This window comes from Variovorax sp. LARHSF232 (genome assembly GCF_052871435.1).
Map to the genome: position 1 here is coordinate 1 of NZ_JBIXJS010000004.1, position 223406 is coordinate 223406.

Genomic DNA, 223406 nt, shown 5'->3' on the forward strand with positions numbered 1-223406 from the left:
ACCTGGCACAGCGCTCGGCGGCAGCGGCCAAGGAGATCAAGGGGCTGATCGACGACTCGGTGGGCAAGGTGCAGGCCGGCACCTCGTTGGTGGGCGAGGCGGGCCAGACCATGCAGGAGATCGTGGGTAGCGTCAAAAGGGTGACCGACATCATGGGCGAGATCACGGCGGCGAGCCAGGAGCAGACCTCGGGGATCGAGCAGATCAACCAGGCGATCACGCAGATGGACCAGGTGACGCAGCAGAACGCGGCGCTGGTGGAAGAGGCTGCGGCTGCGGCGGCCTCGCTGCAAGAGCAGGCTGGCGGGCTGGTGCGTTCCGTCAGCGTGTTCAGGCTGCAGGCGGCTTGAGGCATCGGGGCGCGCGCCTTCAGATCAGCGCGCGCCTGCCGATATATCCATCAAGAGAACTCCTTTTCACCAACACATCCCTGGAGCCCCATGTCCGGCAACATCTTCTTCACGGGCCTGAGCGGCCTGGCCGCGGCGCGCGCCGCGCTGATGACCACGGCCCACAACACGGCCAATGTGCACACGGCAGGCTACAGCCGGCAGGTGGCCGAGCTGACGACCGGCTCGCCGCTGGCCACCGGCGCGGGCTATTTCGGAACGGGCGCGGTGGTCAGCACGGTGTCGCGCAGCTACGACCGCTACCTCACGGCCCAGCTGGCCGCGGCCGATTCCTCGGCGCAGGCGCTGGCCACCTACGGCTCGCAGATCAACCGCATCGACACCTTGCTGGCCGACCGCACCTCCGGCCTGACGCCCTTGATGCAGAGCTTCTTCGATGGGGTGCAGGGCGTGGCCAACGCGCCGGCCGACCCGGCGGCTCGCCAGCAGCTGATCAGCGCGGCGCAGGCCATGGCCAACAAGTTCCGCGCCACCGACAAGTATCTGAACGACATGAACACGTCGGTCAACGACCAGATCGTCGGCAGCGCCTCGCAGATCAACACCTATGCCACGCAGATTGCCAGCCTGAACCAGCAGATCAGCCAGTTGAGCGCCATGGCCGGCGGCCAGCCGCCGAATGACCTCCTGGACCAGCGCGACCAGATGGTGGCCGAACTCAGCAAGATCGTGGACGTGAAGGTGCTGGAGACCGACGGCGGCAAGTACAACGTCTTCATCGGCAACGGCCAGTCGCTGGTGATGGGCGACCGCGCCTCGGCCGTGCAGGCCGTGGTGTCGGCAACCGACCCGACGCGCCGCGCCATCGCGCTGACCGGCCCTGCCGGCAACCTGGTGGAAGTGGCCGACAGCGTGTTCAGCGGCGGCTCGCTCGGCGGCCTGATGGCCTTTCGTGCCCAGACATTGACACCGACGCAGAACGCCATCGGCCGGCTGGCGATGGCACTGGGCGATGCCTTCAACACGCAGCATGGCCTGGGCGTGGACCTGGGCGGCGCCTTGGGGCAGGACTTCTTCAGCCAGGCCCAGCCGGGCGTGTTCTCCAGTACGCGCAACAGCGGAGCCATGGTGCTGGCGGCCAGCGTGACCGACACCGGGCAGCTCAGCACCAGCGACTACAACGTGCAGGTGAAGGACGTGGCGGGCACGCTCACCTATTCGGTGACGCGGCTGTCCGACAACCAGGTGGTGGCCACTTCCACCGGCTTTCCGATCGACTTCGACGGCGTGAGCCTCGCGATCGGCAGCGGCACGGCCAATGCCGGCGACTCCTTCCTGGTGCAGCCGACCCGCACCGGCGCACGCGACCTCGACGTGCTGGTGCGCGACCCGTCCAAGGTGGCGGCGGCCTCGCCGGTGATCACCGGCAAGGGCAGCGCCAACCAGGGCACGGGCAGCATCGGCGCCGCCACCATCGGCGCCGGCTATCCGGCCACGCCGCTGGCCGGCACCGTCACCCTGAGTTTCGATGGCGGGGCGGGCACCTTGTCGGGCTTTCCGGCCGGCTCGGCCATCAGCGTGACCCTGCCCGACGGCACGGTGAACAACTACCCGGCGGGCAGCAGCGTGCCCTACACCGAAGGCGCGGCGATCAGCTTCGACGGCATCACGGTGAGCCTGAAGGGCGCGCCGGCGACCGGCGACACCTTCACCCTCGGCGAGAACGTGGCCGGCGTGTCGGACGGCAGCAATGCACTACTGCTGGGCGCACTGCAGCGCAAGGCGCTGATGGGAGGCGGCACGTCCACCTTCAACGGCGCCTATGCGCAGCTGGTGAGCGAGGTGGGCAACCGCGCGATGGAAGTCAAGGTGGCCGGCGCCACGCAGGACAGCATGGTCACGCAGATCAGGGCGAGCCAGCAGTCCATCTCGGGCGTCAACCAGGACGAGGAGACCGGCAACCTGCTCATGTACCAGCAGATGTACCAGGCCAACGCCAAGGTGATCCAGACCGCGTCGGCGATGTTCGACGCCATCCTGGGCATCCGCAGCTGAGCCTGACGACGGCGACAACCCCATTCACGGAGTCAAGAAGATGCGCATCAGCACCCAATCCTTTTTCGAGCAGAGCCAGTCCGCCATGGGCTCGCAGCAGCTGCAGCTCTTTCGCACGCAGCAAAAAATAGCCACCGGCAGGAACTTCCTGACGCCTTCGGACGACCCGGTGGGCGCGGCGCGCGCGCTGAACGTGAGCCAGGCCCTGGCCGAAAGCTCGCAGTACGCCGCCAGCCGCAGCCAGGCCATGGCCCTGCTCACGCGCGAGGAAGATGCCTTGAAAGGCGCGGCCACAATCTTGCAGAACGTGAAGCAGCTGACCGTGCAGGCCGGCAACGGCACGCTGTCGGACGCCGACCGCGCGTCTCTCGCCACCACCATCCAGAGCAGCCTCGACCAACTGGTGTCGCTGGCCAACACCGACGACGGCAACGGCCAGTTCCTGTTTGCCGGCTACAAGAGCGGCAGCGCGCCTTTTGCGCTGCAGGCCGGCGGCGGCTACCAGTACGTGGGTGACCAGGGCCAGCGGCTGATGCAGGTGGACGTGGCGCGCCAGATGCCGGCCACCGACGACGGGCGCAGCGTGTTCCAGTCGGTGCAGGGCAGCGCGGGCTACGTGGCCTCGGCGGCTGCCGCCAACACCGGCACCGGCGTGTTCGGCCCGGCCCGCGTGACCGATGCCACCGCCGCCGGCTACGGCAAGGACTTCAGCATCAGCTTCGCGGGCGGCAACTACACCGTCTCGACGCAGGACACCCCGCCGGCCGTGGTGGCGAGCGGGGCCTTCTCTGCAGGCACGCCGATCAGCTTCGGTGGCCTGCAGATCAGCATCACCGGCGCGCCAGCCGATGGCGACGTGTTCGACGTCTCCACCGCCAGGAACGCAGGCACCGACATCTTCGCCGCCATCGGCGAGCTGGTCGGCGCGCTCAACAAGCCCCTGACGGGCGGCGGCGCCGACGCCCAGGCCGAGTTGCTCAATGCGCTGAGCACCGCCAACGTGAAGCTCACCAACGCGCACGACAACGTGCTGACCATCCGCTCGTCGGTGGGCTCGCGCATGAACGAGCTGGATGCGCTGAATGCCGGCGGCGCGGCGCGCCAGCTGATGGACAAGAGCTACCTGTCCGAGATCGAGGATCTGGACTACTACGCGGCGCTGTCCGAGTTCACCCAGCGTCAGACCGCATTGCAGGCGGCGCAGCAGACTTTTGCGAGCCTGGGCGGAATTGCCCTGTTCAAGTACCTCTAGGCGTTTTCAACACAACTCGATGACCTGGCGCAGCAGCCCCGACTCTTCTGCACTCGGCCCGACCAGGATCTCGACCTCGCCCGCCTCGAATAGGGGCTGCAGGTCCGGCCCGAGGTAGCGCAGCTCGGCCGCCGGCAGCGCCAGCGTCACCGTGCCGGCCTCGCCGGGCTCGAGGCGCAGCTTCGCGTAGCCCTTGAGCTCCAGCAGCGGCCGGGTGACGCGGCTCACCTTGGCGCGGATGAACAGGAAGACAGTCTCTTCGCCCTCGCGCGCGCCCGCGTTGCGCAGACCGACGGTGATCCGGAGGGTGTCCTGCTCGCTCACCCGTTGCGGCTCGACCTGCAGCGCGTCATAGCAGACGCGGCCGTAGCCGAGGCCATGGCCGAAGGCATACAGCGGCGTGTTGTCGACATCCTGGTACTTGCTCGTGTAGTAGTCGGCGGGATTGATCGGCCGGCCGGTGGGGCGCTGGCCGAAGTAGATCGGCACCTGCCCGACGGCGCGCGGCCAGCTCATCGGTGTGCGGCCGCTCGGCGATACGCGGCCCATGACCACGTCGGCGATCGCGTGGCCGGCTTGCGCGCCGAGGAACCACGCAGCCAGCAGCGCATCGGCGTGTTCGGCCAGCCAGGGGACGACCAGCGGGCGGCCCGAAAACAGGATGGCGATGACGGGGATGCCGAGCGCGTGCGCGCGGGCCGTCACCGCTTCGGCCAGCGCCTGCTGCCGGCCGGGAAGAGCGGGCGTGGCGCGGCTCGCGGCCTCGCCGCTCATCGTGGCACGCTCGCCCAGGCACAGCACCACGGCGTCGGCGCCGTCGCACAGGGCGACCGCCGCTTCGATGCCGCTGTCGTCGGCACTCTCGATGGCGACACCGGGTGCATGGCGGATGTCGGCCTGCGGCAATGCGGCGCGCAGGCCGGCCAGCACGCTGACGGCTGGCTCGTGTTCGCCGGCACCCCACCACGGCCCCTTCATCTCGGTGCTCGCGTCGGCCAGCGGGCCGACGACGCACAGCGCCTTCGCCGCCGCCGGCAAGGGCAGGGCGTCGCGCTCGTTCTTCAGCATGACGACGGCCCTGCGCCCGACGTCGCGCGCCAGTGCGTGCCGCTTCTCGATGACCGCCGCGGGCTCCGGTGTGCTGCCGCGGCGGTAGGGGTCGTCGAACAGGCCGAGTTGCTCCTTGAGACGCAGCACGCGGCGCACGCAGGCGTCGATTTCTTCGATCGTCACCCGGCCCTGCTCGAGCGCGATCGGCAGGCCCTTGCGATAGGCGTCGGCCATCATGTCGATGTCGACGCCGGCCTTCAGCGCCAGCACCGCGGCATCGACCAGATCGGCGGCGACCCCGTGCTTGATCAATTCCGCGATCGCGTTGTAGTCGCTCACGATGACGCCGTCCCAACCCATCTCGCCGCGCAGCCAGTCGCGCAGCAAGGGGATGTGCGCCGTCATCGGCACGCCGTTGAGATCGGTGAAGGCCGGCATCAGCGTCGCGACGCCGGCGCGCAGCGCCGCGGCGAAGCCCGGCAGATGCACTTCGCGCAGAGTGCGCTCGGAGATGTCCACGGCGGCGTACTCCCGTCCCGCGTTGACCGCACCGTAGGCGACGAAATGCTTGGCGCAGGCGGCCAGCGATTCGGCCGACGACAGATCGGTCCCCTGGAAGCCGCGCACCTTGGCCTGGGCAATGCGCGCGTTGAGCCAGGGGTCTTCGCCCGGGCCTTCCGCGGTGCGGCCCCAGCGGGGATCGCGCGACACGTCGAGCATCGGCGCAAAAGTCATCGCCAGGCCTTCGGCCGCGCCTTCGCACGCGGCCTCGTGCGCCGTGCGCTCCCAGATGGATTCGTCGAAAATGCCTGCCTCGGCGAGCGGGATCGGAAAGAGCGTGCGATGGCCGTGGATGATGTCCAGGCCGATCAAGAGCGGAATGCCAAGCCGTGACTTCTCGACGGCCAGCCGCTGCATCTCGTGCGCGGGCCCGGCGCCGACCATGTTCAGCAGATTGCCGATGGTGCCGTCGATGATCGACTGCGTGGAGTCTCCCGCGATCACCGGCCCGGTGACCGTATAGCCGGCGGCAGTCATCGTGAGTTGGCCCAGCTTTTCGGATAAGGTCATCTGGGCGATGAGGGTGTCGATGCGGCTCATGGAAGACTTCGATGCGGGAACCCAAGGGAGTTCAATGATGGCATGCTGTGGGGCCATCGGCCGCATGGTGCCGACTCGACTCGATGAAACCAAACGTGACGACAGGAGCCGTTCGTGTTGAAGGATGACAGGACCCCGAGGGCACTGGCGGCCCTGCCCGATGAAGCCTTGATCGACGCGGTGCAGCGTCAGACCTTCCGCTATTTCTGGGACGGCGCGGATGCCGCCAGCGGCCTGGCGCTCGACCGCCGCACGCTGGGCGAACCCGCAAACGACGACAAGGCCGACCACAAGGTCGACCACAAGGTTGCTATCGGCGGCTCGGGCTTCGGCGTCATGGCCCTGATCGTCGCGGTCGAGCGCGGCTGGGTCACGCGAGACGCCGCCTTGCGTCGCCTCGCGCGCATGCTGGACGCCCTGTTGCGCGCCACGCGCTACCACGGCGCCTTCCCGCACTTCATCGACGGCGCCAGCGGCGCCACGATCCCGATGAGCCCAAAGGACGACGCGGCCGACCTGGTCGAGACCTCGTTCCTCGTCATGGGCCTCCTGTGCGCGCGCCAGTACTTCAACGAGGACACGGCCGCGGTGCGGCAGCTGCGCGCCGACATCGACACGCTGTGGCAGGGCGTCGAATGGGACTGGTTCACGCAGGGTGGACGGGATGTCTTGTACTGGCACTGGAGTCCGAAGCACGGCTGGGCGATGAACCATGAAGTGCGTGGCTGGAACGAGTGCCTCGTCACCTACCTGCTGGCCGTGGCCGCGCCGCGCCATGCGGTCGATGCGCGCATCTACCACCGCGGTTTCGCCGCCGGGGACGGCTTTCTCAACGGCCGGTCCTACCACGGCATCGAGCTGCCGCTGGGCATGCCCTACGGCGGCCCGCTGTTCTTCACGCACTACTCGTTCTGCGGCCTCGATCCGCACGGCCTGAAAGACCGCTACGCGGACTACTGGGATCTGAACTGCCGCCACGTGCGCATCAACCGCGCGCACTGCATCGCCAATCCACAGGGCCACAAGGGCTACGGCGAATCGTGCTGGGGCCTGACTGCCAGCGATGACCCCGACGGCTACCTGGCGCACGCCCCGGACACCGACAACGGCACCATCTCGCCGACGGCCGCGCTGGCCAGCCTGCCGTATGCGCCCACCGAGGCGCTGCAGGTGCTGCGGCATCTGCTCACCACGCATGGCACGCGCTTGTGGCAGGACTACGGTTTTGTCGATGCCTTCTGCGAACGGCGCGGCTGGTTTGCCAAGACCTTTCTCGCCATCGACCAGGCCCCGATCGTCGTGATGATGGAAAACCATCGGACGGGCCTTTTGTGGAAGCTGTTCATGAGCGTGCCCGAAGTGCAGGCGGGGCTGCGCGCCATGGACTTCAGCAGCCCGCATCTGGGCTCGACCGCGCGTGACGACTAGCCAGCAAGACCTGGCCTTCGAGTCCTGGCTCGAACAACAGCTGGGCCATTCGGCGAGCGCGATGCTGGCCAGCATCTCGCCGGTGGGGATCGTCAAGCACCGCCCGGGCTTTGGCCAGACCGTGCGGCCGATCGCCGGCGCCATTGTCGCCTCGCCCGTGCTGGGTGACTGGAAGCCCGAACCGGACTACTTCTTTCATTGGTTCCGCGACTCCGCCGTCGTCATCGATGCATTGCGGCTGCTCCACGTCGAGGGACGCATCGGCGACGAAGCCTTGCAGCACCTGCGCGACTTCACCCGTTTCAGCCTTGGCTTGAACCGGCTCGATGGCCGCGTGGCTGCCGCGGTGCCGGACCGCAGGGCGCACGTGGCGCCCGACTTCCTGCAGTTCCTGCGCGAGGACGATGACCTCGCGCGCGCGCACGGCGATGGCGTCGTTGCCGAGACGCGGGTGAACCCCGACGGCACGCTCGATGTCTCCCGATGGGCGCGCCCCCAGCACGACGGGCCGCCGCTGCGCGCGCTGGCGTTGCTGCGCTGGGTGGCCGGCGGGCAGCTCGACGCGCCCCTGCTGGCGGATCTCAGCGCCCTGATCCGCTTCGACCTCGGCTTCACGCTGCGTCACTGGCGCGAGCCCTCCTACGACATCTGGGAGGAGGAAAGCGGCCATCACTACTACACGCTGCGCATCTCGGCGGCCGCGCTGGCCGAAGGCGCGGCATGGCTGCAGGGCCTGGGCGATACGACGCAGGCGCAGCGCTGCCGGGAGGCGTCGCGGGCCGTACTGAAGCTGCTCGACGGCTACTGGGTCGGCAAAGATGCCGCGGGCTACTACCGTTCGCGCGGGCTGGCGGACGACAAGGCCAGCCCGAAGGCGCTGGACATCGCGGTGATCCTGTCGGCAATCCATAGCGCCGGCAGCGGGGCCACACAGACCACCCACAGCGAGGCCGATTCACGCATGCAGGCCACGCTGGCGCAACTCGAAGCGCTGTTCGATGCGGCCTATCCGATCAACCACGGCCGTCCCACAGGCCGTGGCCCGGCGATGGGCCGCTACGCCGGCGACGTGTACTTCTCGGGCGGCGCCTACTACTTCTCGACGCTCGGCGCCGCCGAGTTCTGCTTTCGCGCAGCCGCGGCGCTGGCGGGCGGCGATGCGCGCCACTGGTTCGAGCGCGGCGACGCCTACCTCGCCACCGTGCGCGCCTACACCCCGGCCAGTGGCGACCTGTCGGAGCAGTTCGACCAGCGCAGCGGCGCGCAGACCTCGGCCAGGCAACTGGCCTGGAGCCACGCCGCCTTCATCTCGTGTGTCTGGGCGCGCCGCGTCGCGACCGAACGCCAGGCGCTACAGCAGCCATGAGCGCGTCTTCGCCGACCCATGCCGAGCCGGCCATGAGGACCGGCGTCATCCGCCAGGTGCGCGAACTGCTCGGCGCCTTGCGCGTGTCCGTGGTCGGGAAGACGCTGGCCGCACTGGCGGGCGGCATTTTCGTGGTGATCGCGATCACGGCCTACGGGCAGATCGAGCTCAATCGCTGGAACCAGCCCTTCTATGACGCGATCTCGCGCCGCGACGTGGGCGACTTCATCATGCAGCTGGGCATCTTCGCGGTGATCGCGGGCGGGCTGCTGGTATTGAACGTCGCGCAGCGGTGGCTGGTCGAAACCCTGCAGCTGAAGCTGCGCGAGGCCATGGTCACCGACCTCGTGGGCCTGTGGCTGCAGCCGCGCCGGGCGTTCTGGCTGCAGGGCAGCGGGCCCATGGGCGCGCATCCGGACCAGCGCATGCACGACGACACGCTGAAGCTGTGCGATCTGTCGGTCGGCCTTGGCGTGGGCCTGCTGCAGGCAGCGATGCTGTTCGGCAGCTTCGCAAGCGTGCTGTGGGTGCTCTCCAAGGACTTCAGCATCTTCTGGGACGGCCAGGACCACCCCATGCCGGGCTTCATGCTGTGGGCCGCCATGGTCTACGCGATCGGCGGCTCGCTGATGACCTACTGGATCGGCAAGGGCCTGGTCTCGCGCAACGCCGAGCGCTATGCGCGCGAAGGCGAATTGCGCTTCTCGCTGACCCGCATCAACGAGCATCTCGACGGCATCTCGCTGGCCGGCGGCGAGGCCGACGAGAAGCGCCGCGTCGCCATGCATCTGGGCGACGTCCTGCAGGCCACATCGCGCGTGGTGCTCGGGCTGACCAACCTGACCTGGGTCACCGCGGGCTTCGGCTGGGTCACCGTCATCGCGCCGATCCTGGTGGCCGCACCCCTTTACTTCTCGGGCAAGGTTTCCTTCGGCGGCCTGATGATGGCCGCCGCTGCCTTCACGCAGGCGCAGTCGTCACTGCGCTGGTTCGTCGACAACTTCAGCCTCATTGCCGACTGGCGCGCCACGCTGCTGCGCGTCGCTGGCCTGCGCCAGGTGCTGGCGACCGATCTGGAGGCGCAACCGGGCGGCAGCCGGATCGCCTACGTGGAGGGCGAAGCCGGAACCTTCGCGATCGAAGCGCTCGAGGTGCGTGCCTGGGCCGGCCACGACCGGCTGGACGCCGAAAATCTCGTCGTCCACGCCGGCCAGCGCCTGCTGATCCTGGGCACGCCGGGCACCGAGAAGACCTTGCTGTTCCGCGCGCTCGCCGGCCTGTGGCCCTGGGGGTCCGGCAGCGTGCGCCGTCCGCGCGGCGAGACGATCCACTACATGCCGCGCGGCACGCCTTATCTTCCGCGCGGCACGTTGGCCGAAGCGCTGTCGTATGGGGTGGAACCGTCGATCCATTCGAGGCAAGCCATGCTGGACGCACTCGCGAGCGTCGGCCTGCAACGGCTGGAGCCCTTGCTGAACAAGACGGGCCGCTGGGAGCGCGAGCTCAGCATGGACGAGCAGCTGCGGCTGGGTTTTGCCCGCGTGGTGCTGCAGGCGCCGCACTGGCTGGTGATGGACGAAGCCTTCGGCGCTTTCGACGATGACACGCTCGAGCTCATCATCGACGTGCTGACGGCCAAGCTCGCGCACACGGGCGTCGTCCACATCGGCTCGGCTGGCGAGGCACACGGCCGGCTGTTCACGCAGGTGGTGCACCTGGTCAAGGCGCCGAACGCGCCGCCCGAGGATCTGCGGCCATGAAACACCCTGTGCACCTTCGTGCCGTGCGTCGCGCCCTCGTGCTGCTGGTGCTTTGCCTGCCGGCCTGGGCCTGGGCGCTGGATTTCGGCTTCCGTGCACCGCGCAACCCCGACGACCCCGCTGCGGTGGACGTGATGCGGGACCTGGCGCAGCGCATCGTGCCGGTCTACAAGGAGGCCGACACCGATGTCTTCCTGGCCAACGTGACCGCCTTGCAGATCGTCGGTGGCGCCTACCGCGCGGCCGCCGACAGCAACAAGTCCCTGCGCGGCCGCCAGCAAGGCAAACCGTTCGACGCCCTGGCCGAGCGGGCGATCCTCGATGGCATCTATGCGCATGCGCGCGCGATCGAGGCGAACGAGCGCCTGGCGTTTGCCAAGGCCTACGCGCGCTCGTTCCAGGAGCTGGTGCCGCCGCTCGACAACGCGCAAGCCGCGGCCGTCATGGCGCGGCTGGCGACGCCGCCGGCGGTGTACAGGGAGCCGGTCCGCCAGGCCTTCGACCGCTGGCGCGGGAAGGGCAGCGTTCCGCAGGCCGACGCCGTGGCGCTGGTGCGCACCTGGCTTGCGTACGAGTCGCGCCGCAGCTTCGCCGCGCTGCTGCCCGAGCTGATCGCGGCGGAAAATCGCAGCCGCTACATGGCGGAGGCCGACGTGCGGATTCCCGTGCGTGGGGGCGCCGTCATCCATGCCAACGTGGTGCGGCCGGGTGGCGCGAAAGGCGCGCTGCCGGCGCTGCTGCGCTTCACGCTCGATCCCGCCGAAGATGACGCGCAGCGCAGCGCCGTCAAGGGCTACGTCGGCGTCACGGCGTATGTGCGAGGGCGCACGCCAGACGGCCAGGGCGCCGTGTGGCCCTTCGTTCGCGACGGCGAAGATGCCGCGGCCGTCATCGACTGGATCGCCCGGCAGCCGTGGAGCGACGGCCGCGTCGGCATGCTTGGCGACGGTTATTCCGGCTACGCCGCCTGGGCTGCTGCGCGCAGGAAGCCGGCGGCCCTCAAGGCCATCGCCACGATCGCGCCGATGGCGCCGGGGATCGACTTCCCGATGGCCGGACAGATCTATCGCAACAGCATGGTCCGCTGGGCGCAGGCGCACGCGATTGCCGGGGCGCCGCAGGCCGACGCCTACGCCGATGTCGACCCGGACGAGAGCTGGCAGGCGCTCGACGCCCTCTGGTACCGCGGCGATCGCCCCTACTGGGATGTGGACCGCGTGCTGCTGGGCAAGCGCAGCAGGCTGATCCGGACCTGGCTGACGCACCCCAGCCACGATCGCTACTGGCGCAAGTTCCTGCCGTCGGCGGAGCAGTTTGCACAGCTCGACATCCCGGTGCTTGGCATTGCCGGCTACTACGGCGCGCAGGCCGGCGCGCTGTACTTCCACAACGAGCATCGCCGCAACCGGCGCGAGGCCGACACGACGCTGCTGATCGGCCCCTACGACGCGGCCTCGATCCGGCTCGGCACGGCCCCGCAGCTGCGCGGCTACACGCTCGACCCCGCCGCACGCGTCGATCTGCCCGAGCTGCGCTACCAATGGTTCGACCACGTCTTCAAGGGCGCGAAAAAACCCTCGCTGCTGCAGGACCGCGTCAACTACCAGGTGATGGGCGCCGATCAGTGGCGCCATGCGCCGGCGCTCGAAACGCCGGATCGCAGCCGGTTGCGCCTGTACCTGGACACCCGCAAGCGCGACGGCCCGCACGGCTTGTTGCCCTCGCCGGCCGAAGGTGGCGGCAACGCGCGGCTTGCGGTCGATCTGGCCAATCGCCGCGACGCACGCATGCCGTGGCCGGACGCACTGCGCACGAAGCAGCTGCAAACGCGCAACAGCATCCGCTTCGTCAGCGACCCGCTGCCAAAAGACACCGAGATCGACGGCAGCCTGCGCGGCGAGTTCGACATCACACCCTCGCGGCAGGACGTGGACCTCAGCGTCTCGCTGTACGAACTGACGGCGAGCGGCGACTACCAGCTGCTGTTCGAGCCCTACGACTTCCGCGCCAGCTATGCCGGCCACCGCGTGCATCGCCGGCTTCTGCGGGCCGGCGAGCGCCAGATGCTTGCCTTCACCGCCGAGCGCGCGACCGCCCGCAAGCTTGCGGCGGGCAGCCGCATCGTGCTGGTGGTGGGCATCAACAAGCGCCCCGACCGGCAGGTCAACTACGGCAGCGGCAAGGACGTGAACTCGGAGACCATCGCCGATGTGAAGCGGCCCGTGCGCGTGCGCTGGCACGAGCGCAGCCACATCGAGATCCAGACCGGCACACCCTGATGGCTCACTTCTTCATGGCCTTGATGTCGGCCTTTCCCTTCGCCTCTTCAGCCTTGGCCTCCTTCACGCACGCGGCCTTGGCATCACCCTTCTGCTCGTCGCATTTCTCCTTGGCGACGCCGTAGACGGCCTCCACCTTGGCCTCGGCGACCTTGCGCGCATTGCTGTCGCTGGGCTTGCGCTTCTGGTCGAGCTCGGCCTTGGCAATCTTTTCCTTGCCCTTGGCTTCCTCGATGCAGATGTCCTTGGCGTTGTCTTTCATGGCGTCGCACTGAGCCTTGGCGGCCTTGTAGTCGGCTGCGATCTTGTCGCGGTCGGCCAAGTAGGCGGCGTCGGCTGGATCGAGTGTCCCGGGGGGCGGGGGTGAGCTGACCTGCGCCCTGGCCTGAACGGCAACCAGGCACGCCGATGCCATGGCGAGCATCAAAAACGTCTTCTTCATGATGGTCTCCTTGACGCCGACACGGTCTAAGGAGCCCGATGTTCCTGCTTGAGCTTCGGCGTCTTCGTCAATGTAGAAATAGGCCGAACCCTGCGAACGTAGGATGTCCCATCGAGCGGCTGTAGGTACATGCCGATGCGTGAGAAGGATCGCAAGCTTCAAGGCCGCAGCAACTGCGCAAAGCGGGCCAGGGTGTCAAGGCCGCCCGAAAAGCGCGGCGCCAGAAACGCCCCCAGTTGCGGCATCAGCAGTTGCAGCATGCCGATGCCCGCCAGCAGGGTCAGCGGGAAGCCCACCGCAAAGATGCTGAACTGCGGCGAGGCCCGGTTCAGGATGCCCATGGCCAGGTTCAAGGTGAGCAGCGCCGTCACCAGGGGCAGCGAGAGCATCAGGCCGGTGCTGAAGATCTGGCCGCCGGCCAGCGCCAGCACCATCCACCCTTGGGCCGCCAGGGGCGCGTCGGCCACCGGCAGGATGTGAAAGCTCTGGACCAAGGCCGCCACCAGCAGCAGGTGCCCATCCACGGCCAGGAAGATCAGCATCGCCAGCATGTTCAAAAGGCGCGCCACCACCATCGTGCTGCCGCCCCCCATGGGGTCGAAGAAGGAGGCGAAGGACAGGCCCATCTGCAGGCCGATGTATTCGCCGGCCGCCATCACCGCGGCAAACACCATGCGCATGACCAGGCCCATGGCCCCGCCGATCAGCACCTGTTGCACCAGGATCCAGACGCCGCCGGCCGAGACCACCGGCGTATCGGGCATCGGCCCCAGCGTGGGGCCCAGCACCACGGCCAGCAGCGCGGCGATGGCCACCTTGGTGCGCCGCGGCACCCACGATTCGCCGAAGATCGGCGCCGTGCTCACCAACGCCAGCATGCGAACGAAGGGCCACAAGAAGGCCGCCATCCAGGCGGCCCATTGCACCGAGTTGACCGTGAAGACCGGCGCCATGAAAACAAGCGGGCGTCAGCCGATCAGCTGAGGGATGCTCGAGAAAAGCTGCCGCATGTAGTCGAGCAGCTGGGCCAGCATCCAGGGCCCGGCCAGCACCAGCGTGACGAATACGGCCAGCAGCTTGGGGATGAAGGACAGCGTGGCCTCGTTGATCTGCGTGGCCGCCTGGAAGATGCTGATCACCAGGCCCACCACCAGCGCCACCAGCAAGAGCGGCGCGCCCAGCAGCAGCGTGACCTGCATCGCCTGGCTGCCCAGGGTCATGACGGATTCGGGGGTCATGATGGATAGAAACTTTCCGCCAGGGCGCCGATCAGCAATTGCCAGCCATCGGCCAGCACGAACAGCATCAGCTTGAAGGGCAGGGCGATGCTGGCCGGCGGCACCATCATCATGCCCATGGACATCAGCACGCTGGCCACCACCAGGTCGATGATGAGAAAGGGAATGAAGATGGTGAAGCCGATCTGGAAGGCCGTCTTCAGTTCGCTGATGACGAAGGCGGGCAGCAGGATGCGCAGCGGCACTTCCTCGGGGCCCTGCATCTCCGGCGCCTTGGCCAGGCGGGCGAACAGGGCCAGGTCGGTCTCGCGCGTCTGCTTGAGCATGAAGGCCTTGAAGGGCTCGATGCCGCGCTCCATCGCCTTCTCGGCGCTGATCTTGTTGGCCGAGAAGGGCTGGTAGGCCTCGGTGTAGACCTTGTCGAACACCGGCGACATCACGAAGAAGGTGAGAAAGAGCGACAGCCCCACCAGGATCTGATTGGGCGGCGAGGACTGCGTGCCGATGGCGGTGCGCAACAGGCCCAGCACGATCAGGATGCGGGTGAAGCTGGTCATGCACAGCAGGAGCGCCGGCAGGAAGGACAGCGAGGTCAGCAGCAGCAGGGTCTGCACGCTCAATGACCAGGTCTGGCTGCCGCCGGGGCCGGGCGTGGCGATGACGCCTGGCAGGGCCTGGGCCCACAGGCCGGACGGCAGCAGCAGCAAGGAGGCGCCCGCCAGGGACAAAACGATGCGGCGCGTCATGGCGTTGTGCGGCTTCGCGCCTTGCCGGTGAGCGATTGGCGCAGCAGATGCGAGAAGGAATGCGCGAGCGGCATCGCCGGCTGCATCGCCGCCTGGTGCATGGCCGCTGCCGCGGGCAGCGGTTGCGGGGCCATGGTGTGCAGCAGGCTGACCTGCTGGGCCGTGACGCCCAGCACCAGCCAGCTGCCGGCCACCTCCACCACCACCACGCGCTCGCGCTGGCCGACCGCGGTGCTCGAAATGGTCTTTACCAGCTGGCCGCCGCCCAGGCGCTGCAGCCCGAAGCGCCGGGCCAGCCAGGCGCACAGGAAGATCAGGCAAAGCACCAGGCCCATGCCCAGGCCGGCCTGTGCGAGGCTGCTCACAAGGCTCATGCGCGGCTCAGCTTCTGCATGCGTTCCGAGGGCGTGATGATGTCGGTCAGGCGGATGCCGTACTTCTCGTTGACCACCACCACCTCGCCCTGGGCGATCAGGTAGCCGTTGATCAGCACGTCCAGCGGCTGGCCGGCCAGGCCGTCGAGTTCCACCACCGAGCCCTGGGACAGCTGCAGCAGGTTCTTGATGGTGATGCGCGTGCGGCCGATCTCGGCCGTCAGCTGCACGGGCACGTCGAGCACGCGCGCGATGTCGACCGGGGCGCTGGGTCCGGCCGCCTTGTCCTGCAGCGGTTGGAAGACCTGGTTGGCGGCCGGCGCAGGCACGGGCGGCTGGGCCACTGGGGCGGAGGCGGCGGTCTGCTCGGCCAGCGCGCTCGCCCAGTCGTCCACGTCGTCGGCGATGGTGGTGTTGTCAGTCATGTTCCTTGCTGTCCTGAGGGGTGATCATCTGTTCCACGCGCAGGGCGTAGCGTTCGTTGGAGACGCCGAAGCCGCACTCCATCACCGGGATGCCGTCGACCTTGGCAACGACGGTGGCGGGCAGCTCGATGGGCAGCACGTCGCCCACCTGCAGCCGCATCACTTCGCCGATGCTCGAGGGCAAGGTCACGAAGTCGGCCACCAGCTCGACGTCGGCGCTTTGCATCTGCTGCGACATCTGCTTGATCCAGCGCTTGTCGACCTCGACCTGGTCCTGCATGGGGTTGGACAGGAGGTCGCGGATCGGCTCGATCATCGAATAGGGAATGCACACGGTGAGGAAGCCGCCCACCGGCCCGAACTCGATCTGCAAGGTGGTGGTGATCACCACCTCGTTGGGCGCCACGATGTTGGCCAGCTTGCCGTGCATCTCGGCGCGCACGTAGTCGAAGTCCAATGGGTAGACCGGCTGCCAGGCCTGCCCGTAGCAGTTGAGCGAAAGATCCAGCAGGCGCCGGATGATGCGCTGCTCGGTGCGGGTGAAGTCGCGCCCTTCCACGCGCACGTGGTAGCGGCCGTCGCTGCCGAACAGGTTGTCCACCACCAGGAACACCAGCTTCGGGTCGAACACGAAGAGGGCGGTTCCGCGCAGCGGCTTCATGTGCAGCATGTTGATGTTCGCCGGCACCGGCAGGTGCCGCACGAACTCGCCGTACTGCTGGATCTGCACCGGCCCGACCGAGATGTCGGGGCTGCGGCGCATGAAGTTCAGCAGGGCGCCGCGCAGGTGGCGGGCAAAGCGCTCGTTGATGACCTCCAGCGTGTGCATGCGGCTGCGCACCACGCGGTCGGGCGCACCGAGGTCGTAGGCGGGCAAGCCGTCCTGCGGCGCCGCGGCGCTGGCCGACTGGTCGACCGCGCCGTCGGTGACGCCGCGCAGCAGCGCGTCGACCTCGTCCTGCGAGAGGACTTGTTCATAGGCCATGGATCTCTCGTCGTCCCGAGGGCTGGCTTACTGCACCACGAAGGTGTTGAACGCGACGCTGGTGATGCCTTGGGGCGGCTTGGCGTCGCCGAGCGGGCGGTTCAATTCCGCCAGGATCTCCTCGGCCAGCCTGGCCTTGTCCTCGGTGGTGACGAGCGATTCGGGCTGGCGGTTGGACAGGAGCAGCAGCGCGCGGCTGCGCAGCTCGGGCATGAATTCGACGATCTGCGCCTTGGCCTGCTCGTCGCGCACCTTGAGCGCCACGCCCACGTGCAGGAAGCGGCTGCGGCCTTCGGTCTGGACGTTCACGGTGAGCGGCTCGAGCGTCACGAAGATGGGCTTGTCCAGTGCTTGCGCGGCAGCTGGCTCCGGCGCCGCCGGCTGCCCGCGCACGACGGCGAAGGCGGCCAGGGCGACAGCGCACAGGCTGACGGCCACGAGGGCCGCGATCAGCAGCTTTGGCGAGCGGGCGGGAGGGGTCGCAAGGGTGGGGCTGTTGGCCATGGTTTCGCTGAAATTGGAGTGCAATCGATTCTTGGCGAAGGACGCCCGATGCGAACGATCGATCAGGCGGGAAAAAGCGCTTCAGATCCGGGGATTGCGCGGGCGCGGGCCTGTTCACACTATTTACGGGGATCGCGTTGGCCGGCATTGGGGCTGGATGCAAGGCGCCCGCGCGCAGCAATGCTGAAGCATTGCAAGCGCGGGCAACGCCGCAGACGGCCCCAATGCGGGCCAACCCGAAGGGAAGGCATGTCAAAGCGGCCAACTCCGCGTTGCACGCCTTGTGTGTGCCGACGCACACACTGCGTCGTGCGCCTTGATTTGTCCGCTTTGGCATGCCTTCGCGACCCCGTAAATAGTGTGAACAGGCCCTAGGCAAAGGTATCCACGCCGCCGGCACGTGCGCGGGCGTTGTGCTCGGCCCGCGTGCTCGGCAAGGCCTCGGCGGCACCGGCCAGGCGCGGCGCTGCGCTCGATCTGCGCGCTGCCGCTGCGTCGAAGCCGGATTCGCGGTCCGCTGCTTGCTGTTGCTGCTGCTGCGTGCCCGCATCGACCGACGCTTGCCCCAGGCTGATGCCCTGGTCGGCCAGCTGGCTGCGCAATTGGGGCAGCGCGGCCTCGATCACCTTGCGCACGCTTTCGTGGGCCGACACGAACAGGGCCTGCGCCTGGTTGTCGCCCAGCGTCAGGCTGATTTTCAAGGGGCCCAGGCCGGCCGGGTTCAGGTTCAGCTCGGCCACGTGCTCGCCGCTGGCGCTCATGCGGATCATCTGCTGGCCGACGGCGGCGCCCCAGGCCTCGCTGCCGACCGGCGGTTCCACGGTGAGCACCGGGACATGCGCGGGGGCGGCGGGAGCAGGCGGCGTGTAGCCGGCGGTGGCCATCGCCGGTGCCAGGCCGGTCAAGGCTGGCGCTGGCGCGATGGAAGTCGAGGGCGTGGAGGCGGATGCCAGGGAGATGTCCTCATGCTCGGCTGGCTGCGATGCCGCTGCATCGGCCGCTTGCTGGACGATGGCGGTGGGCGAGGGCGTTGCTGCTGCCTTGCCGGATTCGGCAACGGCCTTGCCGGGCGCTGGCGCGGGCGTCGTTGCCGAAGATGCGGCGGCAGGTGGCAGTGCAGCAAGCACGGTCGGAGCCGCGCCCTCCGTGCCTCTGGAAGCCGGTGCCTCTGGCTTGCCGGCCTCGGTGCGGCCGGCCGCGCCGGGCAGCTTGGGTGCTGCTTCATCGACTTGCGCTGCCTGAACTTCGGCCTTCAGCGCGTTGCGTGCCTCGTCGCCGGATGGCTTGGCCCCAGCGGCGGCCAGCGGGTCTTGCGGCAAGGGCGCTGCCGCCTCTTGTGCTGCAACGCTTGCCGCTGCGGCGTTGCCTGGCGTTTCGAGCGGCGCAGCGCGTGGCGAGGTGGCCAAAAAGGCGGGCGTAAGCAGCGCGATGGCCAGCAGTTCGGCCGGCGAGTGTTCCTTGTCGCCCGAAGCGGCGATGGATTTGCGGCGCGGCGGCTGGGCGGCCGACGTTTCCTCGGACTTGTCGGACGCCCTGCTGCCGCTGCGCGAGCGTGCCAGCGCCGCGCCGAAGTCCTCGCCCGAACGCGCCTGCGCGTCGCGCGCAGAAGAAGAGGCAGCCTGGGCGGCGGCAGGCGTGGCGGACGCCACCACGGGAAGGGAAGCAAGAGAAGTCATGTTTTCTTTGGGTGTCAAGTCGCCGCGCTGGCGCTGCGCTCGAAGAATTGGCGGGACGCGCGTTCGTCGCTGTCGCGCTGTTCGCGCTTGGCCTCGCTCATCAGTTCCTGCCGGCGCAGGCGTTCGGCCAGGGTGTCGAAGGAGCTCTGGCGGCGCTTGTGCTGCTGCCATTCGCCGCGGCCGTGCTCGAGCCGGCTGGCGGCCTGGCGCGCGATGGCGCGCTGCTGCTCGATGGCGCCGTCCAGCGTGCCCAGGAAGTCGCGCCAGTTGAACCACTGCGAGTTGGAGACGCCGTTCTGCATCAGCGCTTGCAACTGGTCGTGGTAGTCCTGCCGGTACTGCAGCAACAGGCTCAGCTTCTGGTCGGCGCTCAGTTGCGCGCTTTGCAGATGGCCGAGCCGGCGGGCCGCGTCATCGGTCCTGTTGCGGGCCAGCTCGATCAGGGTGTCGAGGGGAAGCTTGCTGGGCATGGCGTTGGTTCTCCTAGCGAGCCGGAGCCGGCTCGAACAGGCGGTTCAGGTGCGCGATCGAGGCGTCGTAGTCGGCGCGCTCGTGCATGCCTTGCTGCAGGAAGGCCTCGATGCGCGGATAGAGCGCGATGGCCTGGTCCAGCTGCGCGTCGTGGCCGGCTGCGTAGGCGCCGACGCTGATCAGGTCGCGGTTGCGCTGGTAGCGCGACAGCGTCTGCTTGAAGCGCCGCACGGTACCTTCCTGCGCTGGCTCGATCAGCGCGGTCATGGCGCGGCTGATCGAGGCTTCGATGTCGATGGCCGGGTAGTGGCCGGCTTCGGCCAGGCTGCGCGACAGCACCACGTGGCCGTCCAGGATGGCGCGTGCCGCATCGGCGATCGGGTCCTGCTGGTCGTCGCCCTCCGACAGCACGGTGTAGAAGGCCGTGATCGATCCGCCACGCCCGTTCGCATCGCGCGCGCCATTGCCGGCGCGCTCCACCAGCGCGGGCAGCTTGGCGAAGACCGAGGGCGGATAGCCTTTGGTGGCCGGCGGCTCGCCCACCGCCAGCGCGATCTCGCGCTGCGCCATGGCGTAGCGGGTGAGCGAATCCATGATGAGCAGCACGTCGCGCCCCTGGTCGCGAAAGTACTCGGCCAGGCAGGTGGCATAGGCCGCGCCCTGCAGGCGCAAGAGCGGCGAGTTGTCGGCCGGCGCCGCCACCACCACCGCGCGCGCCAGGCCTTCCTCGCCCAGCGTGTTGTCGATGAAGTCCTTGACCTCGCGCCCGCGCTCGCCGATGAGGCCCACCACGATCACCTCGGCGCTCGTGTAGCGCGCCATCATTCCCAAGAGCACGCTCTTGCCGACGCCCGAGCCGGCGAACAGGCCCATGCGCTGGCCGCGGCCCACCGTGAGCATGGCGTTGATGGCGCGCACGCCGACGTCCAGCACCGAATCGATGGGCGCGCGCGTGAGCGGGTTGATGGGCGGCGCCGACAGCGTCACCTGGCGCTCGACGTCCAGCGGGCCGCGGCCGTCCAGCGGCCGGCCGGCGGCATCGACCACGCGGCCCAGCATGCCTTGTCCTACCGGCAGGCGCTTGGTATGGACGCCGCCGGACTGGCCGACGGCCGCTGCGCCGGGGCGCGCAAAGACGCGCGCGCCCGGCAGCAGGCCAGCCACTTCGCTTTGCGGCATCAGGAAGAGACGATCGCCGGCGAAGCCGACCACCTCGGCCTCCGCGTGGCGCTGCGGGTAGCCGGGTGGCAGCTCGATCAGGCAGTCGCTGCCCACCGGCAGCTGCAGGCCCACGGCCTCCAGCACCAGGCCGACCGCGCGCGTCAGCCGGCCGGAGCTGCTGGTGGCAACGCGGCGCGCGACCTCGCCGCGCGCCTGCAGCAAGGCCTGCTGCCAGGCCTGCAGGTGCGGGTTCTCGCTTGACGCGGTGTCAGGCATCCGGCGCCTTTGGCTCGCGGCCGAGCGCGGCGGTCACGCGTTCCCAGCGGGTTTCCAGGGTGGCGTCGATCTCGCCGGCGGCGCACTGCACGCGGCAGCCGCCGCGCGCCAGGCTCTCGTCGGCGCGCAGCTGCCAGCCGGCGGCTTCCAGTTCGTTACCCAGACTGTTCTTCACCAGTGCGATGTCCTGCGGGTGCAGCAGCAGGCGCGGCTCGCCCTGCAGGGCCGGCTCGGCGCCCAGGAGCTCCTGCACCAGTGGCAGCAGCCAGCCGGGCTCGGCGCGCAGGCTCTGGTGGATGACCTGGCGGGCCACGTCGAGGGCCAGCGCGAGCACTGCATCGCCCACTTCGTCCTGCGCGCGCCGCAAGGCCTCGGGCCATGTGCGCGCGAGTTCGCGCAACTGCTCGGCCTGCGCGCTGGCCAGGGCCAGGCCTTCGGCCAGTCCCTCGGTGCGGCCTGCCGCCAGCCCGTCGGCGTGGCCCTGGGTCCAGCCTTCGCGCCGGCCCTCGGCCTCGCCGGCGGCGCGCGCTTCGAGACGGATGCGCGCGAGCAGCGCCGGGTCGACGGCGGGCGCGGGCCGCGGCGCCACACCTGGCGCCATGCCTTCCGGTGGACGCGGCGCGCTCGCCGCCGCGCGCCTGCCGGGCGCCCCGGCCAGCGCCTGCATTTCGAAGCGCTGCCAGGCGGACTCGGCCGGAGCCGACGGCCGCGCGGCCGATGACGCGTAGGCGGCCGCCAGCCGGCTGCCGGCCGCGAGCGGGGTGGGGCGCTTAGACGAAGTCATCGGTGCCCGGGGCGGCAATCACGACCTCGCCGGCATCGGCCAGCCGGCGCACCACCTGCAGGATGGCCTTCTGCTCGGCCTCGACCTGCGACACGCGCACCGGCCCGCGCAGCTCCATGTCCTCGCGCAGGGTCTCGGCGGCGCGCTGCGACATATTGGAAAGGAACTTCTCGCGCAGCTCCGGCGGCGCGCCCTTGAGGGCGATGATGAGCGAATCGGCCTCGATCTCCTTGAGCAGGCGCTGGATGCCGCGGTCTTCCAGGCCGAGCAGGTTCTCGAACACGAACATCTCGTCGATGATGCGCTGGGCCAGGGCCTCGTCGTGCTCTCGCATGTGCGCAATCGCCTCCTGCTCCTGGTTGGTGCTCATCAGGTTGACGATCTCGGCCGCGGTGCGCACGCCGCCCAGGCGGCTGCGCTTGAGGCCTTCGCCCGACAGCATTTCGGTCAGCACCTCGGTCAGCTCGTTGAGCGCCGCCGGCTGCACCCCGCCGAAGGTGGCCACGCGCAGGATCACGTCGTGGCGCAGGCGCGTCGGCAACTTTTCCAGCACTTCGGAGGCCTTCAGGCGATCCAGGTGCACCAGCAGGGTGGCCAGGATCTGCGGATGCTCGTCGCGGATCAGCTCGGCCACCTCGCCGGCCTCCAGCTCGTTGAGCCGCTCGATGCCACCGCGCGGCGCCTCCGGCTGCAGGATGTCTTCCAGCAGGTTGCTGGCGCGCTCGTCGCCCAGCGCCTTCTGCAGCACGGCGCGGATGTAGCTGCCCGAACCCAGGTGCAGCGCCGACAGCTGCTCGGTCTCGGCGCGGAACTCGGCCAGCACCCGGGCCAGCTCGTCGTTGGACACATGGCTGACCTTGGACATGGCCAGGCCGAGCGACTGCACCTGCATGGTGGGCATGTGCGCCAGCGCGGCGGCGGCATGGTCTTCGCCCAGCGCCATCAGAAGGATGGCGGCCTTGCGGTTTCCCGGTTCATTCATGCTTGTTCATCCAGTGCTTGATCAGCGCGGCGACCAGGCGCGGGTCCTGCTGCGCGACCTGTTGCGCGTACTCCAGATCGGCCCGCTGGCGATCGGATTCGCGCAGGCGCAGCGCCTCTTGCGCGGCCGATGGCAGCTGCTGACCGCCGGCGTCGAGCGGGGCCGTCGGCAGGGTCGGCACGGCGGCCGCCTGCTGCAGCGCGTTCTGCCGGCGCAGCATGGGCCGCAGCACGGCCAGCCAGAGCATCAGCGCCAGCACGCCGATCAGCAGATACTGCCCCAGGCTCTTGCCCAGTTCGATGTTCTCGCGCTCGCGCCAGAAGGGCAGCGCGGGCGCCGCCGCTTCGCGCTCCAGTGCAAAGGGACTGTTGACGACGTTGAGTGAATCGCCGCGCTCCTGGCTGAAGCCCATGGCCTCCTTCACCAGATTGCGCACCTGGTCGAGTTCGGCCGCGCTGAGTGCGCGCGCGGCGGGCTTGCCGGCCGCGTCCGGCTCTTCCTTGTTGTTCACCACCACCGCCACCGACAGGCGCTTGACGCCACCGGCGCTCTGCTGCACGTGGCGGATGGTGCGGTCGAGCTCGTAGTTGGTCGTGACGTCCTTGCGGGCGCTGCTCGGGCCGGCGGGTGTGCTCGGCGCGGCGGCTGCCGGCGCCTGCGCGGCGCCGGGTGCCCGCGCACCGGCCGCCGCACTGGGCGCGCCAGCCGGCGCATTGAGGGGCGCGCTCGGGTTGGCCGGCGGCTGGTTCGACAAGGCGCCCGGCACACCGCCCGGCGGCGTGCCGCCTTGCTGGTTCGATTCGCTGGACTGCTGGCTGCGCACGGCCTTCGCGGCAGGGTCCTGGTTGGGCCGGAACTTCTCGTCGGTGTGCTCGACGACGGCGAAGTCGATGTCGGCCGCGACCTGGGCGCGCACATTGCCGGCGCCCAGAATGGGTTGCAGGATGGCCTCGATGCGCCGCACGTAGTTCTGCTCGATCTCCTGCGCGTACTTCAGCTGGCTCACATCCAGTCCGTGCGCGCCGCTGTTGGCGGCCGACAAGAGGTTGCCCTTCTGGTCCACCACCGTCACGCTCTTGGGCGCAAGCTCCGGCACGCTGCTGGAGATCATGTGGACGATGGCACTGACCTGGCCTTCGTCAATGCTGCGCCCGCGCTGCAAGGTGAGGATCACCGAGGCGGAAGGCTTCTTCTGCTCGCGCACGAACAGGGTCGACTTGGGCAGGGCCAGGTGCACGCGGGCCGATTCCACCGAGCCGATCGATTCGATGGAGCGCACCAGTTCGCCCTCCAGCGCGCGCTGGTAGTTGACCTGCTCGGTGAACTGGCTGGTGCCGAACTTCTGGTTGTCCATCAACTCGAAGCCGACGCCGCCGCCCTTGGGCAAGCCCTGCGCGGCCAGCTTGAGGCGCACTTCCGGCACCTTGTTGCCCGGCACCAGGATGGCGCCGCCGCCCTCGGCGAACTTGTAGGGCACGTTCTGCTGCTGCAGCGCCGCGATGATCGCCCCGCCGTCGCGGTCGGTCACGTTGGTGTAGAGCACCTTGTAGTCGGGCGCTCGGCTCCACAGCACGAAGGCCGCGGCCGCCGCCGCCAGCGCCGCGCCGCCCACGATGAGCGGCAGCTTGGGCTGGACGCGCAGGCGCTCGAGCAGCGGCAGCGCCGCCGGCAGCATGGGCGCGGGCAGGGCCGCCGTGCCGGCGGTGGTGGTTGCGCTCATGCGAGGTAGCCCATGCGCTTCGTGGCCGAAATGGGAAGGCGAAGTCGTCGTTGTTGCGGAGAGTTCATGCCTGTGGGCCGCTGCAGGAAACAGCTGGCGCCTTTGTCTTGGTCGCGGTCGATTCTGCGAAAGCCGCCCCTTTTTCGATTGGCCGAATAGCCGGGGCTTTTGCCCTCAGTTGGCCCCATGCGCCAGGGGGTGCCACGGTTACGCTGAACAGACGACAGGCGCGCTTGAGCGCTCCTGTGCCACCTCCAAACCATCAGCCAGAAAGAAGGATTCCTCCATGTCGATTGCGGCCATTGAGTCCGTGTTGCAGCAAATGCGTGCCAATGCGCTCCAGGCGGGCAGCGGCCCGCGCCCCGCCGGCGGCCCCGCCGACGGCGCCGAGGCAGGCGGCTTCGCTGCCGAACTGCGCCAGTCCCTGAACCGCATCAACGGCATGCAGCAGCACGCCTACGGCCAGGCCGAAGCCTTCGAACTCGGCAAGAGCGGTGTGGCGCTGAATGATGTGATGGTCGACCTGCAGAAAGCCAACGTGGCCTTCCAGACCGGCCTGCAGGTGCGCAACCGCCTGGTGGCCGCCTATCAGGAAGTGATGAACCTGCCCGCGTGATGGCACGTGAGGTTGTGGATCAGCGGCACCGCACGGAACTTTCTTCAAGCACTGCCCTAAATGTTTGGAAAGCGCTGCCGATAACTGCATCAACGATGGCTTGAGTCCCACGGCGGGAGACGGGTCCAGCGTTACGGCCGACGGCCGGAGTACACAACCTTTGCAACTAGGAGTCGATTCATGGCGCAAGTCATCAACACCAACAGCCTCTCGCTGCTCACGCAGAACAACCTCAACGCGTCGCAATCGTCGTTGAACTCGGCCATCCAGCGCCTGTCTTCCGGCCTGCGCATCAACAGCGCCAAGGACGACGCCGCCGGCCAGGCCATCGCCAACCGCTTCACCGCCAACATCAAGGGCCTGACGCAAGCTTCGCGCAACGCCAACGACGGCATCTCGCTGGCGCAAACGACCGAAGGCGCGCTCAAGGAAGTCAACAACAACCTGCAGCGCGTTCGCGAACTGTCGGTGCAGGCCGCCAACGGCAGCAACTCGGCCAGCGACCTGCAGTCGATCCAGGACGAAATCAAGCTGCGCCTGAACGAGATCGACCGCGTCTCGGCGCAGACCGATTTCAACGGCGTCAAGGTCCTGTCGTCCACCGCCAAGCCGCTGAGCGTGCAGGTCGGTGCCAACGACGGCGAGACCATCGACATCGACCTGAAGGAAATCAGCACCAAGACGCTCAACCTGCAGACCTTCAACGTCAACGGCCCGCAAGCCAAGACCGGCGCCAGTTTCGACGGCACGGTCACGATGGTCGGTACCTCGGCTGACGTGGACGCCACGGCGGCGCAGGCGGTGTACGGCGCGACGACCAACGTCACGACCTCCACCGTGGCCGAAGCCACCGCCGGCACGCTGGCCACGAGCCTCGGCGTGGCCGCCGGCAGCATCGCCTTCGGCGCTGAAGCCCTGACCGACAAGGCCGGCAACTGGTACGCCGAAGTCACGATCACCCCGGCCAGCGCCGCCGAAGCGATGGCCCTGAACAACAACGGCTTCAGCGGTGCCGCCAACGGCGTTGCCCAGCGCTTCTACGTCGCGGTGGACCCGCAGTCGGCCGACACGACCACGACCGCCGGCACGGCCGCCTTCTCGCTCGACACCTCGAAGATCTCGGTGGCCGACCTGCGCACCGGCTCCACGCCCGGCGCGATGGCCGCGATCGACGACGCCCTCAAGCAGGTCGACGAACTGCGCAGCTCGCTGGGTGCGGTGCAGAACCGTTTCGATTCGGTGATCGCCAACCTCGGCACCACGGTGACCAACCTGTCGTCCTCGCGTTCGCGCATCGAAGACGCCGACTACGCCACGGAAGTGTCGAACATGACCCGCGCGCAGATCCTGCAGCAAGCCGGCACCTCGGTGCTGGCCCAGGCCAACCAGACCACGCAGAACGTGCTGTCGCTGCTGCGTTGATTTGAGAACCCGTTGCGCCCCTTGCTTCGCAAGAAGCAGGGGGCGCGGCGCAGGCGCCCGGCTTCGGCCGGCGCGTGCCTGCGCTGTCCACTGCGGCCCGGCCGCCCCAGGCCGCAGTGGACAGCGTATTTTTCTTTGGAACGGATAGGAACTCACGATGGCATCGATCAGCAGCCTTGGCGTCGGCTCCAACCTCGACTTGTCCACCTTGCTCAGCCAGCTCGAGACGGCCGAGAGCCAGCCGCTGGTCCTGTTGCAGCAGCGCCAGATCAGCTACACGAGCAAGCTTTCGGCCTACGGCACGCTCAAGAGCGCCCTGGGCACCTTGCAGTCGGCGGCGAAGAAGCTGTCGGACCCGGCCTTTTTCCAGGGCGTGAAGGCGACGTCGAGCGCCGCCGAGGTGGTGTCCGCCAGCGCGGGCGCCAGCGCGGCGGCCGGCAGCTACGCCGTCAGCGTCACGCAGCTCGCACAGGCGCAGTCCGTGGTGTCGGCCGGCCAGGCCAGCGCGAAGACGGCGATCGGCAGCGGCACCGTCACCATCGACTTCGGCACCATCGCCGGCGGCAGCTACGACGCAGCGAGCGGCAAGTACACGGGCGCGAGCTTCACGCCGGACGCCTCGCGCACGGCCACGCCGATCACCATCGATGCCGGCAACAACACGCTGGAGGGTATCCGCGACGCGATCAATGGGGCCAAGGCGGGCGTGACGGCGAGCATCGTGAACGACGGCAGCGGCACGCCGCATCGCCTGGTGCTGACCTCGACCGAGACCGGCAAGATTTCGAGCATGCGCGTTTCCGTGGCCGGCGACGCGGCATTGCAAAGCCTGCTGGGCAATGATCCGGCGGGCACGCAGAATCTGCAGCAGACGGTGGCGGCCCAGAATGCCGAGCTCACGGTCAACGGCCTGGCCATCACCAGCGCCAGCAACAGCGTGAAGGACGCGATCCAGGGCACGACGCTGACCGTGCAGAAGATCGGCACCGGCAACGTGGCGATCCAGCGCGACGGCGCCTCGGTGGAGGCCGCCATCAACGACTTCGTCAAGGCCTACAACGGCCTGCTGAGCACGGCCAACGCGCTGACCAGCTACAACCAGGACACCAAGACGGGCGCGGCGCTGGTCGGCGACTCGACCTTGCGCAACCTGCAGACCCGCATCCGCGGCGTGCTGACCTCGCCTCAGGATGGCAGCGCGGACCAGATGAAGGTGCTGTCGGAGATCGGCGTTGCCTTCCAGAAAGATGGCACGCTGGCGGTGGATTCCACCAAGCTCAAGGCGGCGCTCGACAAGGACATGGATGGCGTTTCCAGGCTGTTTGCCAGCGCCACCGGCAGCAGCGCCGGCTATGGCAAGCAGCTGGACGCGATGGTCGATGGCTTCAGTGCCACCGGCGGCGCGCTCAAGGTGGCGACCGACGGGGTGACGGCCTCGATCAAGGAGCTGGACGAGCAGTACAGCGACATGGAGCTGCGCGTGCAGGCCAAGATGGAGCGCTACCGCGCGCAGTTCACCCAGCTCGACCTCCTGGTCAACAGCATGACCAACACCGCGAGCTACCTCACGCAGCAGTTCGCCAACATGAGCAACAGCAGCAAGTAAGCGCCGGCGGAGCAGGCCATGTACACACCCCACACCCATCGGACCGGCGCCGGCGCCTATGCGCGCATCGGCGTCGAATCGGGCGCGATGAGCGCATCGCCGCATCAGCTCATCGTGATGCTTTTCGACGGCGCCAGGACGGCCATCGGCATGGCGCGCCACCACATGGCGGTGGGCGAGATCGTGGCCAAGGGCAAGGCCATCTCCAAGGCCATCAATATCGTCGACAACGGCCTCAAGGCGAGCCTGGACGCCAGCGCCGCCGGCCCCACCGGTGCCCAGCTGGTGGACAGGCTCTCGGCCCTGTACGCCTACGTCATCCAGCGGCTGTTGCAGGCCAACGTGCGCAACGACGCGGGCGCGCTGGACGAGGCCGATGCCTTGCTCGAGAACATCGCCTCGGCCTGGCGCGAGATCGGCAACAGCAACAACAACAGCTAGAGGGAGACGGATCATGACCACCAAGAGCGAGGTCGTTCACTGCTATGACCAGCTGGCCCTCATCACCTCGCGCATGCTGGAGCTGTCGCATGCCAAGGAGTGGGGCCGGCTGCCCGAACTGGAAGCGCGCTGCGCGGCGCTGATCGCGCGGCTGAAGGAAATCGAGCCCGGCGCCATGCTTGACAGCCACGAGCGCGACGAAGTGCGGCGCTCCCTGCAGCGCGTGCGGGTCGACCAGGACGAAGTGCTGCGCCTGGTCAAGCCGCAATTGCGGCGCCTGCTGGCCGGCATCGCGCAGCTGCAGCAGCAGCACATTCTCGAGAAGACCTATGGGGGGGCGCATTGAACGGCTCCCTGTCGACGTGAACCGGACTGCCGTCAGCGGCGATGCGCTGCTGGCTTTCAGGCTCGCGCATTGGCTGGACCTTCTTGCAGCCAAGGCGCCTGCGGGCGGCGTGGCGGCGCAGCCGGTGAGTGAGGCGCGCGCGGTCGACAACGACGTGCGGCTTCCTTCGCATGCGGCGGTGGTTTTGCCTTTGCCGCGTGAGCTGCGCCAGGGTGGTGCTGCATCACCCGCATCGGCCACATCGGCCGTGAACGTGCCGGCCGCCGAGCTGTCCGTGGCGGCGCGGGCGCTCAACACGGTGCTGGCGGAGTCGCCGCCGCAGGCCGCGGTGCTCCGGGGCAGCGCGCCGCTGTGGCCGTCGGCGGAACGGGCGCCGTCGGCGAGTGGATGGGCCGCAGCCCTGGCGCAGACGGTGTCGGAGTCCGGTCTGTTCTACGAATCGCACGTGGCGGCCTTTGCTGCCGGTGCGCGCTCGCTGGAACAGCTGGAACGCGAGCCGCAGGCGCGGCTGGCGCCGGCCGTCGCTGCCGGGCCGGCTGCTTCGACGCAGTCGTCGGCGGATCCGGTGGAACCGCCGGCGCAATCATGGAGTGCGGCGATCCACCCGCAGGCCGCGCCGCTGGTGCACCAGCAGCTCGACCTGCTGGAAAGCGGCGCCTTTCGTTGGAGCGGTGAAGCCTGGCCCGGCGTGCCGATGGACTGGTCGATCCGGGAAGAGGGCAAGGAGGGCGCACAGGACCAGCAGCAAAAGGCTGCAAAGGAAGACGCGCCGCCGCCGGCCAGCTGGTCGACCACGGTGTCGCTCACGCTGCCGCGCATGGGGCGCCTGGATCTGCGCCTGACGCTGGCGGCCTCCAAGGTGCGAGCCCACATCGCCGCACACGACGCGCGGGCGTTGGCGCCATTGCGCGGCAGCGGCGCCGAACTGTCCCGGCGCCTTGCGGCAGCGGGACTGCAAGTGCAGGCCCTGCAGTTTGCAGAGGTGCCGCGGCCATGAGCAAGCCGGCATCGGAGCGAAAGAGCGCCGTCGCCTTGTCGTATCGGGACAAGGCGCGGGCGCCGGTGGTGGTGGCCAAGGGCTATGGCGCGGCGGCGGAATCGATCATGCGGCGGGCGCGCGAGAGCGGCTTGTATGTCCACGCCGCGCCGGAGCTCAACCGGCTCTTGATGCAGCTTCAGCTGGACCAGCAGATCCCGCCGCAGCTCTATACGGCGGTGGCGGAGATCCTGGCTTGGCTTTTTCGAATCGAGCAAGGCGAACCACAGCAAGTAGGTATTTCTTGCTAATAGAAAAACGTATTACATGTCATTAAAGGGACGGCAATTTGTCGGGGTAAATCCGACCCCTAAACAAAATGATTACTTTTCATTGACGGAACAGGGGTGGAATTATTTGGCAAATCCGGCGACTGTCTTCAAAAAGCGAGACGGTGTCACGGAAGTGAAGTGTAAGAAAATGAAACAATGTGATACAGTGAATAGATACTAAGCAATCTTAGTTATATGGAGTATCGCGTGGAACAAGATAGAGATTCAGCGGCATTGAATTACGACGAGATTTCCAGAGAAATTGGAGATATCAATCTCGCCTATATGCTGCTTGCGCAAAAAATGGTGAAGCAGGATAAAGCTGCTTCGATGATTCGCCTTGGCATCGGCAGCGAACTGGCCGACATGTTGGCCAATATGTCGATCGCCCAGGTCATCAAATTGTCCAATTCAAAATTCCTGCTTTTCGGGCCGCGCCTCGACGATCAGGCATCGATTTGCGCAGTGGGTGGAGAAGAAAAAGACTCTGCGTTGCAGCGCGCCCATATGTCGATATTGATGACCGCGCAGAACAAGCCGATAAAGCGCCGGGCCTGAATAAAATGAGCCAGAAAAGTGTATTGGGCGAGGTTCGCCAGGTTCAATTGGCGATCGATCTGATTGAATTGGGTGCCCGCCTTCAATTTCTCGAAGCCGAGGTCAAATTGAGCCGTGAACGGCTGATTCGCCTGTACAAGGAAATCAAGGGAATTTCGCCGCCCAAGGGCTTGCTGCCGTTTTCGACAGACTGGTACATGACCTGGCTGGCCAATATCCATTCATCGATGTTCTACAACATCTATCGCTTCATGCGGCACCACGATGGCGGCGATTATTTGCAGGCATTGATCAAAAGCTACCGGCTCTATCTGGAGCAGTCGGATTTGCCGGATGGCGAGGTGGTGCTGGATTTCACCCGTGCCTACACCATGGTCCGCTTCTTCGACAGCGGCATGCTGCAGCTCAACACCTGCAGCCGCTGCGCCGGCCATTTCGTGGCGCACGCCTACGACGACAAGCATGACTACGTGTGCGTGCTGTGCCGCCCGCCATCGCGCGCCGGAAAGGCCAGAAGCCCCAAGCGCGCCGTCGACGAACGCCCCCGCCGCACCACGCTGGGCCGCCCCGGCTTGACGGCCGGTCTGGCCGGGCTGGCACTGACCGGCGGCGGCGCGCTGGCGTGACTTTGAAAAACTTGAATTGATGCCTTGAGGGCTGAAAGGGACGCTCGTGCTGGTTCTTGTTGGTTATCTGGTGGTGCTGTGCGCCGTGTTCGGCGGCTACGGCCTGATGGGCGGGCACTTCGGCGTGCTGTTCCAGCCGGTGGAGCTCTTGATGATCGGCGGCTCGGCGCTGGGCGCTTTCATTGCCGGCAACAACGGCAAGACGATCAAGGCAACGATCAAGGAGCTGCCGCTTCTTTTGCGCAGCTCCAAGCACAACCGCCAGCTCTACATGGACCTCCTGGCGTTGCTCTATGAGCTGCTGGCCAAGGCGCGCAAGGAAGGGATGATGAAGCTGGAGTCGGATGTCGAGGCCCCGGCAGACAGCGAGATCTTCGGCCGCTATCCGGCCATCATGGCCGACGCCGGCCTGATGGAGTTTCTCTGCGACTACCTGCGCCTGGTCATCAGCGGCAACACCGACGCTTTCGAGATCGAGGCGCTGATGGACCACGAGATCGAGACCATCGTGCACGAGGCGCAGGTGCCGGCGCACAGCCTGGCGCGCGTGGGCGATGCGCTGCCGGCGCTGGGCATCGTGGCGGCCGTGCTGGGCGTGGTGCACGCATTGGGCTCGGCCGACCTGCCGCCCTCCGAGATGGGTGCGCTGATCGGCCACGCCATGGTCGGCACCTTCCTCGGTGTGCTGCTGGCCTACGGTTTCGTCTCGCCGCTGGCCTCGCTGATCGAGCAGCGCGTGGCCGAGGGCATGAAGCTTTATCAGTGCGCCAAGGTCACCCTGCTGGCCAGCCTGAACGGCTATGCGCCGCAGCTGGCCGTGGAGTTCGGGCGCAAGGTGCTGTTCTCGACCGAGCGCCCGTCCTTCACCGAGCTGGATGACCACGTGCGCGAAGTCAAGGCGCGCTAGGGACCAGGGACGCAGCCATGAACGAAGGAAAGCCAAGAGTCATCGTCAAGCGCGTGGCCAGTGGCCATGGCGCAGGGGGGCACGGTGGCGGCTGGAAGATCGCCTATGCCGATTTCATGACGGCCATGATGGCCTTCTTTCTCGTGATGTGGTTGCTGGCCATTGCCACGCCCAAGCAGCGCGAAGGCATTGCCGAGCACTTTCGCATGCCGCTCAAGGTGGCGATCAGCGGCGGCGAGAAGAGCAGCGACAGCGCCAGCGCCATTCCTGGTGGCGGCGCAGACCCCACGCATGCCGAGGGCGAGGTGCAGCTGGCGCAGTCCGAAAGCGAAGACGAGGCGGATGCGAACCGCCTCGACGCCATGAAGAAGCGGCTGGACGAGCTCATCGAGAAGAGCCCGGCCTTTCAGCAGTTCCGCTCGCAGATCCTGATCGACATCACGACCGAGGGCTTGCGCCTGCAGATCGTGGACAACGACAAGCGCCCGATGTTCGATTTGGCCAGCGCCCGGGTGGTGCCGCACATGCGCGTCATCCTGCGCGAGCTGGGGCCGATGCTCAATGAGCTGCCCAACAAGATCACGCTGTCGGGCCACACCGATTCCATCATCTACAGCAACGGCGACCGCGCCTACGGCAACTGGGAACTCTCGGCTGACCGGGCCAATGCCTCGCGGCGCGAACTGGTGGTAGGCGGCATGGGCGAGGACAAGGTGCTGCGCGTGGTCGGCCTGGCCGACAGCATGCACTTGGACCGGGCCGAGCCACGCAATCCGATCAATCGCCGCATCAGCATCATCGTGCTCAACCATCGCACGCAGGCGCGGATCGAGCACGAGAACAGCAGCGATGCCTCTTCCGCGCGGGCGGGCAGCAGCAGCAACCCGCCCGGCCAGACCACCTCCTAGCAGAGCACACACAGATGGACCTCAGTCAGTTTTCCCAGGCATTCTTTGTCGAAGCCATCGAGCTTCTGGCGCAGATGGAGCACCTGCTGCTCGAGCTCGACGTCGAGGCGCCCGATGCCGAAGAGCTCAATGCCATCTTCCGCGCGGCGCACTCGATCAAGGGCGGCGCCGCCACCTTCGGCTTCAGCGCCCTGACCGACACCACGCACCTGCTCGAAACCCTGTTGGACCGCGCGCGCCATGGCCAATTGAAGCTGAGCCTGCCCATGGTCGACGCATTTCTGGAAACGAAGGACGCCTTGCAAGAACAACTGACGGCCTACCAGGCGGGCAACGAACCCGAGCCTGAGAGGGTGGCGCACATCTGCGCCGTGTTGCAGCAGCTCGCGCTGGAGCTTGGGGGCGAACACGCCGCCGCGCCGGCGCGTGCGCCTGTCGCTGCGCCCGCACCGGCATCGGCGCCCGCAGCCGATGGCGTGCTGCAGGTCGCCTTCACCGGCCTGGCCGAGAGCGAAAGCGCGCTGCTGGCCGAAGAGCTGGGGAACCTGGGCCAGGTGCTGTCCAGCACGCAGGGCAAGGGCACGCTGGAGGTGCGGCTGCAAAGCAGCTGCGCGCCGGACGACATCGTGGCGGTGTGCTGCTTCCTGATCGACGAATCGCAGATCCGCATCACGCGCGAGCCGGCTGCGACGCAGAGCGAGCCGGCCCGAGCCGTTGCTGCCGCCGCCGTTGGTGGCGCTGCTGAAAGCCCGGTGGGCGAGGGCGCGGCCGCCAAGGCGGCGCCGGCCGGCGGCAAGGAGTCGAGCTCGATCCGCGTCGACGTGGAGAAGGTCGACCAACTCATCAACCTGGTCGGCGAGCTGGTGATCACCCAGTCGATGCTGACGCAGGCGGCGACCCAGCTGGACCCTGTCGCCTACGAGCGCTTCCTGAGCGGCCTGGGCCACCTGGAGCGCAATGCGCGCGACCTGCAGGAATCGGTGATGTCGATCCGCATGATGCCGATGGACTATGTGTTCAGCCGCTTCCCGCGCGTGATCCGCGACGTCAGCGCCAAGCTGGGCAAGCAGGTGCGCCTGGACACGTACGGCAAGGAGACCGAGCTGGACAAGGGCCTGATCGAGCGCATCGTGGATCCGCTCACGCACCTGGTGCGCAACAGCCTGGACCACGGTATCGAGACGCCCGAGCAGCGCCTGGCCAAGGGCAAGGACGCGACCGGGCAATTGCTGCTGTCGGCGCAGCACCACGGCGGCAACATCGTGATCGAGGTGAGCGACGACGGCGCGGGCCTCAACCGCGACAAGATCCTGGCCAAGGCCATGCAGCAGGGTTTGCCGGTGAGCGACACCATGCCCGACGAGGAGGTCTGGCAGCTGATCTTTGCACCGGGTTTTTCCACCGCCGAGCAGGTGACCGACATCTCGGGCCGCGGCGTGGGCATGGACGTGGTCAAGCGCAACATCCACGAGATGGGCGGGCAGGTGGAGATCATCTCGCGCGAGGGGCGCGGCACCACCACCCGCATCGTGCTGCCGTTGACGCTGGCCATCCTGAACGGCATGTCGGTGAAGGTCGGCGACGAGGCCTACATCCTGCCGCTGAGCTACGTCATCGAGTCGCTGCAGCCGCTGACCGAGCACCTGCACTCGATCACCGACGAAGGCCGCGTCATCAAGGTGCGCGGCGAGTACCTGCCGCTGATCGAGCTGCACCGCGTGTTCGACGTGGCCGGCGCGCTGACCGATCCGACCGAAGGCATCCTGGTGATCGTGCAGGCCGACGACGCGCGCTTCGCGCTCTTGGTGGACGAGCTCCTGGGCCAGCACCAGGTGGTGGTGAAGAATCTGGAGACCAACTACCGCAAGGTGCCCGGCATCTCGGCCGCCACCATCCTGGGCGACGGCAGCGTGGCCTTCATCATCGATGTGGGCGCCATGCCGCGCATCCAGCGCGCGCAGGCCGCCAGTGTGCTGGCCCTGGCGGATGCATCGCGCATCGATCCAGTGGCGTTGGCGGCTTGAAGGGCGGGCACGATGGGCATTGATCTTCCCTGGCGTTCGACCGGCCGCAGTCGCAGTGCCGATGAGGTGGTGGACGAGACGGCCGAGTTGCTGCTGCAGCCTGCAACCGGCTACGTGACGCACGCGACGATGCTGGACCTGCGCCAGCGCGTGGTGGGCTACCGCCTGGCCTGGCGCGCGGCCCCGGTTGGCCAGCCGCCGGCCACCATGCTGCCGGCGCAGCGCCTGAAGACGCTGGTGGACTGCGTGGCAGAGCACGTCAATCCGCCCAAAAAGGGCTGGCGCCTGGGCCGCACCACGCTGTTCTTCGACGTGGCGGCCGATCCTTCCTTGTTGCCCAGCCTGCAGCCGCTGCCGCCCGAGCACGTGGTGCTGTGCCTGGGGCCGGACGACATGGCGGGGCCGGACGCGCCGGCGGCGCTGCAGTTCCTGCGCGAGCACGGCTTCGGCCTGATGCTGCGCGGTGCGCAGGCGCTGCCGCAAGACCGTGCGCTGCGCGACCTGCTGACGCACTTCGATGTGGGCGACGGCGAGCCCGCGCTGTTGGAGCGCATGCAGGCAACGCAGGCCCAGGGCGGCCCGCCGCTGCGGCTGATCGTGACGCGCCACGTTGCGCAGCCGATGGCGCAGGTGGCCGATGCCAAGTTGCAGCCCGAATCGATGCTGATCGTGCGCCTGATGCAGATGATCCAGCGCAACGAAGACGTGCGCCAGATCGAGGCAGCGCTCAAGCACGATGCCGTGCTCACGTACCGGCTGCTGCGCCACATCAATTCGCCGGCGATCGGGCCGGGCGTGGAGATCCAGTCCTTGCGCCATGCCGTGACCATGCTCGGCTATTCGCACCTCTTCCGCTGGCTGGCCTTGCTGCTGGCCACCAGCAACGCCGCAGCCAGCGCGCCCTGCATGACGCGCAAGGCGATCATGCGCGGCCGCGCCGTGGAGCTGATGGGCCAAGGCATGCTGACGCGCAGCGATGCGGACAACCTGTTCGTGGTGGGCATGTTCTCGCTCATCGACCAGTTGCTGGGCGTGCCGATGGAGCAGGTGCTGGGCAAGATCCAGCTGGCCGAATCGGTACAGCAGGCCATCTTGACGCGCGGCGGCGTGTATGGGCCGTTCCTGGCCCTGGCCGAAAGCTGCGAGCGCGACGGGGCGGAGGCGGCGCGGTTGTCGGAGGACTTGTTCATGGGGGCGGGGCAGGTGAATTCGTCGCTGCTATCGGCCATGGTGTGGGCGCAGGAGGTGGGGGCTGCGGAGGCTTCTGACTGATCTCTTGGATTGTTTCGAGAGGCTTTAGCGGTCGGGGCGCGGCAAAGGCCTGTGTGCCCCTGTGCCGGCCTTCGCTCGGGCGGTCGGCGCGTTGCGCCGACTCCCCTGCGATGCTCGTGGACCCGGCCCTGCGGCAGAACTCGCGGCGTTCACTTCGTTCACTCTGCTCAAACAGCTGCCGCAAGCTAGATGTTGAAGCACGCGTGTCCTTCGGCACGCGTGCGGGCCGGGTCCACTGCGCTTCTCGGCGCCCGAGAGGCGCGCCAGCACAGGGGCACACAGGCCTTTGCCGAGACGCCGGGTCGTCGATCAGCCGTTCTTCTTCGGGTTGATCAACCGCCGCGCCATCCCAACGCCCCGGATCGGCTGATTCGCCTCAAAGCTTGCAACAAGGAAGAGGGCGTTTCCCCCCTTGCTTGCCCCATTGCAATGACACGCCGCTCGCTACATTGAACGCCTGCTAACCAGGGCGCCCGTGAACTCCGAATTCCTCTTTACCGACAGCGACTTCTCGAAGATCCGGACGCTCATCCATCGGCGCGCCGGCATCGCCCTGGGCGAACAGAAGCGGCAGATGGTCTACAGCCGGCTGTCGCGCCGCCTGCGCGAGTTGGGCGTGCCCGAGTTTTCTTCCTACCTGGCGCTGCTGGAAGCGCGGCCGGACGGGGACGAGTGGCAGTCGTTCATCAATTCGCTGACCACCAACCTCACATCCTTCTTTCGCGAGGCGCATCACTTTCCGGTGCTGGCCGACTTCGTGCGGCAGCGGCGCCAGCAGCCCATCGAGATCTGGTGCGCGGCGGCCTCGACCGGAGAAGAGCCGTATTCCATCGCCATGACGCTGATGGAGACGCTGGGCGAGCGGGCCAGCGGGACGGCGCGCGTGATCGCCACCGACATCGACACCGCGGTGCTCGCCAAGGCCTCGGCCGGCGTGTTCAGCCAGGAGCAGGCGCGGCTGTCGCCCGAGCGGCTCAAGCGCTTCTTCAACAAGGGCACCGGCGCCAACGCGGGCAAGGTGCGCATCCGCCCCGAGGTGGCGGCGCTGGTGAAGTTCTCGCAGCTCAATCTGCTGGACCGCGCCTGGTCGCCGGTGAAGGAGCCGGTGGACGCGATCTTCTGCCGCAACGTGATGATCTATTTCGACAAGCCGACCCAGAAGGCGGTGCTGGAGCGCCTGGCGCTGTTGCTCAAGCCGGGCGGACTGCTCTTTGCCGGGCATTCGGAGAACGCCTCGCTGGTCAGCCAGGCCTTTCGCCCGCTGGGCCAGACGGTGTATGAGCTGGCAGCAACAGCAGGCCGGCGCGCGAGCCTGGCATGAGCAGCAGCAACTACGTTGGCAGCAGCGCGTTGCCCGCTGGCGCCATGGCCAGCCACCACTATTTCGATCGCGACATCGGCTGCATGGCGGTCAAGCTGCTGCCGTCGGAGTACTACGTCACCGCGGCCGACACCGCCCTCACCACCGTGCTGGGCTCCTGCGTCGCGGCCTGCCTGCACGACCCCTACGCCGGCGTGGCGGGCATGAACCACTTCATGCTGCCGGACGACGGCGAGACGGCGCCGCGCGACCATGCCGATGCAATGCGCTACGGCGCCTATGCCATGGACGTGCTGATCCGCGAGCTGCAGCGCGCGGGCGCGCGCCGCGAGCGGCTGCAGGCCAAGGTGTTTGGCGGCGGCGCGGTGCTGGCCAGCTTGACCACCCTGAACATCGGCGAGCGCAATGCCGACTTCGTGGAGCAATACCTGAAGGAGCAAGGCATTGCCATTGCCGCCCAAGACCTGCGCGGCCCGCACGCGCGGCGCGTCTGCTTCTTGCCGGCCACCGGCAAGGCCGTGGTGCGCAAGCTGCGCGCCCAGGCCGGCGTCCAGCAGGTGCAGCGCGAGGAGCAGGAACTGCTGCGCCGCCTGCGCACGGCCACGCCTGCGAATTGAGAGAAAGCAAGGAAAAAGAAGAAGCATGCCATGAGCACGAACAACAAGATCAAGGTGCTGTGCGTCGACGATTCGGCGCTGATCCGCAGCGTGATGACCGAGATCATCAACAGCCAGAGCGACATGACGGTGGTTGGCACGGCGGCCGACCCGCTGGTGGCGCGCGAGTTGATCAAGGCGACCAACCCCGACGTGCTGACGCTGGACGTCGAGATGCCGCGCATGGACGGCCTGGAGTTTCTCGAGAAGCTGATGCGGCTGCGGCCGATGCCGGTGCTGATGGTGTCGTCGCTGACCGAGCGCGGCTCGGAGATCGCGCTCACCGCGCTGGAGCTGGGCGCCGTCGATTTCGTCACCAAGCCCAAGCTGGGCGTCCGCGACGGCCTGTTGAACTACACCGAGCTGATCACCTCCAAGATTCGCGCCGCCGCCAGCGCACGGCTGCTGCCGTCACGGCGCGCCACGGCAGCGAAGGCGGCGCCGGGCGTTGCGGTACCAGCCGCCGAATCGCTGCTGCGCAGCCCGCTCTTGAGCACCGAGAAGCTGATCATCATCGGCGCCTCCACCGGCGGCACCGAGGCCATCCGCGACGTGCTGCAGCCGCTGCCTTCGGACTGCCCGGCGGTGCTGATTGCCCAGCACATGCCGCCCGGCTTCACCCGTTCCTTTGCACAACGGCTGGATGGGCTGTGCCGCATCACGGTCAAGGAGGCCGAGCATGGCGAGCGCGTGCTGCCCGGCTATGCCTACATCGCGCCCGGCGGCTTTCATCTTTCGCTGGGGCGCAGCGGCGCCAACTATGTGGCCCACCTCGACCAGGAGCCGCCGGTGAACCGGCATCGGCCCTCGATCGACGTGCTGTTCGACTCGGTGGCCAGGCACGCGGGCAAGAACGCCATCGGCGTGATCCTCACCGGCATGGGCCGGGATGGGGCCGAAGGCCTGCTGCGCATGCGCCAGGCCGGCGCCTACACGCTGGCGCAGGACGAGGCGAGCTGCGTGGTGTTCGGCATGCCGCGCGAGGCCATTGCGCTGGGCGCGGCCCATGAGGTGGCGCCGCTGTCGGAAATGAGCCGGCGCGTGCTGGCGCACCTGCGCAGTTTCGGCGAGCGGGCCAACCGCGTTTGAACCATCAATGTAGCAATAGTGAGTGGAGAAACCGTGATCGATAAGAGCATCAAGATTCTGGTTGTGGACGACTTCCCGACCATGCGGCGCATCGTGCGCAACCTGCTGAAGGAACTGGAGTTCCACAACGTCGACGAGGCGGAGGACGGCGCCGCCGGCATCGAGAAGCTGCGCGGCGGCAACTTCGGCTTCGTGGTGTCCGACTGGAACATGCCCAACATGGACGGCCTGACCATGCTGCAGACCATCCGGGCCGAACCGCAGTGGGCCAAGTTGCCGGTGCTGATGGTGACGGCCGAGGCGAAGAAGGAAAACATCATCGCCGCCGCCCAGGCCGGCGCCAACGGCTACGTGGTCAAGCCCTTCACCGCCGCCACGCTGGAAGAGAAGATCACCAAGATCTTCGAGAAGCTGCAGAAAGAGGGCGCATGACATGGCGCAGGACACGCTGAACGCTGCCGCCGCCACAGAGCATGGCAACAGCGCCGAGGAGCTGCTGGGCCGCATCGGGCAGCTGACGCGGCAGCTGCGCGAGGGCCTGCGCGAGCTGGGCCTGGACAAGCAGGTGGAGCGGGCGGCGCAGGCCATTCCCGATGCGCGCGACCGCCTCAACTACGTGGCCGCCACGACCGAGCGGGCGGCGCACCGTGCGCTGAACGCGATCGAGGTGGCCCAGCCGCTGCAGGAGCGGCTGTCGAGCGACGCCAGCGGATTGACCAGGCGCTGGGACGAGTGGTTCGCGAGCCCGATCGAGCTCAACAACGCGCGCGGGCTCGTGCTGGACACCCGCAACTACCTGAAGGACGTGCCGCCCACGGCCAGCGCCATCAACGCGCAGCTGATGGAGATCCTGATGGCGCAGGATTTCCAGGACCTGACCGGCCAGGTCATCAAGAAGATGATGGAAGTGGTGAACGACGTGGAGACCCAGCTGCTCCAGGTCCTGATCGACAACACGCCGGCGGAGCGGCGGCAGGAGATTGCCAGCAGCAACGGCAACGGCATGCTCAACGGGCCGCAGATTCATTCGGGGGCGCCGGATGCGGTGTCGAATCAGGCGCAGGTGGATGACTTGCTGGAGAGCCTGGGGTTCTGATTTCCTTTCGCTCGTTCGCTCGTTGGGAGCCGCGCGTCAGGTGTTTGCCACGGCGGGCTCATAGTGCGGCGGTCGATGCTGCGCATCGACTGCCCTGCGATGCTCGCGAACCCGGGCTGCGGCACAACTCGCTACGCGCCCCTTCGGTGCGCTGCGCTCAAACAGGTGCCGCAAGTCAGATGTTGAGGCTCGCGTGTCCTTCGGCACGCGAGCAGCCCGGGTCCACTGCGCTTCTCGGCGCCGCACAAATCGCCCGCCGCGGCAAACACCTGCCGCGCTGACGCGCTGCGGTTGATCGACCCGGAAAAGAACGGCCGATCGACGACCCGGTGCCTCGGCAAAGGCCTGTGTGCCCCTGTGCCGGCGCGCCTCTCGGCCGCCCGAGTGAAGCGCCGGCGCAGGGGCACACAGGCCTTTGCCGCCCTCAACGCCCCAACGCCCCAATGTCCCAACGCCCCAACGCCCTGAATATGGACCGGCGAATTGCCCGAGAAGCAACGCATTCCCCACCCTCATCGCCGGAATGAACAACACCCCCGCCTCGAATAATTTGCTTCGAAGTCAAGCGCTGCACCAGCGCATTGCCCGGAGCCACGAATGTCTGAGGAAAGCGATCTCGAGAAAACGGAACCCGCCTCGCCGCGGCGCCTGGAAAAGGCGCGCGAGGAAGGCAATGTCGCCCGTTCGCGCGAGCTCAGCACCCTCATTCTTCTGGGCTCCGCGGTCGGCGGCCTGTGGCTCACCGCCGCCTCGCTGGGAAGCAGCATGCAGGCCGCGCTGCGCCAGGGACTGCAGTTCGAGCGGGCCATCGCCTTCGACACCTCCCGCATGCTCGCCAGCATCGGCGCCATGCTGCTCGAGGCGCTGGTGGCGGTGCTGCCGCTGCTGGGCGTGATGACCGTGGCCGCACTGGTCGGGCCGCTGCTGCTGGGCGGCTGGCTCTTTTCCACCCAGTCGCTGGCGCCCAACTTTGGCAAGCTCGATCCGCTGGCCGGCATCGGCCGCATGTTCTCCGCGCAGTCGCTGGCGGAGCTGACCAAGGCCCTGGCCAAGTCGGCGCTCATCGGCGGCGTGGCCTACCTCGTGATCATGGGCGACCTGGAGCAGGTGATGGCGCTGATGGCGCAGCCCGCCAGCGCCGCCTTGCCGCAGATGGTGGCGCTGGTGGCGCACCACTGCGCACTCATCACCGCCGCGCTGCTGCTGGTGGCGCTGATCGACGTGCCCTGGCAGCTGTGGAGCCACTACCGCAAGCTGCGCATGTCGCGCGAAGACCTGCGCCAGGAGCACAAGGAAAGCGAGGGCGATCCGCACATCAAGGCGCAGATCCGCCGCCAGCAACAGCAGATGGCGCGCCGCCGAATGATGGCCGAGGTGCCCAAGGCCGACATCGTGGTGACCAACCCCACGCACTTCGCCGTGGCGCTGAAGTACCTGGACGGCGACATGCGCGCCCCGCGCGTGGTGGCCAAGGGCGTCGACCGGGTGGCACTGCGCATCCGCGAGCTCGCCAAGGAGCACGGCGTGGCCCTGCTGGAGGCGCCGCCGCTGACCCGCGCGCTCTACAAGAACACCAAGCTGGGCGACGAGATTCCGGCGGGCCTGTACACCGCGGTGGCCGAGGTGCTGGCATGGGTCTACCGACTCAAGCGCTGGCAGAGCGAAGGTGGCGAAGCGCCGCGCACGCCCACCGACCTGCCCGTTCCCCAGGACCTCGAATACGACGCCGCCAAGGCCGCTTGAGCACGCACACGCACATGAATGCCATGACCCAGATGCTGCGCCAGCCGGCGCTGCTGTTCGCCAACGGTGCCAGCCAGTTCAAGGGACTGACCGGCCCGATCCTCATCGTCATGATCCTGAGCATGATGGTGCTGCCGCTGCCGCCGCTGCTGCTGGACCTCTTGTTCACCTTCAACATCGCGCTGTCGGTGATGGTGCTGCTGGTCAGCATGTACACCATGAAGGCGCTGGACTTCGCCGCCTTTCCCGCGGTGCTGCTGTTCTCGACCCTCTTGCGCCTGTCGCTCAACGTGGCTTCCACCCGCGTCGTGCTGATGAACGGCCACACCGGCCCGGACGCGGCCGGCAAGGTGATCGAATCCTTCGGCCACTTCCTGGTGGGCGGCAACTTCGCGGTGGGCGTGATGGTCTTCATCATCCTGGTGCTGATCAACTTCATGGTCATCACCAAGGGCGCGGGGCGCATTGCCGAGGTCGGGGCGCGCTTCATGCTCGATGCCATGCCGGGCAAGCAGATGGCGATCGACGCCGACCTCAACGCCGGCCTGATCGGCGAGGAAGTCGCGCGCCAGCGCCGCAAGGAAGTGGCGCAGGAATCGGACTTCTACGGCTCCATGGACGGCGCCAGCAAGTTCGTGCGCGGCGATGCCATCGCGGGCCTGCTCATCATGGTGATCAACATCATCGGCGGGCTGGTGGTGGGCATGCTGCAGCATGGGCTGGACTTCGCGACCGCCGGCCAGACTTACACGCTGCTGGCCATCGGCGACGGCCTGGTGGCGCAGATCCCGGCGCTGGTGATCTCCACCGCGGCCGGCGTCATCGTCTCGCGCGTGACCACCGACGAGGACGTGGGCCGGCAGCTCACCGGGCAGCTCTTTTCCAACCCGCAGGTGCTGCTGCTCACTGGCGGCATCATCGGCCTGATGGGCCTGATCCCGGGCATGCCCAGCCTGGCCTTCCTGGTGATCGCCGGCGGCCTGTTCTGGCTGGGGCGGCGCAAGCTGCAGCAGGCGCCGATCGAGGCGCAGCGGCAGGCCCAGGCCCAGCGTTCGGCCGCTGTCGCGCCGTCGGCCGAGGCGTCCGAGGCGAGCTGGGACGACGTGGCCCTGGTCGACCCGCTGGGCATGGAAGTGGGCTATCGCCTGATCCCGCTGGTGGACCAGTCGCAAAACGGCGAGCTGCTCGGGCGCATCAAGAGCATCCGCAAGAAGATCGCGCAGGAGCTGGGCTTCCTGGTGCCGGTGGTGCACATCCGCGACAACCTGGAGATCGGGCCCAACAGCTACATCATCCGCTTGAAGGGCGTGGAGATCGGCCGCGGCGAATCCTTTGGCGACCAGTGGATGGCCATCGACCCGGGCCAGGTCAACGGCAGCCTGCCCGGCACGCCCACCCAGGACCCGGCCTTCGGCCTGCCGGCCGTGTGGATCGACGGCAGCCTGCGGCAGCAGGCGCAGATCCAGGGCTACACGGTGGTCGACGCCTGCACGGTGATGGCCACGCATTTGAACCACCTGATCCAGACCCACGCGGCCGAGCTGCTGGGCCGCCAGGAAGTGCAGCAGCTCCTGGACCAGATCGCCAAGCTCGAGCCCAAGCTGACCGAGGACCTGGTGCCCAAGGTGCTGAGCCTGAGCACCTTGCACAAGGTGCTGCAAAACCTGTTGACCGAAGAGGTGCCGATTCGCGACATGCGCACCATCCTCGACGTGATGGCCGAGCACGCGCCGCAGGTGAAGGACGCCACCGAGCTCACCTCGCTGGCGCGCGTGGCGCTGGGCCGATCCATCACGCAGCAGCTGTTCCCGGGCGCCGTGCAGCTGCAGGTGATCGGCCTGGACAGCTCGCTTGAAGGCGTGCTGCAGCAGGCCATGAGCAACCAGAGCGGCATCGAGCCAGGCCTGGCCGACAAGCTGCTGCAGCAAACCCAGGCCGCCATCACGCGGCAGGAGCAGATGGGCCTGCCGCCCGTGCTGCTGGTGCAGCACCCGCTGCGTGTGCTGCTTGCGCGCTTCTTGCGGCGCAGCCTGCCGCAGCTCAAGGTGCTCTCGCATGCCGAGATTTCTGACGTTCACACCATCAAGGTCACTGCGACCATCGGAGGAAGAGTTTGAGCCAGCCAGTTGACAGCGTGACGAGCAGCAGCATCGCCGCTCGCAAGTTCTTTGCCGCGACCAGCCGCGAGGCCCTGCGCCTGGCGCGCGAGGCGCTCGGCAGCGACGCCATGGTGCTGACCAGCCGCGTGTTGGCCGACAAGGGCGTCGAGATCGTGGCCATGGCCCCGGCCGACATGGAGGAGGTGGTGGAGCAGGCGCCTGCCGAATCCGTCGTGCTGAGCGAGCTGCATTCCATGCGCGGCATGCTGGAAGAGCAGATGGCCAGCTTGCTGTGGAACGAGCAGCAGAGGCGCGATCCGGTGCGCGGACGGCTGCTGCGCACCTTGCTGGGGGCAGGCTTCAGCGCCGGCCTCTCGCGCGCCATGCTGGAGCGGCTGCCGACCGGCCAGAGTTATGCGCAAGGCATGGCCTATGTGCGTTCGGAACTGATGCGGGTGCTGCCGGTGCACGAGGATGAGAACGCGCTGCTGGCCGAAGGCGGCGTCTATGCCCTGATGGGGCCGACGGGTGTCGGCAAGACCACCACCACCGCCAAGCTGGCAGCGCGCTGCGTGATGCGCTTCGGCGCCGAAAGAATCGCGCTGGTCACCACCGACAGCTACCGCATTGGCGCCTACGAGCAGCTGCGCATCTACGGCCAGATCCTGGACGTGCCGGTGTATGCGGTGAAGGACGCGGCCGATCTGCACCTGGTGCTCAAGGACCTGCGCGCCAAGCACCTGGTGCTGATCGACACCGTCGGCATGAGCCAGCGCGACCGTGCCGTCGCCAGCCAGATCGCCATGTTGTGCAGCAGCGGCGAGCGGCCGGTCAAGCGCCTGTTGCTGCTCAACGCCGCCAGCCATGGCGACACGCTCAACGAAGTGGTGCATGCCTACCGCAACGGCGGCGGCCCGAACGATCTCGCCGGCTGCATCTTCACCAAGGTCGACGAGGCCACGCACACCGGCGCGCTGATCGACACCGTGATTCGCCATCGCCTGCCGGTGCACTATGTCTCCAGCGGGCAGAAGGTGCCGGAGAACCTGATGCTGGCCGAGCGCACCCAACTGATCGATGGCGTGTTCCAGCCGCGCCGGCATGCCGCGCTGTTCACCGCCACACCCAACGACGGCGAGCCGTCGCAAGGGCAGGGCACGCAGGCCACCGGTGGCGAATCGGCCGAGGTCGCCCAGGCGCTGGCCGAGGCCGAGCGCCTGCGCGTTTCCTATCAGCAACTGATCCGTGCCATGGCGCATGACGCGCAGGAACTGGCGCAGGTGGCGGATGCGCTGGCTGGTGCCCCGCTGGCTTTTGCGCCGGCGCGCGGGCTGTGGCGCCAGGCCGGCGACGTGCGGGTCGACTCGCAGTCGGTGCTGGACGCGCTGATGGCGCTGGCGCGGGAAGAGGTTGCCACTGGCTGCGACACCCATGTGCTGGCATTGAGCGGCCACCTGGGCCTGCAGGCCAGCGACAGTGGCGACGTCTACCACTGCCAGGGCAGCCTGCTGCTGTCGGACCGCAGCGGCCTGCCGCTGGCGGCGCCGCGGCAGTGGCTGTCCACCGCCGCTGCTGCGCGCCAGCCCGGCCTGCGCCAGGCACAGTGGCTGCGGCAGCAGGACTTTGGCGCCAACAAGACGGTGGTGCAACTGCTGCCTGCGCTGCCGGACCCCGTTGCCATGGCGTCGCTGCCGCAAGGCACGGCATGGCTCGCGCGCGCGCCGGTTTCGACCACCGTGATCGATCCGCAGTGCGGCAAGCCGATCACCCTGGCCCGCCTGGCACTGCCTTTCGACGCCGGGCGTCCTGCCAGCTTTCGCGGCAAGCCGGCCCTGCAATGCGAGGCGCAACTCGAGGTGCGTTTGCGCAGCAGCCCGGCCGATGCGCCCGCCCTGCGCTGCGTGGCCACGCGCCTGGTGGATGCGCGCAGCGGCAAGCTGCTGTCGCAGACCTTTGTCCTTTGTAACCTCGGCCCCGAGATTGCCGCGCGCCAGGTCATGCAATGGCAAGCCTGGGCCACGCAAGGCGAGCCTTGCCTGCGCCTGATGCGCCAGGGGCTGCAGCTTTGCGGCGGCGTGGGCGAACCGGGTGATGCGCACATGCACAAGCGACTGCTGATCGCCGCGCAGGTCGCGACCACCGTCTGGCGGCTGCAATGGGCCACGGGCGATTGGGCCGAGCGCAGCCGGGCCTTGCTGGTCCAGCTCACCGGCAAGGCGGCACGCGCCGGCCGACCGGTTTCGGCGAGCGTGCTCTTTGCCGGCATGGACAAGCTCTTTGCCTTGCTGGAGGCGCTGGGCACCGAGAGCGCTGCGCTGCCTGATGCTGCTGCCGCTCCGCCGGCCATCGCGGCAGCAACGTCGCTGAACAACGGTTGAGTCGCGGCGCAGCCATGAGCAAAGTCGTAGCCGACCAGGCCGATGGCCTGCGGCGCCTGCTGGCCCCGGCGCCGATGCGGATCGTCGCCATTGCCGGCATGGCGCGCGGCATGGGGGCCACCACGGTGGTCACGAACCTGGCCGCGGGCCTGGCGCAACAGGGCAAGGAGGTGCTGCTTCTGGACGAGCATCACCCCGGCCCGGAATCGGCATGCCAGGTCTGGCGCGTCGAGCCGCGCGGCACTTTGGCCGATGTGATCGCGCGCCGGGCGCGCTGCGAAGAATCAGTGGCGCGAGCCGCCTGCGGCGCCTGCGTGCTGCCGGTCGGCCGCCTTTCTGGCGAGCTGGCCGCGGCCTTCGATCCACGCCTGCTGCAGCCCAGCCGGATCATCCTGATCGACGCCGCGCTCGACCGCGCCGGCAGGTTGTCGGCGCTGGCCCAGATGGCGGGCGAGCTGGTGCTGGTGCTGCGGCCGAATCCATCGGCCATTACCGCCACCTATTCGGGCATCAAGCAGCTGCATTACGCGCATGGACACAAGCAACTGCGCCTTCTGCTCAACGGTGTGGCCGATGTTCCGGGCGCGCAGCGCATCACCCGCAACATGGCCGACACCGGCAGCCGCTACCTCGGCGTGTCCTTGCAGGTGGCCGGCTCGGTGCAGGCGGATCTGCGCATGTCCGGTGCCCGCTATCTCAACCGGACGGTGGTGGAAGCCTTTCCGGCCAGCGTCGCTGCAGCCGACTTCCGGCGCATTGCCGACGACATGGGGCAGTGGCCCTGGCGTCCGGCCGTGCTGCCGCCCAACCCGCTCCCACAATAGGAACAGGACGTTCGTGTACACCGCACAGGGAACTCTTGAAAAATCACACCTGCTGACGCAGCACCTGCCCCTGGTGCGCCGCATCGCATTGCAGATGCTGGCCCGGCTGCCTGCCAGCGTGGAACTGGACGACCTGATCCAGGTCGGCATGCTGGGTCTGCTGGACGCCTCCAGCCGCTACGAGGACAACCGGGGCGCGCAGTTTGAGACCTTTGCCAGCCAGCGCATCCGCGGCGCCATGCTCGACGAGCTGCGCGCCAGCGACTGGGGCTCGCGCGCGCTGCGCCAGTCGGCGCGGCAGGTGGAGCAGGCGATCCGTGCCCTTGGGCATCGGCTGGGCCGCGCCCCCAGCGAAGGCGAGATCGCCAAAGAGCTGCAGATGAGCCTGACGGCCTATCAGTCGCTCTTGCAGGAGATACAGGGCGCGCAGCTGCTGTACGTGGAAGACTTCGCGCGCGAGGACGGCGGCGAGAACCCGGTGCTGGAGCTGCGCGCGCAGGACGCCGGGCGGGACGATCCGTTGCAGATCCTCATGGAGAGTGGCTTTCGGGCCGAGCTGGTGGAGGCCATCGGCAACCTGCCCGAGCGCGACCAGCTGCTGCTGAATCTCTACTACGAGGAGGAGCTGAATCTGCGGGAGATCGGCGCGATCCTGGAGGTGAGCCAGTCGCGCGTTTGCCAGCTCCACAGCCAGGCGATCAGCCGGCTGCGGGCCGCGTTGAAGGAGCTGCTGTAGCGCTGGGAGAAAAAAGCTACGCCTTCTTCACGAATTCCGACTTGAGCTTCATCGCGCCGACGCCATCGATCTTGCAGTCGATGTTGTGGTCGCCGTCGACCAGTCGAATGTTCTTCACCTTTGTCCCGACCTTGACAACCAGGGAAGAGCCCTTGATTTTCAGATCCTTGATGACCGTGACGGCGTCGCCGTCACTCAACAGGTTGCCGTTCGAGTCCTTGACCACAAGTGCATCGGAGGAGGCGTCGCTTTGGCTGGCTTGCGGCCATTCATGCCCGCACTCGGGGCACATGTAGTTGTCGCCATCTTCGTAGGTGAAGGTGGAATTGCATTGGGGGCAGTTTGGGAAGTCACTCATTGCTGGGTTTTGAGGTCGTGTTCAGTGCGCTCGGCGTTCCTTTGGGTGGCGCAGCGGGGGCATAAATGACGTCGCCGCTGGCCTCCCGTCCAGCCGCAAAACACTCGTCGCCGCCGGCGTCTCAGCCACCAGCTGCCCCTTGCAAAACACCTTGAGCCGCGTGGCGCGCAGCCGGATCGCCTCGACCGGGTCGCGTGCTTGCAGCAGTACGAAGCTGGCGTCGCAGCCGGCTTCGAGCCCGTAGCTTTTGAGGCCCAGCACCCGTGCCGCGTTGCCGGTCACTCCATCGAAGCATTGGCGAATGCCCGCCTGACTGGTCATCTGCGCCACGTGCAGGCCCATGTGCGCCACTTCCAGCATGTCGCCAGAACCCATGCCGTACCACGGGTCCATCACGCAGTCGTGGCCGAAGGCGACGTTGACGCCGGCGGCCATCAACTCGGGCACGCGGGTCATGCCGCGGCGCCTGGGGTAGCTGTCGTGCCGGCCTTGGAGGGTGATGTTGATGAGCGGGTTGGCGATCACGTTCACTTGCGCTTGCGCGATCAGCGGCAGCAGCTTGCTGACGTAGTAGTTGTCCATGCTGTGCATGGAAGTGCAGTGCGATCCGGTGACGCGGCCCTGCAGCCCCAGGCGCTGGGTCTCGAAGGCCAGGGTCTCGATGTGGCGCGACAGCGGGTCGTCCGATTCGTCGCAGTGCATGTCCACCGGCAGGCCGCGCACGGCCGCCAGCTCGCACAACAACTTCACGCTGGCGGCACCGTCTGCCATGGTGCGCTCGAAATGCGGGATGCCGCCGACCACGTCGACGCCCTTGTCCAGCGCGCGCTTCAGGTTGTCGACGCCGCCCTGGGTGCGCAGCACGCCATCCTGCGGGAAAGCGACCAGCTGCAGATCGATGTAGGGCGCAACCCGGCGCTTCACTTCCAGCATGGCATCGACCGCCAGCAGGCTTGGGTCGCTGGTGTCCACGTGGCTGCGGATGGCCAACAGGCCCTTGGCCACCGCCCAGTCGCAGTACGCCAACGCGCGCTCGATCAGCGCCTCGGCGCTGAGCATGGGCTTGAGCTCGCCCCACACGGCAATGCCTTCCAGCAGGGTGCCGCTTTCGTTGACCCGCGGCAGGCCATAGCTCAGCGTCGCGTCCATGTGGAAATGCGGGTCGACGAAATGCGGCGTGACCAGCAGGCCCTGAGCATCGAGCTTGTCGTGGGCTGGTGCATCCAGTCCCGCGGTGACTTCTGCAATGCAGCCGCCCGCGACAGCGATCGACATGTTGTCACGGCCATCCGGCAGCACGGCGTTGTGGATGAGCAGATCGAGCATGTCAGTGGCGCCCGGCCGCCCGAAGCCGCTGACGCGCCCCCTCGGGGGGCAGCGATACGCGGAGCGATGAGCGTGGGGGTAGTTTCATTTATCGCTCTCCCTTTCGATAGGGTTTCATCAGGGCCTGCGGATAGCTGGCCTTGCGCGCCACCAGCACCAGCGCCAATATCGACAGCAGGTAGGGCAGCATCAGGTAGATCTGGTAGGGCAGCACCGCATCGCCCGATTGTTGCAGCCGCAGCTGCAATGCGTCGAAGAAGGCGAAGAGCAGGGCGCCCAGCAGGGCCTTGCCGGGCCGCCACGAGGCGAACACCACCAGCGCCACGCAGATCCAGCCGCGGCCATTCACCATGTTGAAGAAGAAGGCATTGAAGGCCGACAGCGTGAGGAAGGCGCCTGCGACACCCATCAACGCCGAGCCGGCCACGATGGCACTGGTGCGCACGGCCGCCACCGACACGCCCTGGCCCTCGGCCGCCTGCGGGTTCTCGCCCACCATGCGCAGCGCCAGGCCCAGCGGGCTTCGGTACAGCACGTAGGCCAGGAGAGGTACCAGCAGCAGTGCCAGCAGGGTGAGCTGCGTCTGCGCCGAGAGGATCGGGATCGGCAGCGAGTCCATCGGCGCAAAGGGCGTGATGGTGGGTGGCGTGTTCACCTTGGGGAAGCTCACGCGGTAGCCGTAGTAGCTCAGCGCGGTGGCCAGCAGGGTGATGCCGAGGCCGGACACATGCTGCGACAACGCCAGGCCGACGGTGAGCAAGGCATGCAGCAGGCCGAAGGCGGCGCCGGCGAGCGCGGCCACCGCGACGCCGATCCACAGCGGCGCGCCGCCATACACCGCCAGCCAGCCGGCGAAGGCCCCGGCCACCATGATCCCCTCAATGCCCAGGTTGAGCACGCCGGCGCGCTCGCACAAGAGCACGCCCAGCGTGCCGAAGATGAGCGGCGTGGCAATGCGCAGCACCGCCACCCAGAAGGCGGCGTTGCCGAGGATGTCGAAGACGTCGCTCATTTCCAGCGCAAGCGGTACTGCGTCAACAAGGCCGCCACCAGCACCGCGATCAGCGAGGCCGCGACGATCACGTCGGCGATGTAGGTGGGCACGCCCACTGCGCGGCTCATGGTGTCGGCGCCCACCAGCACGCCGGCCACGAAGATGCTGGCGGCCAGCACGCCCAGTGGATGGAGCCCCGCCAGCATGGCGATCACGATGCCGCTGTAGCCGTAGCCGGGCGACATGTCGAGCGTGACGTAGCTGGTGCGCCCGGCCACCTCGATGGCGCCGGCGAGCCCCGCCAGCGCGCCCGACAGCAGCGCCACCAGCACCACGGTGCGCGTCACCGGCACGCCGGCAAAGGCGGCGGCGCGCGCGTTGGCGCCCACCGCGCGGATGTCGAAACCCAGCACCGTGTGCTTGAACAGCAGCCACACCAGCAGGGCCAGCATCACACCCCAGAGCAAGCCCGTGTGGACCCGCGTCTGCGCGATGAGCCGGCCCAGTTCCAGCCCGTCTTGCAGCGACACGCTCTGCGGCCAGCCCATCGCGCTTGGGTCCTTCATGGCGCCGTCGAGCAGGGCCGACACGCCCAGCAAGACGATGAAGTTGATGAGCAGCGTGGTCACCACCTCGTCCACGCCCAGGCGCGTCTTCATCAGGGCCGGGCCCAGCAGCAGCAGAGCGCCGGCCAGCGCCGCCGCCAGCATCATCAACGGAAACAGCAGCCACAGCGGCCATTCGAAGCCGGTGCCGCCGTGCAGCCCGCCGACGGCCACCGCGGCCAGCGCGCCGGCATAGAGCTGCCCCTCGGCGCCGATGTTGAACAGCCGCGCCTTGAAGGCCACCGTGGCCGACAGGCCGGTGAGCATCAGCGGAATGGCGCGCGTCAGCGTCTCGCTCCAGCCGAACACCGAACCGAAGCCGCCTTGCAGCAAGAGCGCGTAGGTGCGGCCCACCGGCGCGCCGGCCCACAGCACCAAGAGGGCACTCACCAGCAGGGTGAAGGCAACGGCGCCGATGGGGGCCAGCAGCAGGGCGCTGCGCGAGGTGGCGCTGCGGCGCTCCAGCCTCATGCGGCCGCCTTGGCTGCTTGCGAGGCTGGGGCTGCTGCATGGGTGCCGGCCATGGCCAGCCCGATGGCCTCGCGCGTCCAGGCCGAGGCCGGCCGGGGCTCGCCGATGTGGCCGCCGTGCATCACGGCCACGCGGTCGCCCAGGGCCAGCACTTCGTCCAGGTCGTCGGAGATCAGCAGCACCGCGGCGCCGGCATCGCGCGCGGCAATGAGCTGCTGCTGCACATAGGCCACCGCGCCGATGTCCAGGCCCCAGGTCGGCTGGTGCGCGACGATCAGGCGTGGCGCATGGCCTTCGTTGCTGGCGCTCTTCGGTGCAAGCAACGAACGTCCAAGTATCAGCTTCTGCATGTTGCCGCCCGAGAGCGAGCGTGCCGGTGCATCGAGGCCGGCGCCGCGCACGTCGAAGGCGTTCTCGACCCGCTTGGCCTGCGTCCGCGCCGCCGCGCGCCGCACCCAGCGCAGGCCCGGCAGCAAGGGGCGCGAGAAGGCGTCGGTGCGCAAGCGCTCGGACACGGCGTTTTCCCACACCGGCAGGTCGCCGATCACGCCCACCGCGTGGCGGTCTTCCGGGATGCGCGCCACGCCGCGGGCCACCAGCCGCGCCGGCGCGGCCGGCAGGGGGCGGCCCATGAACTGCACGCTGCCCTCGGCGGCGCGCCGCACGCCGCTGAGCAGGTCGGCCAGTGCGACCTGGCCGTTGCCCGAGACGCCGGCAATGGCCACGATCTCGCCCGCGCGCAAATGCAGCGAGGCATCGCGCAACACGTCGCGCCCGTCGGCCATGCCCTGGGCCTGGGTGCTGACATGCGCCAGTGAACACACGACGTCGCCCACCTGTTGGGCCGGCCGGCGCTGCGGCGCTTCCACGGCATGGCCGACCATCCACAGCGCGAGCTGCCCTTGCGTGGTGTCGACCGTGCGCGCCTGCGCCACCAGCTTGCCGCCCCGCAGCACCGCCACCCGGTGCGACACGCGCAGCACCTCCGGCAGCTTGTGGCTGATGAAGATGATCGACAAGCCCTCGGCCACCATCTGGCTCAGGGTGGCGAACAGCGCCTCGCTTTCCTGCGGCGTCAGCACGGCGGTAGGCTCGTCCAGGATCAGGATGCGGGCACCGCGGTACAGCGCCTTCAGGATCTCGACCCGCTGGCGCTCGCCCACCGACAGGTTGCCGATCAGCGCATCGGGCGCCACCGGCAGGCCAAAGCGCTGCGCCACGCCCAGCAGCTTCTGGCGCGCTTCGCTGCGACTCGACCAGGGTTGCCACAGTGGCTCGGTGCCCATCAGCACGTTGTCCAGCACGCTCAGGTTGTCGGCCAACGTGAAGTGCTGGTGCACCATGCCGATGCCGGCCGCCAGCGCCGCCTTGGGCAGGCCCGGTGCCAGTGCCTGGCCGAACACTTCGATGTGCCCTTCGTCGGCCGTGTAGTGGCCAAAGAGGATGGACATCAGGGTCGACTTGCCCGCGCCGTTTTCGCCGAGCAGGGCCAGCACCTCGCCGGCGGCCAGATCGAGCGAGATGTCGTCGTTGGCGACCAGCGGGCCGAAGCGCTTGGTGATGCCGCGCAGCGCGAGGACAACGGTCAAGGCGCGTGTCCGCTACGGCTTCCAGGCGGCCAGAAAGGCCAGCAGCACCTTGGCCGAATTGTCGGCGGCCACGCTCATGAAGGTGCCCATCTCGTTCTCGCCCTCGCCGCCGCCGGCCAGGTCGCTCAGAGATCGGAAGGCCAGGTAGGGCACGCCATTGCTGTGCGCCACCATGGCGGTGGCGGCGGTCTCCATGTCGAGCACGTTGGCCTCGAAGGTCTTGAAGGCGTATTCGCGGAAGGCCTTGTTGTCGACAAAGGCCTGGCCCGAGACGCCGTTGCCGCCCACCACCAGTTTCGGCTTGTGGCTCATGCACTTGCCCTGGGCGCCGCAATGCGCCAGTTCCACGTTGCGCAGGCTGCGCGCCACTTCCAGCATCCTGGGGTCGGCGGCAAACCAGAACTGCGGCGTGGGCTTGGGATTGGCGGCGGTGCGCACTTCGACCGGGCGCGGGTGCAGCATGCCGTAGTTGGGCAGCTTCACGTCCTTCATCCAGGGGGGCGCGCTGTACCTGCCGGGCGCATTTTCGCGCGCCATCAGCACTTCCAGGTACTGTCCCCATTGGGCGGCCACTGTCACGTCGCCAATGTGCAGCCTGGGATTCACCCCGCCGGCAATGCCGCTGAAGACGATGCTCTTCACGTTGAAGCGGTCCAGCACCAGCTGCGTGTTCATGGCCGCATTGGTCATGCTGATGCCCGACAGGAAGATCACCACCGGCTGGCCCTGCAGGGTGCCGGTGGTGAACTCCACGCCGTTGATGCTTTGTTGGCGCGCGCCCTGCACGCGCGAGAGCAGCAGTGTGAGCTCGGGCTGGAAGGCCGAGATGACGGCGATGCGGGGCGTTTCGTCGAGGCGCACCGGGGTACCGCCGCCGCCACCAGGCAGGGAGGCGCAGCCGGCCAGCCAGGCCAGCACGAAGATCGCCAGGGCCTGGCGCAGCTGTCTTGTCATGAAAAGCATCGGGCCCTTTTACTTGCTGGCGCTGCTGGACTTGGGTTGGCTGTCGTTCACCTTCACGGTGAACTTGCCGGCGCGGATGTCGGCCTCTTTTGCCTTGACCTTGGCCACCAGCTCGGCCGGGATCTTCTTCTCGAAGGTGCCCAGCGGCGCCAGCTCGGAACCCTTGTGCTTCATCATCGAATAAGGTCCGTAGTCTTCCGCCGTGAACTTGCCTTCCTTCACCAGTTTGATGGCGCGGTCGATGGAAGGCTCCATGTTCCACAGGGCCGAGGCGACCACCGTGTCGGGGTACTGGGCCTGGGTGTCGATCACGTTGCCAATCGCCAGCTTGTTACGCTCCTTGGCCGCATCCGACACGCCGAAGCGCTCGGCGTACATCACGTCGGCGCCCTTGTCGATCATGGCAAAGGCCGCTTCCTTGGCCTTGGGCGGATCGAACCAGCTGTTGATGAAGCTCACGCTGAATTCCACCTTGGGATTGACCTCGCGCGCGCCGGCCATGAAGGCGTTCATCAGGCGGTTGACCTCGGGGATGGGAAAGCCGCCCACCATGCCGATCTTGTGGGTCTTGGTCATGCCGCCGGCGATCATGCCGGTGAGGTAGGCCGGCTCCTGGATGTAGTTGTCGAAGACCGAGAAGTTGGGCGACTGGGGCTTGAGCGACGAGCCCATCAGGAAGGCCGTCTTGGGAAAGTCCTTGGCCACCTGGCGCGCCGCCTTCTCCACGCCGAACACCTCGCCCACGATGAGCTGGTTGCCGGCATTGGCGTACTCGCGCATCACGCGCTCGTAGTCGGCATTGGCCACGTTCTCGGTCGCCTTGTATTCGATCTCGCCGCGCGCCTCGGCCGCCTTCAGGGCCTTGTGCAGGCGGCCCACCCATTGCTGCTCGAAGGGCACGGTGTAGACGGCCGCCACCTTGAGCTTGGCCTGGGCCAGCGCCAGGCCCGGAAGGCCAGCTGCAAAACAGGTCGCCGCAATGGCAATGGAACGAATGATCAGGTTGCGTCGTGTGGTCAAGAACTTCTCCGGGGTGAGTCATTTCGTGCCGAAGATCCGGTCGCCGGCGTCGCCCAGGCCCGGCAGGATGTAGCCGTGGTCATTGAGCTCGCGGTCGATGGCCGCGGTGTAGATCGGTACGTCGGGGTGGGCGTTCTGCATGGTCTTGATGCCTTCGGGGCAGGTCAGCAGGCAGACGAACTTGATCGACTTGGGGCGCAGCTCCTTGAGCCGCTCGACCGCCGCCACCGCCGAGTTGCCGGTGGCCAGCATCGGGTCGACCACCACGACGTCGCGCTCGTGCATCTCGCCGGGCATCTTGAAGTAGTACTCCACTGCGGTCAGCGTCTTCGGGTCGCGGTACAGCCCGATGTGGCCGACGCGGGCGCCCGGCACCACGCTGAGCATGCCGTCCAGGATGCCGGTGCCGGCGCGCAGGATGGAGACGAAGACCAGCTTCTTGCCGTCGATGACCTTGGCCTTCATGGTCTCCAGCGGGGTCTCGATCTCGATGTCCTGCATCGGCATGTCGCGCGTGACCTCGTAGGCCATCAGCATGGCCAGCTCGTTGAGCAGGCGCCGGAAGCTGTTGGTGGACGCGTCCTTGCGGCGCATCAGGGTCAGCTTGTGCTGGACGAGGGGGTGGTCGATCAGGTGGACGTTGCTCATGGTCGAAAGGCGTCTGGCGCGCTGGTTTTGTCGTTGAAATGAGTAGCAAGTCTAGAAGACCGTGCCGTCGCTTTCGATCTGGATGGGTGGCGCACCTTCACGCAAGCGCTGTGCCAGTGCCCGGCCGGCGGCCCAGCTCCCGCCTTCCAGCACGCAGGCAAGCGGCAGGTCTTGCTCGCTGCGGTTGAGCTGCTGGCGCACGCGCGGCGCCAGCTCGTCGAGCAGGGCCACGGTGAGGGCGCGCCATTCGACGATGAACTCGTCGCCCACCTTCCAGCTGCGCTGGAGAAAGGCCGGGTCTCGGGGGGCGAGCATGCCGCTGTCGAGAAAGAGGCCACCGTTGCGGTATTCGGGCAAGCCGGTCAGCGCGTCCAGCCCGCGCACCTTGATGCCGGCCCATTCGAAGGGCTCCAGCAGCGAATAGCTGAGCCATTGCGAGAGCTTGTGAAAGGGCATCCAGCCGCGCGTGAGGCCGGGGCCGTCCACCGCGCTGTGGCGCCAGCAGTCGCCCAGGGCGAAGGCCGGGTTGCCCGAGGGAATGCCGCCGGGCAGGTCGCTGCCGTCGGCCGCCAGGCTGTCGATGCTGTTGGCCGCTGGCCAGATGCCCGACAGGGTATCGAGCAGCAGGGTGAGGATCTCGTGTGCCGTGACTTCGGCGGTGGGCGGCGCGGCCGGGCCGTAGGGGCCCACCAGTTCGTCGAACAGCCCGCCGGGCCGGCCGTCCTCGCCGAAGATTTCGGGCTGCTCCTGCAGCGCCTCGCCCAGGCGGCGCAGCAGGGTGGCGCGCCCGGCCAGCCCCAGCAGCGGATTGGCCTCGCTGACCTGGAAAGCCGAGGCCAGGCGATCGGTCACCAGGCCGCGAAGGCCGGCGGCATCGGCCTGCAGGGGGCGCTGCGGGTTGGAGGAAAAGCGCCCGCTGGTGAAGGCATGAAAGCTCGCCACCGCCAGGCCTTCGGAGCGCGCCAGGCGCAGGCCGGTGGCGGCCTCTGCATAGTGCCACCGGCTGCCGGCGCCGGCGTCCAGCAGCACGCTGACCACCGCCAGGTCGATCTGGGCGCGGGCGCGCTCGCTCGGCGTGACCGAGGGCCCCAGCAACCGGTCGAGCTGCTGACGCCGGTCGACGCCGCCTGCCTCGAAGTGGCGCCAGCGGCTGTGATAGGGGATGTTGTCCCAGGGGTAGCGCTCGCGCGTGGTTTCTGCCACCAGGCGGGCGGTTTCGTCGAAGACGGCGCTGGTGCCGACGCTGAACCACTTCGACTGGCCCTGGCGCGCCCGCGCCAGCAAGGCATGGGCGCGCTCGCGCACCGCCTGGGTGGTGCGCAGGATGCCGACCGCGCCAGCGGGCGTATCGGCGTCGGGTTCGAATTCGAGTGCCGGATCCACATGGCCTTCGTCGTCGGCGCTCTGCACCGCGCGGTTGCGCGTCGGCCGGTCAGGATCCATTCCGTAGTCGAGTCGGGTCATGTATCTAGTCCTCGTCCTTTGGCCTTCTTCAGTTCCTCCGCGTCCGGCACCACGCCGGGGGTGAAATAGCCGGCCGCCATCTTGGCGTCCATCTCGACGCGGGCATCGGCCGGGATCAGTTCGTCGGGAATGTTGACACGGGTGCCGATCTCGATGCCGGAGCCGGTGATGGCGTCGTACTTCATGTTGCTCATCGAGACCAGGCGGTGGATCTTCTTGACGCCCAGCCAGTGCAGCACGTCGGGCATCAGCTCCTGAAAGCGCATGTCCTGCACACCGGCCACGCATTCGGTGCGGGCGAAGTACTGGTCGGCCGTGTCGCCGCCCACCTGGCGCTTGCGCGCGTTGTAGACCAGGAACTTGGTGACTTCGCCCAAAGCGCGGCCTTCCTTGCGCGAATAGGCCACCAGCCCGACGCCGCCGCGCTGCGCGCCCATGATGCATTCCTCGATGGCGTGCGTGAGGTAGGGCCGGCAGGTGCAGATGTCCGAGCCGAACACGTCCGAGCCGTTGCACTCGTCATGCACGCGCGCGGTGAGCTCCACGTCTGGGTTGGCCAGGTCGCGCGGCTCGCCAAAGATGTAGATGGTCTGGCCCCCGATGGGCGGCAGGAACACCTCCAGATCGGGCCGGGTCACCAGCTCGGGGTACATGCCGCCGGTTTCCTCGAACAGCACGCGGCGCAGGTCGGTCTCGGAGCAGCCGAATCGCTTGGCCACGCCGGGCAGGTACCAGACGGGCTCGATGGCGGCCTTGGTCACGATGGCGGCGCCGTTGGCGGTGAGGAACTTGCCATCGGCCTTCAGGCGGCCGCTTTGCAGTGCCTCGATCACCTCGGGCAGGATCACGTGCGCCTGGGTCACGGCGATGGTGGGGCGGATGTCGTAGCCGGCTGCCAGTTCGGTGGCGAAGACCGAGGCCACGGTCGCGCCCCAGGGGTCGAGCGAGACGATCTTGCCGGGATCGAGCCATTGCGGATAGGGCCCGATCACGTCGGTGGGCGAGGTGTTGGTGAGGTCCGCCTTGTGCTGCGGATTGAGCGCGCCGGCCGCCACGGCGAGCGCGCGGTACACGCTGTAGGAGCCGCTGTGTGTGCCGATCACGTTGCGGTGCGATCGGGTGGTGGTGGTGCCCACCACCGGCCCGCGCTCGGCCGGCGTGGCTGCACCCCAATGGATGGGCAGGGCGCCGAAGCCGCCGGCGTGCGAGGTCAGCCGGATATGGCGCGGCCCGTTGGTCGCGGGATTGGAGGAAGGAGTGCTGCCTTGCGCGGCGGCCGGCGGATTGATGAATGGGGGAGAAGCGTTTGCGGTGGTGTCGACAGACATTGCAGGCCCTCAAAAACCGCAATGTATCGAGGGCCTCCGCGGCTGGCAAGCGCGCTCCGTGGGGCGCGCGCATCAGCGGGGCATCACCTGTGCATCAACGGATGCCGAAGGCGCGATCGAGCGACACCACGCCCGCGCCGCGCCCCGCCAGGTACAGCAGGATCGCCGCCCACGACAGGTGCGTGGGCCAGGCGTCGGGATAGACAAAGAGCTGGATCACCAGCGTCATGCCCAGCAAGCCGAGCGCCGACAGGCGGGTGGCCAGGCCCAGCACCAGCAGCAGCGGCAAGAAATGCTCTGCGTAGGCCGCCATGTGGGCCGCCAGTTCGGGCGGCAGCAGCGGCACCTTGTATTCGTTGGTGAACAGGTCGATGGCGCTGTCGGTCACCGTGAGAAAACCCTCGACCTTGGTGCGTCCCGAATAGAAGAAGGTGGCAGCGATGCCCAGGCGCCCGGCCAGGGCCAGCAGGTCATGCGGGATGCAGCGGTTCAGCAGGTCGGCCAGTGCGTTCCAGCGGGCCAGAAGCCCTTTGCCGGCGGTGTTGCCGGAGGCATCGTGTGGGCGGGCGGTGTTCATCGTGAGTCGGCTCCGGGTTCTTCGAGAAACTGAGGCGGTGCCGCCAGGGCGCCGGCCTGCAGCAGCCTGGACAGCATCGCCATGAGGTCGCACGCCGGGTCGGCGTGCAGCGCTTGCTCGGTGGCTTCGGCCAGCCCGCGGCCCCGTGCGCAGGCATCGAGGAAGGTGCAGTCGGCCCAGCCGGCGGCTTGCCAAAGCACCTGCTGGCCAGGCCGCGTCAGCAAGGCGCCTTCGCCATGCCAGACCAGTTCTTCGTCGGCTTGCTGCGCGTCAGCAGGGCGGCGATTGCGCTGCCAGATCGAATAGATGGGCTGGGACTCAAACCAGGCCCAGCGCGCGGCCGGATGCGGCACCAGCCGGCAGGCCGTGAGTTCTTCCGGCGACAGGCGCGCAAGCGAAACGGCGTCGAGCGTTGCCCTGTCGGCCGCGACATGCGCCTCGGTCCAGAAGCGGTCCAGGCGGGCCACGCCGGGCAGGTACGGCAGTTGGGCCGCCGGCACGAAGCGCTGCAGGAAATCGGCGAACTCCTGGCCGTAGTCGAGCAGCGCGCCGTCGCTGGGCGGCTGCGATTCCACGTACAGCGCGGCGGCCGAGCGGAGCCAGTCGCGGCCGACCAGCCGCAGCACGCTCGGGTAGTTGGCCTCGAGCGCGTCGATGCAGCCCTTCATCACCGTGTTGCGGTACACCGCGAAGGCGGGCTGCGTCTTCCAGGCATGCGGGGCGCTGCCCGGGCGGAGCAAGGCGCGGGCAAAGTCTTCCTGGAAGCGGGCGAGGGTGGTCATTGGGCAACCTCCTCAGCGGGGCGTGCCTTCAAGCGCTTGCGCCGCACTGTCGCACTCCGCCAGCAAGGTGGCGAAGTCGGGCAGGTTGCCGTCGCGCTCGATCAGCGTGGGCAGTGGGCCGGTCCGCTCGATCAGTCGGCGGTAGAGCGCCCAGACCTCGGGCGCGATCGCGGCGTCGTGCGAATCGATGAGCAGGGCATCGCCCAGATTCGGGTCGCGCGAATGGCCGGCCAGGTGAAGCTCGAGCACGGCCTCGGCCGGAAAGCGGTCGAGGTAATGGCCCGCGTCGAAGCCCAGGTTGTTGGCCGAGACATGGACGTTGTTCACGTCCAGCAGCAGGCCGCAGCCGGTGCGGCGCACCAGCTCGGCCAGGAAATCGATTTCGTCCCAGTCGTGGCCGTCGATGCGCAGGTAGTGCGAGGGGTTCTCGATGGCGATGCGCCGGCCCAGCGCTTCTTGCGTGCGCTCGATGTTGGCGGCGATGCAATGCAGGGCCTCGGTGCTGCGCACGAAGGGCAGCAGATCGGGAAAGTAGTGGCCGCGCCAGCGCGACCAAGCGAGGTGTTCGGACACCAGCGCGGGCTGGATGCGCCTCGCCAGCGCGGCCAGACGCGACAGGTGGGCGGCATCCGGCGCTTCATGGCCGGCCAGGGACAGCGAAACGCCATGCAGCGACACGGGGTGCGCTGCACGGACGGCTTCGAGCCAATGAAGGCGGGGCCCGCCGGCGACGAAGTAGTTCTCCGGGTGCACCTCGAACCACAGGCCCTCGCGCTCGCAGGCCAGTGCGGCGTCGTAGTGCTCGGGCTTGAGGCCGAGGCCGGCCAGGAGGGGTTTCTGCGTCATGAGCGGGCCTGCTCTGCTCTTGCAGGGATCAGGACTTGATCGGCGTCAGCGAGCCCGTGCCCTTGGGCGTCTTGATGGTGGTACAGGTGCCCGTCGGCACGTTCTTCCAGGCGTTGCCCTGGTAGTCGACCTTGGAGGTGCCTGCGCAGGTGGTGCCTGGGCCCGCGGCGCAATCGTTCTTGCCGGCCATGGAAACGCCGTAGCACTTTTCCATGGCGGGTTTGTCCTTCATCTGGTCCTTCATCATCGGGTCCTTGCTTTGCTGGGCCATGGCGGCGCCGGCGATCAGTGCGCTGAGGCTGATGGCGGTGATGGCGAGGGGACGCGTGTTCATGAATCTACTCCTTCAGTTGGTGCTTTTAATCAACCGCACCGTATTGCGCGGTCGTTCCTAATTCGCGCGCATTCCGCCGCGGGTTACAGCACGCGGCACAATCGCCCGGTTTCTTTCCAGCCGGAGTAACGAAAAGACGTCATGCCGCGAATATCAGAAGGGAATCAGACGCAGACGGGCGACAAGGAGGCGGCCCTGCGGGCTCTGTTCTTGCAGGGCCTGGCAGGCGACGCTGTGGCCTATCGCGCCTTCTTGCAGCAGCTGAGCCAGCACCTGCGCTCCTTTCTGGGCAGGCGGCTGTTCGGCTGGCCCGACGATGTGGAAGACCTTGTTCAGGAATGCTTGCTCGCCATGCACAACCAGCGCCATACCTATCACAGCGACCAGCCGCTGACGGCCTGGGTGCATGCGATCGCCCGTTACAAGATGATCGATCTGCTGCGTGCCAAGTCGAGCCGCGAGGCGTTGCACGATCCGCTGGAAGATGACGCCGAGCTCTTTGCGGCGTCCGACATCGATGCCGGCGAAGCGCGGCGCGATATCCGGACCTTGCTGGCCACCTTGCCCGAGCGGCAGCGCCTGTCCATCGTCCACACCAAGCTCGAGGGTCTGTCGGTGGCAGAAACCGCCAGCCTGACCGGCATGTCGGAATCGGCCGTCAAGGTGAATGTGCACCGCGGGCTCAAGGCGCTGTCCATGGCACTGAAGGGCGCGCGATGAAAACCGATGACCTGATCAGCCTGTTGGCCACCGGCGTCCAGCCGGTGCCGCGCCGCGCCGCGACGCGCAGGCTGGGCTTTGCGCTGCTGGCCGGCCTGCCGCTGGCGGCCTTGTTCATGCTCACGCAGTTTGGCCTTCGACGCGACCTGGTGCAGGCCATGTTCTGGCCCATGCTGTGGGTGAAGATCCTGTTCCCATTCTTCATCGCCTGGGGCGGCTTCGTGCTGGCGCAGCGCCTGGCCAGGCCCGGTGTGCGCGCAGGCCGTGCCTGGATCGTGCTGGTGGCGCCGGTGCTGTTCATCTGGGCGATGGGCGCGCTGTCCTGGTTCGGGGCGCCGAGCGGGCAGCGCATGGTGCTGCTGCTGGGCGAAACCTGGCGGACCTGCGTCTTCAACATCGCACTGATCTCGGTGCCGGTGTTCGTGGCCGCGGTGATTGCGATGCGGGGACTGGCGCCCACCCGGCCGGTCCTGGCCGGCGCCGCGGTGGGCGCCCTGGCGGGTGGGGCAGGGGCCACCGTCTATGCCCTGCATTGCCCCGAGATCACCGCGCCCTTCCTGGCCGTCTGGTACGTGCTGGGGATGCTGGTGCCGGTGGCGGTGGGCGCCGTGCTGGGGCCGCGGCTGTTTCGCTGGTAGCGCCTAGAAGTCTTCCAGCGGCAGGCCCACGTAGTTCTCGGCCAGCGAGGTCGAGGCCGCCTGCGAATGCACCAGGTAGTCGAGCTCGGCTTCCTGGATCTTCTGGCCGAATTCGCCCGTGTCCGGAAAGCGGTGCATCAGCGAGGTGAACCACCAGGAGAAGCGCTCGGCCTTCCAGACTCGGCGCAGGCACAGGTCCGAATAGCGGTCCAGTGCCGAGGCGCTTTTTTCCTGGTAGTGGATCTCCAGCGCCCGCGAGAGATAGCCCACGTCCGCGGTCGCCAGGTTCAGGCCCTTGGCGCCGGTGGGCGGCACGATGTGTGCTGCGTCGCCGGCCAGGAACAGGCGCCCGAAGCGCATCGGCTCGGCCACGAAGCTGCGCAGCGGCGCGATGCTTTTCTCCAGCGAAGGACCGGTCACCAGGAGGTCGCGCGCCTGCGGGTCGAGCCTGCTGCGCAGCTCGTTCCAGAAGGCCTCGTCGCTCCAGTTCTCAACCCGTTCGTCGGCCGGCACCTGCACGTAGTAGCGGCTGCGCGTGCTGCTGCGCATGCTGCACAGGGCAAAGCCGCGCGGGGTGTTGGCGTAGATCAGCTCGTGTGAGACCGGCGGAACGTCGGCCAGCACGCCCAGCCAGCCGAAGGGGTAGACCTTCTCGTAAGTGTGCAGCGAAGCTTCGGGCACGCTGGCGCGGCTGACGCCGTGGTAGCCGTCGCAGCCTGCAATGAAATCGCATTCGATCTCGTGCGTGGCGCCGTCCTTCTGCAAGCGCACCCGCGGCTTGGCGCCGTCGAAGTCGTGCAGGCTGACGCTGGCGGCCTGGTAGATGGTGGCCAGGCCCTCGGCCTCGCGTGCCTGCATCAGATCGCGCGTGACTTCGGTCTGGCCGTACACCGTGACCTGCTTGCCGCCGGTAAGCGCGTGCATGTCGATGCGATGGCGCGCGCCCTTGAACAAGAGCTCGATGCCGTGGTGCGGCAGGCCTTCGGCATGGGCGCGCGCATCGACGCCGGCCCGTGCCAGCAGATCCATGGTGACCTGTTCCAGCACGCCGGCGCGGATGCGGCCCAGCACGTAGTCGCCGCTCTGGCGCTCCACGATGATGTTGTCGATGCCGGCCTTGAACAGCAGTTGGCCCAGCAGCAGGCCTGCCGGCCCGGCGCCGATGATGGCGACTTGTGTCTTTTTCATGATGCGTGCTTCCTGTCTCCGAATGATCGGAAGCGTAGGCCGCCAGAGCCGCCGTAGATACATCCGCGCACGCGCTCTGTGCGATGATGAGACGCGCTGCGCGATGATCGCGCAACGTCCCGGCTTCTTCCACCCCAAGTCCACAGCACCGTCATGACCATTGCCAAGGCCGACTTCATCGAAGGCATCGCCAAGGGCATGGCGGTGCTGGAAAGCTTCGACACCGAGCGCCAGCGGCTGAACGCCACTTTGGCCGCGGAACGTGCCGGGCTCACACGGGCCGCAGCGCGCCGCCACTTGCTCACGCTCGCGCACCTGGGCTACCTGGAAACCGACGGCAGCTACTTCTGGATGTCGCCCAAGGTGCTGCGCTTCTCAGGCACCTACCTGGCGTCGTCGCGCCTGCCGCGCACCCTGCAGCCCACCTTGAACCGGCTGGCGGCGCAGACGCAGGAGTGGTTCTCGGTGGTGGTGCTCGACCACGACGAGGTCGTCATCGTGGCGCGCAGCGGCACACCGAGCACGCCCACGCGTGTGCTGGCCTACGGCCTGCACCTGGGCGCGCGGCTGCCGGCGCACGCCATGTCCACCGGCCGCGTGCTGCTGGCCGCCATGAGCGGCGCCGAACTCACGCGCTGGCTCAAGGGCCGCACCTTGCAGCGCCTGACACCGCACACCATCACCCAGGCCAAGGCGCTGCGAGAAGAGGTGGCCAAGGTGCGCGTGCAGGACTACTGCATCGCCACCGAAGAACACGAGATCGGCGTGCAGGCCCTGGCCGTGCCGCTGCGCAACATGCAGGGCAGAACCGTGGCCGCACTCAATGTCGTGCTGGCCGGCGGCCTGCGAACCGATGCCGCACTTGAGCGAGAATTGCTGCCTCTCTTGCAGGGCGCCGCACATGAAGTTCGATCATTGTTGTGAGCGGTTCAAAAGAGGCGAAAAAATCACGCTATAATTTGAGGCTTGTTCCCCGATAGCTCAGTTGGTAGAGCGCCGGACTGTTAATCCGTAGGTCCCTGGTTCGAGCCCAGGTCGGGGAGCCACTACAAACCCTTGTGGTTCCTGAATGCCTTGCTATCAAATTGGTAGCAAGGCATTTCCATTTGGGGTCGCGCCTGAAAAGTTGTCACGATCCATGTCACGATCCGAGCCGGGCAGGGAATGGCACTTGAAGCAAGGTGGCCACGACTAACGTGGCCGCACATCTTGGGGTGTTTGGGCGCGCCGACCGGCTTCCAAAGCCTGTTGTCAAAAGCTGGCGCGCGTGCATCGCGGATGCGCAGCATCTGCCGGGCATCTGTCAGACATGTGCCAGGCATTCAAAAGTAGACGGATTTAGATGCGCGTGCGATCCTTCCGGTACATCCGCACCCTGATGCCAATGGCCATGACGCAGCCCAGCACCGACACGCCACGTAAAAAGACCGGTGGCCGCCAACGAGGAACGCCGAACCGGGTGACGCGCGACTTTCGCGAAACGGTGGCCTTGGTGCTCGAAGAGAACCGCGAGAACCTGTCCCTGTGGCTTGATCAGGTGGCGAACGGAACCCTGCGCGTTGTCGATGGGCAAGTGGTGGGCGAGCCGCCCAATCCGGCGAAGGCGCTCGATCTGATCGTCAAGCTGGCCGAGTACGCCGTGCCCAAGATGACGCGCGTGGACCTGGAAGGCAATAGCACCAAGTCGGCGGGCGTCACGAACATCCAGATCGAGTTTGTGGACGCGGCGGCGCGCACTGCACTGCCGACCACCATGGCGAGGCTTCCTGAGCCGTCGCCACGCCATTGAGCGATCAGCTCGGCAAGAGCCTCTCGATGTCGAACGCGCATAGTGCGCGAGTTGGTGGCGGACCTGGCCGATGGATAGCGCACGACGACTGTCCGCTGGCCTTGGCCGCTCAGAAGTACTGGGCGACGGCTGCTCGGGCGTCCCGGTCTGTGTACCAGGCCCGTAGCGGCAAGGGCGACGCTGCCGCGCAGATAGCTGCGACATTTCGGCGGACCCGGGCTTCGGGCTACTACAAAGAAGTCGCAAACATTGCCCGCAGGCGCGAACAGATGCCACGCGAATTGCGCCAAGCGAATCTTCGAGTTGAATAGGAACAGTGCTGTATGGGCAACGTCTCCCGCGTCGAAGGTCTTGCGGCCGCTGTTTAGTCGATCAATTCTTCAAGAGTTTTCTTTTCTCGATTGAATATTCGAAGGGCTTCAACGTCACGCTCAATCAGACCCACATAATGTTGATAATCTTGCGTTAAAGCGGCATACCCAAAAATATGCGAAATCCCAAAACCTTGGAGCAAAGGGGCGTATTCAACCGAATTTTTAGTTTCACAGACCGCCCAGCCACCAGGAATTTTCTTGTCGATCAACTCAAATAATTGACTTGGAGCCCAAAGCGGTGCGCCATCGTTCGGAGCCACCAAGTAGTCCAATCGATCTTTAATCATCAAAATCGAAACAACCAAATAATTCTCGCCCACCTTCAGTGGTGAGTAATTCGTTTGATCTGTTTCGCCCAAATGCCTCATTGAAGAAGGTATGGCAGAGCCAAGGGTGTGTTTGCAGGTAACCAGCATCCTATTTCTCACTTGAATTTAAAGTCGTCAATCGCGCCAGTTTTGGAATTTATAACGTAGTGAATTTCCACGCCATTGACATTTTGGCTCATTTTCACCCATCCATCTTTTCCGGGCCAGCGCGAGTCGGTCATTAATACGGGCAGAGGGCGACCGGCCGCAGGATTTGAGATGGCTTCCTCCATCGCTAGGCGCTCAGTCAAATTGATCGGCGTTGCCCGCCCAGTGGACCCCAGGCCCAAAGGCTTTGTACTCCCGAGGGCAGCCCCCGCCACGGACCCGGCTAAACGCGCACCGTCGGCAGGGCTGAAATGTGGCGCCAGCTCTCCTGTGAGCAAGTCTCCGGCCCCCGTTCCCGCACGTAGCCCCGCAAGCAGAGGCGCCGTCCGGGCTATGTCGTCTCTCTGGCTATCGATCAGGCGTTGATAGAGCGCACGCTGCTCCGGATTGGCCGAGTACAGATCCCGCATCAACTCCAAGTCGTTGAGTGCACTGGCGGCGCTGCTGGAATAGACGTTGCAGCTCGCAAAACTCGCGCTGGCGCCCGTGCAGGCGGCGTCGAACCTCGCCTGAAATTTCTTGTCATCGGCCTGCGCCTGGGCCTCGATCTGGGCCGTACAGGCCGCCGTCGGATTGGCCGCGCAGTCGCGCGCCTTAGCCATCAAGTCCTTGCTCGAATGCCCCAACGCATTGTTCGCCGCCGCATTGCTGCCCGACCAGTTGGCCAGGCCAACCTGCTCGGTGTCGCCCCCCGCCACCGCGGCGGCCAGGCCGCCCAGCAAGCCGGCCATGTAGACGGTGTAGTTCGCATTCAGGTTCGGGTTGTCGCGCCCAGCCTCGCCAACCAGTTCGCCAACCGCCGCCCCGATGGCCCCTGGCGCGCACCCGTCACCCCCGCTCTTGGCCGTGCCGGCGGCGCAGCCGGCGATCAGGTGCGCCAGCTTGTTGGTGAACTTGTCCAGCGTGCCCGCTTCAGTCAGATCCCCAATCCCATTGGCGGCGGTGGCTGCAAGGGAGTTGATCAGCGCCGCCGTCAGGGCATCCTTGAGACTGTCTCCCAGGTTCCCGCCGTTGATGGCCGTGCCGATCAACGCGCTGGTGACCTGAATCTTCAGGTTGTTTTCCAGCTGCGTCAGGAACAGCTGAGCGCCCGAGTCCGGCGTGGGTGCCCCGGTCGGCACAAAGCCCAGGGCTGCGAGCGCGCCGCCCGTGACGATGGCGGTGGCCAGACTCTTCACGTTCTGACTCGACCCCAGTTCATCGAACACGGCGCCCAGGTCGCCCAGGTTGTTGAAGTAGGCCGTGGCCACCTGATTGCTCAGGGTCAGCACGGCCGACTGCACGGCGCCGGTGACCACGGTGCCCGTCGCGCCACCAATCGCACTGCCAGCGGCAGCGCCGGCCTGCGCTGCCACCGGCCACGCCGCCGCCCCCACCATCACCGCCACCAGCGCCGCGCTGACCGGCCCCATGCCGCTTTGCCGGTAGTCCCATTTGTCGTGCGCTTCCTGCACCCGCTGCCACTCGATGCTGTTGGCCAGCTTCGGATCGCTCAAGATCTGATCGACCCAGGCCATGCCCGGCTGCTTGGCCAACTGATCGAGCGGAACGTGCAGGCCCACCTGCGTCTGGATGCCGCCCTTGGCGTCGATGCTCAGGTTGCCGACATTGAGCTGGTTGTAGTGCAGCGTCTCGTCCGATTGCCCCTTGCCCTTGGCGCCCACGGAAGCCGAGCTGCCATGGGTGACGTGCCACGCTTCGTCCTGCACCGTGGTGGCGGTCTCCAGCTTCAGTTTCCCGCCCGCCTGGATGTCCAGGCTCTTGGCGTTGGCCTCGATGGCGCTGAGCGTCGTGTCGCGGCCACTGTCGATCTCGATCTGACCGGCGCCGAGCGTGGTCTTGTCCAGCGTCGTTTCCTTGCCGCTCGCATCCAGCGAGTAGTACTTGATCCCGCTCTTGGACTTGTGCGTCGTCTGGGCGCTGTCCTGATTCACCCCCGCCTCAAGGGTGATGTCGCGCTCTGCCTTCAAAGTCAGCTTGGCATCGTCCCCCGCGCTCAGGGTGGCCGCCCGCGCGCTGAGGTCGCGCCCGGCCACCAGGCTCACATCGCCCTGGCCTTCGACGGTGGTGCCCGTCTCCTGGGTGCTCAGTTCCTGGCGGCTGTTCTTCTTGCTCCAGCGGATGTCCTGCTGGCTGCCGGTGGTGATGGTCTCCAGCTTCAGGTCGCGCCCGGCCTGGAGGTAGACGCTGCCGCCGCTTTTGACTTCGGCCCCCTTCAGGCTGAAGTCGCCATCGGCCACCGCAATCAGCTGACCGCCCGGCTTGGTGACATACAGGCCGGCCACGCGGTCCAGGTGGGTGGTGCCCAGGTTCACCCCGGCGCTGCTGCTGGTAGCCGAGCGGGTGGTGCTCTCTACCCGGATGTCGCCCCCAGCGACCGCAGTCAGTCGGTCCCCCGCCTCGACGCGTCCGCCGATGACGTTGATGTCATTTTTGGCCAGCAGATCGACACTCGATCCACCCGAAATGCGTCCGCCCAAGTTCTGGATGTTGTCGGCGCTGATCGAGATGGCCTGACGCCCGGCGATGGTGCCGCCGTTGAGCACGTCGCCGCTGAGTTGCATATCGACGTTCTTGCCCGACAGCAGGGCACCCGAGCCGTCGATGTCGCCAGGCTTCACGCGCACGTACACCTGAGGCACCAGAACTTTCTGCGTGCTGCCGTCGGGCAGAGTGACGGTCTGCTCGACCAGCCAGACGATGTCGCTGGTGAGCTGCGCCATCTGCGCGAGCGTGAGCGCGATGCCCGGGCGCAGTCCGTACTGCTTGGCAAAGGTGGCGCCCGCGTTCATGAGGGCCGCGTACTGCGCTTCGTCGCTGGTGTAATCGCCCAGGTAGCGATACCCAGTCAGGTTGGCGATCTGCTCGCGGATCAGGCGCTGCTCGTAAAAGCCATCGCCCAGCCTCTTTTGCGTGGTGTCGGGGTCGAGCCCCAGGTTGTTCAGCAGGTAGTCACTCGACAACCAATTGCGGTAGTTCGCAAAGCGCGGGTCCGTCTCGATCAGGTAGCCCGCATTCGGGTTGATGCCAAAGAGGCTCGCGCTCGGAATGCCGGTGTTGGGCGTGCTGGTGCGCACCACCAGCTCGGCGCTGCCGGTCGCCCGGCCGCTTGCGTCCGCTGCCTGACCGGAAGCGGCACCACCACCGCTTACCGCCGAGGGTACCTGCACGATGGGGTTGACGCGGGTGTTGGCATTGACTGCGCCGCCGCCTTGTGCTGTGGCGCTGGCCTGGCCGGTCTTCAGCGGATCGATCGGCCGATCGGCCGCCACCGCCTGATTGCCCTCTAGCTTGGCGGCGACCAGGGTGACAGTGGTGGACTCGATCAGGTCGGTGTTCCGCGGCTCATAGATCCGCTCGTCGTCCCCGAAGGTGTGCGACTTGACGTAACTGTGGATGATCTGGCCGTGCGTCTCGCGCAGCGCGTCCACTTCCTTATTGACGTTGACGATGGTGCCGCCTTTCACCGTCAGCGTGCCGCCGGCCAGGATTTGGCTCATCTCGTTGCGGCCCGCGCCCACCGTGAGGTCCATTTTTCCGCCGGCAATGATCCGGCCCGGCGCCGAGGAGTTCAGCACGGGGGTCGAGCTGCTGATGTTCAGGTCGAAGGCGTCGTAGATCGTGTGCCGCCTGGAGGGCGTGCCCAGGATCAGGCTGCCGTCGATGGCGCGCAGGAACTTCAAGGTGGCCACGTCCAGGGCCTGATGGGCCAGCCGGTAGGCCTGCCACTCGTCGTACTCTTGCTGCGTCACCGGATGGTCGAAGGCGGTGAAGACTTCGACTGGCCCACTGGGCCCGTCGTACGTCGTGGTGACGCCGGTCTGGCCAACGACGATGTTCGGGTACTGGCGCCCGATGTGGCTGGGAGGCAGCTCCAGCGGCGGCGCCACGCCGAAGGTGGCCCAGATCGGATCGGCGCTCGAATACCAGGCACCGGCGACGGGGATGGTTTCCGTGTATTCGTTGTTGCCCCCGTGGTACTGATCATAGGTGCGGTTGGCGCTGCTGGCCGGCGGCGTGGCGTAGTAGGGCGCGAAGCGCTCCAGCGGGTACTCGGGCGCGGGCAGCAGCAGCTGCACGTTGGGGTTGTCGCCGGGGGCGGTCGGATTGGCGGCGCTCGCGCCCACCCAGCTGGGCCAGTCCCCCGAGGCAGAGCCGGGGTAGGCAAAGAACACCTGGGAGGCGTCCCAGCGCTCGGCGCTGCCGGGCACCGAGTACTCCACCACATGTTTGCTCGCGCCCGGCACCAGGGTCCAGGTGACGCCCCCGTTGGTGTTGTTCAGCTGCGCGGTGTCGATCACCATATTGCCCGCCGACTCGATGGTCGCGGCATGGTTGTTCAACTCCGAGGCCGAGCCGGTGGCCTTGCGATTGGCGTCCAGCGCTCCGCCGATGGCCATGTCACCGTCGCTGTAGATCAAGGCCCCGTCACGGTTGTGGATTGTCCCGGCCCCAATGTCCAGGCGCTCGCGCGCCGCGATGGTTGCGGCCTTGGTTTCGCCGTTGACGGTCTCGGCCAGGTTGTTCAGAGTCCCGGCCTGGATGGACAGCTCGCGTCCATAGATGCGCCCTGTGCCGATGTTGGTGAGCGTGGCCGCATCGATCTGAGTGAGATCGCCGTCGATCAGCCCCCGGTTGGTGAGTGTCCCGGCGGCGTTCACCCGCGTGGTGGTGGCCGAGATCTCGCCGGTGGCGGTGTTGTCGATGTCCTGGCCGCTAACATCCAGGGTGTCCCCGGCTGTGAGTTTGCCGCTGTTGGTGATGTTGCCGGTGGTGGCAAGCCGCAGTTTGCCGTTGGCGCTCAACTCCCCTGTGTTGTGCACATCACCCAGCAGCGCGATGGACAAGTCCTTTCCAGACGTGAGGGTGCCGTCCAGGCTCAGCGCCTTTGCATCGACCTTCAGGAGGGTATTGGCCACCAGCAGGCCCGCCGCGTTGCTGACGGCCAGGGTCTTGGCGGTTGGGTTGGCCGCGTTCAGGTCGGCGATCTCCAGCGCACCGTTGGCCGCCATCAACCCGCCGCTATTGAGCACCTGCCCGGCGCTCAGGATGCGGGCATCGCCCCCAGATCGAATGGCGCCGCGCTGGTTGTCCAGCACGTCCGCCGTGATCGCGATCTGGCCGCCTTCAATGCCGTGGGTGGTGGGGGTGGCGGCCGGAGCATCCAGTGCTTCCCGGGGCGTGGCCGCGTCCAGGGTGTCGGTGTTGGTGACGCGATCGGCCACCAGGGTGACCGCGCCCTGGCCTCGTATGAGTCCCGCGCTGTTCTCGATCACGGCCCCGGCGAGGCTGAGATCGCCGCCTGATAGGGTTTGGCCGCCGCGGTTGTCGTAGCTGCCGGAGCCCGTCTGGAACTGAAGGCTGGTGGCGCTTTGGATGAGGCCCGCGTCGGTGTTGACAACGCCGGTGGTGTTGGCCTGCAGAGCGCCGCCCGCGCCAATGAAGCCGGCGCTGTTTTGAAGCGTGCCTGTGCTCAGCGTCATGGCCCCTACGCTGGAGATGCCACCCTCGGCGTTGGCGTAGCCGGCGGCATTTCTGTTGCTCAGCTGCTGGCCGTGGGTGTCGATCGCCAGGGCACCACCCGACTGGATCAGGCCCGCGTCGTTGGTAAGCGCCCCCGAATCGATGCGCACGTCGGCGACGCCCACCAGCATGCCTTGGGCGTTGCCGAGCTGCGCAATGCCCGTGTCCACGCGCAGTTGCTGGCCAACGATCTTGCCCAGCGTGTTGTCCAGCCCACCCAGGGCTTGGATCTGAGTCTGGCCACCCGACTGCAGTTGGCCTTCGGTGCTGGTGAGCGCCCCGGTCGCTGCGACGGTGAGGCCCCCTTCGATCGCGGCCACAGTGCCTCGGCTGTTGTTGAGCGACCCGGCGTTCAGGTTCACTGCCCCGTTGGCCAGAAGGCTACCGCCCACATTGCTGGCAGTGCCCTGTACGGCCAGGGTGAGGTCCTGCACGGCGACAATGCGGCCCGCATCGTTCACCAGGCTTCCTGCGTCGATGCTCGCCATGCCGGCGGACGTGATACTGCCCTGCGCGGAATTGTTCAGCTGGCCAGCAACGACCAAGGTCAGGTTGCCGGTGCCCGCCGTGCGCACAGTGCCGCCCTGGTTGCCCAGGCTTCCGGCACTGATGTGCGTGTCGGCATTGCTTGCGATGGTCCCAGCCTCGTTGCCGAGCGCGCCGGCAACGGTGATGCGCGTCGCGGCATCGCCGCCGGTCTGCATGATTTGGCCGCCTCGGTTGCTCAGGGCGCCTGCGTCGATGGTGACCTGGTCGGCGCTGGTGGTGCCGCCGTCCTGCACGACGGCGCCGGTAGCGTTCACCACCAGCGCGCCGTTGGCGGCGATGCTGCCACCCGTCCCGCTGTAGCTGCCGGTCGCCAAGGTCAGGGCGCCGCCGGTGGCAGCATGCTCGATTCGCCCGCCCGTGTTCACGATGCTGGCCGCGGTGAGTTGTGTGTCCTTGCCATTGCTGGCGATGCGGCCACCGCTCGTATCAATAGTGCCTGCGTGCCCGGCGGCGTCCATGGCCGACATGACGAGCGCCCCGGCGCCGGTCTGCAGGATCTCGCCGCCCTGGGTGTTGCGGATGTTGGCGGTGCTCAGCTGAAGCTGGCCGGCCTGGGCCGTGCCCGCGTCGTTGATCCAGGTAGCCCCGGCGGTGTTGGCGGTGACGGACAGGGTTCCCGGAGTGATTACGGAGGCGCCGGCGGTGCTGACATTGCCCTGAGTGGCCTGTAGCAAGACGTTGGCAGCGCTGCTGCGGCTGCCGGCCAGATCCACCGTCGCGCCCTGCGCGCTGAACGCTCCAGCCGCCATGTTGTTACCCTGGGCGACCAGGTCGCGCGCGGCGCCCATGCGCAGATCGCCAGCGTTCGCGAGGCCGCTGTCATCGGCCTGGACGCCGGCGCCAAAGGTGCTGGCGGCGTCGCCTTGCACGCTGCCAGCCTGAATGTTCACATGGCGCGCGGCGGTGATGCTGCCACTGCTTTGCAGCGTTCCATCGGCGTGGACGACGATATCGCTATCACTGCGCAGTTGCCCGTCGCCATTGCGCACATCCCCCGTCGCCGTGATGGCGATGCTGCCGGCGTGCAAGGTGCCGCCGCCACTGTTGTCCAGCTGCTCGACGTTGGCGCTGAAGTGGCGCGCCACGTTCAACGTGCCCCCTGCGTTGCTGAAGCGCGGACCACTCACGGTCAGCTCGCTCACGGAAAGTTGTCCGCCGCTGTTGTCGATGTTGGGCGTTTGCAGCGCGATCTCGCCGCCCGAATAGATGCGCCCACCGTCGTTGCGGATCGTGCCGGCGGCAGTAATGAGGCCGGGCGCCGGTGGGGCCGCCGGGGCCGTGGCGTCTGTGGCGCCGCCCTCGCCGGTGCCGCCCGCCGCGCTTCCTACGGCACCGCCCTCGGGGGGCGGGTTGCTACCGCCGGCTTCACCAGTTCCACTCGTTCCGCCGTCGGCAGGTGACGGTGGCGCGGGCGGCTCGGCGCCGATCACGCCGCCGTTGGTGTTGACAAGATTGGGCGCGCGCATGGACAGCGCCGCCGTTCCCGTCTGACGAATCGTTCCTTGGTTGTCGATGTCAGAGGCGCTGGCCAATTCGATGCGCGGGGCCTCCAGCGTGCCCACGTTCTCCAGGTGCCCCGCGGCCGTCACGATCAACCCCCCGGCGCCTGCGCCGATATGGCCGGCATTGCGCACGCCCACCCCGGCTTCGGTGCCGATGAGGGTGATCTTGCCGGCGTACATGCCGCCTAGCTGCGCAACGTCCAGCGAAAAGGTGGGCGCGGCACCACTACCAGTAGTCGGGGCCGCTTGACTCGCGTCGGCCGCCACGGTGTTGGCACCGGCCACCACCTTGAGATCGTTCGCCCAGATGCCGGCGTTGACCTGCACCGCGCGCGCCAGGATGGCCGCGTAGTCGGTCGTGCGCGCGTCCAGGCCGGCGCCGTCGATGCTGATCGTGCCGCCGCGCACCAGGAAGCTCTCCAGGCTGCCCGCCGCGTTGAACTGCGGGGTGCCGGTGGTCAAGGTGGCTCGGTTGGCGTTGATGAAGCCCCCGCCATCGATCTGGATGCCCGCCGGATTGGCGATGATGACTTCGGCCCGCTGCCCCGCCACCTCCACGAAGCCGCGCAGCTGGCTCGGATGGGCGCTGTTGACCTCGTTCAAGATGATGCGCGCGGGCCCCCGCGCCAGCCACGGATTGCCCTGCACAAAGCCGCCGAGCTGTGTCTGCACATTGGTGCGGCTGTTGTTGAGGATGGCGCCCTGGCTATTCACGTCGAACTGGCGATAGGTGTTGCGGCTCACCCCCGCGCCTGAAGGGGTCTGGATGTTGACCAAGGGAACGCCATTGGGCGCGGTGAGCACCGTGGGGCGCTGGTTGCCGGGCGCCGAGGGATCGCCGGCGATCTGCGCTTGGGTGGGTAGCGCAAGAAAGGCAGAGCTCACAGCCATGATCGCGCCCGCCCGTGCCGCCAGACTGAATGCGCCAGCCGACGAAGGCGCAGAAGTCGCACCGCTGGCCGTCTTGCCGGCGCTCTTGGCCGTCTCTTGCACGACCATGCGCATTCCGCGCGCGGCATTGAAGACGATTCGATGAAGGTTCTTGTTCATTGGTCTTTTTCTTGTTGCGGCGGGGACTGCGGCACTCCCACCAATTCATAGATCGTTGCTGCCGCGTCTGCTGGCAACACCACCCCAAAGGCCTGCGCCACTGAGTCGCGCTGGCCTTGTCCCCAGTCAAAGGCGCTCTGGGCGCCGTTGGCCTGGCTCAGTGCTGGGGACGCGCGTGTGCTGTGGTCGCGCTGCCCGCAGCCAGCCACGGCGCTCACAACCAGGGACATGGCCCACAGGTGCTGTCTTCTTCTCATACTTGCGCGGGTCTAGAAGCTGTAGTTCAGGTTGAAGCCAGCAGTGACGTTCGCGGTGCGAAAGCCCTCGGGCATGCGGATGGGCGCACCAACAAAGCCGTCGTAGTTCAGGCCCCGCCATGCGCCGCGCACACCGATCACGCCGCCCGTGAGGCGCGTGCCGACCTGAAAGGCGGTGGAGAAGCCGCCGACCTCACCATGGTCAACGCCGGCATACAGCTCGGCGCCGGTTTGCGCGAGCGCCCAGCCGATGTCGTTGCGCACCAGCCAGCCGCGCTCGCCCATCAAGCTCAGCTCGCCATCGAAGCCGCGCACCGTGTAGCGCCCGCCGATTGAAAAGCGATCCTGCGGCGTGAGCGGCGTGCGGTTCCATTGCGCGCGCCACAGGCCGCTGTAGCGCAGGCGTTGACCGGCAATCTCGAAGGGCGCGTTCAGGCTCACATCCGCGGTGAACAGGCGCATGCGCGCGGTGCCTTCGCCGAACTCTTCCTCTGGCGCGTGCAAGGCACCGAAGGCGCCCGTGCCCTGCCGATATCCGAGCGTGGCGTCCACGGTTGCCTGGCCGATGAACTGGCGGTGGTTCAGGCCCAGCATCCAGCCGCTGACACGCCGGCGCTGATTCTCGATCTCGGTGTCGTTGATGGCGTTGCTGGCGGTGCGCTGGAAGGCACCCAGCCAGGCGCCGGTCTTGTACGCGGCGCCGCGAGTGAGCATGCGCGACGCCTTGAGTTCCAAGTTGCCCGACTCGCCCGAGTACACATAGTCCTGGTCATATCCCGCCACTGTCTGGTAGTAGCTGCTCGCGCTGGCGGTGGCGGCGAAGAGCCAATCGCCGTAGGGCACCGAGTAGTGTGCGGTGTAGCCGCGCGTGCCCTGACCACTGTGATTGAAGGCATCGTGGTTCAGGCTCACATAGGCCAGGTCATTGAGGCCGAGTGGCCCATCCCACGCCACCGTGACGCCCGCCTGATTCTTGCCGGTGGCTTCGGTGCCGCTGTCATCAATGCTCAAGGTGGTGCGCAGCGGAAACTGGCGCGCGTACTTGACCACCAGATCGCTGTCGCCGGGCTGGGCGTTGGCGCCTGAAGAGGGCTCGATCTGGATGTCGGCCTCGGCCGTGGGCAGGCGCTTCAGGTTCTCCAGGCCTTGCTCGATGTCGCGCAGGTTCAGCAGGTCGCCAACCTGCGCGGGAATGGCGGTGCGCAAGCTGGTGGTGGCCCGAGCGGAGTCGGCAAAACGGATGGCCGCAATGCGCCCAGGCACCAGGGTCAGTATTAGCACGCCAGCCGACAGATCTTGCGGGGCAGCCAGCAGCCGGGAGGTGACCCAACCCTTGGCAACGAGGGCCTGCTGCGCTCGCGCCAACACGATGTTGACACTGCGTGTGCCCAGGCACCGGCCAACCGGCGAATCGTTCAGGCCATCGGCACCGGCGGCCTCATCCAGCAGCCATTGAAAGGCATCGGAGCGCTCGCCCGCCAGGACGAGGCGATCAATCCGAAAGCACGGCGATTCATCGCCAGGCAGGCGCTCGATCGGCGCAGGACCAAGCGATGGCAGGCGCGCATCGACTGGGGGCTCCTGCTGCTGACGCAGCGCACGCTCGCGTTCCAGCTGGCGCTGTTCTTCCACAAACGGGCGTGGCGCAGTCGGGTTGCCTTGCGCGAACGCGGCGCCAATGCTGGCGCAGAAAGCGCCCACAGCGATTGCGCTGCACCGCGACGGCGTAGGAAATGCTCCCCCGTGGCGCGGGCGCCTTGCGCCGCGCGTCGTTCTTGACAACATGCTTCAACAATTCTTCTTGTTTTCGAGGCGTGGATTTTGTGTTGACACATCGCTCTCAAATGCAGGACAAAGTTTTCACTCGGGCCGCTTGGTGAAAACTACCCAAAATGCGCGAGAACTTCTTCACGGTCGGCGCGAAGATCAATGCAATCGAGCACGAACGCCATCTGGGAAAGTAGCAGTCGTGCGCGTGTCACCGTCAGCGAAGCAGAACTTGCCATCGCGTTCGTCAAGAAGCGCTTGGACGCTCAAAGCGGTCCCGCAGGTTGGTTCGGGATCCCCGATCGATCCATCAGATGAATCCGAAAGTGCACGCAAAAATTTCGCGGCGGTGCGAAAACGCTTTCCAACGGCAGATGAGCCTGAAGCAGCCGTTCTAAGGCGAGTTTCCAACCGACGATGAGCTTGGCACAGCCGGATTCATTGACCCGTTGACGGGGGGCGCATGGGGTGGCTGATCATCAACCGATCAGGGCAACTTCGAGGGCCCCCAAGGCATCCATCACATCAACGCCGTCGACTGCGTTACGCAGTGGGAGGCGGTGGCCATCCGTCCCATCGTCGCGTGCATTGGCCAGCAATTGGCCGTTGCCAAGCGCGCAGCCGAGCGCGCGCAGTCGGCGCATACGGCAATCGATGGCGGAAATGGAACGGCCCCCATCAAGGCGGGGCGGGCCCCAGTAGAAGTGCCCGGCGCGCTTACGCGGAATTAGGCCATCTGCTCCTGCGGTCGCAGCGTGCCCAATTAGCGAGCCATGTCTTCAAGGTCGATGTGCATGAAGCCGATGGAATTGCAGTGCATGTCCGCCGAGCAGTAGCGGCCCAGGTTGGCCTGCGCACCGGCGCCCCAGCGAATGCGATGCCCATACTCGCGGGCAAGTGCGCGATCAACACTCGCGGCAAGCGCGCACTCGGAAACGATGGTCATGGATGTACCTCTTCAATGCGATTGAGTGAAAGGGCCCATGAGGCCATGCCTTGCCGCGAGTCGCAGCAGGCGCGCCGCCTGCTGAATAATCCACGGCCAAATTCTTGCGCAGGCCGGGCCATTGGCAAGCCGTTGGCGCCAGCCTGGCAGTTGGCCAAGTCCTGGGAAAAAGCATTCTTTCCTTCCAACTCTGCATGCGATTCGACGGCTTGGAAATTGATGGGCTATGCCCGCACATTTCAATAGCCAGCCAAGAGTTTTCCACCCCCACCCCGTTTCGTGCGACCCCACCCCCATCTTTTAGGCCGGGTCCCATCAAGCGGTTTTCCGCTGCGCGTGGCGTAGTCGCCCCGGCATCGCTGCGGGCGCTTAGTGGGCGGCGTCTAGCGCGATGGAAAGTCGCTGCTGACGCGCAACGCTTGTCAGGCAATCGCCTACTAGCCACCGGAACGGGTGTGCGCACTAACGTGTCATCCGTCAACAATCGGCCAAACCCCGACCTTCATCTTGCCGGCCAAAATGAGCCTTGACCCAACATGAAACGCCGTATTTCGCCTGCACTGATTGCGCTCGGCGCTATCGTCATTTTCGGCGTGGCGAGTGTGTTGATTGGTTATGGCTCCGGCTGGCTTGGCTCGCGTCTAGACGAGCGGTGTCAGACCTACTGCGCGGCCCGAGGGAAGCAAGGTCAGATGGTGCCGGTCTATCCAAAATCCATGACCGGCTCCCGCAACGGGCCCAATGAATGTGGCTGCCGATAGTCGCCCCTCGGCCAGGACCGGACTTTTTGCAAGGCGGTAGATTAGCGCCCATGACACGCTCGCGAACACCTCTCGAAGCCGCCGCCGGCAATCTAATTGCGGCGATTCAGAAGGAGTGGGACATGGAACTTGGTGAGCCAGAGGCGGCCACAAGCTTTGATGTGATGAACGCAGCTCACCGCCTGCTGCAGGACGCATCGAAATTGGGGTCTATCGATAGCGCCATTGGGCCAAGCTCCATATCGACATACTTGGGCGAACGGTGGGTCCAGGCCCACCCACGGGTTTCGCCCTTCATCGAGGCCCTTGAGGGCGCTCGCTGAGCAACTGACGGGACGCGGGCCCCAAGCGGACCTAGCTGCAGCGGCACTCCGCTGGTCCAAGTTCGGAGAACAATTGACCCATGGACGACGCATCTCTACGCACAGACGAAGAAGAGTTTCACTCCGCCTATCGGGTATTTATTGACGCGTTGAGGATGCTCGGTTCGACGGCGGCAGAGCAGTGCGAATCCATGGGCGACTTCAACGTCGCATGGGAACTGAAAGACGATGCGAAGGCGGGAAAGTACCTTGTCGGTCGAGGCTACCTGAATGCCGAACAAGAAGCTTGGCTTTGCGCCTTGGCAGGGGCGCTTGACGCTGTTCCTGCGCAGGTACTTCCAGCGGGGACCGGTCGGGCGAACAATTTGGCTGCGATGAGTCATCCGTCTTGGATTCCGCTTCGCGTCATGGCGTCTCACGCCTTGGAGGCGCTTGCACCGTTCACCACTGAAAACTCCAAGTTCCTTGGACTCTAGGGCCAGGCGTGCCCGCAATGGACCGACGTCTTGCAGGCCACCCCGGGTACAGTCGGCCATGAGTGGGGCGTTCAACCCGAGCCTTCTAATCTATCGGTTCAGCACGATGAATGACGACGAGACCTACGACACCGACCTTTCTCCCGCTGAGGGCAAGCGGGTTGCAAGGCTGCCGCCAGAGGAACTGGCGCTCATCGACGCTGCACTTCTTTCGCAAGTCTCTAACGATTGGAGGAAGGTCGCGCGCGTGGTTGGGATGGCGATGCTGTCGATGCCAGACCGCCCGAGCGGAGTTCCCGACGTCTACTTCGCGAAGCGGGTCGCGCTGCTCGTCGAGGCCGGCCAACTTGAGTCGCAAGGCAACCTGCGGCGCATGCGCTTTAGCGAAGTACGGCGCAGGTCTGCCTGACGGCAGACGGCACCCGCGCCTTCCAATTCCCAGCTACCAAGATGAACCCACGTCGCGTCCACGAACTCATGCGAGCTCACTTTGCGAAGACGGGCGTCGAGAAAATGGAGTGGACCAACCTCGTTGACGAACGAGGCCTTCTCATGGAAGACCGGGCGAAAGTCGTGCTCCTGAACCAGTTCGTGGAACGAGGCGTCGAAGAGGTGCTGATAGAGGTTCATCGGAAGGTCGGGAATCTGTTGCCGATTGACGAGGTCGTCCCTTACCTCCGAAGCCAGGTCGGCCATGGCGACATCCGAATCGCGAACCGTGAGTTCACAGTCTTTGCCGAGGTGGCAACCAACGGGGTGGGAAGAAGTTGGCAGACGGTCGACTAGGCAGGATGCGGCCACAAGCCGACCTTAGCGTCCGCACAATATGCAGCCAACCTACGCAATGAAAACTCCTGTCGTCGTCAGCGAATGGCTTGCCGAAAAGGTAGAACAGCATCCTTGGTCGAGCGTCAAAGAAGCTCGGATCGTTTCCCACGAATGGCGTCGGCAGCTCGGTGGAAGGACCATGAGCGCCGCCCTGACAGCTTCCATCAAACCTGCAGAGAATTTTTCCATCTCCATTGGCGCGGATGGAGTTCACGACGAATACGTCGCGGCGGCGAAGAACGGCGTATTGACGACGCTGCTCTCACAAAGTTTCGTGTCGGTTCTAGCGTGCGAGGTCAAGCTCTATGGCTTTCGTGATGACGGCCAGGACTCTTCGTATGCTGCGTTCTTCATGGTTGCCAGGGAGGCCACTGAGCGCTTGCTCGGGGTTGTTCCAGACTACCCACACAACATCGCTTGGGATTTCCGGGAGCCGCAGTCGGCCTTGAACGGGCCTCCTTTGCAGACCAAATGATCATGACCACCGAATCGAGCACCCCAGTTACCAGGACCCCGTTCAAGTTCCCTGTGCCACGTCTCGCGACGCAGGCAGTCATAGATTGGGCTGACGAACTTGCCGCTCACTTTGGGTGCACTGCTGCACAGTTTCAACAGAATCCTGAGCGTATTCAGTTCCCTCCCGAAATCGTGCGAATCGAACTAATGGACGGCTCCCTGGTCGAGTTCAAATATGCAATCTTCGTCGTTAGCGATACGAAGCGGGCGATTGCGGTGTTCACTGAACACTGTGGTCATCACGTCTTCCCGTATCACGAAGCCAAGGTCTTCGTGAACGGCCATTTAAAGTATGAGCAGCAGCCGTCCTGGTGATGTCGCAAAGAGACCCGCAGTTCCAATCGCATCAGGCTGCATATGACTCTGCACACCTTCCTCGCCCTCGTCGGAACGGCATGCGGCATCTACTACGGGTATTTGGGGGTGATCGTGGGCGGCCACCTCTTAGATGCGAAGAAGCGAAAGTCACCTTCGGCGCGCATCCTTCTGACCAGCGTCGCGTGGTCAGTTGGTTCTGGCGATGAGTTTTCAGAAGAAGGCAAGCACATCTGCCGGAAGGGAAACTGGGTACTGGTCGTGGGCATCATTTCTTGGTTCGCTTGGGGCGTATTGAAATGACCTCAGGCTGTCGCGACACCCCGGCGACGACAAGCTACAGTCGGCCACGACCAGACATTGCGCCTAGCTCTTGAATGGAAGCTTCAACCGTAGATGACTCGCTACTTTAGTGCCCGTGAACTGCTTCGCGAAGTCGTGTTGCGCTACCGCGCCCTGGTCACCTACGCCGATACCGGCTACGTCCGGAGCCTAGGTAAATCAAGGTCTCCAACGACGTCATTCGAGACAGCCTTTCGACGGCCCGGCGACTTCAGGTTCCGCTTCAGTAGCCCCCATCCGTATTGGCCGAAGCGTGACCTCATCTCGCGTTCTCAGGTAGGCCTGGATGATGGAAAGCCATACATCTGGAGTCGGCACTACAGCGGAGACCCGGAGCTGGAGCATGGAGAGTCGCTGCAAATGGCCATCGCCGGCGCAACCGGCATCTCCGCAGGCTCAGCATTCACCATCTGGTCACTGTTGTTTGGCGCCGACGGCTTCGACCTGTTCTCAACCTTGGCGCGCCCACGCTTCCGCGCGTTCTCGAATGTCGATGGGGTGAAGTGCCATAGGGTGACAGCGACACACCGCTACCTTCGTCGGGTCGACATCTACATCGGTGTGGAAGACCTTCTGCTGCGCGGCTGGGTGACAAGGCCCGGGCGCTTTCCGCACGCCGAGGTTCGGACCAATATTGAGGTCGGCCCAAAGTTCGGTGATTCGTTCTTTGAAGTCCCTCATGATGGCGCCCCTCCTTGGTCCGCCGACGCCTGAATGACTGCTTAGGAAGAGCAGCCACTTCCGCAAGGGCTCTTTCTGAAGTACAAAAATCTTCATGAACTTCGCCGGCACCAGTGACCGGGGTTGCCCGTCGTAGTGGGGCCCGCAGCACCGCTAGTCCGGTGCCGGCCACCCCCGTGGTTGGGCGCATGGCTTAGATTTGGCGCGACCCGGCGCGCTGGTCCGGAATTTGTGGCCATGGTCGAACCCACTGCCGCCGAGATCAACATCGCCACCTATGCACGGCTCAATGCCTGGCCGATGCGATGGCGATGCTGCGCCGGGAGGTGGCAGTGATGCCGCCGCCGCAATGGGTGGTTTCTCCGAGCACCGGTTTGCTGAGCGCCGCTTGCCGCCGGCTATGGCAAGCTGCGATGGGTGTGCGTTTTTGAATTTCGCGCCCGCAGCCATGAAGATCACCACTTCACCACTTCACCACTTCACCACTTCACCACTTCACCAGTGATGCCGGGGACTAACAAATGTCGCACTTCGACGAAGCAAATGATCGAGTGGTCGGGGGCTACGAATACAACGGCAAGACGTACCAGTTGCTCCAGTACAAGGACCCGAAGTATCGACCCTCCAGACAGGTCACCGTCGGCACAAAGGGCGGGCGCCATCGGTGCGTATACGTCGGGGAGGCGCCGGACAACCGCTACATTCGCGTCCCCGAGGTCGAATTCGCCGGCGTGGGTGGCGAGGTCATGGGTGGGGTGAAGTGAAGCAAGGGGCGAAGCAGTGCTCGTCAGGGCGTCCCAGTAGAAGCGCCCGGCGCGCTTACGCGGAATTAGGCCATCTGCTCCTCCGGTTGCAGCGCGCCCAGTTGGCGTGCCATGTCTTCAAGGTCGATGTGCATGAACCCGATGGAATTGCAGTGCATGTCCACCGAGTAGTAGCGGCCCAGGTCGGCCTGCGCACTGGCGCCCCAGCGAATGCGGCGAAGGCGATGCCCATACTCGCGGGCAAGTGCGCGATCAACACGCGCGGCAAGCGCGCGCTCGGAAACGATGGTCATGGATGTGCCCCTTCAATGCGATTGAGTGAAAGGGGCGTGGGGGCCGTGTGGATCGAGCGCCGTTCCCACCAGGCCCATGAGGCCATGCCTTGCCGCGAGTCGCAGCAGGCGCGCGGCCTGCTGAGTCAATCCACGGCGAAATTCTTGCGCAGGCCGGGGCCGTTGGCAAGCTGTTGGCGCCAGCTTGGCAGTTGGCCAAGTCCTGGGAAAAGCATTCTTTCCTTCCAACTCGGCATGCGATTCGATGACTTAGAAATTGGGGGGCTATGCCCGCACATTTCAACGGACAGGCAGAGCTTTCCACCCCCCTTCGTGCGACCCCACCCTCATCTTTAAGACCGGGTCCATCCTGCGTTTCTCGGTGCGCGTGGCGTGCTCATTCCGGCGTCGCGGTGTCCAGGTATGGCTGCCGTTCAGCACGCGCAGGAAGTGTGCGGCGAGTCAGTACGCAGACGAAAGATGGCAGCCGCTTCATCCGTCATGCGTGCCTGAAATTTTCCATAGTTGGCGAAATGCAGGTGCTGGTGGATCGTCGTCTCTTCAACCTTGTGCAGCTGAGGGAGCACTTGTTTCGCAATAGGTTTGGGCAGATCGGGGAAAAGCCCGCTGTCGAACAAGCGCCTGCTGTCGAGCATGAGCCTGATCACCTTGTCCGACAGAAAGACATGCCGCCTGGCACCATGCTGGATGAGCGCGTTCAGCCACTCTAAGTGCGCGGAGTCGAGGTCCGCCGCCACTAGCGCACTGACACCGACAGTCGGAATGTGCAGCAGCTCAACGAACGACACGCGGCACGCGTCCACTGGCTCGAAACCTGTCCGGGCGAAGTTGCGGTGATAGCGTCGGCCGTCGCCTCTGTAGTCGGCCAGAAGAAATGGATGATGGACCTTATGGTGCCGCCAAAAGGCAATGCCATCCTTGTGATACTCCATCACACGCGGGAAGGCGGGACTGCTTTCGATGTCAGCGTCGTAGTTCGCATCCAGCCCCACGAAGACGAACTCCGCACTTTCCGGCGGGGCACCTTGGTAGGGCTTGGCGCGGAACATCTCGGTGAGTTCCTGACTGGGGTGTGGCTGGTACACGCCGGCAGCATATGAGAGATCGCCATGGCGCGCCAGCGGCGCGAGCGGCCATTTCTGTCCGGCGGGTTGTCCCGCCGGTCAACCATGAGGGAAAGGGTCTCCGTGGCGATGGAGGTTGGGAATGTCTGCGTCGGGCTTTGCGGAAGTAACGTTTGCATGAGCTTCGCGCCTCGCTCGATTGCCCATCGTAGCGAGCCCGCGGCGCCCCTTGCCGGCCCCACCCTATCGCCAGGCCGTGGCTCACCAGCACTCGTCGCGACCCGGCACGCTGGTCCAGGAATTCATGGCCATGCCAGAACCCACCACCGCCGAAATCAGCATCGCGACTGTGCACGGCACAATGGTTGGCTCATGCAGCAATGGCGCGGTGCCCCAGGCTAGAAGCCGACTGCGACAAGCAAGTGGCGCAGCGCCAGAAAGTGGACGCCGCCGTGTGTGCGATCATCTGGCGGGGCGGTCCTCGGTGGCGCAGTAGGTGGCGCCGTGACTGCGGTGCTGCTTGGCAGCGCTGACAATCACTGTGACTCTTCCGCGCTGCAGGTGAATTGACAAGCCCGCTTCGGCGCTGCAAGATCCTGCCAAAGCGGTATTTCGCGACCTAGATAAGGCGCGCAGCTCTGACGAGCTTGCGCGCCTTTTGCTTTCTTGCAACGCGTTATTCTGAGGAACCCAAACCATGGCAGTAGTCAGACGGCTCCGAAGATCGGCGATGCCAATGCCTCAAGAAATGACAGCCGACGAGAGCGTGGTGAAGACGATCGCATCGTTGGTGGGGACTGTGCCAATGGGCAGAGCCCAGAAGACGCGGGGGAATCGTTTCGATGTGCTTCTTCCGACGACTGACGAAGCGAAGTGGTCGAAAGGCGAAGTGAAGTTGTCGGTCTACCACCCGTATGGGAATGGCGGCTTTAGGCACGGCTTCAGCAATCTGTTCGGGCATGGTGAAGGCAACGATGCCGAGCACTACATCCTGGTTGGCGTGCGCAGGATTCCGTTCAACCGCCGGACCTCGCTAGACAAGAAGTACTTCTTCCTCTTCTTCTCGCGCAGCGAGCTGCTCGGAATTTGTACAGGTCAGCTGAATCTCCGTGTGAACTGGGAGCCAGGTGGCGCTCGCCCCAAGGACCGAAGCGACACTGCCCTAAAAAACGCCGCCATCTGCCGAGCTGTTGTCTATGCTGAGGACCTTAGGAACATCCATCTGCTCGTAGCAGCCCATCCAAACGAGCCGTATCCGCAAGCTAAAACCAGGACGCGGCGCACGATGACACGCTTCGATCGCGAGGTGCAAGTTTTACAGGCACAAGTCGCGGACTTGGAGGTCCAACGCGACGACGCACACCGCCGCTTGCAGCTCGCTCAGGCACGGAACGTCATAAGGCTGCCTTCACCGAGTCGCGCACGGGACGTCATCGAGCAAAGGCTCTCGCGCAGAGCGGTTCGCTGAGGTACCCAATCCTTCGGGGGACGGCTACGAGCATGTGGATGCCGCTTGGGTTGCTCACTCTTGTCGAACGTCTTGAGGCCTGTGCGGCTCTCCAGGGTTTTTTTGCTGAGTGTGGCGTGGTTGTTCCGGCAGCGCGTGCTGCGGGCGCTTCGTTGGCGGCGTCAGGCGCGACGGAAGTTGCTGCTGATGCGCAACATTTCTCAAGTAATCGATTTGCGAGCCACCGGAACGCGCGTGCGCGCTAACGTGTCGTCCGCCAACAATTGGCCCGAGGAGGAGATCGCTTTGACTCTAGAAGTTGTTCAAAATCGACTTGACAAGTTGCTTGCCACGGAAGTACCAAGAGTCGCAATGCTGACTGGCGACTGGGGCTCCGGCAAGACATACCAGTGGAAGCAGGCACTCGAAAGAGCAGCCAAGAAAGGGGTTCGTCCTCGTTACGCCTACGTCTCGCTGTTCGGCCTCACTTCACTGGCAGACGTGCGAAAGCGCATTACGGAAGAAGTTATCTCCGCGGTGAGGCTGCCAGGCCGTGCTGATACGGTGGGAGAAGTGGTTGAAGGCGGGGCCATTGGCTTGAAGCCGATGCAGATCATAAAAATCCTGCCGGTGATTCCCTACCTCGGGAAGCTCGAGTCTCTCGCCCAAGAGCTTTCGTTTGCGACGGTGCGAAACGCTGTCATTTGTTTCGATGACCTTGAACGCGCCCCCGCATCCTTGCGCGTCGCCGACGTGTTCGGTCTTGCCTCGTTTCTAAAGGAGGAAAGGCATTGCCGCGTTCTCCTCATCTCTAATCAGAAGAAGTTGGGCAGTGACGCCAAGGACGAATTTGCCACGTATCTCGAGAAGGTCGTCGAAGAAACGGTGGATTTCGCACCGACTCCTGAGGAGGCGTGTGTCGTTGCGCTCGGAGCGGAGCCAGCTGAGGCCGGCAAAATCCTGACGGAGAGGCTCATTCGTCTTGGCGTTTCGAACATTCGCGTGATCAGTCGACTCGGCGCGCTCGCCCACGACTTGGCGACGATCGTGACGGGTCTTCACCCCAACGTGCTTGCCGATGTAATCAACACCTTGGCGCTCTTCGGCGTTGCGCACTTCATTCCTCATAAAGACTTTCCCACGACCGAATATCTACTCGGATACGGCAGTGCCGACTGGGCTAGGTATTTCAGTAAAGAAAAGAAGAAGGAGGAGCAGACCGAGCAAGAGAAACGAGAGTCTGACTGGCATAAGCTCATTGCAGGGTACGGCTACAGAGTAACGACCCAGCTGGACAAGGAAGTCTATGCCGGCATCACCTCTGGCTTTTTTCGTGATGGAGCGGTTCGAAGCCTCTCCGAGGAGTTGTCGCAGAGCATCGAGGGAGGTGGCCGGAAAGAGGCATTCAACGATGCGATCTATCGCTTTTGGTGGGGCGTTGGCGACAGTAAGACAGCCTTCGATCAGCTATTGGACACAACCAAGGCTGCGCTCAACCTGATGAATGCATCCGAGTTTCACGGTGTATATGAAGTGCTGCTTGATCTTCAAGGGAAAGACGCGGCGACGAAACTCCTGAATCAGTTCATTGCCGCGAACCAAGATCGCCGAGGCGCTTTGGCACCGAGCGAACATTTTGGCGACAAGTACGACGCTACCTTCAGGGCCGTGCTTGAAGCGGAGGCCGATCGTCTCAAAGAGCCGGTGGACTTGGCGAAGGCGCTTGATGCTATCGACTTCAAGCGCGGGTGGGCTCCCGAGGACCTCACCAAGATCGGGGAAGCGAAGTTCGACGACATCGTGCCACTGCTTACCGGGGCCAAGGACAACAGCCTGTTCGCGCGCCGACTGATCACGCTCCTTAAATTTGGTGAGAAGGGGGCGACTACAGAGGAAAAGAAGGTGCGTGAGCAGACGATCGCGTGGCTGAAAACATTCGCCGCTACCGATCCCATTTCAGCCCTCCGTGTGAGGCGCTTCCTTCCCGTTGACCCGCCCCCACCCCCAACACCGACGCCTGCTCCCTCACCTAGCCCTTGAATACGGGGCGCATCTTCGATCGGTCGCAGTGTGCCTCTCTTCACGAACTTCGCCGGCATCAGTGGCCGGGGTTGCCCATCGAGCGCCAGCTGCTGCACGCCGAGGGCATGAATGGGGCCACGAAGGAAGTCATTTGCCAAACGGCGCTCGGTGGCGCTGTAGGTACTGCCGTACTCATGGTGCTGACCGGCGCGATGGTCGTCTTGCTCCGGGTGCTTCACGTCATCTAGCGTGCAGGTTGAGCACGCGGCGGTCGCTTCCATCGGTGATGGCGGCACGTCGCTTAAGCTTGAACCCATGAAGAAGCAAGACCCATCAAAGCCCAGGACCCCGATGTACCCGCGCGACAATCCGGGCAGTTTCTCTGTGCCGGCCACCAAGGGCGGCAGCATCCAGAGAATGGTGGGGCTACGAGACTTCATGGAAATCTATACCGAGCATGAGACGTTCAGATTTCAGACGCCAGAGTCGATCGACCCTGCCCGCACGAACCCGAACGCGATGTTCTCTCAGTGGAAGGTTGCCGATGTTGGATCATCGTCGCCGTATATCGCTCGCACAATCCTGATGGCAGAAGACATGCTGTCAAACAGAATGGTGTTGAGCGATACGAAGCTTGAGGACGTGATGATGCTGATGCATCGCATCAAGGAAACCTTGTTGCAGTGTGCCCAAGCGAGCGAGGCATTTGCGATAGCAATGGACGCCGAAATTGAAAAGTTCAAGGCATCAGGCAGCCGCAAGAGCGGCACCAACGTGCTTGCATATTTTCCTGCGGTGCAAGACCTAGATGCAAAGATCACTGCGTTCCTGATTCCTGCCCGACGCGTAGTAACAGAGATCTGTCAGGTGCCAAACCTGTTCTGGAATTTTAAGCGCCAGCACAGTGATGCCTCGCACTTGTTGGAGAAGGAACTGGTGCCTGTTCTTGGGCCGGATCACAACATGGTGAAGTGGCTGACAAGCCGGGTACCGATGATCAAATGCATCATCGACTTCCGCAATGGTCAAGAACACACACTCACGACCAAAGGCGCCGCGCTGCTCCTTAAGAACTTCACGATGCTGCCCACCAATGACATCGAAGTGCCGACTTGGGGTTTGGAGGGCACAGATATGACAGATGTTCGTCAGGATGTTGCAGTCATGCTGGAGTTCCTTACCAACCTTGCCGAAGTGATGTTGGTGGCCTGCATAGACGCCAATCGACCGCAGTTTCCCCCCATGAGTGTTGTGCGCAACTCGAGTCCAGAGGCGACCTGCCCGATCCGGTTCCAGCTTGTCATAGACCCGAACAAGCTTTTCGAGACCATGGGTGCCGCGACCTCGCCGCCAGCACCAACGCCCGGAACGCCATGAGGCCGGACGACAGCGGCGATGCGCTACGTATAAGCCTTCCCGTGTCGGCATTGCGGCACATTTCATAGCGTTGCCTCGCGTAGTCAGAGTGTCACGCGGCATGACCACATGCAAACTGTTGGTGAAAGGTTGTAGTCGTGGGTCTTACTTTGAATCAGAAGCGCATCACCCAGGCGTTGCAGGAGAGCGGTGCGCGTTTCATTGTTATCGGTGGTCAAGCCGTGCGAGCGCATGGCCTGGATCGTCAACCCGCTGACCTGGACATCTGGATTGACCGGAGTGCAGCGAATGCTCGGCTGGTGAAAAAGGCGATGAAGCTAGCTGGCGTGCTGGGCGACTCGCCGCCACCGACCGAGGCCAATGTCATCCTTGCTTTCCCGAGTGCCGGCAAGGACAAGGAAGTCGATCTGTTCACGTCGATCGAAGAAGAGGATTTCGATGCATATTTCGATCGCTCCGAACGACACAAGTATGGCAGCCTTGAGCTGGCGACCGTATCGGTGGCCGATCTCATTCGGCTCAAGGAAATTTCGTCTGCACTGACCGATGAACAAGGCCGAAAAAAGGACATCGCCGACATCGAAATGCTTCGCAAGCTGCTCTAGGGTCGAGCAATGTGAACAACTATGCAGCAATCGGCGATTGGAGGCACGCCGTCGGCGCAGCGCCGTGCGCGGCCCTGGCGACACTCGGCGCATGAGTGGCGGTCATCGTGCTCGCGGTCGCGCCTGGTCAGCGTCTCTGCCAGGCGCTCGGCCTCGCAATCGCGCAAGCCCAGCGCCAGCAGGCGGACATGGCGGCCCACGAATAGGGCGATCTCGGCGCTGTTCATGGCTGCATCGGGGCCGGGGTCGTTGGGCCAGCACCAGCGATCAATGTCCTGCTTCGGGTCGCTCGCGCTCTGTGTCTCGACCTTTGGAATTTCTGGTGTTGCAGGTGTTGCAGGTGTGCAGCCCAATACTGGCGCGGGTTTCGCTGCAACACCACCCCTTGTGCCTGGTGTTGCAGGTGTCGCAGACGAAGGCTCGCGCAGCCGCTCAAAGAGCCCTTTCAGCACGCCCAAGCTCATGCAGCACCGCCCAGTTTGCTTGGATTGATGATGTAGACGCGAACCGGGATGCCACCCAGGCGTAGCGAGTGCGAGCGCTTGTCGCTGGACTGTGGAACTTCGAGGGCACCGCACTGCTGCAACGCATCCAGGCCCCGCTTGAGGTCGATTCCCTTGAGCGCTTCGCGCATGGCGCAGGTCGTGAACATGTAGCGGCGCTCGCCGCCGTCGCCCCTCCACCAGCCTGCGCGGTCCCGTACCACCACCGTGGCGCTACCATCAGCGGGCTCGAATCGTGAACCCCCGTGGCAATCAATGAAGTCGCGCACGCGTTCTGTCGCCTGCTCGCGTTCCAGGCTGCCAACCATCGGCCCGCACAGGGCCTTCCAGGCTGCAAAGTACTGCGCTGCAGCTTCCGTGGCCTGCCCTTCCTTCCACCCGGTGACGCCGTAGGTCGTGGCCAGTTCGCCCGCCACAGCCAGCAGAGCAAAGCGCGCCGCTGCACGCTTTTCCTGGCCGTCGCTCGCAGCAAACTGCTCCAGCGCCTTCATTGCTTCCAGCGCCTGCGCAATGGCGGTGTCATCGTCGCATGTGATGGCTTCCAGGAATGCCTGCCCCGCGTGGCCGTGATGCGCGGCGCAGGCAGCGCGCAGGGCGTCAGAGAAAGCGGCGCCGCTGGCGTGGCCGTGCAGGTCATCCCAGGCGCCATAGGTGCGATGCGCTGGCACATCCAGCAGACGCACGGACTGCCCCGCCTTGATGCGGTGACCGCCTTCAGCCATCGTCGTTCCAATCGTGCGCTCGCCGCTGGACAACACGCTGCAACGCCAACGCACCACCTGGCGGGCGGCGCCGGTCTTGCTGGCGCGCTGTTTACCACGGCCATTGCCCAGGCTGTAGACGATGGCGCCTACTTCGCGCGGGTCGCATTCGCTGATTTCGTCCAGCGCCAGCAGCGAGTCGTTGAACAAGGCAGCGACACCTTCCATGCCATTGGCGGTGGCCCGCCACGAACGGCGGAAATTGGCGCCGCCCCAAACGCTGCACGCGGCCTCGATTGCGGTGGTCTTGCCCGTGGATGAGTCACCCACCAGGTGCAGGCCACCACTTTCCGCATTGGCGCGCGCGAGCAGCGGACCCGCGAAGGCGCCGCACAAGGCCAAGGTCAAGAGCGGATTGCCAATTGCCAGCGCTGCAACCTGCTCGCGCCAACCTTCGAGCGTGCCGCCGGTCGTGTATTCCTCGCTGGCCCTTTCGCCAGATTGGTAGGCCACATCGGCAGCAGCCGGGCCAATTACTGCATTCGGCAGGACGAAAACTTTCTCCGATGCCCAGCCGGTTTGCAGCACGCAGCGGATGCGCTTTTGCGGCGCACCGTCTTGCAGGTACTGCGCCAACAGCCGGTGGGCGCCCGGGTCAATCTCCACGCCCATCGCCAGCAACTCGCCGCGCAAATCGCTGCCGTCTGCGCGCAGCAGTTCCATGGGCATTGCCCAGGTGCGCCACTCGCCCAGCGTCGTGCGAAAGCGCAGCAGGCGACCAAAGTTGCTGCCGTGCGCATCGGTCGTGACGGCCTCGACGCGTAGGGGACTGCACACCCATTCTTGGGTGGGTGTGGGGCCAGCGCCGCCACGGCTCGCGCGCATCCCGAAATGCCAGACGCCTGCGCGAAGCGGGCGCCCTTCGTGTTCGGCTGCTTCATCCAACACATGGAAGAATGGCCGAACCTTGTCAGTCGGTTCGGGCGAGTCCTGCTTGGGTGCAACACCCGCAACACCACCAGAATCGGCAAGTGTTGCACCCGAACCTGCATGGCTATTGGCCTGCACACCTGCAACACCTGCAACACCGCAAGGCAGGACGGGCGGGTTGTTGGCAATGTCGGCGTCCAGTGCAGCCAGCACCGCCGTGTCTTGTGCGGCCATCATGCGAACAGCTCCGCAATGCGGATAAAGCGTTGGGCGGCGAGCAGAAGGCGGGCCTGGTCGGCGTCGGTGAGTGGCACGCCGTTGGCAACGTTGCCTGCGGCCACCGCCGCCAGCATGATTTCAGGGTTCATCGCCTGCAAGGCGGCACGCGCGCTCAGAGGCGTGGGCTTCAGCGGGCGGATGGGCTGGCCCTCCACCCAGGCGCCCAGTGCACGGCAGGCGGCCTTGAAGTCGTAGCCGTCAGCGGCCATCGAGTAGGCCACCACATCGCCGCCGCGTGCGCCGCAGCCTGCCATGCAAATGAAGGCGCCCGTGTCGATGTTGATGCGCATGGAATCAGAGCCGCCGTGAAATTCGCAGCAGGTCGTGCGCCACTTGCCACGGCCCAACAACTTCAGGCCGCGCGCGTCGTAGAAGGCCACCGGATCAGGCAGCTTGGAACGGTCGAAGCCCATCGTGCGCCAGGGCTTGAAGGTGCCTGTTTTTTGGGCAGTAGAATGGTCGGTGCAATCGTGATTCTGTTGGGCCGTCGCGGGTGTGACCAGCACCCCTGCGGCTTCGTCTTGTGGGGTCATGGTGCCGCCCCGCTAGACCTGGTCCGCCGCCACCAGGTTCGCCACCAACGCCTGCAACTTCTCTGCGCGGCGGGCGCGCTCGGCATGCAGGTGGCGGACCAAGGCACGAATGCCGTCAGCGTGCATGCCCGCGACGCGCGCGGTCGCGATGGCCTCGATTTCATCATGGGGCCAGGCCACGGCGCGCGGGCCGATCTTCACACCCTGGGTGCAAAGGCCGTCCGCAATGTCGTTGTAGATGGAAGTGTTCGAGCGGGGGCCCAATTCCGCTTTGACTTCTGGCAATCGAAGAAGGCGCATCCTTGAACTCCGTGATGGGCTTTGGGCCCTGTTGCAACGGAGCGATTGCACGCCCACCAGGCGCACGAAAAATGCCAAGCTCAGGTTGCGATTTTTTGTGCTCCGCGCATGAGCCGTGACATTTCATTGAGGACGCCACGCATGGTCTTGGCACGGGACGCGCGTCGGCCATCGTCCAGCAGCACCGCCGCGAGCGCTTGCTCGCGGGTGATCCGGCGGCGCGGCGATTGTGCGCGCAGGGCCAGCAGCTTGATGACGGCGCGCTCGGCGATCGGCGTGGCCTTCGAGCCTGACGGGCGCCCCCGCTTGCGGGGCACGGGCCAGTCCAGAAGATTGGTGATTGCCTGGGGTGGTTGCCCCTTGGCGCGCCGAAGCTTTGATTGCAGCGCAGCCAACTGTGCCCGGGCCTGCTGGAGATCGCGCTCGCGCGCTTGAATTTGGGCCTCTGCCTGGCGCTCCCGCAGTTCGGCGTATTCGCGCCACTGGACCCCGTTCCACTTCTCGCGTGGCACCTCGGTGAGCCATTCGGGATCAAGCAGGCCGGGCTCAGGTGGCCACACCAGTGGGCGCGGCAGGTCCAGCCCGAGGTTCACGGGCGCGAGTGGTACCGCGCTAGTAGCATCGTGAGCAGCCATATCACGAACCGTCCTTTCGTGAGATTGGTCAGCCGACCTGGGTGCTGAATACACCTGGGTCGGCGCCGCTTCATTATGGCGACGGCGATGTCAGCGGCAGTTGCTTCACGCCCGCTTGCTGCGCTTGCTGGCCAGGCCGACCACGTTGTCACCCGCAGGCGTGCCGATGCAGGTGTCGGCCACGTAGGCATTCCACTGGCGCAGCGCGGCTGCCTTGGCAGCCAAGTGCTGCCCCTTGTCGTAGTGGCGGTCCTGGACACCGGTCAGACCGTGGCTGAGCAGTTGAGCGCGCACATCCTTGCTGATTCGCAACTCACCGGCCATCATGGTTTCAATCGTGCGGCGGATGTCGCCAGCGCGAAACGGTTGGGTGGCGTGGTTGTTGGCCAGCATGGCGTCGCTGATTTCGCGCACGACCGTCGAGAGCGATTCAGGCACCACCACGGCGCCGCTGGCGCTTGCAAAGATTTCATCGGGCTCCTCTGCGGGCAGCTCGCCGGTCGTTGCATCGTCGTCTTCTCGCGTGGGGCGCAGCGCCGCGATGGCCGTGAGGACTTCCGAGATTTCGGGCGTCATAGGCAGGACATGGGCACGCGCATGCGTGCGCTTGCCCTTGGGGTCGAAGAGCGTGAGCGTGTCGGGGCCGATGTTGGCGTGCCTGAGCCGCAGGAGTTGCTGAAGGCGCTGGCCACCGGTGGCAACCTGGAGTTGGAGCACCAGCCTAGGCAGGGTGCTGGGCGCCACGGCCAGATACGCCAGGAAGTGGCGAAACTCGTCCGTGGACAAGACGCGCTCACCAGCCTTGTTGAAGCTGCTGGCCATCTTCTTGACCGGCACTGCCGATGCCGCATTGGAGACAACGCCAAACCCGGCAGCCGCGCTGGGTGACATCGGGTCGAGGCTCGCGCCAAGGGCCAGGGCAAAAGCGGCGGCCATGTAGCTGCGCAGCTTCACGGCAGTGCGGCCTTTCTTGTTGGGCACGTCCGGGCCCACCAGGCGCGTCAGGATGCGCGAGATGTGTTCCGGGCTGATCGAAGCGCCGGGAAGTGCCCAGAGGTCGGGGAAGGGCGTCTGGACGTGATTCTTGAAGATGTTTCCAGCGTCATAGGCGCTATCGGCCTTGTCGCGTTGCTTGAGCGATGCCACATAGGCATCGAGCATGGCGCCGAAGGTCTTTTGCGCTGCTTCGCGTGATTGGGCCAGCACCGTGGCCTGTTCGATTCGCCGGGCCTCGCGTTCAAGTTCGCGCTTGGCGAGTGGGTTTTCACCATTCTTGATGAGGTCTTGCAGGCGCCGGGCTTCGTCGCGCGCCTGCTTCATGGTCAGTGCGCCTGGCGCATCCGTGGCGCTGTAGCGGCCCAGCGACTGGCGCGCTGTCTTGGCTTCGCGCGACCACTCGAACAGCCATTCGATGACCGTGCCGGTGGTGGTGGCGCGGCGCCGAATCTTGAGGCTTCCCAGGCCCGGACGGATAGCGCCATCAGCCAGCGTCTGGCCCGCGCGCAAGCCAGCAATCGCGGTGACGGTGAGCGCCTTGGGCGCCTTGCGAAGCACCTGAAAAGCGCCATTCTTGTCACGATCCATGTCACGATCCAAAGTTGGTTTTTCTTGTTTTTGATTGTATGCCCTTGGAAGGTCAAAGTCAGTAACCTATTGATTTATAAAGAGGTATTTGATTGTCGATGGATTTCCTTGGAAGACAGTCCAACGGACTGTTAATCCGTAGGTCCCTGGTTCGAGCCCAGGTCGGGGAGCCAAAATAAAACCCTCGCGGTTCCTGAATGCCTCGCTGCCAAGTTGGTAGCGGGGCATTTCCTTTTGGGCAGTTTATTTGGCACTGCCAAATATCCCGTGCCAGGAACGCAGCCGATTCAGGCAACTTCCACCATATTCGGCTGGGCCGTCTGCTGCCAACGAGCCTTGATGTAGATCTCCGTGGTGGTCTTGCTCTTGTGGCCGCACGGCAACTGGATCTGCTCAATCGGCACGCCGTCTGCACCTCGATCGGTGGCAGCTCGTTCCCCTTTTGTGGAATGGCGCCTAGTACTAAAAGCTGACATCGTGGCAGCGCCAACTGCAGGTTCGCATACAGGATCTGCCGAGGGCGAACTTTGGTGACCACGCGTGACAGCCGCACCAGCTGTCGATTGCTTCCGTCCTGGCGTCAGCGTTCCGCGCAGGCGCGGCAAATTGAAGGCGGGTGTCATGACGGAAGTCCACGAGGAGACAAGCATGAAGAAGCGGTATTGGCTGACGCCGGTCGTAGTGGCCCTGAGTGTTTGCGCCGGAACGGCCCTGGCTGCGCAACTCGAGAATCTGAGTGGGCAGTCTTGCGGGGACTACACGGGCACCTGGCACTTCGTCAACAACCAGACGGGAGGCGCCGCCGCCGGTTTGCTCAATGCGACCTGGTCATCGGGGAACGCCTGCAGCGTCAGTCCCTCGAAGGTGCTCTCGAGCACCCAGCACTTCTATTGCACGGGTGCCGGCGCGCTGCTCAGTGCCTCGACGAATCTGCCTGGCAGGCTGGTGCTGTCCGACTTCACCTGCGGCGAGGTCAAGGAGTGCGACCCGAAGAAGGAGATCTGCAAGTAGCCGACTTCGATCTCGCGCGCAATCGGAGGGAGAGGAACTCCCTGCGATTTCGCGCGCGCGGATCCGAGCCCCAACGAAGACTTGTCTCTCGTAACCTGGAAAGCCGCGCCGATGAGCACGAACCCCTCCAACTTTCGGTCGGTCGCCGTTGGCTCGCTGGCGGCTGCTTGTGTTGTGGCGCTTGCCAGCAGTGCGCTGGCCCAGACGGTGATTGACCGGCCGCCCAACCTGAAACCTCTGCCCGCCTCGGCCCTCACGCTCGTGCCCGACCCGTCCGGCGGGTCCACATTGCGCTTCAGCACGACAAGCTGGAACAACGGAACCGGGCCGCTTCAACTCGAGGCAGGTCCCGTCGATACGGGGTCGGGCAAGCAGCAAGTCCTTCAGCGTGTGTTCCTGAGCGATGGCACCTCGTTTCTTCGTCTCTCGGGCTACTTCGAGTGGCATCCCGCCCACAATCACTTCCACTTCGACGACTACGCGCTGTACACGCTGCAACCCGTCAACGCGCCAGGCGGCTCGGTGCGAACTGGAAGCAAGATGACCTTCTGCGTGATGGACACCACCAAGATAGACGGATCGCTGCCCGGAGCGCCCGGGCAGGCGGCATTCAGCAACTGCGGCCAGTTCATTCAGGGCATGTCCGTCGGCTGGGGCGACACCTACGGAAGCCATCTTGCCGGACAAGAGATCGACTTCACGGACAACGCGGATGGCATCTATCAGCTGAAGATCGAGATCGATCCGAAGAAAGTCATCATCGAATCCACGGAGAGCGACAACGTCTCCTGTGTGCTCGTGGACATCAGGAAACCGAGTACGGTCGCCGTGCTGGACAGCAGCGGAAATTGTTCAACGGCGGTGTCGATCACGCCGAACACGGCACGGGCCGGAACGACCGTTCAGGTCACCATCGCGGGCTATGGATTCAGCGACGGCATGACGGTGGCCTTCGAGGGCGGCAATGGTCCGCGGCCGATCGCCAGCAACGTCCGCCTGGCCAGCGATACCTCGACGCTCGACATGATCACTGCGACGGTGACGGTGCCGAACAAGAAACATGGTGGCCGCAACCCGGTATGGGATGTCCGGGTCGGTTCGGGTGGCGTGTTGGTCAAGTCATTTACCGTCACGCAGTAAGGCCTGGCAACGGCGGGTGCGCAAGGCGAATCTGCGAACGAGGTGTCGCGGTAACTGCATCCTCAGATGCGGCTCGAGGCCGCGGGACTCGGACGCAGCGCCACCAAGGCGCGTCGGCGCACCCCGAGTTTGGAAAACACGCTTTGCAGGTGCTTCTTGACCGTGTCTTCCATGACGCCCAATTGATTGGCGATTTCCTTGTTGGTGTACCCACAGCGCAGCAGCGCGACGATTTGCTGCTGGCGCTGCGTGAGCGTGGTGGCGTTGCTCGCCGAGTCGAGTGGCTTGACTGCGACAATGCTGGGGGAAGCCGGCAGCAGGTCGGCAATTGCGTCCGCCAATGCGGCGCGGGACAACCAGAGTTCGCCTCGGCTGACTGCACGGATGGACTCGAGGCCGACCTCGGGCAGGCAGCTGGTGAGCAGGAAACCATGGAAGCGATAGCGCAAGACGTCGACGACCAGTCCATCGCAGAGCTCGTCCCACAGCAGAAGCACGCGTGTATTCGCAGAGAATGCGTGCATCGTTTGAATGGATCCGCCATCCAGGCGGTCTAGCATGGCCCTGTCGAGCAGCAGGACAGCTGGCGACTTCTGCTCAATGCTGTGGCCCAGCCGCGCTGGATCAGTGAGCGGCTCGGCATGAAATTCGGGCGCCTGCTTCAACCTCGCCATCCATTCCAGAAGCAAGGCTTGGCGGTCTGACGCGATCAGGACCGTGATCGGACCGGCGGCTTTGCCATCCAACAGCCGATGGTCGATCTCCACACGAGGTAGCTCAGGCGTGCTGCATTCTTCTGCGTTCATCGTGTCCCTCTCTCCGTCATTCAAATTGCTCGGGTGGGTTTTGTCGTCTGTCGCAGACCTCGACCTCGATTGACCATGCGGGTCCATGCCATGGAGACGAGGCTACGCCGTAAGTCCCCGTCGCTCCATAGGCGCTTTGTCATACGACGCATAGGTGCTGTGTACCAGGCACCCGTTGCCAGGAGCCCCTTGCGGCCCGTCGCCCTCGTTGCCCCCGAGTTGCGCGCTGTTCCCCTTTCGTGGAATGGCGCCCAGTACCAAAAGCTGACACCTTGGCGATGCCCCATGACGGAAGTCCACCAGGAGGCAAGCATGAAGAACACCAGGGACACCGTCGCGGTGCTTGGACAGCGTGAGACGCGCCTGGCGCTCGCAGGTCTTTGCCTGGCCGCCCTGTCCGCAACCGCGGGTGCACCGCTGTTGGCAGCGCCAGCACAGAGGTCGCCCACTGCCGAAGCCGACCGGGTCGGCCAATCAGCCGGCGTCGACGTCGATATCCAGGCCAACGAGGCTGACTTGGCAAGCCATGGCGGCGCGCTCTACAGCCCTTTCAGCACCGCCGTTGAAACGGCTGGGGTAACGCCTCAAGCCCACGCGATGCCGACGCGACAAAGCACGGACGAAGGACCGCCCGACCTCGTGACGGCGGCAGTCACCGCGTTCGTTGCTGCTGGGTTCCTCGTTGTTCTGGTTCGCGTCCTGACTGCGAGTTAGGGGTTAACGCGGAAACTGCAAAGGGCGAGTTCTGCGTGCCTGGCCAGGCATGCCTCCTGCTTCACCTGCCTGCGGGCTTCCCCCATGCAAAGACGCGCCGCCCTGTCGTAGGGTCGGCCACCGCACACCAACGAGGAGTTCTCGACATGACGATGAAGTTCAGGCAATTGGCAGCAGGTGCCCTGGTTTCCGTGATGGCATTGGCCGGCGTTTCGTCGGCGCAGGCGCAGCAGTTCTTTCGCATCGGCACCGGCGGCACCGCCGGAACCTACTACCCGGTGGGCGGGATGATCGCCAACGCGGTGTCGCAGCCGGGCAAGATCGTGGTGACGGCGCAAGCCAGCAACGGCTCGCTGGCCAACGTGAATGCCATCGCCGGCGGCGCCATGGAGTCGGGCTTTTCGCAAGCCGACGTGGCGACTTGGGCCTTCACCGGCACCGGCCCCTACGAGGGCAAGCCCAAGGTGGCCGAGCTGCGCATGATCGCCAACCTGTACCCGGAAAGCATCCACCTGGTGGCCAAGAAGGGCACCGGCATCAAGACCGTGGCAGACCTCAAGGGCAAGCGCGTGGCGCTGGACGAGCCGGGCTCGGGCACGCTGATCAACGCTCGCATGGTGCTGGCCGCCTATGGCGTGAAGGAGGGCGACATCAAGCCCGAATACATCAAACCCAACCAGGCTGGCGACAAGCTCAAGGACGGTGCGCTCGACGCTTTCTTCTTCGTCGGCGGCGCGCCGGCTGGCGCCATCGCCGAGCTGGCGTCCAGCGGCGCGGGCATCGAGCTGGTGCCGCTGGCTGGGCCCGAGGCCGACGCGCTGCGCGCCAAGAACCCGTACTTCGCGGCCGACACCATCCCCGCCAACACCTACAAGGACGTGGCCGCGGCGCAGACCCTGGCGGTGGGCGCCCAGTGGGTGACCAGCGCCAAGGCCGACACCGAGGTGGTCTATCAGATCACCAAGGCGCTGTATGGCCAGGCGGCGCAGACGGCACTGGCGGCCGGCCACGCCAAGGGCAAGCTCATCACCAAGGAAAACGCGGTGCGCGGCGTCGGCATTCCCTACCACCCGGGTGCTGAGAAGTTCTACAAGGAAGCGGGCCTGCTGAAGTGACCGCCGCTGCCGCCGCTGCAGTAGCCGGTGCGGCTCTTCCCGACGACAAGACGCTGCAGGAGCTGGAAGAGAAGTTCGATCCCGAGATGCGGTTCCGCCCCACGGTGCCGCCGGCCACGCAGATCATCAAGTGGCTTCTGATCGCGCTGTCCTGCTTTCATTACTACACGGCGGGCTTCGGCCTGCTGCAGGAGATCACCCACCGCGGGGTGCACCTGGCCTTCGTGCTGGGGCTGATCTTCCTGGTGTTCTCGGCCAGCAAGAAGGGGCAGCAGGCATCGACGGTGGCCAACCGCTGGTGGAGCCCGGGCGGCGTGCCGCTGGTCGACTGGCTGCTGGGGCTGGCCTGCGCCGCCAGCGTGCTCTACATCCCGATGGTGTTTTCCGACCTGGCCTTTCGGGTGGGCAACCCCAGTTTCACGGACGTGCTGTTCGGCTCGATCCTGATGATCACCTTGCTGGAGGCCACGCGGCGCAGCATGGGCTGGCCGCTGCCTCTGATCGCCATCGGCTTTTCCATCTACGCCATGGCCGGGCCGTATTTCCCGGGCCTGCTCAAGCATGCCGGCGCCAGCTGGTCGCAGCTGGTGAACCACCAATACCTCACCAGCCAGGGCATCTACGGCGTGGCGGTGGGCGTGGTGGCGACCTACGTTTTTCACTTCGTGCTGTTCGGCGTGATGGCCACGCGCATCGGGCTGGGCCAGCTGTTCCTGGACATCGCCTCCAGCGTCGCCGGGCGCTTTGCCGGCGGGCCGGCCAAGGTCAGCGTGTTCGGCTCGGCCATGTTCGGCATGCTCAGCGGCTCTTCGGTGGCCAATGCGGTCACGGTGGGCTCGCTGACCATCCCGGCAATGATCCGCGTGGGCTACAAGCGCGAATTCGCGGGCGCGGTCGAAGCCGCATCGTCCACCGGCGGGCAGATCACGCCGCCGGTGCTGGGGGCGGCGGCCTTCCTGATGATCGAGTTCCTCAACGTGCCCTACCAGACCATCATCGCCGCGGCAGTGGTGCCGGCGTTCATGCACTTCTTCGGCGTCTTCATGCAGGTGCATTTCGAGGCCAAGCGCGACGGCCTGCGTGGCCTGACCGAGGCCGAACTGCCCCGCTTGCGCGAGTCGCTGCGGGAGCGCTGGCCCACCTTGATCCCGCTGGTCCTCCTGATCGGCATCCTGGTGACCGGACGCACGCCCTATCTGGCGGCTTTCACCGGCATCACCTCCTGCCTGATCGTCGGCCTGAGCGTGCAGACCCGCGGCAACCGCATCGCCAACTGGGCATTGCTGGCCGTGCTGCATGGGCTCTTGGTGCTGCTGACCTTTGTCGACTGGGGTGCGCAGACCGACACCATCCGCCTCGCCCTGTTCATCGCCGGCGCACTGGTGCTGTGGGGCGCGCGGAGCCTGGCCGGCCTGCGCGGCCGCATGCCGCTGTCGGTGGTGCCCGAGGCGCTGGAAACCGGCGCCAAGTACGCGCTGGCAGTGGGCGCGGCAGCGGCCACCGTGGGACTGGTGATCGGCGTGGTGACGCTCACGGGCGTCGGCTTCAAGGTCAGCTACATCATCACCAATGCCGCGCAGGTGCTGGCGCAGGGCATGGCAGCCGTGGTGCCGGCCTGGCTGGCTTCGGTGCAGGGCATGACGCTGTTTTCGGCGCTGTTGATGACGGGCGCGGTCTGCATCCTGATGGGCTGCGGCATTCCCACCACGGCCAACTACATCATCATGGTGACGGTGGCGGCGCCGACCCTGGTGATGATGGGCGTGGAGCCGCTGGTGGCGCACTTCTTCGTCTTCTATTACGGGGTGCTGGCCGACATCACGCCGCCGGTGGCGCTGGCCGCCTACGCGGCCGCCGGCATGGCGGGGGGCGATCCTTTTCGCACCGGCAACACCGCCTTCCGGCTGGGGCTGGGCAAGGTGCTGGTGCCCTTCGTCTTCGTCTTCTCGCCCAGCCTGCTGCTGGTGACCAAGGGCTTCAACTGGGGCGACTTCGTGGTCACCTTTGTTGGCTGCGTGCTCGGCATCACCGCGCTGGCCGCTGCGTTGAGCCGCTACTTCCTGGTGGCGATGCGGCCCTGGGAACGGCTGCTGTGCGTGGTCGCTGCGGTGTTGCTGATTGCGCCGGGCCTGGGCATCACGCTGGCCGGCATGGTGCTGGTCGCGCCCGTGGTCTGGCGCCAGTGGGTGCGTTGGCGCGCCGAGCACTCGGCCATGGCGCCGGCCTGAATGCCGGCACGGAATGTTAGCGGCGCTGCTGTGCGATTGATCACGGATTAGCTCGAAAGTACGCCGCTCACGACGAGGCCGGCTGAACTTTTGCGGGAGACATCTGCTCAACCGAGGGGTCGCCGCCAGCTTGCGTATGCAGGCAGCTTCGCGCGCGGCGTTCATCCCCTGCCAGACCACGTATTGAATCTTCGCCGCGGCGCCTAGAATCGCCCGGCGATTGCAAGGCGTCTCGTCGTTGCCCATGGTGACGCTCACAGGGGGATTTGGGGCACATCTCGACAGGAGCGAGGGAACATGCACAGCACAGTCATCGTCGACGATCATCCGGCCATTCGGCTGGCGGTTCGATCGGTCCTGGAAACCAGCGGCTCGTTCAAGATCGTCGGTGAAGCCGACAGCGGGCCCGCGGCCCTCACCACCATCCGGGAGCATCAGCCCGCACTGGTGATTCTCGATCTCGACCTGCCGAAGATGAACGGCCTGGAACTCATCGAGCGCGTCAAGACTTCCAACCCGGAAATCAAGCTGCTGGTGCTCTCGGCCCAGCAAGAGTGCATCTTCGCCACGCGCGCGCTGCATGCCGGCGCCAACGGCTTCCTGAGCAAGTCCGAGGGCATGAGCGCCATCGTGCAGGCGGCCCAGTCGGTGCTGGCCGGCTACGGCGTGTTCCCGAGTTCGGCACTGGGCGCCTTGTCGAGCAGGGCGGGCGCCGGTCCGGCCGAGCTGATCAAGACCTTGTCGGACCGCGAGCTCACCGTGCTGCAGCTGCTGGCGCGCGGCATGGGCAACAAGGAGATCGGCGAGGCGCTCCTGATCAGCAACAAGACGGTGAGCAGCTACAAGACGCGCCTGTTCGAGAAGCTGAACATTTCCACGCTGGTGGAACTGGTGGACTTCGCACGTGCCAACAACCTTGTCACCTAAGGAGCCGGCTCTTCTTCCGCGCTGCCATGCCTGACGTTCGGGCCGGCTTGTGGCAATGGTCGCGGGCTTTGCTGCTGGCGGCCTGCGCGCTGCTGCCTCTGGCGGGGCAGGGCGAGCAGACACCGCCGCCGGCGACGAACGCGCCGCGGCTGGTGGGCTTCACCAACATCCCGAAGCTCGCGATGGCGCTCAACGAGCAGGAGCGCGCCTGGCTGGACCGGCGGCGCGTGATCGGCGTCGGCGTGGTGGCCAATGACTACGTGCCCTTCGACCTGATCGGACTCAACAGCGAGTACGAGGGCGTGTCGGCCGACTACCTGGACGCGGTGACCATGGCCTTGGGCGTGCAGACCCGCATCGAGGTCTTCGTCAACCGGCAGGAGGCGCTGCAGGCGCTGCGAGAGGGCCGGGTCGACATCGTGCCCACGATGCGCGCCAACACCCCCATGCAGGGCGTGGCGCTGTCGCAGCCTTACTTCGCGCTGCGGCCGGTGGAGGTGACGTCGGGCACCAGGCGCATCCTGCGCACCGGCCTCATCACCGTGGGCTACGTCGACGGCCATGTGTCGCTGGAGGCGCTGCGCCGCGCCTATCCGCAGGCGCAGCTCATGCCCCAAAGCAGCGCCTTTCTGGGCGTGGCCGCCATGTCGTCCGGCCAGCTCGACGCCTTCGTGGACCTGCACTCCACGACGGGCTACCTGATCGACCACTACCAGCTCACCAACCTGCGCCTGGCCACCTTCGCGGACACCGACCCGGGCGGGATGCACTTTGCTTTTCGCCGCGACGACGCCATGCTGGCCCTGCTCGTGGACCGGGCGCTCGAAGCCCTGCCGCGGCGGGTGCATACGGACGTGCGGGCGCGCTGGTCGCCCAGCGTCGAGACCGGCTACCTGCTCGAGCGCGTCAACTTCACCGAGGCCGAGCTCCAGTGGATGGCCGAGCACCCGGTGGTGCGCTGGGCGCCGGTCAATGACTTCATGCCTTTCATGTTCGTCGATCACCGTGGCCGCTACGCCGGCCTGTCGCTGCAGGTCATGGACAAGATCGAAAGCGAGACCGGCCTGCGCTTCGAGCCGGCCAAGGCCGGTGACGGCGGAAGGGCGGCGGACATCCTGCCCGCCGTCATGCGCGGCCAGCCGCTGCCGGCGGGCATGCGCCTGTCGGAGCCGTATTTCCGCGACCACTGGGTGATCGTCTGCCGCATCGGCGACCCTCACCTGCGGCAGCTGTCGGACTTGGCCGGCCATCGCATCGCCTACTTTGCGCCCAATGCGGTGGCCGAACTGATCAAGCAGGCGGTGCCCAGCGTCACCCTGGTGCCGGCCGACTCGGTGGCGGCCACCTACGAGCTCGTGGCCGCCGGCCAGGCCGATGTGACCATCGGCAACATCGACAGCGCCAACTACATCGTGCGCCAGTTCTTTCCCCAGCGGCTGAAGGTCGCCGGCTCGGTCGACGACGCGCCGGTGGACATCAGTTTCGCGGTGCGCGGCGACCGGCCGGAGCTGCAGGCCATCATCGACAAGACCCTGGCCAGCATCCCGGCCGAAGAAATGCGCCGGGTGCGCGCCAACGGCATGTTCTTCAGCCGACCCGCGGCCGACTGGGCGGGCTATGTGCGCTGGTTGTCCATCGGCGGCGGCGCGCTGCTGCTGTGCCTGGCCTTGTTCGCGCTGTGGAACCGCTCGCTCAAGAAGGAAGTGACACGCCGGCTGGCGGTGGAGGCGGAACTGCGCGAACCAGTTGCACTTCCAGCGCGCCATGCTCGAAGGCATGCCGCACGCGGTGGGGGTGCGCGACGCGCAGGCGCGGCTGATGTACTGCAATGCCGCCTACGAGCGGCTGTTCGGCGTGCCGCGGCAGGCGGTGACCGGCAAGACGCTGCTCGAGTCCCCCCTGCGCGGCGAGAACAGACCCGTGGTGCGCGCCATCCACGAGCGCTACCTGCAACTGGTCGCCGACGGCAGCGTCCTCAACGAGGACCTGGATCTGAACATGGCCGGCCATTGGCGCCGCATCCTGCATTGGGCCGCGCCGATCTCGCTGCGTGCCGGCGCCGAACGGGTGGCCTTCGTAAGCGGCGCGGTCGACATGACCGAGCGCCATCATCTGGTCGAGCTGATCAAGTCGGCGCGTGCCAAGGCGGAGGCGGCGAACCGCGCCAAGTCGAACTTCCTGGCCACCATGAGCCACGAGATCCGCACGCCGATGAACGCGGTGATGGGTGTGCTCGAGCTGCTGGTGCGCGAGGGGCGGCTGACGGCGCAGGACCGCGAATCGACCGAGCTGGCGCGCAATTCGGCGCGCAGCCTGCTGAGCCTGATCGACGACATCCTGGACATTTCCAAGATCGAGGCCGGCGGCCTGGAGGTGGTGCCGCGCCCTGCGCAGGTCGCGCCCATCGTGCACGAGGTGGCCAACGTGTTCCAGAGCCTGGCGCGCCAGCGCGGCCTTGTCATCACCGTTCACATCGACGAGCGGCTGGCGCGCTGGCATGCCGTCGATGCGACGCGCTTCAAGCAGATCGTCAACAACCTGGTGAGCAACGCCATCAAGTACACCGACCAGGGCGGCGTCACCATCGAACTGGGCAGCCAGGGGGTGAGCAACGACGTCGAGTCCGTGCTGCTGGAAGTGCGCGACAGCGGCATCGGCATCGCGCCGGAGGACGTCAACAACCTGTTCAAGCCCTTCTTCCAGGCCGAGGCGGCGGGTCCGCGCACCATCGGTGGCACCGGGCTGGGGTTGCCCATCGTGCAGCGCCTGTGCATGCGCATGGGCGGCGACATCTCGGTGACCAGCCAGTGCGGCGTGGGCACCAGCATCAGCGTTGCGTTGCGTCTTCTGGTGCTGCCGGCGCCCGAGATGGAAGAGGCCACGGACGATGAGCCGCCGGCGCCCGTCGTGCCGCAGGCCGAGCGCGGCCGCTTCCAGATCCTGGTGGTGGATGACCATCCGGCCAATCGCCTGCTGCTGCAGCGGCAGTTGGACTTCCTGGGCTATCGCAACGCCGTGGCGCCGGACGGACAGGAGGCACTGGCGCTGTGGCGCGAAGGGAATTTCGATGCCGTCATCACCGATTGCTCGATGCCGGTGATGGACGGCTACGCGCTCACGGCCGCGATCCGCGCCATCGAGCGCGAGCAGCAGCTGCCGCATTGCCCGGTGCTGGGCTGGACCGCGCACGTGCAGGAGCATGAGCGGCGCAAGGCGCTGGATGTGGGCATGGACGAGTGCCTGCTGAAGCCGCTCAGCGTCGATGCGCTGTTGGAGGCGCTGCGCCGGCACCTGCCGGACCATGCAGAACCTGCCACGGACAGCGCTGCGCAGCCGCTGCAACAGGCGCAGGGGGCGGCCTTCGACCTGGCTTCCCTGAAGGATTTTTCGGGCGGCGATGCCAAGATCGAGGCCAGCTTTCTGGAAGCCATGCTGCGCACCAACATGGGCGACCTGGAAGAGCTGGACAGCCTGATGCGTTCAGGCATGCGGGACCAGCTGGCGTCCTGCGCGCACAAGATCAAGGGCGCCGCGCGCATCGTCCGGGCCGGTCGGGTGGTGCGCGATTGCGAAGCGCTCGAGGCGGCCAGCCAAGCGGCCGATGACGCCGCGGTGGCGGACGCCATGGCGGCCTTGCAGCACAGCCTGGGCGAGTTCAACGCGGCGATGTCGCGCCAGCTTCAGGTCTATGCCTCGCTGGCACACTAGGGCCAGTTCAAAGCAAAGAACAGGCCCCTCATGTACCTGCCGCCGCAATTCAACGAGAAGGACCGCGCCGTCGCCATCGAGCTGATGCGCGCCAATGCCTTCGCCAGCCTCATCACGACCGACGACGAAGGGCATTGCACGGTGCAGGCCCGCCTGGTCGAGACGCCGCACGAGAAAGACGCATTGCTCAAGCGCCTGATCGGCGAGCACGAGCCGGCCTATGCGCAGCAGTGGCGTGATCTGGGCGAGGAGTTCCAGCACAAGCTCTTGGCCGGCCTGGTCGGCTTCGAGCTTCGCGTGACCGAGCTGCAATGCAAGATCAAGCTCAATCAGCACCGGCCCGAGTCGCACGCGGCCATGCACGCGATCTATGCGGCCGGCTCGCCGGATGAACAGGCGCTGGCCGGCTGGATGCAGCGCCTGGGCATGGCGCCATCCTCGAACGAGGCTTGAAGAAATGATGCGCACATTGGGACTTGTGGGCGTGCTGCTGGCACTGGTGATCGTGGGCTTGCTCGTCAAGAAGCAGCTCGGCGCGGGCATCGCGGTCATGCCGGCCCTGCCTGCCGATGCGGCGGTTGTTGCGCCGGCGCCCGCGCAGAACCCGCGGCAGGTGCAGGAGCAGTTCAGGCAATCGCTGGACGCCGCCATGCAGCAGCCGCGTGCCATGCCCGACGACGCCAAGTGACGACAAGCGGCAAGCCCTTGTTGGGCGACGCACACTGGATGTCGCTCGCCCTCGGCGAAGCGCGTGCCGCCATGGCCGCCGGCGAGGTGCCGGTCGGCGCGGTGCTGGTGAAGGACGGCGCCGTGCTCGCCACGGGGCGCAACGCGCCGGTGGCCGGCCACGACCCCACGGCGCACGCCGAGATCGCCGCACTGCGCGCCGGTGCGCGAGCGCTTTGCAACTACCGGCTGGACGGCTGCGAGCTCTTCGTCACCCTGGAGCCTTGCGCCATGTGCGCCGGCGCCATGCTGCATGCGCGGCTGGCGCGCGTGGTCTTCGGCGCGGCCGATCCAAGGACCGGGGCGGCAGGCTCGGTGGTCGATCTCTTTGCCAAGGCCGAGCTCAATCACCAGACGGCAGTGCAGGGCGGGGTGCTGGCGCTGGAATGCAGCGAGCTGCTGCAAAGCTTCTTCCGCGGCCGGCGCGAGCAGGCGAGGGCGCTGGCGCAGCCGCTGCGCGACGACGCCCTGCGCACGCCCGAGTCCGCGTTCGACGCTTTGCCGGCCTCGCCCTGGCCGGAGCAACAGGTCAGCGAGCTGCCGGCGCTGCAGGGCCTGCGCATGAACTATGTCGACACGGCACCGGAAGCAGCGGGCGGCCTGGCCTGCCTGTGCCTGCATGGCGTCGGCCTGTGGAGCCATCACGAGCGCGTGCTGATCGATGCACTGCTGGCCGCCGGCGTGCCGCGCGTGCTGGCGCCCGACCTGATCGGCTTCGGCAAGAGCGACAAGCCCAAGCGCGAGGCTTTCCACACGCTCGACTGGCATCGCGAGCTGCTGGCGCAGTGGCTGGACCGGCTGGCGATCGAGCGCGTGCTGCTGCTGGTTGCCGAAAGCATGCGTGAGCTGGGCGAGGCCTTGGCGGGCGCGGCGCCGCAGCGCGTGCTGGGCCTGCTCATTGCACACGAAAGCCCCGCGCCGGAACTGGAAGCCGCGCGCCGCGCGCCTTTTCCCGACCGCGGCTACGAGGCCGCCCTGCGCGTGTTCGGCCGGCCGAGAAAGGCGCGCCAGGTTGCGCCGCCAGAGGCGCGGGCGTTGGCCGAGTGCGCAATGGGATACTTCGACGCGAAATGAGCAAGCACATCTACATCTATTCCCCCTCCAGCGCCGTGCGCGACAAGGCCGCCTTCAAGCGCGGTGTGAAGCGCCTGAAGGCGCTGGGCCATGAGGTGGAGGTCGACGAGTCGGCACTGAAGAGCCAGCAACGCTTCGCCGGCGACGACGCCACGCGTCTGGCCGCCATCGGCCGGGCAGCGGCCAGCGGCGCCGACGCGGCGCTGATCTCGCGCGGCGGCTACGGCCTCACGCGCATCCTCGACGCGTTGCCGTACAAGGCCATTGCCAAGGCCATCGAGCGCGGCACCGAATTCATCGGCCTGTCCGACTTCACCGCGCTTCAGTGCGCGCTGCTGGTCAAGACCGGCGCGGTCAGCTGGGCCGGCCCGGCCGTGGGCGAAGACTTCGGCGCTGAAGCCGGCGCCGACGACATCATGGAAGCCTGCTTCGACGATCTGCTGTACGGGCAGGGCGAAGGCACCGGCTGGCGGCTGCCGGCCCGCGACGCGGCGGTGGGCGAGGGCCTGCGCGGCATTCACGGGGCCCCGCTGTGGGGCGGCAACCTTTGCGTGCTGACGGCACTGTTGGGCACGCCTTACTTCCCGGCGGTGGACAAGGGCGTGCTGTTCCTGGAAGACGTCAACGAGCACCCTTACCGCGTCGAACGCATGCTCGACCAGCTGCGCCACGCCGGCGTGCTGGCGCGCCAGAAGGCAGTGGTGCTGGGCCAGTTCACCGGCTACAAGAAGTCGGCGCACGACCGCGGCTTTGGCCTGCCCGGCGTGGTGGAGCGGCTGCGCAGCCTGCTGCCCAAGGTGCCGATCCTCACCGGCCTGCCATTCGGCCATGTGCCGACCAAGGTGCTGCTGCCTTTCGGCGCCAAGGTCGAACTCGCAGCCGACGGCCGCGACATCTTCATGGTTTGGGGACACCGCCACGCCCACGCGCATTGAGCGGCGGGCAGCAGCGCGGAGGGTCAGGACATGCGCCGATGGGCGCGGGGGCCCATCGCGTCGGGCAGGCGGCCCTTGAACATGCTGTTGATCTGCTTCATCTGGCGGCGGGCTGCGCCCTCGCCGTCGAGATCGCTCAGGGCCGTCATCACGTCCTGGCGCAGATACCAGAGCGCTTCCAGGTCACCGGCGAACTGCACGCGCTGTGCGACGCGGGTGACAGCATGGCCGGTGTGCAGGCGCAGCATGTTGAGCATGGCCACGCGAATTTCGCCGGCGCGCCGCTCCTCGGATCGATGAACGCCGCCAAAAGGCGCCAACGGCAAAAGGCGAATGAGCTTGCGCAGAGACACCATGGTGCGAGGAAGTGAGAGGCTGCGAAATAACTTTCGAGAGAGATGCCAACATTAAGGGCCCGGCCTGGGCCAGACAAGCGCGGAAACATTTATTCTTGTTTAAAAACAACATACTTCACACTAGTCCTCATCGACTTTCGCAGGAATGGCAACCTTCGTATTACTTTTTTGTTCTGGCCTCCACGATTTTTCAGGGCACACGGTGAGTCGGCGTTTTTGTTGTGTCAAATCATCGAAACGCACCGTTTCTGCCTCGTTTTGCAAGTGGCCGAAGCGCGGTTCCCCGTTCAATATGTGACTATTTGCCATAATCGACGAGCGATAGCCAGGAAGCATCAATAGAACAGAACATGGGCGTCCATTCCACTGTCGTCTTTGCGGATCTCACGGGCAGTACCCGCGTGTTCGAAGCCATCGGCAACGCGCGGGCCACCGAGACTGTCACGCGCCTGATTCAATGGATCGGCGGCGTGTGCGAAAGCCATGGTGGGCGCGTCGTGAAGTCGCTCGGCGATGGCGCCTTTGCCACCTTTGCCAACGGCGCCGCGGCCACCAAGGCCGTGCTGGAAATGCAGCGCAACCATCACAAGCGGCTGCAGAACTGGCCGGCCCCCTTGCGCATGGAACTGCAGATCGGCGTGGCCAGCGGCGAGGTGGTCGAGGTCGATGGCGACTGCTACGGCGATGCGGTCAACCTGGCCTCGCGCCTGAGCGACCTGGCGGGTCCCAGCCAGATCTGGGCCACCGAGGCGGTGATCGACCAGCTCGGCGGCATCGACGCGCGCTTTCGCAACCTGGGGCCGATCAACATCCGCGGCAAGAACGAGATGCCGGTGGTCTACCGCATCGACTGGCAGGACGACCTGACGGACTTCCTCACCATGCCGGCCACCCTGGTTCAGCCGCAGCGCGTGCCCGACTCCACCTTCGGCCAGATCGAGCTGAGCTGGCTGGACGTGCGCACCTGTTTCCGCGCGGCCGAGCTGCCGATCCACATGGGCCGGGTGGACGAGGCGCAGTTCGTGGTGAACGACCCGCGCGTCTCGCGCCTGCATGCGCGCATCGAGGCGCGCAATGGAAGCTGTGTGCTGGTGGACGTCAGCACCTATGGCACCTGGGTGCGCTTTCACGGCACTGCCGGCGCCAGCGGCGAGATCGCCTTGCGCCGCGAAGAATGCGTGCTGCACGGCAGCGGCGAAATCGGCCTGGGCGCACCGCTCAGCGACTTCAGCGCGCCCACCATTTCCTTCAACACCACCGGCGGCAGTCTCCAGCTCGCGCGCAGCGCCCTGCGCTGAGTTCGCCCCGTGTGTGGCGCGCACCGGTCGGCCTGGCCGAAGAGGCGGCCATGCGCCAGCGGCTCGACGTGCAGCTGCAGGAAAGCCGGGCCGCGCGTTCCGAGATCGAGCGGCTGACCCTGCAGGCGCCTTTCGCAGGCCAGTGGCGCGACGTCGACCCGAACTGGCACGCCGGCCAATGGGCCGGCACCCGGGAATCGCTGGGCGTTCTGTACGACCCTTCGAGTTGGCAAGTCGATGCTTACATCAAGCCCGACGAGGTGCACCGCATCAGCGTCGGCGCCCACGTGCGCTTCTATCCGGAAGGCGACGTGCATCCCATCGAAGGCCGCGTGCTGGCCATCGGCAGCACCCGGGTGGCGCAGCTCGAGCACCCGATGCTGTCATCGCGCCATGGCGGGCCGCTGGCCACCGCCAAGCAGGGCGAAGCGCTGGTGCCCACGCCCGCGCTCTTCCATGTGCTGGTGCAGTTGGACGGGCCGCCGCCGGCACGGCAGGAAGCGCGCGGACAACTGCAGATCGACGGTGCGCGCAGCAGCCTGCTGGTGGAAGGGGCGACGCACGCGCTGGCGGTGCTGCGGCGCGAAAGCGGCTTCTAGAAAAGCAAAGCGAAAACGGGGCGCAGCTCAGTCGCGCTTGCCGGCCAGCGATGGATCGCCGTGACCGATGAAGTACTTCATCGTCAGGCGCTGCGCCAGGTTGCCGAAGGGCGCGTAGAACAGGCCGATGGGGAAGAAGCGATGGCGCTTGAACACCGTGCGCGCATGCGAGAGCTCGCGAAAGCCCTCGATGCCGTGGTAGTTGCCCATGCCCGAGTTGCCGATGCCGCCGAAGGGCGCGTCGTGGTTGATCACGTGCCAGCCCCAGTCGTTGATCGACACGCCGCCCGAGTGGGTCCGTTGCAGCAGCTGCTCGCGCGCCGCCTTGTCGTGGCTGAAGCAGTACAGGGCCAGCGGCCGCGGGCCGGCGTTGATGTGGCCGATGGCATCGTCCACCTTGTCGTAGGCGACGACGGGCAGGATCGGGCCGAAGATCTCTTCCTGCGCGAGGCGCATGTCGGGCGTGAGCCGCGTCACGATGTGCAGCGGCATCTGCCGCTCCTGCGCGCTGCCGCCGCAGCTGATGATGTGGGCGCCCTTGGCCCGGGCGTCTTCCAGCAGGGCCTGGAGGCGCGCATGCTGCCGATCGTTGACCACGGCCGTGTAGTCCTGGTTGCCCTGCGTGCTGGCGCCGTACATCGCGCCGAAGGCCTTGCGCGCCGCCGCCACGAAGGCATCGACCTGGCCGCGCGGCACCAGCGCATAGTCGGGCGACACGCAGATCTGGCCGCCGTTGGTGGCCTTGCCATGGGTGATGCGGGTGGCCGCCTCGGCCACGTCGTAGTCCGGCAGCACCACAGCGGGCGACTTGCCGCCCAGCTCCAGCGTCACCGGCGTCAGGTTCTGCGCGGCGGTGCGCATCACGATGCGGCCGACCGCGGGCGAGCCGGTGAACACGATGTGGTTGAAGGGCAGGGCGGTGAAGGCGTTCGGGTCTTCCAGCTCTTCGCCGACCAGCGCGACCTCGTCCTCGGCAAAGGCCTCGGCCAGCATGCGGCGCAGCACGGCGTTGGTCTTGGGCGTGACCTCGGGCATCTTCAGCATGACCCGGTTGCCCGCAGCCAGTGCCGCCGCCATCGGGCCGAGCGAGAGGTAGAGCGGGAAGTTCCACGGCGTGATCACGCCGACCACGCCCTTGGGCTGGTAGCGAACCTGCAGGCTGTTCGACAGGAAGAGCAATTCGGTGGCACGGCGGCTGGGCTTCATCCAGCGCTTGAGGTGCGACAGCGCATGATTGATTTCCAGCGTGCTGCCCAGCACGTCCAGCATCTTCGATTCGGCCAACGAGCGAAAGCCGAAGTCCTGGCTCATGGCGTCGGCCAGCAGGTCCTGGTAGCGATGCAGTTGCTTCTTCAAGGCGCGCAGCTTGGCGCGGCGTTCGTCGAGCGTCGGGAAGGGGTGCGCGGCGAAAGCGCGCTGCTGGGCGTCGAACAGCGCGGCGATGCGCAGGCTGGCGTCGGTTTCGGGGCGGGCGAGGCGGTCGTTCATGGCGTGTCTCCGGTTCTTGGGCGCGCGAGGGCGCAGGCTGCCCGGATGATCGGGGAGAGCGTGGTCGCCGCAAAGGTTCGATGCGGTCAACAGGCAGGTGCAAATCTGCCAAATCAGGGCGTCGAACTCATAATCGGCGGATGCACGCGTCAGAAAACGGTTTTGTCGGCAGCTATGGCGGCGATCTCGATGCGCCCATCCACAGCATGCTGGGCCTGGGGCCGCTGTTCGCCGAAATGGCCGACCAGGGCGTCGCGCCTGACGTCCTGCTGCAGGGAACCGGCCTGCTGCCGGCGCAGCTGGTCGACCCGCAGGCGCACATGTCGCACCGGCAGAAGATCACCATCTTCCGCAACGTGCTGCGCCTGTCGCGTGTGCCCGACGTGGCGCTGCGGGCGGGCTCGCGCCAGCGCCTGAGCGACTTCGGCGTCTTCGGCTATGCGCTGGTCAGCAGCGCCACCTTCGGCGAAGCGATCCGGCTGGGCATGAAGCATGTGCGGCTGGCCGGCCCGGTGCTGGAAAAGCGCTGGCGCATCGAAGGCGACATCGGCATCTTCGAGGGTCACGACGTCCTGGCACTGGGCGAGGTGCTTCCGCTCGCCACCGAGTTCTGGTTTGCCTCCATCCACAAGTTGTGTACGTGCGTGCTCGAGGCGCCGATGCCCACGCGCCGGCTGCTGCTGCCCTACGCGCGGCCGTCCTATGCCGAGAGCTATGAGCAGACTTTCGGTTGCGCGGTGCAGTTCGATGCCGGCGTGATGGAACTGCACTTCGACGCCTCGCGCTTCGACCAGCCCAGCCCGAACGCGAATCCGATCACCGCCGACACCTGCGCCCGCTTCTGCGAGCGCATGCTGGCCGCGATGCCCGATGAGACGGCCCTGTCGCGCGAGATCCGCGTCGCCTGCCTGAACAGTCCGGGCGACCTGCCGACGGCCGAGGCGATGGCGAAGCGCCTTGGGCATTCGGTGCGCACGCTGCATCGCCGCCTGGCCGACGAAAGCACGACCTACCAGGAAATCGTCGACCAGGTGCGCCGCTCGCTCGCTATCGAATACCTGCAGGGCACGGCGATGACGGTCGAGGAGATCGCTGAGCGGGTGGGATTTTCCGAAGCCAGCAACTTCCGCAAGGCCTTCAAGCGCTGGACCGGGCAGCCGCCGGGGCACTTTCGCCCAAGCAATTGAAGATCAGGGGAGCGCGGCGCCCTTCAGGCGAAGCGGTCGCGCATCACCTGCGCGCCCAGCTTGCGCTTCTTCCAGTACATGTTGTGGACGCGCTCCTGCAGTTGGCCCAGCGCGGTCGGGTCCAGGCCCCCGAAGGTGAGCATGGCGGCCGGGCGCGTGCCGTCGCCTTCCTCATGCTCGATGCTGTCGAAGGGCGGAAATCCGTACTTCACGAGGAAGTCGCGGATCTCTTCGTCGGAGGTTCCGGGTTCGATATTGACCAGCCACAAGCGACTCATGATCGGCTCCTGTAGGTATCGACGGCGTGCTCGAGGTTGAACATCATGCGCTCTCGGCCGAGCGCCTTGCCGAGCCGCGATTTGCGCACGACGTCCAGCACGCCCGGGTTCAGGCCTGCCAGCCAGAGGCTGACGTCCGTTCCGCCCTGGCGCTCTTCGGCTTCGGTCAGCACCTTGAGCGCGGTGTACTCCAGATCGAAGACGCGGCTCAGGTCGAGCACCACCACCTTGGGCTGCGCCTGGGCAATCGCCTGCTGGATCTTCTCGCGTACCCGCTCGGCGTTGGCAAAGAAGATGCGCCCTTCCGGACGCAGCATCAGCAGGCCGGGAAACTGTTCATCGTCGGGATGCTCGCTGCTGCGGGCACGGAAGACATTGGTGCCGCGCTTGCGCGCCAGCACATGCACCGGCGGATCGGATACCTGGTAGACCAGCGCCACCAGCGACACGACGATCGCCACCACGATGCCCTGCAGGGTGCCCAGCAGCATCACGCCGACGAAAGCCACCAGCGCCCAGATGAACTCGGTCCTGCGCACCTGCAGGATGGCCATGAATTCCACCGGCTTGATCAGGCCCACCGAATAGACGATGACCACCGCCGCCAGGGTCGCGTTGGGCATCAGCCCGATCAGCGGTGCCAAGAACAGGATGGTGCCCAGCGCCACGCCTGCGCACACCAGGCCGGCCAATTGCGAGCGCGCACCGGCCAGCCGGTTCACTGCCGTCTGGGAGGTGCCGCCGCCCGCCGGCAATGCGCCCAGGAAGGCCCCGCCGACGGTGGCGATGCCGGTGGCCACCAGTTCACGGTTGGGCGCTGGTGTCGGCTCGTCCGTGTGGGCAAAGGCCCGGCCGGCAGCGATCGTTTCGGTGAAGCTCATCAGTGCGATGCCGGTGGCCGCCGGCCACAACGCATTCAGCAGGTGCCAGTCGGGCCAGATCGGCGCGGGCAGCCCGGTGGGCACCGTGCCCACGATCGAGATGCCGAAGCGCTCGATATCCAGCAGCCAGACCGCGGCAATCGCAGCGCCGACCGCCACCAGCGGCGCCGGTGCGCGTGGCGAGATGCGCTCCAGCCCCAGCAGGATGGCGATGGTGACGACGCTGACCAGCACCGTGGGCAGCGAGGACTCCGGGATCGCGCCGAAGGTCGCCATCAGGTTGTGCACGAAGCCACCCTTGTCGAAGTGCACGCCCAGCAGTTTGGGCAGCTGGTCGAGGATGATCACCACGCCGATGCCGGCCTTGAAGCCCACCAGCACCGGCTCGGAAATGAAGTTGGCGACAAAGCCCAGGCGAAGGATGCCGGCCAGCACCAGGATGGCGCCGACCAGCAGCGCCAGGGTGGCCGCCGCCTGCGCCAGCGCCGCGTTGCCCGCGGGCGCGACCGACGCGAGCGCCGCGCCGGTGAGGATGGCGATGGTGGTGGTGGTGCTCACGCTCAAGGGGCGCGAGCTGCCCAGCACGGCGTAGATCGCCATCGGAACGAAGGCGGTGTACAGGCCCGCCTGCACCGGCAGCCCGGCCACCGTGGCATAGGCCAGGGCCTTGGGGATCACCACTGCCGAGGCGGTGAGTCCGGCGATGACGTCGGGGCGCAGCCAGTCGCGCCGGTAGTCCTGCAGCCATTCGAGCGCGAAGCGGGCCACGGCCTTCAGTCCAGCGTCAGGCTGACCAGGCGCAGGCTGCGGTCCTCGGGCCAGGCCGTGTCGGTGAAGCCGAGCCGGGCCGCCAGGCCGCGCATGCCGGTGTTGTCGGGCAGCACGATGCCTTCGATGCGCTGCAGGCCGTGCTCGCGTGCGAGCGCAATGAGTTCTTCCATCATGTGCCGGGCCAGCCCGAGGCCCTGCCAGTCGTCCGCCACCGTGACGGCGAATTCGCAGACCTTGCTGTCCGGCGCATGGGCGAAGCGCGCGCCGGCGACGATGCGCTCGCCTCCGGCGGGGTCGCTGCTGCCGGCCAGCGCCACCAGCGCCACCACCTGGCCGACGGGCGGATCGACGGCGGCGCTCAGCATGTCCGGCGGCAACTCGCGCAGGGGCGCGAAGAAGCGGCTGTAGCGCGCGCTGGGCGACAGGCGCTCGAATGCGGTTTCGAACTCGTCCTTGTCCTCGGGGCGGACCGCGCGCACCGTGACGCTGCGGCTATCGCGAAGCGGCACCGCATGGGCGGCGGTTCGGTCCTGTCCGGTGCCCATTGCCCATTGCCTTCTTCAGTACTTGGGAGCGACGAACCGGTAGGGGTAGTCCGGCTCGCGGTAGTCGCCGCGCTTTTGCCGCTTGGGCAGCACGATCTTCTGGCGCGGCACGTCCTCGTAGGGAATGCGGCCGAGCAGGTCCGAGATGATGTTCAGGCGAACCCGCCGCTTGTCGTTGGAGTCGGCCACCAGCCAGGGCGCGTACTCGGTATCGGTGTACTTGAACATCTCGTCGCGGGCGCGCGAGTAGTCGTACCAGCGGCTGTACGACTTCAGGTCCATGGGCGAGAGCTTCCAGATCTTGCGTCCGTCCTTGATGCGTGCCTGCAGGCGGCGCGTCTGCTCTTCCTCGCTCACTTCCAGCCAGTACTTGAGCAGGATGATGCCGGAGGCGACGATGTAGCGTTCCAGCAAGGGGGCGGCCGTGGTGAGGAAGTTGTGGGCCTGCTCCTCGGTGCAAAAGCCCATCACCCGCTCGACGCCGGCGCGGTTGTACCAGCTGCGGTCGAAGATCACCATCTCGCCCCCGGCCGGCAGGTGCTGCACGTAGCGCTGCATGTACATCTGGCTCTTCTCGCGGTCGGTGGGCGCTGGCAGCGCCACCACGCGAAAGATGCGCGGGCTGGTGCGCTCGGTCAGGGCCTTGATGGTGCCGCCCTTGCCGGCGCCGTCGCGGCCCTCGAAGACCACGCAGACGCGTGCCCCGGTCTTCTGCACCCACTGCTGCACCTTGACCAGCTCGACGTGCAGCTTGGCAAGTTCCTTGTCGTAGTCCTTGGTCGACAGTTTCTCCGTCCTGGCCGGACCGTCGTTCTCCTCGCCGACCTTCTTTTCCTTTGCCATGGGCCGTCCCTCCGGGGTAGGGTGATGCTGGGTGTCAGACAGTGTCCCTTTGTGTCCCCGGTGTCAATTGATGCAGCTCAAGCCATGATGTTCACGCCGCCGTCCACGTACAGGGTTTGCCCCGTGAGGCGGCGCGCGTAGGGCGTGGCGAGAAAGGCGCAGGTGAAGCCGACGTCCATGATGTCGACCAATTCGCCGACGGGCGCACGCTGCGCGGCCTCGGTGAGCAGCAGGTCGAAGTCCTTCAGGCCCGAGGCGGCGCGGGTCTTCAAGGGGCCGGGCGAGATCGGGTGGACCCGGATGCCCTTGGGCCCCAGCTCGTGGGCGAGGTAGCGCGCCGAGGCCTCCAGGGCGGCCTTTACCGGGCCCATCAGGTTGTAGTTCGGCACCACCTTCTCGGCGCCGAGGTAGCTCATGGCGAACATGGTGCCGCCGTCCTTCATGAGTGGCGCGGCCAGGCGCGCCATGCGGATGAAGGAGTGGCAGGAGATGTCCATCGCCTGGGCGAAGCCCTCGGCCGAACAGTCGAGCAGGCCGCCCTGCAGGTCGTCCTTGGGCGCCCAGGCGAGCGAATGCACCAGCACGTCGAGCCGGCCCCAGTCCTTGTCGATGCGCTCGAACACGGCCTCCAGTTCGCCCGGCTTCGAGACGTCGAGCTGCATCAGGATCGGCGCCTGCAGCGCATTGGCCAGCGGCTCCACGTAAGCCTTGGATTTCTCGTTGAGATAGGTGATGGCAAGCTCGGCGCCGAGTTCGCGGAATGCCTTGGCGCAGCCGTAGGCGATCGAATGCTCGTTGGCGATGCCGCAGACCAGCACCTTGGCGCCCTTCAATGCAGGGCTCGGAATGTCGACGCTCACGATGGGCCTCCTTGCGTGCCGGCCACTTGCAGCGTGTGGCGCGCGATCATCAGTTCTTCGTTGGTGGGGATCACCCAGACGGCGACCTGACTGTCCGCACGGCTGATGCGCGGGCCTTCGGCCTCGTTGGCCTGTGCGTCGAGCTGCACGCCCAGCCAGGCGGCGTCACGGCACACGCGTTCGCGGATCGGCGCCGCGTGCTCGCCGATGCCGGCCGTGAAGACCAGGGCATCGAGGCCACCGGCCGCGGCCGCGAGAGAGCCGAGCTCGCGCCCCAGCCGGTACACATACAGGTCGACCGCCAGCCGGGCGCGTTCATGGTCGCTGGCCAGCAGGGCCCGCATGTCGCTCGAGATGCCGGAGACGCCCAGGAGCCCCGATTTCTTGTAGATCAGATCCTCGATGGCGCGCGCATCCATCTGCAGCTCGTCCATCAGGTAGAGGATCACGCCCGGGTCCAGGTTGCCCGAGCGGGTGCCCATCGGCAGCCCGTCCACTGCCGTGAAACCCATGGTGCTGGCCACGCTGCGCCCGGCCACCATGGCGCACAGGCTGCTGCCGTTGCCCAGGTGCGCCACCACCGTGCGGCCGGCGGCGGCGCGGGCGTCCATTTGCGGCAGCACGCTGGCGATGTACTCGTAGGACAGGCCGTGAAAGCCGTAGCGCCGCACGCCGCGCCCGGTGATCTCGGGCGGCAGCGCGAAGGCCTGCGCCAGCTCGGGCTGGGCGCGGTGGAAGGCGGTGTCGAAACAGGCCACCTGCAGCAGGTCTGGCCGCATCTGCGCGACGAGCTCGATCGGCCGCAGGTTGTGCGGCTGGTGCAGCGGCGCCAGCGGGCAGAGCGTGCCCAACTCGGCCAGCACCCGCGCATCGATCCGCACGGCCTGCGTGTAGGCCATGCCGCCATGCACCACCCGATGGCCCACCGCCACCAGCTGGTGGCCCCCGCGGTGCGCCCGGAAGAACTGGACCAGCCAGCCGATGGCTTGGGCGTGCCCGAAATCCTCGCCTTCCTCCCAGGTCATGGATTCGATCTCCTCGCCTTGCGCGTCCACCGCGCGAAAGCGCGGCTTCGTGTACAGGCCTTCGACCTGGCCGCGCAGCAGCAGCGGGTTGTCGGGGCCGGCGGCATCGAAGGCGCTGAACTTGATGCTGGAGGAGCCGGCGTTGAGGACCAGGACGAGATCGGCCATGGCGTTGCTACTTCACCGCGTCGGCGGCTTCGCGCCGGGCCTTGGCCACCAGCACCGCGACGGCGCAGGAGGCGAGGCGCGTCAGCAGCGAGTCGGCCCGGCTGGTCAGGATGACGGGCACACGTGCGCCCAGCACGATGCCGGCGGCGTCCGCCCCCGCCAGGAAGCTCAGGCTCTTGGCCAGCATGTTGCCGGACTCCAGGTCGGGCACCATCAGCACGTTGGCGCGCCCGGCCACGGGCGAATCGATCTTCTTGATGCGGGCGGCCTCGAGGTCGATGGCGTTGTCCAGCGCCAGCGGGCCGTCGACCAGGGCGCCGGTGACCTGGCGCCGGTCCACCATCTTGCAAAGGGCCGCGGCCTCCACCGTGGAGGGCACTTTCGGGTTGACCGTCTCCATGGCCGACAGGATCGCCACCCGCACCTCGGCCACGCCCAGCGCATGCGCCAGGTCGATGGCGTTCTGCAGGATGTCGGCCTTCTCCTCCAGGGTGGGCGCGATGTTGACGGCGGCGTCGGTGATGATCAACGCCTGCTCGTACATCGGCACGTCCATCACGAAGCAGTGGCTGACGCGACGCGCGGTGCGCAGGCCGGTGTCGCGCCTGACCACCGCGGCCATCAGCTCGTCCGTGTGCAGGCTGCCCTTCATCAAGGCCTCGGCGCGGCCTTCGCGCACCAGTTGCACGGCCATCGCGGCCGCCGCTTCGCTGTGGGGCGCATCGACGATTTCCAGGCCCCCGATGTCGGCGCCGCAGGCCTCGGCCACGCGGCGGATGCGCTCGGCCGGGCCGACCAGGATGGGTGCGATCAGCCCGAGCCTGGCTGCCTCGCAAGCGCCCTCCAGCGAGCTCTCGTCGCAGGGGTGGGCGACGGCCGTCGGCGTCGGCGGCAGGGCGCGGCAGGCGTCGATCAGGCGCTGGTATTTCTCGTGTCGGGTCACGGTCGGATTCCTTTCAGGCGCGACGCACGCCGGCGCGGCGGCGTCCCGCTGTCGTGGTGGTGGTGGCGCTCCCGCCTCGGCGCCGAGCAGGCTTGGGCGCCATCTCCAGCGCCTCGCGGATTCGTCCCAGCATGGCCTGCTGGGCGGCGCTGGGGGCCTTAACATGCAGGCGCTTGTCGGCCATCAGCTTGCCGAGCAGTGCGACCAGGCGCTCGCGGTCTTCCTGCTCGTCCAGCAGCAAGGGCAGCGTCTGCACCGCCGCATCGGGCTCGTGGCGCGCGATGATTTCCTGCTCGCCGCGCACGCGCCGCCAGTCGTGCGGCGACATGCCTGGTAGATAGTCCTGGTAGTCGGGCAGCAGCTCCTTGCGCAGCTCCAGCCGCGACAGCGGCAGGGGCTCGCCCTGCCGCTGCAGCAGGAAGGCCACCCGGGCCAGCGCCTCGACGTAGCCGCCGTGCGCGATGGAAGCCAGCGCGTCGCGCACCACCGGCGTGTCGCGCGCGTCGCCGCCGGGGGCCTGGGCGGTGCCGCTGTCCGGCCTGGCGTCCTCGTCGGTCGCCAGGTTGGCGTAGGTCATGAAGAAGGCGGCTTCGGTCAGCGCATCGCGCACCGCCCGGCCGTAGTCGAGCCAGGCGCTGTAGGCCTTCGCGTTGTTCTTTTCCGCCAGGCGCAGCGGATGGTCTTCGGCCAGCGGCTGCCGTGCGCCGTCGAGCGCCTGCGCCGCGGGCGCGAGCCAGGCCATCCACGGATTGAAGCGTGACGACAGCATCCAGTTTTGCGCGCGCAAGGGGTGAAAGGCGCGCAGCAGGGCCGCCGTGCCTTCGTTGGACATCGCCTGCACCCACGGCCTGGCGAAAAGCTCGTAGGCACGCTGGTTGAACTGCGAGACCTCGGCCACCGCCTCGAAGGGCTTCTCGTCCTTGCGTCCGAAGCGGTTGAGCTTGGCCACCACGTCCTCCAGCCGGTGCTCGCGGAACTCGACCGCGTACTCCGGCTGGCCGTCGGCGCGGTGGCGCTCCTCGATCGCCATGCCATACAGGCCCGGCGGCAGGCCCTCGATGGCCTCCAGCACCGAGACGATCTGCGCATGCTCTTTCTTCGCCACCTTGCCCGAGACGAAGATGCCCAGGTGCCCGATTTCCTGGTGCAGCAGCCCGACGATCACCTGGCCGCGCGCCTTGATCTCCGCGGTGCTGCCATAGACGTCGGCCACCCAGTTGAAGGCTTGCTGCGGCGGCGTGATGTTGTCGCCCATGGAGGCGAACAGGATGATGGGCGAGCGGATCTCGCGCAGGTCGAAGTCGGCGCCGGCGGCGTTCTTCACGTCGCCGCTCCACAGCTTGTTGCCCACGAAGAGGTTGCGGGTGATCCACTCGATCTCTTCGCGGTTCATCAGGTAGTAGCCGCCCCACCAGCGCTCGAACTCCAGGAAGCGCGGCGGCTCGGTGTCGGCCTTGTCGAACAGGTGGTAGTACTTGTCCCAGAGGCTGTTGGCGGGATGCAGGTTCTCGAAGTTCTGCACCAGGTGGGCGCCGTCGAACTTGCCGTTGCCCAGGTCCGCCGCCAGCGAGGCCATCCAGGCGCCGCCCAGCATGCCGCCGGCGTAGCGCATCGGGTTGTCGCCTTCGCCTTCGCTCCAGGCGCCGCCCCAGTAGGACATGGGCGCGCCGTTGATGACGATCGGGCCGGTGTCCTCTGGGCCGGAGGCGGCCAGCATCATGGCGGCCCAGCCGCCCTGGCAGTTGCCGATCAGCGCGGGCTTGTCGCTGTGCGGGTGCAGTTCGCGCACCTTCCTGACGAACTGCTTTTCCGCCTCGCACACGTCCAGCAGCGTCTGGCCGGGTTCCGGGTCGCGGAAGAAGATCACGAAGTACACCGGGTGGCCGGCGCGCAGCGCCACGCCCACCTGCGAGTCGTCCTTGAAGCCGCCGATGCCGGGCCCGTGGCCGGCGCGCGGGTCGATGATGAGGTAGGGGCGCTTGCGCGCATCGACCTTCACCCCATCCGGCGGCGTGATGCGCAGCAGCGCATAGTTGACCGGCCGCTCGAACTCGCGCGCATCCAGCACCGTCTCGTAGGCGAAGTGCAGCACGGGCGTGAGGCCCTGCTGTGCGTTCACGGCGAAGTTGTCGCCGCGCTGGCGCAAGGTGTTCCAGAAGAGCAGGGCGCGCTGCGCCGAATCGACTGCATAGCTGGCCCAGCCCATGGGATCGAGGGCGGCGCTGCCCATCGCCAGTGGGTTGCCGGCGAAGGCCTGGCCCAACCGCTGCGACAGCTTTTCGTTGGCCAGCTGCATGCGCTTGCCGAGCAGCTTCGACACCTTGGCGCTCGTCTGCTGGCTGCGTGCCAGCCGCTCCTGTGCGTTCATGGTCGGCTCCGGTTGCGAAGCTATCTTCTAGCAGCGGTGGGCAAAGACCTTGATGATGATCAAGAAGAGTTACACAAAGCACGGCGGCGGCGCGCCATGCGCATCAAGGCGCGTTCACCTTGGTCCAGCTTGCATCCGGGTTGAAGGTCTTCATCTCGCGCGCGAGCGTGGCGCTGCTGGCCCCCAGGTCCTTCTGGTAGAGCACGCCCTCGTGGTTGATCATGAAGCTGGTCACCCCGGTCTCGCCGTAATGGATCGGCCAGGCGACGAGCGCAAAGCCGGCGCGCATGCGATTGCCGATGACGTAGTCGTAGGCGCCGCCCGGTGCATCCTTGCCCTGCGCAGTGAGGATCCGGTAGTGGTAGCCGTGATAGCCCTCGCCAGCCTTCACGCCGCCGTAGCGCGGACCGAGCGGGCTGGGGCTCTGGCCGCTGCTGTCGTCCCAGTACAGGCCGTCATGCCGGCCCGGCGTGCTGGCGATCCTGCGCGCGTAGGCCAGCACGCCGTCGCCATCGCGGTCGCGCTGGGCGTATTCCTTTTGCGCATCGAAGTAGGCCAGCACGGCCTGCATGGCGGCCAGCTCGTTGCGGCCGATGCGCCGGGTGCGCATCTCGTCGGCGCCGGCTTGCGGATCGAAGCGCCAGCTGCCGCCTTTCATGACCAGCGGAATGGGCAAGGTCCAGCCACCGTCGCCAACGGCCAGCGCGGCCTTGTCCTGTCCGGTCGGCACGACCTTGTGCGCCTTGTCCCAGGCGCCGAGGAAGGCTTGCAGCTCGTTGCGGCCGATGTCGTCGGTCGGCACGAAGCGTTTCCAGTTGGCGCCCAGCACCTTGCGCAGGGCCGCGGAATCGTTGCGGGAAATGGCGTCGTGGAAGGCCTGGGCGGCTGCGTCGGCGCTGGCATAGGCCTGTTGCGCCGCCGCGAGGCCGGGCGCGAGCAGGGCGGCGCCGGCCAGCAGTGCTGCGGCTGCCAGATGGGCGGGGGAACGGTGGGTGGGGGTGCGCATGGTGTGCTCCAGTGCTTCTTGCTTATCGGCGTCCGCCACCGCGGCCGCCGCCACCACCGCGCCCACCGCCACCACCGAAGCCGCCGCCGCGCCCGCCCGAATGCTGCGACATCGATTGCCGGCTGGCATTGCCGCGGTCCATCTGCTGGCGCGCCTGGCCGGCATTGCCGGCGCCGCGGAAGGCGTTGTCACTGCCCGCGCCGCCGCGCGTGTCGACGCGCGACAGGCCTTCGCTGCCGCCGAAGCCGCCCTGGCCGCCACCGCGCGTGGCTGCCTCGGCGCGCTGGCGCGTGCCCGGATCGTTGCGCAGCCGATCGCGCTCCATCCCCGGGTCCATGCCGCGCTGCTGGAGGGTCGATTGCGCCTGCTGCCGCTGCGCATCGCGCCCGCCCGGGTCGCGGCCCCGGTAGTCGGCGCGGTTCTGCGCGCCCGGCACGTCCTTGCCGAAGCGCTGCTGGCTGGCGCTGTCGCGATAGGGCACGCCGCGCCGGTTCTGCGCGTTGTGCTGGAAGCGGTTCTGGTTGGCGTTGAGCTGCCGGTTGGTGTTGATGCTGTTGTAGCGGTTGACGTTGATGTTGACGTCACCGCCGCCCCAATTGCAGCCGCCCCACAGCGCCCCGACGGCCGCCACGCCGATGCCGAAGGCAATGCCGGTGGCCAACGCCGCGCCCGGGTAGTAGCCGGGGTAGTACATCGAAGGCGGGTACCAGTAGTAGGGCGGGTAGGCCGGGTAGGGCCAGGTGCCGTAGACCACGGTGGGGTTGTAGGTCGGCACGTAGACCGTCTGCGGATTGGCCGGTGCGATGGTGATCGCCTCCTGCTGCACCGTCACGGTCTGCTGCTCGGTGGTCTTCAGGTTGCCGCTGTCGCGGGCTCGGGCGCGCAGGCGCTGGGCCGAATCGAGCACTTCCTTGGACGAAGCGAGGAAGGCGTCGCCCAGGTTCTGCACCCAGTCGGGCTTGTCGCCCATGGTCTGCAGCACCTGCGGAAAAGCCACCAGCGACTTCACGCTCGGGTCCCAGGGCTGGCTCTCGACCGCGCGCACCGCCGCGTCGCCGGATTGCTGGGGGTTCGCCTTCGACCACTTGGCCGCGTCGGCCACGTCGGCCGGGTAAGTGGACGCCATCAACACCTGCGACAACAGCGAGTCCGGATACAGCGCGATGGGCGCCATCATCTGGTCGATCTGCGCCTGGCTGAAGGTGCCGTCGGCCAATGCCGGAACGCTCGATTGCGGCACGGGGGCCGGTGGCGCACGTTGCGTGGTGGTGGTTGTCGTCGTCGTGACGGTGGCGGGCTGCTGTACCGCCACCGGTACCGGGTAGGCACAGCCGGTTGCCACCATGGCCAGCGCGAGCGAGGCGCCAATGCAACGCGCGGCGGCCGGGTGATCGGATGGCATTCGCGCAGTACTCATATCGACGCTCCTGTTCAAGGGCTGTTTTTGCTGGCGCGGTGTCGACATCCAAGCCGACTGCGCGAACATGGCTGTGGCGCTGGCGACTTGTACGTCATGGCCAGAGCGCGCGTCAACATCTTTGACATATGTCGACAAGCGCGCCGAGTTCGACAGGCGCTACGGCTTTTGCGCCTTGGCGTGCGGCCCCAACGGCTTCTCGGCCGGCAACAGGCCGAGGCGCCTGGCCAGCCGCCCCAGATTCGCGCGATCGATTCCGAGCGCACGTGCCGCGGCCGCCCGGTTGAAACCGTATTGCGCCAACGCTGACGACACCAGTTCGCGCTCGAGTCTTGCAACCGCATCGCGCATTGAAGGAACCGGTGTGTGCGAAGCGGGCTCGCCCGCTTCGTGCGACGAGGCGCGAGCCGCCGCGTTGCTGGGCGCCAGGTCGAGATCCTCCGAAGTCAGGCTCAGGATGCGGGGGCGCTGGGCGTGTCTGCCCAATGCTTTCAGCACGCTGCGCCCCACCAGGTGCTCGAGCTCGCGCACGTTGCCCGGCCAATCGTGCGACAACAGGCTCGCTTGCGCGCTCGCGTCCAATCGCAGGCCGCCAAGGCCGAGGCGCGCCCGGTTCTCCTCCAGGAAGAAGCCGGCCAGCAGCAGCACGTCGCGGCCGCGCTCGCGCAGCGGCGGCACGTGCAGCGGATAGACGCTCAGACGGTGATAGAAGTCCGCGCGCAGCCGGCCTGCTTTCACTTCCTCGGCCAGGTTGCGGTTGCTGGCGGCGATCAGGCGCACGTCGACACGGTGCTCGCGGTCGGAACCGACACGCTGCAGCTGCCCGCTTTGAAGCACGCGAAGCAGCTTGGCCTGCATGGGCAGCGTGAGCTCGCCGACCTCATCGAGAAACAAGGTGCCGCCATCGGCCAGTTCGAACTTGCCGGCCCGCTCGCCGAAGGCGCCGGTGAAAGCGCCTTTGACGTGGCCGAAGAGCTCGCTTTCCGCCAGGGTCTCGGGCAAGGCCGCGCAGTTCAGGCTGACCATGGGGCGCGCCGCGCGCGGCGAGGCCGCATGCAGGGCTTCGGCCACCAGTTCCTTGCCGACGCCGGTCTCGCCCTGGATCAATACCGGCAGGTCGCTGCCGGCCACCAGCGAAATCTCCTTGTTCAACTGCCGCGCCGCTGGACTGCGGCCGATCAGGGTGCGCGCGCGCGGCGCGGCCGCCAGCCGATAGCCTTCCGCGCGCAGGCTCTCGCGCTCGGCTCGGGCATGCAACTGCTCGATACGGGCAGCCACGCTCACGGTGGCGGCAGCCAGGCTGCCGAAGGACTGCAGCACCGTCAGGTCGATCTGCGAGAAGCGCTCCGGCGTCAGTGCGTCGAGCGTCAGCACGCCCCAGGGCTGCTCGTCGAGCCGGATCGCGCAGCCCACGCAGTCATGGACCGGCAGGTGTCCCTGCAGACCCTCGACCAGTCCGTCATAGGGGTCCGGCAAGGGGCTGTCAGCGGGAAAGCGCACCGGACCCGCGGCCTCGAGCAACGCGGCAAAGCGCGGATGCTCCGCGACCCGGAAGCGCCGTCCCAAGGTGTCATTGCTCAGGCCGTCGACGGCCAGCGGCACCAGGCAGTCACCCTCCAGACGCAAAAGGGCCGCAGCATCGGAGGGCAACAGCACGCGAAGGGCCGCCAGCAGCCGTCGATAGCGTTCTGCACTGGGCATTTCGCGGGCAATGTCCGCCACCAGGGGCACGATGGCCTGAAGCAGTGGGTGTGTAGTCATGATGACCCTTCGAGAGTCTTGTTGACTACATTCTATGAGGGTCAAAAGGACATCACCAAGACGCAAGTCCTTGATTCTTCGACTGTGCCGGCCTGGAACGGCACTTGCGATAAGCAGGCCATCCACATCCGGACCAACCAGGAGAGTTTTCTTGCTGACCGCACACCAAAAGTCGATCGTCTTGGCCACTGTCCCGCTGCTCGAGAGCGGCGGCGAAGCGCTGACCACCCACTTCTATCGCATCCTGCTCGGCGAGCACCCGGAAGTGCGGCCGCTCTTCAACCAGGCGCACCAGGCCAGCGGTGACCAGCCCCGCGCACTGGCCAACGGCGTGCTGATGTACGCGAAGAACATCGAGCGGCTCGAGGCACTGGGCCCGCTGGCAGAGCAGATCGTCAACAAGCATGTGGCGCTGCAGGTGCAGCCCGAGCACTACCCCATCGTCGGCGCCACCTTGCTGCGCGCGATCCGCGAGGTGCTGGGCACCGAGGTCGCGACCGACGAGGTCATCGCCGCCTGGGCCGCCGCCTATGGCCAGCTGGCCGACATGCTGATCGGCGCCGAGCGGCAGGCCTACGACGCCAAGGCGATGGCGCCCGGCGGCTGGCGCGGCGCGCGCGCGTTCGAACTCTTGCGCAAGGAAGCGGAGAGCGACGAGATCGTCTCCTTCTACTTCGCGCCGGCGGACGGGGCGCCCATTCTTGACTTCGAGCCGGGGCAGTACATCGGCCTGCGCCTCGACGTCGATGGCCAAGATGTCCGGCGCAACTATTCCCTGTCCGCCGCCCCCAACGGCCAGACCTACCGGATCAGCGTGAAGCGGGAGCCGGGCGGACTGGTCTCCAATCACCTGCACGACCGCATGCAGCTGGGCGACCGCATCGATTTGTTCCCGCCGGCCGGCGCCTTTGCCCTGGAGCCCAGCCAGCGCCCCCTGGTCCTGATCAGCGGCGGCGTGGGGATCACGCCGACCTTGGCGATGCTGGAGGCGGCGCTGAAGACCTCGCGCGTCGTTCACTTCATCCATTGCGCACGCACGCGTGGCGTGCACGCGTTCAAGCAGGCGGTCGACGCATTGGCGCACAAGCATCCGCAACTTCAGCGCTTCTACTGCTACGAGGATGTATCCGAGGCCGACGACGCGCCGCACTCCGTTGGCCGGCTCGAGGCCCAGACCCTCGCACGCTGGCTGCCGGGCCCGGCCGAGAACGTCGACGCCTACTTCGTGGGACCCAAGCCGTTCATGAAGCAGGTTCGCGCGGCATTGCTCGGCCTTGGGGTGCCGCAGGAGCGCGTGCGCTGGGAGTTTTTCGGACCCGCATCGGCGCTCGAATAAAGCGCCAATGCATTCTCCCGGCCTGGCTATCTGGTCTGGCTGGTCTGCAACGGCGCAGTGCGCGCGTCGAAGCTGCCGCCCAGCGCCAGGTACAGGTTCACCCGCTGCACCAGCCGCTCGCTCTGCACCCGCAGCAAGGTGGACTGCACCCCGTACAGCGTCAGATTCTGTTGCAACAGGGCGCGCAGGTCGGTGGAGCCGACCTTGAAGCGCGTGTCGGCCAGCGACACCGCGCGCTCGTTCTCCAACACGCCCTGGCGCAGGATCTGCTCGCGCGCGTCGAGCGCGAACCCGGCCGACAGCGCGTTCTCCACTTCGCCGAAGGCGCGTGCGCCGGTGCGGCCGTACTCGGCCAGCGCCTGCTTTTCCTCGGCAGTGCGCAGTTCCACCTGGCCCTGCAGTTGCCCGCCCAGGAAGATCGGCGCGAGCAGCGAGGCGCCGGCGCTCCAGGTCGGGTTGTCGCGCTCCTTCAGCACGAACAGTTCGCTGGAGATGCTGGTCACGGTGCCGGTGAGCGAGATGACCGGCAGGCGCGCGGCCTTGGCCTGCGCGGTGCGATACAGGGCAGCCGCCACGCGCCGCTCCGCGGCGACCACGTCGGGGCGGCGCTCCAGCAGCGTGGAGGGCAGGCCGGCCGGAATCGGCGCCGGCGTGGCGCCGAGCGCGGTGGGCACCGGCAGCTGGGCGCCGGGGTAGCGCCCGACCAGGATCTCCAGCGAGCGCAGCGCTTGGCTGTAGGCCTGGTCCAGGTTCTGCGCGACATCCTTCAAGCTGCTCAGGTTGGCCTGCGCCAGCGCCATGTCGTATTCGTCGCCGACGCCCACGCGCAGGCGATCCTGCGTCAGGCCGACCAGGCGGGTGGAGGCGGCCACGGTCTCGTCGGCCAGGGTTTTCTGCAGGCGCGCTTCGGTGGCAAGGAACCAGCCCTTGGCAACCTGGGCCGCGATCGATTGGCGCGCGTACTCGGTGTCCAGCGCGACCGATGCGTATTGCGAATCCGCCGCGGCGGCGCCGGCACGCACCCGGCCCCACAGGTCGAGTTCCCAGTTGACGAACACGCCAACGCCCTGCAGGCCGCTGGAGTCGCCGCTCATCTTGCCGCCGCCGCGCGCCAGCAGGCTCACCTGCGGATAAAGCAGGCCACCGGCCACGCGTTGCGCGGCGGCCGCCTGCTCCACGCGCGAGGCCGCCACCCGCAGGTCGAAGTTGTGGTCCAGCGCTTCCTTGACCAGCGCGTCGAGTTGCGGATCCTTGAAGCTGGCCAGCCACTGGTCGGCCACGTCGGCGGCTTCGGCACCCTGGGCGCCCCACTGCGCGGGTGGCTTCAGGTTGGGCGCGGCCTGCGCTGCCAGCTCCTCGCCCGTGGGTGGCGAGGGCAGGGCGCAGCCGGCGAGCGCCGCCGCAAAGACGGCGACGGCCGGCAGGAGCTTGCGATGATGCTTGGCCATCAGTGAAGCTTCAGCACCAGGTAGTCCATCCAGGCGCTGACGCGGATCAGCACCTTGCGAAGGATGTGGATGTGGTGCCCATGGGCGGTGTAGATCGCGGCATCGCCGGTGGCGCCGGCCGCCAGGAACAACTCGCGGTCGCGCTCGGCGATGTTGAACTTGACGGCGAAGCGCCCGGGTGGCGGCGCCACCGGGCCCGATACCGGAATTTGGCCCGAGGGCGTCAGTTGGCCCGCGCCCTGGGCCCAGATGATGGAGTCGACCGTGCCCTTGATGACCTTGCCGGGCAGGGTGTTGATCGCGAACTCGGCCTCGTTGCCCGGCTCGACCTGGTGCAGCTCGTTCTGCCCGAACAAGGCCACGATCTGGCCCTGGGCTTCGACCAGCGTCATCACCGGATTGATCGGCAAGCCGGCCACGAAGCCGCCCGGCCGCAGCTGCAGGTTGACCACGTAGCAGTCGCAGGGTGAACGCGTGGTGGTTTCGGCCAGTTGCCACTTCGCGTTTTCCAGTTGCGCACGGATCTGCGCCACCTGGGCGTATTCGCCGTTGGACTTGGCGCCCAGGCGCTGCACCACCTGTTGCTCGGACGACATCGCCTGCGTCTCGCCGCCGCGGGCCTGCGCCTGCTGGCTGCGGGCGGCGTCGAGGGCACCCTGCTGGGCACGCAGGTCGGTCTCGGCCTTCTCCAGGTCGAACTTGCTGCCCGCGCCGGTGCGCACCAGCTCGCGGTACTGCTGCACGCGCTTGCGCGCCAGTTCGAAGTTGGCGGTGGCCGCACTGACGTTGCTGTTGGCCTGCTGCATGGCGCCCCGCGCCTCGGCCACCTTGCCGCGTGCGCCCTTGAGCGATTCTTCCTGTTCGCGCTGGCCGCCGATGGCGTTGGCCAATTGTGCCTCCAGCACGTTGACGTCGAGCTGGTAGGGCGTGGGATCGACCCGGAACAGCACCTCGCCCTTCTTCACCAGCCGGTTGCCTTCTTCCACCGGCACCTCGATCACCCGGCCCTTGACCTGCGAGACGATGGGCACGGTGTACTTGTAGACCCTCACGTCGGAAGAAGAGGGTGCGAACACGTTGAGCGACAGGATCAGGATCGCCATCCCGACGATGGGAATGATGACGACGATCACCTGGCTGGTGATGTTCCAGGGCAGCCACTTGAGCTTGATGAAGATCAGCCAGACGAAGAAGGCGTAGATCCCAAGGATCAGGATGTCCATTTACGCGCTGCCTTTCTGTGCGGCTTGCGCTTGCAGCGCCTGCTCTTCCTGGCGCAGGCGCACCAGTTCATCCTTGAGCGCGCGCAGGCGCGGCGGCAGGGCGCCCCGTGCCTCCATGGCGTCCAGGTCTTCGCGCAGGTGGACCAGGTCCTCACGCAGCAGGCCGCCCTCGCGGTGCTTCTCGGCCATCTCGTCGTAATAGTCCAGGTGCTTGTCGGTGCCGTAGGCGCTGCGATAGCCCACCGGCTTGGTGTAGGCCCAGAGCCAGGCCAGCGGCCACAGGAGGCCGCCGAAGACCAGCGACAGCAGGCACAGGGTGGTGATGGCGTCGCGCTGCGGATGGTGGCGCTTGTGCGCGATCTTCTCGGGCAGCACGTGCACCATCCAGAACAGCACGATGACCACCACCGGCACCACGATGAGCACCAGGACGGCCATCACATCGGCCACCGAATCCACGAAGCTCTTGCCTTCCTCGGCCCAGGCTGGCGCCGCCAGCAGCGCCAGCAACCAGGTCCAGGATCCCAATCGACTGCGGCGCGACGTCCGCACAGCTCGAATTCGCATGTGTCCGTTCCCTCCGAAAGAGTTGACGGGTTGTAACCGATCTCGGAGACCACGGGCAATGGCGGCGGACAACATGAACTTGCAAAGATCAAACCTGAACATCGGGCCGCGTTGGCCAAGGCCGTTGCGGACAGGACAAATCCGAACACCCCGAGCCCTCGATGTACCTAGACTTTCAGGGACCAACTTTCGAGATCAAGGGGACAAGAAATGAGCTGGCAGACACACGAAATCAGCAACCAATTCGACGAGTTGCAGAACTACAACCTGTACGCTACCGACGCGCCGCTGCGCGAGGCGCTGGAGCGCGCCGACGGCGGCTGGGCCGGCGACGAGTTGGCCGCCTACGGCGCGACGCTGGGCGCGGCGCAGACCTGGCGCTGGGCCGACGAGGCCAACAAGCACAAGCCGGAGTTCGACGCCTTCGATGCACGCGGCCGCCGCATCGACCGCGTCGACTTTCACCCCAGCTGGCACGCGCTGATGCGCATGCACCGCGAGGCCGGCTCGGTCTCGCTGGCTTTCCGGAACCCGCAGCAGCGCGGCCGCTGGACCGCCTGGGCGGCGCACTTCTACATGGAAGGCCAGGTCGAGGCCGGTTCCATGTGCCCGCTGTCGATGACGCAGGCATCCATCCCGGTGCTGCGCAAGGAGCCGGGCCTGTGGGCCACCTACGGCGACAAGCTCATGAGCAGCACCTACGATGCGCGCGATCTGCCGATCGAGCAGAAGTCGTCCATCTGGATCGGCATGGGCATGACCGAAAAGCAGGGCGGCTCGGACGTGCGCGCCAACACCACCACCGCCACGGCCATCGGCGCGGGCGGGCGCGGCGGCGAATACCTGATTCGCGGCCACAAGTGGTTCTTCTCGGCGCCCATGTGCGACGCTCACCTGGTGGTGGCGCGCACCGCCGACGGCGGTCCGTCCTGCTTCTTCGTGCCGCGCTGGAAACCCGATGGCACCAAGAACCCGGTGCACATCCAGCGCCTCAAGGAGAAGGTGGGCAACCGCAGCAACTCCAGCAGCGAGGTGGAGTTCCAGGACGCCTGGGGCATCCTGCTGGGCGAAGAGGGCCGCGGTATCCCGACCATCATCGAGATGGCCACCTACACCCGCCTGCACTGCGTGATCGGCAGCGCCGCCATGCTGCGCCAGGCCGCGGTGCAGGCCATCGCCTATGCGCGCCAGCGCAAGGCCTTCGGCAACGTGCTGGTTCGCCAGCCGCTCATGCGCGGCGTGCTGGCCGACCTGGCGCTGGAAAGCGAGGCCGCGACGGTGCTGGCCATGCGTCTGGCGCAGGCCTACGAGAACGGCGACGATCCGGCGCAGCGCGCGTGGAAGCGCGTCATGACGCCGGCCGCCAAGTTCTGGGTGTGCAAGCGCGCGGTGGAGGTGACCGGCGAAGCCATGGAGGTGTTCGGCGGCAACGGCTACGTGGACAACGGCCCGATGGCCCGACTGTTCCGCGAGGCGCCGGTCAATTCCATCTGGGAAGGCTCGGGCAACGTGATGTGCCTGGACGTGATGCGCGCCATCGGCCGCGAGCCGCAGGCGGCCTTCGAGCTGCTGGATGAACTGCAGCGCAATGCCCAGGGCGATGCCCGCATCGCCGGCGAGCTGCAGGCCTTGCGCGACCTGCTGGCCACGCCGCCCGATGCGCTGGAGGGCCTGGGCCGCCGCTTCGCGCAGCGCCTGGTGCTGGCCGCCCAGGCCACCTTGATGCGCCAGCACGCGCCGGCCTTTGCGGCCGACGCCTTCATCGCCACCCGGCTCGATCCGCAATGGGGCCGCGTGGTCGGCGCCGTGGACACGCGCGGCATCGACGTCGATGCGCTGCTGCAGCGCGCGCTGCCGGCCTGAGTTTTCCGCCGCACGCCGCCCCGGCTGCCTCGCCGCCGGGGCGCAGCCATGCTGCGCGACCGGGCCCCGAAAGATTTCAAGGAGAGGAAGACTATGACAAGAAGAAGATTCGCCATCATTGCCGCCGCCGCCCTGGCGGCTCGCGCCACCTTCGCCCAGGCACCGCAAGTGCCCGATCCGGCCGCCAGCGACCCGGTTCGCATGGGCTGGATGCAAGGCACGCCGCCCGCGCCCGAGAAGACCGTGCGCTACGTCGACGGCAGTTTCTACAAGTTCCCGCAGACGCGCTGGTCCTTTGCGCACTGGAGCCAGTTCGTGCCCTCGTCCGAGATCTGGCGTGGCGACGGGCCGGTGGCCGAGCTGCCGCGCGCCGAGCGCGGCGACATCAATGCCATCACCTTCCCGGTGGGCGGCGGTGCCATCATGAGCTGGCAGCAAGCGCTGGCCAGCAACTACACCGATTCCGTGGTGGTGCTGCACAAGGGCCGCATCGTCTACGAGCGCTACTTCGGCGTGATGACGCCGCACACGCGGCACATCGTGATGTCGGTCACCAAGTCCTTGGTCGGCACCTTGGGCGAGATGCTGGTGGCCGAGGGCAAGCTCGATCCGGCCGCCAAGGTGGCGCACTACATCCCCGAGCTGAAGGATTCGGGTTTCGGCGATGCAACCGTGCGCCAGGTGCTGGACATGACGACCGGCATCAAGTTCTCCGAGAACTATGCCGACCCCAAAGCGGAGATCTGGCCCTATGTGCGCGCCGGCAGCGTGCTGCCGCGCCCGCCCGGCTATGCCGGTCCGCAGGGCTTCTACGACCACGCGAGGACCGTGGAACGCGAGCGCGAGCCCGGCCAGGCCTTTGCCTACCAGACCGTGAACGCCGACGTGGCCGGCTGGCTGGTGCGGCGCGCCAGCGGCAAGTCGGTCGGCGAGCTGTTGTCCGAGCGCATCTGGCAAAAGCTGGGGGCCGAGCGCGACGCCATGATCGCCGTCGATTCCAGCGGCACCGCCTTCGCCGGCGGCGGCCTGCAGCTGACCACGCGCGACATGGCCCGCTTCGGCGAAATGATGCGCCTGGGTGGCGCATTCAATGGCCAGCGCATCGTGCCCAAGGCCGCCATCGACGACATCCGCCAGGGCGGCAACCGCGAGGTGTTTGCCAAGGCCGGCTACGCCACCTTGCCGGGCTGGAGCTATCGCGACATGTGGTGGGTTTCGCACGACGATCACGGCGCCTTTGCGGCGCGGGGCGTGCATGGCCAGACCATCTACATCGATCCCAAGGCCGAAATGGTCATCGCCCGCTTCGCCTCCGCGCCTCAAGCGGCCAACGCCGCCAGCGACCCCGTGATGCTGCCCGCCTTCCGCGCCCTGGCCGACTACCTGATGCGTTGAAGAAGAAGGCAGCCCACCCGCCCGCCAGCCCCACACCGCGGAACCGGCTTCGCCGGGCCGCTGGTGAGGTCCCCTCCTCGGGAGGTGGCGAATTACACGCAGCGAAGCGAAGTGAAAAGCCGGGAGGCTACCAATTGGCTTCGCGTTCTGGCGTGGCGGTGATGTGGTGGATCGACAGGTCGGCGCCCACGTATTCCTCTTCGTGCGAAAGGCGCAGGCCCAGCGTGGCCTTGAGGGTGCCGTAGACGGCGCCGCCGGCGATCAGGGCCCAGGCCACGCCGATCACCACGCCGATCAACTGGGCCATGAAGCTCACGCCGCCCAGTCCGCCCAGCGCCTGCTGGCCGAAGATACCGGCCGCCAGGCCGCCCCAGGCGCCGCACAGGCCATGCAGCGGCCACACGCCCAGCACGTCATCCACCTTCCACTTGTTCTGGGTCAGCGTGAACATCCAGACGAAGATGGCGCCGGCGATGCCTCCGGTGACGAGCGCGCCCAGCGGATGCATCAGGTCGGAGCCGGCGCACACGGCCACCAGGCCGGCCAGGGGGCCGTTGTGCACGAAGCCCGGGTCGTTCTTGCCCAGCGCCAACGCCACCAGGGTGCCGCCGACCATGGCCATCAGCGAGTTGACTGCCACCAGGCCGGAGATCTTGTCCAGGGTCTGCGCGCTCATCACGTTGAAGCCGAACCAGCCCACGCACAGGATCCAGGCGCCCAGCGCCAGGAAGGGAATGCTGGAGGGCGGATGCGCGCTCAGCGAGCCGTCGCCGCGGTAGCGGTTGCGCCGTGCACCCAGCAGCAGCACGGCGGGCAGTGCCAGCCAGCCGCCCATGGCATGCACCACCACCGAGCCGGCGAAGTCGTGAAATTCGGCGCCGGTGGCCGAGGCGATCCATGCCTGGATGCCGAAGGCCTTGTTCCAGGCGATGCCCTCGTACAGCGGATAGACGACGCCGACGATCACCGCGGTGGCGATCAATTGCGGCCAGAACTTGGCGCGCTCGGCGATGCCGCCCGAAATGATGGCCGGAATGGCCGCGGCAAAGGTCAGGAGGAAGAAGAACTTCACCAGCTCATAGCCGCTCTGCTTGGCCAGCTCCTGGGCGCCGACGAAGAAATGGGTGCCGTAGGCCACGCCATAGCCGACCGCGAAGTACACGACGGTGGACACCGAGAAATCCACCAGGATCTTGACCAGTGCATTCACCTGGTTCTTCTTGCGCACGGTGCCAAGCTCCAGAAAGGCGAAGCCCGCGTGCATGGCCAGGACCATGATGGCGCCGAGAAGAATGAAAAGTGCGTTTGCGCCCTGAGTTAGTGCGTCCATGAATATTGGTGCCGATATTGCTCTTGAATGGTGCGTGTTGACCTCAATGAAGAAGTCGTGCGCCGATAGAAAGCAATATTGGTGCCAAACGCGCAAGCATGGTGCAGCTTGCCGCCTGATGGTGCGCACCGCAACGATGCGCAGTCCCGGCGGCGGCGATCAGCCGGCCTGGCGAAAGCTCAGGTTGACGCGCCGGCGTCCCAGCCGCGGATGCTCGCCGTCGGGCAGCGTCGCCACGCCGTGGTAGCGCAGGCGCGAGGCGCCGCCCCAGACCAGCACGTCGCCGTGGACCACGGGCACTTTGAGCGTCTTGTCGGCGCGCGCCAGGCCGCCGAGCTGGAAGGTGGCGGGCAGGCCCAGCGACAACGAGACCAGGGGATGCGCTGCCGCTTCGCGCTCGTCCTTGTCCTGGTGCAGGCTGAGGCGCGCGCCGGGCTGGTAGACGCTGAAGAGGCAGGCGTCCGGCGCGAAGCCGTCGAAGCCGGCCCGGGCGGCCGCCTCGCGGGCCAATCGCGCCAGGCAGGGCGGCATGGCGGGCCAGGGGCGGCCGCTTTCGGGGTCGTGCGCCTGGTAGCGGTAGCCGGTCCGGTCGCTCACCCAGCCGAGTCGGCCGCAATTGCTCGCGGCCACCGACATCGTGAAGCCGCCGGGCGTCACCATGTGGCGCGGCGGCGCCTGTGCCAGCACCTCGTGCACGGCGGCGAGGATGGCCGTCTCGTCGGGCAGGGCAGCGCCGCGCAGCAACACGGCGCCGGGTGCAAGCGTGATGAGTTCGTCGTCGTGGAAGAGGCTTGCCGTCATGGCCGTCGGGGCGCGCGCTGAAAAGGACGCGAGGGCCTGTTCACAACGTGTGAACAGGCCCTAGGCGCGCCGGGACACCAGGCGGCGCAGCCTGGCGACCACGCCGCCATGTTCGCGCCGCCGCGTGCCGATCGGCCATTCGCGATAAAGCGCACGCTCTTCTTCCAGCACCCGCTTCAGTGCTGCATAGTTTCCCTCGCTATAGGCCCAGATGCCCGACACCACGAAATGCCCCGGCCGCGCGTCGGCCTTGGGCGCGATGCGGACGTCGAGCGCGCCGATGCGCGACATGGTTTCGGAGCGGGCCGCCGCCTGTTCGGCACCGCCGCCCAGCGCGTCGACTTGGCGCGAAAAGATGAAGCTGACCGCCTGGATCTGCGGAAAGTTTTCGGCGATGAAGGCGCAGATCTCCAGGAAGATCAGGCGGCCGATGTGGCGGCGTTCCCGGCGCACGGTGCGTGCCGGCTTGAAGGCTTCGATGTGGATCTCGGTGCCATTCTTGCGGACCGGCACCGGGTCGAGCGTGGCCAGCAGCACGTCGCGGTCGTAGACGAAAATGGGCTGGCCCAGAACGTAGGGCGCCGACTCGGGGCCTGTGATCTTGAGGATGCCGGGCGTGTTGGACACGGTGGAAGGCGACGCTATTTTTATGGTCCGGTTCTTGCGAACTTATCGCTTATTCGAGTGGCACATTTCTGCCTGCCTTCCTGAATATAGGTTCAATACATAACCAACGAGAGCGGCTGGTCTTCACGCGTTCATCATCGCGATGGAAGAATTCACGGACCACGCAACCAAGATTGACGTTTGACAATGGAACCTATCACCTCCATCGACCGCTACGAGCCCGACTACACCGGCAAATGCGAGATCTGCGGCAGCTCGCCGGTGGTGAGCGGCACGCGCGACGGCAAGACCGTCTACACCGCCACCATGTGCGGGCCCTGCCTGTGGAGCGAACCCAGGGCCGCTGATCCGGGCACCTGGAACGAGCCGCCGGCGGGCGAGGCTGCTTGAGCGGCGCGCGCATGCGTTTCGGCCTGGTCGCACACCGCACGCATCGCCAGGATGGCGATGGTGCGCTGGCCGGCTGGGCCCGGGCTTGCGAAGGCAGCATCCGCGCGCTGAACCTGGGCCTGCATGCGGTGGGCGGCACCTACGACGCGCTCGTGCGGCTCGGCCTTCTGGCCGGGCATGCGCCGTTGGTGCGCCTGCCCACGGGCGTCGACGGCGGCGTGATGCGGCTGGCCTCCAGCATCGCGGGAGGCCTGGCGCCCGAGCATGCGTTGGACGGCGTCATCTACTTCATGGACCCGGTCGATCCGTCCTCGCTCTACCCGGAGACGCAGGCGCTCAAGCGCCAGTGCGTCATTCACGGCAAGCCTTTCGTTTCCACCGCGGCCGGTGCCGCCGAATGGATCGCCGTCGAATGCGTGCATGCGGGCGTGGGCGATGCGGCGGCGCTGGCGCGTCCGCTGGCCGGCCAGACGGTGGCGCTGATTGCGCACGACGCGCTCAAACCGCGCATGCTCGAATTTGCGGCCGATCACTTCGATCTGCTGTCCCGTTTTTCGGCGCGCGTGGGCACCGGCACCACCGGCGGCCTGCTCAACGAGCTGGCCTGGTCGCGCGGCTGGCCGGCCGATACGCCTTGGGTCACGCGTTACCAGAGCGGTCCGATGGGCGGCGACGCGCAGATCGCCGAGCTGGTGCTCGATCGCTGCTGCCACAAGACCATCTTCTTCGAAGACCCGCACGTGGCGCGCCAGCACGAGGCCGACATCCAGCTGCTGGAGCGTGCGGTGTGCACCGCCTCGCACGACACCACCTGCTTCAATTCGCCGGCGATGGCGGAACGCTGGGCCGCCGCGATCGGGCGCGCCACCGCGCCCTGAAGAAAGGGATCAGCCGCGGCTGGCGCAGTCGCTGTCTTTCACCGTGACGCCGAGCTGGCGCGTGCCCACCGTATAGAGATGGCGAAAGCTGATTCCGCGGCCCAACATGGCGCGGGTGTTGGGCGCGCTGCAGTTCTTGGCCGTCAGGCGGCTGCGCAGCGTGCCCGGGTCGAGGCTGCGCGGCTGCACGTAGTGGTAGGTGGCGATGCGGGTGCTGGGCTCGTACTCGGCGCCGACCAGCACCGACTGGTCATCCATCTGCAGCGGCACCCTTTGCAGCACCACCTGCACGCCGCTTTGCATGCCGGCATCCAGTTCGCTCTCGCTCATGGTGGCCAGGCGCATGGCATCGTCGTCGCTGGCGCGTGCCAAGGGCAGGGCGCACATCAGTGCCAGTGCGGCCGGCAAGTGGCGCAAATGGCGCCGCGCCAGGATGAGTTGCATGAGAGAACGCATGGGCTTGCTCCCCTCGGATGGGCAGGCGGGCAATCAGTATTGCTTTCGTTTGCATGGTCGTCAAACGAGGGGCGTTGCAATTTGCGATGCCGTCCTGCCCAATTCGCTCCTTGCCAATGGCTTGGAGGTGCATCCGATGACGACGACCACCACGACCGCGAAGCGTGTCTTCAACTTCAGCCCCGGCCCCGCCACCTTGCCGGAGGTGGTGCTGCGCCAAGCCGCCGAGGAAATGCTCGACTGGCACGGCAGCGGCATGTCGGTGATGGAGATGAGCCATCGCGGCAAGGAATACATCGCCATTCAGGCCGAGGCGGAGAAGCTGCTGCGCGAGCTCTTGGGCGTGCCGGCCAGCTACAAGGTGCTGTTCCTGCAGGGCGGCGCGATCGGGCAGAACGCCATCGTGCCGATGAACCTGCTGCGCGGCCATGCCGGCATCGACTTCGTCGACACCGGCGAGTGGTCGCTCAAGTCGATCAAGGAGGCCAAGAAGTACGCCCAGGTGCACATCGTGGCCAGCAGCGCAGCCGATGGCTACACCCACGTGCCGGCGCGCGAGCGCTGGCAGCTCGACCCCGATGCGGCCTACGTCCACATCTGCTCGAACGAGACCATCGGCGGGGTTCAATACCACTTCACGCCCGACACCGGCCAGGTGCCGCTGGTGGCGGACATGTCGAGCGACTTCATGTCGCGTCCAGTCGACGTCAAGCGCTACGGCCTCATCTACGCCGGCGCGCAGAAGAACGTGGGCCCGGCCGGCGTCACCATCGTGATCGTGCGCGAAGACCTCGTCGGGCAGGCGCTGCCGATCACGCCTTCGGCCTTCGACTACAAGGTCCAGGCCGAGGCCGACTCGATGTACAACACGCCGCCCACCTACGCCATCTACATCGTCGGCCTGGTGCTGCGCTGGATGCAGGCGCAAGGCGGACTGGCGGCCATCGAGGCGCGCAACCGCGAGAAGGCGGCGCTCTTGTACAAGCACCTGGACAGCACGTCTTTCTTCTTCAACCCGGTGGCACTGGCGGACCGCTCGCTGATGAACGTGCCCTTCAAGCTGAAGGTTCCTTCGCTCGACGAAGCCTTTCTCAAGGGAGCCGACGAGCGCGGCCTGGTGCAGCTCAAGGGGCACCGCTCGGTGGGCGGCATGCGCGCCTCGCTCTACAACGCGCTGCCGCTTTCGGCAGTGGCCGCGCTGGTCGACTACATGAAGGACTTCGAGGCGCGCCATGGCGGATGAGGAGCCGCAGGCGGGTCGCTTCCGGGTCCTGGTGCTCAACGGGATTTCGCCCAAGGGCCTGGCGCGCCTGCCGGCCGAACGCTATGTCGCGGCCAAGGACCTGGCCTTGCCCGACGCAGTGCTGGTGCGCTCGGCCGACATGCATGGCATGGAGATCCCGGCCAGCGTGCGCGCCATCGGCCGCGCCGGCGCCGGCACCAACAACATTCCGGTGGCGGCCATGAGCGCCCGCGGCGTGCCGGTCTTCAACACGCCCGGCGCCAATGCCAATGCGGTGAAGGAGCTGGTACTGGCCGGCATGCTGATGGCGGCGCGCAACCTGTCGGGTGCGCTGCGCTTCGTCGGCGAGCTGGGCGCGGGGCGGGGCGAGCTGGACAAGACGGTGGAGCAGGGCAAGGCCGCCTTCGCCGGCTTCGAGCTGTCTGGCCGGACGCTGGGCATCGTCGGCCTGGGCAAGGTCGGCTGCCTGGTGGCCGATGCGGCCATCAAGCTGGGTATGGATGTGCTGGGCCATGACCCGGACATCACGGTGGACGCCGCCTGGAGCCTGCCATCGCAGGTCAGGCGCGCGGCCAGCGTGGCCGAGGTGCTGCGCAGCGCCCAGTTCGTCACGCTGCACGTGCCGCTGCTCGAGAGCACGCAGCATTTGGTGAACGCCGAGAACATCGGCCTGATGCAGCGCGGCGCGGTGCTGCTCAACTTTTCGCGCCAGGGCGTGGTGAGCGACGAAGCGGCCCTGGTGGCGCTGGACGCAGGGCAGCTCGGTGTCTATGTATGCGATTTTCCGAGCGAGGCGCTGCTGCGGCACGAGCGCGTGATCTGCCTGCCGCACCTGGGCGCCAGCACCCGCGAGGCCGAGGACAACTGCGCGGTGATGGTGGCCGAGCAGCTGCGCGGCTACCTGGAAGACGGCCACATCAGCAACGCTGTCAACTTTCCTGCGGTGAGCATGGCGCGCGAGTCGGCTTTCCGCGTGGCGATTGCCAACGCGAATGTGCCCAACATGCTGGGCCAGATCTCCACCGCGATGGCGCGCGCCGGGCTCAACATCCACAACATGGTGAACAAGTCGCGCGGCGACATGGCCTACACGCTGGTGGACGTGGACAGCCGGGTGAGCGATGCCTTGCTCGCCGAACTCGCGGCCATCGACGGCGTGTTGTCGGTGCGCTATCTGCCGCATCGCGGCTGACAGCGCCACGCGCGCTCACCAGGTGCGGAACTCTTCGCCGACGATGCCGACGCGCTCGACCAGGTCGTTCTGCTGCGCGATCCAGTCCTGGTACTTTTGCTCGAAATCGCGCCGCCGCTGGCTGATCGAACGCTTCTGTTCGAGCGCTTCGAGCTGCGCATAAAGCGCCGCTGACACGATGACGCCTGCGACGCGGTCGTTCTTGACGATTTGAACCGGCTCGCGCTCCGCCTGGCTGAGGTAGTAGGCAAAGCGGTTCCTGGCCTCCGTTGCTGTGATCTGCATGGCTATTTTCTCCAGAGCGTCAATAGCCATTTTCGCCATTTTCGAGCGGCGTCGACCTGAGAAAAAAGCGGCGCCATCGGGCGCCGCTTTTCAGTTTCAGCCCTTCAGCGCGCCGCCGCCATCGCCGGCCTGGCCCGCTGGTCGACGTCGGTCATCACCCAGTAGATCAGGATCAGCACGATACCCACCATGGCGAACACGCTGAGCACCAGGTCGCTGCCGCCGACCGCCAGGCTGCGTGCCGGGCTGGCCGCGATGCAGATCATGTCCGCGGCGCTCATGCCGACGTAGTGCATGGTGCAGACCGCCAGGCCCATCACCGCCGCGGCGATCAATTGATGGATCAGGTTGTTCAGGTTGAAGGCCAGCCACAACGCAGCCGCAGCTGCCGTGATGGCAATGGCCACCGACAGCGCGACGATCGCGAGGTCGAATTCCATCGAGGCGCGCATGTTCATCGCGAACATGCCCATGTAGTGCATCACGCACACGCCCAGCCCGGCCAACAGGCTGGCGGCCAGCCAGCCCGGCCGGCTGAACTTGCGCCGGCCGCCCGCCAAGTAGAGGGCGATGCCGGAGATCAGGATCGCCGCCGCCAGCGAGATGCCGGTGAGCACCATGTCGTAACGGATGCTGACCGGCAGCTTGTAGGCCAGCATGCCGATGAAGTGCATCGACCAGATGCCGATGCCGCCCAGGGCCACCGCGGCGCAGGCCAGCATGGAGAACTGGGTCTTGCCGTCGGAGCGAACCATGCGGCGCGCACACATCAATGCCGTGAGGGAACCCGCGAATGAGATCAGGTAGGACAGCCCAATCAACCCGAGCGAATAGGTAGGCGAGAGGACCTGGCCGACCACGAGGGGAGTAGACATGCGGATTTTCCTTTCACGCGAGAGAGCGCCCGGTAGCCTTGGACACACCATGTGACAAAGGTACATGAAGGCAATGGTCAGTTTGGTTCGATCGTTACTAAAAGTAAACCAACTTTTTCACGTACGTAAATAAGTGTGTCTGCAAAGCGCATGTGCTTACCCTCGCATCAAGCGCCCGGCTTGCCAGATCGGCGCCGCTCCAGCAGGATGCGCCCCTCGCCGTTCCACCCGCGCCCTGCAACCTTTGCCATGGACCTGTTGCTTGCTTTCCAGACCGCGTCGAGCGCTGCCACGCTGACGCTCTTCGCCCTGGTCGCGCTGGTGGCCATTGCCACGCCCGGACCCACAGTACTGTTGGCCCTGGCCAACGGTTCGCGCTTCGGCGTGCGGCGTTCGCTGCCGGGCATGCTCGGCGCGGTCGTCTCGGATTTCGTGCTGGTGGGCGCGGTGGCGCTGGGGCTCGGCGCGCTGCTCGCCGCCTCGGAGTTCTGGTTCTCCGTGCTCAAGTGGGTGGGCGCGGCCTATCTGGCCTGGATCGGCTGGAAGATGCTGCGCTCCAGCGGCTCGCTGCAAATGCCCGAGCCCGGCATGGCAGACGCGCAGGCCGCGCCGCGCCGTGTTTTCGCCAAGAGCTTCCTGGTGGCGGTGACCAACCCCAAGGGCTACCTGTTCTGCTCCGCGCTGCTGCCGCAGTTCATCGAGCCGGCAGCAGCGCAGTGGCCGCAGTACCTGGTCATTGGCCTGGTGTTCGCCGGTCTGGATTTCATCGTGATGCTGGGCTATGCGGCAGTAGGGGCGCGCGCGGTACGCTGGCTGCACCGGCGCGCCGTGCTGTGGCTGGACCGCTGCTGCGGCGCGATGCTGCTCGCCCTGGCCGGCTCGCTGCTCTTCTACCGGCGCGGTGTCAACTAGCTCGCATCGCTTCAGCGAGCAGGAATCGGTTCGAGCCCTGTCTTGGCAATGGTCGGCGCGGCAGCCGGCGAGTTCAGGTAGCGGATCAGTTCCCGCGCCGCCTCGGGCTGCTTCGAGCCGGTGGCGATCCCTGCCGAGAACACGGTGACCCGCTGGACTTCCGCCGGCAGCGGACCCACATAGTCGATGCCTTCGATCGGCAGCAGTTCGCTCACCTGCTGCAAGCCAAGCTCCGCGTCGCCGCGCGCCACGACGGTGCCCACGCGCTCGCTGAGGATGCGCTTGCTCTTGGGCTTGACCTGCGCCTCGATGCCGAGCTTCTTGAGCAGTTCGGTCTCGTAGTAGGTGCCGCTCGCGCTCGCCGAATAGGCAATGGAGGGCGCGGCAATCAGGGTGCGCTTGAGCGCCTCGACCGTGCTGATGTCGGGCTTGGGCGCGCCCTTTCTGACGGCGAAGCCGATGCTCGAGCGCACCAGGTCGACCTGGCTGCCGGGCGCCACCCTGCCTTGTTCGACCAGCGCATCGAGCGCCGGCCGCGCGAGGATCACGACGTCCGCCGGCTCTCCGCGGCCCAGCCGGCTGGGAATCGAATCGCTTGCATTGCCCATCGAGGCGCCATAGGCGGTCTTGACCGTTCGGCCGCTGGCCTTTTCAAAGCCGGGCCGCAAATCGTTGTAGGCGGCGGTGAAGCCGCCCGAGGTCATGACATGGAGGTCGGGCGCAGCGGGCTTGGGGCCGACGCTGCTGCAGCCGGCGAGCGCCAACGCGGCGGCGACGAGCACCGCACGGCGGCGAAGGGCGATAGAGGACGAATGCATGGCCTGGTCTCCGGATTGTTGGGGTTGGGCGCGGGGTGCGCCGCCAAACAAATCCTAGGGAGCCAAGCTGTCATTCAGCCCGCAGCAGACTCAGGGGAAACACCGTACGCGCTCCGCTAGGCGGCCGGCTGGCGTGCGCCGTTGTTGGCCGCCTGGCGCGCCATGCGCAGCGGCAGCACCGGCGCATCGCCCTTCTTGTCGACGCCGGCGTACACCGTGAGGTGCGGGTAAGGAATCTCGATGCCCTGGTCGTCGAAGGCAGCCTTCACCCGCCGCAGGTATTCGCGCCGCACGGTCCACTGCTGCATCGGCGCCACCTTGAAGCGGCAGCGCACCACCACCGAGCTGGCGCCCAGGCTTTCCACGCCGGCGATCTCCAGGTCTTCCAGGATCAGGTCGGCATAGGCTTCATCGGCCCGCATCCAGCGGCCCACCTGGCGCATCACCTGCATCACCTCGTCCACGTTCTCGCGGTAGGCCACGCCCACGTCCATCACCGCAAACGCGAAGCTGCGCGTCATGTTGGTCACGGTGGTGATGAGGTTGTTGGGAACGAAATGGACGTTGCCGTCGTAGTCGCGCAGGCGCACATGGCGCAGCGTGATGTCTTCCACCGAGCCGCTGATGCCGGCGATGGTGACGATGTCGCCGGTGCGGATCTGGTCTTCCAGCAACAGGAAGAAGCCGGTGAAGTAGTCCTTCACCAGGCTCTGCGCGCCAAAGCCGATGGCCAGGCCGACCACACCGGCGGCGCCAAGGATCGGGGCCAGCGACACGCCCAGCTCGCCCAGCACCAGCATGATGGCCACGGTGCCGACCACCACCGCGATCAGGTAGCGCAGCACGCGCCCCAGCGTGGCGGCGCGCCCCGTGCCCTCGGCTTCGCCCATGCGCCTTTCCACGCGCATGCGCACCGCGCGCACGGCGCGCTGCAGGACGCGGATCGAGATCCACGCGATCACGAGAATGAGCACGATGCGCAGGCCGTGCAGTGCGGGCGCGGCCCAGCGGTCCCAATCGATGTTGGCGACAAGATTCATGGGTGTTGTTCCTCCTGTGGGGATGCGGCTCCAGGGCCGCGCGACGAAAACGCGACAGCCTAAGCCACCTCGAGCGCAGACGGGTTCCCGTCAGTCGGGGAAACCCAACACAGCGTGTTGTTGAAGCACACCATGGCAACAACCCACTACAAGTCTTTCATGTGGCGCTGAAAAAACGCGCCCTTGCAGTGGCCGGTGGATCGTCTAAAAATGTCCCATGACCGACGAACAAATCCAGTGGATGCCGCCCCTGGTGGGTGATGGCGTCCTGCCTTCGATCCTGGCCTGGCAGTCGGCCTGCACTGCCCTGGCGCTGCAGGCCCAGCAGGAGCAACTGAAGCTGCTGTCCAGCTGGCAGGGCATGGCCAGCAACTTTCAGCGCGAGCTGTGGGATAGCTGGATCGCCCGCTTCGGCGGCGGCGTTCCGCTCGATGCCTGAACTGAACGACAAGACGCTTGCGTCGGCTGCGGCTGCGGGTGCACCGTTGCAGCTGCCGCCGCAGCCCATCAGCCAGGAAGTGCTGCTGGAAAAGTACGCCAAGGGCGCCGAGCGCAGCGTCGACGACGTGCGGCGCCGTCTTGCCCATGCGCTGGTGCAGGTCGAAAAGCCCGAGCAGCGCACGGCCTGGGAGGCGCGCTTCCTGGCGGCCCAGCGGGACGGCTTCTTGCCGGCCGGCCGCATCCAGTCGGCGGCAGGCACCGCGCTGAGCGCCACCCTGATCAACTGCTTCGTGCAGCCGGTGGGCGACTCCATTGCGGAGGCGGAGGACGGCCACCCCGGCATCTACGTGGCGCTGACCGAGGCCGCCGAGACCATGCGGCGCGGCGGCGGCGTGGGCTACGACTTCTCGCGCATCCGGCCGCGCGGCGCCTGGGTGGCGAGCACACAGTCGAGCGCGTCGGGGCCGGTGTCCTACATGCGGGTGTTCGACCGCTCCTGCGAAACGGTGGAGTCGGCCGGCGCGCGGCGCGGCGCGCAGATGGGCGTGCTGCGCTGCGACCACCCGGACATCGAAGAATTCATCCACGCCAAGGACGCGGGCGACCTGTCCAACTTCAACATCTCGGTGGCGCTGACCGATACCTTCATGCAGGCGGTGGAGGAAGACCGGCCGGTGGAGCTGGTGCACCGCGCCGCGCCCGGCCCGCGCCTGGCGGCTGCCGGCGCCTTCCAGCGCAAGGACGGGGTGTGGGTCTATCGCACCCTGGCGGCGCGCGATCTGTGGGAACAGATCATGCAGTCCACCTACGATCACGCCGAGCCGGGCGTGCTGTTCCTGGACCGCATCAACATCGACAACAACCTGTCGTACTGCGAGACCATCGCCGCCACCAACCCCTGCGGCGAGCAGCCGTTGCCGCCCTACGGCTGCTGCTGCCTGGGCTCGATCGACCTGACGCGCTTCGTGCGCGAAGCCTTCGAGTCCCAGGCGCGCTTTGACGAAGAGGGCTTCGTGCAGCTGGTGCAGATCGCCGTTCGCATGCTCGACAACGTGCTGGAGCTCAGCGTCTGGCCGCTGGCCCAGCAGCAGGAGGAAGCGCGCCGCAAACGCCGCATCGGCCTGGGCTTCACCGGCCTGGGCGACGCGCTGGTGATGCTGGGCCTGCACTACGACAGCGATGCTGCGCGCGCCATGGCACGCCGCATCGCCGAGCAGATGCGTGATTCGGCGTATGGCGCATCGGTCGACCTTGCCATCGAGCGCGGCGCTTTTCCGCTTTTCAACGCCGACCTGCTGCTCAGCCGCGGCACCTTTGCCTCGCGCCTGCCGGCGCCGCTGAAAGAACGCATCCGCACCGCGGGACTGCGCAACTCGCACCTGCTGTCGATCGCGCCCACCGGCACCATCAGCCTGGCCTTTGCCGACAACGCCAGCAACGGCATCGAGCCGCCGTTCTCCTGGCGCTACACGCGGCGCAAGCGCGGGGCCGAAGGCCAGTTCCAGGAGTACGCGGTGGAAGACCACGCCTGGCGCCTGTACCGGCACCGCAAGGGCGAGGACGCGCCGCTCACGCCCGCCTTCGTCACCGCGCTGGAGCTCGGCACGCAGGCGCACGAGAAGATGGTGGCCGCGGTCTCGCCCTGCATCGACACCGCCATCTCCAAGACGGTGAACGTGCCGGCCGACTATCCCTACGAGGAATTCAAGAGCCTGTACCTGCGCGCCTGGAAGTCGGGCCTGAAGGGCCTGGCCACCTACCGGCCGAATGCGGTGCTGGGCTCGGTGCTGATGGTGCATCCGCCGGCAGCAGCGGCGCAGCAGGAGAGCGCCGCCATGGCGCTGGACACTGCCGCGCCCGACGGCCGCCTGGTGCTCGCGCGCGCGCCGCAACCGGTGCTGGCCTCGCTGCGCTGGCCCGGGCGGCCCGACCTGCCGGCCGGCAATGCCGCCTGGAGCTACATGATCCGCCATCCCTTCGGCGAGTTCGCGCTGTTCATCGGCGAGTTGCCGGAGGACGGCCGCACGGCGCCCTTCGAAGTCTGGATCAATGGCGCCGAGCAGCCGCGCGGCCTGGGTGCGCTGGCCAAGACCTTGTCGATGGACCTGCGCGCCAAGGACCCGACCTGGATGCGGCTGAAGCTCGACCTGCTGGCCACCGTGCAGGAGGAGCGCGCCTTCGAGATGCCTTTTCCGCCGCACGGCGAGCCGCGCCGCTTTCCCGGCGTGGTGGCGGCCACCGCGGCCGTGATCCGCTGGCGCTGCGAGCAGCTCGGGCTGTGGGATGACGAAGAGGACGCGCCCGCGCCGGTGATCGACGCGCTGTTCAGCCGCGAGGAGCCCGAGACCGGGCCCAACGGCACCCTGGCCTGGGCGGTGGACGTGAACAACCCGGCGAGCGACGAATCCTTCACCCTCACGCTCAAGGAGGTGCTGCTCCCAGATGCGCAAGGTGCGGGGCAGGGCGGCCGCGTGGCCAGGCCCTGCGCGATCGGCCTGTCAGGCAACCATCCGCGCGCGCTCGATGGCCTGGCGCGCATCCTGTCATTGGACATGCGGGTGCTGGATCCGGCCTGGATCGGCATGAAGCTGCGCAAGCTCTTGAACTACGCCGAGCCGCTGGGCCACTTCATGGCCTTCGTGCCCGACCTGCCGCCGGGGCAGCAGCGCCAGCAGGTCTGGCCGTCCACCGTGGCCTATCTGGCGCGGCTGGTGATTCACCGCTACGCCATGCTGGGCGTGCTGGACGAAGAGGGCTATCCGCTCTCGCCAATGGGCATCCTGCAGGCGCCGTCTTCGGACGCGGACGGCAGGAGCGGCGCGGCGCCACCCGCGCCCATGGCGGGCGCACGCTGCCCCGAATGCGGCAACGCCGCCATGATCCGCAAGGACGGCTGCGATTTCTGCACGGCTTGCGGGCATGTGGGGGCTTGCGGGTAGGCGATCGTTGAGTTGTCCGTATTGTTAGACAAATATTCATAAGTTGTCTAAAATAATGGTCAAATGAACGCCCCGAGCAGCACGATTGTTTTGGAGCGCCAACTGCTACTGCAGCTTGGCGACAGGCTCAAGCGCCTTCGCAAGGCGCAGGGCCTTGGCACGGTCGAAATGGCCCGGCGCGTGGGCATTTCGCGCACGACGCTCAGTGCTGTCGAGGCCGGCGATCCGGGGCCTTCCATGGGGACCTATCTGCGAGTGATGTCGGTCCTGGGCATCAGCGGCGAACTGGCGCTACTGTGCGGCGACATCATGCAACCTGCACCGCGCGGAACTGCCGCCGCACAGTCCCGTCGCGCACGGCCCGTCGTGCAAGTGCTGGTCTCGGCCGATGAATCCCGCCATCAGGTGCAGGACCTGCAAAGCCTGGCGCTGCACGAAGAGGCCGTCCGCCTCCTGCGTTCCGACCCGGCCCTGCTGCACCGGGCCGAGGAAACGCTGCAACGCTGGCTTCTTTCCGACAACGCTCGCTCCAGCGACCTGTGGAAGGAATGGCAAGACGTCCTGGCCCACGGCAAATGGCGCAAGGTCTTGGGGCGCACCCGACGCGCGCAGGAGCTCCGTCAGGCTTCCCCGTTGACCGCCGTGCTCCCAGAGAAAATTCGTCAAAGTGTTCTTGCTCAAGTGAGGGGGCTCAAGAAGGGCGTGCTGCTAGGCGACGCCCTGAGCGAGGTCGCACCATGACCCGGGAAGAGCTCGAGCACATCATTCGCGCCAGCGGCGATGTGACGGACCAGTACGAGTTCATGATCGTTGGCAGCCAGTCGATCCTGGGACCCGTACCGAATCCAGAAGAAGTCTTCACCATGTCGGCGGAGGCGGACATCTATCCCCTGCATGTCCCCGAATTGGCGGAGAAGATCGAAGGCGCTCTGGGCGAAGGCTCGCAATTCCACGAGACCTACGGCTACTATGCTCAAGGCGTTGGACCTGAGACAGCCATCCTGCCCTCAGGCTGGCTGGATCGCGTGCATCGGGTACAGAGCGCCGCGACGAACGACCGGGTGGGCTACTGCCTGGACGTCGTCGATCTCTTCATGTCCAAGGCTGCGGCGGCTCGGGACAAGGATCGCCAGTTCTGCATGGCGCTACTCCAGCACGGCTACGTCCAGCTGGCCCAGGCCCTCGACCTGACGGCCGACATGCCGCTGGACGATGTGGCGCAGCGCAGGCTTCGCGCCACCATTCGCCGATGGGCAAAAGTCATCGCCGACGCCGGCCACCAGATGCCGGATGCTGAACTCAAGGCAGCAGCACCGCCGCGCCGTTGAGCCGACCGGCACGCAGATCGTCCAGCGCTTCGTTGGCCTGCTCCAGCGCATAGGTGGTGACGTGCACCCGCGGCGGCTGCGCCTGCACCTGCGCCAAGAACTCGTGCGCATCGGCGCGCGTCAGGTTGGCCACCGAGACCACCTGCCGCTCTTCCCACAGCAGCCGGTAGGGAAACGACGGGATGTCGCTCATGTGGATGCCGCCGCACACCACGCGCCCGCCCTTGCGAACCGCGCGCAGGGCCGCCGGCACCAGCGCGCCAACCGGGGCGAAGAGGATGGCGGCGTCCAGCGGCGCCGGGGGCCGTTCATCCGAGCTGCCCGCCCACACGGCGCCCAGCGAGCGCGCGAACTGCTGGCCGGCGCTGTCGCCGGCGCGCGTGAAGGCAAAGACCTCGCGTCCCTGCGCCTGGGCCACCTGCGCGATCAGGTGCGCGGCGGCGCCAAAGCCATACAGGCCCAGGCGCCGTGCATCGGCGCCGGCCGCCTTGAGGCTGCGCCAGCCGATCAGGCCGGCGCACATGAAGGGCGCGACATGGGCAGGATCCTCGCGCGCCAGGGCGCCCAGGGGCAGGCAGAAATCGGCCTCTGCCACCAGGTGGCTGGCAAAGCCGCCATCGCGGTGCAGGCCGGTGAAGCGGGGCGTGTCGCACAGGTTCTCGTTGCCGCGCATGCAGAAACTGCAGTGGCCGCAGCTATGGCCCAGCCAGGCAACGCCGACACGATCGCCCACGCGGTGCGCCGAGACACCCGCGCCCAGCGCCTCGACCTCGGCCACCACCTCATGGCCGGGCACGATGGGCAGATGCGGCAAGTCCAGGTCGCCGTCGACCACGTGCAGATCGGTCCGGCAAACCGCGCAGGCCAGCACGCGCAGGCGCATTTCGCCGGCCGCCGGCTCGGGCAGGGGGCGCCGCTGCAGGGCAAGCGGCCGGCCGATGGCGGACAGTGCCATGGCGCGCATCGCGGTGGTCATGGCGTCTTCTTTTCCGGCTTGTCTTCCCAATCCACCCAGTCCACCGGATGGGTCTTCAGGTAGGCGCTGACCGCGGCGCCCACCGTCGGAAAGAAGGCCTCTTCACCCAGCCGCGTGAACAGGCCGAAGCGCTTGAGCTTGTCCTTCACCGGGTCCTTCATCTCGGCCACGCACAGCTCGGTACCGGCCGCCTGCAGTTGTTCGTCGAGCTCGGCCAGCATGTCGGCCGAGGTCACGTCCACGCTGGTCACCGGCTCGGCCGCCACCACCAGCCAGCGCACGGGCTCGGGCGCGGCGGCCACTGCATCGAGCACCCGCTCGTGAAACAGCTCGGCGTTGGCGAAGAACAAGGGGGCGTCCCAGCGGAACAGCACCAGCCCCGGAACCTGCCGCGCATCCGGATAGCGCGTGATGTCGTGATAGCCCTTCACGCCTTCGGCACGACCCAGCACCGCGAAATGCGGACGCCAGGCATCCCACAGGAATTCGATCACCGCGATCACGATCGCCAGGCCGATGCCCTCGATGGCGCCGAACACCATCACGCCGGCCGTGCAGACGATCGACAACCAGAACTCCCAGGGCTGCATGCGATGGATGCGCAGCAGATCGCGCACCTCGATGAGGCCGATGGCCGATGCGATCACCACCGCCGCCAGCGCGCTGTGCGGCAGGTTGCCAAGAAGATTGGGCGCGGCCACCAGCAACAGCGCCACGGCCAGCGCGCCGACCACGCCGGTCAGCTGCGTCTTCGCGCCCGCGGCCTCGGCCACCGGCGTGCGCGAAGAGCTGCTGCTGATCGCAAAGCCCTGGAAGAAGCCGGCTGCCAGGTTGGCCATGCCCAGGCCCACCAGCTCCTGGTTCGGGTTCACGTAGGCGCGCTGGCGCGCCGCATAGACGCGCGACAGCACGCTGGTGTCGGCAAACGAGACCAGTGCGATCGACAGGCCGCCCAGCAGCACCGGCCCCAGGTCGGCCGTGCTGATCCACGGAATGGCAAAGGCCGGCAGTCCCTGCGGCACCGGTCCCAGCACCTTCACGCCCTGCGCGGCCAGGCCGCCCAGGCCCACCACCAGCGTGGCACCCACCACCGCGATCAGCACGCCGGGCAGCCGCCGGCTGCGCTTGAGCAGCAGGATGGCCAACAGCGTTCCGCCCCCCACCAGGAAGCTCGCCAGCTGCGTCTTGCCCTGCAGCGCTGCCTGCACGATGGCCCACAGATTTCGCAGCGGACCGTCGCTCTCGATGGAGAAGCCCAGCAGCTTGGGCACCTGGCTGATCAGCACAGTGAGCGCGATGCCGTTCATGTAGCCGTAGCGGATCGGCTTGGAGAAAAGCTCCGTGACGAAGCCAGCCCGCGCCAGCCCGGCCAGCACGCAGACGCCGCCGGCCACCAGGGCCATGGCGCCGGCCAGCGCCACCGCGCGTGCCGGGTCGCCGCCCGACAGCGGCAGCACCACCGCCAGGATCAGGGCGGCCAGCGAGGAATCGGGCCCCAGCACCAGGATGCGGCTGGGCCCGAACAGGGCGTAGACCAGAAGCGGCACGATGGTCGCGTAAAGACCGTGGATGGCCGGCACGCCGGAGGCCTCGGCGTAGGCGATGCCCACCGGCACCAGCATGGTGGTCAGCACCAGCCCGGCGGCGAGGTCGCGGCGCAGCCATTCCAACTGGTAGCCACGCAGTACCTGCAGGCCCGGCAGCCAGCGCTGCCAGCCCTCGTCCCGGCCTGCAGGCGGGCGGGGCGCCGCGGGCGGCGTTGGCGTGGTGGGATGGGTGGATGCGGGCCGGCTCATGTTGCCATCATGGCAACTTTCCCGGGCAGCGGCGTGGCGCGGCGGCGCCCGTCGCCTTCACTTGCGCGGCGCCGCGCGCACCGGCTGCGACCAGGCCGGCCGGCGGCTGGCTTGCGAGTCGACCACCACCACGTAGCGGCCTGCATCCGCTTCCGGCTGCTGGCGTGCCGGCAGCACCCACTGCGGCACACCGTCGGCCTGCAGCGCCAGGTAGTCGGCGTCCAGCACGCCGTATTGGTCGAGCAGACGGTTCAGCGAGGCCGGCATGCGGATGCAGCCCTTGGACTGCACCGTGCCCAGCCGCGGCTCCAGGCGCCGCGGATCCGTGGCGTGCATCAAGAGGCGCATGGTGCCCATGCCGCCATTGCCCCATAGCCGCCGCGCCTGCTGCCAGCCCAGGTCGAAGACGCGCATGTCCTTGGCGCCGAAACCGCGGATGCCGTTCGCGTTGTAGGTGCCTTCGGCCCGGTAGTCCGGGTTGTCGGGCGCATGCGCAAAGACGCCCAGCGGCGTTTCGAAGTGGTCGAACTTGCCCGGTCGTCCGGTGGACACCGGCGAGGCGCCAATCAGCTGGGCCGCCTGCCCATTCGCTGCGACCCAGTAGATGAAGATGGCTTGCACGCGCGGATTGCGGTCGACCAGCACCAGGTACTGCGCCCGCGAAAGGGAGGCGCCGGCCTCGCGCAGCGCTGTCAGTGCCATCGCGCTGTAGCGGGCCGCTTCCGCTTCGGGTGGCGTGAGGCGTGGCGTCACTTGGGCGCGGTAGGCGGCGCGCAGCGATTCGGGGCTGGCATGCGCCGGCCCTGACCCGGCCGCCAGCACGAAGGCCATGGCCAGGGCACCGAGCACGGCCGGCGTCAGACGAAGTCCTACACAATCAAGGCGCATCTCTTACAAGCCCGAGTGGCTTGAGTCGAACTATCCAGTTCGACACCGGACCGTGCCCAGAGTTCGCGCCGTGCAGCGCACGCGTCACCGCTCAGCGCCGGCCCGGCTGCGCGGCGCGGTGCGCATGGGCCATGGCTTGCAGCCCGCCCATGACGTAGCGCAACAGGTCGTCCCGCAGGCCCTGCGGGTCCTGCACCAGCGCGGGCAGCAGCTTCTCGGGTCCTTCGCGCGGCGCGACCATCAGCACGATGGCCGGCAGCACCACGAAAGCCACCGCCCGCTGCACGGCGGGATGGCTGTCGGGCAGGCCCAGCACCTGGCCGATCAGGGCGCGCATCACCGCGGCCTTGGGGCGAACGGCCTTTTCCACCAGCGTGGGCAGCATGGCGGACGGCGAGAGCACCTCGCGCACCATCACCCGAAAGCCCCAGGGCGCATTGCGCGTGGCCGACATGCCGACCACGCGCGCCAGCACCATGCTCAGCTTGTCTTGCGCACTGACATCGGCGTCCTGCGCGATGGCCAGCAGTTCGTCCAGGTTGACGATCTGGCGGTGCGCCTCGATCAGCACCGCTTCGTAAAGACCTTCGCGGCTGCCGAAGTGGTAGTTGATCGACGCCATCGGCGTGCCGGCGCGCTGTGCGATCTCCTTGGTGGTGCCTTCGGCGAAGCCACGTTCGGCAAAGAGCTGGCCGGCGGTTTCCAGCAGATGCTGGCGCGTCGCCTGGCCGCCGGGGCGCGGCGTGCGGGCGGGCGGGGCGGTCTTGCTGGCTGGCGGCGCGCCGGTCTTTCGGGGCGCTGCGCGCGTCTTTCGGGGGGCGGCGGCTTTCATCCGGTTGCGCAAATATGTTTGAATTTAAATTCAGATTCGATAAGATCCAGTCTACTGCTTCCCGATTGCGTCTACAACACGCCCCATCGCATATCGCACGCGAGGACCCCAAGCGCCATGAACAAGAAGCCTCTCATTGCCGCCGCCGTGATCCTGCTGGCCGGCGCCGCGGCCCTGGCCTGGTGGCTGCAGCGCACGCCGGACGCGCGCAGCGAGCTGGTGCTGTACGGCAACATCGACATTCGCCAGGTCTCGCTGGCCTTCAACGGCAGCGAGCGCATCGCCCGGCTGGCGGTGGAGGAGGGCGATCCCGTGAAGGCCGGCCAGGTGCTGGGCCAGCTGGACATCCGCACCCTGCAGCTGCGCGCCGAGCAGTCGCGTGCCCAGATCGCGGTGGCGCAGCAGGCGCTGGCGCGGCTGCAGACCGGCAGCCGCCCCGAGGAAGTGGCGCAGTCACGCTCACAGGTGGCGGCGGCCGAGGCCGATGCCAAGCTGGCGCAGCAGCAGCTGGAGCGCGTCCAGTCCATCGGCCAGAGCACCGGCGGCCGCGCCGTGAGCCAGCAGGACCTGGATGCGGCGCAGGCGCGCCGCAAGGTGGCGCAAGCCCAGCTGGAAAATGCGCGCAAGGCGCAGCAGCTGGTCGTGACCGGGCCGCGCAAGGAAGACATCGCGCAGGCCCAGGCGCAGCTGGAGGCATCGCGTGCGGCCCTGGCGCTGCTGGATCACCAGATCGCCGAGTCCACCCTGAAGGCGCCGATCGACGCCGTGGTGCGCGCGCGCCTGATGGAGCCCGGCGACATGGCGTCGCCGCAGCGCCCTGTCTACACGCTGGCCATCACCGATCCCAAGTGGGTGCGGGCCTATGTGGCCGAAGCCGACCTGGGCCGCATCCGCCCCGGCATGGCGGCCCGCCTGGTCACCGACAGCCATCCGGACCAGCCGCTCGAGGGCCGCATCGGCTACATCTCTTCAGTCGCCGAGTTCACGCCCAAGACGGTGCAGACCGAGGAGCTGCGCAGCAGCCTGGTCTACGAGGTGCGCGTGCTGGCCGAGGATGCCGGCGATCGTTTGCGCCTGGGCATGCCGGCCACGGTGCGCATCGCGCTGGATGCGGATGGGGATGCCGCCAGAAACGGCCAGCGGCCATGAACGAAGACAAGGCGCCGGCGCTCGTTGCCCAGGGCCTGCACAAGCGCTTTGCCATCAAGGGCAAGGCGGCGCCGGTGGTCGCGCTGCAGGATCTCAGCTTGCGCGTGCCGGCCGGTGCGCTCACCGCCTTCGTCGGGCCCGACGGCGCGGGCAAGACCACCCTGCTGCGCCTGGCCGCCGGACTGTTGCGCGCCGACGAGGGCAGCCTGCAGGTGCTGGGCATCGACGTCGCCAAAGAGCCGCAGGCGGTGCAGGACCGCATCAGCTACATGCCGCAGCGCTTCGGCCTTTATGAAGACCTGAGCGTGCAGGAGAACCTCGACCTCTACGCCGACCTGCATGGCGTGCCGCGCGACGAGCGGCGCGCGCGCTATGCGCGGCTTCTGGAGATGACCGACCTGGGCCGCTTCACCACGCGCCCGGCCGGCAAGCTTTCCGGCGGCATGAAGCAGAAGCTCGGGCTGGCCTGCACCCTGGTGCGCTCGCCGCAACTGCTGCTGCTGGACGAGCCCACGGTCGGCGTCGATCCGCTGTCGCGCCGCGAGCTGTGGCAGATCGTCGAGCAGCTGGTGCAGGACGAACACTTGAGCGTGATCGTCAGCACCGCCTATCTCGATGAAGCCGAGCGTTGCGCACAGGTCTTCGTCATGCACGAGGCGCGGCTGCTGGCGCAAGGCACGCCCGGACAGATCCGCGAGCAGGCGCAGGGCCTTTGCTTCGTGGCCAAGGCGCCGCCGGGCATGCCGGCGCGCAGCCTGCAGGCACGCTTGCTCGATGCGCCGGCCGCCATCATCGACGCGGTGCCCGAAGGTGGCGACGTGCGCTTCATCCGCCGTGCCGGCGCCGACGCCCAGGCGCTCGAGGCGCTGCTGCAGGGCGCGCCCGCCGAGCCAGTGCCGGCGCGGCTGGAAGACGGCTTCATGGTGCTGCTGCGTGCCCAGCAGCCGGCAAGCTCGACGGCAACGGCAACGGCACCCGCAGCGGACGCGGCAAGCGCCGCGCCTTCCGGCGAAGTGGTCATCGAGGTCAAGGACCTGGTGCGCCGCTTCGGCGATTTCACCGCCGTCGCCAGCACCAGCTTCCAGGTGCGGCGCGGCGAGATCTTCGGCCTGCTAGGCCCCAACGGCGCCGGCAAGACCACCACCTTTCGCATGCTGTGCGGCCTGCTGCCGGCCAGCAGCGGCTTCCTGCAGGTGGCCGGCGTCAACCTGCGCCATGCGCGGGCCCAGGCGCGCAGCCGCATCGGCTATGTCTCGCAGAAGTTCGCGCTGTACGGCAACCTGACGGTGGCCGAGAACCTGTCTTTCTTCGGCGGCGCCTACGGCCTGCGCGGCGAGCGCCTCGACCGGCGGGTGCGGGCGGTGCTGGAAGAGTTCGACCTGAGGGGCCAGGAAGACGCCACCAGCGGCCAGCTGCCGGGTGGCTACAAGCAGCGGCTGGCCATGGCGACCGGCCTTTTGCACGAGCCCGAGATCCTGTTCCTGGACGAGCCCACCAGCGGCACCGACGCACTGGCGCGGCGCGAGTTCTGGCGCCGCATCACCGCGCTGGCGGCCGCGGGCGTCACCGTCATCATCACCACCCACTTCATGGAAGAGGCGGAGTATTGCGACCGCATCGTGATCCAGGACGCCGGCAAGCTGCTGGCCATCGGCACGCCGCAGGAGGTGCGCGCCAAAGCGATTCAAACACCGGGGCGCCGCCCCAACATGGAAGACGCCTTCATCGGCATCGTGAGCCAGGCGCGGGCGCAGGCCGGGCAGGGGGCTGCTGCATGAAGCCCGAAGACGAATCGGCCACCCGCTCGCACGCCCTGGTCCGGCTGGCTGCCCTGACGCGCAAGGAAACGCGGCAGCTGCTGCGCGACCCGAGCAGCCTGGCCATCGGCATCCTGCTGCCGATCATCCTGATCCTGCTGTTCGGCTACGGCCTGTCGCTGGACGTGAAGAACGCGCCGCTGGCGGTGGTGATGGAAGACGCGTCGCCCACCGCCGCGCAGGCGGTGGCCGGGCTGTCGCTCACGCCTTACATCTCCCCGGTGCCGCTGGCTTCGATGCATGAGGCCGAAGCGCTGCTGCGGCAACACAAGGTGGACGGCATCGTGCGCGTGCCGGGCGACTTCGCCAGCCGGCTGGCGGCGGGCGACGCGCGCATCCAGATCGTGGTGAACGGCGCGGATGCGAACAAGGCCAACACCATCCTGCGCTACGCCGGCGCCGCGCTGGGCGGCAACGCGCAGCGGCAGGCGGATCGAGCGGGCGGTTCGCTGGCTGCTGCCGACGGCATCGGCTCGGTCAGCGTGGAGCCGCGCCTGTGGTTCAACAGCGCCAACACCAGCACCTGGTACCTGGTGCCCGGCCTGGTGGTGCTGATCATGACCCTGGTGGGCGCCTTTCTCACCGCCCTGGTGATGGCGCGCGAATGGGAGCGCGGCACGCTGGAGGCGCTGTTCGTCACGCCGGTGCGGCCGGCCGAGATCCTGATCGCCAAGATCATTCCCTACTTCGGCATCGGCATGGCCGGGCTGGCCCTGTGCCTCGCAGCCGCGCGCTTCCTGTTCGAGGTGCCGATGGTGGGCTCGCTGCTGCTGCTGGTGTTTGCGTCCATGCTCTACCTGATCGTGGCGGTGGCGATCGGCCTGGTGATCTCCTCGGTCACGCGCAACCAGTTTCTGGCCAGCCAGGTGGCGCTGTTGTCCAGCTTCCTGCCCTCGCTGCTGCTGTCGGGCTTCCTGTTCGACCTGCGCAACGTGCCCTGGCTGGTGAACGTCATCGGCCACATCCTGCCGGCCACCTATTTCATGGAGCTGATCCGCGCGCTGTTTCTGGCCGGCAACATCTGGCCGCTGGTCCTCAAGAACTGCCTCGTCCTCATCGCCTACGCGGTGGGCCTGCTCACCGTGGCGCGGCTGGTGACGCGCAAGCGATTGGACTGAGCCATGCCAAACGGATTGGACTGAAGCCATGCCAACCGCTCTGGTCGATTTTCTGCTGCGCGTGCTCAACCTGTGCCGCAAGGAGCTGCGGGTGATCCTCAAGGACCCGAGCAGCCGGGTGATCCTGATCGTGCCCGCCATCATGCAGAGCCTGATCTTCGGCTACGCCGCCACCTACGACCTGAAGCGCATCGACTACGCGCTGCTCGACCAGAGCCACGGCGCCGCGGCGCGGCAGCTGGTGGCCAAGCTGGAGGGCGGCGGGGTGTTCCGCCGCGCCATGACCCTGCGCTCGCCGGCCGACATCGCGGCACCCGTCGATCGCGGGGAGGCGCTCCTGGTGCTGCACATCGGCCCGCGCTTCGAAGCGCAGCTGATGGCGGGCCAAAGCGCACCGGTGCAGGTCATCGTCGATGCGCGCAACTCCACCACCGCCAGTGCGGCCGTGGGCTACGTCACCCAGGTGGTGGCGGACTTCAACAGTGAATGGCGCACGCGCCACGGCGGGATGGCCGCACCCATGCGCGTCGAGTCGCGCGCCTGGTTCAACCCGAACCTGGAGACGCGCTGGAACTTCATGCCAGGCCTGGTGGCGGCGCTGAGCATGCTGCAGACGCTGCTGCTCACCGCGCTGTCGGTGGCGCGCGAGCGCGAGCAGGGCACCTTCGACCAACTGCTGGTGACGCCGCTGTCGCCCACCGAGATCATGATCGGCAAGGCCATTCCGCCGGTGCTGATCGGACTGGTGCAGTCCACCATCGTGCTGGCCGTGTGCGCGCTGTGGTTCCGCATTCCCTTTGCCGGCTCGCTCTTCACGCTGTATGCCGGGCTGGCCTTCTTCACCGTGGCCAGCGTGGGCATCGGGCTGTCGATCTCGGCGGTGTCGGCCAACATGCAGCAGGCCATGCTCTACACCTTCGTCCTGATCATGCCGATGATGCTGCTGTCGGGCCTGACCACGCCGGTCAGCAACATGCCCGAGGCGCTGCAGATCGCCACCCTGGTCAACCCGCTGCGCTTTGCCATCGACCTGGTGCAGCGGGTCTATCTGGAGGGCGTGGGCTTCGCCACCGTTTGGCTCAACCTGCTGCCGCTCCTGGCCATCGCGGCTGTCACCCTGCCGCTGGCGGCCTGGCTGTTCCGCCATCGGCTTGTCTGATCGCGAGGACGTTTATGACTTACCAACTTTCCCTTCGCATGTTGGCCGCCTGCGCGCTGCTGGCCGGCTGCGCCGTCGGTCCCGACTTCCAGCCGCCGGCCAACGAGGCGCCGGCCGACTTCGCGAGCTGGCATGGCGGCGCCGATGAACTCCTGAGCCAGGCGCAGCGCCCGGGCCAGCCGACGGCGGCGCCGATCCGCTGGCAGGCCTTCGCCGACCCGGTGCTCGAGCGCCTGCAGGCGCGTGCGCTGCTCGCCAATGCCGACCTGCAGACCGCGGCGCTGCGCTTTGCCCAGAGCCGAGCGCAGGGCAGGGCGGTGCGCTCCCAGGGCCTGCCGCAAGTCGGTGCGAGCGGCGCGGCCATGCGCCTGCGCGAAAGCGAGGACGGCGATTTCGCCCGCATCATCGGCACCCTCAACCCGGCGGGAAAAGATGCGGCGGTCAAGGTGCTGAGCGAGCCGCATGACATGTTCCAGGCCGGCTTCGATGCGTCTTGGGAGCTGGACCTGTGGGGCCGGGTGCGGCGCGCCATCGAAGCGGCCGACGCCGACGAGGCGGCATCGCGCGCATTGCTCCAGCAGGTGCAGTGGAGCGTGCAGGCCGAGGTGGCACGGCGCTACTTCGAGCTGCGCTCGGCGCAGCATCAGATTCGCATCGCCCGTGCCGACATCGAGGCCGGGGAGCAGACCCGGGCCCTGGTGCAGGCGCGCACGGCCGGCGGCATGACGAATGCGCTGGACCTCAGCCGCCAGGATGCGCAACTGGCCGACGTGCGTGCGCGCCTGCCGCAGTTCCTGGCGCAGGAGGCACTGGCGGCCAACCAGCTCACCCTGCTGGCAGGCGAACGGCCCGGCGCATTGGCGGCCGAGTTGGCGCCGCTGGCATCGGCGCAGGCCGCCGCCTTGCCCGACCTGTCGCTCGGCCTGCCGTCGGAACTGGCCCTGCGCCGCCCCGACATCCAGCGCGCGCAGGCGCAGTTGCACTCGGCCACCGCCGGCATTGGGGTGGCGGTGGCAGACCTGTACCCGCGCATCGTCATCGGCGCGAGCTTCGGCTTCGAATCGGTGGATGCCAGCACTTTTGGAGACTGGGGCAGCCGCGCATGGTCGATCGGGCCCAGCCTGCAACTGCCCATCTTCGACGGCGGCCGGCGCCGCGCCACCGTCACGCTGCGTCAGTTGCAGCAGCAGGAAGCGGCAGTGGCCTACCAGCAGACGGTGCTCAAGGCCTGGCACGAGATCGACGACGCGTTGAGCAGCTATGCGGCAGAGCGCCAGCGCAATGTGCAGCTCGCCGCCATGGAAAACGCCAGCCGCGATGCCTGGGAGCTGGCGCGGGTGCGCTGGGAACACGGCATGACCGATTTCCTGGTGGCGCTGGACGCGCAGCGCACCTTGCTGCAGGCGCAACGCGCCCATGCCGACAGCAGCGCCCGGCTGGTCCTGGGCCTGGTGGCGGTGACCAAGGCGCTGGGCGTGCAGCCTGCTGCTGCTGCGGCAAGCTGAAGAGAAGCGGGCCGTCTCAACGCTGCGCCGCCCGGCGCGCGCCGGATGCCACCACGCGAGGCACCTTGCCGCCGCGTCCGACCAGGCTGGCCTCGGCGCTGCAGCAGCGGATCTGCACGCCGCGCGCGCCCTGGCGCTGCAGATAGGCGTCGAGGGCGCGCCGCCCGCACTGCAAGGCGGCGTCAGCCGAATCGCCTTCGAGGCCGGTGCGCAGCAGCAGCGCGCAGGGCCCTTCCTGCACCAGCTGGAAATCGAACAGGCCGGCCTCGCTTTCCAGCACGGTGCACAGGGCCAGCGGGAGCACCGAGATGCGCTTGGCCCCGGCGCTGCCGCCCAGGCGCAAGGTATCGTCGCTGCGGCCTTGCACCTGCAGCAGCGGCAGGCGGGAGCCGCAGCTGCACGCGTGCGGCAACAGGCGCACCCGGTCGCCCAGGTCGTAGCGGATCAGCGGCTGCACGTGGTTGGCCAGGTTGGTCAGCAGGGTGGTTGCGCCGGCCTCGCCGTCCGGCACCGGCCGCCCGCCTTCGTCCACCGATTCCAGGATGACCCAGTCGCTGTTGAGATGCAGGTGCCCCTGCGTGCATTCGGACGCCAGCGACAGGAACTCGGAGGCGCCATAGCTGTTGCTCACCGGGCAGCCGAAGGCCTCTTGCACGAAGTGGCGCATGGCGCCCGACAGCGCCTCGCCGCCGGTCCAGACCTCGCGCACCGGCGCGTGCAGCCGGCCGGCCTGGCGTTCCTCGGCCAGCAGCACCGCCGCGCTGGGGTAGGTGGCGAGGATGGTGGGCGCCAGTGCGTTGAGCTGCGCCACCAGTTGCGCCATCGGCTGCAGGAAGCACAGGCTGTGAAGGCGCGGCGCCAGCACCGGGTTCAGCCCGCGCAGCCGCTCGATCGACACCGTGCTGGCGAAGTGGCCGTTGGTGGCGCCGACAAAGGCCATGCGCTCGGCCAGCCAGAACGGATCCAGCCAGGGCTGCAGCGGGCGCAGGCGTGGCCGGCGCAGCGCCTCCAGCGCGTCGTAGACGGCCATGGCGCCGGCGTCCTGCACGAAGATGCAGGGCTCGCCGCTACTGCCTGAGCTTTCCCAGACGGTGTAGCGCGCCATGAAGGGCTGTCCGATGCGCGCCGGGTCCTCGATGAAGGCGCGCAGGGCACGAAGGCGCAAGTGCGGGTCGGCGACCCAGTCGTCGAAGTTCTCCATCAGTTCGCGCTTGCGGGTGATCGGCAGTGCGGCGAGCGGTGCCTGCTCCGGTGCCCCGCTGCCGCGCAGCAGGCGACCGAACAGGCGCGAGTGCTGCGCCGCGCTGCGCAGCAGGGCCGCCAGCCGGTGCGCGCGCAGCGCGGCCCGCGCGGCGGCATCGGCATGGCTGGCGGCCGACACCTGCGCTGCCAGAGTCAGCGAAAGCCACGGATCGAAGGGCATGCCCCATTCAACGACGGATGCGGCCGCTGCGGCCGCGGCGACTCATCCGGTTTCACCCGTTGCATCGACTCCGCAAGTAGTGTGAACAGGCCCTAGTGCAACAGGCTGGGCCGCACGCTCGGCCAGGCGACTTCGCGTCCCATCATGGCGCGCGCGTAAAGGTAGTTCTGCAGCGCCCGCTCGCTCAAGGCGTCCATGTCCACATGGCCCTCCGCATCGCATGGAAAGGCATAGCCGCGGTGGCCGGCGTAGAGGGCCTCGAAGCGCAGTTCGAAGGCGGCGCAGGTGGTGCGCGTGGCGCCGATGGCGTTGGCGGCGATGGCGGCAGTCGAGGCGTTCATGGCGATCTCCTTGGCGCTTCCCCCGCGCCTGGGACTGGATGCAGGCGCCGACGGTGGTGCCCTTTCAGCTTCCAGACGAATGGAGGGCACCTGCTTCCAAGGTAGCGCCGCAGCGCGCCGACACGCATCCCCACAGCGGATGGATTCGCCAGTGCAATGGCAGTAGGCCGCTAGCGCTATGGCTGGAACGCGGGCTGCCAGCCCAGGTCGATGCGGCCGTCGACGATGCCGATGCGCCGGTCGGCTACCGAGGCGAATTGGGTGTCGTGCGTGACCGCTACCACGGTCTTGCGGTGGCGGTTCCCGTCGGCGCGCGTCAGCGCGCGCAGGATGTCGCGCACGTTGGTGCTGGCGGCTGAATCGAGGTTGCCGGTGGGCTCGTCGGCCAGGATCACCAGCGGGTCGTTGGCCAGGGCGCGGGCGATGGCGACGCGCTGGCGCTGGCCGCCCGAGAGCTGGCTGGGCCGCTTGTGCTGCTGGTCTGCCATGTCCAGCCGCTCGAGCAGTTCGCTGCCGCGTGCCAGTGCCTGCGGCTCCGTCAGCCGGCCCAGCTTGCGCATCGGCAGCAGCACGTTGTCCAGCGCGCTGAATTCGGGCAGCAGGAAGTGGAACTGGAACACGTAGCCCAGCCGTGCCAGCCGGAAGTCGGTGAGCATGCCGTCGTCGAAGCGGCTGGTGTCCTGGCCATCGATCCAGATGCGGCCCGTGCTGGGCACGTCCAGCAGGCCCAGCAGGTACAAAAGCGATGACTTGCCCGAGCCCGAGGGGCCCATCACGCAGACGAACTCGCCGCGCTCGACCACCAGGTTCACGTCTCTCACCAGCGTCACCGGCACCTCGCCTTCCAGGGTGCGGGTGACGTCTTCGACGCGGATCACCGGGCCTGCATTCGACGTCATGCCGCGCCCCGCAGGATCTCCACCGGCGCCAGGCGCCCGGCGCGGCGCGCCGGCAGCCAGGAGGCCGCCAGGCAGGACAGCAGCGCGAAAGCGGCGGCCAGCGCGTACTGCTCCACGCCCCAGAAGATCGGCAGATGCACCACCTCGGTCACGCCGGGCGGCCGGATCTCGACCCGGGACAGGACCCGCATCAACCCCAGGCCCAGCGCCACGCCCAGCGCGCTGCCGATGAGCCCCACGATCAGCCCTTCGAGCAAGAAGATGCGGCGCAGGTCGCGCGGATGAAAGCCCATCGACTTCATGATGGCGATGTCGCGCGTCTTCTCCATCACGATGGTGGAGATGGTGTTGTAGATGCCGAAGGCCGCCACCACCAGGATCGCCGAGACCACGCTGTACATGATGATGTTGCGCACCAGCAGGAGGCTCAGCAGGTCTTCCGAGGCCTCGATCCAGGACACCGACTTGTAGCCGCCGCTGCCTTCGATGCTCTTGGCCACGCGCTGCGCCGCGTAAGGGTCGGTGAGCTGGATGATGATGCGGTTGACCCGGTTCTCCCTCCCCAGCAGTGCCTGCGCGCGCTTGAGCAGCACGAAGGCCTGGCCTTCGTCGTAGGCCGAGTTGCCGGTGCGGAAGATCCCCACCACCCGCAGCGGGCGGCTGCTGCCGTCGGACGCCAGCACGTTGAGCGTGCCGCCCAGGCGCAGGCTGAACTTGTCGACCAGGCCGCGGCCGATCACCACGCCGTTCGGGTCGGCCGCCAGGGCGTCGAGCGAGCCCTCGGTCATCTTTTCCTCGATGGTGCTGACGTGCTTCATCTTCTCCGGCAGCACGCCGGACAGTTGCACGCCTTGCTGCCGGCCGGCAAAGGTGAGCACCGCCGCCTCGGACAGCACCGGCGCCGCGCGCAGGCCGGGCAGCGCCTCGATGGAGGCCAGGCGCTCGGGCCAACCGCGGATCCCGCGGGTCTCGCGCAGCGGCCGCACGTTGTGCACGCTGACGGCCCCATCGGGCCATTGCAGTTGCGCCGGCTGCACGCGGCCCTGGCGCACCTCGTCGTAGACCGTGATGTGCGGGCTGTTGTCGACCAGGCGCTTGAGGAAGTCGCCCTCGGAGCCACGCATCAGGCTCGACACCGCCAGGAAGAAGGCCACCCCCAGCACCACGCCGGTGAGCGAGACCAGGGTCTGGCGCCGGCGGCCCTTCAGATGGGCCAGGGCGATATCCAGGGCGATGGCCATCGCATGCCTTTTTTCGCTTCAGGGCTTGGACGCGGCGGGCGAGGGCGCCGCGGCCGGCGCTGGACGTCCGTGTGCGCGCCGCCCTTCGCGCAGCGAATCGGTCGGGGCGAGCACCACTTGCTCGCCCTCGGCCAGGCCCGACCGGATCTCGGTGCGCTCGCGCCCGGCCGCGCCCTTTGTCACTGGGCGCTTGCGCAGCCGGCCGTCCTGCAGCAGCCAGACGAGATCGCTCTGCAGCGCGCGGTTGGGCAGCAGCAGGGCGTCGTCGCGGCGCGCCACCACGATATTGGCGTCCATCGTCATGCCGGTGCGCAGCGGCCCGGCGGTGACCGGCGGCGCGTCCTGCAGCTGGATGCGCACCCGGTAGCTGCGCGAGACCGGGTCGCCCTTGGGCGTGATCTCGGCCACCCGGCCCTCGAACAGGCGGCCGGGCAGGGCGTCGCCGCGCAAGCTGACCTGCTGGCCGATCTGCACCCGCGCGATGTCTTCCTCGTCCACCTCTGCCGTGACCCGCAACGGCGCGCAGCAGGCCAGGCTGAACACCGCCTGGCCGGCCGGCACGAACTGGCCGGCTTCGCCGTCGCGCCGCAGGATGATGCCGTCGGCCGGCGCCACCAACTGACTGTAGTCGCGCTGCGCCTGCGCCCGGCTGGCCGCCGCCTGGGCCGCCTGCAGCTCGCTGCGTGCGCGGTCCACCTCGGCCTGCGAGACGAAGCGTTGCGCCGCCAGTTGCCGGCTGCGCTCGTACTGGGCGCGGGCCAACTGCTCGCGGGCGCGCATCTCGCGCACCGTGTGCTCCAGGTCGTCCGATTCCAGGCGGGCCAGCAATTGGCCGCTGCGCACCTGCTGGCCTTCCTCGGCCTCGATGGCCAGCAGCCGCGCGCCGACGCGCGGCGCCACCGGCACCATCACCGTGGGCTCCACCGTGCCGGTGGCGTACACCGCCTCGATGGCGGGGCCTCGCACGGGCTGCACCGTCTCGACGCGCAGCGGCCATGCGCGCCAGGCATAGGCGGTAGCCAGCGCGGCCAGCAGGGCGAGGCCGACGGCGAGGGTCTGCGTTCTGGCCGATGCGCGCATCGCTGTCTTTATCGCACGAAGTGCGCCTGCTGTTGTCGACGTGGCCGCGGTACGTGGCGCGTAGACTCGCGCCCTCCGTCATGAACCAGCGACTGCTTCATCCTTCGTCCGTGCTGGCGCTGGCCTTCCTGGCCGCCATCGCGATCGGCACCTTGCTCCTGATGCTGCCCCTTTCGCAGGCGCAAGGCGAGGGCGCTCCCTGGCTCACCGCCCTGTTCACCGCGACCTCGGCCGTTTGCGTGACCGGGCTGGCGGTGGTGGACACCGGCACCTACTGGTCATCGTTCGGGCAATGGGTGATCCTGGGGCTGTTCCAGCTGGGCGGCTTCGGCATGATGACCTCGGCCACCTTGCTGGGCGTGCTGGTGAATCGCCAGCTGGGCCTGCGCAGCCGGATCCTGCTGCAGGCCGAGACCCATTCGCTGGCCCTCGGCGACGTGCGCAGCGTGGCGCGGGTGGTGCTGGCCGTCACCGTCAGCGTCGAGGCCGCGATGGCCTTGCTGCTGGCCCTGCGCTTTGGCCTGGGCTACGACATGCCCTGGCGCGAAGCGCTGTGGCAGGGGCTCTTTCATTCGGTCTCGGCCTTCAACAACGCCGGCTTTTCGACCTGGGGCGACAGCGTGATGCGCTTTGTCGGCGACGCGATGGTGCTCGGACCGCTGGCGCTGGCCATCGTCATCGGCGGCCTGGGGTTTCCGGTGCTGCATGAGATCCAGATGCGGCTTCGCTGGCGCCGCTCCCAGGCGCTGCTGGTGGCGCGGGCACGGCCGGCTTCGCCACGCCGCGTGCGCAAGCTGTTCAGCCGGACCCATCTGGACGCTGGCCTGCAAGCCCGGCCGGTGGCCTCGATCCACATGGTGCTCACGCTGTGGGGAACGGCCTTTCTTCTGGTGTTCGGCACGCTCGTCCTCCTGCTGGCGGAGTTTGACAACCCGGGCACGCTGGGGCCGCTGGGCTGGCCGCAGAAGGTGATGGCGGCGCTGTTCACCTCGGTTTCGGCGCGCACGGCGGGCTTCAACGCGATCGACATCGGCCGCTTGAGCGTGGAGTCGCTCAACCTGCACTACCTGCTGATGTTCATTGGCGGCGGCAGCGCGGGCACGGCCGGCGGCGTGAAGATCACCACCTTCTTCGTGCTGATGCTGGTGGTGTGGAACGAAGTGCGCGGCCACCAGGACGTGGAGTTCCGGTCGCGCCGCATCAGCACCCAGGCGCAGCGGCAGGCGCTGTCGATCCTGGTGCTGAGCGCCGGGGCGATCGTGGTTGCCACCCTGGCCCTGGTGCCGATGACCACCCTGGCCTACGAGAAGGTGCTGTTCGAGGTGATCTCGGCGTTTGCGACGGTGGGCCTGTCCACCGGCATCACCGCGCAGCTGCCGCCGGCGGGGCAGTGCATCCTGATCGTCCTGATGTTTGTCGGCCGCGTCGGCGTGGTGACCTTGGCCGCCGCGATGGCCGCCAGCCACAATCGGCGCGCCTATCGCTATCCAGAGGAGAAACCAATTGTTGGGTAATGCAACCGGAGCAGGCGGCGACAGCGTCGTCATCATCGGGCTGGGCCGCTTCGGCAGCAGCGTGGCGCAGGCACTGCATGAGCTTGGCCACGATGTGCTGGCCGTGGATGAAAGCGCCGATGCGGTGCAGGAGCTGGCCGGCAGCATCGGCCACGTGGTGCAGGCCGACGGCACCGACATCGAAACCCTCAAGCAGCTGGGGGTGCACGAGTTCCGCCATGCGGTGGTGAGCATGGGCCAGAACCTGGAGGCCAGCGTGCTGACGGTGCTCAATCTGAGCCAGTTGGGCGTGAAGGACATCTGGGCCAAGGCCAACAACCCACAACACGGGCGCATCGCCGAGCGGGTGGGGGCGCACCACGTGGTCTACCCCGAACACGACATGGGCCAGCGGGTGGCGCACCTGGTGACCGGCAAGATGATCGACTTCATCGAGTTCGAAGACGACTTCGCCATCGCCAAGACCCGCGCCCCGGCCGAGACCCATGGCAAGACCCTGGCGCAATCGAATGTGCGCCAGCGCCACGCCGTCACGGTGGTGGGCATCAAGCGCCGGCACCTGGACTTCATCTATGCCCAGGCGGACACCAAGGTCGAGCCGGGCGACCTGCTGATCGTGGCCGGGCCGACGCGCGAGATCGAGCGCTTCGCGGCGCGGGTGTGAGCACGCCATGGGCATTCTGGTTGGTACCGCCTCCTGGACCGACAAGACCCTGATCGATTGCGGCCGCTTCTATCCGCGGGAAGCGAAGACGCCGGAGTCGCGCCTGCGCTACTACGCCTCGATCTTTTCCATGGTGGAGGTCGACTCCAGCTACTACGCGATTCCCGCCCCGTCCACCGCGCAGGCCTGGGCAGATCGCACGCCCGACAACTTCGTTTTCAACGTGAAAGCGTTCCGGCTCTTCACTGGCCATCAGACGCAGTTCATGGTGCTGCACAAGGACATCCAGCAGGCTCTTGCACCGCTCGGACTTCCGCGCAACTTCTACTACCGCGACGTGCAGCAGGAGATCCGGGCCGAGCTGTGGCGACGCTTTCACGAGGCGCTGGCGCCGCTGCGGGCGGCCGGCAAGATGGGCCTGGTGCATTTCCAGTTTCCGCCCTGGCTGATGCGCAACCGCGAAGGGGTGGCCCATGTCACCCACTGCATGGAGCAGATGGCCGGACAGGTGGTGAGCATCGAGTTTCGCCACGCCTCCTGGCTCGACACGGAGGAGCACCGCAAATCCACGCTGGCGCTGCTGCGCGAACTGGCCGCGGTGCACACCGTGGTCGATGGGCCGCAGGGCTTTGCCAACAGCGTGCCCATGCTGGCCGAGGCCACGCACCCGGACTACGCGCTGGTGCGCCTGCACGGCCGCAATGCGGCCACCTACAACATCAAGGGCGCCGCCTCGGCAGCCGAGCGTTTCGACTACGACTACAGCGAGGCCGAGTTGCGCGAGCTGGCGGCCGAGATCGTGCGTATCGCCTACAAGGTGCGCAACACGCACGTGGTGTTCAACAACTGCGACGAGGACAAGGGCCAGCGCAACGGCATTTCGATCATGAAGCTGTTCGAGCAGATGCCGACGCCATTGTTGGCGTCCCGGTAGAAGCTGTAGCGGGCCAGCACCGCTATAGTGCACGTGCCCATGTCCCTGGTCCTGTTGCACAAACTGTCGATGGTGGAGTTGCCGGTTGCCGTATCGGTCGGCGACGACGTCGACGGCCTTCGCATCCTGAAGATCGCGGGCCATGTAAGGGCGGAGATTCCGCAGCCGGTGCGCACGCTGTCGGGCTACGACCAGCCGCCGGCGGTGGCGCTGGCCATCACGCCGCTGGGCCGGCAGATGCTGGAGCGCTTTCCCCTGCGCCCGGGCGCCTGAGAGTCTGATCAGCTGCGCGCGCCTTCGATCGCGGCTTGCCAGCGCGCCGCGGTGCCTTCAGAATCTTGCGCCGTCACGATGGCGCGCACCACCGCCACCGAGCCGACGCCGGTGGCCAGCACCGCTTGCAGGCGTGCCTCGTCGATGCCGCCGATCGCCACCTGCGGGTAGCCGCGCGTGAGGCGCGCATAGGCGTCGAGCCGGGCCAGGCCCTGCGGGGCGGTGGCCATCTTCTTGAGCGTGGTGGGAAAGACCGCGCCCATCGCGATGTAGCTGGGGCTCACCGCATCGGCGCGCAGCATCTCCGCATAGCCATGGGTGCTGACGCCCAGGCGCAGCCCGGCCTGGCGGATCTGCTGCAACTCGTCTTGTGTCAGGGCGTCGAGGTCTTCCTGGCCCAGATGCACGCCGAAGGCGCTGGCCGCGATGGCACTGCGCCAATGGTCGTTGATGAAGAGCAGCGCCTGGGTGCCTCGCACGGCGTCGACCGCCGCGCGCACTTCGCGTTCGATGGCGGCGCTGTCCTCCGACTTGAAGCGCAACTGCACCGTCGGCACGCCGGCCCGTGCGCAGCGGCCGACCCAGGCCGCGTCGGGCAGCACGGCGTACAGGCCCAGGTTGGTGGGGCAGGGCGGGAAGGCGCCGGGGCGCTGCGCCGGCGGAAACGGCCCCATGCCGAAGTCGACGGGCGCCACCGGCCAAGCGGCAGCGTCGAAGCGGCCGGTGCGCAGGGTCTGCGCCTGCCAGGCGCGGCCCAGCACATCGGCATCGATCTCGATGAAGCCCAGGCGCAGGCAGGCGGCCTTGGCGGCGTGGTAGACCGCGTCTTCGCCGTTGTCGAGGCCTTGGGTTTGCGCCGTGTCGTCAATCGTGCCAAAGCGCTCGCCATGCGCCGCCACGATGGCTTGCGCCATCTGCTGTTGCTCGTTTTCGTTCATTGCTGTTGGGCGTGATGCCAGAAGGGTGTGCCAAGGACCGGCGTGCTGGGCTGGGCGGCCTCCTGCGCCGACATGGCGCCGGCCAGATAGGCGGTGCGGCCAGCGGCCACTGCGTCGGCAAAGGCGCCGGCCATCGCCACCGGGTCTTGCGCCAGGGCCACCGCGGTGTTGAGCAGCACGCCGTCGTAGCCCCACTCCATCACCTGGCAGGCATGCGAAGGCAGGCCCAGGCCGGCGTCCACCAGCAGCGGCACCGTCAGGCGCTCGCGCAGCAGGCGCAGCGCGTAGGGGTTGACGGGGCCGCGGCCGGTGCCGATGGGCGCGGCCCAGGGCATCACCGCCTGGCAGCCGACGTCGACCAGGCGCTGGCACAGCACCAGGTCTTCGGTGCAGTAGGGCAGCACATGGAAGCCCTCGCGCACCAGCCGTTCGGCGGCGCCGACCAGGTTGAGCGTGTCGGGCTGCAAGGTGTAGTCGTCGCCGATCAGCTCCAGCTTGATCCAGGGCGTGTCGAACAGCTCGCGCGCCATCTGGGCGGTGGCGATGGCTTCTTCTGCACTGTGGCAGCCGGCGGTGTTGGGCAGCACCGGCACCTTGAGCGCGCGCAGCATGTCCCAGAAGCCGTTGTCGCCGCCGGCCGACCCCGCGCTGCCGGCGGCGGCGGTCTGGCGGCGCAGCGAGGCCGTGAGCATGGCGGGGCGGGCGCGGCGCACCGCGGACTCCAGCACATCGGGCGAGGGGTAGCGCGCGGTGCCCAGCAGCAGGCGGCTGTCGAAGGCCTGGCCGTACAGGACCAGCGTGTCGTTGTCTTTTTTGGGAGTGGTGGTCATGCCTGTCTTTCAGCCTTTCAGCCGCCCGTGACGGGGCGGATTACTTCGATGCGGTCGTCAGGTTGCAGCACGCGTGCCGGGTATTGCGAGCGCGGGACGAACTCGCGGTTGACGGCCACGGCAAAGGGCGGCGTGGCCTGGATGGCCTGCAGCGCATCGGGGAGCCGGGCGTTCGGCGCCAGCTCGTGCGGGGTGTCGTTGATCAGGACCTTCATGGTGTCGTTGTCTCGAGGATCATTTTGTCCAGCGCGCGCATGCCGGGCAGGCCGAAGTGCGCGGCCAGCGGCGAGCGGCCTTCCTGCAGCAGCTCCAGCACGATGTCGAGCACGGCCGGCGCGATCATGAAGCCGTGCCGGTACAGGCCATTGACCTGCAGCATGCGCGGACCGCACAGGCGCGCGTCCGGAAGGTTGTCGGGCAAGGTGGGCCGGCACTGGGTGGCGATCTCCACGATGCGCGCCTCCGCAAAGCCGCTGTGCACCGCGTAGGCCGCCGACAGCAGCTCGAGGGTGGAGCGCACGCTGGCGGGCGACATGTCCTCCGATTCGATCTCGGTGGCGCCGATCACGTACAGATCGCCCGGCTTGGGCGCGATGTAGAGCGGATAGCGCGGGTGCACCAGGCGGGTCGGGCGGGTGAGGCGAACCTCGGGCGCATGCACCCGGATCACCTCGCCGCGCACGCCGCGCAGCTGCCGCCACTGCGGCCGGGCGCCCAGGCCGCGACAGTCGATCACCCAGTCGGGCTGGCCGGGCGTGCCGGGGCGGAAATCCCCGGGCTGGCGCGCCGATTGCCAGTGCAGAGCGACATTCGGCAAAGCCTGCAGGGTGGCCAGCAGCGAAACCAGCAGCGCGCGGTTGTCCAGCTGCCCTTCCTGCGGCAGGAAGAGGCCTTGCGCAAAGCGGGTGCCCAGCGAGGGCTCCAGCGCGGCGATGCCGGCGGCGTCGATGGACTGCATGGCCGGCAGCTCGGGCACCGCCTGGCAGGTGCCCTGCAGCACGCGCGCCAGGCGCTGGGCCTCGGCCGCATCCTGCCGATGCCACAGCACCAGCGTGCCTTCGCGCTGGAAGAACACCGGCTCGGCCAGCGTGGCCAGCAGTTGCGGCCAGCGCGTCAGCGCGTGGTGGCCCATGCGCACCAGCGGCGCCGGCGCCACCGCCGATTCGGCCAGCGGCGCCAGCATGGCGGCCGCCACGCGCGCGGCCGCGCCTTCGGCGTCGCTGCTGCCGGCTTCGTGCAGGGCGACCTTGCAGCCCGCCTGCGCCAGGGTGACGGCGAGCAGGCGCCCCATCAGGCCGGCGCCGAGGATGGCAACGGATTCGAAGGGCAGGGCGAGCGAAGAAGAATTCATGGCCTCAGCAGGACGCATTCGTTGCGTGACAGATAATTTTGCGCATGAGCACCCCTCAATTTTCCAGCGCGACGCCAGCCCCAGGGACCCGCGGCACGCGCTACGCGCGAGTCCTTTCCATCGCGGGCTCCGACAGCGGCGGCGGCGCCGGCATCCAGGCCGACCTGAAGACCTTCGCGGCCCTCGGCTGCTACGGCATGACCGCCATCACCGCGCTCACGGCGCAGAACACGCAGGGCGTGCGCGGCATCCATGCGGTGCCGCCGCAATTCCTGAAGGCGCAGATCCAGGCCGTGGTGGAAGACATCGGCGTCGATGCCGTCAAGCTGGGCATGCTGCATGCGCCCGAAGTGGTCGAGGTGGTGGCCTGGGCCATCGACCACTACCAGCTGCCCAACGTGGTGCTGGACCCGGTGATGGTGGCCACCAGCGGCGACCGCTTGATCGCCGCCGAAACGGTGGACGGCCTGGTGCGCCAGTTGTTCCCGCGCGCCGTCGTGATCACGCCCAATCTGGACGAAGCGGCCTTGCTGATCGGCCACCCGATCGAGGCCGCGCATGCGCTCGAGGCCGCGGCCGAAGAGCTGCTGCAGCTTGGCGCGCGCGCCGTGCTGCTCAAGGGCGGCCATCTGCCCGGCGACGAGGTGGTGGACCTCCTGGCCCAGCGCGGGGGTCGTTCGCTGCGCCTGGCCTCGGCGCGCATCGCCAGCCGCAACCTGCATGGCACCGGCTGCACCTTGTCGTCGGCCATTGCCGCGCACCTGGCGCTGGGCGCGCAATTGCCCGAGGCGGTGGCCAGCGCACGCGCCTATGTCATCGGCGCCATGGAGGCGGGTGCGGATGTGCAGGTCGGCCACGGCCACGGCCCACTCAACCACGGCTTTGCGCCAGTACCGTCGCACCGCCTGCCGCCGACGGCGACGGGCGCGTAAGCCAGGCCAGCACCAGTGTCGTCAGCAGGGCCGGCAGGGCAGAACCCCATTGTGGCGCCAGCTTGCCGCAGGCGTGATAGACCACGATGCCAGCCACCCAGATCAGGGCGGCGCTCCAGTCGATGCGGCGCTCGCGCTGCACCGCCCAGCCGCTGCCCGTGCCCAGCCGGCCCAGGATCACGCCGTAGAGCGGCACGAAGACCGAACTGAGCAGCAGCAGGAAAGGCTCCAGGCTGTGCATCGGCAGCACCAGCGCCAGTGCGATGCACAGCAGAGCGATGGCCAGGCCCCAGCGGCGCACGTTCCAGCGCGGCAGCAGGCTGTGGGAGGAGACGGCGCCCGAATACACGTCGCCATAGGCGTTGTCGAGCTCGTCGACGAGGATCAGGCCCAGCGCAATCAGGCCGCCCTGGGCCAGCAGCAGCGCCATCACCAGCGAGGTGCCCGGCTCGGCCACGCTGACCACCATCACGCCCAGGGCATAGCACCAGACGTTGGCCAGGGCGTAGCCCAGCCAGGTGCCGCTGAAAGCACCGCCGCGCGCGCCGCGCTGGCCGTGGCGCGCGTAGTCGGCCACCAGCGGCAGCCAGGACACCGGCATGGCGATCACCAGGTCCAGCGCGCTGAACAGGCCCATGGCGCCGTTGCCGGGACGCGACCAGAAGGCGTCCCAGCCCTGCGCCTGCAGGCGGGTGGCGAACTGCCAGGTCAGCCAGACGAGCGAGAGCACCACCAGCGGCAGCCCGAAGCGGCTGACGAAGCGGCGCACCAGCTTCACCATGGAGCCGGCCAGCAGGGCCAGCAGCACGGCGCCCCACAGCAGCGTGGTGAGCAGGGTGCCGGTGGCGCCGTCGAAGGCGAAGCCGAAGGCCTGCTTGCCGATGGCCTGCGTGCCTTCGCGCATGATCACCAGCTCGAAGGTGGTCCAGCCCACCAGCTGAACGATGTTGAGCACCACCGGCAGCCGCGCAAAGGCGCTGCCGTAGGTGCGGTGCATCAGCCCGGCACTGGCCAGGCCGCTTTCGCAGCCGATGCGTGCCGTCCAGGCCAGCAGCCCCGCACCGACGATGGAGCCGAGCACGATGGCGATCACCGCCTCGCGCGTGCCCACGGCCGGCACCAGGTAGGCGCCGACCTGCATCACCAAGAGGCCCACGCCCAGGCTGAACCACAGCGAGAGGTGGTCGTGCCAATGGAAGACGCGGGCGCTGTCGGCCAGCGGCGTCAATGCCTCGTTGGCGGCCGGGGCCGCCTGGTTTTCATGTGAAAGTGCCATTCAATTGCTCCAAGATCCGCAAATGCTTGGCAGGTGGGCAAGGGCCCGGAGCAAAGGCCGGCAATGAGAGAAGTCGAGACGGCCACCGGAGCACCAGCTTCCCTGCGCGAGGATTACCTCAATCAGGTTCAAAGGGTTTTTTCTCAGCCGTCACGGCAAGCCGCAGCGACACCCCTAGCGAATGGGCATTGTAGGCGTTTGTGACAATTGGCGGCGGGCCCGCCCGCACCCTCAGCGCGGGTGCCGCGGCGGCAGCTCGGCGAGTACCGCGTCTGCCGCGCCGCTTCGCAAGGCGCGTGCCTTGCGCACGGCGGCGGTCGCACGGCTGACCAGCAGGTGCAGCGCAGTGGCGAGCACCAGCGCCAACAAGAAGCCGGCCGCGATATCAAGGGGGAAATGAACGCCTGCGTAGATCCGTCCCCAGGCCGTGAGGCCCGCCAGCACGGTTGCGCCCAGCGCAGCCCAGCGCAGCGAAGGGCGCAGCCAGAGCATCAGCGCCACGGTGAACATCACGGTGGCGTGGGCACTGGGCAAGCCGCCACGGGCGCCATGCGGAATGCGCGGTGCGCCCAATCCAACCATGTAGGGGCGGCCAAAGCCCAGGTTGTCGGCCAGCGAGTGGGCCAGGACCGAGGCCAGCGCAGCCGCCAGCACGATGGCGCAGGCATACACGCGGTCTTTGGGATGGCGCAGGATCACCCAGGCGACCAGCACGGCGCACAGGCTGGCGCCGTGCGCGGCAAACCAGAGGAGCAGGCCGGAGGGATCGCTGGCCGAGCTGATCCAGTCATAAAAGGCCAAGTTGAGCGCCTGCATCAGCACCATCATGCACGAGTGACATGAACGGGGGATGAATCTGCCATGACGCGGTCATGGCAATCGGGGGTGCCCCGGGGCTTCAGTGCTTGGCGACGCCCAGCAATTCGTGCAGTCGCGTGCTGGTGGTGGTGTACTGCAACGGAACCGCCTTGTCGGGGAAGACGATCTCGGTGGCGGCCCAGGCCGCCAGCGTGGCTTCGTGAAAGCCGCAGACGATCAGCTTCTTCTTGCCCGGGTAGCTGTTGATGTCGCCCACGGCAAAGACGCCGCGCTCGCAGGTCTGGTATTTCTCGGTGTCCACCGGCAGCTGCTTGCGCGCCAGTTGCAGGCCCCAGTCGGCGATGGGGCCCAGGCGCGGCGAGATGCCGGGATAGGCGAGCCAGGCATCCAGTTCCAACGTCAGGGTCTGGGCATCCGGCGTGGCGATCTGCAGATGGCGGCCATCGAAAGCCTGCGGCTGGCCGATGGCCAGGCGAAGCGAGCCGTCGGAAATGGCTTCGCGGATCCGCGCCTGCGTTTCCTCTTCGGCCTGGAAGGCATCGCGCCGATGCAGCAAGGTGACGGCGCGCGCGCTGCCTGCCAGGGCCAGCGCGGCTTCCAGTGCCTCGTCGTCGCCGCCCTGCACCACGACCGACTGGCCGGCAAAGCGCTGCAGCGATTCGGGGTGATAGAAGAGTTGCGTGCCTTCGAAGGCTTCGAGGCCCGGCACCGCGATGTGCTTGGGCTGGAAGGCGCCGACGCCGGCGGCGATGAAGACCGTCTTGGCCAGAAAGGCGGTGCCGCGCGAGGTGCCCAGCAGCAAGCGGCCGTCCGGCTGGCGCGCCAGCGTGGCCACCTGCTGGCCGAAATGGAACTGGGGCGCAAAGGGTTCGAGCTGCCGCAGCAGCGATTCGACCAAACCGTTGCCGGTGGTCACCGGCGTGCCGGGAATGTCGTAAATGGGCTTGTCGCCGTACAGCTGCGCGCATTGGCCGCCGGCAAAGGGCAGCGCGTCGACCACATGGCAGGAGATCTCCAGCAGGCCCAGCTGGAAGACCTGGAACAGGCCGACCGGACCGGCGCCGATGACGAGCGCGTCGGTCTCGATCGGTGCGGTCAGCTTGCTCAGCGAACCAGCTCCGAGACCTTGCCGGTCTTGTCTTTCCACTCTTCGGCGTCAGGCAGCGCGGGCTTGCGCTTGGTGATGCTCTTCCAGCCGTCGGCCAGGGCCAGTTCGGCGTTGAGCTTGATGAAGGCGATCTGGTCGGCCGGCAGGTCTTCTTCGGCGTAGATCGCGTTGACCGGGCATTCGGGGATGCACACCGCGCAGTCGATGCACTCATCGGGGTCGATGACGAGCATGTTGGGGCCTTCGCGAAAGCAGTCCACCGGGCAGACATCGACACAGTCGGTGTACTTGCAGCGGATGCACGATTCGGATACGACGTGAGTCATTGGTCTTCTGACGCCAAGTTTGAATGCGGGGGAAACCCTGATTTTACGGTCTTGCAGAAATTGCGCGAATCAGCGGACCAAGACCGCGGCGGCGGTGCGGTGGGAGGCGGTATCGACCAGCACCATGGAGCCCAGGGCACGCGACTGCGCAAAGGGCCGCACGGCCAGTGGCTGCTGCAGGGTCAGCACCACGTCGCCGATGGAATTGGCTTCCAGCTTGTCGGCTTCTTCCGCATCCAGCGTGTTGATGTTCAGCCGGTCCACCACCCGCGCCACCTTGGCCTTGACCCAGCGGTGGCCCTGCAGCGCCCAGTAGACGCGGCCGGCCAGCAGCGGCTCGTCGTCCAGCCAGGCCAGGGTCACGGTGATTTCGCGTGCCGGCTCGAAGGCGTCGGGCGCCAGCAGCCAGTCGCCGCGCGATACGTCGACCTCGCGGTCCAGCACGATGCCGGCGCTGTGGCCCGCATGCACGATCTTTGGGTTGCGCGCATGGTCCAGCACCTGGGCCACGGTGGCCGTTTGGCCGCTGGGCAGGATGCTGATGCGCTGGCCCGGCTCGACATGGCCGCTGGCCACACGGCCCCAGAACACGCGGCGGCCGCGCGAGGTGTCGGCGGACGCAGAGAACTTCTCCACCCACTGCACCGGGAAGGCAAGGGGCACGGCCTCGTCCTGCGCCGTCACCGGCAGCGCTTCCAGCACTTCCAAAAGGCTCGGGCCCTCGTAGCCGCACCAGTCGGCATGGCGGGTGGCCACGTTCCAGCCCTTGAGGGCCGAGACCGGCACGGTGGCGGCGACCTTCACGCCGGCGGCTTCCGCAAAATCGTCCAATGCGCCGGAGATGCGTTCGAGTGCCAGCGCGGCATCAGGCACTGCGTCCAGCTTGTTGATGGCGAACACGATCGACTGCACGCGCAACAGGTGCGCCAGCAGCGTGTGGCGGCGGGTCTGCGGCAACAACTCGCGCTTGACCACTTCGCCTTCGTCGACCTGGCTGGCCCAGGGCAGCTTGGTGGCGTCGACCAGCACCACGGCGGCGTCGGCGCTGGAGGCGGCCGTCACCATGTTGCGGGTGTACTGCTCGTGGCCCGGCGCGTCGCCGATGATGAACTTGCGCTTGGCCGTCGAGAAATAACGGTAGGCGACGTCGATGGTGATGCCCTGTTCGCGCTCGGCCGACAGGCCGTCGGTGAGCAGCGCCAGGTCAGTCTCGCCGCCGCGCTGCACGCCGGCCAGCTGGTCTTGCAGCACCGTCTTGCTGTCCACCAGCAGGCGGCCGATGAGCGTGCTCTTGCCGTCGTCCACGCTGCCGCAGGTGATGAAGCGCAGGGCGGTGCCGGTATCCACTTGCGCGCCCGCGGTGCCGTCGATCTCGTTCAAGGTGGTCGCGTCCATGTCAGAAGTACCCGTCTTTCTTGCGCTTCTCCATGGAAGCTTCGGAAGTCTTGTCGTCCATGCGGGTGGCGCCGCGCTCGCTGACGTCGGCCGCCAGCGTCTCGATCACCACGTCGCCGGCGTCGGCCGCCAGGCTGTCCACCGGGCAGGTGCAGGTGATGTCGCCCACGGTGCGAAAGCGCACGTCGCGCACCTCGATCTGCTCGCCGTCCTTGGGCGGCGTCAGCTCGGTCACCGGCACCAGGAGGCCGCGGCGCTCCACCACTTCACGCTTGTGCGTGTAGTAGATCGAGGGCAGGGCGACGTTCTCGCGCTCGATGTATTGCCAGACGTCCAGCTCGGTCCAGTTGGAGATCGGGAACACGCGAAAGTGCTCGCCCGGGGCCAGGCGGGTGTTGAACAGGGTCCACAGCTCGGGGCGCTGGTCCTTGGGCTGCCATTGGCCGAAGCTGTCGCGGTGCGAAAAGATGCGCTCCTTGGCGCGCGCCTTTTCCTCGTCGCGGCGGGCGCCGCCGATCAGCGCGTCGAAACGGAATTCCTCGATGGCTTCCAGCAAGGTCACCGACTGGTGCACGTTGCGCGATTCCAGCGGATGCGACAGGCGCACGGTGCCGCGCTTCATCGAATCCTCGACGTTGCGCACGATCAGCTCGGCGCCCAGTTCCTTGGCGCGCTCGTCGCGAAAGGCCGTCACTTCCGGAAAGTTGTGGCCGGTGTCGATCATCAACAGCGGGTAGGGCAGTCGGCCGGCACCGAAAGCCTTCTCGGCGCACTTGAGCATCACCAGCGAGTCCTTGCCGCCGGAGAACAGCAGCGTGGGGCGCTCGAAGGCGGCGGCGACTTCGCGCAACACGAAGATGGTTTCTTCCTCGAGCGCGTCGAGGTGTGTATTGGAAAGGCGCGCGGGTGAGTGCATCGAAGGTGACAGCAGTTCGTGTTCGGTACGTGCGTTCATGTGATTTGTCCGCGACGCTTCAATGCGCCAGGTGCAGGCCGCATTCGCGGTTGTCTTCGCCCTTGGTCGGGTCGACGTAGTCGAAGTTGTTGGGCAGTCCATGGGCCTGGCAGTACTCGTGCAGGTCCTTGGCGCTCCAATGCAGCAGTGGCGCAACCTTGATCAGCCCATCCGGGTTGATGCTGACCGGGTCCATCTGCGCGCGCACAGCGGTGTCGGTGGCCCGCAGCGCGGTGAACCACACCTGCGGCGCGGTTTCGCGCAGGGCGCGTGCGAAGGGCTCCAGCTTCACTTCCTCCGTGAAGGCGGCATGTCGCGGGTCGTCGAGCGCCGGCGCCGGGCCGTCCACCGCCTCGCGGTGCGCGCGCGAGCGGCGCGGCAGGTAGATCTGGAGGTTGAGCTTGAGGAGTTTCGCCAATTCATCGGCGAAGCGGTAGGTGGCCTCGGTGTTGTAGCCGTTGTCCATCCAGACCACCGGCACGTCGGGCCGAGCGCGCGTGACCATGTGCAGGATCACTGCCTCGAAGGGCCGAAAGTTGGTCGTGACGATGGCAGGCCGGCCCAGGCCGAAGGCCCAGTCCACCAGGCCCTGGGCGTTCTTGCCCAGTTCGGCGTTGATCAGTGCGAGGTCGATGCTCATGTGGAGGAGGCCTCCACGAAGTGCGGCGCCGTGTGAACGGCATCGCCCTGGTAGAAGGCGGCGAAGCGGTCGAACTGGCGCTGCGCATCGGATGCGTCCACGCCTTCCTTGAGAACGGCGCTGGAAAAGCCGGTGCGCTCCATCTGCACCAGCTGGTCGATCAGCACGTCGCCGGTGGCGCGGATGTCGCCCTTGAAGCCCAGGCGGCGGCGCAGCAGGAAGGCCTGGCTGTAGGCGCGCCCGTCGGTGAACTTGGGGAAGTTCAGGTCGATGCGCTCCACGTCTGCCAGGCACACCTCGATGGCCAGCGGATCGGCATCGTTGGGCAACGCAAGGACGTTGGGCGAGCCGTCGTCCACGTGCTCTTCGGCCGACAGGATTCGGAGATTGCGGTTCATGCTGCCACCTCCTCGGCCTTGGCAAAGCGCGCACCGTTGGCGGCCGCCTTGAAGGGGTCGATGCCGACGCGCTTGAGCGTGTCGATGAAGGTCTCGCGCCTGCCGTCCACGATGGCGCGGGTGTCGCGGTAGGTGCCCAGCACCGCCTCGATCACTTCCGGCACTTCGGCCGCCGAGAACGACGGCCCGACCACCTTGCCGGGCACGGCCGCGCCCGAGAGTGCGGAGCCGTCAGAGCCGCCCAGGGTCACCTGGTACCACTCCTTGCCGTCCTTGTCGACGCCCAGGATGCCGATGTGGCCGCTGTGGTGGTGGCCGCAGCTGTTGATGCAGCCGCTGATGTGCAGGTCGATCTCGCCCAGGTCGTCGAGCTCGTCCAGGTCTTGATAACGCTCGGTGATGGCTTCGGCGATGGGAATGGAACGCGCGTTGGCCAGCGCGCAGAAGTCGCCGCCGGGGCAGGCGATCATGTCGGTGAGCAGGTGCACGTTGGCGCTGGCAAAGCCGGCCTCGCGCGCTGCCAGCCACAGGGCGTGCAGGTCTTCCGCATGCACCCAGGGCAAGAGCAGGTTCTGATCGTGCGTGACGCGGGCTTCGCCGGCCGAGAAGCGGTCGGCCAGTCGCGCTGCCGTGTCGAGCTGGTCGGCCGAGGCGTCGCCAGGCGCTTGCAGGCGGCGCTTGAAGGACAGTGTCACGGCACGCAGCAGCGGGTTCTTGTGCGGCGCCACGTTGCGCTGCAGCCAGCGGGCGAACATCACGTCGTCAGCGGCCTGGGCGCGCAGCTCGGCCTCGGTTTCTTCCGGGCTCTGGTAGATGCGATTGGCCAGCTCCGGCGGCACGAAGGAGGCGGACACGCGGTCCAGCTCGGCCTGGCTGATGGTGTGCGGCGCGCCGTCGTGCTCGAGGATCTGCTTGTATTCCTCTTCCACGTCATCGATGTAACGCTGGCCTTCGGCCTTCACCAGGATCTTGATGCGGGCCTTGTAGATGTTGTCGCGCCGGCCGTAGCGGTTGTAGACCCGGATCACCGCTTCCAGGTAATTCATGATCTGGTACCAGGGCAGGAACTCGCGCAGCACGGTACCGATGATCGGCGTGCGGCCCATGCCGCCGCCCACGCGCACCTGGAAGCCCAGCTCGCCGGCTTCGTTCTTCAAGAGCTTCAGGCCGACGTCATGCCAGCCGGTGGCGGCGCGGTCTTCATCGGCGCCGGTGATGGCGATCTTGAACTTGCGCGGCAAAAAGGCGAACTCGGGATGCAGCGTGCTCCACTGCCGCATGATCTCGGCGTAGGGGCGCGGGTCGGCCACCTCGTCCACCGCAACGCCGGCGCGCTCGTCGCTGGTGATGTTGCGGATGCAGTTGCCGCTGGTCTGGATGCCGTGCATGTCGACCGAGGCCAGCAGCTCCATCACGTCAGCCGACTTCGCCAAAGGAATCCAGTTGTACTGGACGTTCTGGCGCGTCGTGAAGTGTGCGTAGTGAGTCGGGAGCTTGTGCGTGCCCAGCGCGCCTTGCGTTTCGAGCGCCTTCTTGTAGACCTCGGCCTCCGGCTCGTCGTATTCGCGGGCGATTCTTGCCAGCACGCGCAACTGGGCGCTGGAGACTTCGCCATAGGGCACGGCCACGCGCAGCATGGGCGCATAGCGCTGCACATACCAGCCGTTCTGCAGGCGCAGGGGGCGGAACTCGTCTTCGGAGATCCGGCCCTTTTGCCAGCGCTCGAGCTGGTCGCGAAATTGCGCAGCGCGCTGGTGCACGAACTGGCGATCGAATTCTGTGTATTGGTACATCGTGAAGAGTCTTGCTTGGCAACAACAAAGCGCTGTCCCGCCGGAGGTCTGCAAAGCGAGAAGCGACTTTAGAAGTCAGGCTTATGGAAACAAACTATTTTTTGGTTCGCGCCTTATTCGGATAAGCATATTCGCCAGCATCCATGCGGCCTGCAGGCCGATGGACCGGGCTTTGCGGATAAGCCAAAAGCCCATAAGCACAGGGGCGTTTCGATATGACGCGGCGGCGATTCTAGGGATGCCGTCGGTGCGGCCTGCAACAATGACGCACCATTTCGATGCATCGCCACACGCCCATGAGCTCTTCGCCCGCTGCGCAGACCTTGCCTGCAAAAAGAACAACCTTCGATAGGCTGCGCGCCTTCAAGCCCGCACCCCTGGCCGTCGATGGCCGCGAGCGGCTGCGCGTGGCCGCCGGCGCCTTTCTCGGCATCCTCGTCACCGCGGCCCTGTGCCGCCTGCTGGGGCTCGGCGCGCAAGCCACCTGGATCGTGGCGCCGATGGGGGCCAGCGCCGTGCTGGTGTTCGGCGTGCCGGCCAGCCCCCTGGCCCAGCCGTGGGCGGTGGTGGCGGGCAACACGGTTTCGGCGCTGGTGGGCATTGCCTGCGCGCGCTGGATCGGCCCGGTGGATGTCGCGGCGGCATCGGCCGTCGGCCTGGCCATCGGCCTCATGTTCGTGCTGCGCTGCCTGCATCCGCCCGGCGGTGCCAGTGCGCTGATGATGGTGCTGGCCGGTGTGACCGACCCGACAGCGGCGCTGGCGCCGGTGCTGCTCAATTCCGTGCTGCTGGTGACGGTGGGCCTGGCCTGGAACAACGCCACCGGCCGGCGCTATCCGCACGCGCAGAGCGCGGGGGTCGGCGGCGCCACGACCGCCACCGAAAGCGATCTGGACGCGGCCCTGGCCCGCTACAACCAGATCCTGGACGTGCCGCGCGACGACTTGCTGGCCCTTCTGGGCCAGACCCGGCTGGCCGGCTACCAGCGCATGCTGGCGCAGACGCGCTGCGCCGACGTGATGTCGCGCAAGGTGGTCACCGTCTCCTTTGGCACGCCGCTGCAGGACGCCTGGGAGCTGCTGCGCGCCAAGCGCATCAAGGCGCTGCCGGTGGTGGACCGGGTCGAGCGGGTGGTCGGCATCCTGACTTTGGCGGACTTCCTGAACGCGGCCGACCTGGACCTGCACGAAGGCTTCGAGTCCAAGCTCAAGCGCCTGATCCGCTGGAGCTCCACGGTGAATTCCAGCAAGCCCGAAGTAGTGGGCCAGATCATGACGCGGCGGGTGCGGGTGGCCACCGCCGACAAGCCGCTGGTGGACCTGGTGCCGCTGTTCGGCAGCACCGGCCACCACCACATTCCGATCGTCGACGAGGACCAGCGCCTGGTGGGCATCCTCACGCAGTCGGACCTGGTGGCGGCGGTGTTTCGCGCCGAGCGCGAAGGCGATGCCGCGGTCCCGGCATAAGCATCGAATTTTTTATTCGTTCGCTTTTTGCACCGGCGCCTTCAAAATGCGCGGCATGAGTTTCATCCCACGCACCTTGCTGCGAATGTGCACGACGCACTGTCGTTGTCGCGTCTGAGTCGAGCGCGCCAGGCCGCGCTCCTCTTTTTCTTTCCTCCTCCCGTCACGTGCTGGCTTCTTCGAGCCAGACGCAGGCAGTGCCATTCGGCCTGCCGCTTCAAAAACAAGAAAGCGTTTTCTTTCATGATCGAACTGCAAGGCATCCACCAGGCCTACGGCGAACATGTCGCGCTGCGCGGAATCGATCTCAAGGTCGAGCCCGGCGAAGTGTTCGGCATCATCGGCCGCAGCGGCGCGGGCAAGAGCTCGCTGGTGCGCACCATCAACCTCTTGAACCGGCCCACCGCGGGCAAGGTGATCGTCGGCGGCCGCGAGCTCACGGCGCTGTCGGATGCGAAGCTGCGCGAGGCGCGGCGCGAGATCGGCCTCGTCTTCCAGCACTTCAACCTGCTGTCGTCGCGCACCGTGGCGCAGAACGTGGCGCTGCCGCTGGAACTGGCGGGCGTGCCTTCGCAAGAGATCAGGAAGCGCGTCGACGAACTGCTGGACCTGGTCGGCCTGGCCGCCATGCGTGACCGCTTTCCGGCGCAGATCAGCGGCGGCCAGAAGCAGCGCGTGGGCATCGCGCGTGCCCTGGCGAATCGCCCCAAGGTGCTGCTGTCCGATGAAGCGACTTCGGCCCTGGACCCGGAAACCACCCGCTCAATTCTCGGCCTGTTGAAGCAGATCAACCGCGAGTTTGGCCTGACCGTGCTGCTGATCACACACCAGATGCAGGTGATCAAGCAGGTGGCCGATCGCGTGGCCGTGATCGACGCCGGGCTGATCGTGGAGCAGGGCCCGGTGATCGACGTCTTCACCCGTCCGCAACATGCCACCACGCGCAGCCTGATCGAGGAGATCGTGCCGCAGGCGCTGCCTGAAAGCGTGCTGGCGCGCATCCGCGCCCTGATGACGAGCGACCAGCCCGGCGAGCACAGCCAGCTGCTGCGCCTGGCCTTTGCCGGCAACGGTGCCGACCGGCCGCTGTTGTCCGACGTGATCCGCGACCACGGCATCGACCTGTCCATCGTGCATGGCCAGGTCGACGAGGTGCAGGGCCAGCCCTTTGCATCGCTGGCCGTGTTCGCCCGCGGCGCGCGCGACAAGCTCGGCGCCGCCACCGCGCAACTGCGCGGCGCCGGCGTGCTGGTGGAGGAGGTGGCCCATGCTGGATAACTTCACCCCCGCCATGCTCGAGCTCTTTGCCAGCTCGCTCGGGGAAACGCTGCTGATGGTCGGCATCTCCGGCGTCGTGGGTTCGGCCCTGGGCATTCCGCTGGGCGTGCTGCTGCGCCTGACGGACCAGGCCGGCGTGCTGCAGAACGCGGGCCTGAACCGCGTGCTGGGCGGCATCGTCAACGCGGTGCGCTCCACGCCTTTCATCATCCTTCTGGTGGCGATCATTCCATTCACGCGCTTCATCACCGGCTCGTCGATCGGCACCTTTGCCGCCGTCGTGCCGCTGACCATCGCCGCCGCGCCCTTCATCGCGCGGCTGGTGGAGACCTCGCTGCGCGAGGTGGACCATGGCCTGATCGAAGCGGCGCAGGCCATGGGCGCCAGCACCTCGCAGATCGTCTTCAAGGTGCTGCTTCCCGAGGCGCTGCCGGGCATCGTGGCCGGCTTCACCATCACCCTGGTGAGCCTCACCGGCTACTCGGCCATGGCCGGCGCCATCGGCGGCGGTGGCCTGGGCGACCTGGGCATCCGCTACGGCTACCAGCGCTTCCTGCCGGAAATCATGCTGGCCGTGGTGCTGGTGCTGATTCTTTTCGTGCAGGTGCTGCAAAGCCTGGGCGACTGGGCCGTCCGCCGCATCAGCCATAAATGAATCCCTCTCGACAAAATCAAGGAAGAAAGATCATGAACATCAACAAGCGCAAGCTCCTGCAATCCACCCTGGCACTGGCCTTGGCCGCCACCTTCAGCACGGGTCTGCTGGCCCAGGACAAGCCGATCAAGGTCGGTGTCACCGCCGGCCCGCACGCCCAGATCTTCGAGCAGGTGAAGAAGGTCGCCGAGCGCGACGGCCTGAAGATCCAGGTGATCGAGTTCAGCGACTACGTGCAGCCCAACGCCGCGCTGGCCGCCGGCGACCTGGACGCCAACAGCTACCAGCACAAGCCGTATCTCGACCAGCAGGTGAAGGACCGCGGCTACAAGTTCGTGTCGGTGGGCTACACCGTCAACTTCCCCATCGGCCTGTATTCGAAGAAGGTGAAGAACCTCAAGGACCTGAAGGAAGGCGCGCGCTTCGGCATCCCGAACGACCCGACCAACGGCGGCCGCGTGCTGCTGGTGCTGCAGGACCAGGGCCTGATCAAGCTCAAGCCCGGCGCCGGCCTGAAGGCCACGCCGCTGGACGTGGTGGAGAACCCGAAGAAGCTGAAGTTCATCGAGCTCGACGCCGCGCAGCTGCCGCGCTCGCTGGATGACCTGGATGCTTCGGCCATCAACACCAACTACGCACTGTCGGCAGGCCTCAACCCCGCCAAGGACGCCATCGCGCAGGAAAGCGCCAAGAGCCCCTACGTGAACCTGCTGGCGGTGCGCGAGGCCGACCAGAGCAAGCCCTGGGTCGCCAAGCTGGTCAAGGCCTACCAGTCGGATGAGATCCGCAAGTACATCCAGACCGAGTTCAAGGGCGCGGTGCTGGCGGGCTTCTAATAAAAGCTACTTGGCGGCCCCGGTTGCCTTCGCGACGTACGACGCCAGCGCCGCGATCTGCTTGTCGTCGAGCTTGCCCGTGTACGACGGCATCTGGCCGATGCCGTTGCGCAAGGCGGCCGCCACGCGGGCGGCATCCGGCTTCAACTCGTCCAGCACCGGGCCCACCTCGCCCTTGGCGCCCGCATCTTTCAGGGTGTGGCAAACAGCACAGGCCGGCACGCTCCCCTTGTTGAACAGTTCCTTGCCCAGCTTGAGCATCGCCGCGTCGTCGGCCGCCCATGCGCTGGCCGCGGCCAGGCTCGTCAGAGCGATGCAGCCCGCGCGGACAAGCGCGCCTCGATCGAAAGAAAAGCGGCTCATGCCACGCTCACTTTCACGGCGTGATCCGCCCAGCTCGTGTTGTTGTAGCCGCCCGCGTTTTCCACGCGCTGCTCCGGCTGCACGTTGCCGGCCGTATCCGTCGCGCGGCTGACCAGGGTGTGGCTGCCGGCCGGCAGGCGCGCCGCCAGCACGAACTGGCGCCAGGCATAGCGCCCGAGGTCGGGGCCGACGAGGCGAGCCTGCGTCCAGCGCTTGCCGCCGTCCACCGAGACCTCGACCTTGGCCACCGGGTGCAGGCCGCCGAAGGCGACCCCGTGGATCTGCGCATCACCGGCTGCGACGGGCTTGCCGTCCGTGCCCGGGCCGTTGATCCACGACTTGACGCTCATCTCCTGGACCGAGGGCTGCGACGGGTCGCCCTTGCCGCCCGGCGGCGAGATGCGGTAGCCGTGCGACATGATCTTCGCGTCGCTTTCCTGCGCGGTGAATGCCAGGCGCTTGACATATTTGATGTTGTTGACGCCGGTGTAGCCCGGCACGATCAGGCGCAGCGGCCCGCCGTGCGCCAACGAGATCGGCGCGCCGTTCATCTCCCAGGCCAGCAGGGCATCGGCCATGGCCGCGGCGGGCACCGAGCGCTCGACGATCACGCTTTTCGGGTCCAGGCCCTCGGGCAATTTCTCGCCGCCGGTACCGGTCATGAAAGCCATGCCCTGGGCCATGCCGCCGAGGGCCTCGGCCACCCGGCGCACCGGCACGCCGCTCCAGACCACGCAGCCGGCCGCACCGACCTGCCAGGGCGTTCCGCTGGGCTTGCTGGGGAAGTAGCCGCGGCCGTTGCCCGAGCACTGCAGCACCATCGCCGTGGTCTCCAGGCCCATGCGCTTGAGTTCGCTCAAGGTCAGCGTGCGCGGGTTCTTCACGCCCTCGATCGAGATCTCCCAGGCCTCCCGGTCGGCCAGAATGGACGCGTCGGGCGCCGGCAGGTTGTTGCGAACGTACAGCTGTTCCGCCGGCGTCAGCACGCTGGTGCCGAATGCGCTGCGCCGGGTCTCGATGGTCGAGCTGCTGTGCACGATCATGCTCGACGAATCCTTCCAGCTCACGTAGGGCGGCAGCGGCTTGGACGCCGCGGTGGCGCCGGTTGGCGCGACGGCTTCGCCCGCAGCCGCGGCGCCTCGGCTCCAGCTGGCCAGGCCGGCCGCGGCCAGCGATGCGCCGCTGCCGACGAGCAGGTGCCGGCGTGGCAGGGAGATCGGATTGGGGTTCATTGCCTTGTCCTTGTGGGTGGTGTCATGCCTACGGAGATCATTGCTGCTGCGGGCTCATCCGGGCGCAGCTGCCGGGCTGCCCTGCAAGCTGGCCTGGGCGACGCCCAGCGCCTTCTGCTTTTGCGCGATGAGCAGCAGCGCCTTGCCTTCGCGCGAACGGATGACGCGCCAATGGACACCGCTCCACCAGCCGCCGCCGTCCTTCAGCGCGACCGGCCGGTCGAAGGCAAAGACCGTGACCATGCCGCCCTTCTCGAAGAAGGTGGTCAGGTGGTAGGCCAGATGGCCATCGATGTCGCAGGGCCGCATGAGCTGCGGATAGCCTGGCAGCGTTTTGGCCTGGCCCAGGCCGATCTGGGCCAGCAGTTCACTGGGGTCCATGAAGCTGCCGCGCAAGGTGCGTTCGTAATACTCGTGCTCGATGGCGTCGCGCACCAGCCCGGGCGGGCGCATCGCCAGCACGGCGCCCGTGCCGCTGGTGGCCAGCATCAGGGCGGCGATGGCGCGCTGCACGCCGCGCCGCGCCCACCACCGCGGGGGCTTGCGCAGCAGGTGGGGCGGCGGTTCGCCGGGCTCGAAGGACAGTGCCATTTCCGCGCGTGCGCGCAGGTCGAAGTCGCTGTCGGGCATGGCGGGAGCGGGGGCGGCGGGGGAATGGGTCGTCATGTCAAAGCTTTCGCAGATGCACCACGGCTGCACCTGGAAGGCTTGGAAGGGAAGCCTGCGGCCGCCTGAGGGGCCCGGTCATCGCCGCCTTCAACGCCTCGCGCGCACGCGCCAGGCGCGACAGCACGGTGCCCGGCGCAATTTCCAGGGCCTCGGCCATCCTCGCAGTGGGCATGTCGTCGAAGTAGTACAGCACCAGCACCTCGCGGTGGATCGGCGCGATGCGTGCCAGCGCCTTGACGACGTCCAGCCGATCGTCCAGGCGGGCATCGGGGGCGACTTGCTCGGCGAATTCGACGTCGTCGATCGAGATCGGTTGCGGCGTCAGGTGGCGAAAAGCACCGCGCCGCATGATCTGGAACAGCCATGCCCGCGCCGACTCGGCCTGCCGCAGCTGTGCCCGATGCCGCCAGGCCGCGGCAAAGCAGTCCTGCACCACGTCTTCGGCCAGCGCGCGCGAGCCGGTGAGCGCCCAGGCGCTGCGCAGGAGGAAACGGTAGTGCTCGCGCACCCAGGCGTTGTAGCGGGACTCGTCGGACTGGAACATCGTTGGATCAAAGAGCGCGAAGCCCTGAAACTCATTCCATGCCCTTGCTTGGGGCAAACCCTTGTAGGCAGCGTCAAGGCTCGACTTGGCGCACCTCCACCGTCGCCTCCATGCCCAGGTAGGCGCCCGGCTTGCCGTACCAGCTGCCCGACAGCGGCGATGCCTGCGCCGGGTCGCGTGCCACGGCCACGCGGATCAGCTGGGCGCTGCCCATGATGTTGTTGGTGGGATCGAAAGCGACCCAGCCGGCGCCCGGCAGGTAGGCCTGCATCCAGGCATGGGTGGTGCCGGCGCCGCTGGTCGGCGCCGCCTCGCTGCCGTCGGCGGCGTTGCTGCTCGGATCGAGCGCGGCGTCATACAGGTAGCCCGAGACAAAGCGCGTCGCGATGCCCAGGCGCCGCGCTGCTTCCATCATCAGGAGGGCGTAGTCGCGGCAACTGCCGCTGCCGCGCTCCAGGGTCTGCAGCGGCGTCTGCGTGCCTTCCTCATTGCGCACTTCGTACTTGAGCGATTGGCGAATGTGCGCGTTCATGCGGGCGAGCACGTCGCGGGTGCGCTTGGCCGAGCCGCCTTCGCCCTGCAGGAACTGCTGCGCCCAGCGGAGCAGCACGCCCTCGGGGTCGTCGTGGTGCGGGCGCAGGTAGCGCTCCAGGTCGACGTGGTCCTGCACCGAGTAGGCAAAGGGCAGGTACTCGGCGCTCGGGTCGAGCTCCAGCACCTCGTCCAGCGGCGCCGGCACCTGCTCGATGCGGAAGGAGCAGACAAACTTCAACTCGGTCGCCGGCTCCAGGGGCTGCACCAGTGCCACCGAGTTCGAATGCGGATCCTGGATCATGCGGATGCTGGCCTGCGGGCTCACTTGCAGGTCGGTGGCGAGCACGCGCAGGTCGTGGCTGTCGCGGGGCCTGAACATGACGCGGTGCAGGCCGAAAGTCACCGGCTCGCTGTAGCGGTAGGTCGTCGTGTGGGTGATGTCGTAGTGCAGGATTGGCATGCGGCCATTGTCGACCCTGAAAGAGTCGACTCAAAGAAGGCGCCGCGTGTCCAGCGCGCGGGCCAGCGGGGCCGGCAGCGGCAGGGGCTCGCCATGCCAGTGCGCGGCCAGCAGCTCGGCGCACAGGGCGGCAAAGCTCAGGCCGCGCGAACCCAGGGCCGTGCAGACCCAGGCGCCTTGAGGCTGCAATGGGTCGAGCGGGCCGACCAGCGGACGCCGATCGCCGGAAGCGCAGCGCACGCCGGCCCAGGCCTGGGTGGCGCCGCGCGCCTGCTCCGCCGACAGGATTTCGGCCGCCGTGGCGTGCAGCTGCGCCACGCGCTCCAGGTTGGCCTGGGTATCGGCCTCGCGCAGCCCGGTGTCGCGGCTGTCGCGGTCGTAGGTGGCGCCGGCCAGCCACAAGGGGCCCTGGTCGTCGGGCACGCCGGCGATGAGATGCCCGTCGCCGTTGATGGGATGCGGCGGCAGGCCGCTGCTGGCCACATGGCCGAACAGTACCTGTCCGCGCACCGCCTGCAGCGGCAGCGCCGGTGCGAAATCGCGACTGTCGAAGCCGGCGGCGAGCACCAGCCGGTCGGCCTGGAGCAGGGTGCGTCCCTGGGCATCGACGGCCTGCCATTGGCGGTTCGGCAGTTGTTCGATGCCCGCCACCCGGCAATCTGTCAGCAGGCGAATGCCGGGTTGGGCCAGCCAGGCGCCTATCAGTCGTCGCGGGCGCACCCACGCCGCCCGCGGATGCCACAGCGCGGTGGCATCCTCATCGAGCCCCGCCACGCGCAGTTGCTCCGCGCTGGCATGCCACGACTCGTTGGGCCCCTGCGCAGACCAGCCGGACGGCAGCCGCGCCGTGCCGGCGTCGCGCCGCTCCAGCGCGCCGCTGGCAGCCCAGTCCTTGTCTTCCTCCAGCAGTTGCACCAGCTGCTGCCAAGTGGCACGGATGCCGGCACGGGTCAGGCGCGACAGCTGGGCGTCGTCCGGCGAGACGTGCGGTGCCAACAGGCCCACCGGCAGGGCCGAGGCGCCGGCGGCGGGATGCAGTGCGGCGTCGAGCACCGTCACCTGCCAGCCGCGGCGCGCCAGGCTGGCGGCCACGGCGGCGCCTGCCAGTCCGGCGCCGATGACCATGCAAGTGCCGGCTTGTGCCACTTGTTCGGGCGGCGCCGGCGGTCGCCGAACGCGCCACGGCGGCTCGTACAGGGCGCCCAGGCAGTCGCGCTTGGGCGGCAGGCCGGGCAGCAGTTGCGCCTGCCAGCCGCATTGCGCCAGGCCGTCGCGCAGTGCCCGCGCCACCGACCAGGTCGAAAGGCGGGCGCCGCGACGCGCCAGGCGCGTCACGCCCTTGAGCGTGTCCAGCGACCACAAGTCCGGGTTGCGCTCCGGGCTGAAGCCGTCCAGGAAGATGCTGTCGGCCTCGAACAGGCGCTGCGTGCGCAGCATGGGGCGGACGTCGCCGATGCACAGCGTGAGCAGCACCCGCCCTTCGTCAAAGGCCAGGCGATGAAAGCCCGGCAGCAGGCCGTGCCACTGGCCGGCCAGTTCCTGCGCCAGCGCTGCCAGCTCGGGGTAGGCGCCGGCGGCGTGCAAGAGGTCTTCCCGCGACACCGGAAAAGCCTCGATCGAAACGAAATGCAGCAGCCCCGGCCGCGCTGGATCCGCGCGCCAGGCCTGCCAGCTTGTCAGGAAATTGAGGCCCAGCCCAAAGCCGGTTTCGAGAATCCGCCATTGCGGCTGGCCGAACCAGGCCTGCGGGAGGCCGCAGCCGCCCAGAAAAACGTGGCGCGCCTGGAGAAGCGCGCCGGTCTCGGAGTGATAGATGTCCTGGAAGCGCGCGCTGTGCGGCACGCCGTCGGCGCGCCATTCAACCGGCTCACCCGTGGGCACGGGGTTTCAGTTCGTGGGAGGCACGTAGCCCTGGGCCACGTCGGCGCCTTCGCCGAAGAAGTGCTTCTCCATCTGGCGCGCCAGGTACTGGCGGGCGCGCTGGTCGGCCAGGTTCAGCCGGTTTTCATTGACCAGCATGGTCTGCTGCTTGAGCCAGGCGGCCCAGGCCTCCTTGCTGACGTTTTCCCAGAGGCGCTTGCCGAGTTCGCCGGGGTAGGGCGGAAAGTCGAGTCCCTCGGCCTCGCGGCCGAGCTTGATGCATTGAACCATGCGTGCCATGGGGTGCCTGCCTTGCTTGAAATGTTCGTGTGGGTGGGGACTTAGAACTTGTCCGCAAATAGTCGGGGTCGGCTGGCGGTCGATTTGTGCGCATGACGGCGTTGCAAATCCTCGCCATAGCTTCGGCTATGTCTCCGGTTTGCGCCTTGTCCTGCACCCAAATCGCCTCGCCATCCTCCGCCCGCCCATTTGCGGACAAGTTCTTAGCTGATTTGGCTATGAAGAACTGAGAACTCGGTAGTTCTCCTTTTCTTATGCCGAATCAAGAATTCAAGACTTCATCGTTATGCATTTCTTGAGCAGAAACACCATGAGCCTTCGCCGCGACTTTATCAAGCTTTCCCTGGGTGCCGCACTGGGCGCCGGTATGGCCCTGACGGCATTGCCGTCGCTGGCCCAGACGGTGCAACTGCTGAACGTCTCCTACGACCCGACGCGCGAGCTGTATGCCGACTACAACCAGGCCTTCGCCAAGTACTGGAAGGCCAAGACCGGCCAGGCAGTGAGCGTCAAGCAGTCGCACGGCGGCTCGGGCAAGCAGGCCCGCTCCATCATCGACGGGCTGGAGGCCGATGTCGCCACCCTGGCGCTGGCCGGCGACACCGACGCCCTGGTCAAGCACGGCGGCCTGGTCAAGGCCGATTGGCAAAAGCGGCTGCCGCACAACTCGGCGCCCTACAGCTCGACCATCGTGTTCCTGGTGAAGAAGGGCAACCCCAAGGGCCTGAAGGACTGGGACGACCTCAGCAAGCCGGGCGTGCAGGTGATCACGCCCAACCCCAAGACCTCCGGCGGCGCGCGCTGGAACTACCTGGCGGCCTGGGAATTCGGCAAGCGCAAGTACGGCGGCGAGGCCGGCGCCAAGGACTACGTGGCCAAGCTGTTTGCCAATGTGCCGGTACTGGACACCGGGGCGCGCGGCGCCACCAACACTTTCGTGCAGCGCGGCGTGGGCGATGTGCTGCTGGCCTGGGAGAACGAGGCCTTCCTGGCGCAAAAGGAATTCGGCGCCGACAAGTTCGAGATCGTCGCGCCCTCGGTCAGCATCCTGGCCGAGCCGACGGTGACGGTGGTCGACAAGGTGGTGGACAAGAAGGGCACGCGCGCCGTGGCCGAGGAATACCTGAAGTACCTGTACTCGGACGAAGGGCAGGAGATCGCCGGGCGCCACTACTACCGCCCGACCTCGGACAAGGCGAAGGCGAAGTACGAGAAGCAGTTCCCCAAGCTTCAGCTTTTCACCATCGACCAGGCCTTCGGCGGCTGGGCGGCGGCCGACAAGGCGCACTTTGCCGACGGCGGCTCCTTCGACCAGATCTACGCCAAGGGCAAGTAGGCCATGACGACGACGAGCGGCAACACCGTTCTGCTGATCGCCGGCAGCCCCTCGGCGCCCTCGCGCTCGACGGCCTTGCTGGAGGCCGCCGGGACCCGGCTGGCGCTGCGCGGCGCGCGCATCGAGCGCATCGCGGTACGCGACCTGCCGGCGCAGGCCCTGTTGTCGGCCGATGTCTCGCATCCGGCCCTGCAGCGCGCCGCCGACCAGCTGGCGCAGGCGAGGGCGGTGGTGGTGGCCACGCCGGTCTACAAGGCGGCCTACAGCGGCATCCTGAAGGCTTTCCTGGACCTGCTGCCGCAGTCGGCGCTCAAGGCCAAGACCGTGCTGCCGCTGGCCAGCGGCGGCAGCCCGCACCACATGCTGGCGCTGGACTATGCGCTGCGGCCGGTGCTGCAGTCCCTGGCGGCGCGGCAGATCCTGGCAGGGGTCTACGCCACCGACGCGCAGGTCACCCTGACGCCCGAAGGTGCCTACCAGCTGCAGCCTGAGCTGGCGCAGCGCCTGGACGACAGCGTTCAGACCCTGGCCATCGAGGCCCTGCAACTGCCCAACCTGCACGCCTTCGAGCCGGTGCCCTTCTCCCAGGTGCGATGTAGCGCCTGAGGCCTTCGCCCCGGCCGCATGCGCGGCTGGCGGCACCGCTTTTCTTCTCCCCCGCAACTTGACTGTTCGCTGCGCTTCACGCGCAGCGCGGGGAAGCGCACGTCTCGACAACTCACATCTCGATGAAGGAATTCCACATGACCCACAACGTTTCGACCCAACGCCGCCGACTCATCCAGGCCGCTGCCGCGGCCGGCCTGGCCCTGCCCGCGATCGCGAGCCTGGCCCAGGCGCCGGCGGCCAACAGGCTGCTGCGCATCGGCCATCAGAAGGGCTACCTGAGCGTGCTCAAGGGCCGCGGCACCCTGGAAAAGCGCCTGGCGCCGCTGGGTGTGTCGATCAAGTGGACCGAGTTCACGGCAGGCCCGGTGCAGCTGGAAGCGCTCAACGTCGGCTCCATCGACTTCGGCGACGTGGGCGAGGCGCCGCCCATCTTTGCCCAGGCGGCCGGCGCGCCGCTGGCCTACGTGGCGGCGACCGTGCCGCGCCCGCAGACCGAGGCGGTGCTGGTGCCCAAGGCCTCGGCGATCCGCTCGGTGGCCGATCTCAAGGGCAGGAAGGTGGCGCTCAACAAGGGCAGCAACGTCCACTACTTCCTGGTGAAGCTGCTGGAGAAGCACGGTCTCGCCTATGGCGACGTGCAGGCCGTGTTCCTGCCGCCGGCCGATGCGCGCGCCGCCTTCGAGAAGAACGCGATCGACGCCTGGGTCATCTGGGACCCGTTCCGCGCCTCCGCCGAACTGGCGCTGGACGCGCGCCTCCTGGCCGACGCGCGCGACGTGGTCAACAACCGCGGCTACTACTTCTCGTCGCTGCCTTATGCGCAGAAGAACCAGGACGTGATCAAGCTCTTGATCGAGGAAATCAACCAGCTGGACCAGTGGGGCGCCGCGCACAAGAGCGACCTGGCGGCGGAGCTGGCGCAGGTGTGGGGCCTGCCGCGCGCGGTGGGCGAGGCGGCGGTCAGCCGTACCGCCTTCGGCGTGGGTCCGATCACCAAGGCGATCCTGGCCGAGCAGCAGCAGATTGCCGACACCTTCCTCGCGCTGAAGCTGATCCCAAAAAAGATCAACGTGCTCGAGGCCGCCGCGGCCGGCATTGCCTGAGGGGCGGGCGATGCAAGCGATCGATCTTCGCCAGCGCATCGCCGAGGTGATGCGCACCACCGCCAGCGCCTGGGGCCTTGGCGCACGGCCCCGTCCGCCGCTCCTTCTTTTCGCCGTCTGAACAAACACAGAGTCATCGAAGCATGCAGATCTTCTGGTTCCTTCCCACCCACGGCGACAGCCGCTACCTCGGCACCGCCGAAGGCGCGCGTCCCGTCGATCTCGACTACCTCCGACAGATTGCCGGCGCCGCCGACAGCCTGGGCTACGAGGGTGTCCTCATCCCCACTGGCCGCTCCTGCGAAGACCCGTGGGTGATCGCGTCGAGCCTGATCGGCGCGACGCGCCAGCTCAAGTTTCTGGTCGCGGTGCGGCCCGGCTTGCACCAGCCCGGCCTGGCCGCGCGCATGGCGGCCACCTTCGACCGGCTCTCGGGCGGGCGCCTGCTGGTCAATCTCGTGACCGGCGGCGACCAGGCCGAGCTGGAGGGCGATGGCGTGTTCCTGGATCACGCCGCGCGCTATGAGCAGTCGGCCGAGTTCATCCGCATCTGGCGCGAGATCATCGCGCGCAGCCACCGCGGCGAGAGCTTCGACTTCGATGGCAAGCACCTTCGCGTGAAGGGCGCGCGCCTTCTTTTCCCGAGCGTGCAGCAGCCCTATCCGCCCGTGTGGTTCGGCGGCTCTTCGCCCGCCGCGCATGAGCTTGCGGCTGATCAGGTCGATGCCTACCTGAGCTGGGGCGAGCCGCCGCTGGAGGTGGCGCGCAAGCTGGCCGACGTGCGCGAGCGCGCGGCGCAGCGCGGGCGCAAGCTGAAGTTCGGCATCCGCCTGCACGTGATCGTGCGCGAGACCGAAGAGGCCGCCTGGCAGGCGGCCGACGCGCTGATCAGCCGCGTCGACGATGCCACCGTGGTGCGTGCCCAGGCCGCCTTTGCCCGCATGGATTCCGAAGGCCAGCGGCGCATGGCGGCGCTGCATGCGGGCGGCGCCAGGCGCGACCGCGCCGGGCTGGAGATCAGTCCCAACCTGTGGGCCGGCGTCGGCTTGGTGCGCGGCGGCGCCGGCACCGCGCTGGTGGGCGATCCGAAGACGGTGGCGGCGCGCATCGAGGAGTACGCGGCGCTGGGCATCGAGCACTTCATCTTCTCGGGCTATCCGCACCTGGAAGAGGCCTATCGATTTGCCGAGCTGGTGTTTCCGCTGCTGCCGCGCGGTGTGCGCGAGCGCTTGTCCGGCGGCACGCAGACCGGGCCGTTCGGCGAGGTGGTCGCCAATCTGGACGCGCCCTCGCGGCTGGCGTCGCAAAGCTGAAGGAAGACGTCATGAGCGAATTGAGCGAACAACTTCAAACCTTGCCCGTGGTGCCGGGCTCACCCCCAGCCTTTCCGGCCCTGCGCGCCTTCGCCAAAGGCGTGGCCCGGCGCCTGGTGCCGTGGCTGGTGCCGGTGGGGCTGGTGGCCCTGTGGCAGATCGCGTCGTCGGCCGGCTGGCTGTCGACACGGGTGCTGCCGGCACCGCTGGACGTGCTGCGCGCGGCCTGGACGCTGGCGCTCTCGGGCGAGCTGTGGACGCACCTGAAGATCAGCGCCGGCCGTGCGCTGCTGGGCCTGGCCATCGGTGGCGGCGCCGGCCTGGCGCTGGGCCTTCTGACCGGCTCGGTGCGCTTCTTCGAGACCCTGCTCGATTCCACCGTGCAGATGGTGCGCAACGTGCCGGCGCTGGCGCTGATCCCGCTGGTGATCCTGTGGTTCGGCATCGAGGAGACGGCCAAGCTGTTCCTGATCTCGGTGTCGGTGTTCTTTCCGATCTACCTCAACACCTTCCACGGCATCCGCAACGTCGATCCGCAGCTGATCGAGATGGGGCGCAGCTACGGCCTCTCGCGCTGGCAGCTCTACCAGGAGGTGATCCTGCCCGGCGCCATGTCGTCCATCCTGGTGGGTCTGCGCTTTTCGCTGGGGCTCATGTGGGTGATCCTGATCGTGGCCGAGACCATCTCGGCGCAGTCGGGCATCGGCTACCTGACGATGAACGCGCGCGAGTTCTTGCGCACGGACGTGGTGCTGGTGGGCATCCTGCTCTATGCGCTGCTCGGCAAGCTGGCCGACATCTTTGCCCGCACATTGGAACGCGGCTGGTTGCGCTGGCATCCGGGCTACCAGGGGAGGGGCGCATGAGCGCCGCCCGGCCGCCCGAAGGCGCTCGCACCGCAGCCCGCCAGGGCGAAGGTAGTCCAATGAGCACCGATACCCAACAGGCAGGCGTGCGCCTGCAAGCCAAGGCCTTGAGCAAACGCTATGGGCAGCGCGAAGTGCTGCGCCATCTGCAGCTGTCCATCGAGCCCGGCCAGTTCATCGCCATCGTGGGCCGCAGCGGCTGCGGCAAGAGCACCTTGCTGCGCCTGGTGGCCGGCCTGGAGGATGCCAGCGAAGGCCAGTTGCTGGCCGACGGCCAGCCCATCGGTGGCCTGCGCGAGGAGGTGCGCATCATGTTCCAGGAAGCGCGCCTCCTGCCCTGGCGCCGCGTGCTGGACAACGTGACCCTGGGCCTGCCCAAGCAGGCGCGGCCGCGCGGCGAGGAGGTGCTGGCGCAGGTCGGCCTGGCCGAGCGCCAGGGCGAATGGCCGTCGCGTCTTTCGGGCGGCCAGCGCCAGCGCGTGGCCCTGGCGCGTGCGCTGGTGCATCACCCACGCCTGTTGCTGCTGGACGAGCCGCTGGGCGCGCTGGATGCGCTGACTCGCATCGAGATGCATCGCCTGATCGAGTCGCTGTGGCAGCGGCACCGCTTCACCGCCTTGCTGGTCACGCACGACGTGCAGGAGGCGGTGGCGCTGGCCGACCGCGTGATCCTGATCGAGGACGGCCGCATCGCGCTGGACGAAGCCATCACGCTGGCGCGGCCGCGCTCGCAGGGCGACCCGGCCTTCGCCGCGCTGGAAAAACGCATCCTCGATCGCGTGCTGCAAAAGCCCGATGCGCCCGATGCGTCCTTGGGGCCAGATCCCCGGTGGCTCGAACCACAAGCCCATGCGTTGCGCTGGGCCGTCTGAAGCTGCCCAGCACCTTTTTCTTTTTCTATCAACTCACTTCAAGGAATCCCAAGATGTCCATTCAAGCCATCAACGTGCGCAACCAGTTCAAGGGCCGCGTGCGCGAAATCCTTCGTGGCGACGTGGTATCCGAGGTCGATGTGGAAACGCCCTGGGGCGTGGTCACCTCGGTCATCACCACCCGTTCGGTGGACGAGCTGCAACTGCGTGTCGGCTCCGAAGTGGTGGCCTTCGTCAAGTCGACCGAGGTTTCCATCGCCAAGCTCTGATACCGCGTGGCCGACGCTCCATTGCAAACCGGCCTACCATCGACTCCAAACACCTGCCTGGTGTCTGGAGGATCGGATGTCGGTTTTCGATGTGAGCGAGATCGTTCAAGCGCTGCACGGGGTGCGCAACGAGTGGCGCGATTCGCAGAACCGTTCGCGCGAGCCGGTCAGCCGCGAGCTGCCGTCGCGCGAATCATTGGCGCAGATCGTGGAGCAGCTCAAGGGCGCGCTCTTTCCCATGCGGCTGGGGCCGCCGGACCTGCGCCACGAGAGCGAGGACTTCTACGTCGGCCACACGCTGCACTCGGCGCTGCAGGCGCTGCTGGTGCAGGCGCGGCTGGAGCTTTCCTACGTGGCACGCCATGGGGCGAGCGATCCGTCCGCGATCGATGCGCAGGCGCTGCAGGCCGTCCGCGACTTCGCCGCACAGCTGCCGGCCATCCGCCGCCTGCTCGACAGTGACGTGCTGGCCGCCTACCAGGGCGATCCGGCCGCGACCAGCGTCGACGAGGTGCTGCTTTGCTATCCGGGCGTGCTGGCGCTGATTCATCACCGCGTCGCGCACAAGCTCTACAAGCTGGGGCTGCCGCTGTTGGCGCGCATGGTGACCGAGCTGGCGCACAGCCAGACCGGCATCGACATCCACCCCGGTGCGCAGATCGATGCCGGCTTTTTCATGGACCACGGCACCGGCGTGGTGATCGGCGAAACCGCGGTGATCGGCAAGCGGGTGCGCCTGTACCAGGCCGTGACCCTGGGCGCCAAGCGCTTCCCGACCGACCACGACGGCAATCCGCAAAAGGGCCTGCCGCGCCACCCGATCGTGGAGGACGACGTGGTCATCTATGCCGGGGCGACCATCCTGGGGCGCGTCACCATCGGGCGCGGCGCCACCATCGGTGGCAATGTGTGGATCACGGCCGATGTGCCGCCGGGGGCCAGCGTCACGCAGGCCAGCTTGCAGAATGCGCGGCCGGTGCCCTGAGAAGCTGTGAGCGAAGAGCTTCTCCCCTTAAACCCAACCCACGGAGCTTTCCCATGAGTCAGATCAAGATCGCTGTCCTCGTCGGCAGCCTGCGCAAGGATTCGTTCAACCGCAAGCTGGCCCTGGCGCTGGCGCAGCTGGCGCCGCCGGACGTGACCTTCGAGCATGTGCGCATCGACGACCTGCCGCTCTATGACCAGGACCAGGACGGCAACCAGGCGCCCTCGGTGCGCCGCATCAAGGGCGAGATCGCGGCCGCGCAGGGCGTGCTGTTCGTCACCCCCGAATACAACCGCTCCATTCCAGGTGTGCTGAAGAACGCCATCGACAACGCTTCGCGCCCCTATGGCCATAGCGCCTTCGCCGGAAAGCCGGCCGGCGTGATCGGCATCTCGGTGGGCGCCGTCGGCACCGCCATCGCGCAGCAGCACCTGCGCAACGTGCTGGGCTACCTCGACATGCCCACCCTGGGCCAGCCAGAAGCCTTCATCCAGAACAAGGAAGGCCTGATCGACGACAAGGGCCATGTCACGGTGGAATCGACCCGTGAATTTCTCAAGGGCTGGGTCGAGAAGTACGTGGCTTGGGTGAGAACCAATAGCAAGTAAAGGCGATAAGCCGGACACCTTGCGGGTGCCGGCTACTTGTGCCGCCTGGCGGCGGGGAATCAGGCGACCGCTACCGCGCTGCCCTGATTGGCCGCTTCGGTGGCGGCGCGGCGGATGTCGCCGGCCGCGGCTTCCAGTGCCTGGGCCTTCTGCTGGTCGCCCATCGCCAGGCCTTCGGCGCGCACGAAGCGCACGTCGGTGATGCCGAAGAAGCCGAACACCACCTGCAGGTAGCTCTCCTGGTGCTCGGCCGCCTGGCCGGCTTCGCTGGTGGAGTAGATGCCGCCGCGGGTGGACACCACGATCACCGCCTTGCCGGTGGCCAGGCCCGTCGGGCCCTTCTCGGTGTACTTGAAGGTGCGGCCGGGCTGCGCCAGGCGGTCGATCCAGGCCTTGAGCTGGCTGGGGATCGAGAAGTTGTACAGGGGCGCGCCCACCACGATCACGTCGGCGGCGAGAAACTGGCTCACCAGTTGCTCGGACACCGCGTTCTCGCGCTTTTGCACGTCCGTCAGCGGCGTGCCTTCGGGCAGGCGAAAGCCCAGCGAGTCCGCGTCGAAGTGACTGGGCGCGGCGACGGCCAGGTCGAGGTACTCGACTTCGGTGCCCGGATGGGTGGCGACCCAGTCGGCCACGGCGTTGGCCGTCAGGCGGCGGGACACCGAATTGGCACCCAGGACACTGGAATCAACGTGCAGCAGCTTCATGACGAACTCTCTTTCTTCCATTGGGGCCGGCGACATGTCGGCATGGAGAGAAGTCTATTTATGAGTCGAGTACTTGATAAGTCGGCAAATTTGGCTTAGATTGTTCCAAAATTAGGACAATAGAGCTGGAGGGACGACAAGATGCAAGACCTCAACGACATGGTCTATTTCGCCGAGGTGGCGGAGCGGGGCGGCTTTGCCGCTGCCGGCCGGGCGCTGGGGATTCCCAAGTCACGCCTGTCGCGCCGCGTGGCGGACCTGGAGGCACAGCTGGGCGTGCAGCTTCTGCAGCGCAGCACCCGCAGCCTGTCGCTGACGCCGGCCGGAGAGCTGTATTTGCGCCACTGCACCGCCATGCGAGACGCCGCCCAGGCAGCCGCCGAGGCCGTGGCCCAAGTGCAGACCGAGCCGCGCGGCACCATCCGCATCAGCTGCCCCGTGACCCTGGCGCAAGGCAGCGTGGGCCCGCTGCTGCCGATCTTCATGCAGCGCTACCCGGCAGTGCGGGTCGAGATGATGGTGCTCAACCGGCCCGTTGATCCGGTGGAGGAGGGCGTGGACATCGCCCTGCGCGTGCGCCCGGTGATCGAGGACAGTGCCACGCTGGTGGCCAAGAGCTTCGGCCCGAGCGCCGGCCTGCTGGTGATCAAGCCGGACTTGCTCAAGCGCCAGGGCCCAGTGCGCACGCCCTTCGACCTGGAGCGGCTCGACACCGTGGCCATGTCCGCCGCCGGCGACGGTCGCGCCAGCCTGCGGCTGGAAGGCCCGCAGGGCGTGCAGCACGTACTGACCCATGCGCCGCGCTATCTGGCGGACGACCTGGCAACGCTGCATTTCGCGGTGCTGGCAGGCACCGGCGCCGGCGTGCTGCCTGACTACCTGGTGCGTGCCGACATCCGCGACGGCCGGCTGGTGGAGGTTTTGCCGGGCTGGGGCCCGGCGCCCGGCATCTGCCACGCGGTGTTCCCGCAGCGCCGCGCCCTGGTGCCGGCGGTGCGCAAGTTGATCGATTTCCTGGCGGACAACCTGAGCGGCTCGGAGCCGCACGACTACTCGATCTGATGAAGCGGCGGCCCCGCGCTACCAGGCTGCGGGCGGCTTGCGCAGCAGCACGATGCGGCCTTCGCGCTGGGCGACGTAGCCGCCGGCCGTCAGCTCCTTCATCACCCGGTTCACCATCTCGCGCGAGGAGCCGACGCGGTCGGCGATGTCCTGCTGGGTCAGCTTGCGGCGCAGCATGCGCTCTTCGCCGGTGACGGGGTCCGACAGGTCGGTGAGCAGGCGCACCACCCGGCTGTAGACGTCCTGCAGCGCCAGGCTGCGCACCTGCTCGGTCAGGCGCCGGACCATGCCGATCAGCTTGCGCATGAGGTGCAGGGCGAAATCGGGGTACTCGGCCAGAAAGGCGTGCAGCTCGGCGCCTTGCACCACCCGGCAGGTGCAGGGCTCGAGCGCCTTGACGGAGGCCGAGCGGCGCTCGCCGTCGATCGACAGCTCGCCGAAGTACTCGCCCGGGCCGTACTCGGTCAGCACCACCTCGCGGCCTTCCTCGGAGCTGGCATAGGCCTTCACCCGGCCGGACAGAACGACGTAGAGCGAATCGGTGCTGTCGCCTTCGTTGATCAGGATGGCGTTGGCCGGAAAGCTGCGAATCTGGCCGCGCAGGGCCACGGCATCGAACAGGGGCTGGGGCAGGCGGTTGTCGCCATCATCGGCGGCGGGGGTGGCGGGGGTCATTCGGGAAAAACCGCTGGCAGATGGGTTGGGTGGCAAGTGTGAACTATGTCACTACCTGGCGGCGCAATGCTGACTCGAATGCGGCGCCCCATCGGCCTAGATTGCGCCATGGTCCCGATCGCCCTCATTCGCCACTGGTTCCTGCTGCTGCTTCTGGTGGTGCTGACCGGCTGCGCCGGCCTGCCGCAAGGGGTGCAGCGCGCGCATTCGCGGGCCTTGGGCGAGGTGGCCGAGACCCGGCTGGCCGCCGTGGCCGCGGCTTCGCTGGGCCAGGGGCAGGGCCAACAGGAAGAGGGCGCCGAGCCGCGCTCCGGCCTGCGCCTGCTGCCGGCCGGCGACCAGGCGCTGGAGGCGCGCATCGCGCTCGTGCGCATGGCGCAAAAGAGCGTGGATGCGCAGTACTACCAGATCGCCGATGACGCCTCGGGCCGCCAGTTCCTGCGCGAGCTGCGCGAGGCCGGCGCGCGCGGCGTGCGGGTGCGCCTCCTGGTGGATGACCTCTATGCCGGTGGCGAGGATGCGCTCTTGGCCGGCCTGGCTGCACAGCCGGGCGTGCAGGTGCGCCTGTTCAATCCGCTGCCGGCGCGGGGTGGCAGCGCGGCCGGCCGCGCTCTGCTGTCGCTGCACCACTTCGAGCGGGTCAACCGGCGCATGCACAACAAGCTGCTGCTGGCCGACAACAGCTTTGCCATCAGCGGCGGGCGCAACATCGCCGACGCCTATTTCGAACGCAGTGGCGGGCCGGCCAACTTCATCGACATGGACCTGCTCACGGCCGGCCCGGTGGTGGCGCAGATGTCGGCGGTGTTCGACGACTACTGGAACAGCGAGCAGGCCTATCCGGTGCAAAGCCTGGCCGCGCACGACGCCCAGGGCGAGCCGGCACGGCTGGCCTTCGACGCGCGGGTGCGCGAGCAGGGCGCGGCGATCGAGTTGCCGGCGGACGACCTGGACGAACTGGGTCAGGTCCCGATTGGCGTCCAGTTGCGCCGCGGCCGGGTCGCGCTGGCCATGGCGGCGGTGCGCGTGTCGGCCGACCCGCCGCACAAGGTGGCACCGACCGCTGCCGAAGGCCGCGAGGACGGGCCGGTCATGCGGGCCAACCTGGCCCTGCTGCAAGACGCGCGCAGCGAAGTGTTCGTGGCCTCGCCGTACTTCGTGCCCGGCGAACGCGGCCTGCAGACCTTGCGCCAGGCCACCGCGGCCCAGGTGCGGGTGTCGCTCATGACCAACTCGCTGGCCACGACCGACGAGCCACTGGCGCATTTCGGCTACGCCCGCTACCGCCAGGCCCTGCTCGACATGGGCGTGGCGCTGTACGAACTGATGCCGCAGCAGGCGACCCGGGAGCCCCGCGAGTCCCAGGCGCGGGAGTCGGCCGGGAGCACGGGCAGCGCCTCGCTGGGCCGCTTGCACGCCAAGCTGGCGGTGGTGGACGGGCGCTGGCTGTCGGTCGGCTCGATGAACATGGATCGCCGCTCGGCCCACTCAAATACCGAGATGGCCTTGATCATCGACAGCCCGGCATTGGCCGGCCAGGTGCTGGCCCTGTTGCAGGCCGAGCGCCTGCCCTTCAGCTACCAGGTGCGCAACGGCGGCGGCGAAGGTGCCCGGGGCCTGCAATGGGTGTGGCAGGACGGCGACAGGGAAACGGTGCTGGCACGGGAACCGGCGCTCAACTGGGGCCGGCGCCTGCGCCTGTCGATGCTCTCGATGGTGGTGGACGAGGAACTGCTTTAGGGCCCATGAAACAGCGTTAAGCCAATTTCGCTGTTCCCTTATGTGGATTTGCCCATATTCAAACAAGTAGATATTCGTTTGTTATCCGTGGCGCTCTTCGCACAATCGGCCGCTCCGAACACCCGAAGAGCCACTTGAGCCGCTTGCAGACCATCTTCGTACCCGATTGGCACGGCGCCGGCCCCGGCCACTGGCAACGCCTGTGGGCGGACCAGCAGCCGGATGCCCTGCGCCTGGTGCGCGAGGACGAAACCGTGCCGCGCCGCGATGACTGGCTGGCCGCTCTGGAAGCCCTGGTGCTCTCCAGCGACGCCCCGGTGCTGCTGGTGGCCCACGGCCTGGGCTGCATCGCGGTGGCGCACCTGCCGGCGGCGGCGGCGGCACGCATCCATGGCGCCCTTCTGGTGGCGCCGTCCGACCCGGAGCGGCGCGCCCAGCTCTCCAGCTTTGCCCCCGTGCCGTACGCGCCGCTGCCTTACCGCAGCGTGCTGGTGGCCAGCAGCAACGACCCGGCCTGCCCTGTGCGCCTGGCCGGTGCCTATGGCCGCGCCTGGGGCAGCGAGTTCGTCCGGATGCAGAATGCCGGGCACGTCGACACCGACTCGGGCCACGGAGCCTGGCCGCTGGGCCAGGCGCTGTTCCAGTCCTTCACCCAAGACACCCCGGGGGAGGCGCCTTCGAGCGCAACAGCGCCCCGGGCTTCCTCTTTCATTGCAGAACCATCGGCTCACCCATGACCACCAGAACCAGAAAAATCCTCGCTGCCTTGGCGCTGGCCTCGACGGCCTTCGCACTGCCAGCCTTTGCCCAGGGCAACAGCCTGTTGAACGTGTCGTACGACGTGGCGCGCGAGTTCTACAAGGACTACAACGCCGCCTTCGTAGCGCATTACAAGAAGGCCACCGGCAAGGACGTGAAGGTCGACCAGTCGCACGCCGGCTCCAGCGCCCAGGCGCGTGCCGTGGCCGACGGCCTGGAAGCGGACGTGGTGACGATGAACACCACCACCGACATCGAGTTCCTGGCCGACAAGGGCGTGGTGGCCAAGGACTGGGCCAAGAAGTTCCCGGACAACGCGGCGCCCACCACCTCGACCATGCTGTTCCTGGTGCGCAACGGCAATCCCAAGGGCATCAAGGATTGGGACGACCTGATCAAGCCCGGCGTGCAGGTGGTGGTGGTCAACCCCAAGACCGGCGGCAACGGCCGCTACGCCTACCTGGCGGCGTGGGGCTACGTGAAGAAGAAGGGCGGCAGCGACGCCCAGGCCGCCGAATTCGTCGGCAAGCTGTTCAAGAACGTGCCGATCCTGGCGCGTGGCGGGCGTGACGCGACTGCCGCCTTCTTGCAGCGCAATATCGGCGACGTGCTGATCACCTTCGAATCGGAAGTGGTCTCCATCGACCGCGAGTTCGGCGCCGGCAAGGTGGATTCGGTCTACCCCTCGATCAGCATCCTGGCCGAGAACCCGGTGGCGGTGGTGGAGCGCACCACGGCCAAGAAGGGCACCGGCGAGCTGGCCAAGGCCTACCTCGATTACCTGTACTCGGATGAAGGCCAGGAAATCGCCGCCAAGCACGCGCTGCGCCCGCGCTCGCAAGCCGTGCTGAAGAAGCACGCCGCCACCTTCAAGCCGGTGCAACTCTTCACCGTGCAGGAACTGTTCGGCAGCCTGGGCGACGCGCAGAAGGTGCACTTCAACGACGGCGGCCAGTTCGACAAGCTCTACACGCCGGGCGGCAAGTAAAGCGCAGTGATGAGTGCTTCGACTTCACCGGCGCTGCCAGTTCAACCGGCAGCGCCGGTTTTGCGTGGTGGGCCCGGCCGCAACGGCAAGGGCGGCGCCAAGCGCGTGCTGCCCGGCTTCGGCCTGACCCTGGGCTACGCGCTGTTCTACCTTTGCCTGATCGTGCTGATCCCGCTGTCGGCGCTGGTCTTCAAGACCTTTTCGCTGACCTGGGACCAGTTCTGGACGGCCGTCAGCTCGCCACGCGTGATGGCTTCCTATCGCCTGACCTTTGGCGCCTCGCTGCTGGCGGCGCTGGTCAACCTGTTCGGCGGCCTGCTGGTCGCCTGGGTGCTGGTGCGCTACCACTTCCCGGGCAAGCGCATCGTCGATGCGCTGGTGGACCTGCCCTTTGCGCTGCCCACCGCGGTGGCCGGCATTTCGCTGACCGCGCTGCTGGCGGGCAACGGCTGGGTGGGCCAGTTCCTGGAGCCGCTGGGCATCAAGCTGGCCTTCACGCCGGCCGGCGTGGTGATCGCCCTCATCTTCATCGGCCTGCCTTTCGTGGTGCGCACGGTGCAGCCGGTGCTGGAAGATACCGAAAAGGAACTGGAAGAAGCCGCCACCTCGCTGGGCGCCACGCGCTGGCAGACCTTCTGGCGGGTGATCCTGCCGGCCATCATGCCGGCGCTCCTGACCGGCTTTGCCATGGCCTTTGCCCGCGCGATCGGTGAATACGGCTCGGTGATCTTCATCGCCGGCAACATGCCGATGGTGTCCGAGATCACGCCGCTGATCATCATCGGCAAGCTGGAGCAATACGACTTTGCCGGCGCCACCGCGGTGGCGCTGGTGATGCTGATCATTTCCTTCGTCATGCTGCTGGTCATCAACGGCCTGCAGGGCTGGCAGCGCAAGCGCTCGGGGGGCTCGTCATGAGCGGGGCGACTTCGATGCGCGGCAACGTGCGCCGCGCCCAGGCCGGCACCACCGAATCGCCGCTGGTGCGCTGGCTGCTGATCGGCCTGGCGCTGGCCTTCATGGGTTTGTTCCTGGTGCTGCCACTGGCGGCAGTGGCGACCGAGGCCTTGCGCAAGGGCCTGGACGCCTACCTGGAAGCGCTCAAGGAGCCCGACGCCTGGAGTGCGATCTGGCTGACACTGCTCGTCGCGGCGATCTCGGTGCCGCTGAACCTGGTGTTCGGCGTGGCCGCGGCCTGGGCCATCGCCAAGTTCGAGTTCCGCGGCAAGGCGATCCTGACCACGCTGGTCGACCTGCCCTTCGCGGTGTCGCCGGTGGTGGCGGGCCTGATCTACGTGCTGGTGTTCGGCGCGCAAGGCTGGTTCGGCCCCTGGCTGCAGGCTCACGACATCAAGATCATCTTTGCCGTGCCGGGCATCGTGCTGGCCACCGTGTTCGTGACCTTCCCCTTCATCGCGCGCGAGCTCATTCCGCTGATGCAGGCCCAGGGCACCGACGAGGAGCAGGCCGCCATCGTGCTGGGCGCCACCGGCTGGCAGACCTTCTGGCGCGTGACCTTGCCCAACATCAAGTGGGGCCTGTTGTACGGCGTGATCCTGTGCAATGCGCGGGCCATGGGCGAGTTCGGCGCGGTGTCGGTGGTGTCCGGCCACATCCGCGGCCAGACCAACACCATGCCGCTGCATGTGGAAGTGCTCTACAACGAGTACCAGTCGGTCGCGGCCTTTGCCGTGGCCTCGCTGCTGGCCATCCTGGCGCTGGTCACGCTGGTGATCAAGTCGGTGATCGAGTGGCGCCACGAGCGCGAGATGAAGGCCCTGGCCGACCTGCCGCCGGAGCGTCCGCAGCAGGACGCGAGCGTGGCTTGAGAGGAACAAGAAAATGAGTATCGAAATCCGCAACGTCAGCAAGCAGTTCGGCGACTTCCACGCGCTGCGCAACGTCAACCTGGACGTCGAGTCGGGCGAGCTGGTGGCCCTGCTGGGCCCCTCGGGCTGCGGCAAGACCACCTTGCTGCGCATCATTGCCGGGCTGGAGGCCGCCGACGCCGGCAGCATCCTGTTTGCCGGCGAGGACACCACCGACGTGCACGTGCGCGAGCGCCAGGTCGGCTTCGTGTTCCAGCACTACGCGCTGTTTCGCCACATGTCGGTGTTCGAGAACGTGGCCTTCGGCCTGCGCGTCAAGCCGCGGTCGGTGCGGCCTGGCGAGGCGCAGATCAAGAAGAAGGTGACCGAGCTTCTGAAGCTGGTGCAGCTGGACTGGCTGGCCGACCGCTATCCCTCGCAGCTGTCGGGCGGGCAGCGCCAGCGCATCGCGCTGGCGCGGGCCTTGGCTGTGGAGCCCAAGGTGCTGCTCCTGGACGAGCCCTTTGGCGCGCTGGATGCCAAGGTGCGCAAGGAACTGCGCCGCTGGCTGCGCCGCCTGCACGACGAGTTGCACGTCACCTCGATCTTCGTCACGCATGACCAGGAAGAGGCGCTGGAAGTGGCCGACCGGGTGGTGCTGATGAACAGCGGCCGCATCGAGCAGGTCGGCTCGCCGCAGGAGGTGTGGGACCACCCGGCCAGCCCCTTCGTCTACGGCTTTCTGGGCGACGTCAACCTGTTCCACGGCCGCGCCCACGAGGGCGAGGTCGAAGTGCAGGGTGTGCGCTTCGACGCGCCCGAGCACGGCGGCGCACGCGACGCCAAGGCGCTGGCCTATGTGCGTCCGCACGATCTGGAAGTGCGGCCCTACGTGGCGGGCGCCAGCGGCATCGTGGCGAGCATCGGCCGGGCCATCGTCGTCGGCCCGATCGCGCGGCTGGAACTCGAACCGGTGGAATCGAATCCAGATAATCCTGGCAGCGGAACCATCATCGAAGCGCAAATCCCTGCGCAACAGTTCCGCGACCTGGGCTTGAAGGAAGGCGACAAGGTGGTTGCCACGCCGCGCAAGGCCCGGGTGTTCGTCGAAGAAGACTGGGTGTCACCTTGATTCAATGGTTTTTTGGCGCGCCGCGCCGTGCATTCGGCCTGATTTGCCTGGCATGCGTGGGCATGCTGGCCTTCGGCCTGTACCTGCAGCATGTGGTGGGGCTGGAGCCTTGCCCGATGTGCGTGGTGCAGCGCTATGCGCTGGTGGCGGTGGCGGTGTTCGCCGGTCTGGCTGCGGCCGTGCAGGGCCGCGGGCTGCGCCTGGGCCTGGCGCTGCTGGCGCTCGTTGCCAGCGCGGGCGGTGCCTTCACCGCCGCGCGCCAGAGCTGGCTGCAGTGGCATCCGCCGGAGTTCGTCAGCTGCGGGCGCGACATCTACGGAATGATCGAGACCTTTCCGCTGCAGCGGGCGCTGCCGCTGATCTTCAAGGGCAGCGGCGATTGCTCCAAGATCGACTGGACCTTCCTTGGCTTGACGATCGCCAACTGGTCCTTCATCTGCTTTGCCGTGTTTGCGGTGTTGATCATCGGCCTGCTGATCGCCGGCGCACGGCGCGGAACGGGAAGCTACGGCGGCTTCTCCAACGCCGCGTGAACCTTTCCGGGCAGGAGGGCGGGCAGCCGCGAAAGCTGGAGCCCGCCCCCGCCTGGACCTCAGAACCGGTAGCTGAGCGTGGCCTTGATGCCGTTGTCGCGCAGGCCGCTGCCGAACTGGCCGGCGTACCAGGCGCCGATGCGCAGGTTCTTGGCCAGTTGCGCTTCCACGCCGGCTTCGAGGACTGCCACGTTGCGTGCCAAGGGCACGCCGCCGATTACGAAAGTTGTCGCGGTGCCTGCGAAGGCGACCGTGCTCTGCGGGGTCGTCTCGCCGAATGCGTGGCGCCATCCGACCATGCCGGTCAAACGCGTTCTTTCGTCGATCTGTGCCGTGGCCCGCGCGCCGAGTGTCGAGAAGGTGCTGTCGAAGCTGTCGCCGCCGCCCGTCAGGGCGGCAGGCCCGCCTTGCTCGTTGATCGAATCGGTGCTCAGGTGCGCGTAGGCCAGTTGGGCAAATGGTTCCAGCGCGACGGCGCCGGCGTCGATACGCCGGCCGATTTCGGCGAAAGCTTGGGCGGTGCCGCTGTCGTACCGGGCCTTGGCGGCGTCGCTGAAGCCGTCGCGAACACGACGATGCGATCGCTCTTAATCCTGTTCCATGCGTAGGCGGTGCCGAGGCGCAGCGAGGTGGCGCCCCAGTTGCTGCCGCCGTACAGGCCGAGGTGGTAGCTGTCGATCGACGCATGGCCGCTGACGCTGGCGCTGTCGTTGCCGTCGAGCGAGCCGTGGCTGTAGCCGCCCAGAACACCCGCCCGCCAGCCGTTGCCCAGGCCCGCGTCCGCGCCGACAAGGATGCCGCTCGCATTGCGATCGACGGATTGCGCATTGAGGCCGCCGTCCATGTGGCCCCAGGTGCCGAAGGCGTAGCCTCATGCCGCACGCTCCTGGCCGGCAGGGCTGCACCCGCTGCCCGCTGCCTTGATATCACTGCGCTCCTTGTCCTGCACCACGGTGCCTGCAGCGCCCGGCGCGCAGTCGGCGGCGCGCAGTCGGGCGATGGCCGCGTCGCGAACGAAGCGGCTGTCTTCCACTGCCGCCGACTTCACCGAGGGGTGGATGGATCCCGACAGCATGTCCAGCGCCTGCCGCGCACTCGCGTCGTCCGGAAGCCAGGCCATGGCTGCGGCCACCTCGCTGCCTGCCGGCTGCACGTCCAGCGCCTGGCCGGTGGCTTGCTGGTTGGGCGTTTCGCCGACGCTCTCGAAGCTCTTGAACTGATCGGCATGCAGGTAGACGTTGTTGGCGTCGTAGTGGTCCTTCAACTGGACGAATGCGCTCGTGATGTCGCCGGACAGCGTGTAGGTGCCATTGACGCCGCCTGCCGCGCTGAGCACCGTGTATTGCGTGCCGAGCGCGAACTGGCCCCCGGCGCCGGCACGGCTCACGATCAGTTGCGCACCGCTGTCGATGGTGGCGCTGCCGCTGGCGACGATGCGGTCCGACGTTGCCGTTCCCGGGATGACTTCAGCGCGATAGATCGAGCCCGGGGCCTGGTGGAAATCGCCGGCGACGGTCAGCGTGCCGGGGCTGTTGCCGGGGGAAACCGTGCCTGCGTTCTGCACTGACGTGCTTCCCACGATGCCGTTGCCGGCCAGCGTGGCGCCGCTGGCAACGCTCACTGCCGAGTTGGCCAGCGAGCCATTGACCGCCAAGGTGCCGGCCATGACGGTCGTGGGGCCGCTCAGGGTGCCGGTGCCGATGTAGTTCAGCCTGCCCGCGCCCGACTTCGTCAGGCTGCCCGTGCCGTTGATGGCGTTGGCCATCGTGGCGTCGGCTGGTTGCTCGATGACGAGCGCCGCGTTGTTGTCGACGGGGCCGCTGCCGAGGCCGGACACGGCGGCGATCAGCGTTCCTGCGCTGATCGAAGTGCCGCCGCTGTAGAGGTTGTTGCCCGTCAGGGTCGTGGTGCCGCTGCCCGCTTGCGAGACTGAGCCGCTGCCGGTGATGTTTCCGGCAAAGGCGATGGCATCGGCGCGGTTGAAGGCGAGGGTGCCGTTGTCGGTCACGTCCCCGGCAATGGAACCGGAATTGCCGCCGTTGCCCAACTGCAGGGTGCCGCTGCTGATGGTCGTGCCGCCGGCGTAGGTGTTGTCGGCCGCCAGGCGCAAAACACCCGCACCCTGCTTGATGACTGCGCCGGCGCCGCCAATGGCCGAGGCCAGCGTGACGTCGTTCGCGTTGGTGTCGAGCGTGAGGCCGCCCACACCGACGGGCTTCAATTGCGCCGAGATGTCGGCGGAGTTCCCGCTGGCCCACTGCAGCGTGCCGCCATCGACCGTCACGGGCCCGCTGCCCAGCCCTTGGGCGGCGAAGCGGACCACGCCGCCCGTCACGGTCGTTCCGCCGGTGTAGGTGTTCGACCCCAGTAGCGCCAGCGTCCCCGCGCCGGTTTTCGCGAGCGAGTAGGCGCCGGCACCACCCGATCCGGCCTGGTCGGCAATGCTGCCCGTCAGCGTTTGGGCCACGCCTGCATCGGCCGCGAAGTTCAGGCGGCCATTGCCCTGCAGGAAGATGTCCGATCCGAAGGCCGAACCGGCAGTGCCGCTCCCGCCGTCGACTGCCGCGCCGCCTGCACCGGCCGCTACGCTGGAGCCGTTGATCGTCAAGGTGCCGGCCAGGGTCAGCGTTCCGCCCTCCTGGACGAAGATGCCGCCACCCAGGCCCGCGCCACCGCCGCCGCCACCCCCTCCGTTGACGGCCGTGGAGGCAGCGCCGCCGCTGCCTGCACCGAAACCACCGGCGCTGCCGCTGCCGCCGCCGCCGAATCCACCCGTGCCCCCCGCGCCGGCCGGATTCACCGTGGCACCGGTGCCACCACCGCCACCGCCACCCCCGCCAAAGCCACCCGCGCCGCCCGGGCCGGGCACTCTGTTGGAACCGGTGGGCGCGCCTCCGGCGGCTCCGCCAATGCCGCCGCCGCCGCCGCCACCGCCCGCTGGGGTGGGCGCTGCGGGATTGCTCCCGCTGCCACCGCCGCCACCGGCAGCGCCCGCTGCACCGCCGGCGCCGCCGCCGGCGCCGGCGGTGGCCTGGCCGGGGGCGGTGCCGGCGCTCCCCGCGCCCGCTTGATGGCCACCGTTGGCACCCGTGCCGAGGCCGCCGCCGCCGTTGCCGCCTTTCGCGCCGCTGACGCTGGTGCCGCCATCGCCGCCCATTCCGCCGCCGCCTCCTGCGCCCGTGTTGCGGTTGGGCAAGCCTGCTGCGCCAGCACCGCCGGTGGCAGCGCTGTTCTCGATTTCGACGTTGGTGACGGTCACGTTCGCACTGCTCGCCACGAAGAATGCACCGCCCAGTCCGGCGCCGCCGCCGCTTCCACCGCTGCCGGCGCCGCCCTTTGCCTGGGTATCGGCAATCTTCAGGTCGTTGACTGCAACCGTGCCCGACTGGATGAGCAGGCCGCGATGCGCGCGATTGCCGCTGAGCGTGTTCCCGCCGCCTTCAATCGTCACGCTTCGCTGGATGATGGGCAGATCGCTGGTCAGCGTGATGTTGGAGGTCAGGATGATCCTGTCTCCGTTCTGTGCGCCACCCGTCGGGTTGAGCGCAGCCGCGAGCTGGGATTCGTTCGCGACGAACAGGTCCGCCGCACGGGCGGGGGATGCGCCCAACGCCAGGGAGATGGCCGCGCATGTTCCCCATGCGCCTGCTACCGAGCGAGGGTTTTGGATATTCCTGAATGCGATTTGGAGGGTGGTGCGCGCAAATTGGCCGGGCGTGTTGCGATTCTTCATTTGCCGTTTGCTTGCAATAGTTGGCTGAACGGAAGGCACGGCCGGCGGACCGGCCGAGAGCCTACAAGGGCAGCGTGTCGAAGGCGGCGTAAGTCGTCGCCAGCCAGCTCTTCACGCGCTGGCGTTCCAGCAGGCCCAGCGCCGAAGGGCTCTCGCGGTCGTTGGCGGCCTTCCAGAAGCTGGTGTTCTGCGCGTCGATCTTGCGCATGCTGGCGTCGTGCAGCCGAGGCAGGGCGATGACCTTGGCGCCGGCCAGCATGGCCCTGGACAGCGATTGCGAGCCGAGCAAGAGGGCGAAGTCGCTGCCGCGCCCGTAGTTCTGCACCACGATGTAGTTGGGCTTGTCGCTGAAGGTGCCGATCAGGGTGCCCAGGAGATCGGTCGAATCCCGGCCGTCGTCCAGCACGTGCCAGAAATTGACGGCGACGCCCATCTCGGCAAACACGCCGAACAGGTCCGATTCCTTGATCCACCTGGCCAGCGGCGCCAGCGTCTGCGCCGCCAGGTCGACGATCACGCTCTGCTCGGGGTTGCTCTCGAAGCCGTTGACCACCGTGTCCAGCCCCTCGAAGCTGTCCACCACCACCGGCGAGGCGAAGCCCTGGTAGAAGCGGGTGAAGGAGCTGTGCGAGCGGTCGGTGTCGAAGCCGACGAAAGGCCTGCTGCGATCGATGAAGTACTGCGCCAGGAGGCGCGCCGTCACCGATTTGCCCACGCCGCCTTTTTCGCCGCCAATGAAATTGAGTGAACTCATGTGTCCTTGGGTTGCATGAAGCGCGCCAGGCGCGGGTCTTGGGTTGCCCCGAGGCATTCTAGGGGGCACCTTGTGTGTTCTCGCGTTGTGCTTCGTCCGGGGTGCGTCGGCGGGCGGTGTGTACCGGGGACCTTCGCTGTGTCGGCCCTTCGGGCTGCCCTGCAGTGCTCGCGCCTCGCGGGGTCCGCGCAAACTCGCTCCGCTCAAACAGTGCGCGGCCCTTTTCCCGCGAGTCGCTGCGCGCTTCGGCGACACAGAGGCGGCCCCCGACACACACCGCCCGCCGACGTGACAAGTTGGGGCTGAACGCTCCCCCCCAACGGTCGCGGCAAGCGCGGCCGTTGATCGCCTCGGAGCCCGGCATGCGCTGCCCGCTGGCGGCCGCCTCTGTGGCGCCGAGCAGCGCAGTGGGCCCGGCCCGCACGCGTGCCGAAGGACACGCGTGCTTCAACATCTAGCTTGCGGCAGCTGTTTGAACGGAGCGAGCGCAGCTCGCGCAGTGAGTTCTGCCGCGGGGCCGGGCTCGCGAGCAGCGCAGGGCAGTCGCGAAGCGACCGCCACAGCGAAGGCTGACAGCGGGCAGCGCATGCCGGGCGGACGCCCAAAAGAGGCGAACGCCACGAGCGCCAAACAACGCCGAACTAGGGCAATCCCCGGTCCCCCTCAAGTTATCATCGTCCCCGCGACGCCCCGCGCTCGCTGCGAAAAATTTCCTTACAAATCAACAGCTTGGCTTGTTGTCTTCCCGAGACAAGACGACGGCCAAGCAAGGCTAAAGCTCGTGCGCCTCAACTCGATCAAGCTTTCCGGCTTCAAATCCTTCGCCGAACCGACCAACTTCATGTTGCCCGGCCAGCTGGTCGGCGTGGTCGGACCCAATGGCTGCGGCAAGTCGAACATCATGGACGCGGTGCGCTGGGTGCTTGGCGAATCGCGGGCCTCGGAGCTGCGTGGCGAGTCCATGCAGGACGTGATCTTCAACGGCACCACCACCCGCAAGCAGGCCAGCCGGTCCAGCGTGGAACTGGTGTTCGACAACAGCGACCACCGCGCCGGCGGCCAGTGGAGCCAGTTCACCGAGATCGCCGTCAAGCGGGTGCTGACGCGCGACGGCACCAGCAGCTACTTCATTAACAACCAGCCGGTGCGCCGGCGCGACGTGCAGGACGTGTTCCTCGGCACCGGCCTGGGCCCGCGCGCCTACGCCATCATCGGCCAGGGCACCATCAGCCGGATCATCGAATCCAAGCCCGAGGAACTGCGCCTGTTCCTGGAAGAGGCGGCCGGAGTCTCCAAGTACAAGGAGCGCCGCCGCGAGACCGAGAACCGCCTGGGCGACACCCGCGAGAACCTCACGCGAGTCGAAGACATCCTGCGCGAGCTCAACGCCAACCTCGAAAAGCTCGAGAAGCAGGCCGAGGTCGCGGCCCGCTACAACACCCTGCAAAGCGACGCCACGCGCAAGCAGCACCAGCTGTGGTTCCTCAAGCGCGCCGAGAGTGAAGGCGACCAGGCCAAGATCAAGATGGATGCCGAAAAGTCCATCAACGACCTGGAAGCGCGCACCGCCGAGCTGCGCCACGTCGAGGCCGAGCTCGAGACCGTGCGCCAGGCCCACTACGCCGCCGGCGACCAGGTCAACCAGGCGCAGGGCAAGCTTTACGAGGCCAGCGCCGAAGTGGGCCGGCTGGAAGGCGAGATCCGCTTCGTGGTGGAAGGCCGCCAACGGGTCGAGCAGCGCCTGGTGCAGCTGCGCGAGCAGGTCGCGCAATGGGGCACCCGCAAGGAAGAGGCTCAGGCCGAGATCGAGACCTTGGCCGGGCAGGGCGTCGATGCCGAAGAGCAGGCCGTCATGCTGGCCGCCCAGCTGGAAGAACATGACGCCCGCATGCCCGAGCTGGAGGAAGCCCTGCAGCGCGCCCAGGGCGAGGCCAACGCCCAGCGCGGCGCTGTCGTCCAGGTGCAGCAGCAGATCCAGGTGCTGGCGGCCGACCAGCGCAACATCGACGACCAGGTGCGCCAGCTGACCCTGCGTGCCGAGCGGCTGGACACCGACAAGCGTGCCCTGGCTGCCCCCGACGAGGCCAAGCTGCAGGACATGCAAGAGCAGTTCGCCGCTGCGCAGGAAGCCGCCAGCGAAGCCGATGCACGCCTGCACGAACTACAGGAATCGGTGCCGCAACTGGACGACGCACGCCGCGAGCGTCAACAGCAGGTCAACACCGAAAGCGCCCGCCACGCCGAGCTGTCGGCCCGCCTGGAGGCGCTGCGCGCCCTGCAGGAGAAGGTCAAGACCGACGGCAAGCTCGCTCCCTGGCTGGCCAAGCATGGCCTCGATGGCCTGCAGGGCCTGTGGACCAAGATTCACATCGAGCAGGGCTGGGAGAACGCGCTGGAAGCGGCGCTGCGCGAGCGCATGGGCGCGCTCGAAGTCAGCCGGCTCGACATGGTGCGCGGCTTTCTCGGCACCGAGGGCAAGGACGCACCGCCTGCCAAGCTGGCCTTCTACAGCCCGCCCAGCGCCGCTGCGCCGCAAGCGCAAGGAAGTCTGCCGCGCCTGTCCGACCTGCTGCGGCTGAACGATGCCGGCCTGCAGGCGCTGCTCGCCGACTGGCTGCACGACAGCTTCACCGCCGAAAGCTTCGAAGAAGCCCTGGCCATGCGCGACAAGCTGCCGCCCGGCGGCGTCGTCTATGTCAAGAGCGGCCATGCCGTCTCGGCCCACGGCGTCAACTTCTACGCGCAGGATTCCGAGCAGGCCGGCCTGCTGGCTCGCCAGCAGGAAATGGAAAACCTGGAGCGCCAACTGCGCGCCCAGGCCCTGCTCAGCGAAGAAGCGCGCAGCGCCCTGGTGCGTGCCGAAGCGGCGTACTCGGATGCCGCCTCGCGCCTGGTGACGGCGCGGCGCGAAGCGGCCGACACCCAGTCACGCTCGCACGAGCTGCAGGTCGAGACGCTGCGCCTGACCCAACTGGCCGAGCAGACGCGCGCGCGCAGCGAACAGCTCGCCGCCGACCTGGGCGAAGTCAACGCGCAGCTCGAGGAGCTGCAGGAACGCCGTGTCGCCGCCGAAGCACGCTTCGAAGAACTGGACATGCAGCTGGCCGACAGCCAGGAGCGCCATGCCCAGCTCGACGAGAAAGTGATCGAGGCGCAGCGCCGCCTGACCGCCAGCCGCGAGCAGCACCGCAGCCTGGAGCGCCAGGCGCAGGAAGCCACCTTTGCCCAGCGCACGCTGGAGCAGCGCCGCGCCGAGCTGCAGCGCGCCATCGAAACCGCGCAGCAGCAGACCGTGTCGCTGGCCGACGAAGACCAGCGTGCGCGCGCCGAGCTGGAGCGCCTGTCGGACGCAGCCGCGCAGGCCGGCCTGCAGGATGCATTGGCCATGAAGATGGAGCGCGAGGCGTCGCTGGGCGCCACCCGCAGCCAGTACGACGACCTCACCATCAAGCTGCGCGCCAACGACGAGCGGCGCCTGCAGCTGGAGCGCGAGCTGGAGCCGCTGCGCCAGCGCATCACCGATTTCCAGCTCAAGGAGCAGGCCGCACGCCTCGGCTTCGAGCAGTACGCGCAGCTGCTGGCGGATGCACAGGCCGACCTGGAGGCAGTGGCCGCTTCGATCGAATCCGACAAGGTGCGCCTGGCTGGCCTGCAAAGCGAAATCGATCGCCTGCACCGCGAGGTGGCGGCGCTGGGCGCCGTCAACCTGGCGGCGCTGGACGAACTGGCCACGGCAAGCGAGCGCAAGACCTTCCTCGATGCGCAGTCGGCCGACCTGAACGAAGCCATCAACACGCTGGAAGACGCCATCCGCAAGATCGACGGCGAAACCCGCGAGCTCTTGGGCGGCACCTTCAAGATCGTCAACGAGCACTTCAGCCGCATGTTCCCCGAGCTGTTCGGCGGTGGCAATGCGCGGCTCGTGATGACCGGCGACGAAATCCTCGATGCCGGCGTGCAGGTGCTGGCGCAGCCGCCCGGCAAGAAGAACCAGACCATCCACCTGCTCTCGGGCGGCGAGAAGGCGCTGACCGCCATCGCGCTGGTCTTTGCCATCTTCCAGCTCAACCCCGCGCCCTTCTGCCTCTTGGACGAAGTGGACGCGCCGCTGGACGATGCCAACACCGAGCGCTATGCCAAACTCGTGACCGCCATGAGCCGCGAAACCCAGTTCCTCTTCATCAGCCACAACAAGATCGCCATGGAAATGGCCGAGCAGCTGATCGGCGTCACCATGCAGGAGCAGGGCGTCTCGCGCATCGTCGCGGTGGACATGGAAGCGGCCGCGTCGATGGCCGAGGCAGCATGAGCCCCCGCCCGGCCGCTCCGAAGGGGGCTCGCACCGCAGCCCGTCAGGGCGAAGGTAGTCTAATGAGCGCAGCGCACGAAGTGGCAAGCGTGGAGGCACTATGAGCAGTCTCACGGTCGCGCTGGCCATCCTCGGCGGCCTGGTGCTGGCCGGCGTCATTGGCTACAACGCCTGGACCTCGCGCCGCAACACGCCGCGCCAGCCGCAGCAGTTGCCGGCCGATGAGGGCCAGGCATCGGCGCCGCAACCGATGCGTGGCGAGAACGGTGAAGAGCCGGTGCTGCACGCCGACCCTTCGATGTCGTCCAGCGCCGAGCGGCACGAGCCCCTGTTCGATCCCGACCTGCCGGCGCCCGGCACCCTGGCGGTCGGCGCGGTGGAGCGGCGCGGCGCCCTCGATCCGCTGATCGACGTGATCGCGCCCATTGCGCTCGATGCTCTCGTCTCGGGCGACGCCGCCCTGGCTGCCATGCCGGCCACCCGCCGTGCCGGCAGCAAGCCGGTGGCGATCGAGGGGCTGAACGACAGCAACGGGCAGTGGGAGCCGCCCGCGCCCGGCCAGCGCTACCGCGCCTTCCAGGCCGGCGTGCAGATGGCCAACCGCACCGGCGCGCTCAACGAAATCGAGTACTCCGAATTCGCGGTCAAGGCGTCCAGCTTTGCCGATGCCGTCAATGGCACGCCGCAGTTTCCCGAAATGCTCGACGAAGTCGGCCGTGCGCGCGAGCTCGACCAGTTCGCCAGCTCGCACGATGCGCAGCTGAGTTTCGTGCTGCGCGCTCGCCACGCGGCCTGGAGCCCTGGCTACGTGCAGCAGAACGCGGGCCGCCTGGGCTTCGTGGCCGGCTTGCTGCCCGGCCGCATGGTGCTGCCCACCAGCGAAGCCGGCCTGCCGCCGATCCTGGGCCTGGCCTTCGACACCCAGGCCGCGCTGGCCGACGACCCGACGCAGTCGGCCATCCGCGAGCTGGTGCTGAGCCTGGACGTGCCGCAGGTGGCGCGCACCGAGCAGCCTTTCGAGCGCATGCGCCAGGTGGCCGCCACCCTGGCCAGCGAAATGGATGGCGTGGTGACCGACGGCGACAGCCAGCTGCTGCGCGAGGACACCATGGACATCATCGGCGCCGATCTCGAGCAGCTCTACGACACGCTCGATTCGCGTGACCTGGCCGCCGGCTCCGTGCTGGCGCGCCGACTCTTTTCCTGACGATGACCGACCCCAAGAAGGAAGCGGCCGCACTGCGCGAGCAGCTCAACCGCCACGCGCATCTCTACTACGTGCTCGATGCGCCGGAGCTGCCGGACGCCGAATACGACAAGCTCTTTGCACGCCTTTCGGCCATCGAGGCCGAGCATCCCGAGCTGCGCACCCCCGATTCGCCCACGCAGCGTGTCGGCGGGGCGGTGCTGGAGGGCTTTGCCAAGGTGCGGCACAAGGTGCCGATGCTGTCGATCCGCACCGAGACCGACATCACCTCCAATGGCGCGGCCGCCTTCGACGCGCGGGTGCGGCGCGAGCTGGGACTGGCGGCCGACGCAGCGCCGATCGACTACGTGTGCGAGCTCAAGTTCGATGGCCTGGCCATCAACCTGCGCTACGAGCATGGCGTGCTGGTGCAGGCCGCCACCCGCGGCGACGGCGAGATCGGCGAAGAGGTGACGCAGAACATCCGCACCGTGCAGCAGATTCCGTTGCGCCTGCATGGCGACAAGCCGCCGGCGGTGGTCGAGGTGCGGGGCGAGATCTACATGCGGCGCGACGACTTCGAGACGCTCAACGAACGCCAGCGCCAGAAGATCGCCGCGGGCCAGAAGAACGAGAAGGTCTTCGTCAACCCGCGCAACGCCGCCGCCGGCGCCGTGCGCCAGCTCGACCCGGCCATCGCGGCCGACCGGCCGCTGAGCTTCTTCGCCTATGGCCTGGGCGAGGTCACGCCACCGGCCGAGGGCGGCCCCGACTGGCCCACCCAGTTCGATTGGCTGCAGCAGTTCCACGCCTGGGGCTTCCCGGTGGCGCAGCAGATCAAGCGCGCCAGCGGCGCGGCCGAGCTGGTGGCCTTTCACGAGCTGACCGGCCGCGAGCGCGATGCCTTGCCCTACGACATCGACGGCGTGGTCTACAAGGTCGACAGCCTGGCGCTGCAAAAGCAACTGGGCTTCGTCTCGCGCGAGCCGCGCTGGGCGGTGGCCCACAAGTACCCGGCGCAGGAACAGGTGACCGAGGTGCTGGGCATCGAGGTGCAGGTGGGGCGCACCGGCAAGCTGACGCCGGTGGCCAAGCTGGCGCCGATCTTCGTGGGCGGCGTCACCGTGACCAATGCCACCTTGCACAACGAGGACGAGGTGCGGCGCAAGGACGTTCGCATCGGCGACAAGGTGATCGTGCGGCGCGCCGGCGATGTCATTCCCGAAGTGGTGAGCGTGCTGCCGGAAAGCGTGGCCCGTCCGCCCGAGCAGCGCGGGGCCGTGTTCAGCATGCCGTCCAAGTGCCCCGTGTGCGGCTCGGATGCGCTGCGCGAAGAGGACGAGGCGGACTTTCGCTGCACCGGCGGCCTGTTCTGCGGTGCGCAGCGCAAGGAGGCGATCCTGCACTTCGCGGCACGCCGCGCGCTCGACATCGAGGGCCTGGGCGACAAGCTGGTGGAGCAGCTGGTGGACAGCAACCTGATCCGCACCTTGCCCGACCTCTACAAGCTGGGCCTCACGACGCTGGCCGGGCTGGACCGCATGGCCGACAAGTCCGCCAGGAACCTGGTGGACGCGCTCGAGAAATCGAAGAAGACCACCTTGCCGCGCTTCCTGTTCGGCCTGGGCATCCGCCATATCGGCGAAAGCACCGCCAAGGACCTGGCCAAGCATTTCGGCAAGCTCGATTCGATCATGGATGCGAGCGAAGAGGCGCTGCTCGAGGTGAACGACGTCGGGCCGGTGGTGGCGAAAAGCCTGCGGACCTTCTTCGAGCAGGCGCACAACCGCGAGGTCGTGGAGCAGCTGCGCGCCTGTGGCGTGCATTGGGAAGAGGGCGAGCCGGCGGCACGCGCGCCCAAGCCCCTGGCCGGCAAGACCTTCGTCATCACCGGCACCTTGCCCAACCTGAGCCGCGACGAGGCCAAGGACAAGCTGGAAGCGGCCGGCGCCAAGGTGGCCGGCTCGGTGAGCAAGAAGACCGACTACCTGGTGGCGGGCGCCGAGGCCGGCAGCAAGCTGGACAAGGCGCAGGAATTGGGCGTCACCATCATCGACGAAGCGCAGATGCTGGCCTTGTTGCCGGGTTGATCCCGGGCCGGTTCACAAGCTTTACCTGGTCTTCACCGGCCAGGGTCAACAGCGCAGGTTCGCGGGCGTTGAA

Annotated in this window: 210 protein-coding genes, 1 tRNA gene, 2 pseudogenes and 1 riboswitch; of the genes and pseudogenes, 109 read left to right on the forward strand and 104 right to left on the reverse strand. The window is 67.3% G+C overall.

Features of this window, described 5'->3' with window-relative positions:
* From ACIPRI_RS12190 to flgL, 3 genes are all read left to right on the forward strand, one after another.
* On the forward strand, positions 1–350 hold a 350-nt coding region (locus ACIPRI_RS12190; RefSeq protein WP_446621715.1), incomplete at its 5' end, for a methyl-accepting chemotaxis protein.
* A gap of 90 nt (positions 351–440) precedes the next feature.
* Positions 441–2405, forward strand: a complete 1965-nt coding sequence (gene flgK / locus ACIPRI_RS12195) for a flagellar hook-associated protein FlgK (protein WP_446621716.1) — start codon at positions 441–443, stop codon at positions 2403–2405.
* Positions 2406–2445: 40 nt separating this feature from the next.
* Positions 2446–3657 carry a flagellar hook-associated protein FlgL gene (flgL, locus tag ACIPRI_RS12200; protein WP_446621717.1) on the forward strand — a complete coding sequence of 404 codons (1212 nt, stop codon included), beginning with the start codon at positions 2446–2448 and terminating at the stop codon, positions 3655–3657.
* Between the two features lie 6 nt (positions 3658–3663).
* Here flgL and ACIPRI_RS12205 read toward each other — a convergent pair whose 3' ends face one another.
* Entirely contained in the window at positions 3664–5808 is a 2145-nt protein-coding gene (locus ACIPRI_RS12205; RefSeq protein ID WP_446621718.1) for a glycoside hydrolase family 3 N-terminal domain-containing protein, read from the reverse strand.
* A gap of 114 nt (positions 5809–5922) precedes the next feature.
* Between ACIPRI_RS12205 and ACIPRI_RS12210 the strand changes: the two genes are divergently transcribed.
* The 4 genes from ACIPRI_RS12210 to ACIPRI_RS12225 are packed head-to-tail and all read left to right on the forward strand — an operon-like array spanning position 5923 to position 12641.
* Complete coding sequence (locus tag ACIPRI_RS12210) at positions 5923–7236, forward strand: glucoamylase family protein (RefSeq protein WP_446621719.1); 1314 nt, start codon at positions 5923–5925, stop codon at positions 7234–7236.
* A complete protein-coding gene (locus ACIPRI_RS12215; protein WP_446621720.1) occupies positions 7226–8602 on the forward strand; it encodes a glycoside hydrolase family 15 protein in 1377 nt (458 codons plus the stop codon). The genes ACIPRI_RS12210 and ACIPRI_RS12215 overlap by 11 nt, the downstream gene beginning before the upstream one ends.
* A complete protein-coding gene (locus tag ACIPRI_RS12220; protein WP_446621721.1) occupies positions 8599–10362 on the forward strand; it encodes an ABC transporter ATP-binding protein/permease in 1764 nt (587 codons plus the stop codon). Before ACIPRI_RS12215 ends, ACIPRI_RS12220 begins: the two co-directional genes overlap by 4 nt.
* The gene (locus ACIPRI_RS12225; RefSeq protein WP_446621722.1) at positions 10359–12641 is read left to right on the forward strand and encodes a CocE/NonD family hydrolase; all 2283 of its coding nucleotides are present in this window, start codon (positions 10359–10361) and stop codon (positions 12639–12641) included. Before ACIPRI_RS12220 ends, ACIPRI_RS12225 begins: the two co-directional genes overlap by 4 nt.
* Before the next feature lie 4 nt (positions 12642–12645).
* On the opposite strand, the gene ACIPRI_RS12230 is transcribed toward ACIPRI_RS12225, so the two are convergent.
* The 14 genes from ACIPRI_RS12230 to fliF form a co-directional block, all read right to left on the reverse strand.
* Positions 12646–13083, reverse strand: a complete 438-nt coding sequence (locus ACIPRI_RS12230) for a hypothetical protein (RefSeq protein ID WP_446622091.1) — start codon at positions 13081–13083, stop codon at positions 12646–12648.
* 158 nt (positions 13084–13241) lie between these two features.
* A complete protein-coding gene (gene fliR, locus ACIPRI_RS12235; RefSeq protein ID WP_446621723.1) occupies positions 13242–14036 on the reverse strand; it encodes a flagellar biosynthetic protein FliR in 795 nt (264 codons plus the stop codon).
* Between the two features lie 15 nt (positions 14037–14051).
* The gene (gene fliQ / locus ACIPRI_RS12240; RefSeq protein ID WP_446621724.1) at positions 14052–14321 is read right to left on the reverse strand and encodes a flagellar biosynthesis protein FliQ; all 270 of its coding nucleotides are present in this window, start codon (positions 14319–14321) and stop codon (positions 14052–14054) included.
* Positions 14318–15067, reverse strand: a complete 750-nt coding sequence (fliP, locus tag ACIPRI_RS12245; protein WP_446621725.1) for a flagellar type III secretion system pore protein FliP — start codon at positions 15065–15067, stop codon at positions 14318–14320. The genes fliQ and fliP overlap by 4 nt, the downstream gene beginning before the upstream one ends.
* Complete coding sequence (gene fliO / locus ACIPRI_RS12250) at positions 15064–15441, reverse strand: flagellar biosynthetic protein FliO (RefSeq protein WP_446621726.1); 378 nt, start codon at positions 15439–15441, stop codon at positions 15064–15066. The genes fliP and fliO overlap by 4 nt, the downstream gene beginning before the upstream one ends.
* Positions 15438–15866 carry a flagellar motor switch protein FliN gene (gene fliN, locus ACIPRI_RS12255; protein ID WP_446621727.1) on the reverse strand — a complete coding sequence of 143 codons (429 nt, stop codon included), beginning with the start codon at positions 15864–15866 and terminating at the stop codon, positions 15438–15440. The genes fliO and fliN overlap by 4 nt, the downstream gene beginning before the upstream one ends.
* Positions 15859–16851 (reverse strand): flagellar motor switch protein FliM, encoded by a 993-nt coding sequence (fliM, locus tag ACIPRI_RS12260; RefSeq protein WP_446621728.1) that lies wholly within the window; start codon positions 16849–16851, stop codon positions 15859–15861. Before fliM ends, fliN begins: the two co-directional genes overlap by 8 nt.
* Before the next feature lie 27 nt (positions 16852–16878).
* Positions 16879–17355: a flagellar basal body-associated FliL family protein gene (locus ACIPRI_RS12265; protein WP_446621729.1), complete on the reverse strand. Its 477-nt coding sequence runs from the start codon at positions 17353–17355 to the stop codon at positions 16879–16881.
* A 371-nt stretch (positions 17356–17726) separates the two neighbouring features.
* Complete coding sequence (locus ACIPRI_RS12270) at positions 17727–19031, reverse strand: flagellar hook-length control protein FliK (RefSeq protein ID WP_446621730.1); 1305 nt, start codon at positions 19029–19031, stop codon at positions 17727–17729.
* A gap of 14 nt (positions 19032–19045) precedes the next feature.
* A complete protein-coding gene (gene fliJ, locus ACIPRI_RS12275; RefSeq protein ID WP_446621731.1) occupies positions 19046–19501 on the reverse strand; it encodes a flagellar export protein FliJ in 456 nt (151 codons plus the stop codon).
* A 13-nt stretch (positions 19502–19514) separates the two neighbouring features.
* Positions 19515–20939 carry a flagellar protein export ATPase FliI gene (gene fliI / locus ACIPRI_RS12280; protein ID WP_446621732.1) on the reverse strand — a complete coding sequence of 475 codons (1425 nt, stop codon included), beginning with the start codon at positions 20937–20939 and terminating at the stop codon, positions 19515–19517.
* Entirely contained in the window at positions 20932–21723 is a 792-nt protein-coding gene (gene fliH, locus ACIPRI_RS12285) for a flagellar assembly protein FliH (RefSeq protein ID WP_446621733.1), read from the reverse strand. Before fliH ends, fliI begins: the two co-directional genes overlap by 8 nt.
* Complete coding sequence (gene fliG / locus ACIPRI_RS12290; RefSeq protein ID WP_446621734.1) at positions 21710–22705, reverse strand: flagellar motor switch protein FliG; 996 nt, start codon at positions 22703–22705, stop codon at positions 21710–21712. Before fliG ends, fliH begins: the two co-directional genes overlap by 14 nt.
* Positions 22698–24425, reverse strand: a complete 1728-nt coding sequence (fliF, locus tag ACIPRI_RS12295; protein ID WP_446621735.1) for a flagellar basal-body MS-ring/collar protein FliF — start codon at positions 24423–24425, stop codon at positions 22698–22700. Before fliF ends, fliG begins: the two co-directional genes overlap by 8 nt.
* A 286-nt stretch (positions 24426–24711) precedes the next feature.
* On the opposite strand from fliF, the gene fliE reads away from it, so the two are divergent.
* The 23 genes from fliE to ACIPRI_RS12410 all read left to right on the forward strand — a co-directional run bounded on the left by fliE (position 24712) and on the right by ACIPRI_RS12410 (position 48401).
* Entirely contained in the window at positions 24712–25041 is a 330-nt protein-coding gene (gene fliE / locus ACIPRI_RS12300; protein ID WP_446621736.1) for a flagellar hook-basal body complex protein FliE, read from the forward strand.
* Between the two features lie 180 nt (positions 25042–25221).
* The gene (locus ACIPRI_RS12305; protein WP_446621737.1) at positions 25222–26463 is read left to right on the forward strand and encodes a FliC/FljB family flagellin; all 1242 of its coding nucleotides are present in this window, start codon (positions 25222–25224) and stop codon (positions 26461–26463) included.
* Positions 26464–26620: 157 nt separating this feature from the next.
* Entirely contained in the window at positions 26621–28069 is a 1449-nt protein-coding gene (gene fliD / locus ACIPRI_RS12310) for a flagellar filament capping protein FliD (RefSeq protein WP_446621738.1), read from the forward strand.
* 18 nt (positions 28070–28087) lie between these two features.
* Positions 28088–28510: a flagellar export chaperone FliS gene (fliS, locus tag ACIPRI_RS12315; protein WP_446621739.1), complete on the forward strand. Its 423-nt coding sequence runs from the start codon at positions 28088–28090 to the stop codon at positions 28508–28510.
* A 13-nt stretch (positions 28511–28523) separates the two neighbouring features.
* Positions 28524–28856, forward strand: a complete 333-nt coding sequence (locus ACIPRI_RS12320; protein ID WP_446621740.1) for a flagellar protein FliT — start codon at positions 28524–28526, stop codon at positions 28854–28856.
* A 16-nt stretch (positions 28857–28872) separates the two neighbouring features.
* The gene (gene fliK / locus ACIPRI_RS12325; protein WP_446621741.1) at positions 28873–29853 is read left to right on the forward strand and encodes a flagellar hook-length control protein FliK; all 981 of its coding nucleotides are present in this window, start codon (positions 28873–28875) and stop codon (positions 29851–29853) included.
* On the forward strand, positions 29850–30143 hold the full coding sequence (locus tag ACIPRI_RS12330) for an EscU/YscU/HrcU family type III secretion system export apparatus switch protein (RefSeq protein WP_446621742.1): 294 nt from the start codon (positions 29850–29852) through the stop codon (positions 30141–30143). The genes fliK and ACIPRI_RS12330 overlap by 4 nt, the downstream gene beginning before the upstream one ends.
* Before the next feature lie 228 nt (positions 30144–30371).
* Positions 30372–30722, forward strand: a complete 351-nt coding sequence (gene flhD / locus ACIPRI_RS12335) for a flagellar transcriptional regulator FlhD (RefSeq protein ID WP_446621743.1) — start codon at positions 30372–30374, stop codon at positions 30720–30722.
* 5 nt (positions 30723–30727) lie between these two features.
* A complete protein-coding gene (gene flhC / locus ACIPRI_RS12340) occupies positions 30728–31348 on the forward strand; it encodes a flagellar transcriptional regulator FlhC (protein WP_446621744.1) in 621 nt (206 codons plus the stop codon).
* Positions 31349–31394: 46 nt separating this feature from the next.
* Complete coding sequence (gene motA / locus ACIPRI_RS12345; RefSeq protein ID WP_446621745.1) at positions 31395–32255, forward strand: flagellar motor stator protein MotA; 861 nt, start codon at positions 31395–31397, stop codon at positions 32253–32255.
* A 17-nt stretch (positions 32256–32272) separates the two neighbouring features.
* The gene (motB, locus tag ACIPRI_RS12350; RefSeq protein WP_446621746.1) at positions 32273–33163 is read left to right on the forward strand and encodes a flagellar motor protein MotB; all 891 of its coding nucleotides are present in this window, start codon (positions 32273–32275) and stop codon (positions 33161–33163) included.
* 14 nt (positions 33164–33177) lie between these two features.
* Positions 33178–35187, forward strand: coding sequence for a chemotaxis protein CheA (gene cheA, locus ACIPRI_RS12355; protein ID WP_446621747.1), 2010 nt, complete (start codon positions 33178–33180; stop codon positions 35185–35187).
* A gap of 12 nt (positions 35188–35199) precedes the next feature.
* On the forward strand, positions 35200–36459 hold the full coding sequence (locus ACIPRI_RS12360; RefSeq protein WP_446621748.1) for an EAL and HDOD domain-containing protein: 1260 nt from the start codon (positions 35200–35202) through the stop codon (positions 36457–36459).
* A 475-nt stretch (positions 36460–36934) separates the two neighbouring features.
* On the forward strand, positions 36935–37780 hold the full coding sequence (locus ACIPRI_RS12365) for a CheR family methyltransferase (RefSeq protein ID WP_446621749.1): 846 nt from the start codon (positions 36935–36937) through the stop codon (positions 37778–37780).
* Positions 37777–38397 carry a chemoreceptor glutamine deamidase CheD gene (gene cheD / locus ACIPRI_RS12370; protein WP_446621750.1) on the forward strand — a complete coding sequence of 207 codons (621 nt, stop codon included), beginning with the start codon at positions 37777–37779 and terminating at the stop codon, positions 38395–38397. Before ACIPRI_RS12365 ends, cheD begins: the two co-directional genes overlap by 4 nt.
* Positions 38398–38427: 30 nt before the next feature.
* A complete protein-coding gene (locus tag ACIPRI_RS12375) occupies positions 38428–39525 on the forward strand; it encodes a protein-glutamate methylesterase/protein-glutamine glutaminase (protein ID WP_446621751.1) in 1098 nt (365 codons plus the stop codon).
* Between the two features lie 36 nt (positions 39526–39561).
* A complete protein-coding gene (gene cheY / locus ACIPRI_RS12380) occupies positions 39562–39957 on the forward strand; it encodes a chemotaxis response regulator CheY (protein WP_446622092.1) in 396 nt (131 codons plus the stop codon).
* Position 39958: 1 nt separating this feature from the next.
* Positions 39959–40621, forward strand: coding sequence for a protein phosphatase CheZ (gene cheZ / locus ACIPRI_RS12385; RefSeq protein WP_446621752.1), 663 nt, complete (start codon positions 39959–39961; stop codon positions 40619–40621).
* A gap of 597 nt (positions 40622–41218) precedes the next feature.
* Positions 41219–42364 (forward strand): flagellar biosynthesis protein FlhB, encoded by a 1146-nt coding sequence (gene flhB / locus ACIPRI_RS12390; RefSeq protein ID WP_446621753.1) that lies wholly within the window; start codon positions 41219–41221, stop codon positions 42362–42364.
* Between the two features lie 14 nt (positions 42365–42378).
* On the forward strand, positions 42379–44481 hold the full coding sequence (flhA, locus tag ACIPRI_RS12395) for a flagellar biosynthesis protein FlhA (RefSeq protein WP_446621754.1): 2103 nt from the start codon (positions 42379–42381) through the stop codon (positions 44479–44481).
* Positions 44482–44498: 17 nt separating this feature from the next.
* Positions 44499–46841, forward strand: a complete 2343-nt coding sequence (flhF, locus tag ACIPRI_RS12400; RefSeq protein ID WP_446621755.1) for a flagellar biosynthesis protein FlhF — start codon at positions 44499–44501, stop codon at positions 46839–46841.
* A gap of 14 nt (positions 46842–46855) precedes the next feature.
* A complete protein-coding gene (locus ACIPRI_RS12405) occupies positions 46856–47665 on the forward strand; it encodes a MinD/ParA family ATP-binding protein (RefSeq protein ID WP_446621756.1) in 810 nt (269 codons plus the stop codon).
* Between the two features lie 13 nt (positions 47666–47678).
* Positions 47679–48401: an RNA polymerase sigma factor FliA gene (locus tag ACIPRI_RS12410; RefSeq protein WP_446621757.1), complete on the forward strand. Its 723-nt coding sequence runs from the start codon at positions 47679–47681 to the stop codon at positions 48399–48401.
* Positions 48402–48417: 16 nt separating this feature from the next.
* Here ACIPRI_RS12410 and ACIPRI_RS12415 read toward each other — a convergent pair whose 3' ends face one another.
* The 14 genes from ACIPRI_RS12415 to ACIPRI_RS12480 form a co-directional block, all read right to left on the reverse strand.
* Complete coding sequence (locus ACIPRI_RS12415) at positions 48418–48759, reverse strand: zinc ribbon domain-containing protein YjdM (protein ID WP_446621758.1); 342 nt, start codon at positions 48757–48759, stop codon at positions 48418–48420.
* Positions 48760–48780: 21 nt separating this feature from the next.
* Complete coding sequence (locus tag ACIPRI_RS12420; RefSeq protein WP_446621759.1) at positions 48781–50085, reverse strand: amidohydrolase family protein; 1305 nt, start codon at positions 50083–50085, stop codon at positions 48781–48783.
* Positions 50086–50173: 88 nt separating this feature from the next.
* On the reverse strand, positions 50174–51097 hold the full coding sequence (locus tag ACIPRI_RS12425) for an ABC transporter permease (RefSeq protein ID WP_446621760.1): 924 nt from the start codon (positions 51095–51097) through the stop codon (positions 50174–50176).
* Positions 51094–52155: an ABC transporter permease gene (locus ACIPRI_RS12430; protein WP_446621761.1), complete on the reverse strand. Its 1062-nt coding sequence runs from the start codon at positions 52153–52155 to the stop codon at positions 51094–51096. Before ACIPRI_RS12430 ends, ACIPRI_RS12425 begins: the two co-directional genes overlap by 4 nt.
* Positions 52152–53744: an ABC transporter ATP-binding protein gene (locus ACIPRI_RS12435; RefSeq protein ID WP_446621762.1), complete on the reverse strand. Its 1593-nt coding sequence runs from the start codon at positions 53742–53744 to the stop codon at positions 52152–52154. The genes ACIPRI_RS12430 and ACIPRI_RS12435 overlap by 4 nt, the downstream gene beginning before the upstream one ends.
* Before the next feature lie 12 nt (positions 53745–53756).
* Positions 53757–54698, reverse strand: coding sequence for a 5'-methylthioadenosine/S-adenosylhomocysteine nucleosidase (locus ACIPRI_RS12440; protein ID WP_446621763.1), 942 nt, complete (start codon positions 54696–54698; stop codon positions 53757–53759).
* A gap of 18 nt (positions 54699–54716) precedes the next feature.
* The gene (locus ACIPRI_RS12445; protein WP_446621764.1) at positions 54717–55727 is read right to left on the reverse strand and encodes a BMP family protein; all 1011 of its coding nucleotides are present in this window, start codon (positions 55725–55727) and stop codon (positions 54717–54719) included.
* Positions 55728–55745: 18 nt separating this feature from the next.
* A complete protein-coding gene (gene upp, locus ACIPRI_RS12450) occupies positions 55746–56375 on the reverse strand; it encodes a uracil phosphoribosyltransferase (RefSeq protein WP_446621765.1) in 630 nt (209 codons plus the stop codon).
* Positions 56376–56426: 51 nt separating this feature from the next.
* Positions 56427–57818, reverse strand: coding sequence for a URC4/urg3 family protein (locus ACIPRI_RS12455; protein ID WP_446622093.1), 1392 nt, complete (start codon positions 57816–57818; stop codon positions 56427–56429).
* Between the two features lie 17 nt (positions 57819–57835).
* On the reverse strand, positions 57836–59167 hold the full coding sequence (locus tag ACIPRI_RS12460; protein WP_446621766.1) for a GTP cyclohydrolase II: 1332 nt from the start codon (positions 59165–59167) through the stop codon (positions 57836–57838).
* Positions 59168–59261: 94 nt separating this feature from the next.
* A complete protein-coding gene (locus ACIPRI_RS12465) occupies positions 59262–59744 on the reverse strand; it encodes a DoxX family protein (protein WP_446621767.1) in 483 nt (160 codons plus the stop codon).
* The gene (locus ACIPRI_RS12470; RefSeq protein ID WP_446621768.1) at positions 59741–60526 is read right to left on the reverse strand and encodes an HvfC/BufC family peptide modification chaperone; all 786 of its coding nucleotides are present in this window, start codon (positions 60524–60526) and stop codon (positions 59741–59743) included. The genes ACIPRI_RS12465 and ACIPRI_RS12470 overlap by 4 nt, the downstream gene beginning before the upstream one ends.
* Before the next feature lie 12 nt (positions 60527–60538).
* Positions 60539–61372 carry an MNIO family bufferin maturase gene (bufB, locus tag ACIPRI_RS12475; protein ID WP_446621769.1) on the reverse strand — a complete coding sequence of 278 codons (834 nt, stop codon included), beginning with the start codon at positions 61370–61372 and terminating at the stop codon, positions 60539–60541.
* A 28-nt stretch (positions 61373–61400) separates the two neighbouring features.
* A complete protein-coding gene (locus ACIPRI_RS12480; protein WP_446621770.1) occupies positions 61401–61706 on the reverse strand; it encodes a BufA1 family periplasmic bufferin-type metallophore in 306 nt (101 codons plus the stop codon).
* Between the two features lie 141 nt (positions 61707–61847).
* Between ACIPRI_RS12480 and ACIPRI_RS12485 the strand changes: the two genes are divergently transcribed.
* Together ACIPRI_RS12485 and ACIPRI_RS12490 are read left to right on the forward strand one after the other, a co-directional pair.
* The gene (locus ACIPRI_RS12485) at positions 61848–62426 is read left to right on the forward strand and encodes a sigma-70 family RNA polymerase sigma factor (RefSeq protein ID WP_446621771.1); all 579 of its coding nucleotides are present in this window, start codon (positions 61848–61850) and stop codon (positions 62424–62426) included.
* The gene (locus ACIPRI_RS12490; protein WP_446621772.1) at positions 62423–63064 is read left to right on the forward strand and encodes an NrsF family protein; all 642 of its coding nucleotides are present in this window, start codon (positions 62423–62425) and stop codon (positions 63062–63064) included. The genes ACIPRI_RS12485 and ACIPRI_RS12490 overlap by 4 nt, the downstream gene beginning before the upstream one ends.
* Positions 63065–63067: 3 nt before the next feature.
* Here ACIPRI_RS12490 and pobA read toward each other — a convergent pair whose 3' ends face one another.
* A complete protein-coding gene (gene pobA, locus ACIPRI_RS12495) occupies positions 63068–64252 on the reverse strand; it encodes a 4-hydroxybenzoate 3-monooxygenase (protein WP_446621773.1) in 1185 nt (394 codons plus the stop codon).
* Between the two features lie 153 nt (positions 64253–64405).
* On the opposite strand from pobA, the gene ACIPRI_RS12500 reads away from it, so the two are divergent.
* The 3 genes from ACIPRI_RS12500 to ACIPRI_RS12510 all read left to right on the forward strand — a co-directional run bounded on the left by ACIPRI_RS12500 (position 64406) and on the right by ACIPRI_RS12510 (position 66041).
* Complete coding sequence (locus tag ACIPRI_RS12500) at positions 64406–65176, forward strand: IclR family transcriptional regulator domain-containing protein (RefSeq protein WP_446621774.1); 771 nt, start codon at positions 64406–64408, stop codon at positions 65174–65176.
* A gap of 46 nt (positions 65177–65222) precedes the next feature.
* Positions 65223–65298, forward strand: a tRNA-Asn gene (locus ACIPRI_RS12505).
* 344 nt (positions 65299–65642) lie between these two features.
* A complete protein-coding gene (locus ACIPRI_RS12510; RefSeq protein WP_446621775.1) occupies positions 65643–66041 on the forward strand; it encodes a hypothetical protein in 399 nt (132 codons plus the stop codon).
* A gap of 364 nt (positions 66042–66405) precedes the next feature.
* On the opposite strand, the gene ACIPRI_RS12515 is transcribed toward ACIPRI_RS12510, so the two are convergent.
* From ACIPRI_RS12515 to ACIPRI_RS12535, 5 genes are all read right to left on the reverse strand, one after another.
* Positions 66406–66831 carry a hypothetical protein gene (locus ACIPRI_RS12515; RefSeq protein ID WP_446621776.1) on the reverse strand — a complete coding sequence of 142 codons (426 nt, stop codon included), beginning with the start codon at positions 66829–66831 and terminating at the stop codon, positions 66406–66408.
* Between the two features lie 8 nt (positions 66832–66839).
* Positions 66840–75515, reverse strand: coding sequence for a two-partner secretion domain-containing protein (locus ACIPRI_RS12520; RefSeq protein WP_446621777.1), 8676 nt, complete (start codon positions 75513–75515; stop codon positions 66840–66842).
* Positions 75516–75784: 269 nt separating this feature from the next.
* The gene (locus ACIPRI_RS12525) at positions 75785–77479 is read right to left on the reverse strand and encodes a ShlB/FhaC/HecB family hemolysin secretion/activation protein (RefSeq protein WP_446622094.1); all 1695 of its coding nucleotides are present in this window, start codon (positions 77477–77479) and stop codon (positions 75785–75787) included.
* A 539-nt stretch (positions 77480–78018) separates the two neighbouring features.
* The gene (locus ACIPRI_RS12530; RefSeq protein WP_446621778.1) at positions 78019–78183 is read right to left on the reverse strand and encodes a hypothetical protein; all 165 of its coding nucleotides are present in this window, start codon (positions 78181–78183) and stop codon (positions 78019–78021) included.
* 119 nt (positions 78184–78302) lie between these two features.
* The gene (locus ACIPRI_RS12535; RefSeq protein WP_446621779.1) at positions 78303–78485 is read right to left on the reverse strand and encodes a hypothetical protein; all 183 of its coding nucleotides are present in this window, start codon (positions 78483–78485) and stop codon (positions 78303–78305) included.
* A gap of 536 nt (positions 78486–79021) precedes the next feature.
* Here ACIPRI_RS12535 and ACIPRI_RS12540 point away from each other — a divergent pair.
* From ACIPRI_RS12540 to ACIPRI_RS12580, 9 genes are all read left to right on the forward strand, one after another.
* Complete coding sequence (locus tag ACIPRI_RS12540; RefSeq protein ID WP_446621780.1) at positions 79022–79246, forward strand: hypothetical protein; 225 nt, start codon at positions 79022–79024, stop codon at positions 79244–79246.
* Between the two features lie 403 nt (positions 79247–79649).
* Positions 79650–80045, forward strand: a complete 396-nt coding sequence (locus ACIPRI_RS12545) for a hypothetical protein (RefSeq protein ID WP_446621781.1) — start codon at positions 79650–79652, stop codon at positions 80043–80045.
* Positions 80046–80151: 106 nt separating this feature from the next.
* Positions 80152–80454, forward strand: coding sequence for a DUF3658 domain-containing protein (locus ACIPRI_RS12550; protein WP_446621782.1), 303 nt, complete (start codon positions 80152–80154; stop codon positions 80452–80454).
* Between the two features lie 41 nt (positions 80455–80495).
* A complete protein-coding gene (locus ACIPRI_RS12555; protein WP_446621783.1) occupies positions 80496–80831 on the forward strand; it encodes a hypothetical protein in 336 nt (111 codons plus the stop codon).
* Positions 80832–80889: 58 nt separating this feature from the next.
* A complete protein-coding gene (locus ACIPRI_RS12560) occupies positions 80890–81348 on the forward strand; it encodes a hypothetical protein (protein WP_446621784.1) in 459 nt (152 codons plus the stop codon).
* Positions 81349–81350: 2 nt separating this feature from the next.
* The gene (locus ACIPRI_RS12565; protein WP_446621785.1) at positions 81351–81704 is read left to right on the forward strand and encodes a hypothetical protein; all 354 of its coding nucleotides are present in this window, start codon (positions 81351–81353) and stop codon (positions 81702–81704) included.
* A 42-nt stretch (positions 81705–81746) separates the two neighbouring features.
* The gene (locus ACIPRI_RS12570; protein WP_446621786.1) at positions 81747–82007 is read left to right on the forward strand and encodes a hypothetical protein; all 261 of its coding nucleotides are present in this window, start codon (positions 81747–81749) and stop codon (positions 82005–82007) included.
* Between the two features lie 93 nt (positions 82008–82100).
* A complete protein-coding gene (locus tag ACIPRI_RS12575; protein ID WP_446621787.1) occupies positions 82101–82760 on the forward strand; it encodes a hypothetical protein in 660 nt (219 codons plus the stop codon).
* Between the two features lie 488 nt (positions 82761–83248).
* Positions 83249–83491: a hypothetical protein gene (locus ACIPRI_RS12580; protein ID WP_446621788.1), complete on the forward strand. Its 243-nt coding sequence runs from the start codon at positions 83249–83251 to the stop codon at positions 83489–83491.
* A 65-nt stretch (positions 83492–83556) separates the two neighbouring features.
* On the opposite strand, the gene ACIPRI_RS12585 is transcribed toward ACIPRI_RS12580, so the two are convergent.
* Both ACIPRI_RS12585 and ACIPRI_RS12590 read right to left on the reverse strand, forming a co-directional pair.
* Positions 83557–83784, reverse strand: coding sequence for a hypothetical protein (locus ACIPRI_RS12585; protein ID WP_446621789.1), 228 nt, complete (start codon positions 83782–83784; stop codon positions 83557–83559).
* Positions 83785–84197: 413 nt separating this feature from the next.
* Positions 84198–84833, reverse strand: coding sequence for a hypothetical protein (locus ACIPRI_RS12590; protein ID WP_446621790.1), 636 nt, complete (start codon positions 84831–84833; stop codon positions 84198–84200).
* 763 nt (positions 84834–85596) lie between these two features.
* Here ACIPRI_RS12590 and ACIPRI_RS12595 point away from each other — a divergent pair.
* The 4 genes from ACIPRI_RS12595 (at position 85597) to ACIPRI_RS12610 (ending at position 90299) form a co-directional block, all read left to right on the forward strand.
* The gene (locus ACIPRI_RS12595) at positions 85597–86316 is read left to right on the forward strand and encodes a hypothetical protein (protein WP_446621791.1); all 720 of its coding nucleotides are present in this window, start codon (positions 85597–85599) and stop codon (positions 86314–86316) included.
* Between the two features lie 186 nt (positions 86317–86502).
* On the forward strand, positions 86503–88335 hold the full coding sequence (locus ACIPRI_RS12600) for a hypothetical protein (protein WP_446621792.1): 1833 nt from the start codon (positions 86503–86505) through the stop codon (positions 88333–88335).
* A gap of 297 nt (positions 88336–88632) precedes the next feature.
* The gene (locus ACIPRI_RS12605; RefSeq protein ID WP_446621793.1) at positions 88633–89694 is read left to right on the forward strand and encodes a hypothetical protein; all 1062 of its coding nucleotides are present in this window, start codon (positions 88633–88635) and stop codon (positions 89692–89694) included.
* Between the two features lie 137 nt (positions 89695–89831).
* Complete coding sequence (locus tag ACIPRI_RS12610) at positions 89832–90299, forward strand: hypothetical protein (RefSeq protein ID WP_446621794.1); 468 nt, start codon at positions 89832–89834, stop codon at positions 90297–90299.
* On the opposite strand, the gene ACIPRI_RS12615 is transcribed toward ACIPRI_RS12610, so the two are convergent.
* The 6 genes from ACIPRI_RS12615 to ACIPRI_RS12640 form a co-directional block, all read right to left on the reverse strand.
* Complete coding sequence (locus ACIPRI_RS12615; protein WP_446621795.1) at positions 90296–90763, reverse strand: hypothetical protein; 468 nt, start codon at positions 90761–90763, stop codon at positions 90296–90298. The genes ACIPRI_RS12610 and ACIPRI_RS12615 overlap by 4 nt on opposite strands.
* A complete protein-coding gene (locus tag ACIPRI_RS12620; protein ID WP_446621796.1) occupies positions 90760–92670 on the reverse strand; it encodes a DUF927 domain-containing protein in 1911 nt (636 codons plus the stop codon). The genes ACIPRI_RS12615 and ACIPRI_RS12620 overlap by 4 nt, the downstream gene beginning before the upstream one ends.
* Entirely contained in the window at positions 92667–93245 is a 579-nt protein-coding gene (locus ACIPRI_RS12625; protein WP_446621797.1) for a CHC2 zinc finger domain-containing protein, read from the reverse strand. The genes ACIPRI_RS12620 and ACIPRI_RS12625 overlap by 4 nt, the downstream gene beginning before the upstream one ends.
* Before the next feature lie 12 nt (positions 93246–93257).
* A complete protein-coding gene (locus ACIPRI_RS12630; protein WP_446621798.1) occupies positions 93258–93545 on the reverse strand; it encodes a helix-turn-helix transcriptional regulator in 288 nt (95 codons plus the stop codon).
* A gap of 80 nt (positions 93546–93625) precedes the next feature.
* Positions 93626–94138 (reverse strand): hypothetical protein, encoded by a 513-nt coding sequence (locus tag ACIPRI_RS12635; RefSeq protein ID WP_446621799.1) that lies wholly within the window; start codon positions 94136–94138, stop codon positions 93626–93628.
* A gap of 147 nt (positions 94139–94285) precedes the next feature.
* Positions 94286–95764 (reverse strand): hypothetical protein, encoded by a 1479-nt coding sequence (locus ACIPRI_RS12640; RefSeq protein WP_446621800.1) that lies wholly within the window; start codon positions 95762–95764, stop codon positions 94286–94288.
* A 648-nt stretch (positions 95765–96412) separates the two neighbouring features.
* Between ACIPRI_RS12640 and ACIPRI_RS12645 the strand changes: the two genes are divergently transcribed.
* The gene (locus ACIPRI_RS12645) at positions 96413–96775 is read left to right on the forward strand and encodes a hypothetical protein (protein WP_446621801.1); all 363 of its coding nucleotides are present in this window, start codon (positions 96413–96415) and stop codon (positions 96773–96775) included.
* A 111-nt stretch (positions 96776–96886) separates the two neighbouring features.
* Entirely contained in the window at positions 96887–97915 is a 1029-nt protein-coding gene (locus ACIPRI_RS12650; RefSeq protein WP_446621802.1) for a lysyl oxidase family protein, read from the forward strand.
* A 62-nt stretch (positions 97916–97977) separates the two neighbouring features.
* Here the strand turns inward: ACIPRI_RS12650 and ACIPRI_RS12655 are convergent, their stop codons facing one another.
* A complete protein-coding gene (locus ACIPRI_RS12655) occupies positions 97978–98721 on the reverse strand; it encodes a helix-turn-helix transcriptional regulator (RefSeq protein WP_446621803.1) in 744 nt (247 codons plus the stop codon).
* Positions 98722–99033: 312 nt separating this feature from the next.
* Between ACIPRI_RS12655 and ACIPRI_RS12660 the strand changes: the two genes are divergently transcribed.
* The 10 genes and pseudogenes from ACIPRI_RS12660 to ACIPRI_RS12705 all read left to right on the forward strand — a co-directional run bounded on the left by ACIPRI_RS12660 (position 99034) and on the right by ACIPRI_RS12705 (position 110148).
* Positions 99034–99435: a hypothetical protein gene (locus tag ACIPRI_RS12660; RefSeq protein ID WP_446621804.1), complete on the forward strand. Its 402-nt coding sequence runs from the start codon at positions 99034–99036 to the stop codon at positions 99433–99435.
* 152 nt (positions 99436–99587) lie between these two features.
* Positions 99588–100550 (forward strand): TAXI family TRAP transporter solute-binding subunit, encoded by a 963-nt coding sequence (locus tag ACIPRI_RS12665; RefSeq protein ID WP_446622095.1) that lies wholly within the window; start codon positions 99588–99590, stop codon positions 100548–100550.
* Positions 100551–100636: 86 nt separating this feature from the next.
* On the forward strand, positions 100637–102778 hold the full coding sequence (locus tag ACIPRI_RS12670) for a TRAP transporter permease (protein WP_446622096.1): 2142 nt from the start codon (positions 100637–100639) through the stop codon (positions 102776–102778).
* A 297-nt stretch (positions 102779–103075) separates the two neighbouring features.
* Positions 103076–103705, forward strand: a complete 630-nt coding sequence (locus ACIPRI_RS12675) for a response regulator (protein WP_446621805.1) — start codon at positions 103076–103078, stop codon at positions 103703–103705.
* A gap of 182 nt (positions 103706–103887) precedes the next feature.
* Positions 103888–104481, forward strand: a pseudogene (locus ACIPRI_RS12680) (transporter substrate-binding domain-containing protein); the annotation flags it as partial.
* A gap of 988 nt (positions 104482–105469) precedes the next feature.
* Positions 105470–107413, forward strand: a complete 1944-nt coding sequence (locus ACIPRI_RS12685; RefSeq protein ID WP_446621806.1) for an ATP-binding protein — start codon at positions 105470–105472, stop codon at positions 107411–107413.
* A gap of 30 nt (positions 107414–107443) precedes the next feature.
* Entirely contained in the window at positions 107444–107866 is a 423-nt protein-coding gene (locus ACIPRI_RS12690) for an FMN-binding negative transcriptional regulator (RefSeq protein WP_446621807.1), read from the forward strand.
* Positions 107867–107870: 4 nt separating this feature from the next.
* On the forward strand, positions 107871–108101 hold the full coding sequence (locus tag ACIPRI_RS12695) for a hypothetical protein (RefSeq protein ID WP_446621808.1): 231 nt from the start codon (positions 107871–107873) through the stop codon (positions 108099–108101).
* A 20-nt stretch (positions 108102–108121) separates the two neighbouring features.
* Entirely contained in the window at positions 108122–109213 is a 1092-nt protein-coding gene (tadA, locus tag ACIPRI_RS12700) for a tRNA adenosine(34) deaminase TadA (RefSeq protein WP_446622097.1), read from the forward strand.
* Complete coding sequence (locus tag ACIPRI_RS12705; protein ID WP_446621809.1) at positions 109210–110148, forward strand: LD-carboxypeptidase; 939 nt, start codon at positions 109210–109212, stop codon at positions 110146–110148. The genes tadA and ACIPRI_RS12705 overlap by 4 nt, the downstream gene beginning before the upstream one ends.
* Positions 110149–110171: 23 nt before the next feature.
* Here the strand turns inward: ACIPRI_RS12705 and ACIPRI_RS12710 are convergent, their stop codons facing one another.
* A complete protein-coding gene (locus ACIPRI_RS12710) occupies positions 110172–110504 on the reverse strand; it encodes a hypothetical protein (RefSeq protein ID WP_446621810.1) in 333 nt (110 codons plus the stop codon).
* Between the two features lie 350 nt (positions 110505–110854).
* Between ACIPRI_RS12710 and ACIPRI_RS12715 the strand changes: the two genes are divergently transcribed.
* A complete protein-coding gene (locus ACIPRI_RS12715; protein WP_446621811.1) occupies positions 110855–111802 on the forward strand; it encodes an adenylate/guanylate cyclase domain-containing protein in 948 nt (315 codons plus the stop codon).
* Between the two features lie 11 nt (positions 111803–111813).
* Positions 111814–112401, forward strand: coding sequence for an HlyD family efflux transporter periplasmic adaptor subunit (locus ACIPRI_RS12720; RefSeq protein ID WP_446621812.1), 588 nt, complete (start codon positions 111814–111816; stop codon positions 112399–112401).
* A 27-nt stretch (positions 112402–112428) separates the two neighbouring features.
* Here ACIPRI_RS12720 and ACIPRI_RS12725 read toward each other — a convergent pair whose 3' ends face one another.
* Positions 112429–113889, reverse strand: coding sequence for a coniferyl aldehyde dehydrogenase (locus ACIPRI_RS12725; RefSeq protein WP_446621813.1), 1461 nt, complete (start codon positions 113887–113889; stop codon positions 112429–112431).
* Positions 113890–114029: 140 nt separating this feature from the next.
* Here ACIPRI_RS12725 and ACIPRI_RS12730 point away from each other — a divergent pair, with 140 nt between their 5' ends.
* Positions 114030–115076, forward strand: a complete 1047-nt coding sequence (locus ACIPRI_RS12730) for an AraC family transcriptional regulator (RefSeq protein WP_446621814.1) — start codon at positions 114030–114032, stop codon at positions 115074–115076.
* Positions 115077–115099: 23 nt separating this feature from the next.
* On the opposite strand, the gene ACIPRI_RS12735 is transcribed toward ACIPRI_RS12730, so the two are convergent.
* From ACIPRI_RS12735 to norR, 11 genes are all read right to left on the reverse strand, one after another.
* Positions 115100–115354, reverse strand: coding sequence for an RNA-binding protein (locus ACIPRI_RS12735; protein ID WP_446621815.1), 255 nt, complete (start codon positions 115352–115354; stop codon positions 115100–115102).
* Positions 115351–117003, reverse strand: a complete 1653-nt coding sequence (locus ACIPRI_RS12740) for a SulP family inorganic anion transporter (RefSeq protein ID WP_446621816.1) — start codon at positions 117001–117003, stop codon at positions 115351–115353. The genes ACIPRI_RS12735 and ACIPRI_RS12740 overlap by 4 nt, the downstream gene beginning before the upstream one ends.
* A gap of 5 nt (positions 117004–117008) precedes the next feature.
* On the reverse strand, positions 117009–117551 hold the full coding sequence (locus ACIPRI_RS12745; RefSeq protein WP_446621817.1) for an N-acetyltransferase family protein: 543 nt from the start codon (positions 117549–117551) through the stop codon (positions 117009–117011).
* Between the two features lie 15 nt (positions 117552–117566).
* Positions 117567–118394, reverse strand: coding sequence for a polyphosphate kinase 2 (gene ppk2 / locus ACIPRI_RS12750; RefSeq protein WP_446621818.1), 828 nt, complete (start codon positions 118392–118394; stop codon positions 117567–117569).
* A 77-nt stretch (positions 118395–118471) separates the two neighbouring features.
* Positions 118472–119254: an enoyl-ACP reductase FabI gene (gene fabI / locus ACIPRI_RS12755; protein ID WP_446621819.1), complete on the reverse strand. Its 783-nt coding sequence runs from the start codon at positions 119252–119254 to the stop codon at positions 118472–118474.
* Complete coding sequence (locus ACIPRI_RS12760) at positions 119251–120447, reverse strand: acetate/propionate family kinase (RefSeq protein ID WP_446621820.1); 1197 nt, start codon at positions 120445–120447, stop codon at positions 119251–119253. Before ACIPRI_RS12760 ends, fabI begins: the two co-directional genes overlap by 4 nt.
* A gap of 7 nt (positions 120448–120454) precedes the next feature.
* Positions 120455–121390, reverse strand: a complete 936-nt coding sequence (locus tag ACIPRI_RS12765) for a phosphate acetyltransferase (RefSeq protein WP_446621821.1) — start codon at positions 121388–121390, stop codon at positions 120455–120457.
* 13 nt (positions 121391–121403) lie between these two features.
* Positions 121404–123758, reverse strand: coding sequence for a DUF3141 domain-containing protein (locus ACIPRI_RS12770; protein WP_446621822.1), 2355 nt, complete (start codon positions 123756–123758; stop codon positions 121404–121406).
* Positions 123759–123861: 103 nt separating this feature from the next.
* The gene (locus ACIPRI_RS12775) at positions 123862–124764 is read right to left on the reverse strand and encodes a DUF2950 domain-containing protein (RefSeq protein ID WP_446621823.1); all 903 of its coding nucleotides are present in this window, start codon (positions 124762–124764) and stop codon (positions 123862–123864) included.
* A gap of 22 nt (positions 124765–124786) precedes the next feature.
* Positions 124787–126181, reverse strand: a complete 1395-nt coding sequence (locus tag ACIPRI_RS12780; RefSeq protein WP_446621824.1) for a DUF3300 domain-containing protein — start codon at positions 126179–126181, stop codon at positions 124787–124789.
* A 159-nt stretch (positions 126182–126340) separates the two neighbouring features.
* Positions 126341–127942, reverse strand: coding sequence for a nitric oxide reductase transcriptional regulator NorR (gene norR, locus ACIPRI_RS12785; protein WP_446621825.1), 1602 nt, complete (start codon positions 127940–127942; stop codon positions 126341–126343).
* A 151-nt stretch (positions 127943–128093) separates the two neighbouring features.
* Between norR and hmpA the strand changes: the two genes are divergently transcribed.
* A complete protein-coding gene (gene hmpA / locus ACIPRI_RS12790) occupies positions 128094–129278 on the forward strand; it encodes an NO-inducible flavohemoprotein (RefSeq protein ID WP_446621826.1) in 1185 nt (394 codons plus the stop codon).
* A 26-nt stretch (positions 129279–129304) separates the two neighbouring features.
* On the opposite strand, the gene ACIPRI_RS12795 is transcribed toward hmpA, so the two are convergent.
* Genes ACIPRI_RS12795 through ACIPRI_RS12805 form a run of 3 tightly spaced genes read right to left on the reverse strand, consistent with a single transcriptional unit; the run spans position 129305 to position 132516 of the window.
* Positions 129305–130726, reverse strand: coding sequence for an efflux transporter outer membrane subunit (locus ACIPRI_RS12795; RefSeq protein ID WP_446621827.1), 1422 nt, complete (start codon positions 130724–130726; stop codon positions 129305–129307).
* A complete protein-coding gene (locus tag ACIPRI_RS12800) occupies positions 130726–131949 on the reverse strand; it encodes an HlyD family secretion protein (RefSeq protein ID WP_446621828.1) in 1224 nt (407 codons plus the stop codon). Before ACIPRI_RS12800 ends, ACIPRI_RS12795 begins: the two co-directional genes overlap by 1 nt.
* A complete protein-coding gene (locus ACIPRI_RS12805; protein WP_446621829.1) occupies positions 131950–132516 on the reverse strand; it encodes a DUF3302 domain-containing protein in 567 nt (188 codons plus the stop codon). It lies immediately after the preceding gene.
* Positions 132517–132726: 210 nt separating this feature from the next.
* Between ACIPRI_RS12805 and ACIPRI_RS12810 the strand changes: the two genes are divergently transcribed.
* Together ACIPRI_RS12810 and ACIPRI_RS12815 are read left to right on the forward strand one after the other, a co-directional pair.
* A complete protein-coding gene (locus tag ACIPRI_RS12810; protein WP_446621830.1) occupies positions 132727–134379 on the forward strand; it encodes an acyl-CoA dehydrogenase family protein in 1653 nt (550 codons plus the stop codon).
* Positions 134380–134472: 93 nt separating this feature from the next.
* Complete coding sequence (locus tag ACIPRI_RS12815; protein ID WP_446621831.1) at positions 134473–135774, forward strand: serine hydrolase domain-containing protein; 1302 nt, start codon at positions 134473–134475, stop codon at positions 135772–135774.
* 127 nt (positions 135775–135901) lie between these two features.
* On the opposite strand, the gene ACIPRI_RS12820 is transcribed toward ACIPRI_RS12815, so the two are convergent.
* From ACIPRI_RS12820 to ACIPRI_RS12830, 3 genes are all read right to left on the reverse strand, one after another.
* The gene (locus ACIPRI_RS12820) at positions 135902–137104 is read right to left on the reverse strand and encodes an ammonium transporter (RefSeq protein WP_446621832.1); all 1203 of its coding nucleotides are present in this window, start codon (positions 137102–137104) and stop codon (positions 135902–135904) included.
* 159 nt (positions 137105–137263) lie between these two features.
* Positions 137264–137905 (reverse strand): DNA oxidative demethylase AlkB, encoded by a 642-nt coding sequence (alkB, locus tag ACIPRI_RS12825; RefSeq protein ID WP_446621833.1) that lies wholly within the window; start codon positions 137903–137905, stop codon positions 137264–137266.
* 60 nt (positions 137906–137965) lie between these two features.
* On the reverse strand, positions 137966–138532 hold the full coding sequence (locus ACIPRI_RS12830) for a hypothetical protein (RefSeq protein ID WP_446621834.1): 567 nt from the start codon (positions 138530–138532) through the stop codon (positions 137966–137968).
* Positions 138533–138718: 186 nt separating this feature from the next.
* Here ACIPRI_RS12830 and ACIPRI_RS12835 point away from each other — a divergent pair, with 186 nt between their 5' ends.
* Entirely contained in the window at positions 138719–138922 is a 204-nt protein-coding gene (locus ACIPRI_RS12835; RefSeq protein WP_446621835.1) for a hypothetical protein, read from the forward strand.
* Positions 138919–139800: a methylglyoxal synthase gene (locus ACIPRI_RS12840; RefSeq protein ID WP_446621836.1), complete on the forward strand. Its 882-nt coding sequence runs from the start codon at positions 138919–138921 to the stop codon at positions 139798–139800. The genes ACIPRI_RS12835 and ACIPRI_RS12840 overlap by 4 nt, the downstream gene beginning before the upstream one ends.
* Positions 139801–139809: 9 nt before the next feature.
* Here the strand turns inward: ACIPRI_RS12840 and ACIPRI_RS12845 are convergent, their stop codons facing one another.
* A complete protein-coding gene (locus tag ACIPRI_RS12845; RefSeq protein WP_446621837.1) occupies positions 139810–140256 on the reverse strand; it encodes a hypothetical protein in 447 nt (148 codons plus the stop codon).
* 136 nt (positions 140257–140392) lie between these two features.
* On the opposite strand from ACIPRI_RS12845, the gene serC reads away from it, so the two are divergent.
* Both serC and ACIPRI_RS12855 read left to right on the forward strand, forming a co-directional pair.
* Entirely contained in the window at positions 140393–141499 is a 1107-nt protein-coding gene (serC, locus tag ACIPRI_RS12850; RefSeq protein WP_446621838.1) for a 3-phosphoserine/phosphohydroxythreonine transaminase, read from the forward strand.
* A complete protein-coding gene (locus tag ACIPRI_RS12855) occupies positions 141489–142691 on the forward strand; it encodes a phosphoglycerate dehydrogenase (protein ID WP_446621839.1) in 1203 nt (400 codons plus the stop codon). Before serC ends, ACIPRI_RS12855 begins: the two co-directional genes overlap by 11 nt.
* Positions 142692–142706: 15 nt before the next feature.
* Here the strand turns inward: ACIPRI_RS12855 and ACIPRI_RS12860 are convergent, their stop codons facing one another.
* Positions 142707–142976, reverse strand: coding sequence for a type II toxin-antitoxin system prevent-host-death family antitoxin (locus tag ACIPRI_RS12860; RefSeq protein WP_446621840.1), 270 nt, complete (start codon positions 142974–142976; stop codon positions 142707–142709).
* 104 nt (positions 142977–143080) lie between these two features.
* Positions 143081–143851, reverse strand: coding sequence for an MHYT domain-containing protein (locus ACIPRI_RS12865; protein WP_446621841.1), 771 nt, complete (start codon positions 143849–143851; stop codon positions 143081–143083).
* Positions 143852–144100: 249 nt separating this feature from the next.
* Between ACIPRI_RS12865 and ACIPRI_RS12870 the strand changes: the two genes are divergently transcribed.
* Positions 144101–144763: a LysE family translocator gene (locus tag ACIPRI_RS12870; protein WP_446621842.1), complete on the forward strand. Its 663-nt coding sequence runs from the start codon at positions 144101–144103 to the stop codon at positions 144761–144763.
* Positions 144764–144774: 11 nt separating this feature from the next.
* Here ACIPRI_RS12870 and ACIPRI_RS12875 read toward each other — a convergent pair whose 3' ends face one another.
* The gene (locus ACIPRI_RS12875) at positions 144775–145581 is read right to left on the reverse strand and encodes a substrate-binding domain-containing protein (RefSeq protein WP_446621843.1); all 807 of its coding nucleotides are present in this window, start codon (positions 145579–145581) and stop codon (positions 144775–144777) included.
* Between the two features lie 116 nt (positions 145582–145697).
* Positions 145698–146621, reverse strand: coding sequence for a mechanosensitive ion channel family protein (locus ACIPRI_RS12880; protein ID WP_446621844.1), 924 nt, complete (start codon positions 146619–146621; stop codon positions 145698–145700).
* 217 nt (positions 146622–146838) lie between these two features.
* Between ACIPRI_RS12880 and ACIPRI_RS12885 the strand changes: the two genes are divergently transcribed.
* The 4 genes from ACIPRI_RS12885 to ACIPRI_RS12900 all read left to right on the forward strand — a co-directional run bounded on the left by ACIPRI_RS12885 (position 146839) and on the right by ACIPRI_RS12900 (position 151329).
* On the forward strand, positions 146839–147060 hold the full coding sequence (locus ACIPRI_RS12885) for a hypothetical protein (protein WP_446621845.1): 222 nt from the start codon (positions 146839–146841) through the stop codon (positions 147058–147060).
* Positions 147053–150001, forward strand: a complete 2949-nt coding sequence (locus ACIPRI_RS12890; RefSeq protein ID WP_446621846.1) for an adenosylcobalamin-dependent ribonucleoside-diphosphate reductase — start codon at positions 147053–147055, stop codon at positions 149999–150001. The genes ACIPRI_RS12885 and ACIPRI_RS12890 overlap by 8 nt, the downstream gene beginning before the upstream one ends.
* A gap of 63 nt (positions 150002–150064) precedes the next feature.
* Positions 150065–150742, forward strand: a complete 678-nt coding sequence (locus tag ACIPRI_RS12895) for a helix-turn-helix transcriptional regulator (RefSeq protein WP_446621847.1) — start codon at positions 150065–150067, stop codon at positions 150740–150742.
* Positions 150739–151329 carry a DUF6036 family nucleotidyltransferase gene (locus ACIPRI_RS12900; protein WP_446621848.1) on the forward strand — a complete coding sequence of 197 codons (591 nt, stop codon included), beginning with the start codon at positions 150739–150741 and terminating at the stop codon, positions 151327–151329. Before ACIPRI_RS12895 ends, ACIPRI_RS12900 begins: the two co-directional genes overlap by 4 nt.
* Here ACIPRI_RS12900 and ACIPRI_RS12905 read toward each other — a convergent pair.
* The 4 genes from ACIPRI_RS12905 to ACIPRI_RS12920 form a co-directional block, all read right to left on the reverse strand.
* Complete coding sequence (locus ACIPRI_RS12905; RefSeq protein ID WP_446621849.1) at positions 151301–152305, reverse strand: zinc-dependent alcohol dehydrogenase family protein; 1005 nt, start codon at positions 152303–152305, stop codon at positions 151301–151303. The genes ACIPRI_RS12900 and ACIPRI_RS12905 overlap by 29 nt on opposite strands.
* Complete coding sequence (locus tag ACIPRI_RS12910; protein ID WP_446621850.1) at positions 152302–154101, reverse strand: SulP family inorganic anion transporter; 1800 nt, start codon at positions 154099–154101, stop codon at positions 152302–152304. The genes ACIPRI_RS12905 and ACIPRI_RS12910 overlap by 4 nt, the downstream gene beginning before the upstream one ends.
* Positions 154102–154158: 57 nt before the next feature.
* Positions 154159–154950 (reverse strand): L,D-transpeptidase family protein, encoded by a 792-nt coding sequence (locus tag ACIPRI_RS12915; RefSeq protein WP_446621851.1) that lies wholly within the window; start codon positions 154948–154950, stop codon positions 154159–154161.
* 130 nt (positions 154951–155080) lie between these two features.
* Complete coding sequence (locus ACIPRI_RS12920; RefSeq protein WP_446621852.1) at positions 155081–155821, reverse strand: TetR/AcrR family transcriptional regulator; 741 nt, start codon at positions 155819–155821, stop codon at positions 155081–155083.
* 117 nt (positions 155822–155938) lie between these two features.
* Between ACIPRI_RS12920 and ACIPRI_RS12925 the strand changes: the two genes are divergently transcribed.
* Genes ACIPRI_RS12925 through ACIPRI_RS12945 form a run of 5 tightly spaced genes read left to right on the forward strand, consistent with a single transcriptional unit; the run spans position 155939 to position 162569 of the window.
* Positions 155939–156970 carry an HlyD family efflux transporter periplasmic adaptor subunit gene (locus ACIPRI_RS12925; protein ID WP_446621853.1) on the forward strand — a complete coding sequence of 344 codons (1032 nt, stop codon included), beginning with the start codon at positions 155939–155941 and terminating at the stop codon, positions 156968–156970.
* Positions 156967–158748: an ATP-binding cassette domain-containing protein gene (locus ACIPRI_RS12930; RefSeq protein ID WP_446621854.1), complete on the forward strand. Its 1782-nt coding sequence runs from the start codon at positions 156967–156969 to the stop codon at positions 158746–158748. Before ACIPRI_RS12925 ends, ACIPRI_RS12930 begins: the two co-directional genes overlap by 4 nt.
* Positions 158745–159905 carry an ABC transporter permease gene (locus ACIPRI_RS12935; protein ID WP_446621855.1) on the forward strand — a complete coding sequence of 387 codons (1161 nt, stop codon included), beginning with the start codon at positions 158745–158747 and terminating at the stop codon, positions 159903–159905. The genes ACIPRI_RS12930 and ACIPRI_RS12935 overlap by 4 nt, the downstream gene beginning before the upstream one ends.
* Positions 159906–159933: 28 nt before the next feature.
* On the forward strand, positions 159934–161064 hold the full coding sequence (locus ACIPRI_RS12940; protein ID WP_446621856.1) for an ABC transporter permease: 1131 nt from the start codon (positions 159934–159936) through the stop codon (positions 161062–161064).
* Between the two features lie 14 nt (positions 161065–161078).
* Positions 161079–162569 carry an efflux transporter outer membrane subunit gene (locus ACIPRI_RS12945; RefSeq protein WP_446621857.1) on the forward strand — a complete coding sequence of 497 codons (1491 nt, stop codon included), beginning with the start codon at positions 161079–161081 and terminating at the stop codon, positions 162567–162569.
* Between the two features lie 16 nt (positions 162570–162585).
* On the opposite strand, the gene ACIPRI_RS12950 is transcribed toward ACIPRI_RS12945, so the two are convergent.
* The 5 genes from ACIPRI_RS12950 to ACIPRI_RS12970 form a co-directional block, all read right to left on the reverse strand.
* Positions 162586–163992, reverse strand: a complete 1407-nt coding sequence (locus ACIPRI_RS12950) for a phenylacetate--CoA ligase family protein (protein WP_446621858.1) — start codon at positions 163990–163992, stop codon at positions 162586–162588.
* Between the two features lie 92 nt (positions 163993–164084).
* Complete coding sequence (locus ACIPRI_RS12955) at positions 164085–164333, reverse strand: hypothetical protein (protein WP_446621859.1); 249 nt, start codon at positions 164331–164333, stop codon at positions 164085–164087.
* Between the two features lie 176 nt (positions 164334–164509).
* A complete protein-coding gene (locus ACIPRI_RS12960; RefSeq protein WP_446621860.1) occupies positions 164510–165232 on the reverse strand; it encodes an ABC transporter ATP-binding protein in 723 nt (240 codons plus the stop codon).
* Positions 165229–166473, reverse strand: a complete 1245-nt coding sequence (locus ACIPRI_RS12965; protein WP_446621861.1) for an ABC transporter permease — start codon at positions 166471–166473, stop codon at positions 165229–165231. Before ACIPRI_RS12965 ends, ACIPRI_RS12960 begins: the two co-directional genes overlap by 4 nt.
* Positions 166474–166491: 18 nt before the next feature.
* Positions 166492–167553, reverse strand: a complete 1062-nt coding sequence (locus ACIPRI_RS12970; protein ID WP_446621862.1) for an efflux RND transporter periplasmic adaptor subunit — start codon at positions 167551–167553, stop codon at positions 166492–166494.
* A gap of 80 nt (positions 167554–167633) precedes the next feature.
* Here ACIPRI_RS12970 and ACIPRI_RS12975 point away from each other — a divergent pair, with 80 nt between their 5' ends.
* Genes ACIPRI_RS12975 through ACIPRI_RS12990 form a run of 4 tightly spaced genes read left to right on the forward strand, consistent with a single transcriptional unit; the run spans position 167634 to position 170938 of the window.
* Positions 167634–169067: a TrkH family potassium uptake protein gene (locus tag ACIPRI_RS12975; RefSeq protein ID WP_446621863.1), complete on the forward strand. Its 1434-nt coding sequence runs from the start codon at positions 167634–167636 to the stop codon at positions 169065–169067.
* Complete coding sequence (locus tag ACIPRI_RS12980) at positions 169060–169731, forward strand: potassium channel family protein (RefSeq protein WP_446621864.1); 672 nt, start codon at positions 169060–169062, stop codon at positions 169729–169731. The genes ACIPRI_RS12975 and ACIPRI_RS12980 overlap by 8 nt, the downstream gene beginning before the upstream one ends.
* A gap of 7 nt (positions 169732–169738) precedes the next feature.
* The gene (locus ACIPRI_RS12985; RefSeq protein ID WP_446621865.1) at positions 169739–170665 is read left to right on the forward strand and encodes a DUF72 domain-containing protein; all 927 of its coding nucleotides are present in this window, start codon (positions 169739–169741) and stop codon (positions 170663–170665) included.
* 39 nt (positions 170666–170704) lie between these two features.
* Positions 170705–170938, forward strand: coding sequence for a hypothetical protein (locus tag ACIPRI_RS12990; RefSeq protein WP_446621866.1), 234 nt, complete (start codon positions 170705–170707; stop codon positions 170936–170938).
* Between the two features lie 8 nt (positions 170939–170946).
* Here ACIPRI_RS12990 and ACIPRI_RS12995 read toward each other — a convergent pair whose 3' ends face one another.
* Genes ACIPRI_RS12995 through ACIPRI_RS13010 form a run of 4 tightly spaced genes read right to left on the reverse strand, consistent with a single transcriptional unit; the run spans position 170947 to position 174057 of the window.
* Positions 170947–171876 carry a thiamine phosphate synthase gene (locus ACIPRI_RS12995; RefSeq protein WP_446621867.1) on the reverse strand — a complete coding sequence of 310 codons (930 nt, stop codon included), beginning with the start codon at positions 171874–171876 and terminating at the stop codon, positions 170947–170949.
* Positions 171873–172706: a thiazole synthase gene (locus ACIPRI_RS13000; RefSeq protein ID WP_446621868.1), complete on the reverse strand. Its 834-nt coding sequence runs from the start codon at positions 172704–172706 to the stop codon at positions 171873–171875. The genes ACIPRI_RS12995 and ACIPRI_RS13000 overlap by 4 nt, the downstream gene beginning before the upstream one ends.
* 17 nt (positions 172707–172723) lie before the next feature.
* Positions 172724–172921, reverse strand: coding sequence for a sulfur carrier protein ThiS (gene thiS, locus ACIPRI_RS13005; protein ID WP_446621869.1), 198 nt, complete (start codon positions 172919–172921; stop codon positions 172724–172726).
* Positions 172918–174057, reverse strand: coding sequence for an FAD-dependent oxidoreductase (locus ACIPRI_RS13010; RefSeq protein WP_446621870.1), 1140 nt, complete (start codon positions 174055–174057; stop codon positions 172918–172920). Before ACIPRI_RS13010 ends, thiS begins: the two co-directional genes overlap by 4 nt.
* 44 nt (positions 174058–174101) lie before the next feature.
* Here ACIPRI_RS13010 and thiD point away from each other — a divergent pair, with 44 nt between their 5' ends.
* Complete coding sequence (gene thiD, locus ACIPRI_RS13015; protein WP_446621871.1) at positions 174102–174989, forward strand: bifunctional hydroxymethylpyrimidine kinase/phosphomethylpyrimidine kinase; 888 nt, start codon at positions 174102–174104, stop codon at positions 174987–174989.
* Here the strand turns inward: thiD and ACIPRI_RS13020 are convergent.
* The 9 genes from ACIPRI_RS13020 to ACIPRI_RS13060 all read right to left on the reverse strand — a co-directional run bounded on the left by ACIPRI_RS13020 (position 174928) and on the right by ACIPRI_RS13060 (position 183699).
* Positions 174928–176265: a purine-cytosine permease family protein gene (locus tag ACIPRI_RS13020; RefSeq protein WP_446621872.1), complete on the reverse strand. Its 1338-nt coding sequence runs from the start codon at positions 176263–176265 to the stop codon at positions 174928–174930. The genes thiD and ACIPRI_RS13020 overlap by 62 nt on opposite strands.
* 82 nt (positions 176266–176347) lie before the next feature.
* Positions 176348–176451: riboswitch (TPP riboswitch) on the reverse strand.
* A gap of 45 nt (positions 176452–176496) precedes the next feature.
* Complete coding sequence (locus ACIPRI_RS13025; protein WP_446621873.1) at positions 176497–177093, reverse strand: phosphatase PAP2 family protein; 597 nt, start codon at positions 177091–177093, stop codon at positions 176497–176499.
* A 70-nt stretch (positions 177094–177163) separates the two neighbouring features.
* Positions 177164–178231: an NAD(P)/FAD-dependent oxidoreductase gene (locus tag ACIPRI_RS13030; protein WP_446621874.1), complete on the reverse strand. Its 1068-nt coding sequence runs from the start codon at positions 178229–178231 to the stop codon at positions 177164–177166.
* A complete protein-coding gene (gene fdxA, locus ACIPRI_RS13035) occupies positions 178189–178518 on the reverse strand; it encodes a ferredoxin FdxA (RefSeq protein ID WP_446621875.1) in 330 nt (109 codons plus the stop codon). Before fdxA ends, ACIPRI_RS13030 begins: the two co-directional genes overlap by 43 nt.
* Positions 178519–178587: 69 nt before the next feature.
* Positions 178588–179913 carry a sulfate adenylyltransferase subunit 1 gene (locus ACIPRI_RS13040; protein WP_446621876.1) on the reverse strand — a complete coding sequence of 442 codons (1326 nt, stop codon included), beginning with the start codon at positions 179911–179913 and terminating at the stop codon, positions 178588–178590.
* Position 179914: 1 nt separating this feature from the next.
* Complete coding sequence (gene cysD, locus ACIPRI_RS13045) at positions 179915–180868, reverse strand: sulfate adenylyltransferase subunit CysD (protein WP_446621877.1); 954 nt, start codon at positions 180866–180868, stop codon at positions 179915–179917.
* Positions 180869–180887: 19 nt separating this feature from the next.
* Positions 180888–181508, reverse strand: coding sequence for a phosphoadenosine phosphosulfate reductase domain-containing protein (locus tag ACIPRI_RS13050; protein ID WP_446621878.1), 621 nt, complete (start codon positions 181506–181508; stop codon positions 180888–180890).
* The gene (locus ACIPRI_RS13055) at positions 181505–181906 is read right to left on the reverse strand and encodes a DUF934 domain-containing protein (RefSeq protein ID WP_446621879.1); all 402 of its coding nucleotides are present in this window, start codon (positions 181904–181906) and stop codon (positions 181505–181507) included. Before ACIPRI_RS13055 ends, ACIPRI_RS13050 begins: the two co-directional genes overlap by 4 nt.
* Complete coding sequence (locus ACIPRI_RS13060; RefSeq protein ID WP_446621880.1) at positions 181903–183699, reverse strand: nitrite/sulfite reductase; 1797 nt, start codon at positions 183697–183699, stop codon at positions 181903–181905. Before ACIPRI_RS13060 ends, ACIPRI_RS13055 begins: the two co-directional genes overlap by 4 nt.
* A 296-nt stretch (positions 183700–183995) precedes the next feature.
* Between ACIPRI_RS13060 and ACIPRI_RS13065 the strand changes: the two genes are divergently transcribed.
* Complete coding sequence (locus ACIPRI_RS13065) at positions 183996–185165, forward strand: HPP family protein (RefSeq protein WP_446621881.1); 1170 nt, start codon at positions 183996–183998, stop codon at positions 185163–185165.
* Positions 185166–185177: 12 nt separating this feature from the next.
* On the opposite strand, the gene ACIPRI_RS13070 is transcribed toward ACIPRI_RS13065, so the two are convergent.
* Positions 185178–185423 carry a hypothetical protein gene (locus tag ACIPRI_RS13070; RefSeq protein ID WP_446621882.1) on the reverse strand — a complete coding sequence of 82 codons (246 nt, stop codon included), beginning with the start codon at positions 185421–185423 and terminating at the stop codon, positions 185178–185180.
* On the opposite strand from ACIPRI_RS13070, the gene ACIPRI_RS13075 reads away from it, so the two are divergent.
* From ACIPRI_RS13075 to ACIPRI_RS13085, 3 genes are read left to right on the forward strand one after another with little or no spacing between them, the layout of a single operon-like run.
* Complete coding sequence (locus ACIPRI_RS13075; protein ID WP_446621883.1) at positions 185409–186443, forward strand: methionine ABC transporter ATP-binding protein; 1035 nt, start codon at positions 185409–185411, stop codon at positions 186441–186443. The two genes, ACIPRI_RS13070 and ACIPRI_RS13075, sit on opposite strands and share 15 nt — an antisense overlap.
* Entirely contained in the window at positions 186433–187098 is a 666-nt protein-coding gene (locus ACIPRI_RS13080; RefSeq protein WP_446621884.1) for a methionine ABC transporter permease, read from the forward strand. The genes ACIPRI_RS13075 and ACIPRI_RS13080 overlap by 11 nt, the downstream gene beginning before the upstream one ends.
* Before the next feature lie 32 nt (positions 187099–187130).
* Entirely contained in the window at positions 187131–187934 is an 804-nt protein-coding gene (locus tag ACIPRI_RS13085) for a MetQ/NlpA family ABC transporter substrate-binding protein (RefSeq protein ID WP_446621885.1), read from the forward strand.
* A 6-nt stretch (positions 187935–187940) separates the two neighbouring features.
* On the opposite strand, the gene sorU is transcribed toward ACIPRI_RS13085, so the two are convergent.
* The 7 genes from sorU to ACIPRI_RS13120 all read right to left on the reverse strand — a co-directional run bounded on the left by sorU (position 187941) and on the right by ACIPRI_RS13120 (position 193896).
* On the reverse strand, positions 187941–188297 hold the full coding sequence (gene sorU, locus ACIPRI_RS13090) for a SorU family sulfite dehydrogenase c-type cytochrome subunit (protein ID WP_446621886.1): 357 nt from the start codon (positions 188295–188297) through the stop codon (positions 187941–187943).
* Positions 188294–189529, reverse strand: a complete 1236-nt coding sequence (sorT, locus tag ACIPRI_RS13095; RefSeq protein WP_446621887.1) for a SorT family sulfite dehydrogenase catalytic subunit — start codon at positions 189527–189529, stop codon at positions 188294–188296. Before sorT ends, sorU begins: the two co-directional genes overlap by 4 nt.
* Positions 189530–189583: 54 nt before the next feature.
* Positions 189584–190195 carry a hypothetical protein gene (locus ACIPRI_RS13100; protein WP_446621888.1) on the reverse strand — a complete coding sequence of 204 codons (612 nt, stop codon included), beginning with the start codon at positions 190193–190195 and terminating at the stop codon, positions 189584–189586.
* Position 190196: 1 nt separating this feature from the next.
* Positions 190197–190742: an RNA polymerase sigma factor gene (locus tag ACIPRI_RS13105; protein WP_446621889.1), complete on the reverse strand. Its 546-nt coding sequence runs from the start codon at positions 190740–190742 to the stop codon at positions 190197–190199.
* Between the two features lie 73 nt (positions 190743–190815).
* The gene (locus ACIPRI_RS13110; RefSeq protein ID WP_446621890.1) at positions 190816–191736 is read right to left on the reverse strand and encodes a transglutaminase family protein; all 921 of its coding nucleotides are present in this window, start codon (positions 191734–191736) and stop codon (positions 190816–190818) included.
* A 30-nt stretch (positions 191737–191766) separates the two neighbouring features.
* Entirely contained in the window at positions 191767–193617 is a 1851-nt protein-coding gene (gene mnmC, locus ACIPRI_RS13115; RefSeq protein ID WP_446621891.1) for an FAD-dependent 5-carboxymethylaminomethyl-2-thiouridine(34) oxidoreductase MnmC, read from the reverse strand.
* Between the two features lie 6 nt (positions 193618–193623).
* The gene (locus tag ACIPRI_RS13120; RefSeq protein ID WP_446621892.1) at positions 193624–193896 is read right to left on the reverse strand and encodes an oxidative damage protection protein; all 273 of its coding nucleotides are present in this window, start codon (positions 193894–193896) and stop codon (positions 193624–193626) included.
* A gap of 310 nt (positions 193897–194206) precedes the next feature.
* On the opposite strand from ACIPRI_RS13120, the gene ACIPRI_RS13125 reads away from it, so the two are divergent.
* The 9 genes from ACIPRI_RS13125 (at position 194207) to ACIPRI_RS13165 (ending at position 201857) form a co-directional block, all read left to right on the forward strand.
* Positions 194207–195232 (forward strand): sulfate ABC transporter substrate-binding protein, encoded by a 1026-nt coding sequence (locus tag ACIPRI_RS13125; protein ID WP_446621893.1) that lies wholly within the window; start codon positions 194207–194209, stop codon positions 195230–195232.
* 3 nt (positions 195233–195235) lie between these two features.
* The gene (gene ssuE, locus ACIPRI_RS13130; RefSeq protein ID WP_446621894.1) at positions 195236–195838 is read left to right on the forward strand and encodes an NADPH-dependent FMN reductase; all 603 of its coding nucleotides are present in this window, start codon (positions 195236–195238) and stop codon (positions 195836–195838) included.
* Positions 195839–195975: 137 nt separating this feature from the next.
* Entirely contained in the window at positions 195976–196944 is a 969-nt protein-coding gene (locus ACIPRI_RS13135) for a sulfonate ABC transporter substrate-binding protein (protein ID WP_446621895.1), read from the forward strand.
* 143 nt (positions 196945–197087) lie between these two features.
* Complete coding sequence (gene ssuD / locus ACIPRI_RS13140; RefSeq protein WP_446621896.1) at positions 197088–198257, forward strand: FMNH2-dependent alkanesulfonate monooxygenase; 1170 nt, start codon at positions 197088–197090, stop codon at positions 198255–198257.
* A gap of 20 nt (positions 198258–198277) precedes the next feature.
* Positions 198278–199123, forward strand: a complete 846-nt coding sequence (gene ssuC / locus ACIPRI_RS13145; RefSeq protein ID WP_446622098.1) for an aliphatic sulfonate ABC transporter permease SsuC — start codon at positions 198278–198280, stop codon at positions 199121–199123.
* A 59-nt stretch (positions 199124–199182) separates the two neighbouring features.
* Complete coding sequence (locus ACIPRI_RS13150) at positions 199183–199995, forward strand: ATP-binding cassette domain-containing protein (RefSeq protein ID WP_446621897.1); 813 nt, start codon at positions 199183–199185, stop codon at positions 199993–199995.
* Between the two features lie 53 nt (positions 199996–200048).
* Positions 200049–200264, forward strand: a complete 216-nt coding sequence (locus ACIPRI_RS13155) for a TOBE domain-containing protein (protein ID WP_446621898.1) — start codon at positions 200049–200051, stop codon at positions 200262–200264.
* A 76-nt stretch (positions 200265–200340) separates the two neighbouring features.
* Positions 200341–201249 (forward strand): serine O-acetyltransferase EpsC, encoded by a 909-nt coding sequence (gene epsC / locus ACIPRI_RS13160; protein WP_446621899.1) that lies wholly within the window; start codon positions 200341–200343, stop codon positions 201247–201249.
* A 53-nt stretch (positions 201250–201302) separates the two neighbouring features.
* Positions 201303–201857: an NADPH-dependent FMN reductase gene (locus tag ACIPRI_RS13165; protein ID WP_446621900.1), complete on the forward strand. Its 555-nt coding sequence runs from the start codon at positions 201303–201305 to the stop codon at positions 201855–201857.
* Positions 201858–201916: 59 nt separating this feature from the next.
* On the opposite strand, the gene ACIPRI_RS13170 is transcribed toward ACIPRI_RS13165, so the two are convergent.
* On the reverse strand, positions 201917–202564 hold the full coding sequence (locus tag ACIPRI_RS13170) for an FMN-dependent NADH-azoreductase (protein ID WP_446621901.1): 648 nt from the start codon (positions 202562–202564) through the stop codon (positions 201917–201919).
* 141 nt (positions 202565–202705) lie between these two features.
* On the opposite strand from ACIPRI_RS13170, the gene ACIPRI_RS13175 reads away from it, so the two are divergent.
* The gene (locus tag ACIPRI_RS13175; RefSeq protein ID WP_446621902.1) at positions 202706–203626 is read left to right on the forward strand and encodes a LysR family transcriptional regulator; all 921 of its coding nucleotides are present in this window, start codon (positions 202706–202708) and stop codon (positions 203624–203626) included.
* A gap of 18 nt (positions 203627–203644) precedes the next feature.
* On the opposite strand, the gene ACIPRI_RS13180 is transcribed toward ACIPRI_RS13175, so the two are convergent.
* A complete protein-coding gene (locus ACIPRI_RS13180) occupies positions 203645–204301 on the reverse strand; it encodes a Crp/Fnr family transcriptional regulator (RefSeq protein WP_446621903.1) in 657 nt (218 codons plus the stop codon).
* A gap of 108 nt (positions 204302–204409) precedes the next feature.
* Between ACIPRI_RS13180 and ACIPRI_RS13185 the strand changes: the two genes are divergently transcribed.
* The 7 genes from ACIPRI_RS13185 to ACIPRI_RS13215 all read left to right on the forward strand — a co-directional run bounded on the left by ACIPRI_RS13185 (position 204410) and on the right by ACIPRI_RS13215 (position 211261).
* Positions 204410–206041 carry a phospholipase D-like domain-containing protein gene (locus tag ACIPRI_RS13185; RefSeq protein WP_446621904.1) on the forward strand — a complete coding sequence of 544 codons (1632 nt, stop codon included), beginning with the start codon at positions 204410–204412 and terminating at the stop codon, positions 206039–206041.
* A gap of 134 nt (positions 206042–206175) precedes the next feature.
* Positions 206176–206778 (forward strand): RBBP9/YdeN family alpha/beta hydrolase, encoded by a 603-nt coding sequence (locus ACIPRI_RS13190; protein ID WP_446621905.1) that lies wholly within the window; start codon positions 206176–206178, stop codon positions 206776–206778.
* Positions 206775–207788 (forward strand): sulfate ABC transporter substrate-binding protein, encoded by a 1014-nt coding sequence (locus tag ACIPRI_RS13195; protein WP_446621906.1) that lies wholly within the window; start codon positions 206775–206777, stop codon positions 207786–207788. The genes ACIPRI_RS13190 and ACIPRI_RS13195 overlap by 4 nt, the downstream gene beginning before the upstream one ends.
* 9 nt (positions 207789–207797) lie before the next feature.
* Positions 207798–208706: a sulfate ABC transporter permease subunit CysT gene (cysT, locus tag ACIPRI_RS13200; RefSeq protein WP_446621907.1), complete on the forward strand. Its 909-nt coding sequence runs from the start codon at positions 207798–207800 to the stop codon at positions 208704–208706.
* A 14-nt stretch (positions 208707–208720) separates the two neighbouring features.
* Complete coding sequence (gene cysW / locus ACIPRI_RS13205) at positions 208721–209617, forward strand: sulfate ABC transporter permease subunit CysW (RefSeq protein WP_446622099.1); 897 nt, start codon at positions 208721–208723, stop codon at positions 209615–209617.
* A gap of 13 nt (positions 209618–209630) precedes the next feature.
* The gene (locus ACIPRI_RS13210; protein ID WP_446621908.1) at positions 209631–210728 is read left to right on the forward strand and encodes a sulfate/molybdate ABC transporter ATP-binding protein; all 1098 of its coding nucleotides are present in this window, start codon (positions 209631–209633) and stop codon (positions 210726–210728) included.
* Positions 210725–211261, forward strand: coding sequence for a disulfide bond formation protein B (locus ACIPRI_RS13215; RefSeq protein ID WP_446621909.1), 537 nt, complete (start codon positions 210725–210727; stop codon positions 211259–211261). The genes ACIPRI_RS13210 and ACIPRI_RS13215 overlap by 4 nt, the downstream gene beginning before the upstream one ends.
* 59 nt (positions 211262–211320) lie before the next feature.
* Here the strand turns inward: ACIPRI_RS13215 and ACIPRI_RS13220 are convergent, their stop codons facing one another.
* The 4 genes and pseudogenes from ACIPRI_RS13220 to ACIPRI_RS13235 all read right to left on the reverse strand — a co-directional run bounded on the left by ACIPRI_RS13220 (position 211321) and on the right by ACIPRI_RS13235 (position 215748).
* Positions 211321–211761, reverse strand: coding sequence for an autotransporter outer membrane beta-barrel domain-containing protein (locus tag ACIPRI_RS13220; RefSeq protein ID WP_446622100.1), 441 nt, complete (start codon positions 211759–211761; stop codon positions 211321–211323).
* Positions 211692–212114, reverse strand: a pseudogene (locus ACIPRI_RS13225) (autotransporter outer membrane beta-barrel domain-containing protein); the annotation flags it as partial. The pseudogene ACIPRI_RS13225 and the gene ACIPRI_RS13220, both read right to left, overlap by 70 nt.
* An 18-nt stretch (positions 212115–212132) precedes the next feature.
* Complete coding sequence (locus ACIPRI_RS13230) at positions 212133–214871, reverse strand: autotransporter-associated beta strand repeat-containing protein (RefSeq protein ID WP_446621910.1); 2739 nt, start codon at positions 214869–214871, stop codon at positions 212133–212135.
* Between the two features lie 184 nt (positions 214872–215055).
* Positions 215056–215748 carry a mobilization protein gene (locus ACIPRI_RS13235; protein ID WP_446621911.1) on the reverse strand — a complete coding sequence of 231 codons (693 nt, stop codon included), beginning with the start codon at positions 215746–215748 and terminating at the stop codon, positions 215056–215058.
* A gap of 781 nt (positions 215749–216529) precedes the next feature.
* On the opposite strand from ACIPRI_RS13235, the gene smc reads away from it, so the two are divergent.
* The 3 genes from smc (at position 216530) to ligA (ending at position 223333) form a co-directional block, all read left to right on the forward strand.
* Positions 216530–220057 carry a chromosome segregation protein SMC gene (smc, locus tag ACIPRI_RS13240; RefSeq protein WP_446621912.1) on the forward strand — a complete coding sequence of 1176 codons (3528 nt, stop codon included), beginning with the start codon at positions 216530–216532 and terminating at the stop codon, positions 220055–220057.
* Between the two features lie 100 nt (positions 220058–220157).
* Positions 220158–221264 (forward strand): cell division protein ZipA C-terminal FtsZ-binding domain-containing protein, encoded by a 1107-nt coding sequence (locus tag ACIPRI_RS13245; protein ID WP_446621913.1) that lies wholly within the window; start codon positions 220158–220160, stop codon positions 221262–221264.
* Between the two features lie 2 nt (positions 221265–221266).
* Positions 221267–223333 carry an NAD-dependent DNA ligase LigA gene (ligA, locus tag ACIPRI_RS13250; protein ID WP_446621914.1) on the forward strand — a complete coding sequence of 689 codons (2067 nt, stop codon included), beginning with the start codon at positions 221267–221269 and terminating at the stop codon, positions 223331–223333.
* Positions 223334–223406: the final 73 nt, after the last annotated feature.

Bases quoted from the DNA above. Each gene is read 5' to 3' on its own strand.
- ACIPRI_RS12625 (WP_446621797.1), bottom strand. From the start codon at position 93,245: ATGACCCCACAAGACGAAGCCGCAGGGGTGCTGGTCACACCCGCGACG.
- ACIPRI_RS12920 (WP_446621852.1), bottom strand. From the start codon at position 155,821: ATGAAAGCCGCCGCCCCCCGAAAGACGCGCGCAGCGCCCCGAAAGACC.
- ACIPRI_RS12985 (WP_446621865.1), top strand. From the start codon at position 169,739: ATGGGCATTCTGGTTGGTACCGCCTCCTGGACCGACAAGACCCTGATC.
- sorT (WP_446621887.1), bottom strand. From the start codon at position 189,529: ATGAACCCCAATCCGATCTCCCTGCCACGCCGGCACCTGCTCGTCGGC.
- pobA (WP_446621773.1), bottom strand. From the start codon at position 64,252: ATGAAAAAGACACAAGTCGCCATCATCGGCGCCGGGCCGGCAGGCCTG.
- ACIPRI_RS13165 (WP_446621900.1), top strand. From the start codon at position 201,303: ATGAGTCAGATCAAGATCGCTGTCCTCGTCGGCAGCCTGCGCAAGGAT.
- ACIPRI_RS12540 (WP_446621780.1), top strand. From the start codon at position 79,022: ATGAAACGCCGTATTTCGCCTGCACTGATTGCGCTCGGCGCTATCGTC.
- ACIPRI_RS12780 (WP_446621824.1), bottom strand. From the start codon at position 126,181: ATGAGTACTGCGCGAATGCCATCCGATCACCCGGCCGCCGCGCGTTGC.
- ACIPRI_RS12590 (WP_446621790.1), bottom strand. From the start codon at position 84,833: ATGTTCCGCGCCAAGCCCTACCAAGGTGCCCCGCCGGAAAGTGCGGAG.
- ACIPRI_RS12810 (WP_446621830.1), top strand. From the start codon at position 132,727: ATGAGCTGGCAGACACACGAAATCAGCAACCAATTCGACGAGTTGCAG.
- ACIPRI_RS13055 (WP_446621879.1), bottom strand. From the start codon at position 181,906: ATGAACCGCAATCTCCGAATCCTGTCGGCCGAAGAGCACGTGGACGAC.
- ACIPRI_RS12555 (WP_446621783.1), top strand. From the start codon at position 80,496: ATGAACCCACGTCGCGTCCACGAACTCATGCGAGCTCACTTTGCGAAG.
- ACIPRI_RS12910 (WP_446621850.1), bottom strand. From the start codon at position 154,101: ATGAGCCGGCCCGCATCCACCCATCCCACCACGCCAACGCCGCCCGCG.
- ACIPRI_RS12665 (WP_446622095.1), top strand. From the start codon at position 99,588: ATGAAGTTCAGGCAATTGGCAGCAGGTGCCCTGGTTTCCGTGATGGCA.
- ACIPRI_RS12530 (WP_446621778.1), bottom strand. From the start codon at position 78,183: ATGCGCCGACTGCGCGCGCTCGGCTGCGCGCTTGGCAACGGCCAATTG.
- norR (WP_446621825.1), bottom strand. From the start codon at position 127,942: ATGACTACACACCCACTGCTTCAGGCCATCGTGCCCCTGGTGGCGGAC.
- cysT (WP_446621907.1), top strand. From the start codon at position 207,798: ATGAGTGCTTCGACTTCACCGGCGCTGCCAGTTCAACCGGCAGCGCCG.
- ACIPRI_RS13085 (WP_446621885.1), top strand. From the start codon at position 187,131: ATGAACATCAACAAGCGCAAGCTCCTGCAATCCACCCTGGCACTGGCC.
- ACIPRI_RS12220 (WP_446621721.1), top strand. From the start codon at position 8,599: ATGAGCGCGTCTTCGCCGACCCATGCCGAGCCGGCCATGAGGACCGGC.
- ACIPRI_RS12440 (WP_446621763.1), bottom strand. From the start codon at position 54,698: ATGACAAGACAGCTGCGCCAGGCCCTGGCGATCTTCGTGCTGGCCTGG.
- ACIPRI_RS13175 (WP_446621902.1), top strand. From the start codon at position 202,706: ATGCAAGACCTCAACGACATGGTCTATTTCGCCGAGGTGGCGGAGCGG.
- ssuD (WP_446621896.1), top strand. From the start codon at position 197,088: ATGCAGATCTTCTGGTTCCTTCCCACCCACGGCGACAGCCGCTACCTC.
- ACIPRI_RS12735 (WP_446621815.1), bottom strand. From the start codon at position 115,354: ATGAGTCGCTTGTGGCTGGTCAATATCGAACCCGGAACCTCCGACGAA.
- ACIPRI_RS12600 (WP_446621792.1), top strand. From the start codon at position 86,503: ATGCGCAACATTTCTCAAGTAATCGATTTGCGAGCCACCGGAACGCGC.
- upp (WP_446621765.1), bottom strand. From the start codon at position 56,375: ATGAGCAACGTCCACCTGATCGACCACCCCCTCGTCCAGCACAAGCTG.
- ACIPRI_RS12815 (WP_446621831.1), top strand. From the start codon at position 134,473: ATGACAAGAAGAAGATTCGCCATCATTGCCGCCGCCGCCCTGGCGGCT.
- ACIPRI_RS12420 (WP_446621759.1), bottom strand. From the start codon at position 50,085: ATGCTCGATCTGCTCATCCACAACGCCGTGCTGCCGGATGGCCGTGAC.
- ACIPRI_RS12900 (WP_446621848.1), top strand. From the start codon at position 150,739: ATGACCCGGGAAGAGCTCGAGCACATCATTCGCGCCAGCGGCGATGTG.
- ACIPRI_RS12485 (WP_446621771.1), top strand. From the start codon at position 61,848: ATGCCGCGAATATCAGAAGGGAATCAGACGCAGACGGGCGACAAGGAG.
- ACIPRI_RS12575 (WP_446621787.1), top strand. From the start codon at position 82,101: ATGACTCGCTACTTTAGTGCCCGTGAACTGCTTCGCGAAGTCGTGTTG.
- ACIPRI_RS12425 (WP_446621760.1), bottom strand. From the start codon at position 51,097: ATGAGCGACGTCTTCGACATCCTCGGCAACGCCGCCTTCTGGGTGGCG.
- ACIPRI_RS12520 (WP_446621777.1), bottom strand. From the start codon at position 75,515: ATGAACAAGAACCTTCATCGAATCGTCTTCAATGCCGCGCGCGGAATG.
- ACIPRI_RS12970 (WP_446621862.1), bottom strand. From the start codon at position 167,553: ATGCGCGCATCGGCCAGAACGCAGACCCTCGCCGTCGGCCTCGCCCTG.
- fliE (WP_446621736.1), top strand. From the start codon at position 24,712: ATGTCGATTGCGGCCATTGAGTCCGTGTTGCAGCAAATGCGTGCCAAT.
- ACIPRI_RS12725 (WP_446621813.1), bottom strand. From the start codon at position 113,889: ATGAACGACCGCCTCGCCCGCCCCGAAACCGACGCCAGCCTGCGCATC.
- ACIPRI_RS12595 (WP_446621791.1), top strand. From the start codon at position 85,597: ATGACAGCCGACGAGAGCGTGGTGAAGACGATCGCATCGTTGGTGGGG.
- fliS (WP_446621739.1), top strand. From the start codon at position 28,088: ATGTACACACCCCACACCCATCGGACCGGCGCCGGCGCCTATGCGCGC.
- ACIPRI_RS13000 (WP_446621868.1), bottom strand. From the start codon at position 172,706: ATGACCACCACTCCCAAAAAAGACAACGACACGCTGGTCCTGTACGGC.
- ACIPRI_RS12670 (WP_446622096.1), top strand. From the start codon at position 100,637: ATGCGGTTCCGCCCCACGGTGCCGCCGGCCACGCAGATCATCAAGTGG.
- ACIPRI_RS12745 (WP_446621817.1), bottom strand. From the start codon at position 117,551: ATGGGCACCGGACAGGACCGAACCGCCGCCCATGCGGTGCCGCTTCGC.
- ACIPRI_RS12405 (WP_446621756.1), top strand. From the start codon at position 46,856: ATGAGCAAAGTCGTAGCCGACCAGGCCGATGGCCTGCGGCGCCTGCTG.
- alkB (WP_446621833.1), bottom strand. From the start codon at position 137,905: ATGACGGCAAGCCTCTTCCACGACGACGAACTCATCACGCTTGCACCC.
- ACIPRI_RS12535 (WP_446621779.1), bottom strand. From the start codon at position 78,485: ATGACCATCGTTTCCGAGTGCGCGCTTGCCGCGAGTGTTGATCGCGCA.
- ACIPRI_RS13210 (WP_446621908.1), top strand. From the start codon at position 209,631: ATGAGTATCGAAATCCGCAACGTCAGCAAGCAGTTCGGCGACTTCCAC.
- ACIPRI_RS12995 (WP_446621867.1), bottom strand. From the start codon at position 171,876: ATGAACGAAAACGAGCAACAGCAGATGGCGCAAGCCATCGTGGCGGCG.
- ACIPRI_RS12965 (WP_446621861.1), bottom strand. From the start codon at position 166,473: ATGGCCATCGCCCTGGATATCGCCCTGGCCCATCTGAAGGGCCGCCGG.
- ACIPRI_RS12775 (WP_446621823.1), bottom strand. From the start codon at position 124,764: ATGCGCACCCCCACCCACCGTTCCCCCGCCCATCTGGCAGCCGCAGCA.
- ACIPRI_RS12845 (WP_446621837.1), bottom strand. From the start codon at position 140,256: ATGCGTTCTCTCATGCAACTCATCCTGGCGCGGCGCCATTTGCGCCAC.
- fliF (WP_446621735.1), bottom strand. From the start codon at position 24,425: ATGAGCGCAACCACCACCGCCGGCACGGCGGCCCTGCCCGCGCCCATG.
- ACIPRI_RS12950 (WP_446621858.1), bottom strand. From the start codon at position 163,992: ATGCCCTTCGATCCGTGGCTTTCGCTGACTCTGGCAGCGCAGGTGTCG.
- ACIPRI_RS13065 (WP_446621881.1), top strand. From the start codon at position 183,996: ATGAGCTCTTCGCCCGCTGCGCAGACCTTGCCTGCAAAAAGAACAACC.
- motB (WP_446621746.1), top strand. From the start codon at position 32,273: ATGAACGAAGGAAAGCCAAGAGTCATCGTCAAGCGCGTGGCCAGTGGC.
- ACIPRI_RS12650 (WP_446621802.1), top strand. From the start codon at position 96,887: ATGAGCACGAACCCCTCCAACTTTCGGTCGGTCGCCGTTGGCTCGCTG.
- ACIPRI_RS12500 (WP_446621774.1), top strand. From the start codon at position 64,406: ATGACCATTGCCAAGGCCGACTTCATCGAAGGCATCGCCAAGGGCATG.
- ACIPRI_RS13245 (WP_446621913.1), top strand. From the start codon at position 220,158: ATGAGCAGTCTCACGGTCGCGCTGGCCATCCTCGGCGGCCTGGTGCTG.
- thiD (WP_446621871.1), top strand. From the start codon at position 174,102: ATGAGCACCCCTCAATTTTCCAGCGCGACGCCAGCCCCAGGGACCCGC.
- ACIPRI_RS12320 (WP_446621740.1), top strand. From the start codon at position 28,524: ATGACCACCAAGAGCGAGGTCGTTCACTGCTATGACCAGCTGGCCCTC.
- ACIPRI_RS12660 (WP_446621804.1), top strand. From the start codon at position 99,034: ATGAAGAACACCAGGGACACCGTCGCGGTGCTTGGACAGCGTGAGACG.
- fliM (WP_446621728.1), bottom strand. From the start codon at position 16,851: ATGGCCTATGAACAAGTCCTCTCGCAGGACGAGGTCGACGCGCTGCTG.
- ACIPRI_RS12510 (WP_446621775.1), top strand. From the start codon at position 65,643: ATGACGCAGCCCAGCACCGACACGCCACGTAAAAAGACCGGTGGCCGC.
- ACIPRI_RS12305 (WP_446621737.1), top strand. From the start codon at position 25,222: ATGGCGCAAGTCATCAACACCAACAGCCTCTCGCTGCTCACGCAGAAC.
- fliH (WP_446621733.1), bottom strand. From the start codon at position 21,723: ATGACTTCGTCTAAGCGCCCCACCCCGCTCGCGGCCGGCAGCCGGCTG.
- ACIPRI_RS12855 (WP_446621839.1), top strand. From the start codon at position 141,489: ATGGCGGATGAGGAGCCGCAGGCGGGTCGCTTCCGGGTCCTGGTGCTC.
- ACIPRI_RS12580 (WP_446621788.1), top strand. From the start codon at position 83,249: ATGTCGCACTTCGACGAAGCAAATGATCGAGTGGTCGGGGGCTACGAA.
- ACIPRI_RS12905 (WP_446621849.1), bottom strand. From the start codon at position 152,305: ATGACCACCGCGATGCGCGCCATGGCACTGTCCGCCATCGGCCGGCCG.
- ACIPRI_RS12795 (WP_446621827.1), bottom strand. From the start codon at position 130,726: ATGGCCAAGCATCATCGCAAGCTCCTGCCGGCCGTCGCCGTCTTTGCG.
- ACIPRI_RS13050 (WP_446621878.1), bottom strand. From the start codon at position 181,508: ATGAGCATCGACCTCGCACTGATCAACGCCGAACTGGGCAAGAACGCC.
- ACIPRI_RS12225 (WP_446621722.1), top strand. From the start codon at position 10,359: ATGAAACACCCTGTGCACCTTCGTGCCGTGCGTCGCGCCCTCGTGCTG.
- ACIPRI_RS12615 (WP_446621795.1), bottom strand. From the start codon at position 90,763: ATGAGCTTGGGCGTGCTGAAAGGGCTCTTTGAGCGGCTGCGCGAGCCT.
- ACIPRI_RS13170 (WP_446621901.1), bottom strand. From the start codon at position 202,564: ATGAAGCTGCTGCACGTTGATTCCAGTGTCCTGGGTGCCAATTCGGTG.
- ACIPRI_RS12585 (WP_446621789.1), bottom strand. From the start codon at position 83,784: ATGACCATCGTTTCCGAGCGCGCGCTTGCCGCGCGTGTTGATCGCGCA.
- ACIPRI_RS12870 (WP_446621842.1), top strand. From the start codon at position 144,101: ATGGACCTGTTGCTTGCTTTCCAGACCGCGTCGAGCGCTGCCACGCTG.
- ACIPRI_RS12230 (WP_446622091.1), bottom strand. From the start codon at position 13,083: ATGAAGAAGACGTTTTTGATGCTCGCCATGGCATCGGCGTGCCTGGTT.
- ACIPRI_RS12360 (WP_446621748.1), top strand. From the start codon at position 35,200: ATGGGCATTGATCTTCCCTGGCGTTCGACCGGCCGCAGTCGCAGTGCC.
- ACIPRI_RS12975 (WP_446621863.1), top strand. From the start codon at position 167,634: ATGAACCAGCGACTGCTTCATCCTTCGTCCGTGCTGGCGCTGGCCTTC.
- ACIPRI_RS12890 (WP_446621846.1), top strand. From the start codon at position 147,053: ATGCCTGAACTGAACGACAAGACGCTTGCGTCGGCTGCGGCTGCGGGT.
- ACIPRI_RS12550 (WP_446621782.1), top strand. From the start codon at position 80,152: ATGAATGACGACGAGACCTACGACACCGACCTTTCTCCCGCTGAGGGC.
- ACIPRI_RS12690 (WP_446621807.1), top strand. From the start codon at position 107,444: ATGTACCTGCCGCCGCAATTCAACGAGAAGGACCGCGCCGTCGCCATC.
- ACIPRI_RS12460 (WP_446621766.1), bottom strand. From the start codon at position 59,167: ATGTCTGTCGACACCACCGCAAACGCTTCTCCCCCATTCATCAATCCG.
- fliQ (WP_446621724.1), bottom strand. From the start codon at position 14,321: ATGACCCCCGAATCCGTCATGACCCTGGGCAGCCAGGCGATGCAGGTC.
- ACIPRI_RS13125 (WP_446621893.1), top strand. From the start codon at position 194,207: ATGAGCCTTCGCCGCGACTTTATCAAGCTTTCCCTGGGTGCCGCACTG.
- fliD (WP_446621738.1), top strand. From the start codon at position 26,621: ATGGCATCGATCAGCAGCCTTGGCGTCGGCTCCAACCTCGACTTGTCC.
- ACIPRI_RS12875 (WP_446621843.1), bottom strand. From the start codon at position 145,581: ATGCATTCGTCCTCTATCGCCCTTCGCCGCCGTGCGGTGCTCGTCGCC.
- ACIPRI_RS12470 (WP_446621768.1), bottom strand. From the start codon at position 60,526: ATGACCACCCTCGCCCGCTTCCAGGAAGACTTTGCCCGCGCCTTGCTC.
- ACIPRI_RS12710 (WP_446621810.1), bottom strand. From the start codon at position 110,504: ATGGTGTCTCTGCGCAAGCTCATTCGCCTTTTGCCGTTGGCGCCTTTT.
- ACIPRI_RS13135 (WP_446621895.1), top strand. From the start codon at position 195,976: ATGACCCACAACGTTTCGACCCAACGCCGCCGACTCATCCAGGCCGCT.
- fliI (WP_446621732.1), bottom strand. From the start codon at position 20,939: ATGCCTGACACCGCGTCAAGCGAGAACCCGCACCTGCAGGCCTGGCAG.
- ACIPRI_RS12705 (WP_446621809.1), top strand. From the start codon at position 109,210: ATGAGCAAGCACATCTACATCTATTCCCCCTCCAGCGCCGTGCGCGAC.
- ACIPRI_RS12570 (WP_446621786.1), top strand. From the start codon at position 81,747: ATGACTCTGCACACCTTCCTCGCCCTCGTCGGAACGGCATGCGGCATC.
- ACIPRI_RS13155 (WP_446621898.1), top strand. From the start codon at position 200,049: ATGTCCATTCAAGCCATCAACGTGCGCAACCAGTTCAAGGGCCGCGTG.
- cysD (WP_446621877.1), bottom strand. From the start codon at position 180,868: ATGAACGCACGTACCGAACACGAACTGCTGTCACCTTCGATGCACTCA.
- ACIPRI_RS13040 (WP_446621876.1), bottom strand. From the start codon at position 179,913: ATGGACGCGACCACCTTGAACGAGATCGACGGCACCGCGGGCGCGCAA.
- ACIPRI_RS12935 (WP_446621855.1), top strand. From the start codon at position 158,745: ATGAAGCCCGAAGACGAATCGGCCACCCGCTCGCACGCCCTGGTCCGG.
- flgL (WP_446621717.1), top strand. From the start codon at position 2,446: ATGCGCATCAGCACCCAATCCTTTTTCGAGCAGAGCCAGTCCGCCATG.
- ACIPRI_RS12265 (WP_446621729.1), bottom strand. From the start codon at position 17,355: ATGGCCAACAGCCCCACCCTTGCGACCCCTCCCGCCCGCTCGCCAAAG.
- ACIPRI_RS12330 (WP_446621742.1), top strand. From the start codon at position 29,850: ATGAGCAAGCCGGCATCGGAGCGAAAGAGCGCCGTCGCCTTGTCGTAT.
- epsC (WP_446621899.1), top strand. From the start codon at position 200,341: ATGTCGGTTTTCGATGTGAGCGAGATCGTTCAAGCGCTGCACGGGGTG.
- ACIPRI_RS12925 (WP_446621853.1), top strand. From the start codon at position 155,939: ATGAACAAGAAGCCTCTCATTGCCGCCGCCGTGATCCTGCTGGCCGGC.
- ACIPRI_RS12770 (WP_446621822.1), bottom strand. From the start codon at position 123,758: ATGAACGCACAGGAGCGGCTGGCACGCAGCCAGCAGACGAGCGCCAAG.
- ACIPRI_RS12655 (WP_446621803.1), bottom strand. From the start codon at position 98,721: ATGAACGCAGAAGAATGCAGCACGCCTGAGCTACCTCGTGTGGAGATC.
- ACIPRI_RS13120 (WP_446621892.1), bottom strand. From the start codon at position 193,896: ATGGCACGCATGGTTCAATGCATCAAGCTCGGCCGCGAGGCCGAGGGA.
- ACIPRI_RS12375 (WP_446621751.1), top strand. From the start codon at position 38,428: ATGAGCACGAACAACAAGATCAAGGTGCTGTGCGTCGACGATTCGGCG.
- ACIPRI_RS12640 (WP_446621800.1), bottom strand. From the start codon at position 95,764: ATGGATCGTGACAAGAATGGCGCTTTTCAGGTGCTTCGCAAGGCGCCC.
- ACIPRI_RS13235 (WP_446621911.1), bottom strand. From the start codon at position 215,748: ATGAGTTCACTCAATTTCATTGGCGGCGAAAAAGGCGGCGTGGGCAAA.
- fliO (WP_446621726.1), bottom strand. From the start codon at position 15,441: ATGAGCCTTGTGAGCAGCCTCGCACAGGCCGGCCTGGGCATGGGCCTG.
- ppk2 (WP_446621818.1), bottom strand. From the start codon at position 118,394: ATGGCAAAGGAAAAGAAGGTCGGCGAGGAGAACGACGGTCCGGCCAGG.
- ACIPRI_RS12760 (WP_446621820.1), bottom strand. From the start codon at position 120,447: ATGGCCGATCTCGTCCTGGTCCTCAACGCCGGCTCCTCCAGCATCAAG.
- ACIPRI_RS12205 (WP_446621718.1), bottom strand. From the start codon at position 5,808: ATGAGCCGCATCGACACCCTCATCGCCCAGATGACCTTATCCGAAAAG.
- bufB (WP_446621769.1), bottom strand. From the start codon at position 61,372: ATGACGCAGAAACCCCTCCTGGCCGGCCTCGGCCTCAAGCCCGAGCAC.
- fliG (WP_446621734.1), bottom strand. From the start codon at position 22,705: ATGAATGAACCGGGAAACCGCAAGGCCGCCATCCTTCTGATGGCGCTG.
- fdxA (WP_446621875.1), bottom strand. From the start codon at position 178,518: ATGACTCACGTCGTATCCGAATCGTGCATCCGCTGCAAGTACACCGAC.
- flhA (WP_446621754.1), top strand. From the start codon at position 42,379: ATGAATGCCATGACCCAGATGCTGCGCCAGCCGGCGCTGCTGTTCGCC.
- ACIPRI_RS12430 (WP_446621761.1), bottom strand. From the start codon at position 52,155: ATGAGGCTGGAGCGCCGCAGCGCCACCTCGCGCAGCGCCCTGCTGCTG.
- fliJ (WP_446621731.1), bottom strand. From the start codon at position 19,501: ATGCCCAGCAAGCTTCCCCTCGACACCCTGATCGAGCTGGCCCGCAAC.
- ligA (WP_446621914.1), top strand. From the start codon at position 221,267: ATGACCGACCCCAAGAAGGAAGCGGCCGCACTGCGCGAGCAGCTCAAC.
- cheZ (WP_446621752.1), top strand. From the start codon at position 39,959: ATGGCGCAGGACACGCTGAACGCTGCCGCCGCCACAGAGCATGGCAAC.
- ACIPRI_RS12860 (WP_446621840.1), bottom strand. From the start codon at position 142,976: ATGCAGATCACAGCAACGGAGGCCAGGAACCGCTTTGCCTACTACCTC.
- ACIPRI_RS13075 (WP_446621883.1), top strand. From the start codon at position 185,409: ATGATCGAACTGCAAGGCATCCACCAGGCCTACGGCGAACATGTCGCG.
- ACIPRI_RS12455 (WP_446622093.1), bottom strand. From the start codon at position 57,818: ATGGATCCTGACCGGCCGACGCGCAACCGCGCGGTGCAGAGCGCCGAC.
- ACIPRI_RS13025 (WP_446621873.1), bottom strand. From the start codon at position 177,093: ATGATGGTGCTGATGCAGGCGCTCAACTTGGCCTTTTATGACTGGATC.
- ACIPRI_RS12805 (WP_446621829.1), bottom strand. From the start codon at position 132,516: ATGCGAATTCGAGCTGTGCGGACGTCGCGCCGCAGTCGATTGGGATCC.
- ACIPRI_RS12695 (WP_446621808.1), top strand. From the start codon at position 107,871: ATGATGCGCACATTGGGACTTGTGGGCGTGCTGCTGGCACTGGTGATC.
- ACIPRI_RS12880 (WP_446621844.1), bottom strand. From the start codon at position 146,621: ATGAATCTTGTCGCCAACATCGATTGGGACCGCTGGGCCGCGCCCGCA.
- ACIPRI_RS12820 (WP_446621832.1), bottom strand. From the start codon at position 137,104: ATGGACGCACTAACTCAGGGCGCAAACGCACTTTTCATTCTTCTCGGC.
- ACIPRI_RS13185 (WP_446621904.1), top strand. From the start codon at position 204,410: ATGGTCCCGATCGCCCTCATTCGCCACTGGTTCCTGCTGCTGCTTCTG.
- serC (WP_446621838.1), top strand. From the start codon at position 140,393: ATGACGACGACCACCACGACCGCGAAGCGTGTCTTCAACTTCAGCCCC.
- ACIPRI_RS12545 (WP_446621781.1), top strand. From the start codon at position 79,650: ATGGACGACGCATCTCTACGCACAGACGAAGAAGAGTTTCACTCCGCC.
- ACIPRI_RS13150 (WP_446621897.1), top strand. From the start codon at position 199,183: ATGAGCACCGATACCCAACAGGCAGGCGTGCGCCTGCAAGCCAAGGCC.
- ACIPRI_RS12565 (WP_446621785.1), top strand. From the start codon at position 81,351: ATGACCACCGAATCGAGCACCCCAGTTACCAGGACCCCGTTCAAGTTC.
- ACIPRI_RS12930 (WP_446621854.1), top strand. From the start codon at position 156,967: ATGAACGAAGACAAGGCGCCGGCGCTCGTTGCCCAGGGCCTGCACAAG.
- ACIPRI_RS12865 (WP_446621841.1), bottom strand. From the start codon at position 143,851: ATGTCTACTCCCCTCGTGGTCGGCCAGGTCCTCTCGCCTACCTATTCG.
- ACIPRI_RS12685 (WP_446621806.1), top strand. From the start codon at position 105,470: ATGCTCGAAGGCATGCCGCACGCGGTGGGGGTGCGCGACGCGCAGGCG.
- ACIPRI_RS12490 (WP_446621772.1), top strand. From the start codon at position 62,423: ATGAAAACCGATGACCTGATCAGCCTGTTGGCCACCGGCGTCCAGCCG.
- ACIPRI_RS12560 (WP_446621784.1), top strand. From the start codon at position 80,890: ATGAAAACTCCTGTCGTCGTCAGCGAATGGCTTGCCGAAAAGGTAGAA.
- ACIPRI_RS12960 (WP_446621860.1), bottom strand. From the start codon at position 165,232: ATGACGTCGAATGCAGGCCCGGTGATCCGCGTCGAAGACGTCACCCGC.
- ACIPRI_RS12715 (WP_446621811.1), top strand. From the start codon at position 110,855: ATGGGCGTCCATTCCACTGTCGTCTTTGCGGATCTCACGGGCAGTACC.
- thiS (WP_446621869.1), bottom strand. From the start codon at position 172,921: ATGAAGGTCCTGATCAACGACACCCCGCACGAGCTGGCGCCGAACGCC.
- ACIPRI_RS13080 (WP_446621884.1), top strand. From the start codon at position 186,433: ATGCTGGATAACTTCACCCCCGCCATGCTCGAGCTCTTTGCCAGCTCG.
- cheA (WP_446621747.1), top strand. From the start codon at position 33,178: ATGGACCTCAGTCAGTTTTCCCAGGCATTCTTTGTCGAAGCCATCGAG.
- ACIPRI_RS12515 (WP_446621776.1), bottom strand. From the start codon at position 66,831: ATGCTGGTTACCTGCAAACACACCCTTGGCTCTGCCATACCTTCTTCA.
- ACIPRI_RS12630 (WP_446621798.1), bottom strand. From the start codon at position 93,545: ATGCGCCTTCTTCGATTGCCAGAAGTCAAAGCGGAATTGGGCCCCCGC.
- ACIPRI_RS12885 (WP_446621845.1), top strand. From the start codon at position 146,839: ATGACCGACGAACAAATCCAGTGGATGCCGCCCCTGGTGGGTGATGGC.
- flhC (WP_446621744.1), top strand. From the start codon at position 30,728: ATGAGCCAGAAAAGTGTATTGGGCGAGGTTCGCCAGGTTCAATTGGCG.
- ACIPRI_RS12990 (WP_446621866.1), top strand. From the start codon at position 170,705: ATGTCCCTGGTCCTGTTGCACAAACTGTCGATGGTGGAGTTGCCGGTT.
- ACIPRI_RS12945 (WP_446621857.1), top strand. From the start codon at position 161,079: ATGACTTACCAACTTTCCCTTCGCATGTTGGCCGCCTGCGCGCTGCTG.
- cysW (WP_446622099.1), top strand. From the start codon at position 208,721: ATGCGCGGCAACGTGCGCCGCGCCCAGGCCGGCACCACCGAATCGCCG.
- fliR (WP_446621723.1), bottom strand. From the start codon at position 14,036: ATGGCGCCGGTCTTCACGGTCAACTCGGTGCAATGGGCCGCCTGGATG.
- ssuE (WP_446621894.1), top strand. From the start codon at position 195,236: ATGACGACGACGAGCGGCAACACCGTTCTGCTGATCGCCGGCAGCCCC.
- ACIPRI_RS12605 (WP_446621793.1), top strand. From the start codon at position 88,633: ATGAAGAAGCAAGACCCATCAAAGCCCAGGACCCCGATGTACCCGCGC.
- fliP (WP_446621725.1), bottom strand. From the start codon at position 15,067: ATGACGCGCCGCATCGTTTTGTCCCTGGCGGGCGCCTCCTTGCTGCTG.
- ACIPRI_RS13060 (WP_446621880.1), bottom strand. From the start codon at position 183,699: ATGTACCAATACACAGAATTCGATCGCCAGTTCGTGCACCAGCGCGCT.
- ACIPRI_RS13020 (WP_446621872.1), bottom strand. From the start codon at position 176,265: ATGGCACTTTCACATGAAAACCAGGCGGCCCCGGCCGCCAACGAGGCA.
- fliN (WP_446621727.1), bottom strand. From the start codon at position 15,866: ATGACTGACAACACCACCATCGCCGACGACGTGGACGACTGGGCGAGC.
- ACIPRI_RS13100 (WP_446621888.1), bottom strand. From the start codon at position 190,195: ATGACGACCCATTCCCCCGCCGCCCCCGCTCCCGCCATGCCCGACAGC.
- ACIPRI_RS13180 (WP_446621903.1), bottom strand. From the start codon at position 204,301: ATGACCCCCGCCACCCCCGCCGCCGATGATGGCGACAACCGCCTGCCC.
- ACIPRI_RS12940 (WP_446621856.1), top strand. From the start codon at position 159,934: ATGCCAACCGCTCTGGTCGATTTTCTGCTGCGCGTGCTCAACCTGTGC.
- cheD (WP_446621750.1), top strand. From the start codon at position 37,777: ATGAGCAGCAGCAACTACGTTGGCAGCAGCGCGTTGCCCGCTGGCGCC.
- ACIPRI_RS12955 (WP_446621859.1), bottom strand. From the start codon at position 164,333: ATGAACGCCTCGACTGCCGCCATCGCCGCCAACGCCATCGGCGCCACG.
- ACIPRI_RS12675 (WP_446621805.1), top strand. From the start codon at position 103,076: ATGCACAGCACAGTCATCGTCGACGATCATCCGGCCATTCGGCTGGCG.
- ACIPRI_RS12465 (WP_446621767.1), bottom strand. From the start codon at position 59,744: ATGAACACCGCCCGCCCACACGATGCCTCCGGCAACACCGCCGGCAAA.
- ACIPRI_RS12895 (WP_446621847.1), top strand. From the start codon at position 150,065: ATGAACGCCCCGAGCAGCACGATTGTTTTGGAGCGCCAACTGCTACTG.
- flhB (WP_446621753.1), top strand. From the start codon at position 41,219: ATGTCTGAGGAAAGCGATCTCGAGAAAACGGAACCCGCCTCGCCGCGG.
- ACIPRI_RS12620 (WP_446621796.1), bottom strand. From the start codon at position 92,670: ATGATGGCCGCACAAGACACGGCGGTGCTGGCTGCACTGGACGCCGAC.
- ACIPRI_RS13195 (WP_446621906.1), top strand. From the start codon at position 206,775: ATGACCACCAGAACCAGAAAAATCCTCGCTGCCTTGGCGCTGGCCTCG.
- ACIPRI_RS12800 (WP_446621828.1), bottom strand. From the start codon at position 131,949: ATGGACATCCTGATCCTTGGGATCTACGCCTTCTTCGTCTGGCTGATC.
- ACIPRI_RS12730 (WP_446621814.1), top strand. From the start codon at position 114,030: ATGCACGCGTCAGAAAACGGTTTTGTCGGCAGCTATGGCGGCGATCTC.
- ACIPRI_RS13105 (WP_446621889.1), bottom strand. From the start codon at position 190,742: ATGTTCCAGTCCGACGAGTCCCGCTACAACGCCTGGGTGCGCGAGCAC.
- ACIPRI_RS13110 (WP_446621890.1), bottom strand. From the start codon at position 191,736: ATGCCAATCCTGCACTACGACATCACCCACACGACGACCTACCGCTAC.
- ACIPRI_RS12835 (WP_446621835.1), top strand. From the start codon at position 138,719: ATGGAACCTATCACCTCCATCGACCGCTACGAGCCCGACTACACCGGC.
- ACIPRI_RS12270 (WP_446621730.1), bottom strand. From the start codon at position 19,031: ATGACTTCTCTTGCTTCCCTTCCCGTGGTGGCGTCCGCCACGCCTGCC.
- sorU (WP_446621886.1), bottom strand. From the start codon at position 188,297: ATGAGCCGCTTTTCTTTCGATCGAGGCGCGCTTGTCCGCGCGGGCTGC.
- ACIPRI_RS12645 (WP_446621801.1), top strand. From the start codon at position 96,413: ATGAAGAAGCGGTATTGGCTGACGCCGGTCGTAGTGGCCCTGAGTGTT.
- ACIPRI_RS12415 (WP_446621758.1), bottom strand. From the start codon at position 48,759: ATGAGTGACTTCCCAAACTGCCCCCAATGCAATTCCACCTTCACCTAC.
- flgK (WP_446621716.1), top strand. From the start codon at position 441: ATGTCCGGCAACATCTTCTTCACGGGCCTGAGCGGCCTGGCCGCGGCG.
- ACIPRI_RS13010 (WP_446621870.1), bottom strand. From the start codon at position 174,057: ATGAATTCTTCTTCGCTCGCCCTGCCCTTCGAATCCGTTGCCATCCTC.
- ACIPRI_RS12480 (WP_446621770.1), bottom strand. From the start codon at position 61,706: ATGAACACGCGTCCCCTCGCCATCACCGCCATCAGCCTCAGCGCACTG.